Source organism: Enterobacter sp. FW301-JW81 (assembly GCF_058788735.1).
In genome coordinates this window covers 572,063-796,756 of the sequence record NZ_JBYTBA010000001.1, presented here as the reverse complement: position 1 = coordinate 796,756, position 224,694 = coordinate 572,063, and the positions used below count along the sequence as shown (strand labels likewise).

At 55.0% G+C, this 224,694-nt stretch carries 226 protein-coding genes, 2 tRNA genes, 1 other RNA gene and 3 pseudogenes (2 of these 232 only partly in view); 113 read left to right on the top strand and 119 right to left on the bottom strand.

What is annotated here, in order from left to right; genetic code table 11:
- A protein-coding gene (osmV, locus tag AC3WOK_RS03875; RefSeq protein WP_059311281.1) for an osmoprotectant ABC transporter ATP-binding protein OsmV crosses the window boundary here: on the top strand, nucleotides 1-71 show its final stretch. It extends 1,078 nt beyond the left edge of the window; 71 of the gene's 1,149 nt are visible here — the last part of the coding sequence; its start codon lies off the left edge, out of view; its stop codon occupies nucleotides 69-71.
- 102 nt (nucleotides 72-173) lie between these two features.
- Complete coding sequence (gene clcB / locus AC3WOK_RS03870; RefSeq protein ID WP_492353978.1) at nucleotides 174-1,484, top strand: voltage-gated ClC-type chloride channel ClcB; 1,311 nt, start codon at nucleotides 174-176, stop codon at nucleotides 1,482-1,484.
- On the opposite strand, the gene bioD is transcribed toward clcB, so the two are convergent.
- From bioD to AC3WOK_RS03855, 3 genes are all read right to left on the bottom strand, one after another.
- Complete coding sequence (gene bioD, locus AC3WOK_RS03865) at nucleotides 1,419-2,114, bottom strand: dethiobiotin synthase (protein WP_047348715.1); 696 nt, start codon at nucleotides 2,112-2,114, stop codon at nucleotides 1,419-1,421. The genes clcB and bioD overlap by 66 nt on opposite strands.
- A 130-nt stretch (nucleotides 2,115-2,244) precedes the next feature.
- On the bottom strand, nucleotides 2,245-3,465 hold the full coding sequence (gene mlc / locus AC3WOK_RS03860) for a sugar metabolism global transcriptional regulator Mlc (RefSeq protein WP_047348716.1): 1,221 nt from the start codon (nucleotides 3,463-3,465) through the stop codon (nucleotides 2,245-2,247).
- A gap of 130 nt (nucleotides 3,466-3,595) precedes the next feature.
- Nucleotides 3,596-4,492 carry a LysR family transcriptional regulator gene (locus AC3WOK_RS03855; RefSeq protein ID WP_063431555.1) on the bottom strand — a complete coding sequence of 299 codons (897 nt, stop codon included), beginning with the start codon at nucleotides 4,490-4,492 and terminating at the stop codon, nucleotides 3,596-3,598.
- Between the two features lie 121 nt (nucleotides 4,493-4,613).
- Here AC3WOK_RS03855 and AC3WOK_RS03850 point away from each other — a divergent pair, with 121 nt between their 5' ends.
- The gene (locus AC3WOK_RS03850) at nucleotides 4,614-5,867 is read left to right on the top strand and encodes an MFS transporter (RefSeq protein WP_063431557.1); all 1,254 of its coding nucleotides are present in this window, start codon (nucleotides 4,614-4,616) and stop codon (nucleotides 5,865-5,867) included.
- A 74-nt stretch (nucleotides 5,868-5,941) separates the two neighbouring features.
- Here the strand turns inward: AC3WOK_RS03850 and AC3WOK_RS03845 are convergent, their stop codons facing one another.
- The 3 genes from AC3WOK_RS03845 to AC3WOK_RS03835 form a co-directional block, all read right to left on the bottom strand.
- Nucleotides 5,942-7,333 carry an APC family permease gene (locus tag AC3WOK_RS03845; protein WP_059311276.1) on the bottom strand — a complete coding sequence of 464 codons (1,392 nt, stop codon included), beginning with the start codon at nucleotides 7,331-7,333 and terminating at the stop codon, nucleotides 5,942-5,944.
- Nucleotides 7,323-7,508, bottom strand: a complete 186-nt coding sequence (locus AC3WOK_RS03840) for a YmjE family protein (RefSeq protein WP_492354231.1) — start codon at nucleotides 7,506-7,508, stop codon at nucleotides 7,323-7,325. The genes AC3WOK_RS03845 and AC3WOK_RS03840 overlap by 11 nt, the downstream gene beginning before the upstream one ends.
- 181 nt (nucleotides 7,509-7,689) lie before the next feature.
- Nucleotides 7,690-9,108 carry a glutamine synthetase family protein gene (locus AC3WOK_RS03835; protein ID WP_492353977.1) on the bottom strand — a complete coding sequence of 473 codons (1,419 nt, stop codon included), beginning with the start codon at nucleotides 9,106-9,108 and terminating at the stop codon, nucleotides 7,690-7,692.
- Between the two features lie 213 nt (nucleotides 9,109-9,321).
- Here AC3WOK_RS03835 and puuD point away from each other — a divergent pair, with 213 nt between their 5' ends.
- The 9 genes from puuD (at nucleotide 9,322) to AC3WOK_RS03790 (ending at nucleotide 18,289) form a co-directional block, all read left to right on the top strand.
- On the top strand, nucleotides 9,322-10,086 hold the full coding sequence (gene puuD, locus AC3WOK_RS03830) for a gamma-glutamyl-gamma-aminobutyrate hydrolase (protein WP_063956729.1): 765 nt from the start codon (nucleotides 9,322-9,324) through the stop codon (nucleotides 10,084-10,086).
- Between the two features lie 25 nt (nucleotides 10,087-10,111).
- Nucleotides 10,112-10,669 carry an HTH-type transcriptional regulator PuuR gene (gene puuR, locus AC3WOK_RS03825; protein ID WP_047348722.1) on the top strand — a complete coding sequence of 186 codons (558 nt, stop codon included), beginning with the start codon at nucleotides 10,112-10,114 and terminating at the stop codon, nucleotides 10,667-10,669.
- A 157-nt stretch (nucleotides 10,670-10,826) separates the two neighbouring features.
- Nucleotides 10,827-12,320: an aldehyde dehydrogenase PuuC gene (gene puuC / locus AC3WOK_RS03820; RefSeq protein ID WP_492353976.1), complete on the top strand. Its 1,494-nt coding sequence runs from the start codon at nucleotides 10,827-10,829 to the stop codon at nucleotides 12,318-12,320.
- Nucleotides 12,317-13,597 (top strand): NAD(P)/FAD-dependent oxidoreductase, encoded by a 1,281-nt coding sequence (locus tag AC3WOK_RS03815; RefSeq protein WP_047348724.1) that lies wholly within the window; start codon nucleotides 12,317-12,319, stop codon nucleotides 13,595-13,597. The genes puuC and AC3WOK_RS03815 overlap by 4 nt, the downstream gene beginning before the upstream one ends.
- 25 nt (nucleotides 13,598-13,622) lie before the next feature.
- Nucleotides 13,623-14,894, top strand: coding sequence for a 4-aminobutyrate transaminase (puuE, locus tag AC3WOK_RS03810; protein WP_059311272.1), 1,272 nt, complete (start codon nucleotides 13,623-13,625; stop codon nucleotides 14,892-14,894).
- Between the two features lie 150 nt (nucleotides 14,895-15,044).
- Nucleotides 15,045-16,532, top strand: coding sequence for a carboxypeptidase M32 (locus AC3WOK_RS03805; protein WP_063431570.1), 1,488 nt, complete (start codon nucleotides 15,045-15,047; stop codon nucleotides 16,530-16,532).
- 242 nt (nucleotides 16,533-16,774) lie between these two features.
- A complete protein-coding gene (gene asr, locus AC3WOK_RS03800) occupies nucleotides 16,775-17,188 on the top strand; it encodes an acid resistance repetitive basic protein Asr (protein WP_059311270.1) in 414 nt (137 codons plus the stop codon).
- Nucleotides 17,189-17,281: 93 nt separating this feature from the next.
- Nucleotides 17,282-17,365: a small membrane protein YdgU gene (gene ydgU, locus AC3WOK_RS03795; protein WP_023617729.1), complete on the top strand. Its 84-nt coding sequence runs from the start codon at nucleotides 17,282-17,284 to the stop codon at nucleotides 17,363-17,365.
- Between the two features lie 102 nt (nucleotides 17,366-17,467).
- Nucleotides 17,468-18,289 (top strand): trypsin-like serine peptidase, encoded by an 822-nt coding sequence (locus AC3WOK_RS03790; RefSeq protein WP_047348728.1) that lies wholly within the window; start codon nucleotides 17,468-17,470, stop codon nucleotides 18,287-18,289.
- A gap of 1 nt (nucleotide 18,290) precedes the next feature.
- On the opposite strand, the gene AC3WOK_RS03785 is transcribed toward AC3WOK_RS03790, so the two are convergent.
- From AC3WOK_RS03785 to AC3WOK_RS03770, 4 genes are all read right to left on the bottom strand, one after another.
- Nucleotides 18,291-20,453, bottom strand: coding sequence for a bifunctional diguanylate cyclase/phosphodiesterase (locus AC3WOK_RS03785; RefSeq protein WP_492353975.1), 2,163 nt, complete (start codon nucleotides 20,451-20,453; stop codon nucleotides 18,291-18,293).
- Nucleotides 20,454-20,537: 84 nt separating this feature from the next.
- Nucleotides 20,538-20,867 (bottom strand): multidrug/spermidine efflux SMR transporter subunit MdtI, encoded by a 330-nt coding sequence (gene mdtI / locus AC3WOK_RS03780; RefSeq protein WP_059311268.1) that lies wholly within the window; start codon nucleotides 20,865-20,867, stop codon nucleotides 20,538-20,540.
- Nucleotides 20,854-21,216: a multidrug/spermidine efflux SMR transporter subunit MdtJ gene (gene mdtJ, locus AC3WOK_RS03775; protein ID WP_492353974.1), complete on the bottom strand. Its 363-nt coding sequence runs from the start codon at nucleotides 21,214-21,216 to the stop codon at nucleotides 20,854-20,856. Before mdtJ ends, mdtI begins: the two co-directional genes overlap by 14 nt.
- Before the next feature lie 117 nt (nucleotides 21,217-21,333).
- Nucleotides 21,334-21,504, bottom strand: coding sequence for a protein YdgV (locus tag AC3WOK_RS03770; protein ID WP_431732514.1), 171 nt, complete (start codon nucleotides 21,502-21,504; stop codon nucleotides 21,334-21,336).
- A 133-nt stretch (nucleotides 21,505-21,637) separates the two neighbouring features.
- On the opposite strand from AC3WOK_RS03770, the gene AC3WOK_RS03765 reads away from it, so the two are divergent.
- A complete protein-coding gene (locus AC3WOK_RS03765) occupies nucleotides 21,638-22,672 on the top strand; it encodes an AI-2E family transporter (protein ID WP_059311266.1) in 1,035 nt (344 codons plus the stop codon).
- Nucleotides 22,673-22,675: 3 nt separating this feature from the next.
- Here the strand turns inward: AC3WOK_RS03765 and AC3WOK_RS03760 are convergent, their stop codons facing one another.
- Entirely contained in the window at nucleotides 22,676-23,623 is a 948-nt protein-coding gene (locus tag AC3WOK_RS03760; protein WP_492353973.1) for a zinc-dependent alcohol dehydrogenase family protein, read from the bottom strand.
- A gap of 28 nt (nucleotides 23,624-23,651) precedes the next feature.
- Nucleotides 23,652-24,677, bottom strand: a complete 1,026-nt coding sequence (locus AC3WOK_RS03755) for an LLM class flavin-dependent oxidoreductase (protein ID WP_047349067.1) — start codon at nucleotides 24,675-24,677, stop codon at nucleotides 23,652-23,654.
- A gap of 178 nt (nucleotides 24,678-24,855) precedes the next feature.
- Here AC3WOK_RS03755 and yajD point away from each other — a divergent pair, with 178 nt between their 5' ends.
- Nucleotides 24,856-25,203 carry an HNH nuclease YajD gene (yajD, locus tag AC3WOK_RS03750; RefSeq protein WP_006808895.1) on the top strand — a complete coding sequence of 116 codons (348 nt, stop codon included), beginning with the start codon at nucleotides 24,856-24,858 and terminating at the stop codon, nucleotides 25,201-25,203.
- A 53-nt stretch (nucleotides 25,204-25,256) separates the two neighbouring features.
- Nucleotides 25,257-25,526, top strand: a complete 270-nt coding sequence (locus AC3WOK_RS03745) for a hypothetical protein (RefSeq protein WP_063431576.1) — start codon at nucleotides 25,257-25,259, stop codon at nucleotides 25,524-25,526.
- A 12-nt stretch (nucleotides 25,527-25,538) separates the two neighbouring features.
- Here AC3WOK_RS03745 and AC3WOK_RS03740 read toward each other — a convergent pair whose 3' ends face one another.
- The gene (locus tag AC3WOK_RS03740) at nucleotides 25,539-26,324 is read right to left on the bottom strand and encodes a MipA/OmpV family protein (protein ID WP_492353972.1); all 786 of its coding nucleotides are present in this window, start codon (nucleotides 26,322-26,324) and stop codon (nucleotides 25,539-25,541) included.
- A gap of 124 nt (nucleotides 26,325-26,448) precedes the next feature.
- Between AC3WOK_RS03740 and AC3WOK_RS03735 the strand changes: the two genes are divergently transcribed.
- The 4 genes from AC3WOK_RS03735 to AC3WOK_RS03720 all read left to right on the top strand — a co-directional run bounded on the left by AC3WOK_RS03735 (nucleotide 26,449) and on the right by AC3WOK_RS03720 (nucleotide 32,638).
- Nucleotides 26,449-27,144: a response regulator gene (locus AC3WOK_RS03735; RefSeq protein ID WP_047348735.1), complete on the top strand. Its 696-nt coding sequence runs from the start codon at nucleotides 26,449-26,451 to the stop codon at nucleotides 27,142-27,144.
- The gene (locus AC3WOK_RS03730; RefSeq protein WP_492353971.1) at nucleotides 27,141-28,337 is read left to right on the top strand and encodes a sensor histidine kinase; all 1,197 of its coding nucleotides are present in this window, start codon (nucleotides 27,141-27,143) and stop codon (nucleotides 28,335-28,337) included. Before AC3WOK_RS03735 ends, AC3WOK_RS03730 begins: the two co-directional genes overlap by 4 nt.
- A gap of 78 nt (nucleotides 28,338-28,415) precedes the next feature.
- Complete coding sequence (locus tag AC3WOK_RS03725) at nucleotides 28,416-29,564, top strand: efflux RND transporter periplasmic adaptor subunit (protein WP_492353970.1); 1,149 nt, start codon at nucleotides 28,416-28,418, stop codon at nucleotides 29,562-29,564.
- A complete protein-coding gene (locus AC3WOK_RS03720) occupies nucleotides 29,561-32,638 on the top strand; it encodes an efflux RND transporter permease subunit (RefSeq protein WP_492353969.1) in 3,078 nt (1,025 codons plus the stop codon). Before AC3WOK_RS03725 ends, AC3WOK_RS03720 begins: the two co-directional genes overlap by 4 nt.
- A gap of 22 nt (nucleotides 32,639-32,660) precedes the next feature.
- On the opposite strand, the gene AC3WOK_RS03715 is transcribed toward AC3WOK_RS03720, so the two are convergent.
- The gene (locus tag AC3WOK_RS03715) at nucleotides 32,661-33,428 is read right to left on the bottom strand and encodes an arylamine N-acetyltransferase family protein (RefSeq protein WP_063956104.1); all 768 of its coding nucleotides are present in this window, start codon (nucleotides 33,426-33,428) and stop codon (nucleotides 32,661-32,663) included.
- Between the two features lie 96 nt (nucleotides 33,429-33,524).
- On the opposite strand from AC3WOK_RS03715, the gene AC3WOK_RS03710 reads away from it, so the two are divergent.
- Nucleotides 33,525-34,979 carry an aminotransferase-like domain-containing protein gene (locus AC3WOK_RS03710; RefSeq protein WP_447855529.1) on the top strand — a complete coding sequence of 485 codons (1,455 nt, stop codon included), beginning with the start codon at nucleotides 33,525-33,527 and terminating at the stop codon, nucleotides 34,977-34,979.
- Here AC3WOK_RS03710 and AC3WOK_RS03705 read toward each other — a convergent pair.
- Complete coding sequence (locus AC3WOK_RS03705) at nucleotides 34,951-35,835, bottom strand: LysR family transcriptional regulator (protein ID WP_492353968.1); 885 nt, start codon at nucleotides 35,833-35,835, stop codon at nucleotides 34,951-34,953. The genes AC3WOK_RS03710 and AC3WOK_RS03705 overlap by 29 nt on opposite strands.
- A 135-nt stretch (nucleotides 35,836-35,970) precedes the next feature.
- Between AC3WOK_RS03705 and AC3WOK_RS03700 the strand changes: the two genes are divergently transcribed.
- Nucleotides 35,971-36,951 (top strand): NAD(P)H-dependent flavin oxidoreductase, encoded by a 981-nt coding sequence (locus tag AC3WOK_RS03700; protein ID WP_063956100.1) that lies wholly within the window; start codon nucleotides 35,971-35,973, stop codon nucleotides 36,949-36,951.
- Nucleotides 36,952-37,017: 66 nt separating this feature from the next.
- On the opposite strand, the gene AC3WOK_RS03695 is transcribed toward AC3WOK_RS03700, so the two are convergent.
- Nucleotides 37,018-37,464, bottom strand: a complete 447-nt coding sequence (locus AC3WOK_RS03695; protein ID WP_492353967.1) for a hypothetical protein — start codon at nucleotides 37,462-37,464, stop codon at nucleotides 37,018-37,020.
- Between the two features lie 75 nt (nucleotides 37,465-37,539).
- Nucleotides 37,540-38,595, bottom strand: a complete 1,056-nt coding sequence (locus tag AC3WOK_RS03690) for an SDR family oxidoreductase (protein WP_063431594.1) — start codon at nucleotides 38,593-38,595, stop codon at nucleotides 37,540-37,542.
- A 97-nt stretch (nucleotides 38,596-38,692) separates the two neighbouring features.
- Between AC3WOK_RS03690 and AC3WOK_RS03685 the strand changes: the two genes are divergently transcribed.
- Together AC3WOK_RS03685 and AC3WOK_RS03680 are read left to right on the top strand one after the other, a co-directional pair.
- Nucleotides 38,693-39,580: a LysR family transcriptional regulator gene (locus tag AC3WOK_RS03685; RefSeq protein WP_492353966.1), complete on the top strand. Its 888-nt coding sequence runs from the start codon at nucleotides 38,693-38,695 to the stop codon at nucleotides 39,578-39,580.
- Between the two features lie 83 nt (nucleotides 39,581-39,663).
- Nucleotides 39,664-39,933, top strand: coding sequence for a hypothetical protein (locus AC3WOK_RS03680; RefSeq protein WP_063956095.1), 270 nt, complete (start codon nucleotides 39,664-39,666; stop codon nucleotides 39,931-39,933).
- Nucleotides 39,934-39,945: 12 nt separating this feature from the next.
- On the opposite strand, the gene umuC is transcribed toward AC3WOK_RS03680, so the two are convergent.
- The gene (umuC, locus tag AC3WOK_RS03675) at nucleotides 39,946-41,208 is read right to left on the bottom strand and encodes a translesion error-prone DNA polymerase V subunit UmuC (RefSeq protein WP_492353965.1); all 1,263 of its coding nucleotides are present in this window, start codon (nucleotides 41,206-41,208) and stop codon (nucleotides 39,946-39,948) included.
- Nucleotides 41,192-41,626 carry a translesion error-prone DNA polymerase V autoproteolytic subunit gene (umuD, locus tag AC3WOK_RS03670; RefSeq protein WP_059312350.1) on the bottom strand — a complete coding sequence of 145 codons (435 nt, stop codon included), beginning with the start codon at nucleotides 41,624-41,626 and terminating at the stop codon, nucleotides 41,192-41,194. Before umuD ends, umuC begins: the two co-directional genes overlap by 17 nt.
- Before the next feature lie 344 nt (nucleotides 41,627-41,970).
- Here umuD and AC3WOK_RS03665 point away from each other — a divergent pair, with 344 nt between their 5' ends.
- Nucleotides 41,971-42,171 (top strand): hypothetical protein, encoded by a 201-nt coding sequence (locus AC3WOK_RS03665; protein ID WP_059312351.1) that lies wholly within the window; start codon nucleotides 41,971-41,973, stop codon nucleotides 42,169-42,171.
- A 36-nt stretch (nucleotides 42,172-42,207) separates the two neighbouring features.
- Here the strand turns inward: AC3WOK_RS03665 and AC3WOK_RS03660 are convergent, their stop codons facing one another.
- On the bottom strand, nucleotides 42,208-43,074 hold the full coding sequence (locus tag AC3WOK_RS03660; protein ID WP_492353964.1) for an aldo/keto reductase family oxidoreductase: 867 nt from the start codon (nucleotides 43,072-43,074) through the stop codon (nucleotides 42,208-42,210).
- Between the two features lie 143 nt (nucleotides 43,075-43,217).
- On the opposite strand from AC3WOK_RS03660, the gene tcp reads away from it, so the two are divergent.
- The gene (tcp, locus tag AC3WOK_RS03655) at nucleotides 43,218-44,879 is read left to right on the top strand and encodes a methyl-accepting chemotaxis citrate transducer (RefSeq protein WP_492353963.1); all 1,662 of its coding nucleotides are present in this window, start codon (nucleotides 43,218-43,220) and stop codon (nucleotides 44,877-44,879) included.
- A gap of 27 nt (nucleotides 44,880-44,906) precedes the next feature.
- On the opposite strand, the gene smrA is transcribed toward tcp, so the two are convergent.
- Together smrA and AC3WOK_RS03645 are read right to left on the bottom strand one after the other, a co-directional pair.
- Nucleotides 44,907-45,470 (bottom strand): DNA endonuclease SmrA, encoded by a 564-nt coding sequence (smrA, locus tag AC3WOK_RS03650; protein WP_059312354.1) that lies wholly within the window; start codon nucleotides 45,468-45,470, stop codon nucleotides 44,907-44,909.
- 356 nt (nucleotides 45,471-45,826) lie between these two features.
- Complete coding sequence (locus AC3WOK_RS03645; RefSeq protein ID WP_063432008.1) at nucleotides 45,827-46,738, bottom strand: LysR family transcriptional regulator; 912 nt, start codon at nucleotides 46,736-46,738, stop codon at nucleotides 45,827-45,829.
- Between the two features lie 175 nt (nucleotides 46,739-46,913).
- On the opposite strand from AC3WOK_RS03645, the gene AC3WOK_RS03640 reads away from it, so the two are divergent.
- The 7 genes from AC3WOK_RS03640 (at nucleotide 46,914) to uspE (ending at nucleotide 54,090) form a co-directional block, all read left to right on the top strand.
- Nucleotides 46,914-48,224 carry a M20 family metallo-hydrolase gene (locus AC3WOK_RS03640; RefSeq protein WP_492353962.1) on the top strand — a complete coding sequence of 437 codons (1,311 nt, stop codon included), beginning with the start codon at nucleotides 46,914-46,916 and terminating at the stop codon, nucleotides 48,222-48,224.
- On the top strand, nucleotides 48,224-49,669 hold the full coding sequence (locus tag AC3WOK_RS03635) for a M20 family metallopeptidase (protein ID WP_447855522.1): 1,446 nt from the start codon (nucleotides 48,224-48,226) through the stop codon (nucleotides 49,667-49,669). The genes AC3WOK_RS03640 and AC3WOK_RS03635 overlap by 1 nt, the downstream gene beginning before the upstream one ends.
- Before the next feature lie 41 nt (nucleotides 49,670-49,710).
- Nucleotides 49,711-51,237: a p-aminobenzoyl-glutamate transporter gene (gene abgT, locus AC3WOK_RS03630; protein ID WP_492353961.1), complete on the top strand. Its 1,527-nt coding sequence runs from the start codon at nucleotides 49,711-49,713 to the stop codon at nucleotides 51,235-51,237.
- 10 nt (nucleotides 51,238-51,247) lie between these two features.
- Nucleotides 51,248-51,763, top strand: coding sequence for a methylated-DNA--[protein]-cysteine S-methyltransferase (gene ogt / locus AC3WOK_RS03625; protein WP_492353960.1), 516 nt, complete (start codon nucleotides 51,248-51,250; stop codon nucleotides 51,761-51,763).
- A 183-nt stretch (nucleotides 51,764-51,946) separates the two neighbouring features.
- A complete protein-coding gene (gene fnr / locus AC3WOK_RS03620) occupies nucleotides 51,947-52,699 on the top strand; it encodes a fumarate/nitrate reduction transcriptional regulator Fnr (protein WP_006174991.1) in 753 nt (250 codons plus the stop codon).
- 148 nt (nucleotides 52,700-52,847) lie between these two features.
- Nucleotides 52,848-53,030 (top strand): hypothetical protein, encoded by a 183-nt coding sequence (locus AC3WOK_RS03615; protein ID WP_235836410.1) that lies wholly within the window; start codon nucleotides 52,848-52,850, stop codon nucleotides 53,028-53,030.
- A gap of 109 nt (nucleotides 53,031-53,139) precedes the next feature.
- Complete coding sequence (uspE, locus tag AC3WOK_RS03610; protein ID WP_047348757.1) at nucleotides 53,140-54,090, top strand: universal stress protein UspE; 951 nt, start codon at nucleotides 53,140-53,142, stop codon at nucleotides 54,088-54,090.
- 123 nt (nucleotides 54,091-54,213) lie between these two features.
- Here the strand turns inward: uspE and pntB are convergent, their stop codons facing one another.
- Together pntB and pntA are read right to left on the bottom strand one after the other, a co-directional pair.
- The gene (pntB, locus tag AC3WOK_RS03605; protein WP_059312357.1) at nucleotides 54,214-55,602 is read right to left on the bottom strand and encodes a Re/Si-specific NAD(P)(+) transhydrogenase subunit beta; all 1,389 of its coding nucleotides are present in this window, start codon (nucleotides 55,600-55,602) and stop codon (nucleotides 54,214-54,216) included.
- 10 nt (nucleotides 55,603-55,612) lie between these two features.
- Nucleotides 55,613-57,142 carry a Re/Si-specific NAD(P)(+) transhydrogenase subunit alpha gene (gene pntA / locus AC3WOK_RS03600; RefSeq protein ID WP_059312358.1) on the bottom strand — a complete coding sequence of 510 codons (1,530 nt, stop codon included), beginning with the start codon at nucleotides 57,140-57,142 and terminating at the stop codon, nucleotides 55,613-55,615.
- Nucleotides 57,143-57,677: 535 nt separating this feature from the next.
- Between pntA and ydgH the strand changes: the two genes are divergently transcribed.
- The 3 genes from ydgH (at nucleotide 57,678) to folM (ending at nucleotide 60,951) form a co-directional block, all read left to right on the top strand.
- Complete coding sequence (gene ydgH, locus AC3WOK_RS03595; RefSeq protein ID WP_047348760.1) at nucleotides 57,678-58,622, top strand: DUF1471 family protein YdgH; 945 nt, start codon at nucleotides 57,678-57,680, stop codon at nucleotides 58,620-58,622.
- A gap of 184 nt (nucleotides 58,623-58,806) precedes the next feature.
- The gene (locus AC3WOK_RS03590; protein ID WP_047348761.1) at nucleotides 58,807-60,189 is read left to right on the top strand and encodes an amino acid permease; all 1,383 of its coding nucleotides are present in this window, start codon (nucleotides 58,807-58,809) and stop codon (nucleotides 60,187-60,189) included.
- Between the two features lie 39 nt (nucleotides 60,190-60,228).
- Nucleotides 60,229-60,951 carry a dihydromonapterin reductase gene (gene folM / locus AC3WOK_RS03585; RefSeq protein WP_047348762.1) on the top strand — a complete coding sequence of 241 codons (723 nt, stop codon included), beginning with the start codon at nucleotides 60,229-60,231 and terminating at the stop codon, nucleotides 60,949-60,951.
- On the opposite strand, the gene AC3WOK_RS03580 is transcribed toward folM, so the two are convergent.
- Nucleotides 60,948-61,283, bottom strand: a complete 336-nt coding sequence (locus tag AC3WOK_RS03580) for a GlpM family protein (protein ID WP_047348763.1) — start codon at nucleotides 61,281-61,283, stop codon at nucleotides 60,948-60,950. The two genes, folM and AC3WOK_RS03580, sit on opposite strands and share 4 nt — an antisense overlap.
- A 128-nt stretch (nucleotides 61,284-61,411) precedes the next feature.
- Between AC3WOK_RS03580 and rstA the strand changes: the two genes are divergently transcribed.
- From rstA to AC3WOK_RS03560, 4 genes and pseudogenes are all read left to right on the top strand, one after another.
- Nucleotides 61,412-62,128 carry a two-component system response regulator RstA gene (gene rstA, locus AC3WOK_RS03575; RefSeq protein WP_059312360.1) on the top strand — a complete coding sequence of 239 codons (717 nt, stop codon included), beginning with the start codon at nucleotides 61,412-61,414 and terminating at the stop codon, nucleotides 62,126-62,128.
- A gap of 248 nt (nucleotides 62,129-62,376) precedes the next feature.
- Nucleotides 62,377-62,637: a hypothetical protein gene (locus AC3WOK_RS03570; RefSeq protein ID WP_492353959.1), complete on the top strand. Its 261-nt coding sequence runs from the start codon at nucleotides 62,377-62,379 to the stop codon at nucleotides 62,635-62,637.
- 447 nt (nucleotides 62,638-63,084) lie between these two features.
- Nucleotides 63,085-63,540 carry a hypothetical protein gene (locus tag AC3WOK_RS03565; RefSeq protein ID WP_492353958.1) on the top strand — a complete coding sequence of 152 codons (456 nt, stop codon included), beginning with the start codon at nucleotides 63,085-63,087 and terminating at the stop codon, nucleotides 63,538-63,540.
- Nucleotides 63,541-63,628: 88 nt separating this feature from the next.
- A pseudogene (locus AC3WOK_RS03560) lies at nucleotides 63,629-64,303 on the top strand (SOS response-associated peptidase).
- Between the two features lie 51 nt (nucleotides 64,304-64,354).
- Here AC3WOK_RS03560 and cspF read toward each other — a convergent pair.
- Complete coding sequence (gene cspF, locus AC3WOK_RS03555; protein WP_492353957.1) at nucleotides 64,355-64,567, bottom strand: cold shock-like protein CspF; 213 nt, start codon at nucleotides 64,565-64,567, stop codon at nucleotides 64,355-64,357.
- Between the two features lie 284 nt (nucleotides 64,568-64,851).
- Between cspF and AC3WOK_RS03550 the strand changes: the two genes are divergently transcribed.
- Complete coding sequence (locus AC3WOK_RS03550; RefSeq protein ID WP_492353956.1) at nucleotides 64,852-65,070, top strand: cold shock domain-containing protein; 219 nt, start codon at nucleotides 64,852-64,854, stop codon at nucleotides 65,068-65,070.
- Nucleotides 65,071-65,313: 243 nt separating this feature from the next.
- Here AC3WOK_RS03550 and AC3WOK_RS03545 read toward each other — a convergent pair whose 3' ends face one another.
- A complete protein-coding gene (locus AC3WOK_RS03545; RefSeq protein WP_213729873.1) occupies nucleotides 65,314-65,478 on the bottom strand; it encodes a YnfU family zinc-binding protein in 165 nt (54 codons plus the stop codon).
- A gap of 147 nt (nucleotides 65,479-65,625) precedes the next feature.
- Between AC3WOK_RS03545 and AC3WOK_RS03540 the strand changes: the two genes are divergently transcribed.
- Entirely contained in the window at nucleotides 65,626-65,853 is a 228-nt protein-coding gene (locus AC3WOK_RS03540; RefSeq protein ID WP_025910815.1) for a hypothetical protein, read from the top strand.
- A gap of 172 nt (nucleotides 65,854-66,025) precedes the next feature.
- On the top strand, nucleotides 66,026-66,364 hold the full coding sequence (locus AC3WOK_RS03535; protein WP_492353955.1) for a hypothetical protein: 339 nt from the start codon (nucleotides 66,026-66,028) through the stop codon (nucleotides 66,362-66,364).
- A gap of 376 nt (nucleotides 66,365-66,740) precedes the next feature.
- Here the strand turns inward: AC3WOK_RS03535 and AC3WOK_RS03530 are convergent, their stop codons facing one another.
- The 27 genes from AC3WOK_RS03530 to AC3WOK_RS03400 form a co-directional block, all read right to left on the bottom strand.
- The gene (locus AC3WOK_RS03530; protein WP_492353954.1) at nucleotides 66,741-68,009 is read right to left on the bottom strand and encodes a Y-family DNA polymerase; all 1,269 of its coding nucleotides are present in this window, start codon (nucleotides 68,007-68,009) and stop codon (nucleotides 66,741-66,743) included.
- A 2-nt stretch (nucleotides 68,010-68,011) separates the two neighbouring features.
- A complete protein-coding gene (locus AC3WOK_RS03525; RefSeq protein WP_025910812.1) occupies nucleotides 68,012-68,431 on the bottom strand; it encodes a translesion error-prone DNA polymerase V autoproteolytic subunit in 420 nt (139 codons plus the stop codon).
- A gap of 229 nt (nucleotides 68,432-68,660) precedes the next feature.
- On the bottom strand, nucleotides 68,661-70,250 hold the full coding sequence (locus tag AC3WOK_RS03520; protein ID WP_492353953.1) for a tail fiber domain-containing protein: 1,590 nt from the start codon (nucleotides 70,248-70,250) through the stop codon (nucleotides 68,661-68,663).
- A gap of 59 nt (nucleotides 70,251-70,309) precedes the next feature.
- Nucleotides 70,310-70,555: a phage exclusion lipoprotein Cor gene (gene cor, locus AC3WOK_RS03515; RefSeq protein ID WP_492353952.1), complete on the bottom strand. Its 246-nt coding sequence runs from the start codon at nucleotides 70,553-70,555 to the stop codon at nucleotides 70,310-70,312.
- Between the two features lie 107 nt (nucleotides 70,556-70,662).
- The gene (locus AC3WOK_RS03510) at nucleotides 70,663-71,334 is read right to left on the bottom strand and encodes a hypothetical protein (RefSeq protein ID WP_492353951.1); all 672 of its coding nucleotides are present in this window, start codon (nucleotides 71,332-71,334) and stop codon (nucleotides 70,663-70,665) included.
- The gene (locus tag AC3WOK_RS03505; protein ID WP_492353950.1) at nucleotides 71,335-71,649 is read right to left on the bottom strand and encodes a hypothetical protein; all 315 of its coding nucleotides are present in this window, start codon (nucleotides 71,647-71,649) and stop codon (nucleotides 71,335-71,337) included.
- A 41-nt stretch (nucleotides 71,650-71,690) separates the two neighbouring features.
- Complete coding sequence (locus AC3WOK_RS03500; protein ID WP_492353949.1) at nucleotides 71,691-75,146, bottom strand: TipJ family phage tail tip protein; 3,456 nt, start codon at nucleotides 75,144-75,146, stop codon at nucleotides 71,691-71,693.
- 62 nt (nucleotides 75,147-75,208) lie between these two features.
- Nucleotides 75,209-75,775 (bottom strand): hypothetical protein, encoded by a 567-nt coding sequence (locus tag AC3WOK_RS03495; RefSeq protein WP_492353948.1) that lies wholly within the window; start codon nucleotides 75,773-75,775, stop codon nucleotides 75,209-75,211.
- A 60-nt stretch (nucleotides 75,776-75,835) separates the two neighbouring features.
- Entirely contained in the window at nucleotides 75,836-76,465 is a 630-nt protein-coding gene (locus AC3WOK_RS03490; protein ID WP_492353947.1) for a tail assembly protein, read from the bottom strand.
- A 32-nt stretch (nucleotides 76,466-76,497) separates the two neighbouring features.
- Nucleotides 76,498-77,208, bottom strand: coding sequence for a C40 family peptidase (locus AC3WOK_RS03485; RefSeq protein WP_492353946.1), 711 nt, complete (start codon nucleotides 77,206-77,208; stop codon nucleotides 76,498-76,500).
- A 1-nt stretch (nucleotide 77,209) separates the two neighbouring features.
- Nucleotides 77,210-77,965, bottom strand: coding sequence for a phage minor tail protein L (locus tag AC3WOK_RS03480; protein ID WP_492353945.1), 756 nt, complete (start codon nucleotides 77,963-77,965; stop codon nucleotides 77,210-77,212).
- Nucleotides 77,962-78,309 carry a phage tail protein gene (locus AC3WOK_RS03475; protein WP_492353944.1) on the bottom strand — a complete coding sequence of 116 codons (348 nt, stop codon included), beginning with the start codon at nucleotides 78,307-78,309 and terminating at the stop codon, nucleotides 77,962-77,964. The genes AC3WOK_RS03480 and AC3WOK_RS03475 overlap by 4 nt, the downstream gene beginning before the upstream one ends.
- Nucleotides 78,310-78,378: 69 nt before the next feature.
- The gene (locus tag AC3WOK_RS03470; RefSeq protein ID WP_492353943.1) at nucleotides 78,379-81,291 is read right to left on the bottom strand and encodes a phage tail tape measure protein; all 2,913 of its coding nucleotides are present in this window, start codon (nucleotides 81,289-81,291) and stop codon (nucleotides 78,379-78,381) included.
- Complete coding sequence (locus AC3WOK_RS03465; RefSeq protein ID WP_492354230.1) at nucleotides 81,288-81,551, bottom strand: DUF1799 domain-containing protein; 264 nt, start codon at nucleotides 81,549-81,551, stop codon at nucleotides 81,288-81,290. The genes AC3WOK_RS03470 and AC3WOK_RS03465 overlap by 4 nt, the downstream gene beginning before the upstream one ends.
- A gap of 47 nt (nucleotides 81,552-81,598) precedes the next feature.
- Nucleotides 81,599-81,910, bottom strand: coding sequence for a phage tail assembly chaperone (locus AC3WOK_RS03460; RefSeq protein WP_038419624.1), 312 nt, complete (start codon nucleotides 81,908-81,910; stop codon nucleotides 81,599-81,601).
- 39 nt (nucleotides 81,911-81,949) lie between these two features.
- Nucleotides 81,950-82,885 (bottom strand): phage tail tube protein, encoded by a 936-nt coding sequence (locus tag AC3WOK_RS03455; RefSeq protein WP_492353942.1) that lies wholly within the window; start codon nucleotides 82,883-82,885, stop codon nucleotides 81,950-81,952.
- Between the two features lie 69 nt (nucleotides 82,886-82,954).
- The gene (locus tag AC3WOK_RS03450) at nucleotides 82,955-83,365 is read right to left on the bottom strand and encodes a DUF4128 domain-containing protein (protein WP_492353941.1); all 411 of its coding nucleotides are present in this window, start codon (nucleotides 83,363-83,365) and stop codon (nucleotides 82,955-82,957) included.
- Nucleotides 83,362-83,946: a hypothetical protein gene (locus tag AC3WOK_RS03445; RefSeq protein ID WP_042713350.1), complete on the bottom strand. Its 585-nt coding sequence runs from the start codon at nucleotides 83,944-83,946 to the stop codon at nucleotides 83,362-83,364. Before AC3WOK_RS03445 ends, AC3WOK_RS03450 begins: the two co-directional genes overlap by 4 nt.
- A gap of 1 nt (nucleotide 83,947) precedes the next feature.
- Nucleotides 83,948-84,298 carry a hypothetical protein gene (locus tag AC3WOK_RS03440; RefSeq protein WP_063428992.1) on the bottom strand — a complete coding sequence of 117 codons (351 nt, stop codon included), beginning with the start codon at nucleotides 84,296-84,298 and terminating at the stop codon, nucleotides 83,948-83,950.
- Between the two features lies 1 nt (nucleotide 84,299).
- Nucleotides 84,300-84,782 carry a DnaT-like ssDNA-binding protein gene (locus AC3WOK_RS03435; RefSeq protein ID WP_462784403.1) on the bottom strand — a complete coding sequence of 161 codons (483 nt, stop codon included), beginning with the start codon at nucleotides 84,780-84,782 and terminating at the stop codon, nucleotides 84,300-84,302.
- Between the two features lie 36 nt (nucleotides 84,783-84,818).
- Nucleotides 84,819-85,097 carry an Ig-like domain-containing protein gene (locus tag AC3WOK_RS03430; RefSeq protein ID WP_265350067.1) on the bottom strand — a complete coding sequence of 93 codons (279 nt, stop codon included), beginning with the start codon at nucleotides 85,095-85,097 and terminating at the stop codon, nucleotides 84,819-84,821.
- A gap of 2 nt (nucleotides 85,098-85,099) precedes the next feature.
- Nucleotides 85,100-86,053, bottom strand: coding sequence for a major capsid protein (locus AC3WOK_RS03425; RefSeq protein WP_492353940.1), 954 nt, complete (start codon nucleotides 86,051-86,053; stop codon nucleotides 85,100-85,102).
- A gap of 11 nt (nucleotides 86,054-86,064) precedes the next feature.
- Nucleotides 86,065-86,835 carry a hypothetical protein gene (locus AC3WOK_RS03420; RefSeq protein WP_492353939.1) on the bottom strand — a complete coding sequence of 257 codons (771 nt, stop codon included), beginning with the start codon at nucleotides 86,833-86,835 and terminating at the stop codon, nucleotides 86,065-86,067.
- 80 nt (nucleotides 86,836-86,915) lie between these two features.
- Entirely contained in the window at nucleotides 86,916-88,013 is a 1,098-nt protein-coding gene (locus tag AC3WOK_RS03415; RefSeq protein ID WP_492353938.1) for a structural protein, read from the bottom strand.
- Between the two features lies 1 nt (nucleotide 88,014).
- On the bottom strand, nucleotides 88,015-89,403 hold the full coding sequence (locus AC3WOK_RS03410) for a DUF4055 domain-containing protein (protein WP_492353937.1): 1,389 nt from the start codon (nucleotides 89,401-89,403) through the stop codon (nucleotides 88,015-88,017).
- A gap of 1 nt (nucleotide 89,404) precedes the next feature.
- Nucleotides 89,405-90,712 (bottom strand): terminase large subunit domain-containing protein, encoded by a 1,308-nt coding sequence (locus AC3WOK_RS03405; RefSeq protein ID WP_492353936.1) that lies wholly within the window; start codon nucleotides 90,710-90,712, stop codon nucleotides 89,405-89,407.
- Nucleotides 90,690-91,688: a terminase small subunit gene (locus AC3WOK_RS03400; RefSeq protein WP_492353935.1), complete on the bottom strand. Its 999-nt coding sequence runs from the start codon at nucleotides 91,686-91,688 to the stop codon at nucleotides 90,690-90,692. The genes AC3WOK_RS03405 and AC3WOK_RS03400 overlap by 23 nt, the downstream gene beginning before the upstream one ends.
- 98 nt (nucleotides 91,689-91,786) lie before the next feature.
- Between AC3WOK_RS03400 and AC3WOK_RS03395 the strand changes: the two genes are divergently transcribed.
- Nucleotides 91,787-92,017 (top strand): hypothetical protein, encoded by a 231-nt coding sequence (locus AC3WOK_RS03395; protein ID WP_492353934.1) that lies wholly within the window; start codon nucleotides 91,787-91,789, stop codon nucleotides 92,015-92,017.
- A gap of 74 nt (nucleotides 92,018-92,091) precedes the next feature.
- Here AC3WOK_RS03395 and AC3WOK_RS03390 read toward each other — a convergent pair whose 3' ends face one another.
- The 10 genes and pseudogenes from AC3WOK_RS03390 to AC3WOK_RS03345 form a co-directional block, all read right to left on the bottom strand.
- Nucleotides 92,092-92,652, bottom strand: a complete 561-nt coding sequence (locus AC3WOK_RS03390) for a hypothetical protein (protein WP_492353933.1) — start codon at nucleotides 92,650-92,652, stop codon at nucleotides 92,092-92,094.
- 478 nt (nucleotides 92,653-93,130) lie between these two features.
- Complete coding sequence (locus tag AC3WOK_RS03385) at nucleotides 93,131-93,592, bottom strand: lysis protein (RefSeq protein WP_492353932.1); 462 nt, start codon at nucleotides 93,590-93,592, stop codon at nucleotides 93,131-93,133.
- Complete coding sequence (locus AC3WOK_RS03380) at nucleotides 93,589-94,083, bottom strand: lysozyme (RefSeq protein ID WP_492353931.1); 495 nt, start codon at nucleotides 94,081-94,083, stop codon at nucleotides 93,589-93,591. The genes AC3WOK_RS03385 and AC3WOK_RS03380 overlap by 4 nt, the downstream gene beginning before the upstream one ends.
- Nucleotides 94,061-94,285 carry a class II holin family protein gene (locus tag AC3WOK_RS03375; protein ID WP_014884012.1) on the bottom strand — a complete coding sequence of 75 codons (225 nt, stop codon included), beginning with the start codon at nucleotides 94,283-94,285 and terminating at the stop codon, nucleotides 94,061-94,063. The genes AC3WOK_RS03380 and AC3WOK_RS03375 overlap by 23 nt, the downstream gene beginning before the upstream one ends.
- Nucleotides 94,286-95,001: 716 nt before the next feature.
- Nucleotides 95,002-95,835, bottom strand: a complete 834-nt coding sequence (locus AC3WOK_RS03370; RefSeq protein WP_492353930.1) for an antitermination protein — start codon at nucleotides 95,833-95,835, stop codon at nucleotides 95,002-95,004.
- Complete coding sequence (gene rusA / locus AC3WOK_RS03365; protein WP_492353929.1) at nucleotides 95,832-96,194, bottom strand: crossover junction endodeoxyribonuclease RusA; 363 nt, start codon at nucleotides 96,192-96,194, stop codon at nucleotides 95,832-95,834. Before rusA ends, AC3WOK_RS03370 begins: the two co-directional genes overlap by 4 nt.
- Before the next feature lie 2 nt (nucleotides 96,195-96,196).
- Entirely contained in the window at nucleotides 96,197-96,397 is a 201-nt protein-coding gene (locus AC3WOK_RS03360; protein WP_262746644.1) for a hypothetical protein, read from the bottom strand.
- Nucleotides 96,398-96,401: 4 nt separating this feature from the next.
- Nucleotides 96,402-97,004, bottom strand: a complete 603-nt coding sequence (locus AC3WOK_RS03355) for a DUF1367 family protein (RefSeq protein ID WP_492353928.1) — start codon at nucleotides 97,002-97,004, stop codon at nucleotides 96,402-96,404.
- A 39-nt stretch (nucleotides 97,005-97,043) separates the two neighbouring features.
- The gene (locus tag AC3WOK_RS03350; RefSeq protein WP_492353927.1) at nucleotides 97,044-97,286 is read right to left on the bottom strand and encodes a hypothetical protein; all 243 of its coding nucleotides are present in this window, start codon (nucleotides 97,284-97,286) and stop codon (nucleotides 97,044-97,046) included.
- 106 nt (nucleotides 97,287-97,392) lie between these two features.
- A pseudogene (locus tag AC3WOK_RS03345) lies at nucleotides 97,393-97,621 on the bottom strand (DinI-like family protein).
- A 349-nt stretch (nucleotides 97,622-97,970) separates the two neighbouring features.
- Here AC3WOK_RS03345 and AC3WOK_RS03340 point away from each other — a divergent pair.
- Nucleotides 97,971-98,135 carry a YnfU family zinc-binding protein gene (locus tag AC3WOK_RS03340; RefSeq protein WP_217498534.1) on the top strand — a complete coding sequence of 55 codons (165 nt, stop codon included), beginning with the start codon at nucleotides 97,971-97,973 and terminating at the stop codon, nucleotides 98,133-98,135.
- A 138-nt stretch (nucleotides 98,136-98,273) separates the two neighbouring features.
- The gene (locus AC3WOK_RS03335) at nucleotides 98,274-106,856 is read left to right on the top strand and encodes a glycoside hydrolase family 94 protein (RefSeq protein WP_492353926.1); all 8,583 of its coding nucleotides are present in this window, start codon (nucleotides 98,274-98,276) and stop codon (nucleotides 106,854-106,856) included.
- A 17-nt stretch (nucleotides 106,857-106,873) separates the two neighbouring features.
- Here the strand turns inward: AC3WOK_RS03335 and AC3WOK_RS03330 are convergent, their stop codons facing one another.
- Entirely contained in the window at nucleotides 106,874-107,107 is a 234-nt protein-coding gene (locus tag AC3WOK_RS03330) for a hypothetical protein (protein WP_039262743.1), read from the bottom strand.
- A gap of 152 nt (nucleotides 107,108-107,259) precedes the next feature.
- Between AC3WOK_RS03330 and AC3WOK_RS03325 the strand changes: the two genes are divergently transcribed.
- Nucleotides 107,260-107,436, top strand: coding sequence for a YnfU family zinc-binding protein (locus tag AC3WOK_RS03325; protein WP_217498535.1), 177 nt, complete (start codon nucleotides 107,260-107,262; stop codon nucleotides 107,434-107,436).
- Between the two features lie 536 nt (nucleotides 107,437-107,972).
- Entirely contained in the window at nucleotides 107,973-108,881 is a 909-nt protein-coding gene (gene lpxP, locus AC3WOK_RS03320) for a kdo(2)-lipid IV(A) palmitoleoyltransferase (protein ID WP_492353925.1), read from the top strand.
- Nucleotides 108,882-109,530: 649 nt separating this feature from the next.
- On the opposite strand, the gene AC3WOK_RS03315 is transcribed toward lpxP, so the two are convergent.
- The 4 genes from AC3WOK_RS03315 to AC3WOK_RS03300 all read right to left on the bottom strand — a co-directional run bounded on the left by AC3WOK_RS03315 (nucleotide 109,531) and on the right by AC3WOK_RS03300 (nucleotide 111,997).
- Nucleotides 109,531-110,217 carry a replication protein P gene (locus AC3WOK_RS03315; protein ID WP_492353924.1) on the bottom strand — a complete coding sequence of 229 codons (687 nt, stop codon included), beginning with the start codon at nucleotides 110,215-110,217 and terminating at the stop codon, nucleotides 109,531-109,533.
- Nucleotides 110,214-111,131 carry a phage replication protein O gene (locus AC3WOK_RS03310; protein WP_492353923.1) on the bottom strand — a complete coding sequence of 306 codons (918 nt, stop codon included), beginning with the start codon at nucleotides 111,129-111,131 and terminating at the stop codon, nucleotides 110,214-110,216. The genes AC3WOK_RS03315 and AC3WOK_RS03310 overlap by 4 nt, the downstream gene beginning before the upstream one ends.
- An 84-nt stretch (nucleotides 111,132-111,215) precedes the next feature.
- Nucleotides 111,216-111,767, bottom strand: coding sequence for a toxin YdaT family protein (locus AC3WOK_RS03305; protein WP_492353922.1), 552 nt, complete (start codon nucleotides 111,765-111,767; stop codon nucleotides 111,216-111,218).
- A 2-nt stretch (nucleotides 111,768-111,769) separates the two neighbouring features.
- Nucleotides 111,770-111,997 carry a transcriptional regulator gene (locus AC3WOK_RS03300; protein ID WP_084832179.1) on the bottom strand — a complete coding sequence of 76 codons (228 nt, stop codon included), beginning with the start codon at nucleotides 111,995-111,997 and terminating at the stop codon, nucleotides 111,770-111,772.
- A 72-nt stretch (nucleotides 111,998-112,069) separates the two neighbouring features.
- On the opposite strand from AC3WOK_RS03300, the gene AC3WOK_RS03295 reads away from it, so the two are divergent.
- The 11 genes and pseudogenes from AC3WOK_RS03295 (at nucleotide 112,070) to tus (ending at nucleotide 122,907) form a co-directional block, all read left to right on the top strand.
- On the top strand, nucleotides 112,070-112,483 hold the full coding sequence (locus AC3WOK_RS03295) for a helix-turn-helix domain-containing protein (protein WP_040022230.1): 414 nt from the start codon (nucleotides 112,070-112,072) through the stop codon (nucleotides 112,481-112,483).
- A 149-nt stretch (nucleotides 112,484-112,632) separates the two neighbouring features.
- The gene (locus tag AC3WOK_RS03290) at nucleotides 112,633-113,742 is read left to right on the top strand and encodes a ParA family protein (RefSeq protein WP_070533033.1); all 1,110 of its coding nucleotides are present in this window, start codon (nucleotides 112,633-112,635) and stop codon (nucleotides 113,740-113,742) included.
- Between the two features lie 307 nt (nucleotides 113,743-114,049).
- A pseudogene (locus AC3WOK_RS03285) lies at nucleotides 114,050-114,205 on the top strand (hypothetical protein); the annotation flags it as partial.
- A complete protein-coding gene (locus tag AC3WOK_RS03280) occupies nucleotides 114,198-114,362 on the top strand; it encodes a YdaE family protein (RefSeq protein ID WP_252051917.1) in 165 nt (54 codons plus the stop codon). The pseudogene AC3WOK_RS03285 and the gene AC3WOK_RS03280, both read left to right, overlap by 8 nt.
- Nucleotides 114,363-114,502: 140 nt before the next feature.
- A complete protein-coding gene (locus AC3WOK_RS03275) occupies nucleotides 114,503-117,640 on the top strand; it encodes a RecE family exodeoxyribonuclease (RefSeq protein ID WP_492353921.1) in 3,138 nt (1,045 codons plus the stop codon).
- A gap of 9 nt (nucleotides 117,641-117,649) precedes the next feature.
- A complete protein-coding gene (locus AC3WOK_RS03270; protein WP_492353920.1) occupies nucleotides 117,650-118,735 on the top strand; it encodes a RecT family recombinase in 1,086 nt (361 codons plus the stop codon).
- A gap of 38 nt (nucleotides 118,736-118,773) precedes the next feature.
- Nucleotides 118,774-119,016, top strand: a complete 243-nt coding sequence (locus tag AC3WOK_RS03265) for a DUF4060 family protein (RefSeq protein ID WP_020882485.1) — start codon at nucleotides 118,774-118,776, stop codon at nucleotides 119,014-119,016.
- A 64-nt stretch (nucleotides 119,017-119,080) separates the two neighbouring features.
- On the top strand, nucleotides 119,081-119,296 hold the full coding sequence (gene xisR, locus AC3WOK_RS03260; protein ID WP_047647992.1) for an excisionase family protein: 216 nt from the start codon (nucleotides 119,081-119,083) through the stop codon (nucleotides 119,294-119,296).
- Nucleotides 119,296-120,576, top strand: coding sequence for an Arm DNA-binding domain-containing protein (locus AC3WOK_RS03255; RefSeq protein ID WP_492353919.1), 1,281 nt, complete (start codon nucleotides 119,296-119,298; stop codon nucleotides 120,574-120,576). Before xisR ends, AC3WOK_RS03255 begins: the two co-directional genes overlap by 1 nt.
- 29 nt (nucleotides 120,577-120,605) lie before the next feature.
- Entirely contained in the window at nucleotides 120,606-121,904 is a 1,299-nt protein-coding gene (gene rstB / locus AC3WOK_RS03250; RefSeq protein WP_492353918.1) for a two-component system sensor histidine kinase RstB, read from the top strand.
- Nucleotides 121,905-121,977: 73 nt separating this feature from the next.
- Entirely contained in the window at nucleotides 121,978-122,907 is a 930-nt protein-coding gene (gene tus, locus AC3WOK_RS03245; RefSeq protein ID WP_059312005.1) for a DNA replication terminus site-binding protein, read from the top strand.
- Here the strand turns inward: tus and fumC are convergent, their stop codons facing one another.
- Both fumC and fumA read right to left on the bottom strand, forming a co-directional pair.
- Nucleotides 122,908-124,302, bottom strand: coding sequence for a class II fumarate hydratase (gene fumC / locus AC3WOK_RS03240; RefSeq protein WP_059312006.1), 1,395 nt, complete (start codon nucleotides 124,300-124,302; stop codon nucleotides 122,908-122,910). It abuts the gene before it with no gap.
- A 183-nt stretch (nucleotides 124,303-124,485) separates the two neighbouring features.
- On the bottom strand, nucleotides 124,486-126,132 hold the full coding sequence (gene fumA, locus AC3WOK_RS03235; RefSeq protein WP_059312007.1) for a class I fumarate hydratase FumA: 1,647 nt from the start codon (nucleotides 126,130-126,132) through the stop codon (nucleotides 124,486-124,488).
- Between the two features lie 199 nt (nucleotides 126,133-126,331).
- Here fumA and manA point away from each other — a divergent pair, with 199 nt between their 5' ends.
- Together manA and AC3WOK_RS03225 are read left to right on the top strand one after the other, a co-directional pair.
- Nucleotides 126,332-127,507, top strand: coding sequence for a mannose-6-phosphate isomerase (gene manA / locus AC3WOK_RS03230; RefSeq protein ID WP_492353917.1), 1,176 nt, complete (start codon nucleotides 126,332-126,334; stop codon nucleotides 127,505-127,507).
- A gap of 99 nt (nucleotides 127,508-127,606) precedes the next feature.
- Entirely contained in the window at nucleotides 127,607-129,139 is a 1,533-nt protein-coding gene (locus AC3WOK_RS03225; RefSeq protein WP_492353916.1) for a YdgA family protein, read from the top strand.
- A gap of 39 nt (nucleotides 129,140-129,178) precedes the next feature.
- Here the strand turns inward: AC3WOK_RS03225 and AC3WOK_RS03220 are convergent, their stop codons facing one another.
- Nucleotides 129,179-130,033 carry an alpha/beta fold hydrolase gene (locus tag AC3WOK_RS03220; protein WP_059312010.1) on the bottom strand — a complete coding sequence of 285 codons (855 nt, stop codon included), beginning with the start codon at nucleotides 130,031-130,033 and terminating at the stop codon, nucleotides 129,179-129,181.
- 15 nt (nucleotides 130,034-130,048) lie between these two features.
- Nucleotides 130,049-131,029, bottom strand: a complete 981-nt coding sequence (locus AC3WOK_RS03215; protein ID WP_492353915.1) for an MBL fold metallo-hydrolase — start codon at nucleotides 131,027-131,029, stop codon at nucleotides 130,049-130,051.
- Between the two features lie 107 nt (nucleotides 131,030-131,136).
- Between AC3WOK_RS03215 and AC3WOK_RS03210 the strand changes: the two genes are divergently transcribed.
- On the top strand, nucleotides 131,137-132,033 hold the full coding sequence (locus AC3WOK_RS03210; protein ID WP_063429067.1) for a LysR family transcriptional regulator: 897 nt from the start codon (nucleotides 131,137-131,139) through the stop codon (nucleotides 132,031-132,033).
- Nucleotides 132,034-132,035: 2 nt separating this feature from the next.
- Here AC3WOK_RS03210 and AC3WOK_RS03205 read toward each other — a convergent pair whose 3' ends face one another.
- Nucleotides 132,036-133,064 (bottom strand): Mal regulon transcriptional regulator MalI, encoded by a 1,029-nt coding sequence (locus AC3WOK_RS03205; protein WP_047348772.1) that lies wholly within the window; start codon nucleotides 133,062-133,064, stop codon nucleotides 132,036-132,038.
- Between the two features lie 177 nt (nucleotides 133,065-133,241).
- Here AC3WOK_RS03205 and malX point away from each other — a divergent pair, with 177 nt between their 5' ends.
- From malX to add, 3 genes are all read left to right on the top strand, one after another.
- A complete protein-coding gene (malX, locus tag AC3WOK_RS03200) occupies nucleotides 133,242-134,834 on the top strand; it encodes a maltose/glucose-specific PTS transporter subunit IIBC (RefSeq protein WP_059312013.1) in 1,593 nt (530 codons plus the stop codon).
- Nucleotides 134,835-134,882: 48 nt separating this feature from the next.
- The gene (locus tag AC3WOK_RS03195; protein WP_492353914.1) at nucleotides 134,883-136,055 is read left to right on the top strand and encodes a MalY/PatB family protein; all 1,173 of its coding nucleotides are present in this window, start codon (nucleotides 134,883-134,885) and stop codon (nucleotides 136,053-136,055) included.
- A gap of 96 nt (nucleotides 136,056-136,151) precedes the next feature.
- Nucleotides 136,152-137,153 (top strand): adenosine deaminase, encoded by a 1,002-nt coding sequence (gene add, locus AC3WOK_RS03190; protein WP_063429071.1) that lies wholly within the window; start codon nucleotides 136,152-136,154, stop codon nucleotides 137,151-137,153.
- 53 nt (nucleotides 137,154-137,206) lie between these two features.
- Here add and AC3WOK_RS03185 read toward each other — a convergent pair whose 3' ends face one another.
- On the bottom strand, nucleotides 137,207-138,247 hold the full coding sequence (locus tag AC3WOK_RS03185) for an oxidoreductase (protein ID WP_063429073.1): 1,041 nt from the start codon (nucleotides 138,245-138,247) through the stop codon (nucleotides 137,207-137,209).
- Between the two features lie 244 nt (nucleotides 138,248-138,491).
- On the opposite strand from AC3WOK_RS03185, the gene blr reads away from it, so the two are divergent.
- The 12 genes from blr to gstA all read left to right on the top strand — a co-directional run bounded on the left by blr (nucleotide 138,492) and on the right by gstA (nucleotide 148,659).
- Nucleotides 138,492-138,617, top strand: a complete 126-nt coding sequence (gene blr / locus AC3WOK_RS03180; RefSeq protein ID WP_168112406.1) for a division septum protein Blr — start codon at nucleotides 138,492-138,494, stop codon at nucleotides 138,615-138,617.
- A 231-nt stretch (nucleotides 138,618-138,848) separates the two neighbouring features.
- A complete protein-coding gene (ydgT, locus tag AC3WOK_RS03175; protein WP_013096896.1) occupies nucleotides 138,849-139,064 on the top strand; it encodes a transcription modulator YdgT in 216 nt (71 codons plus the stop codon).
- An 86-nt stretch (nucleotides 139,065-139,150) separates the two neighbouring features.
- Nucleotides 139,151-139,591, top strand: a complete 441-nt coding sequence (locus AC3WOK_RS03170) for a DUF2569 domain-containing protein (RefSeq protein WP_047348777.1) — start codon at nucleotides 139,151-139,153, stop codon at nucleotides 139,589-139,591.
- Nucleotides 139,592-139,667: 76 nt separating this feature from the next.
- A complete protein-coding gene (gene rsxA / locus AC3WOK_RS03165; protein WP_008500564.1) occupies nucleotides 139,668-140,249 on the top strand; it encodes an electron transport complex subunit RsxA in 582 nt (193 codons plus the stop codon).
- On the top strand, nucleotides 140,249-140,827 hold the full coding sequence (rsxB, locus tag AC3WOK_RS03160) for an electron transport complex subunit RsxB (RefSeq protein WP_028012918.1): 579 nt from the start codon (nucleotides 140,249-140,251) through the stop codon (nucleotides 140,825-140,827). The genes rsxA and rsxB overlap by 1 nt, the downstream gene beginning before the upstream one ends.
- Entirely contained in the window at nucleotides 140,820-142,850 is a 2,031-nt protein-coding gene (gene rsxC, locus AC3WOK_RS03155; RefSeq protein ID WP_492353913.1) for an electron transport complex subunit RsxC, read from the top strand. Before rsxB ends, rsxC begins: the two co-directional genes overlap by 8 nt.
- The gene (rsxD, locus tag AC3WOK_RS03150) at nucleotides 142,851-143,903 is read left to right on the top strand and encodes an electron transport complex subunit RsxD (protein ID WP_492353912.1); all 1,053 of its coding nucleotides are present in this window, start codon (nucleotides 142,851-142,853) and stop codon (nucleotides 143,901-143,903) included. It begins immediately after the preceding gene.
- 10 nt (nucleotides 143,904-143,913) lie between these two features.
- A complete protein-coding gene (rsxG, locus tag AC3WOK_RS03145) occupies nucleotides 143,914-144,534 on the top strand; it encodes an electron transport complex subunit RsxG (protein ID WP_047348780.1) in 621 nt (206 codons plus the stop codon).
- 2 nt (nucleotides 144,535-144,536) lie between these two features.
- Nucleotides 144,537-145,223, top strand: coding sequence for an electron transport complex subunit E (locus AC3WOK_RS03140; protein WP_047348781.1), 687 nt, complete (start codon nucleotides 144,537-144,539; stop codon nucleotides 145,221-145,223).
- Nucleotides 145,220-145,855, top strand: a complete 636-nt coding sequence (nth, locus tag AC3WOK_RS03135; protein ID WP_042719087.1) for an endonuclease III — start codon at nucleotides 145,220-145,222, stop codon at nucleotides 145,853-145,855. Before AC3WOK_RS03140 ends, nth begins: the two co-directional genes overlap by 4 nt.
- Nucleotides 145,856-146,444: 589 nt before the next feature.
- Entirely contained in the window at nucleotides 146,445-147,953 is a 1,509-nt protein-coding gene (dtpA, locus tag AC3WOK_RS03130; RefSeq protein WP_063956056.1) for a dipeptide/tripeptide permease DtpA, read from the top strand.
- Between the two features lie 100 nt (nucleotides 147,954-148,053).
- Nucleotides 148,054-148,659, top strand: a complete 606-nt coding sequence (gstA, locus tag AC3WOK_RS03125; protein ID WP_059312020.1) for a glutathione transferase GstA — start codon at nucleotides 148,054-148,056, stop codon at nucleotides 148,657-148,659.
- Nucleotides 148,660-148,744: 85 nt separating this feature from the next.
- Here the strand turns inward: gstA and pdxY are convergent, their stop codons facing one another.
- From pdxY to anmK, 5 genes are all read right to left on the bottom strand, one after another.
- Complete coding sequence (gene pdxY, locus AC3WOK_RS03120; protein WP_252000700.1) at nucleotides 148,745-149,605, bottom strand: pyridoxal kinase PdxY; 861 nt, start codon at nucleotides 149,603-149,605, stop codon at nucleotides 148,745-148,747.
- Between the two features lie 67 nt (nucleotides 149,606-149,672).
- Nucleotides 149,673-150,947: a tyrosine--tRNA ligase gene (gene tyrS / locus AC3WOK_RS03115; RefSeq protein WP_492353911.1), complete on the bottom strand. Its 1,275-nt coding sequence runs from the start codon at nucleotides 150,945-150,947 to the stop codon at nucleotides 149,673-149,675.
- A gap of 125 nt (nucleotides 150,948-151,072) precedes the next feature.
- A complete protein-coding gene (gene pdxH / locus AC3WOK_RS03110; protein ID WP_024909355.1) occupies nucleotides 151,073-151,729 on the bottom strand; it encodes a pyridoxamine 5'-phosphate oxidase in 657 nt (218 codons plus the stop codon).
- A 57-nt stretch (nucleotides 151,730-151,786) separates the two neighbouring features.
- Nucleotides 151,787-152,110, bottom strand: a complete 324-nt coding sequence (mliC, locus tag AC3WOK_RS03105; protein WP_047348787.1) for a C-type lysozyme inhibitor — start codon at nucleotides 152,108-152,110, stop codon at nucleotides 151,787-151,789.
- 93 nt (nucleotides 152,111-152,203) lie between these two features.
- Nucleotides 152,204-153,328, bottom strand: coding sequence for an anhydro-N-acetylmuramic acid kinase (anmK, locus tag AC3WOK_RS03100; protein WP_447855480.1), 1,125 nt, complete (start codon nucleotides 153,326-153,328; stop codon nucleotides 152,204-152,206).
- Nucleotides 153,329-153,583: 255 nt separating this feature from the next.
- Here anmK and slyB point away from each other — a divergent pair, with 255 nt between their 5' ends.
- Nucleotides 153,584-154,051, top strand: coding sequence for an outer membrane lipoprotein SlyB (slyB, locus tag AC3WOK_RS03095; protein ID WP_008500578.1), 468 nt, complete (start codon nucleotides 153,584-153,586; stop codon nucleotides 154,049-154,051).
- A gap of 199 nt (nucleotides 154,052-154,250) precedes the next feature.
- Nucleotides 154,251-155,612 (top strand): MASE4 domain-containing protein, encoded by a 1,362-nt coding sequence (locus AC3WOK_RS03090; protein ID WP_492353910.1) that lies wholly within the window; start codon nucleotides 154,251-154,253, stop codon nucleotides 155,610-155,612.
- Between the two features lie 36 nt (nucleotides 155,613-155,648).
- On the opposite strand, the gene slyA is transcribed toward AC3WOK_RS03090, so the two are convergent.
- Nucleotides 155,649-156,089: a transcriptional regulator SlyA gene (gene slyA / locus AC3WOK_RS03085; RefSeq protein ID WP_024909359.1), complete on the bottom strand. Its 441-nt coding sequence runs from the start codon at nucleotides 156,087-156,089 to the stop codon at nucleotides 155,649-155,651.
- A 186-nt stretch (nucleotides 156,090-156,275) separates the two neighbouring features.
- Between slyA and AC3WOK_RS03080 the strand changes: the two genes are divergently transcribed.
- From AC3WOK_RS03080 to AC3WOK_RS03070, 3 genes are read left to right on the top strand one after another with little or no spacing between them, the layout of a single operon-like run.
- The gene (locus AC3WOK_RS03080; protein WP_059312575.1) at nucleotides 156,276-156,512 is read left to right on the top strand and encodes a DUF1656 domain-containing protein; all 237 of its coding nucleotides are present in this window, start codon (nucleotides 156,276-156,278) and stop codon (nucleotides 156,510-156,512) included.
- A gap of 2 nt (nucleotides 156,513-156,514) precedes the next feature.
- Entirely contained in the window at nucleotides 156,515-157,378 is an 864-nt protein-coding gene (locus AC3WOK_RS03075; RefSeq protein ID WP_492353909.1) for an efflux RND transporter periplasmic adaptor subunit, read from the top strand.
- A complete protein-coding gene (locus AC3WOK_RS03070; protein ID WP_492353908.1) occupies nucleotides 157,375-159,408 on the top strand; it encodes an FUSC family protein in 2,034 nt (677 codons plus the stop codon). The genes AC3WOK_RS03075 and AC3WOK_RS03070 overlap by 4 nt, the downstream gene beginning before the upstream one ends.
- Here the strand turns inward: AC3WOK_RS03070 and sodC are convergent.
- The 3 genes from sodC to AC3WOK_RS03055 form a co-directional block, all read right to left on the bottom strand.
- The gene (gene sodC / locus AC3WOK_RS03065) at nucleotides 159,387-159,905 is read right to left on the bottom strand and encodes a superoxide dismutase [Cu-Zn] SodC (RefSeq protein WP_063956043.1); all 519 of its coding nucleotides are present in this window, start codon (nucleotides 159,903-159,905) and stop codon (nucleotides 159,387-159,389) included. The two genes, AC3WOK_RS03070 and sodC, sit on opposite strands and share 22 nt — an antisense overlap.
- Nucleotides 159,906-159,985: 80 nt before the next feature.
- Nucleotides 159,986-160,882, bottom strand: coding sequence for an aldo/keto reductase (locus AC3WOK_RS03060; protein WP_059312579.1), 897 nt, complete (start codon nucleotides 160,880-160,882; stop codon nucleotides 159,986-159,988).
- A 48-nt stretch (nucleotides 160,883-160,930) separates the two neighbouring features.
- Nucleotides 160,931-161,170 carry a DUF1289 domain-containing protein gene (locus AC3WOK_RS03055; RefSeq protein WP_008500587.1) on the bottom strand — a complete coding sequence of 80 codons (240 nt, stop codon included), beginning with the start codon at nucleotides 161,168-161,170 and terminating at the stop codon, nucleotides 160,931-160,933.
- A 149-nt stretch (nucleotides 161,171-161,319) separates the two neighbouring features.
- Here AC3WOK_RS03055 and eptA point away from each other — a divergent pair, with 149 nt between their 5' ends.
- The 5 genes from eptA to rnt all read left to right on the top strand — a co-directional run bounded on the left by eptA (nucleotide 161,320) and on the right by rnt (nucleotide 166,010).
- The gene (eptA, locus tag AC3WOK_RS03050; RefSeq protein WP_492353907.1) at nucleotides 161,320-162,945 is read left to right on the top strand and encodes a phosphoethanolamine transferase EptA; all 1,626 of its coding nucleotides are present in this window, start codon (nucleotides 161,320-161,322) and stop codon (nucleotides 162,943-162,945) included.
- Between the two features lie 41 nt (nucleotides 162,946-162,986).
- Nucleotides 162,987-163,586, top strand: a complete 600-nt coding sequence (locus AC3WOK_RS03045) for a TetR/AcrR family transcriptional regulator (RefSeq protein WP_047348797.1) — start codon at nucleotides 162,987-162,989, stop codon at nucleotides 163,584-163,586.
- Nucleotides 163,587-163,638: 52 nt separating this feature from the next.
- Nucleotides 163,639-164,736, top strand: a complete 1,098-nt coding sequence (locus AC3WOK_RS03040) for an alkene reductase (RefSeq protein WP_492353906.1) — start codon at nucleotides 163,639-163,641, stop codon at nucleotides 164,734-164,736.
- Between the two features lie 101 nt (nucleotides 164,737-164,837).
- Entirely contained in the window at nucleotides 164,838-165,245 is a 408-nt protein-coding gene (gene gloA / locus AC3WOK_RS03035; RefSeq protein ID WP_013096923.1) for a lactoylglutathione lyase, read from the top strand.
- A gap of 96 nt (nucleotides 165,246-165,341) precedes the next feature.
- Nucleotides 165,342-166,010 (top strand): ribonuclease T, encoded by a 669-nt coding sequence (gene rnt, locus AC3WOK_RS03030; RefSeq protein WP_059312582.1) that lies wholly within the window; start codon nucleotides 165,342-165,344, stop codon nucleotides 166,008-166,010.
- A gap of 66 nt (nucleotides 166,011-166,076) precedes the next feature.
- Here the strand turns inward: rnt and grxD are convergent, their stop codons facing one another.
- Nucleotides 166,077-166,424, bottom strand: coding sequence for a monothiol glutaredoxin 4 (gene grxD / locus AC3WOK_RS03025; RefSeq protein ID WP_003832760.1), 348 nt, complete (start codon nucleotides 166,422-166,424; stop codon nucleotides 166,077-166,079).
- 338 nt (nucleotides 166,425-166,762) lie between these two features.
- Between grxD and AC3WOK_RS03020 the strand changes: the two genes are divergently transcribed.
- Together AC3WOK_RS03020 and sodB are read left to right on the top strand one after the other, a co-directional pair.
- Nucleotides 166,763-167,536, top strand: coding sequence for a C40 family peptidase (locus tag AC3WOK_RS03020; protein WP_059312583.1), 774 nt, complete (start codon nucleotides 166,763-166,765; stop codon nucleotides 167,534-167,536).
- A gap of 122 nt (nucleotides 167,537-167,658) precedes the next feature.
- Nucleotides 167,659-168,240 carry a superoxide dismutase [Fe] gene (sodB, locus tag AC3WOK_RS03015; protein WP_047348801.1) on the top strand — a complete coding sequence of 194 codons (582 nt, stop codon included), beginning with the start codon at nucleotides 167,659-167,661 and terminating at the stop codon, nucleotides 168,238-168,240.
- Nucleotides 168,241-168,278: 38 nt separating this feature from the next.
- On the opposite strand, the gene AC3WOK_RS03010 is transcribed toward sodB, so the two are convergent.
- On the bottom strand, nucleotides 168,279-169,445 hold the full coding sequence (locus AC3WOK_RS03010; protein WP_492353905.1) for an MFS transporter: 1,167 nt from the start codon (nucleotides 169,443-169,445) through the stop codon (nucleotides 168,279-168,281).
- A gap of 163 nt (nucleotides 169,446-169,608) precedes the next feature.
- Nucleotides 169,609-169,698, bottom strand: coding sequence for a cytochrome bd-I oxidase subunit CydH (gene cydH, locus AC3WOK_RS03005; protein WP_020688313.1), 90 nt, complete (start codon nucleotides 169,696-169,698; stop codon nucleotides 169,609-169,611).
- A 297-nt stretch (nucleotides 169,699-169,995) separates the two neighbouring features.
- Between cydH and purR the strand changes: the two genes are divergently transcribed.
- Nucleotides 169,996-171,021, top strand: coding sequence for an HTH-type transcriptional repressor PurR (purR, locus tag AC3WOK_RS03000; protein WP_047348803.1), 1,026 nt, complete (start codon nucleotides 169,996-169,998; stop codon nucleotides 171,019-171,021).
- Between the two features lie 17 nt (nucleotides 171,022-171,038).
- On the opposite strand, the gene punR is transcribed toward purR, so the two are convergent.
- Entirely contained in the window at nucleotides 171,039-171,950 is a 912-nt protein-coding gene (punR, locus tag AC3WOK_RS02995; RefSeq protein ID WP_059312062.1) for a DNA-binding transcriptional activator PunR, read from the bottom strand.
- Between the two features lie 115 nt (nucleotides 171,951-172,065).
- Here punR and punC point away from each other — a divergent pair, with 115 nt between their 5' ends.
- Nucleotides 172,066-173,265: a purine nucleoside transporter PunC gene (gene punC, locus AC3WOK_RS02990; RefSeq protein ID WP_059312063.1), complete on the top strand. Its 1,200-nt coding sequence runs from the start codon at nucleotides 172,066-172,068 to the stop codon at nucleotides 173,263-173,265.
- Nucleotides 173,266-173,563: 298 nt separating this feature from the next.
- Nucleotides 173,564-174,712, top strand: a complete 1,149-nt coding sequence (gene cfa / locus AC3WOK_RS02985) for a cyclopropane fatty acyl phospholipid synthase (protein WP_059312064.1) — start codon at nucleotides 173,564-173,566, stop codon at nucleotides 174,710-174,712.
- Between the two features lie 30 nt (nucleotides 174,713-174,742).
- Here cfa and AC3WOK_RS02980 read toward each other — a convergent pair whose 3' ends face one another.
- Entirely contained in the window at nucleotides 174,743-175,384 is a 642-nt protein-coding gene (locus AC3WOK_RS02980) for a riboflavin synthase (protein WP_063431194.1), read from the bottom strand.
- 225 nt (nucleotides 175,385-175,609) lie between these two features.
- Between AC3WOK_RS02980 and mdtK the strand changes: the two genes are divergently transcribed.
- The 4 genes from mdtK (at nucleotide 175,610) to AC3WOK_RS02960 (ending at nucleotide 179,008) form a co-directional block, all read left to right on the top strand.
- A complete protein-coding gene (gene mdtK / locus AC3WOK_RS02975) occupies nucleotides 175,610-176,983 on the top strand; it encodes an MdtK family multidrug efflux MATE transporter (RefSeq protein ID WP_059312066.1) in 1,374 nt (457 codons plus the stop codon).
- A 153-nt stretch (nucleotides 176,984-177,136) separates the two neighbouring features.
- A tRNA-Val gene (locus AC3WOK_RS02970) sits at nucleotides 177,137-177,213 on the top strand.
- Nucleotides 177,214-177,217: 4 nt separating this feature from the next.
- Nucleotides 177,218-177,294 (top strand) — tRNA-Val (locus AC3WOK_RS02965).
- Between the two features lie 118 nt (nucleotides 177,295-177,412).
- Nucleotides 177,413-179,008, top strand: a complete 1,596-nt coding sequence (locus AC3WOK_RS02960) for an FAD-NAD(P)-binding protein (RefSeq protein WP_492353904.1) — start codon at nucleotides 177,413-177,415, stop codon at nucleotides 179,006-179,008.
- 28 nt (nucleotides 179,009-179,036) lie between these two features.
- On the opposite strand, the gene AC3WOK_RS02955 is transcribed toward AC3WOK_RS02960, so the two are convergent.
- Both AC3WOK_RS02955 and AC3WOK_RS02950 read right to left on the bottom strand, forming a co-directional pair.
- Nucleotides 179,037-179,672, bottom strand: coding sequence for a carbonic anhydrase (locus tag AC3WOK_RS02955; RefSeq protein WP_047348810.1), 636 nt, complete (start codon nucleotides 179,670-179,672; stop codon nucleotides 179,037-179,039).
- Nucleotides 179,673-179,744: 72 nt separating this feature from the next.
- Nucleotides 179,745-180,527 (bottom strand): MBL fold metallo-hydrolase, encoded by a 783-nt coding sequence (locus tag AC3WOK_RS02950; protein ID WP_447855467.1) that lies wholly within the window; start codon nucleotides 180,525-180,527, stop codon nucleotides 179,745-179,747.
- A gap of 125 nt (nucleotides 180,528-180,652) precedes the next feature.
- On the opposite strand from AC3WOK_RS02950, the gene AC3WOK_RS02945 reads away from it, so the two are divergent.
- Nucleotides 180,653-180,793, top strand: coding sequence for a hypothetical protein (locus tag AC3WOK_RS02945; RefSeq protein WP_003857665.1), 141 nt, complete (start codon nucleotides 180,653-180,655; stop codon nucleotides 180,791-180,793).
- Between the two features lie 35 nt (nucleotides 180,794-180,828).
- On the opposite strand, the gene AC3WOK_RS02940 is transcribed toward AC3WOK_RS02945, so the two are convergent.
- The 4 genes from AC3WOK_RS02940 to AC3WOK_RS02925 all read right to left on the bottom strand — a co-directional run bounded on the left by AC3WOK_RS02940 (nucleotide 180,829) and on the right by AC3WOK_RS02925 (nucleotide 183,603).
- Complete coding sequence (locus AC3WOK_RS02940) at nucleotides 180,829-181,308, bottom strand: GlcG/HbpS family heme-binding protein (RefSeq protein ID WP_447855466.1); 480 nt, start codon at nucleotides 181,306-181,308, stop codon at nucleotides 180,829-180,831.
- A 90-nt stretch (nucleotides 181,309-181,398) separates the two neighbouring features.
- Entirely contained in the window at nucleotides 181,399-182,010 is a 612-nt protein-coding gene (locus tag AC3WOK_RS02935; RefSeq protein WP_063431188.1) for a response regulator transcription factor, read from the bottom strand.
- Nucleotides 182,003-183,328 carry a sensor histidine kinase gene (locus AC3WOK_RS02930; protein ID WP_063431186.1) on the bottom strand — a complete coding sequence of 442 codons (1,326 nt, stop codon included), beginning with the start codon at nucleotides 183,326-183,328 and terminating at the stop codon, nucleotides 182,003-182,005. The genes AC3WOK_RS02935 and AC3WOK_RS02930 overlap by 8 nt, the downstream gene beginning before the upstream one ends.
- 107 nt (nucleotides 183,329-183,435) lie before the next feature.
- Nucleotides 183,436-183,603 carry a hypothetical protein gene (locus AC3WOK_RS02925; protein ID WP_014831607.1) on the bottom strand — a complete coding sequence of 56 codons (168 nt, stop codon included), beginning with the start codon at nucleotides 183,601-183,603 and terminating at the stop codon, nucleotides 183,436-183,438.
- 245 nt (nucleotides 183,604-183,848) lie between these two features.
- On the opposite strand from AC3WOK_RS02925, the gene AC3WOK_RS02920 reads away from it, so the two are divergent.
- The 4 genes from AC3WOK_RS02920 to AC3WOK_RS02905 are packed head-to-tail and all read left to right on the top strand — an operon-like array spanning nucleotide 183,849 to nucleotide 186,942.
- On the top strand, nucleotides 183,849-184,679 hold the full coding sequence (locus AC3WOK_RS02920) for an ABC transporter substrate-binding protein (RefSeq protein ID WP_165602461.1): 831 nt from the start codon (nucleotides 183,849-183,851) through the stop codon (nucleotides 184,677-184,679).
- Nucleotide 184,680: 1 nt separating this feature from the next.
- Nucleotides 184,681-185,496 carry an amino acid ABC transporter ATP-binding protein gene (locus AC3WOK_RS02915; RefSeq protein WP_059312072.1) on the top strand — a complete coding sequence of 272 codons (816 nt, stop codon included), beginning with the start codon at nucleotides 184,681-184,683 and terminating at the stop codon, nucleotides 185,494-185,496.
- Nucleotides 185,496-186,272 (top strand): amino acid ABC transporter permease, encoded by a 777-nt coding sequence (locus tag AC3WOK_RS02910; protein WP_492353903.1) that lies wholly within the window; start codon nucleotides 185,496-185,498, stop codon nucleotides 186,270-186,272. The genes AC3WOK_RS02915 and AC3WOK_RS02910 overlap by 1 nt, the downstream gene beginning before the upstream one ends.
- Nucleotides 186,256-186,942 (top strand): amino acid ABC transporter permease, encoded by a 687-nt coding sequence (locus AC3WOK_RS02905; protein WP_492353902.1) that lies wholly within the window; start codon nucleotides 186,256-186,258, stop codon nucleotides 186,940-186,942. The genes AC3WOK_RS02910 and AC3WOK_RS02905 overlap by 17 nt, the downstream gene beginning before the upstream one ends.
- On the opposite strand, the gene fumD is transcribed toward AC3WOK_RS02905, so the two are convergent.
- The 4 genes from fumD to AC3WOK_RS02885 all read right to left on the bottom strand — a co-directional run bounded on the left by fumD (nucleotide 186,923) and on the right by AC3WOK_RS02885 (nucleotide 189,762).
- A complete protein-coding gene (fumD, locus tag AC3WOK_RS02900) occupies nucleotides 186,923-187,132 on the bottom strand; it encodes a fumarate hydratase FumD (protein WP_008500615.1) in 210 nt (69 codons plus the stop codon). The two genes, AC3WOK_RS02905 and fumD, sit on opposite strands and share 20 nt — an antisense overlap.
- 110 nt (nucleotides 187,133-187,242) lie before the next feature.
- Nucleotides 187,243-188,055 carry a MetQ/NlpA family ABC transporter substrate-binding protein gene (locus AC3WOK_RS02895; RefSeq protein WP_008500616.1) on the bottom strand — a complete coding sequence of 271 codons (813 nt, stop codon included), beginning with the start codon at nucleotides 188,053-188,055 and terminating at the stop codon, nucleotides 187,243-187,245.
- 23 nt (nucleotides 188,056-188,078) lie between these two features.
- Nucleotides 188,079-188,747 (bottom strand): methionine ABC transporter permease, encoded by a 669-nt coding sequence (locus AC3WOK_RS02890; protein WP_047348818.1) that lies wholly within the window; start codon nucleotides 188,745-188,747, stop codon nucleotides 188,079-188,081.
- On the bottom strand, nucleotides 188,740-189,762 hold the full coding sequence (locus AC3WOK_RS02885; RefSeq protein WP_492353901.1) for a methionine ABC transporter ATP-binding protein: 1,023 nt from the start codon (nucleotides 189,760-189,762) through the stop codon (nucleotides 188,740-188,742). Before AC3WOK_RS02885 ends, AC3WOK_RS02890 begins: the two co-directional genes overlap by 8 nt.
- 400 nt (nucleotides 189,763-190,162) lie before the next feature.
- Here AC3WOK_RS02885 and AC3WOK_RS02880 point away from each other — a divergent pair, with 400 nt between their 5' ends.
- The 5 genes from AC3WOK_RS02880 (at nucleotide 190,163) to lpp (ending at nucleotide 195,035) form a co-directional block, all read left to right on the top strand.
- Nucleotides 190,163-191,533: a pyridoxal-phosphate dependent enzyme gene (locus AC3WOK_RS02880; protein ID WP_492353900.1), complete on the top strand. Its 1,371-nt coding sequence runs from the start codon at nucleotides 190,163-190,165 to the stop codon at nucleotides 191,531-191,533.
- An 11-nt stretch (nucleotides 191,534-191,544) separates the two neighbouring features.
- Nucleotides 191,545-192,690: a trans-sulfuration enzyme family protein gene (locus AC3WOK_RS02875; protein ID WP_492354229.1), complete on the top strand. Its 1,146-nt coding sequence runs from the start codon at nucleotides 191,545-191,547 to the stop codon at nucleotides 192,688-192,690.
- 73 nt (nucleotides 192,691-192,763) lie between these two features.
- Nucleotides 192,764-193,060, top strand: coding sequence for a protein YnhH (ynhH, locus tag AC3WOK_RS02870; protein WP_430748981.1), 297 nt, complete (start codon nucleotides 192,764-192,766; stop codon nucleotides 193,058-193,060).
- Nucleotides 193,061-193,067: 7 nt separating this feature from the next.
- Complete coding sequence (pykF, locus tag AC3WOK_RS02865; protein ID WP_047348822.1) at nucleotides 193,068-194,489, top strand: pyruvate kinase PykF; 1,422 nt, start codon at nucleotides 193,068-193,070, stop codon at nucleotides 194,487-194,489.
- Nucleotides 194,490-194,798: 309 nt separating this feature from the next.
- A complete protein-coding gene (gene lpp / locus AC3WOK_RS02860) occupies nucleotides 194,799-195,035 on the top strand; it encodes a murein lipoprotein Lpp (RefSeq protein ID WP_010430241.1) in 237 nt (78 codons plus the stop codon).
- Nucleotides 195,036-195,095: 60 nt separating this feature from the next.
- Here lpp and ldtE read toward each other — a convergent pair whose 3' ends face one another.
- The 9 genes from ldtE to AC3WOK_RS02815 all read right to left on the bottom strand — a co-directional run bounded on the left by ldtE (nucleotide 195,096) and on the right by AC3WOK_RS02815 (nucleotide 204,175).
- Nucleotides 195,096-196,109, bottom strand: coding sequence for a L,D-transpeptidase LdtE (ldtE, locus tag AC3WOK_RS02855; RefSeq protein ID WP_047348823.1), 1,014 nt, complete (start codon nucleotides 196,107-196,109; stop codon nucleotides 195,096-195,098).
- Between the two features lie 97 nt (nucleotides 196,110-196,206).
- Nucleotides 196,207-196,623 (bottom strand): cysteine desulfuration protein SufE, encoded by a 417-nt coding sequence (gene sufE, locus AC3WOK_RS02850; RefSeq protein ID WP_063431180.1) that lies wholly within the window; start codon nucleotides 196,621-196,623, stop codon nucleotides 196,207-196,209.
- A 14-nt stretch (nucleotides 196,624-196,637) separates the two neighbouring features.
- Nucleotides 196,638-197,858, bottom strand: coding sequence for a cysteine desulfurase SufS (sufS, locus tag AC3WOK_RS02845; protein WP_492353899.1), 1,221 nt, complete (start codon nucleotides 197,856-197,858; stop codon nucleotides 196,638-196,640).
- Nucleotides 197,855-199,126, bottom strand: coding sequence for a Fe-S cluster assembly protein SufD (gene sufD / locus AC3WOK_RS02840; protein ID WP_492353898.1), 1,272 nt, complete (start codon nucleotides 199,124-199,126; stop codon nucleotides 197,855-197,857). The genes sufS and sufD overlap by 4 nt, the downstream gene beginning before the upstream one ends.
- Nucleotides 199,101-199,847 carry a Fe-S cluster assembly ATPase SufC gene (gene sufC, locus AC3WOK_RS02835; RefSeq protein WP_059312082.1) on the bottom strand — a complete coding sequence of 249 codons (747 nt, stop codon included), beginning with the start codon at nucleotides 199,845-199,847 and terminating at the stop codon, nucleotides 199,101-199,103. The genes sufD and sufC overlap by 26 nt, the downstream gene beginning before the upstream one ends.
- Before the next feature lie 9 nt (nucleotides 199,848-199,856).
- Complete coding sequence (gene sufB / locus AC3WOK_RS02830; RefSeq protein WP_024909392.1) at nucleotides 199,857-201,347, bottom strand: Fe-S cluster assembly protein SufB; 1,491 nt, start codon at nucleotides 201,345-201,347, stop codon at nucleotides 199,857-199,859.
- An 8-nt stretch (nucleotides 201,348-201,355) separates the two neighbouring features.
- On the bottom strand, nucleotides 201,356-201,724 hold the full coding sequence (gene sufA, locus AC3WOK_RS02825) for a Fe-S cluster assembly scaffold SufA (protein ID WP_492353897.1): 369 nt from the start codon (nucleotides 201,722-201,724) through the stop codon (nucleotides 201,356-201,358).
- A gap of 313 nt (nucleotides 201,725-202,037) precedes the next feature.
- Nucleotides 202,038-202,766: a MerR family transcriptional regulator gene (locus AC3WOK_RS02820; protein WP_492353896.1), complete on the bottom strand. Its 729-nt coding sequence runs from the start codon at nucleotides 202,764-202,766 to the stop codon at nucleotides 202,038-202,040.
- A gap of 188 nt (nucleotides 202,767-202,954) precedes the next feature.
- Nucleotides 202,955-204,175, bottom strand: a complete 1,221-nt coding sequence (locus tag AC3WOK_RS02815) for a diguanylate phosphodiesterase (RefSeq protein ID WP_492353895.1) — start codon at nucleotides 204,173-204,175, stop codon at nucleotides 202,955-202,957.
- A gap of 338 nt (nucleotides 204,176-204,513) precedes the next feature.
- Between AC3WOK_RS02815 and ycgZ the strand changes: the two genes are divergently transcribed.
- The 4 genes from ycgZ to fdhF all read left to right on the top strand — a co-directional run bounded on the left by ycgZ (nucleotide 204,514) and on the right by fdhF (nucleotide 207,728).
- On the top strand, nucleotides 204,514-204,753 hold the full coding sequence (gene ycgZ, locus AC3WOK_RS02810) for a regulatory protein YcgZ (RefSeq protein ID WP_023335405.1): 240 nt from the start codon (nucleotides 204,514-204,516) through the stop codon (nucleotides 204,751-204,753).
- Nucleotides 204,754-204,757: 4 nt separating this feature from the next.
- Nucleotides 204,758-205,078: a hypothetical protein gene (locus AC3WOK_RS02805; RefSeq protein ID WP_063956012.1), complete on the top strand. Its 321-nt coding sequence runs from the start codon at nucleotides 204,758-204,760 to the stop codon at nucleotides 205,076-205,078.
- A gap of 29 nt (nucleotides 205,079-205,107) precedes the next feature.
- On the top strand, nucleotides 205,108-205,386 hold the full coding sequence (locus tag AC3WOK_RS02800; RefSeq protein WP_023311323.1) for a biofilm/acid-resistance regulator YmgB/AriR: 279 nt from the start codon (nucleotides 205,108-205,110) through the stop codon (nucleotides 205,384-205,386).
- 191 nt (nucleotides 205,387-205,577) lie between these two features.
- Nucleotides 205,578-207,728 (top strand): formate dehydrogenase subunit alpha, encoded by a 2,151-nt coding sequence (gene fdhF / locus AC3WOK_RS02795; RefSeq protein WP_492353894.1) that lies wholly within the window; start codon nucleotides 205,578-205,580, stop codon nucleotides 207,726-207,728.
- A gap of 86 nt (nucleotides 207,729-207,814) precedes the next feature.
- Here the strand turns inward: fdhF and AC3WOK_RS02790 are convergent, their stop codons facing one another.
- From AC3WOK_RS02790 to AC3WOK_RS02765, 6 genes are all read right to left on the bottom strand, one after another.
- Nucleotides 207,815-208,456: a helix-turn-helix transcriptional regulator gene (locus AC3WOK_RS02790; RefSeq protein WP_059312088.1), complete on the bottom strand. Its 642-nt coding sequence runs from the start codon at nucleotides 208,454-208,456 to the stop codon at nucleotides 207,815-207,817.
- 243 nt (nucleotides 208,457-208,699) lie between these two features.
- A complete protein-coding gene (locus AC3WOK_RS02785) occupies nucleotides 208,700-209,212 on the bottom strand; it encodes a fimbrial protein (protein WP_492353893.1) in 513 nt (170 codons plus the stop codon).
- A gap of 11 nt (nucleotides 209,213-209,223) precedes the next feature.
- Nucleotides 209,224-210,171 carry a fimbrial protein gene (locus tag AC3WOK_RS02780; RefSeq protein WP_492353892.1) on the bottom strand — a complete coding sequence of 316 codons (948 nt, stop codon included), beginning with the start codon at nucleotides 210,169-210,171 and terminating at the stop codon, nucleotides 209,224-209,226.
- A gap of 1 nt (nucleotide 210,172) precedes the next feature.
- Nucleotides 210,173-212,716, bottom strand: a complete 2,544-nt coding sequence (locus tag AC3WOK_RS02775) for a fimbria/pilus outer membrane usher protein (RefSeq protein WP_492353891.1) — start codon at nucleotides 212,714-212,716, stop codon at nucleotides 210,173-210,175.
- 44 nt (nucleotides 212,717-212,760) lie between these two features.
- On the bottom strand, nucleotides 212,761-213,438 hold the full coding sequence (locus tag AC3WOK_RS02770) for a fimbrial biogenesis chaperone (protein ID WP_492353890.1): 678 nt from the start codon (nucleotides 213,436-213,438) through the stop codon (nucleotides 212,761-212,763).
- A 57-nt stretch (nucleotides 213,439-213,495) separates the two neighbouring features.
- Complete coding sequence (locus tag AC3WOK_RS02765; protein ID WP_492353889.1) at nucleotides 213,496-214,026, bottom strand: fimbrial protein; 531 nt, start codon at nucleotides 214,024-214,026, stop codon at nucleotides 213,496-213,498.
- 447 nt (nucleotides 214,027-214,473) lie between these two features.
- Here AC3WOK_RS02765 and AC3WOK_RS02760 point away from each other — a divergent pair, with 447 nt between their 5' ends.
- Together AC3WOK_RS02760 and AC3WOK_RS02755 are read left to right on the top strand one after the other, a co-directional pair.
- A complete protein-coding gene (locus AC3WOK_RS02760) occupies nucleotides 214,474-215,133 on the top strand; it encodes a winged helix-turn-helix transcriptional regulator (protein ID WP_492353888.1) in 660 nt (219 codons plus the stop codon).
- A 69-nt stretch (nucleotides 215,134-215,202) separates the two neighbouring features.
- Nucleotides 215,203-215,832, top strand: a complete 630-nt coding sequence (locus AC3WOK_RS02755) for a helix-turn-helix domain-containing protein (protein WP_492353887.1) — start codon at nucleotides 215,203-215,205, stop codon at nucleotides 215,830-215,832.
- 44 nt (nucleotides 215,833-215,876) lie between these two features.
- Here the strand turns inward: AC3WOK_RS02755 and AC3WOK_RS02750 are convergent, their stop codons facing one another.
- From AC3WOK_RS02750 to ydiJ, 3 genes are all read right to left on the bottom strand, one after another.
- Nucleotides 215,877-216,071, bottom strand: a complete 195-nt coding sequence (locus AC3WOK_RS02750; RefSeq protein WP_003857766.1) for a YdiH family protein — start codon at nucleotides 216,069-216,071, stop codon at nucleotides 215,877-215,879.
- Nucleotides 216,072-216,156: 85 nt separating this feature from the next.
- On the bottom strand, nucleotides 216,157-216,567 hold the full coding sequence (gene menI, locus AC3WOK_RS02745) for a 1,4-dihydroxy-2-naphthoyl-CoA hydrolase (RefSeq protein WP_264438892.1): 411 nt from the start codon (nucleotides 216,565-216,567) through the stop codon (nucleotides 216,157-216,159).
- Nucleotides 216,564-219,620 carry a D-2-hydroxyglutarate dehydrogenase YdiJ gene (gene ydiJ / locus AC3WOK_RS02740; protein ID WP_492353886.1) on the bottom strand — a complete coding sequence of 1,019 codons (3,057 nt, stop codon included), beginning with the start codon at nucleotides 219,618-219,620 and terminating at the stop codon, nucleotides 216,564-216,566. The genes menI and ydiJ overlap by 4 nt, the downstream gene beginning before the upstream one ends.
- A 199-nt stretch (nucleotides 219,621-219,819) precedes the next feature.
- Here ydiJ and ydiK point away from each other — a divergent pair, with 199 nt between their 5' ends.
- Entirely contained in the window at nucleotides 219,820-220,935 is a 1,116-nt protein-coding gene (gene ydiK / locus AC3WOK_RS02735) for an AI-2E family transporter YdiK (protein WP_047348843.1), read from the top strand.
- A 209-nt stretch (nucleotides 220,936-221,144) separates the two neighbouring features.
- An RNA gene (rprA, locus tag AC3WOK_RS02730) (antisense sRNA RprA) lies at nucleotides 221,145-221,252 on the top strand.
- A gap of 5 nt (nucleotides 221,253-221,257) precedes the next feature.
- Here rprA and AC3WOK_RS02725 read toward each other — a convergent pair.
- Nucleotides 221,258-223,633 carry a glycoside hydrolase family 3 N-terminal domain-containing protein gene (locus AC3WOK_RS02725; RefSeq protein WP_492353885.1) on the bottom strand — a complete coding sequence of 792 codons (2,376 nt, stop codon included), beginning with the start codon at nucleotides 223,631-223,633 and terminating at the stop codon, nucleotides 221,258-221,260.
- Nucleotides 223,634-223,636: 3 nt separating this feature from the next.
- A protein-coding gene (locus AC3WOK_RS02720) for an MFS transporter (protein WP_492353884.1) crosses the window boundary here: on the bottom strand, nucleotides 223,637-224,694 show its 3' portion. Its footprint extends 343 nt past the window's final position; only the last 1,058 of its 1,401 coding nucleotides appear in the window; its start codon lies off the right edge, out of view — the gene reads right to left on this strand; the stop codon is at nucleotides 223,637-223,639.

Below are 224,694 nucleotides of genomic sequence, written 5' to 3'. Positions count from 1 at the left end.
AGGACTATATTGCCGAGTACCTGAGTTCCGGCCGTACGCGCCGGGCGCTCAATATTCACAGCGACGGCTAACCTTTCCGGCCGGGCATCACCCGGCCTTTTCGCACGCAGACCTTTTGCTAACCCCGCGATTTCCCGCCACAATATCGTATCGTCCTCGTTAAAACGCGACCCATGCAACGTCTTCATACCTACCCCGACATCCGCGCGATGTTTCGTCGCCTGCTGATTGCCACCGTCACCGGCGTGCTGGCCGCGCTGGCCGTTGCGGCCTTCCGCCACAGCATGTACCTGCTGGAGTGGCTGCTTCTCAGCAACGACAGCGGCAGCCTGGTGAATGCCGCCGCGTCGCTCTCTCCCTGGCGGCGCGCGCTGACGCCAGCCCTGGGCGGGCTGACCGCCGGGCTGCTGCTCTGGGGATGGCAGCGGCTGACCGCGCAGCGCCCTCACGCCCCCACCGATTATATGGAAGCGCTGGAGACCGGGGACGGCCAGTTTGATTACGGTGCTAGCCTCGTGAAATCCCTTGCCTCGCTGCTGGTCGTTGCCAGCGGAAGCGCCATCGGGCGTGAAGGGGCTATGATCCTGCTCGCCGCCCTCGCCGCCTCCTTTTTCGCCCGGCGCTTTACGCCGAAATCAGAATGGAAGCTCTGGATCGCCTGCGGTGCCGCGGCCGGGATGGCCAGCGCCTACCATGCGCCCTTAGCCGGAAGCCTGTTTATTGCTGAGATTCTGTTCGGCACGCTGATGCTGGCCTCGCTCGGCCCTGTGGTTATTGCGGCAGTCGTGGCGCTTCTCACCACGCAGCTCCTGGCACCCGGTGCCGGCTCGCTCTATGAGGTCCATCTGAGCGGCACCCTCAGCGCGGCGGATTATGCCCTGCTGGTTGCCATGGGCCTGCTGGCGGGTCTCTGCGGGCCGCTGCTGATGTGGCTGATGGCATTCAGTCATTCTTTATTTTTGCGCCTTAAACTTTCGCCGCCGTGGCAGCTGGCGCTGGGCGGTTTGATCGTCGGACTGCTGTCCCTCCTCACGCCAAAGGTATGGGGGAATGGCTACAGCGTGGTTCAGGCTTTTCTGCTCGCCCCGCCGCTGCTGACGGTGATTGCCGGGGTATTTGTCTGTAAACTGCTGGCGGTGCTGGCAAGCAGCGGCTCGGGCGCGCCGGGCGGGGTGTTTACGCCCACGCTGTTTGTCGGCATGGCGACGGGGATGCTGTTTGCACAACTTTTCGCGCTGTGGTTACCGGGGTCTGAAACGGCGATTTTGCTGGGTCTGGCGGGGATGGCAACGCTGCTCGCCGCGACCACGCATGCGCCTATTATGTCGGCGCTGATGGTCTGTGAAATGACCGGGCAGTATTTTTTACTGCCCGGCTTGCTGGTCGCCTGCGTGGTGGCGTCCGTGCTGTCGCGAACGTTACGCCACGACTCGGTCTACGGTCAACACGCCACCGAGGGAAGAGAGATCGATGTACTGCGCTAGCTCGCGCTGCTCGGCGCGAGGCAGATAAGGCAGTTCTCCCACCAGCGGCCCCGGCAGCTTGGTGCTCAGCACGTCGATGATCTCGGCGTAGTGCGCCAGGCCCGGGTTGATGCGGTTTGCCACCCAGCCAATCAGCGGCAGGCCGTCATTGGCAATCGCCTGCGCCGTCAGCAGCGCGTGGTTGATGCACCCTTCCTGGATACCCACGACCATCACCACCGGAAGCTGTTCCTGCACCACCCATTCAGACAGCGGGCGCAGGTCATTCATCAGGCTGCGCCAGCCGCCCGTGCCTTCAACCACCACGTGATCGACCTTCTCGCTCAGGTTCGCCAGGCCGTCGGACAGCAGCGGGTAATTAATCAGGCCGCTGTGCGCCACGCTGCTCTCGTCTTCGCTTAACGCAATGGGGTTGACCGCGTGATAAGGCAATTCCAGCGACGAGACGCTTTGCAGCACCAGGGCGTCTTTATTACGCAATCCCTCTGGCGTCTCTTTACTCCCTTTTGCGACCGGTTTGTACCCTGCCACGCGTTTACCGCTTGCTGCAAGAGCCTGCAGCAATGCGCGGGATACAACGGTCTTGCCGACAGAGGTATCTGTACCAGTAACAAAGAAACGCTTAAGCATGACTCACTCCACCTCTTGGGTATGCTTCGAAAATATAAACCAGGTAAATAATTCAGTGGTGGAAGTCTACGGGATGCGTGCGCTACCCGGCTTGAGATAGCGCAATTTTTCTTACATCTGCGGAAAAGAGTTAACCCTGTAACAGGCGGATCAGCAGCGAGCCGTTATACATGGCGTCTTTGACCAGCGCCGCGCCGGCCATCGTGCCCTGGTTGGAAAACTGGGTGCTTTCTACCGCAATATTTTTGCTGTAGGCGGGCAGCGACTGCTGGTGAATGCAGGCCGAGATCGCCGGGAACAGGATCTCCGCCGCCTGGCTGAGCGGCGAGCCAATGAGGATTTTTTGCGGGTTAAAGAGGTTCACCATAATCGCCAGAATGCGGCCAACGTTATTCCCCACGCCGGTAATAATGTCCTTCGCCAGCAGATCGCCCTGGCGCGCGGCGGCGCAGAGTGAATCTACCGTTAGGGGTTGGCCGTGCAGCGACGAACTCATGGACTGGCCGAGCCGCACCTGCGCCAGTTCCAGCACGCTTTCCACGCTGGCAATGGTCTCCAGACAGCCGTGGTTCCCGCAGTAGCAGCGCTTGCCGTACGGGTCGACCTGGGTGTGTCCAATTTCCACCAGGCTGCTGCTTCCGGCGTGAAGAAGACGTCCGTCGGTGATCACGCCCGCCCCGACGTTATGGTCGATGACCACCTGAATCACATCCCGCGCGCCGCGGGAGGCGCCGAACAGCGCCTCCGCCATGGTCCAGGCGCTAATGTCGTGCTGAATATAGACCGGCACGCCGGTGTGGTTTTTCAGTACTTCGCCCAGCGGCATCTCTTTGACGTCTTCATAAAACGGCATGCGGTGAACAATGCCATTTTCGGTATCAATAATGCCCGGCATGGTGATGGCAATCGCGGTTAAGCGCTCAAGCCGCTGCTGGTGACGAATAAAGAAGTGATCGATGTGCGTGACAATCGCATCGAGAAGCGGTTCTTCCGCGTTGAGGGGCAGTTCAAGCCGGTCTTCCACCACCAGCTTGCTGCTGAGATCGCGCAGCGCGAGGAAGATCTCCCCCCGGCTGATGCGCAGCGACAGGTAGTGCCACGCTTCCGTCTCGACCACCAGCCCGACGGCCGGACGGCCGCGGCTGCCCGGCTCCTGAATTTCCGTTTCCTGAACCAGGTGCGCTTCCAGCATTTCGCGGACAATCTTGGTGATACTGGCGGGTGCCAGCTGTGCCAGGCGCGAAAGATCGATACGCGAAACCGGACCAAGCTGATCAATCAGGCGATACACCGCGCCAGCGTTGGTCTGCTTAATCTGATCGATATGCCCTGGCTGACTATCAGCAACCACCTCGTACTCCCTTATTTTCGAGCTTCGAAATAAACTGTGGGCTATGGTGAAGCACTTGCATGGCTGTCGTCAAATATTTACTTAGCCATGTGATTTACCGCACATTTTCGCTCACTTTTCCCTGGAAATATCACCCTAAAGAGGCGGTGATGAGCTGCTGTTTGAAGCGCTGCGCGGCATGGCTCTGTTCACGATGTTTTGACCAGACCAGCCACATCTCTGAAACGGCGTCCTCTTCGGCGATGGTCACCCAGCGCATTTCGCGCAATTGTACCCTTTTAAAGGAGGCCGGGAGAATAGACACCCCCAGCCCGGCGGCGACCAGGCCAATAATGGTCATCGCTTCCCCGACTTCCTGGGTAATGACCGGCGCAAGGTCGTAGCGGCGCATCAGCCCCAGAATATCGTCGTACAGCCCCGTCCCGACCTGCGGGTCAAAAAAGACGAACGGCTCTTTTGCCAGCTCTGCCAGCGACACCGACGGACGCGACGCCAGCGGATGATCGCGCGGGATCATGGCCATCAGCGGCTCGCGCAGAATGACCTGCCACGCCAGCGTATCCGGCAGTTGGGTATTACGCATCAGCCCCAGATCCAGCGAACCTTCGTTCAGAGGCGCGATCTGCTCGCGGGTATTGATTTCGCGCGTCTGAATGTGAACATCCGGGAAATGGCGACGAAATGACGAAAGGGTCTCCGAGACGGCGCTGATAAACGGCGCGGACGAGGTAAACCCGATTCGCAGTTCTCCCGCTTCCCCGAGATACAGCCGTTCTGCCCGGGCGGCGGCATCCTCGACCATGCTCAGGATTTGTCGGCTGTCGACGAGAAACTGCTTTCCCGCCGCCGTCAGGCTCACGCTGCGGTTGGTGCGGGCCAGAAGACGCGCCCCGACCTGCTGTTCCAGGATCTGAATCTGCTGGCTTAACGGTGGCTGAGAGATGTTCAGCCGTGCCGCCGCGCGGCCAAAATGCAGCTCTTCGGCGACGGCGACAAAGTAGCGGAGATGACGCAGCTCGATATTCATATTTTTAAAGTATCATTTGAGATTATTAATATATTAGACAGAATATTTACATTTTCCTACCCTGAAGAGGTGGTCATACCCGTCACCAGAAATCACGGGGATGTTTAAGCAAGGAAACTGTGTGAGTCGTACAACTTCCATTGATATCGATCCGGCCAGCGACATCAATGATTTACCCGCCGCATCGCAGCCGGTTCAGTTTATTAAACGTGGTACCCCCCAATTTATGCGCGTTACGCTGGCGCTTTTTTCCGCCGGTCTGGCGACCTTCGCCCTGCTCTATTGCGTTCAGCCGATCCTGCCCGTGCTTTCGCACGAGTTTGGCGTATCGCCTGCCAGCAGCAGCATTTCACTCTCGATTTCTACCGGTATGCTGGCGGTTGGCCTGCTCTTTACCGGCCCGCTTTCCGACGCCATTGGCCGCAAGCAGGTGATGGTGACGGCTCTGATGCTGGCCTCGGTCTGTACGCTACTCTCGACCATGATGACCAGCTGGCACGGCATTCTGGTGATGCGCGCGCTGATTGGGCTATCGCTCAGCGGCGTGGCGGCGGTCGGGATGACTTACCTTAGCGAGGAGATCCACCCGAGCTTTGTTGCCTTCTCGATGGGGCTTTACATCAGCGGGAATTCGATCGGCGGGATGAGCGGACGCCTGCTGAGCGGGGTGTTCACGGACTTCTTTAACTGGCGTATTGCGCTGGCCGCGATCGGGTGTTTTGCGCTGGCATCAGCCCTGATGTTCTGGAAAATTCTGCCGGAGTCGCGTCATTTCCGTCCTACCTCCCTGCGCCCGAAAACGCTGTTTATCAACTTCCGCCTGCACTGGCGCGACAAGGGGCTGCCGCGCCTGTTCCTGGCAGGCTTCCTGCTGATGGGCTCTTTCGTTACGCTGTTTAACTATATTGGCTATCGCCTGATGCTCTCTCCGTGGCACCTGAGCCAGGCGGTGGTCGGCCTGCTTTCCGTGGCGTACCTGACCGGCACCTGGAGCTCGCCGAAGGCCGGGGCGATGACCGCACGCTATGGGCGCGGCCCGGTCATGCTGTTCTTCACGGCGATGATGCTGCTCGGCCTGCTGCTGACGCTCTTCTCCTCCCTGTGGCTGATTTTTGCCGGCATGCTGCTCTTCTCCGCGGGGTTCTTCGCCGCCCACTCGGTCGCCAGCAGCTGGATTGGCCCGCGCGCGCGTCGCGCCAAAGGCCAGGCATCGTCGCTGTATCTGTTTAGCTATTATCTGGGTTCTAGCATCGCCGGGACGCTAGGCGGCGTGTTCTGGCATAGCTACGGCTGGAACGGCGTGGGCGGGTTTATCGCGCTGATGCTCTGTGCCGCACTGCTGGTGGGAGCAAGTCTTCATAAACGTCTGAGATAATAAGCCTGCGGGCTGATGCCCGGTTAGACGAGCAATGAGAAAAACGGCACCAGCGTACTGGTGCCGTTTCACGTTCAGGAATCCCAGGCCTGCTCTATCTTAGCGGCTTCAAACTGCGGAGGCGGTTTGCGGAAACGGCGCGTCAGCCATGTCAGGTAAAGGATCCCCAGTGCCGCCCAGATGAGGCCAAGCGTCAGGGACGTCGCTTCGAGGTTTATCCACAGCACGCCGACCGTTACGGCACCAATGAGCGGCAGCAGGAGATAGTGGAACCGATCTTTCCACGTTTTGTTCAGCCCCTTGCGCCGCCAGAAATGGTTGTACACCGAGAGATTAACAAACGTAAACGCCACCAGCGCCCCGAAGTTGATCAGCGCCGTCGCGGTCACGAGATCGAAGTACAGGGCCGACAGCGCCACTATCCCTACCATAATGACGTTCAGGGCCGGAGTACGCCATTTCGGATGCACGTAGCCAAACACCCGCTCCGGAAAGACGTTGTCACGCCCCATCACATACAACAAGCGTGAAACGCTGGCGTGCGAAGCCAGGCCTGAAGCGAGCGTATTCACGAACGTGGTACACAGAAACACCGACTGGAAGAGCTTGCCGCCCACGTACAGCGCAATTTCCGGCAGCGCGGCGTCCGGGTTCTTGAAGCGCGCGATCGTCGGGAAAAAGAGCTGCATGAAAAACGAGGCGATGATGAATATCAGCCCGCCATACAGTGCGGTCAGGAAAATAGCTTTGGGAATCACCCGCGCCGCGTTTGGCGTCTCTTCCGACAGCGTAGTAACCGCGTCAAAGCCGAGGAAAGAGAAGCAGACGATAGTCGCGCCGGTAATAATAGGGATCAGGTGTGCGTTCTCGCTGATAAACGGCTGGAGCGACCAGACGGTACCAACGCCTTCTCCCTTGTGCAGGCCATGCACCACGAGTATGACAAACACCACCATGATGGCGACCTGTACCAGCACAAACAGGGTGTTAAAGTTGGCGACCAAATTAACGCTCTTCAGGTTCGCCAGCGTCAGGATCGTCACAAACCCCACCACCCAGACCCACGGCGGCACTTCAGGGAACAGCGCGGAGAGGTAGATCTTCGCCAGCAGCACGTTGATCATCGGCAGGAAGAGATAGTCCAGCAGCGACGACCAGCCGACCATAAAGCCCAGGTGGGGTCCGATCGATTTCTGCGTGTAGGTGTATGCAGAGCCCGCTTCCGGGAACTGTCGTACTAATTTACCGTAGCTGATGGCGGTAAACATGACGCCAGCCAGCGCCAGGAGATACGAGGCGGGCACGTGACCATTGCTGATGCCGGACACAATGCCGAAGGTATCAAACACGGTCATAGGGGTGAGGTAAGCCAGCCCCATCATGACCACCTGCCAGAGCTTGAGGGAGCTGCGCAGCCGGGTTCTTCCGGCCATGCCCGGCGAGTCAAGAGAGGTATTAGTCGCCATATACCGTCCCCCCCATGCTTACCGTGGTTTGCAATCGCGTTGACCTTAACGCAAACCTGCTTAGCAAAGGGGGAAGTTGTAAAGAACACACGCCACCGTACCAGCGCACCGTCTCTGGCTCACACTCACAGCAGGAGCCTGACTGGCCCCCTTCGCCCTGCGGATAGTTGAACATCTGCATCATTTCCTACCTCGTCACACAGTGTCGTTAAGAAAATCCCTGTGCCGCCTGCGCTCCATAACGCGACTCCCGGGAGATAGCTGGCGTGCCAGCGAACAGTTAGGCCAGGCTCCGCGCAGGCCGTTTGGTGATACATATGCGATGAAACAAAGCGGCCCCTTACCGGGGCACGTCATCAGGCGTTTTTCAGCATCCACTCAATTTCAGTTTCGGTAATCAGGCGTTCAAACTGCAGCAGTTCATCATTCTTGCAGGCGTGATAGACTTGGCAGAAACGTTCGCCCAGCCGCTCTCGAAGACTATCGTTTTGCATAAATTCCCACAGCGCATCGCTCTGACGAATCGGGAAAGGCAGCCCGTCCTGCTCCAGACCATTGCCTTCCACTTCTTCCTGCAGGGGTAAATCGTTATCCAGCCCATGTAAGATGCCGGCAAAAATCGCCGCCATCACCAGATACGGGTTCGCGTCTGCTCCCGCCACCCGGTACTCGACCCGGTGGTTATGGCGATCGCCGCAAGGGATACGTAGGGCAACCGTGCGATTATTGTGTCCCCATGACGCCTGCGTCGGCACGTACATTCCCGGCTGGAAACGGCGGTAGGAGTTGACATTCGGCGCCAGCAGCGCCATGGACGCCGGCATCAGGTCGATCATCCCGGCCAGCGCGCGCTTCAGCAGCGCGGAATCCTCGCCGCTGGCGTCTGCAAGCACGTTTTCGCCTCTGTTGTTCTGCATGCTGATGTGGATATGCATCCCGCTGCCCGCATGCTCTTCATACGGCTTTGCCATAAACGTGGCGTGCATCTTATGTTTTTCCGCCATCTGTCTGACGAGTCTTTTCAGCGCCAGCGCATCATCGCAGGCATCGAGCACGTTTTCCGTATGGTGCAGGTTAATCTCAAACTGGCCCGGGGAGGCCTCAGCCACTGCCCCGTCGGCGGGGATCAGCTGCAGCTGCGCCAGTTCGTCAATGTCATTCAGCACGTCAGCAAAGTGGTTCAGGTTATCAACCGAGTAGACCTGACTCTGCGTGTTACGCACGTCGGTGCCCGGCGCGCAGGGTGGCTGCAGATAACCCTCGGCATCGCGTTTACGGTCAAGCAAATAGAACTCCAGCTCTACCGCTACCACGGGGAACAGACCGCGCTGGCGCAGCTGCTGCCAGAGTCGGTTGAGTACGTTCCGCGGCTCAACGTCAAAGGGAGCGCCATCTTCATCGACCATGGTGAGCTGCACCTGACCAATGTACTCCGGGTCGGCGGCGGACGGCGTCAGGGTGCCCGGCACCGGTACGCAGATACAGTCCGGCTCGCCGAGCTCCTGCCCCAGCCCCGCCTCTTCCACGACGTTACCCAAAATGTCCATGGCGAAAACCGAAGCCGGGAAATAGCAGCCTTTTTCAAGCTTGCTCAGTCCGGCAACCGGGATGCGTTTGCCGCGAAAACAGCCGTTCAGGTCGGTCAGGAGGACATCAATAAACTGGGTGTCAGGATACTTTTCTAAATAGCGCTTCACTTCCTGCGTAAAGGCGCTGCCCCGCCTCTCATCCGTGTGCTGCACAAAGTTCTCAACTTCTACGATATTGGTTTCCATGATTTACCACCGTTTTTGGATTTGCGTTCGCTGCTCTGGACTGTCAAATATAATGTCCACCCTATCGAATCTGTATGCAAACAAATTGTTTGTCAAATGTTAAATTAAGTTTGCAAAAGGCAGATCCCGTTGCTAGATTGAGAAAATATTGAACGAAAAGGCCGTTTAACAGGCGATAATGGCCTAAATTTAGTCCACTTTGTGAGGGCGATCATGGAAAATATAATGAACAAGCCAGTTATTGGCGTGGTGATGTGTAGAAACAGGCTTAAGGGTCATGAGACCCAGACTCTGCAAGAAAAGTACCTGAACGCCATTATTAACGCGGGGGGCTTACCTATTGCCTTACCGCATGCGCTGGCAGAGCCAGAGCTCATTACCGCTCTGCTGCCAATCCTGGACGGGATTTACCTGCCGGGCAGCCCTAGTAATGTGCAGCCGCACCTGTATGGTGAAAACGGCGATGAGCCTAACGCCGATCCCGGGCGAGATCTTCTGAGCATGGCGCTGATTGCCGCCGCGCTCGAAAGGCGCATCCCCATTTTCGCCATCTGCAGGGGGCTGCAGGAACTGGTTGTTGCAACGGGAGGGACGCTGTATCGTCGCCTGTTCGAGCAGAACGACCTGCTTGAGCACCGGGAAGATCCTGAACTGCCGGTTGAGCTACAATACGCCCCGTCTCATGAGGTTCAGGTTCAGGAGGGAGGACTGCTGTCTCAATTAATACCAGGCTGTAACACATTTTGGGTAAACTCGTTACACGGGCAAGGTGCACGAACGTTAGGACCACGGCTCCGCGTGGAGGCCCGCTCAACGGACGGGCTGGTCGAAGCGGTCAGCGTTCATGACCACCCTTTCGCCCTCGGCGTGCAATGGCACCCCGAATGGAACAGCAGCGAGTACGCCCTGTCACGTATGTTGTTTGAAGGTTTTATCACCGCCTGTCAAAGCCACATTGCCGAGAAGCAACGGCTTTGACCACTACCGTAAAGGAAATGCAACTATGAGCGATGACGGACTGGCGCCAGGGAAACGTCTGTCTGAGATCCGCCAGCAGCTGGGTCTCTCGCAGCGGCGTGCCGCCGAACTGTCTGGGTTAACACACAGTGCCATCAGCACCATTGAACAGGACAAAGTCAGTCCTGCCATCAGTACGCTGCAAAAGCTGCTGAAAGTCTATGGGCTGTCGCTCTCGGAATTCTTTTCGGAACCGGAAAAACCTGATGAACCGCAGGTGGTTATTAATCAGGACGACCTTATCGAAATAGGCAGTCAGGGGGTTTCGATGAAGCTGGTTCATAACGGAAATCCGAACCGTACGCTGGCGATGATTTTTGAAACTTACCAGCCTGGAACCACGACCGGAGAGAGGATCAAACACCAGGGTGAGGAGATCGGTACGATACTGGAAGGTGAAATAGTGCTGACCATTAATGGCCAGCCTTATCACCTGGTTGCGGGGCAGAGCTATGCCATCAATACCGGCATACCGCACAGCTTCAGCAACACCTCGGCAGGCATCTGCCGCATTATCAGTGCCCACACCCCCACCACGTTCTAATTACCACTCGGTCCCGGCGTAAGCGCGCTTACGCCGGGACAAATAAAAACGATCAATGTCGGCATTTTACGGGTTAATTCCCGGGATGCCCCACGGCTTCGTATTGCCTGAAACGGCCATGCCTTTATTTATCTGATTGCGAAAGAAAGGAGTGAATATGCATTTTCAGCACCTGACTTACTGGCAGGATAAAGCAAAAAACAGCGCCATTGAGACCCGGTTATTTATTAACGGCGCCTATTGTGACGCCGCCGATAATGCCACGTTTGAAACCGTCAACCCCGCTACCCAGCAGCCCCTGGCGAACGTGGCCCGGGGCAAGCAGGCGGACGTGGACCGCGCGGTTCAGGCCGCGCGTGAGGTATTTGAGCGCGGTGACTGGTCGCAGGCGTCTCCGGCGCAGCGCAAGGCCGTGCTAAATAAGCTCGCCGATTTAATGGAACGCCACGTCGAAGAGCTGGCCTTACTGGAAACGCTGGACACCGGTAAACCCATCCGCCACAGCCTGCGCGACGATATTCCCGGCGCGGCGCGCGCCATTCGCTGGTACGCCGAAGCGGCGGATAAAGTCTACGGCGAAGTGGCGCCTACGGGTCCGGGCGAGCTGGCGATGATCGTGCGCGAGCCGATCGGGGTTGTCGCGGCCATCGTCCCCTGGAACTTCCCGCTGCTGCTGGCCTGCTGGAAGCTGGGCCCGGCGCTGATCGCGGGCAATAGCGTAGTATTGAAACCGTCGGAGAAATCGCCCCTCACCGCCCTGCGGCTGGCCGGGCTGGCGAAAGAGGCGGGCCTGCCGGACGGCGTGCTGAATGTGATAAGCGGTTACGGCCACGAAGCGGGCCAGGCGCTGGCGCTGCATCCGGAGGTGGAAGTGCTGACGTTTACCGGCTCTACCCGCACCGGCAAGCAGCTGTTGAAGGACGCGGGAGAAAGCAACATGAAGCGCGTCTGGCTGGAGGCAGGCGGCAAGAGCGCCAACATTATCTTTGCCGACTGTCCGGATCTGGACAAGGCCGTAAGCGCGACCGCCGCCGGGATTTTTTATAACCAGGGGCAAGTCTGTATCGCCGGCACCCGCCTGCTGCTCGAAGACAGCATCGCCGACGACTTCCTGGCAAGGCTGAAGGCGCAGGCCCGCCACTGGCAGCCCGGCGATCCGCTCGACCCTGACAGCACGATGGGAATGCTCATCGACGCCGCGCACGCCGATACCGTCCACACGTTTATTCGCGAGGGAACCCGGAAAGGTACGCTGCTGCTGGACGGGCGGGAACAACCATGGCCTTCCGCAGTCGGCCCAACCGTTTTTGTCGACATCGACCCTGCCTCCCCGCTGTGCCGGGAAGAGATTTTCGGGCCGGTGCTGGTCGTCACCCGTTTTAAAACCGAAGAGGAAGCCTTAACGCTGGCCAACGACAGTGAATATGGGCTTGGCGCGGCGGTATGGACCCGCGACCTCTCCCGCGCGCACCGCATGAGCCGCCGCCTGAAGGCAGGCTCGGTCTTCGTCAATAACTATAACGACGGTGATATGACCGTACCCTTTGGCGGCTATAAGCAGAGCGGCAACGGTCGCGATAAGTCCCTGCACGCGCTGGAAAAATTTACTGAACTGAAAACCATCTGGATTGCCCTGGAGCCTCAATCATGACCGAACATACCACCAGCTACTACGCGGCCAGCGCGAACGCTTACGAACCTTTCCCGACGCTTAACGAGTCCATCAGCTGTGACGTGTGCGTGGTGGGCGGCGGCTATACCGGCCTCTCCTCCGCGCTGCATCTCGCCGAAATGGGCTACGACGTGGTGCTCCTTGAAGGGGCGCGCATCGGCTTCGGCGCCAGCGGACGCAACGGCGGCCAGCTGGTTAACTCCTACAGCCGCGATATCGACGTGATTGAGAAGAACTACGGGCCCGATGCCGCCAGAGTCCTCGGGAGCATGATGTTTGAAGGCGGGGAAATCATCCGGGAGCGTATCCAGCGCTATCAGATCCAGTGCGACTATCGTCCCGGCGGGCTGTTTGTGGCGTTAAACCATAAGCAGCTGGAGACGCTGGAGGAGCAAAAAGCCAACTGGGAACGCTACGGCAACACGCAGCTGGAGCTGCTGGACGCCAGCGCCATCCGCCGGGAAGTCGACAGCGAACGCTATACCGGCGCGCTGCTGGACCGCAGCGGGGGGCATATTCACCCGCTGAACCTGGCGATCGGCGAAGCGGACGCCATACGCCTGAACGGCGGGCGGGTGTATGAACAGTCCCCGGTGACCGCCATTCAGCACACCAGCCCGGCCGTGGTGAGCACGCAGCATGGCCAGGTGACGGCCCGCTACGTGATCGTCGCCGGGAATGCCTATCTGGGCGACAAGATAGAACCGGACCTGGCAAAACGCAGCATGCCCTGCGGCACCCAGGTGGTGACCACCGCCCCGCTGCCGGAAGAGGTAGCCCGCACGCTGATCCCCAATAACTACTGCGTGGAAGATTGTAACTACCTGCTGGATTACTACCGTCTCACCGCCGACAACCGCCTGCTGTACGGCGGTGGCGTAGTCTACGGCGCGCGCGATCCGGACGACGTCGAGCGCATGGTGATGCCAAAGCTGCTGAAAACCTTCCCTCAGCTGGCAGGCGTCAAAATCGACTACCGCTGGACGGGCAACTTCCTGCTGACCCTGTCGCGCATGCCGCAGTTTGGTCGTCTGGATAAAAACATCTATTACATGCAGGGCTACAGCGGCCACGGCGTGACCTGCACCCACCTGGCCGGACGGCTGATCTCGGAACTGTTGCGCGGTGACGCTGAGCGCTTTGATGCGTTTGCCAACCTCCCGCACTACCCCTTCCCGGGCGGTCGCAGCCTGCGGATTCCATTCACGGCGATGGGCGCGGCGTATTACAGCCTGCGCGATCGTCTTGGCGTTTGATCGTTTCGATAAAAGGGTATCTGACATGAGTAACCAGGAATTTCATCAGCGCAGACTTTCTGCCACCCCGCGCGGCGTAGGCGTAATGTGTGATTTCTTTGCCCGCACGGCGGAGAATGCCACGCTTACCGACGTGGAAGGCAACGACTATATCGATTTCGCCGCCGGGATCGCGGTACTGAATACCGGCCATCGTCATCCTGAACTGGTGGCCGCAGTGGAAAAACAGCTTCACCAGTTCACCCACACGGCCTACCAGATTGTGCCGTATGAAAGCTACGTTTCATTAGCCGAGAAACTTAACGAGCTGGCCCCGGTGCAGAGCCCGGCCAAAACGGCGTTCTTCACCACGGGCGCGGAAGCGGTGGAAAATGCCATTAAAATCGCCCGGGCCCACACCGGCAGACCGGGCGTGATTGCCTTCGGGGGAGGTTTTCACGGCCGAACCTATATGACCATGGCGTTAACCGGCAAGGTCGCGCCCTATAAGCTGGGATTTGGCCCCTTCCCGGGGTCGGTTTATCACGTGCCCTATCCCTCCGAGCTGCACGGCATCACGACGCAGGATGCCGTCACGGCGATAGAACGCCTGTTCAAAGCGGATATTGAGGCGAAACAGGTGGCGGCGATTATTTTTGAACCCATTCAGGGCGAAGGCGGATTCAACGTCGCCCCGCCAGAGCTGGTGGCCGCCATCCGCCGCATCTGTGACGAGCACGGGATCGTGATGATTGCCGACGAAGTGCAGAGCGGTTTCGCCCGTACGGGCAAACTGTTTGCCATGGAACACTACGCGGACAAGCCTGATCTGATGACGATGGCTAAAAGCCTGGCAGGCGGAATGCCGCTGTCCGGCGTGGTAGGCCGCGCCGGGATCATGGACGCGCCGGCTCCCGGCGGTCTGGGGGGGACCTATGCAGGCAACCCGCTGGCGGTGGCCGCCGCGCACGCGGTGCTGAAAATTATCGACAACGAGTCACTGTGCACGCGCGCCTGTCATCTGGGCGATCGGCTGAAAGCCACGCTGGAGGAGATTCAGGGCACCTTCCCTGCGCTCGTGGCGATAAGGGGGAGAGGATCGATGATTGCGGCGGAGTTTTTTGATCCCGAGAGCCGTGAACCTTCGGCCGCCATCGCGCAGGCGATCCAGCAAAAGGCGCTCGCCCAGGGCCTGCTGCTGTTGATCTGCGGCCAGTACGGCAACGTGATCCGCTTCCTTTATCCGCTGACCATTCCGGATGCCCAGTTCACTCAGGCGCTGGCGATCCTGCAACAGGTTATGCGCGATAAGGCCTAAGCGCCCACCGAAAACCGTCTGCCGGAATGCCGGCGACGGTTTCAACGGTGGAGGTCTGCATAGATTTCCTCCGCGTGGGAAATGTTGGGGAATTTGCTCTGTTTCATTGTATGCTCCCTGAAACACATCCCTGGCAAGAGGAAATAAGAATTGCAAAAAACATCCGCCTATCAGTCACTTGTGAAAACCTTCCAGCGCCTCTCCCGCTTCTCGCACCTCTCCTCCATCGCCAGCTGGGACATGTTCACCATGATGCCGCCCGGCGGCAGCGCCGCGCGCGGTGAGGCGCTGGCGGAGATGAGCGTCCTGCAGCACCAGATCCTGACCGATAAGAAAGTGGGCGACCTGCTGGCTGCGGCGGCAGGTGAAGAACTCAATGATGTCGAACAGGCCAACCTGCGCGAAATGACGCGTCACTACCAGCAGGCCTCGCTGCTGCCGGAATCGCTGGTAGAAGCCAAATCCCTGGCGGGCAGCAGGTGTGAGCACGCCTGGCGCACGCAGCGCCCCGCCAACGACTGGCAGGGTTTTTCCGCCAACCTGAAAGAGGTGGTCAAACTCAGCCGCGAAGAGGCTCGCCTGCGGGCCGAAGCCAAAGGCTGTACGCCGTACGACGCGCTGCTGGATATTTTTGAGCCCGACATGACCAGCGCCCGTCTGGACGTTCTGTTCGGCGATATGAAATCCTGGCTGCCGGACCTGCTGGCAAACGTGGTGGAAAAACAGGCTCAGCGGTCGTTCGTTCCGCCGCAGGGCCCCTTCCCGACCGCGACGCAGCGCGAACTGGGCCTGGAAGCCATGAAGATGCTCGGCTTCGATTTTAACGGCGGTCGACTGGACGTGAGTGCGCACCCGTTCTGCGGCGGCGTACCGGAGGACGTGCGCATCACCACGCGCTATGACGAGGATGAACTGCTCAGCGCGCTGTTTGGCGTGATCCACGAAACCGGGCACGCGCGCTACGAACAAAACCTGCCGCGCGCGTGGGCAGGACAGCCGATTGCCCTGGCCCGCTCAACCGCGATCCACGAATCCCAGAGCCTGTTCTTTGAGATGCAGCTGGGACGCAGTGAAGCCTTCCTCAAGCATCTTCTCCCTGCGGTACACGCCCGCTTTGGCAGCCAGGCGGCGTTCAGCGAAGAGAACTTTATTGCCTGGAACCAGCGCGTGAAGCCGGGCTATATCCGCGTCGATGCGGACGAAGTGAGCTACCCGGCACACGTGGTGCTGCGCTATGAGATTGAGCGGGCGCTGATCAACGGCGAGATTGAGGTGGACGATATTCCCGCCCTGTGGGATGAGAAAATGCAGGCGTGGCTCGGATTATCCACCAAAGACAACTACCGCAACGGCTGTATGCAGGATATCCACTGGACCGACGGCGGTTTTGGTTACTTCCCGTCGTATACGCTGGGCGCCATGTATGCCGCGCAGCTGTTCCACGCCGCCAGCACCGCGCTGCCGGGGCTTCAGGCCTCCATCGCCGAGGGCGATTTTTCCGCCCTCTTCGACTGGCTGCGTCAGAACATCTGGCAGCACGGCAGCCGCTTTACCACGTCGCAGTTAATTACCCAGGCGACGGGTGAAGATCTGAATATCCGCTACTTCCGCGAACATCTGACCTCCCGTTATTTGTAATCTGTTTGGCCGGGGGTGAGGGACCTCCAGTAAAAGAGCCGTATGTTCCCCCTCACCCCCCCCTCTCCCTCAAGGGAGAGGGGTCGTCAGTGCAGGTATTATTTTCTGAGTAACCCCGGCAATGTACATATGGTTACACGCCGATACCAATCACTCACGGAAACCTCGAATTTACAGGGATATAGTTATTTCAACGGCCCCGCAGTGGGGTTAAATGAAAAACCAAATTCGAGGGTATGAGAATGAATAAAGTATTAGCTCTGGTTGTTGCCGCTGCTATGGGTCTGTCTTCTGCTGCATTTGCTGCTGACACTACCGCAACTGCTGCACCGGCTGCCGCGCCTGCTGCAACCACCACCGCTGCGCCAGCAAAAGCGGTTCATCATAAGAAACATCACAAAGCTGCAGCGAAAAAAGAAGCCGCTGCACCAGCAACCGCAGCGCCAACCGAGCAAAAAGCGCAGGCTGCAAAAAAGCACCACAAAAAAGCCGCTAAACCGGCTGTAGAGCAGAAAGCGCAGGCTGCTAAAAAGCACCACAAACACAAAAAAGCGACCAAACCAGCTGTAGAACAGAAAGCTCAGGCTGCTAAAAAGCATCACAAAAAAGCAGTAAAACACGAAGCTGCTAAACCAGCTGCACAGCCAGCTGCGTAAGAGTACAAGCTTAACCGTGCCCTTCGGGGCACGTTGGTAAACCGGCGCTGAACCGGAACAGGTTCCGCGCCGTTTTTTTTATCCGGAGGGCGTATGCTGCGACGCTATCGGTTTGAGCTGATTCTGATCCTGCTTATTTTATGCGCGCTCATCGCCAGCCGTTTTTATCTTTCCTGATTGTAGCACGCTGATTTTACTCCCACTTTCGCGCTGTCCCGTCTATAGTATTTTCATAGGGTTCACTTTTAATAATCATAATTACCCCCACCAGAGTGTGATATGCGTAAATCTGTTGTGTTGTTACTGGGAACGTTTGGTCTTTTTTCTGGATTTTCACATGCGGATGATGGCGGTGATGACACCATTAGCGCGAAAGAGCTAAAGACGCTTTTTTTCGGTCATGACGATCGCACGCGCGTCACCGATCCTACCCAGGCGCCCTGGGACGCTATAGGCCAACTGGAAACCGCCAGCGGTAACTTATGTACTGCAACGTTAATTACCCCGCAGCTTGCCCTGACGGCAGGCCACTGTCTGTTAACTCCGCCAAACGGCAAGCCGGATAAAGCGGTTGCCTTACGTTTTGTTTCGCAAAAAGGCCTCTGGCGCTATGAAATCCACGGCATTGAAGGCCGGGTTGATCCGTCTCTTGGCAAACGCCTGAAACCGGACGGTGACGGCTGGATCGTGCCGCCGGGGGCCGCCTCATGGGATTTTGGCCTGATCGTTTTGCGCTACCCGCCTTCAGGCATTACCCCGCTGCCGTTATTTGACGGCGACAAAGCCGCGCTCACCGCCGCGCTGAAAGCCGCCGACCGCAAGGTGACGCAATCGGGCTATCCTGTCGACCATCTGGATACGCTTTACACCCACACTGACTGTATTGTGACGGGCTGGGCGCAAACCAGCGTGCTTTCGCATCAGTGCGATACGCTGCCGGGTGACAGTGGTTCACCGCTGATGCTGAAAACGGATAATGGCTGGCAGCTGATTGGCGTTCAGAGCTCTGCCCCGGCGGCAAAAGACCGATGGCGCGCAGATAACCGGGCCCTGTCCGTGACCGGTTTCCGCGACAAGCTTGAAGCGCTGGCGCAACAGTAAATCAGCACCTTCTGACCTGATGTAACGCCCTGATTGACTCAATCGGCATCGGCTGGCTGAACCAAAAACCCTGCAGTTGATCGCAGCCAGCCAGCCGCAGCAGCTTCATTTGCTTCTCGGTTTCGACCCCTTCTGCCACCACCGCCATGCCCAGCGCATTGGCGATACGCACCGTGCCGCTCACCAGCGCCGCCGCCTGCTCGTCGTTGTCCACCAGCCCGGCCAGCGATTTATCGATCTTGATGGTGTCGAAGTTAAAACGCCGCAAATACCCAATGCTTGAATAGCCGGTACCAAAGTCATCCAGCGCCACCGCGGTGCCCAACGCTTTGAGATTGGCTATCGCCATGCGGGCACGCTCCGGGTTTTCCAGCACATAGGACTCCGTGACCTCAAGCTGCAGCCGGTTGGCCGGGAAACGGGTGGTTTCCAGCACGCTTGCCACTTTTTCTTCAAAGGCGGGATCGCGAAATTGTGCGGGAGAAATATTCACCGAGAGCTTTAAGTCACCGTACGGCTGCAGATCCTGACAGGCCCGCTGCAAAACAAACTGGCCCAGTTTGTAAATCAGACCGCTGGTCTCCGCAATGGCGATAAAGGCATCCGGGCCAAGCGGCCCGTCCGGACGACGCGGCCAACGTACCAGCGCCTCGACGCTGCTCATTTTCTGGCTGCGGGCGTCAATAATGGGCTGATACCAGACCTCAAACTCATCGCGCTCCAGGCCGAGGCGGATCTGGTTTTCAATCGCCAGCTTGCGCTCCCGGGCGCTGTTCAGCTCCGCGTCGTAGTGGGTGATACGCCCTTTCCCGCTCATTTTTGAGTGATACATGGCAATATCGGCGCGGCGAAACAGCTCGGAGCTGGTGCACTCAATCAGGGTGCCGCTGGCGATTCCGATGCTGGCGCCAATATGGATGGTGCGTTCCCCCAGTTGAACTGGGGTGTTGAGATAATCCAGCACCGATGCGGCAAACGCGGTGGCCTGTGCCTCAGCCTTGTCACCGCCGATGGTCATGGCAAACTCATCCCCGCCCATTCGCGCCAGCATTCCGCCCGGCGGCACGCGTTCATTCAGCGTTTTCGCAATCGCCACGATGAGATCGTCACCCACGCTGTGACCGTAGATGTCATTCACGTCCTTAAAGCCATCCAGATCGATAAACACCACGCTTTTGACGTCGATATCACCGCGTAAACTCACCCGGTCCAGCGCCTCGATGAGCGCACGTCGGTTCGGCAGATGGCTCAGCCAGTCCGTTCTTGCAACCAGACGCGCCTGGCTTTCTCCGCGCGCAAGCTTGTACAGCCCCACGCTGCTCACCAGAATGAAAAGCAGGATCAGCCCCGATGCCAGCACCACAATCTGCCGGATGTCAGAAGAGGCCGCCCGGGCGGCTTGCGCACCCGGAAGCCGAGCCTGCCAGTTCAGATAGCCGACTAACTCCCCCGCCGCACTGCGCAGCGGCATGCTGCGATCGTTGATTTTGCCTGGGGAATAGCTGAGGTTATCGATCTGAAAGGTCGCTCCCAGGTCGGATAATATTTTGGCGTTCAGATGCCGGGTAATCACCAGATAGCGGCGCGTTCCGTCGGTCACCTGTAAACTTCCGACCATCGGGCGAATCAGCCCTATTCCGACAAAGGCGACACCGTGGCGCGTCTGGCTGATCCCCGAATAGATATTTTTTTCACCGGAGAGCGCTCGCCTGTGCTGGTCGATAAGCGCTTCGAGACCCTTGCCAAAGAAGTCGAGGTTTTTCTCGTAGAAGCGCTGGCTTTGAAACGAGCCCCAGATGACCCTGAAATGTTCATCAAGCACAAAGGTCCCGTCATAGAGATTGTTGATTTTAAAGCCGGCACCCCAGGTGTTATACAACCAGTCGGTATCCAGCGCGGGACGGTAGGCCTCCCGCACCGCATCGTCCCAGACGGCGTTATCAAGCACCAGAGAGGAGACGCGGTTAACCGAGGTTTGAATGGCCCCGTGCACGGAAAGCGCCGAGCGGTGTTCATCAATTTCGTTGGTTTTGGTGCTGATAAGATGCAGAGAGAGATAAAGCAGTGCGACGATGGAAATAATTAAGCCGATCCCCGCCATGAAGACCATGGCAAACAACGTTCTCGCATTGGGAATATTGCGCCAGCTTAATGTGCGATACATCAGCCATCCTCTTCACTGTTTTGCTTTTCTAAGCGTAATACAGGCAGCGAATTTCGCTGCCTGTAAATCATAGCGAGAGGTCTGTCAGGCGAGTTTTATCATGATCATGCCGGCAAGCAGCAGCATGAGGCCGATCCAGCCCTTGTTATTTAAACGCTGACCGAAGAGTACCCAGCCTGCGGCCAGCGTGGCGGCGATACCAAAACCGCCCCACAATGCATAGGCCACCGACAGGTCGATCCCTTTTACCGCCTGGGACAGGGCGCTGAACGCCCCCAGCACCGCGGCAATCGACAGCAGGCCGTATACTTTACGGCGAAAACCATCGGAGAATTTCAACAGGACGTTCGCCAGGATTTCCAGCACGATGGCAAGCCCCAGCCAGGCCGCATGAACCCACTCAAACTGTTGCATGGTTCTGCTCCTTCGGCTGTTTAGTCGGTTTACGGGTACCCGATTTAATCAGCACAATACCCGCCACCAGCGTCGTTAAGCCGGCGATCTTCATCGTTGTTAATGTTTCGTCAAATATCAGCACGCTGAACAGCGTAATCAACAAAATACCGATCCCTTCCCACAGGGCATACGCGACGCCCAGCGCGATTTTCTTCACCGCAAACGAGAGGAAAATATAGGAAAGTGAAATCATCACCAGCATTAAAATAAAACCGGTGTTGCCATCGCTGATGCTGGCCCATTTCATCGACAGCGTGCCGGTAATTTCAGCGATAATCGCCAGGGCTAATAAAATCCAGTAAAACATGATTTTCTCCTGCTTGAGAATATAATCCATCGTGGCCCGCTGCGTGCAGCAAACCAAAAAATACGAATTGAAATCAGATAGCTAAGCGCTTAGCGCCAGCTCAGGCAGAAGATATGACTATAGTGCGGTGCGCCAGTGTTGCTCACCAGAAAGCAGGAAGAAGGAGGTGGAAAATACAGCGGTTTTGTTTGAAGCGTACGTCCTGAACAGATTGTCCATAAAATTACAATTATCCGCGTTGTTGCTTCTCGTCTTTGCGGATGAAAATTGTCCTCGGTAGTTAAACACACCAAATTTGTACCATAAGCTAAGATTTTACTCAAAGTCTTTGCAATTCTTTACCCACCTCGTTTGATTTTGGTTAGTTTATTGCAGCGCCTTTCACCTTTATTATAAATATAAAGAAAATTTCGGAGTCACCATGGCTAAACCCATCATTACCCTGAACGGGTTAAAAATTGTCATCATGCTGGGCATGCTGGTGATCATACTGACAGGCGTTCGCTTTGCCGCCGACATTATTGTGCCCTTTATTCTGGCGCTGTTTATTGCAGTGATCCTGAATCCGCTGGTACAGCGCATGACGCGCCTGCGCATTCCGCGCGTGCTGGCGATCACGCTGCTCATCAGCATCATTATTGTGGCGATGGTGTTGCTGGTGGCGTATCTCGGAACCTCGCTGAACGAGCTGGCGCGCACGCTGCCGAAATACCGCTCTTCGCTGGCGATACCGCTGCTGCAGCTTGAACCCTGGCTGCAGCGCGCGGGTATCGAAGTCTCGGTTGAGGAGCTGCTGAAATATATCGACCCGAATGCGGCCATGACTATCGTCACCAGCCTGCTGGCGCAGCTTTCCAATGCCATGACGTCTATTTTTCTGCTGTTTTTAACGGTGGTATTCATGCTGCTCGAGGTGCCTCAGCTGCCGGCAAAGCTGCAGCAGATCATGGTCCGTCCGGTTGAGGGGATGGGGGCGATCCAGCGCGCCCTGGACAGCGTCTCCCGCTATCTGGTGCTGAAAACGGCCATTAGCCTGGTCACGGGCGGGGTCGTCTGGGTCATGCTACTGGCGCTGGACGTTCGTTTTGCCTTCGTCTGGGGATTGCTGGCGTTTGCGCTTAACTATATTCCCAACATCGGGTCCGTGCTGGCGGCGATCCCCCCTATCCTTCAGGTGCTGGTTTTCAGCGGACTTTATGACGCGCTGATTCTGCTGGCCGGCTATCTGGTCATCAATCTGGTGTTCGGTAATATTCTTGAGCCACGGATGATGGGCCGGGGGCTGGGACTCTCCACGCTGGTGGTCTTTTTGTCCCTGATATTCTGGGGCTGGCTGCTCGGCCCCGTAGGGATGCTGCTCTCCGTTCCGCTGACCATCATCGTCAAGATTGCCCTGGAACAGACGGCGGGCGGGCAAAGTATCGCCGTGCTGCTGAGCGATATGAGCCATCAATAGCGGTCAGTCCGTCATCGACAGGAGGGGCTTGCAGGTCCTTCCGCCTTCGCGCCAGGCACCGATCGCTCTCTGCCATTCCGCCAGTGGGTACACCGTAACGTCGCTGTACTGGCTGGCGGGCAAGCGAAGCCAGATGCGATCGAACTCCGCGCGCCACGCCTCCGCGCTGAGCGCATCCAGGCCGTTACGGATATGGAACCACGCCACGCGCGGCACGGGCCGTTGCTGTCTGAAGGGTTGACCGCTCAGCAGCCCGTAGCAGACAAACATGCCCTGCTCGGGCATCACGCTGAAGATCGCTTCCGCAAGCGGCCCGCCGGTGGCATCGTAGACGAGGTCGCTACGCGCGGCGATGGAGCCGATCCTCTGTGCGTCATGCTGCGCGACAGGAATAATACCCATCGCCTCCAGCCTTTGCGCATGAACGGCGGAGCGGTGAATTCCGTACACCGCTTCCGCCCCCGCCTGACGCGCCCACTGCCCCAGCAGGATGGCGCAGTCAGAACCGGCAGCCGTGAGCAGAACCCGCTTTCCCCGAGGCGGGTAGCGGGTGAGCATCATCTGCGCCGCCAGCGGGTTGATATAGGCCCGCGCGGCCAGACGTGCGTCGATAGCGTCCGGAACGGGAATGGCATACTCTGCCGGGCAGTCAACATAGCGCTGCCAGGTGCCCTGTCCGCGCAGCGGCAGAACGCGTTTACCCAGCAGATAATCAAACGGCGCGGGTGCCTGGATGACAACGCCGACACCTTCATACCCCGCTACCGCCGGTAGCGGAGTTCGGTGGCGATAGGCGCCGGTAATGGGGATAAGATCGGACGCGTTTACCGGAGAAAACAGCATCCGCACGCGGAGATGACCCGGCGCAAGCGCGCCCGGCGGCGCGGCTTCAGGTTGCAGAACTGATTCTGGCTCGCCAAAGCGGCGATACCACAGGGCCAGGTTTTCCATAACGATCTCACGGCTGATAGCGAAACGACTACTCGCGCCAGCCCATTGCCGGTGCGACATGCTTGAGAATGGACTCAATCACGTGCGCATTATAATCCACACCCAGCTGGTTCGGCACGGTCAGCAAGAGCGTATCAGCCTCGGCAATCGCCTCGTCCTTTTTCAGCTGCTCAACAAGCTTGTCCGGCTCTGCCGCATAGCTGCGCCCGAAAATGGCGCGCGTTTTCTCATCCAGGTAACCCACGCTATCGCTGTCGTTGCGGCTGGCGCCGAAGTACATCCGGTCGCGGTCGTCCATCAGCGCAAAAATGCTGCGGCTAACCGACACCCGCGGCTCGCGCGCGTGCCCCGCGTCTTTCCAGGCCTGACGGTACGCGCGGATCTGTTTTGCCTGCTGAATATGGAACGGCTCACCGGTTTCATCGTCTTTCAGCGTTGAGCTTTGCAGATTCATTCCCAGTTTTGCCGCCCATACCGCCGTCGCGTTTGAACCGGCGCCCCACCAGATGCGCTCGCGCAGCCCTTCTGAATAAGGCTCCAGGCGCAGCAGCCCCGGCGGATTCGGAAACATCGGCTGCGGGTTCGGTTTGGCAAACCCTTCACCGCGCAGCACTTCAAGCAGCACCTCGGTATGACGGCGCGCCATATCCGACTCGTTTTCCCCTTCCTGAGGGACATAGCCGAAATGACGCCAGCCATCAATAACCTGCTCCGGAGAGCCCCGGCTGATGCCAAGCTGCAAACGCCCGCCGGAAATCAGGTCCGCCGCGCCCGCATCCTCGGCCATGTACATCGGGTTTTCATAGCGCATATCAATCACGCCCGTCCCGATTTCGATGGTTTTCGTTTTTGCGCCAATGGCGGCCAGCAGAGGGAACGGCGAGCTAAGCTGTCGGGCGAAGTGGTGCACGCGGAAATACGCGCCGTCTGCCCCCAACTCTTCAGCCGCCACGGCTAAATCGATGGACTGCAGCAGCGTGTCGGCCGCCGAGCGCGTGCCGGACTGCGGCGAGGGCGTCCAGTGACCAAAGGATAAAAACCCGATCTTTTTCATAACCATATGTCCCGATAATGCTTTACGTACTCGTTACTTTACGCATTACCTGCGGAGAATAAATGCCGTTTATTTAACGGAATGATTCAAATAAATTGATTGAATGGAGGGGTTCGTCATTACCATTCATAATGAGATATAATATTCCCCACTCTTTTTATGGCAGGTAAAACCGGCAATGGCTTTGATCCCCAAAAACTACGCGCGGCTGGAAAGCGGCTATCGCGAAAAAGCATTAAAAATCTATCCATGGGTGTGTGGACGCTGCTCGCGCGAGTTTGTCTATTCCAATCTGCGTGAACTCACGGTTCACCATATCGATCACGACCATACCAACAACCCGGAAGATGGCAGCAACTGGGAGCTGCTGTGCCTGTTTTGCCACGATCACGAACATTCGAAATACACCGAAGCGGATCAGTACGGTACCACCGTGGTTGCCGGCGAAGACGCGCAAAAAGACGTGGGCGTCGCCACGTTTAATCCCTTTGCTGATTTAAAAGCGATGATGAATAAGAAGAAATAATCGTTCACCGCCCATACCTGCCGTATGGGCGGCTCAGGAAAAGGATATATGCCATGGACACCCTCCGCTGCTACTGGGATACGTTTTATACCGCCTACGGTTTACTTTTCACGAGAATAATTATCCTCATACTTCTGGTCTGGCTGTGTCATGATTTTCTGCGCCGCATAAGGAAAAATGCCGCGGACGCCACAGGCCCGATCGCAGAAGCCGATGCCCGGGAGCGTTATCAATGGCGTTTTCAGCTGTGGTCATTGCGAACGGTACAGATCCTCTGCCTGCTCTCTCTTTTCTGGATGCTTATTAAGGGACTCTTTGCCTGACCCTTTATCTGGTTAAAATGTCCAGGTGATTGCGGCGGTTGCAGACCCCTCATTGCGCCGCATCACGATCGGGCTGTCATTCGCATGGTCGCCAAGCCAGGTATAGTCCGCGCTCAGAACAGTTCCCCAGTGAGCATCGAACTGATGGCTCCAGGTCAGACTGGTGTCGATGCCATAAAATCCACCCGTCGCAGCATAGCGGCGATAGCCGGTGCGGCGGCTCTGCTGCTCGCTCACCCCATACCAGGTATTCAGATAACGGCTGTCACCAAACAGGGCCGCAGACTGAAAGGCGATCGTGTCCTGGCTATTTTGTACCGGGATCAGCGTCACGGAGGCCTGATAGCTTCCCCCCTGGCTGTCCGTAAACGGCAGCGTGGCTCTGCCCTCAACGCTCACCCAGGACGCGGCCTGCCAGCCAACGGCAAGGCCGGTATTCAGGGTGGCGTCAATGTCCCCCATCCCTTTCAGGTTGTTTGCCCCCTCACGCCAGCCGGAGTTTTTATCTGCCCTTCCGAAGTCATAGCCCAGCGACTGTTCAAAATACCAACCGCTGTCGTTTTGCAGGTCATATCCCACTCCTTTTTGCGCATCAATAAAGAAAGCGCCTTTGCGTCCCTGCAGCACAGGAACCACCTGCCACACCTGCTTGTCTGAGCCTGAGTAACGCGGGGCATACTGTCCCCCCAGCCCGACGGTTAAGGAGTCGGACGCGGTGTCATCATCCGCCTGCGCGCCGGGTGCCGCGACCATCAGAAGCGGGACGGACATATACAGGACTTTTTTTATCGCTATCATACTGCTCTCCATACAGACGCTGGCGTCTCCTGAGAAAGGAACAGCCACACAATGTTGGCGCAGTATGATTTGCCAGAATCAATGAATCGTCGGGATAGTGTTAAGAAACGGTCAAGGTGAACGGATGTTGTCCAGAAGAGTGCTGATTATTGAAGATGACGCCGACGCGGCTGGCGTGCTCGAGGCCTATTTACGGCGTGAAAATTACGACGTGGCCATTACCGGAGACGGTCTTTCCGGGCTGGATATGGCGCAGCGGTGGAAACCCGACCTCATCCTGCTGGATGTGATGCTGCCGGGGCTCAACGGCACCGAAGTGCTGGCGGGCCTGCGCCGTAAAAGCGACGTACCGGTGATCATGGTTACGGCCATGGGGGATACCCCCGATCGCATTGGCGCCCTGCGCTACGGCGCCGATGATTACGTTGTTAAACCTTATCATCCGGGCGAAGTGGTAGCGCGGGTGCAGGCGGTGCTGCGGCGCAGCAGTAAAAAAGAGACAGAGGAAAAGATACTTCGCTGGCAAACGCTGGCGGTGGATGTCGCCGCCATTGTGGCGAGCGTGGATAACGGCGACGGCGCGCCTGTGATGCTCGATCTTACGCCAACAGAATTCTCTCTGCTGGCAACGCTGCTGCGCTCGCCTGCGCACCCGTTTTCACGCCAGTATCTACTGGAGCACTGCTTGCCGGAAAGCGAGGCGCTGGAGCGCGTAGTCGACACCCATATTTATAACCTGCGTAAAAAACTGGAGGCCGTCGGTATTTCCGGCGTGCTGATCAACGTTCGCGGCGTGGGTTACAGGTTCAGACAGCCATGATAAAACGCCGGCACTCCTCTCTGTGGCGCTGGATTTGCGCGCGCATCTTAGCGCTGGCCATCGGCAGCGTGATTGTCATTGCAACCTGCATGTGGCTGCGCTATGCGGTCCAGAACTACTGGATCATGGGCCGGATGCCGGCGGCGGTCCGACACGAATTTCTTACCCTCAGCCAGAACCCGCAGGCTAACCCGGCCCTCTTCCACACGATTGTGGACACCTGGTGGGGCCTGAGCTACTCCACGCCGTCCATCGCGTCGGCGGACTGGGTCACGGTGGCGCTGCTGGTGCTGGTGATGATCCCGTTTATTGTGGTGATGGGGCTAAAACACGCCCGGCCGCTGGCGCTGCAGTTCAGCCGTCTTCGCGACGCGGCAAAGGATGTCGCCGAAGGGCAGTTTGGCCGTCAGGCAGAGCTCATCAAAGATGCACCGGCGGAAATGGTCAGCTTCGCGGCGGACTTTAACTCCATGACGGGGCAACTGGCCCGCTATGAGAAAGAGCTCCGCGCCTCACACGTGGCGATGGCGCACGAGCTGCGCTCGCCTCTGACGGCCGCCATCGGGCGTCTGCAGGGCATGTTAGACGGCGTGTTTGATGCCAGCCCCGCGCAGCTGGGAATGGTGATGAAGCAGCTCCAGCACCTCAACCGTCTCACCGATGAGCTCCACCTTCTCTCTCTGGCCGACGCGGGTAACCTGGTGCTGGAGGACCAGCCGTTCTGTCTGGATGAGCTGATTCAGGAGCGGGCAGCCTGGATCGTGCCCCAGGCCGATGCGCATCATTTCAGGATAACGCTGCGTAACCCGCGCACCTGCCCCTTCCGGGGCGATGCGTTCCGGATGGGACAGGTCGTTACCATCCTTATGGAAAATGCACTACGTTACGGACGCGAAGGCGGCCACCTTGAGGTGACGCTGCACTACGCCCGCGGGCATTACACCCTCGAATTTACCGATGACGGACCGGGCGTCTCGCCCCAGTTCTTGCCGGAAATGTTTAAACGCTTTAGCCGCGAGGAGCAGTCCCGCGCGCGGCATTCCGGCGGCAGCGGCCTCGGTTTGTCCATCGCCCGGGCGATTTGTCAGGCGCATGGGGGAGAAATTAGCGCGTCATTACCGGAAACAGGCGGCCTTGCGGTGCGCATTGTATTGCCCTGGCATCCGTTCGATAATAAAAATCTCCACTCTTGATAAAGCCTTGACACAACATCGAATCTTTCTCGACGTAGCGCGCATTAAATAACGCCATTACCTTTATGGAGCGGCGTTATGTCAGACGAATTTATACTCTCTCTCCGCCACTGCCTGCATCATTTGTACGGCGTGGCGCGCACCCTTTCCTGGCTGCATTTTCTTCCCCTGGCGCTGCTTGCGCTGGCGATTTTTCCGCTGACGGGCTGCGGTGATAAACACGAAAACAAGCCTGACCCAGTGCATACGGTGCGCTACGTCGTCGTTGGCACCGCTCAATCCCTGCCCGCGCTGGAAAGAACCGGTGAGATCCATGCCCACGATGAAACGACGCTGAGCTTTCGCACCGGGGGCCGGATACTGACGCGTAGCGTCGATATTGGTGACAGTGTCACAGCCGGGCAGCTGCTGGCCACGCTTGAAAATACGACCGGGCAAAACCAGCTCGACAGCGCCGCGGCCGACTATGAAGGCGCCAAAGCCTCTGCGCAGGTCGCCGCGCTCAACGTCAGTCGGATGCAAAAGCTCATGCCAACAGGCGCCATAGCCCGCACGCAGCTCGACAGCGCCCGGGCGGACTGGCTTGTCGCCAGCGCGCGCTTAAAAAGGAGCGAGGCCACATGGCGTAACGCGCGGGAAAGCCTGGGCTGGACGCGCCTGCTCGCCCCGCAAGCGGGCACGATCACGGCCGTGAGCGCCTCTGCGGGACAGGTTGTCAGCGACGGCCAGTCCGTGCTGACGCTGGCGACCGGTGAAGCCCGCGACGTGGCGTTTGATATTGCTACGCCCGATGCGATCCCTCCTCTGGATAAGGCGGATCTACGGGTTTCCCTCCTCAGCGACCCATCGGTACAGGCGGCTGCCGCGCTGCGGGATATCACCCCGCAGGCCGATCCTCAGACCCGCACGTGGCGCGTCAGAGCTACCCTGAAAAATCCGCCGCAGGCCATGGCGCTGGGCGCCAGCGTCACCGTGACGTTACCCTCCGCCGCCCCGCACGGGTACGCCCTTCCCGCGTCGGCGCTAACGCGTGCCGGCAACAAACCGGCGGTTTTTGTGATTACCCCGCAGGCGCGGGCGCAGCTGCGCGTGGTGGTGCCCGCCTGCTATACGGCCACCTCCGTTATGATTGCCTCCGGCCTTAAGCCCGGCGACAGGGTGATTACGGCTGGCGTGAGCACATTACGCTCCGGCGAGCCGGTGGTGCCCGGGGAGGTTCAGCCATGAGCGCAGGCGCGGAAGCGAAATTTAACCTCTCCGCCTGGGCGCTTAAGAACCAGCAAATGGTCAGCTTTTTCATGCTGCTGGTGATCGCGGTGGGCGTGTTCTGCTATGAAAAGCTGCCGCGTAACGAAGATCCGGCATTCACCATTAAAACGGCCGTCGTCTCCGCGCAGTGGCCGGGAGCATCCGTGGCGGACACCACCCGCCTGCTGACCGATAACCTTGAAAAAAAGCTGCAGGAAACGCCCTGGCTGGATTATCTCGAAAGTGAAACCCGGGCCGGACGCACCGTTATCCACGTCAACCTCCGTGACGATACGCCCCCGCAGGACGTGCCGGACATCTGGTATCAGATCCGCAAAAAAATGCAGGACATCGCCACATCCCTCCCTGAAGGGGTGCAGGGCCCTGCCGTGGACGACGAGTTTGACGACACGTTCGGCACAATCTATGCCTTTATTCCCGAGGGTTTCACCCTGCGGGAGGTGCGGGATCGCGCAGAGACACTACGTCGAGAGCTTATGTCCCTGCCGGATATGGGCAAAACCACCCTGCTGGGCGAACAGCAGGAGCAGTGGGTCCTCGCCTTTTCTCCGGCGCGTCTGGCCGGTATGGGGCTCGATATTCAGGAGGTTGCCGACGCACTCCGGGCGCAAAACGCGGTTGTCCCGGCAGGGATTATGCGTACCGGGCAGGAGAACATCGCGATAAAGGTCAGCGGGGCGCTCACCACCGAAGAGAGCCTGCGCGCCGTCACGCTGCACGTTAACAATCGCTATATTCCGCTGACCGACATTGCCACCGTCACCCGGGAAATCGCCGATCCACCGGCCCCCGCTTACCGGGTGAACGGCAAACCAGCGATCGGGCTGGCGGTGTCGATGGCGCCAACGGGCAACATGCTGCGTTTCGGCGCGGCGCTTAACGCAAAAATGGCGGCGCTCAGCGCCGGGCTGCCGCACGGTATAGAGATGGTGAAAGTCGCCGATCAGTCCGCGGTGGTCAGTGACGCGGTAAGCGGGTTTATTCGGGTGCTTATCGAAGCCGTTGTCATCGTGCTGGCAGTCTCATTTGTCTCGCTGGGTTTACGGGCAGGGCTGGTGGTGGCAACGGCCATTCCGCTGGTGCTCGCCATGACGTTTGCCGGCATGATGCTCGCCGGCATCGGCCTTCAGCGCATCTCGCTCGGGGCGTTGATCATTGCGCTGGGCCTGCTGGTGGATGACGCCATGATCGCCGTCGAAACGATGGTCTCCCGGCTGGAAGCCGGTGATTCCCGCCTGAACGCGGCCACCTGGGCCTTCCGGACGACGGCATTTCCGATGCTCACCGGTACCCTGGTGATGATTGCCGGCTTTATTCCCGTTGGTTTTGCGGCCTCCAGCGCCGGTGAATACTGCTTCTCCCTGTTTGCGGTGGTGCTCATCGCCCTGCTCTGCTCCTGGGCCGTCGCGATCCTCTTTTCGCCGCTGACGGGCACGTGGCTGCTGCCGGAAAAAATCAGGCATCGCGCATCGGGCCCCGGCAGGATCGCGCGCGGTTACGGACGGCTTTTGCGCCTGGCACTGCGTCACCGGCTCGCCACGGTGCTGTTTGCGCTTGCCGCGCTGGGCCTGTCGGCGTACGGCACGACGTTTATGCAGGGCGAGTTTTTCCCCGCCTCCGACCGGTCCGAGCTGCTGGTTAGCCTGACGCTTCCGGCCAACGCCTCGCAGCCGGAAACGCTCAGACAGGTGAAAAGGCTGGAAAAGGCGCTGGCCAGCAACGGCAACATCGATCGCTACACGACCTACGTCGGGTCGGGCGCCATCCGTTTTTACCTGCCGATGGACGTGCTGCTGGAAAATGAAAATATCGCCCAGATGGTTGTGGTGGCGAAGGATCTTGCGGCGCGGGATCGCCTGCATGCGCAGCTGAACCATATCCTGGCGACGCAATTTAGCGACATCGTTACGCGCGTGTCGCCCCTTGAGCTGGGGCCTCCCGTCGGCTGGCCAATCAAATACCGGGTGAGCGGGCCGGATTATCTGCAGGTCCGGGCGCTCGCGAACCGTCTCACGGACGCAATTGGCCGTTCGCCGCTCTCCCGCGACGTTAACCAGACGGCCGGAGAGCCGGAGAGGGTCATAACCCTTGAGGTGAATCAGACGGCGGCCAGGGCGGCGGGCATATCGTCTGAGAGTCTGGCCCGCACGCTGAATACCGTCTGGTCCGGCAGCGTTGTCACCTCGGTCAGGGATAACGACCGCCTCGTTGACGTGGTGCTCCGGGCCGCGGACAGCGCGCGCCGCAGCACCGCTACCCTCTCCTCGCTCACGATTCAGGGCAATGACGGTAAAAAAATTCCGCTCAGCGCCGTCGCGACGCCGGTCTGGGGCGTGGACGATCCGGTCGTCTGGCGTCGGCAGCGTCTGCCTTTTATCACGGTGCAAACCGACCTCGCCCCGGGGCTGAGGGCAGAAGCGGTATCCGCAGCGCTGCGCCCGGCGATCGACAAGCTGCGCGCGGACCTGCCGGCCGGTTACAGCATCGAGGAAGGCGGCGCGGTTGCCGAATCGGATAAGGGGAATAGCTCCGTCTTTAGCGTTCTTCCGGTGACGCTGGTCATCATGCTGTTGCTGCTGATGCTTCAGCTGCGGCGATACTCCCGGATGCTGCTGGCGCTCCTGATGGCTCCGTTTGGTTTGCCGGGGATCGTGCTGGCTATGCTCCCCGGCGGAACGCCGATGGGGTTTGTCGCGCTGCTGGGCGTCATCGCCCTGGCGGGGATGATCGTGCGTAACGCGGTAATATTGATTAGCGAAGTTGACAGCAATCTTGCTCAGGGGATGGCAAACGATGCCGCGATTATGGCGGCCGCAGAGCACCGGGCCAGACCCATCTGTCTGACCGCCTGTGCCGCCATTCTGGGGATGATCCCCATCTCTCACCAGGTGTTCTGGGGCCCAATGGCCTATGCCATTATTGGAGGACTGCTGGCTGCGACGCTGGTGACGCTGACCGTATTGCCCGCGTCGTTTAGCCTGCTGCTACAGTGGGGGACTCAGCGCAAAGCCTCAGCGGACGGGCCGGGCTGAGCCCCCATCGCTTCCCGGCAGATTATGCGGCGGTCAGCGAAAAACGGTCTTTCAGGACATGGCGGATCTCCTCCTCCGCCAGCCGCTGCGTTTCAGTGCCGTTCGCCGTGATGGTTTTCAGCACATCGCCCAGTAAAATCTGGCGTCCTTCCGGGCGATGCTGCACCACCACCAGCTTTTGCACAAAGATGGCATCCGGGTGCGTGGAGTTAAGGTAGTTGGCCGGGACGAAATCAATCCACTCCTGGGGGGTAAGATCGAAGCCGTACTGCCGGGCCCACTCTCCCTCAACCTTCGCCTGAAGCAGATACTCGCCCTCAGCGCTACGGCTCAGTCGAAACGTGTCGAAATCCTGGGTGATATCCACATCAAGCGCGTCCAGCGCCATCGGGGCGCGGATGCCGTAACTGCCGAAGCCAAGATCGCAAAGCCACTGGCGACCCTCCACGTCCGCGATGATCGCCATATGGGTTTTCGGCCGCCGCGCCGGGTAGAACATCGGGCGCGCCGCCACGAAACGGTAAGGAATACCTAACGCCGCCAGCGCCATGGCAAAAAGCCCGTTCACCTCATAGCAGTAGCCGCCGCGCCCCCGCGTTAACACCTTATCGGCAATATCGTCCGGCGCCAGCGAGACAACTTTGCCCGCCTGCACGTCCAGATTCTCAAAGGGAACGGAAAAGAGCTGATGGCGCATCAGCGCATGCAGGGTCGCCGTGTCGGCAGCCGCCGGTCCGGTGTAGTTTATGCGTTTGAAATACGTGGAAATGTTGAAATTATCGCTGTGCATAATGCCTCCTTGTCCTGAACATGCCGGACACTATAGATGGCGCGCATCATTGGCTGTATAGTCAGTTTTATCGAAAATTAGCCTGAACAGATACCCATGTCTGCCCCGTCACCATCGTCCCCACGCTATCGCCGAATTGCCGAGATGCTGCGCCTCACGCTGACGTCCGGCGCGCTGCGCGCCGGCGACCGCATGATCTCCGCGCGTAAACTGGCCGAACGCGAGCGCGTTAGCCTTCCGACGGCGCTGGAGGCCCTTCGCTGCCTGGAGGCTGAAGGGCTGATCGTTGCGCGGCCGCGTTCAGGTTATTACATCCGCCAGACCAGCCTCGCTCCGCGCGTGGAGCCCGCGCGTTCCCCACCAGGCCCGGTCCCCGTCACCATGTCCGCCGTGGCCCGCTCGCTGTTCAGCAGTGCAGAAGCGCGCCTGGTCCCGCTGGGCGCCGCCCTGCCCGATCCCGCCTGGCTACCGGGAGACGCGCTGCAGCGGGCGTTGCACTCTGCGGGACGTCGCCTGGACGCGCACGGGCAGAGCTATAGCCTGCCTCCGGGGCGGGGAGATTTACGCAGTAAAATTGCCGCGCGTGCCGCGCAGTGGGGAGCCCCGTTCGGCGCGGATGACCTGATTATCACCGCGGGCGCGACGCAGGCGCTGCGCCTGGCCCTTCGGGCCGTATGTCAGCCAGGCGATGTCGTGGCGATTGAACAGCCGGCCTATTTTGGTACGCTCCTGCTGCTGGAGGATTTAGGCCTGAAGGCCTTAGCGATCCCCACCGACCCTGTGGAAGGCCTGCTGCTGGAACCGCTGGCGGACGCCATTCGCTGCCACCGCCCCGCTGCCGTTCTGGCCTCGCCCACCGTGCAAAACCCGTTAGGTGCCACTATGCCCGTCGCGCGCAAGCAGGAACTGGTTGCCCTGCTTGAAGAGGCGGGTATTCCTTTGATTGAGGACGATGTTTACGGTGACCTGGTCGGCGAAGGGCAGCGTCCTCCGGCCTGTAAGGCATTCGATCGCAGCGGGAACGTGATTTACTGCAGTTCGCTGTCTAAAACGCTTGCGCCGGGCTGGCGAATCGGCTGGATTGCCGCCGGACGCTACCACGCGCAGGTCTTACAGGCCCGCATGGCCGGAGACTGGGCAGGCACGCCGCTGCTGGAAGCCGCAGCGTGCGAGATGCTGGCAAGCGGCGACTACGATCGTCACCTGCGGCGGCTAAAGCGGCGGATCGCAGAGGGAATACGCGCCGTCGTGGCGCGGGTCGAAGCCAGTTTCCCACCCGGTACGCGCATTAACGTACCCGCAGCCGGTTTTCTGCTGTGGGTGGAGCTCCCTCAGCAGGTCAACGCGCTGGAGGTGCATCGCCGCGCGCTGGCGCTGGGGATTGGCGTCAGCCCTGGCCCCCTGTTTTCCCCGGGTGCAGAATTAACGCATTTTCTGCGGCTAAACTGCGCAAACGAACCCACGCCCCGCCTGCTTAACGCCGTCGAACAGATTGGCGCGCTGTGTCACGCGCTGGCTGTTTTCACACCAGACTCTCCAGCCACTCGGTAAAGACCCGCACCTTACGGGAGAGATGGCGATGTGGGTAGAGCAGTGACAGCTTGCGGTCCGGGGAGCGATAGTCCGGCAGGACCTCAACCAGCAGGCCGCGGTCAAGGTAAGGCTGGAGAAAGAGGTTCATCCCCTGCATTAACCCCAGCCCGGCCAGGCCTGCCGCGATGTAGGCCTCGGAGTTATCCACGACAAGCTTACCGGGCAGCGCAATCTCAGCAATGCCTTCTGGCGTGCTGAACGTCCACGGATGAATTTGTCTGCTGCTGTTATTAATCCAGTTGATGGCCTGATGCTTTCGCAAATCATCCAGCGTTTCTGGCGTACCGTGTTGTGCCAGCCAGGCCGGGCTGGCACAGGTCGTAATTTTAATGTTCCCGATTTTACGCGCGATATAGTCGCCGTCGTCCAGCTCCCCTACCCGCAGCACGCAGTCTAGTCCGTCCCGCAGCATATCTCGACGGCGGTCCGAGCTGCTCAGAATGATGTCAATCTCGGGATGCTGGCGATAAAAATCAGGCAGGTTGGGTATCACCCGCAGCGCCGCAAGAGAGATGGGCATATCCACACGCAGTTGACCGTGTATTGCCCGGTCAGCGCCAAACGACTCCAGTAATTCATCCGCCTGCGCCAGCAGGGGTTTGCTCCGGCGATAAAACGCTTCCCCATCCGGCGTCAGGCTAATCCGACGCGTGGTGCGTTGCAGTAGCCGCGTGCCGCTGTGCTGCTCCAGAAGCTGTAGCGCTTTGGTGACGGCCGGACGATGGACCTGCAAATTCTCCGCCGCCTGGGTAAGGCTCCCGGATTCGACAATCTCAATAAAAATTCTAATGGATTCAAAGAGGTTTATTTGCATAAGGGATACTTTTGCCGCGAGCAGGATAAGATTATTGTTATTAATTTTATAACAGTGATGAATATTTTTGGCTATTTTTCCTAACAATCTTGCGCCTTACACTCTCCTCCATTCAAACGTAAGGGAGAGTCTGCTGTGAAAAATAACCGTATCTGTCAGATCCTGGGTATCGAAAAACCTGTTATTCAGGGACCACTGTCCTGGCTCACTGACGCCCGCTTAGTCGCTGCGGTCAGCAATGCCGGCGGGCTTGGCGTGCTGGGCCCCAACGCGGGCTTAACCGCCGACACTGCGGTCTCCACGCCGGAAGAGACCGCCGAAAAAATGCGGGAAGAAATTCGTAAAACGAAGCAGCTGACCGAAAAGCCCTTTGGCGTGAACCTGATCCCCACGGCCGTTAACGACGTCTGGACAGGGCCTATCCTTCAGGTGGTGAAAGAGGAAGGCGTCAGGGCCGTGGTGTATACGGGCTATGGGGAAGGCAGCATTATTCCGGCGCTGTTCAGTGAGCTAAAAGAGGCGGGCATCGCCATCATCTACCGCGACATCAACCCCACCCCGGAAAACACCCGCCTCGCGGAAGACCTGGGCGCAGACATTATCGTTGCCACCGGTTTTGACGAGGGCGGAACGCTACCCGCCACGGCGCTTGGCACCTTTTCCATCGTGCCGCTGATTGCCGATGCCGTGAAGCACATTCCGGTGATGGCGGCGGGCGGCATAACCGATAATCGCACCGCCAGAGCGGCGCACGCCTTAGGCGCTGAAGGCGTGTTTGCCGGTTCGGTCTTTATCAGTACGGAAGAAAGCCGCGTGCCGCAGAGCGTCAAAGAGAAAATTGTTGCCGCCAACGGCCTCGATTTGCTGCTTTTCCGCACCGTGCCCCATTACTACCGCGCTCTTCCCGGCAGGCTGGCGGAAAAACTGGCGGCGATGGATAAAGCTGGCGCAAGCAACGACGCGCTGGGCAAGGCGATGGGAGGATTACGGGGCCTGCGCCTGGGCATGCTGGAAGATAACACCGATGAGGGCTATATCGCGCTCGGCACGGGGATTGGGAATATTCACAGCGTGAAAAGCGTAGCTGAGGTGGTTAATGCGTTAACGGTTGAGTAAACCCTTAACCCTGATGCTCCGGACGCTGCCCACGGGCGGCGTCCGCAAACCGTCTGCGGTTATTTTTCACATATTGAGGATTAAGCGTTCTTTAACAACAGCGTCAGGATTGGCTCTTTTTACCGCTGCCAGAAAAGCCGTGAAGTTATGATTCCAGAGGGTGAGATTGTTATAAAACTGCACTTGCTTTTCATTAGCACCGTCACGGTAAATAACAATCCAGACCCGTCTGCTATTTATCTCGGTATTCCCCGGCCCGATTTTAATGATATTAGCCAGCGCAATCTGGCGGGTGGCGTTGTTTTTAACTTCATATAAAAACTGGTCATCATAAAACCATGTTTTACCTGCATTCCCGCCAAATATCGAGGGGTTGGCAGATATCTTTTTCATCCCGTTACGCTCTGAAATAATGCATTTTGCCTGGCGAATGCGTCTGACAAAAAATCTTAACAGTATGAAAAGCGCAATCAGGGGCAGCGCGACTGATATCATTTTTAGACTTTCGTGCATATCCCTGCCCCACCATCGATTATTCTCAACGCGTGAGTATAACGCGCCGCTCGTTGATGACAACAACCCTCACGGTCAGGGAATAATCCGCGCAGCTCTCAGCTGCGCGAACAGGCTGAAGAACATCTCATCGGTCGCCTGCATTCGCGCGAAGCCCGACCGCCGGAGCTTGCTCCCGTCACCGAACATGTCGTAGTTCCAGCTAAAGACGAAATCGGCAAAATGCCCGTCGCTCAGCTGCAGAATATCCGCTTCCACCAGCCGCTCCCCGCCAAGCTCGCGCCATACGCCGCGATAGTCCGTAAACAACTGATGAAATGACAGCTTCACCGGCGGCGCAGTGTCCAGCTCAAACCAGCGTGCGATGCGCGGCCACAGCTCGCTCCAGCGCCAGATATCGCCATTGTTCACGTTGAACGCCTGATTCTGTGCCGCAGGTGACGCGGCGGCCCACAGCGTGGCTTCGGCCAGCAGACCGGCGTCAGTATGATCGACGATGCTGTGCCAGGCCTGTTCCGAACCGGGAAAACGCAGCGGTAATCCCTGAGCCTTACACAGCGAGGCGTACAGGGCGATGCTCAGCGCAAGGTTCATGGTATTGCCCGGCACCGGGCTTCCCACGACGCCCGGCCTGATGGCGTTCCAGTGCCAGCGTTTCCCCCGCTGAAACTGGCTGAGCCACGTGAGCTGCGCGGCGTTAAACTCGGCCCCCGGCACGCCGGGATCGCTTTCCCGCGCCGGGGTTTTAAACGGCCCCAGATGCGCGCCATAGACTTTGTACCCCTGCATCAGGCTTACCGTCTGCAACGGTGCCGTTTTTTCAAGCGTGCTGACAAGATTGCACAGCATGGTGACGTTTGGCTCAACCATGTCCGTCCAGCTCGCCGCGTTCGCCCAGGCGCTGTAAAAGAGATGGGTGATACCGTTCAGGTTACTGAGCGCCCGTGCGCTGTCCTGCGCGTCCAGTAAATCGACGTTCACCATCGGAATGCCGTCCGGATGGGTTACCGCGCGGCGGCTAAGGCCGATAACCTCCCACTGATGATGCAGGAGCGTGTTGACAAGCTGTCTGCCGACAATGCCGCTGGCCCCCGCGACCAGAGCGACGTTGTGTTGCTGCCTTTTATCCATGGTATTTCTCCAGAATGGGTGACAGACGCAGTGTCATATATTATTTTTTTAGCGGATATCCCTTTCATCAGATGGCACTTATCAGAAAAATCATTAAATGAATAATAAGCTCAACGCCATTTCCACGTTTCTCTGCGTTGCCGAAGCGGGCTCATTTTCTGCTGCCGCCCGCCAGAGCGGGATGAAACAGTCCGCCGTTAGCCAGCAGATCGCCGCTCTTGAGCAGGAGCTCGGCGTGGTGCTACTGCATCGTACAACGCGCACCATGAAGCTGACCGAGCAGGGAGAACGTTACCGCCGCGACATGCAGCTACTGCTGGACGCCATGCGGGAAGCGGAAAGACGGCTGAATCCCGTTGACCACAAATTTCAGGGAAGCGTGCATATCCAGCTGCCGAGCGGCCTGGGCCAGATCGTCTTGCCCCATTTACTGGCGCTGCAACGCCTGCATCCGGAACTGCATCTGATGATTTCCCTTGATGACCGCATTGCCGATCTGGTGACGGAGGGCGTGGATGTCGCGATACGGCTGAGCAGCGAGCCCCCGCAGGCGCATGCGGCTCGCGTGCTGACGCGCATTGAGACCGCGCTGTTTGCCGCCCCCGGCTTTCAGGCGGTGCACGACGTCAGCGAGCTCGCGACGCTGCCGCACGTGCGATTTAGCGGCATCCCGCCGGATGTTCCGCTGAAGCTAATATCAGATGAGGAAACCCTCGACGTGAAGGTGAATTCCGTTTTCCGGGCCAATACCAGCGACGCGCTGCTGCAGGCGCTGGAGGCAGGCATCGGGGTCGGCGGCATGCAGCGACCTCTTGCGGCCCGCGCGCTGCAGGCCGGCACGCTGGTGCCGGTATTGCCCGGCTGGCGGTTACCCGATCGCGTTCTCTATGCCGTCTACCCTGACGCCCGCTTTATTCCGCACCGCGTCCGCAGCGTCGTGGGCGTGATTGAGCAATTACTGCCTGAAATAATAAAGAAAAGCTGAACGTTGCTGCCGCAAATCGCGTGCATTTTTTAATCGCAAGGAATAGAGTATTTTCACCTTCTTCTTCTCTGTCTGGAGCACGTATGCCGGATTACCGTTTTTTCCAAAAAGGCCCGGACCTTATTGCAATTGAGAGCGCAAATACCGAAGCGGCCGCTCAGCTGATCGCTCAGGGGTTTGAAAAACAGTTTGAGGAGATCGGCGCCGCGGATGAAAAAGAGGCGCTTACCCGCCTTGCGGATATCCGTAAAAATAATGACATCGATCGCCATAACTTTCTGGCCGGTGCGGGCCAAATGCCGTGGATCGGCGTGCTGACGGCTGCGGCAACCTGGCTGACGCAAAAGAAATAGCGCTACGATTATCTACCTCGCCACCGGCAAATCGGCGTATCGCGTCGTATAGGCCGGTGACAGCATCTCACGCTTCATCGCCCAGGACTTCTCAATACCCTGCCCGGCAAACCATATTTTCCCTTTACCGGAATGATTTACGCTGTCGATTATCTCCATCAGCGCCGCGCTGTTGGCGCGCAGCCGATTATCGTCAAACAAATTAAGCTGGGCGACGCCGCTGCTGAAAAAGTCCGCCAGCATCACCCCGGCCTTCATATAGCGATACCCGTCGAGCCATATCCGCCCCAGCGCTTCCGTGGCGGCACGGATGATATCCCGCGAGTCATTGGTGGGCGTCATCAGGGTGACGGAGGCCTGATTGCCGTAATAAATTTCGTTGTCCGCATGCGGGCTGGTGCGCACAAACACGCTGATAAAACGGCAATATTGATGCTCGCCGCGCAGTTTTTCTGCTGCCCGCTCCGCGTAGGCGCAAATCGCCTGATGCATCTCTTCATATTGGGTAATGCGGTGTCCAAACGAACGGCTACAGATAATTTGCTGCTTCGTGGGGGTGAACTCTTCCAGGCCAAGGCAGGGCTCGCCGCGAAGCTCGCGCGCCGTGCGTTCCAGCACCACGTTAAAATGTTTGCGAATGACCCATGAGGACGCATCCGCCAGATCCAGCGCCGTGGTAATCCCCATTGCGTTAAGCTTTTTCGTGATGCGCCGCCCTACGCCCCACACCTCCTCTACCGCAACGTTTGCCAGCAGCTTACGCTGCCGCTCGCGACCCGACAGATCGACCACGCCGCCGGTGCCGGCCCATCGCTTCGCCGCATAGTTAGCCAGCTTGGCCAGCGTTTTTGTCGGGGCAATGCCGACGCCAACGGTTAAGCCCGTATTTTTAAAGACCTGCGTGCGCATCTGGTGACCAAACGCTTCCAGCGACATGCAGTGACTGACCCCTGACACGTTCACGAACGCCTCGTCAATCGAGTAAATCTCTATTGCCGGGGCGAGATCGGTCAGCGTCTGCATCACCCGACTGCTGAGATCGGCATACAGCGCATAGTTCGAGCTAAAGACGTAAACCCGCGACGGATAGCCTTTCTCTTTGAACTTAAAATACGGCTCACCCATTTTTATACCGAACTGCTTTGCCTCCCGCGACAGGGAAATAATGCAGCCGTCGTTATTGGAAACCACCACGATGGGCTTCCCCTCCAGATCGGGGCGGAACACCTTCTCGCAGGAGGCGTAGAAGCTGTTCACATCAACCAGCGCGAACATGTTTATGCGTTTTGAGGGTGTGGGTGACAACACCGAAGATTTGCAGCTCCTCTTCGGACTGAAAGGTAATCGGCTGATAGCGGGTATTATGTGGCAGAAGTCTCAGCACCGGACGGGTCTGCAGCTCTTTCACCGTAAACTCACCGGCGACCGACGCAACGACGATATCCCCGTGTTCGGCGTTTAACGAACGGTCAACCACCAGCAGATCGCCGTCGCCGATCCCCGCCCCAATCATGGAATCTCCACTCACCTTGATAAAATAGGTCGCACTGGGGTGTCTCACTGCCAGCCGGTTAAGATCGAGACGATCCTCCACATAATCCTGCGCCGGGCTGGGGAAACCACAGGCAACACGCTCTAAAAATAAAGGTAATTCAATGCATTGGTTTGGATGATAAGAAAAGAGAGTGTCCATAATGCCTTTCTCGCCAGATACTGTATATAAATACAGTATTACGGATTATGGCCAGGGATCAAGGTCATTTCCGGAGGCGAACCCAAACGCGTTGAAGTTTGAGCGGATTTAATTTAGCTGCATCCTCTGTCCGGAACGCGCCTCATGGTTCTTCCTGGTTAGCGTGAGTAGCCCTCCTGGCACAAGTCATTTTAAAGTCATAAATTAATGACTTATTTATCACTTACAAAAAATGAATACGCATAAAATTAAATCACTACAATCTCACTTCATATTGACTTTAAAGTCAGATAGAAGCATATTTTAGAGCACAAATTAACAAGACTTACTGGAGACCGTTTTCTATGCCAGCCCGTGATTATCCAGACAAGCGCGTTGCACGCGGTGTGGCAAAGGAGGCCGATCTCAGGATGTTGAGCGCCCGCATCGATCCCGACCTGATGGAGTACATCAGAATCACCGCCTTTGAGACGCGTAAGAGCAAGCAGGAGATCGTGGCGGAAGCATTAGCGCTTCACAGACAGAAAAGTCAGACAGGACCATAAGCACGCAAAGCCCTTCGGGCCTTGCGTCTGTCACAATCAGTCCATCAGCGAATTCAGCGTTTCCAGGGCTTCAGGCGGTAACCGCAGCTCGCCTGCCGCAAGGTTTTGCCGCAGATGCGCCACGGAAGAGGTCCCCGGGATCAGCAGGATATTCGGGGAGCGTTGCAGCAGCCATGCCAGCGCAACCTGCATTTCCGTTGCGCCCAGCGAGTCGGCAACAGCCTGGAGCCCGGAAGACTGCAGCGGCGTAAAGCCCCCCAGCGGGAAGAATGGCACATAGGCAATCCCCTGCTGCGCCAGCAGATCCACCAGCGCGTCGTCGCCCCGGTTCACAATGTTGTACATGTTCTGCACGCACACCACCGGCACCATCTTCTGCGCCTCCGCGACCTGGGTGGCCGTGACGTTGCTCAAGCCAATATGCCGCACCAGCCCCTGCTGCTGTAATTCAGCCAGGGTGGAAAGCGGTTCAGCAATCGACCCTTCCGCCGGCCCGTGCGCGCTAAACATGATCCGCAGATTCACCACGTCCAGCACGTCAAGCCGCAGATTACGCAGGTTGTCATGCACCGCCTGAGTCAGTTCCTGGGCGGAGAATGCCGGCAGCCAGGCGCCTTTGCTGTCGCGACGGGCACCGATTTTGGTGACGAGCGTCAGATCGTCCCGGTAAGGATGAAGCGCCTCGCGGATCAATTGGTTAGTCACGTGAGGGCCATAAAAATCACTGGTATCAATGTGGTTCACCCCCGCCGCCACGGCTTCGCGTAACACCTCCAGCGCGGCCTGCTTATCCTTCGGAGGCCCAAAGACGCCCGGCCCCGCCAGCTGCATCGCGCCATAGCCCAGTCGTTTAACCGTCCGCGTTCCGAGCGCGTACGTCCCGCTTTTATCAATGCTGCTCATGCTGACCTTCCTCATAAAAATGATCCGGATTTACAACGGGTTCCTTCAAGGACCCCGTAGTTAAGCGCAAGTTAATTAAAGTTTAAATTCTCTACGACGATAGTAATGATGTACCCCTGCATTTTCCCTAACGGACGACCGCTATGCTGAAAAATCTGCACGTGATTACCGGTATTATCTTTGCCCTCACCATATTCTGTCTGTTGCAAGTTGTCACGGGAGGGTTGTTCTACTCTGCCGTCAGCAACGATCGCCATAACTTCCAGAATTCCGGCGTGCTCAATGCCCAGCAGGAAAGCCTGAGCGACAGCGTGAACACGCTGGTGAAAACGCGCGTCACCGTGACCCGCGTGGCGATCCGCTACCTGAAAAACCAGCGCGATCCGGCTTCCCTTGCGGCGATCAATAAATTGCTTGGCACCGCAGGTGACTCGCTGGCAAAAGCCGAAGCCTATAACAAAGAGTGGCAGAAGCTGCCGCAGGTTAAGGGCCAGGAGGCGGCATTAACCGACGAGATGCAGAAGTCCTGGAACCAGATGCACGAAGTGATGCGTTTGTCGATTGAGTATCTGCGCGCCGACAACTACCAGGCCTACGGCGATCTGGACGCGCAGCAGGCGCAGGACGATATGGAAGCGGTCTATAACCGCTGGCGCGCCGAAAACAATACCCTGCTGAAGGCCGCAACCGAAGAGAACCAGAGCAGCTTCACGCAGATGCAGTGGACGCTGGCGGCGATTTTGCTGGCCGTTATCGCGGTGCTGGTGGTCATCTGGCAGGGTTTACAACACCTGCTGTTAAAACCACTCCACTCCATTATGAACCATATTCGCGCCATTGCAGGGGGCGACCTGACGCAGGATATCGCAATCTCTGGTCGCAACGAGATGGGTCAGCTGGCCGCCGGCCTGCATGAGATGCAGCAGTCGCTGGTGACCACCGTCAGCGCCGTACGCGGAAGCACCGATTCCATCTACACCGGCGCAGGCGAAATTGCCGCAGGAAGCAACGATCTTTCCGCCCGCACCGAGCAGCAGGCGGCCTCGCTCGAAGAGACCGCCGCCAGTATGGAAGAGCTGACGGCGACGGTTAAGCAAAACTCCGATAACGCCCGTCAGGCTACGCTGCTGGCGAAGAACGCCTCTGAAACGGCCGCGCGCGGCGGTCAGGTGGTGGATAACGTGGTTCGCACCATGACCGAAATTGCCGACAGTTCGCAGCAAATTGCGCATATTACCGGCGTGATTGACAGCATCGCGTTCCAGACGAACATTCTGGCGCTTAACGCGGCGGTGGAAGCCGCACGCGCCGGGGAGCAGGGTCGTGGCTTTGCGGTGGTCGCGGGCGAAGTCCGCACGCTGGCGAGCCGCAGCGCGCAGGCGGCGAAAGAGATCAAAGGGCTTATCGAGAATTCCGTCAGCCGGGTGAATACCGGTTCTGAGCAGGTTAGCGAGGCCGGCACCACCATGAAGGAGATTGTCGCCGCCGTGACCCGCGTGACCGATATTATGGGCGAGATTTCATCGGCCTCTGACGAGCAGAGCCGGGGTATTGAGCAGGTGAGCCTGGCCGTTTCGCAGATGGACAGCGTGACGCAGCAAAACGCCGCGCTGGTGCAGGAGTCCGCCACGGCGGCGGCGGCGCTGGAAGATCAGTCCGAACAGCTGCGCCAGGCCGTAGCCGCGTTTCGTCTGAACGGAAAAGAAAAAGCGGTAGCCCCACGCCCGACCAATGTGAAAACGCCACAGCTGCTGCGCCCGGCAACGACAACCGCCTCTACCGACAGCAACTGGGAAACCTTCTGAGTCACCGGCGGGCGAGAAAATCGCCCGCTAGCGGCTACGCTTGGCGTGCCGCTCCCAGTTCTCCTGTTTCGCTTCATCGGATTTGCGCAGCGAGACATAGCATGCCCCGCTGCCGCCGTGATGCGGCAGCGCCACGCAAAAGGCCTGCACTTCCTCGAACTCGGTTAACCAACGCGCCAGATAGCTGCGCACCACGTTCGGATGTGAGTTCTGCTCGCGTCCTTTCCCGTGAATGATAATCAGGTTGCGTAACCCGTCGCGCCCGGCCTGACGAATAAACGAAAACAGCATCTGGCGGCAGCGTTCCGCGGGCTGGCGTAAGAGGTTTAAGCTGGCCTGGCGGGCGTATTTACCCGAGCGCAGCTTATCGATAACGCCCTGCTGTACCCCTTCGCGCTTGAACGCCAGCGGCTCTTCGAGGGGCAGAACGTCAAGAAAGTCCAGCGTCAGGAAGTTATCCAGCTGTTCATTATCCACCTCCTCGCGCGCCCGGGTATTGCGGCTGGGCTGCCAGTGAATATCCGCGCAGCGCTTCAGGGGCTGGACATCTTCCATGGCGTCAAGAAAAAAGGATTTGTCGTCAGGGTTCATGGGCATCCTCCGGCTACAGCTGAGGACGGTACTATACCTGCGCCTGAGGCAGGCCTCAATCATCGCTGTACGCCGTCGTGCGCCATAAATATTAACCCGATGAATATATATAGTATTTATTAAATGAATTTAAACATGACTTAACTAAAATTTCAGCAAAGGTACAATAAGTGATTTGTGTTAAATTTTCGTAAAATCAAATAGTCCACCCCCTTCCCTTTTTCGGGAAAGGTGTTATACCTAAATAAACCTGCTTCATGGAAATAATACTCAGGATTGGCGAAAGGACGCACTGCTGTGTGTACTGGAGGATCTGTCTGATGTCGGGCAGATCCTGTTTTTTTATGTTCTCATTTTCACGCTGCGACTATTTTTCTCGCTTCCCTTCTGAATTGCGTAATTAAAGATTCAGCAAGAGGCGTCTGACGTGAATCACGGCGCTGAATTAAATAATATGCCGCTTTTGGAAGCGATTCGACCACCGGGAGCATGACCAGGCGGTGCGCCAGCAGCGGGTCGCAGCCAAGCTCCTGCGGCAGTATGCTTAAAAAATCGCTTTGCGCGACGAGGCTAATACAGGAGGAGAATGTTTCGCAGACAACGCCGATTCGCGGTATTTGCGAGCGATGATTAAATACCTCTTCCAGCTGCTTATAATAACTTCCCCGCGGCGTTGGCATTGTCCAGTTATAATGCAGCAGCTCATTAATAGAGGTTGCCCCCGTCGCCGGATGCCCTTCCCGGCAAAATACCGCAAACGGCTTTTCGAAGAGCTTTTCAAACGTAAATTCGTGGTCGTAAGGCCCCTGATAATAGGTGTTGATGGTGAAGTCCAGCTCACCCTGGCGTAATTCATTGATCATCGACACCAGCTGCCCTTCCATAATCCTCACCTTGACCTGCGGATGTTGCGCGTGAAAGCGGGTGATCACGGCGGGCATCAGGCTGCGTGAAACGCTGGCCCCCATCCCGATATTGATCTGCCCGGCCAGCTCGCCCTGCCGCTGACGGATATCATCCTGCGCCGCGCGCAGCTCTTCCAGAATCAACCTTGCGCGCTGGTAAAAGCCCTCACCGCATTCGGTCAGCGCGACGCCCTTACTCCTGCGCACGAAAAGCTGCGCCGCCATGCCCTCCTCCAGCTCTTTGATGGATTTGGTCAGCGCCGGCTGCGAAAGATTCAGCGTCCTGCTGGCACCGCGAATGCTGCCCTGACGCGCGACTTCAACAAACGCCCGGATTTGATGAAATTTAATCTGAAATGACATAGCCCGACCGATAACCGTTGTTTATCAGAGTAAAGAAACTGTCATCTACTTTAATGGAAAGGGATGTGCGAGGGTAATTCCTGAACGGTTAAAACTGTGAAAAATCGGTTAGTGATAAGTAAAAACTATCACAGCGTGAAGCAGTTCACATATTTTAATGATGACGGGAAGAGATATGAATACACTGGCGCAGTACATCCAGACCTTAACGCCGCAGCTGAGCGCATGGCGTCGCGATTTTCACCATTTTGCGGAATCCGGCTGGGTAGAGTTTCGTACCGCGGCGAAAGTCGCGGAAATCCTGGACTCGCTGGGTTATGAACTGGCGATGGGCCGCGACGTCGTGGATGCCGAAAGCCGGATGGGACTGCCCGATGACGCCACCCTGGCGCGCGAGTTTGCCCGCGCCCGCGCGCAAGGCGCACCTGAGAAATGGCTGACGCCGTTTGAAGGCGGGTTTACCGGCATTGTGGCGACCCTTAATACCGGCCGCCCTGGCCCCACCCTGGCGTTTCGCGTGGACATGGATGCCCTTGATTTAAGCGAAGCGCGCGATGAGAGCCATCGCCCGTTCCGCGACGGGTTTGCCTCCTGCAATCCGGGAATGATGCACGCCTGCGCGCACGACGGGCACACCACAATTGGGCTGGGTCTGGCGCAGGTGCTAAAGCAGCATGAAGCGCAGCTCAGCGGTACCCTCAAGCTGATCTTCCAGCCTGCAGAAGAAGGCACGCGCGGCGCGCGCGCCATGGTTGCCGCCGGGGCGCTGGACGACGTGGACTATTTCACGGCCATCCATATTGGTACCGGCGTGCCTGCCGGGACGACGGTGTGCGGCAGCGATAACTTTATGGCGACCACCAAGTTCGACGTGAGCTTTACCGGCGTGGCCGCACACGCGGGCGGTAAACCGGAGGACGGACGTAACGCCCTGCTCGCCGCCGCGCAGGCCGCCATCGCCTTGCACAGCATCGCCCCGCACAGCGAAGGCGCATCCCGGGTGAACGTTGGCGTGCTGCAGGCGGGCAGCGGACGCAACGTGGTGCCCGCCAATGCCCTGATGAAGGTTGAAACCCGCGGCGAAAGCGAAGCGATTAATCAGTATGTCTTCGAACGCGCGCAGGCGGTTATTAACGGCGCGGCCGCACTCTACGGCGTTAAGGCAGAGATGCGCCTGATGGGCGCCGCAACCGCCAGCTCGCCGACGCCGGCGTGGGTGGATTATCTGCGCGAACAGGCGAGCCAGGTTTCCGGGGTTGTTCACGCCATCGATAAGGTGAAGGCGCCAGCAGGCTCCGAAGACGCCACGCTGATGATGGCCCGCGTGCAGCAGAACGGCGGCATGGCCTCCTATATGGTGTTTGGCACGGATTTGAGCGCCGGACATCACAACGAAAAATTCGACTTCGATGAGCAGGTCATGACTATCGCTATCGAAACGCTGGCGCGGACTGCGCTCAATTTCCCGTGGACGCGAGGTGTGTAATGCAGGACAACTACGCTTTTATTGCCGATGCGATCGACACGCGATGTCGCACGTTAACCGACATTGCCGACGAGATCTGGGATCATCCTGAAACCCGCTTTGAAGAGTTCTGGTCAGCCGCGCGGCTCGCCAGCGCGCTGGAGGCCGAAGGCTTCACGCTGACACGAGAGGCCGGCGGCATTCCAAACGCCTTTATCGCCAGCTTCGGCAGCGGGAAACCGGTTATCGCCCTGCTCGGCGAATACGATGCGCTGGCAGGGTTAAGCCAGCAGGCGCACTGTGCGACCGCGCAATCCGCCACGCCGGGGGCAAACGGCCACGGCTGTGGGCATAACCTCTTAGGCACCGCGGCACTTGCGGGGGCAGTGGCGGTGAAAAGCTGGCTGGAGCAGCACGGCGGCAGCGGGACGGTGCGTTTTTACGGCTGCCCCGGCGAAGAAGGCGGCTCCGGGAAAACCTTTATGGTACGCGAAGGCCTGTTTGACGACGTCGACGCCGCCGTCACCTGGCATCCGGAAGCTTTCGCCGGGATGTTTAACGTCAGCACGCTGGCGAATATTCAGGCCGCGTGGCGCTTTCACGGCGTGGCGGCGCATGCGGCCAACTCTCCCCATCTGGGGCGCAGCGCGCTGGATGCCGTAACGCTGATGACCACCGGCACTAACTTCCTCAACGAACACATCATCGAGAAAGCGCGCGTCCATTACGCCATTACCGATACCGGCGGGATTTCGCCCAACGTGGTGCAGGCGCAGGCCGAGGTGCTGTACCTGATCCGCGCCCCCGAGATGGCCGATGCGCAGCAAATCTACGAACGTATCGAGAAAATCGCCCAGGGCGCGGCGATGATGACCGAAACCACCGTCGAGTGCCGCTTTGACAAAGCCTGCTCCAGCTACCTGCCGAACCGCACGCTTGAGGCGGCGATGTATCGCGCCCTGCAGCACTACGGCACGCCGGCCTGGACGGAGGAAGAACGCGACTTTGCCCGCGAGATCCGCGCCACGCTGACGCCAGACGATCTGCAAAACAGCCTCAAGAATATTGCCGCAACGGGGGGTGAAGCCGGAAAAGCCTTTGCGCGTCGTCATCAGCAGACGCTGCTGGTGGATGAAGTCGCCCCCTATGCCATCACCGACAACGTGCTGGCGGGCTCCACGGACGTTGGTGACGTCAGCTGGAAAATGCCGGTCGCCCAGTGCTTCAGCCCCTGTTTTACCGTCGGCACGCCGCTGCACACCTGGCAGCTGGTGGCGCAGGGGCGTACCTCCATTGCCCACAAAGGGATGCTGCTGGCCGGAAAAGTGATGGGTGCGACCGCGCTCAATCTGCTGCAGGACGCAGCGCTGCTGAAAAAATGCCGTGAAGAGTTCGAACAGCAATTACAAGAAAAACCGTACGCGTGTCCGATCCCTCAGGGCGTGACACCGTCACCTTTAAAATAAAAAAACACAACACAACAACACAACACTCCCGAGGAACGCCCATGAGTATGTCATCCATACCTTCGCATTCCCCATCCGGTAAGCTCTATGGCTGGGTTGAGAGGATCGGCAATAAAGTGCCGCACCCTTTCCTGCTTTTTATCTATCTGATTGTGATTTTGATGGTCGCCACCGCCGCGCTCTCCGCCTTTGACGTTAGCGTGCGCAGTCCGGCCGACGGCAGCCTGGTGGCGGTGAAAAACCTGCTGAGCATTGAGGGGCTGCACTGGTTTTTACCCAATGTGATTAAAAACTTCAGCGGTTTCGCCCCGCTGGGCGCCATTCTGGCGCTGGTGCTGGGGGCCGGGCTTGCCGAGCGCGTGGGCCTGTTACCGGCCCTGATGGTGAAAATGGCTTCCCACGTCAGCGCGCGCTACGCGAGCTACATGGTGCTGTTTATCGCCTTCTTCAGCCATATCTCCTCCGACGCCGCGCTGGTGATCATGCCGCCGATGGGGGCGCTGATCTTCCTCGCCGTCGGGCGTCACCCCGTGGCGGGCCTGCTGTCAGCGATTGCCGGCGTGGGCTGTGGATTCACCGCTAACCTGCTGATTGTCACCACCGACGTGCTGCTGTCCGGCATCAGCACGGAGGCGGCGAAAACCATCGATGCGGCCATGCACGTCAGCGTGATCGACAACTGGTACTTTATGGCCAGCTCGGTGATTGTCCTGACGATTGTTGGCGGGCTGATTACCGATAAGATCATCGAGCCGCGGCTGGGTAAATGGGAAGGCCGTAGCGATGAAAAGCTGGAAACCCTGAGCAAAGAGCAGCGCTTCGGCCTGCGCGTGGCCGGCGTCGTTTCGCTGGCCTTTATCGCGCTGGTGGCGCTGATGGTGGTGCCGGAAAACGGGATATTGCGCGATCCGGTAAAACATACCGTCCTGCCCTCGCCGTTTATCCAGGGCATTGTGCCGCTGATTATTCTTTTCTTCTTTGTCGTCTCGCTCGCCTACGGTATCGCCACCGGCAAAATCCGCCGCCAGGGCGATCTGCCGCAGCTGATGATCGAGCCGATGAAGGAGATGGCGGGTTTTATCGTGATGGTGTTCCCGCTGGCGCAGTTTGTGGCCATGTTTAACTGGAGCAACATGGGCAAGTTTATGGCCGTTGGCCTGACCGACGCGCTGGAGGCGGCCGGGCTAAGCGGCGTGCCCGCGTTTGTCGGCCTGGCGCTGCTGTCATCCCTGCTGTGCATGTTTATCGCCAGCGGCTCCGCCATCTGGTCGATTCTGGCCCCGATCTTCGTGCCGATGTTTATGATGCTGGGCTTCCACCCGGCTTTCGCGCAGATCCTGTTCCGCATCGCGGACTCCTCAGTCATTCCGCTGGCGCCGGTTTCGCCATTTGTTCCGCTGTTCTTAGGCTTCCTGCAGCGCTATAAACCGGAAGCCAAACTGGGTACCTACTATTCGCTGGTTTTACCGTACCCGCTTATCTTTTTAGGGGTATGGCTGGTGATGCTGGTCGCATGGTATCTTGTCGGCCTGCCGATTGGGCCGGGGATCTACCCAAGGCTGAACTAAAGGAATGAGGATGCTGAGATTACTCGAAGATAAGATTGCGACGCCGCTTGGGCCGCTGTGGGTGATCGCCGACGAGCAGTTTTGCCTGCGCGCCGTTGAGTGGGAAGAGCACAGCGACCGCATGGAAGAACTGCTCGCTATTCACTACCGCTCCCAGGGGTATGAACGCATCCGCGCCACCAACCCGGGCGGACTGAGCGACAAGCTGGCGGCGTACTTCGAGGGCGATCTCAGCATCATTGACACCCTGCCCACCGCCACGGCAGGCACGCCTTTTCAGCGCGAAGTGTGGCAGGCGCTGCGGGCCATTCCCTGCGGACAGGTCATGCATTATGGGCAGCTCGCAGAGCAGTTAGGTCGCTCAGGCGCTGCACGCGCAGTGGGTGCCGCGAACGGCTCTAACCCGGTCAGCATCGTGGTGCCCTGCCATCGCGTAATTGGCCGCAACGGCACCCTGACCGGCTATGCCGGTGGGGTACAGCGAAAAGAGTGGTTACTGCGTCACGAAGGGTATCTCTTGCTCTAGATCCCAGGCTTTTTGTGCTTAATTTTCTTCCGGTTAGGCTAAAAATCCATAATCAAGCTGTGGAATTTCAAGAAGATGGCGACACGTTGCCGTCTCTTGTCCTTATTGAGGGTTTGTCAGGCTTACGTACTTACCAAAAAGATGTTAAAATTGACCAATATCAATTAAGGCTTGAGCAAACCTATGATCCCGGAAAAGCGAATTATACGACGCATTCAGTCTGGCGGTTGTGCTATCCATTGCCAGGATTGCAGCATCAGCCAGCTCTGTATCCCGTTTACCCTGAATGAGCATGAACTCGATCAGCTTGATAATATCATCGAGCGCAAAAAGCCTATTCAGAAAGGGCAGACGCTGTTTAAAGCGGGAGACGAACTGAAATCGCTCTATGCTATCCGCTCTGGCACCATCAAGAGCTATACCATCACCGAACAGGGCGACGAACAGATCACCGGCTTCCATCTGGCGGGTGACCTGGTGGGCTTTGATGCTATCGGCACGGGCCACCACCCAAGCTTTGCTCAGGCACTCGAAACCTCGATGGTTTGCGAAATCCCGTTTGAAACCCTGGACGATCTGTCCGGCAAGATGCCTAACCTGCGTCAGCAGATGATGCGTCTGATGAGCGGTGAGATCAAAGGCGATCAGGACATGATTCTGCTGCTTTCCAAAAAGAATGCAGAAGAGCGCCTGGCTGCGTTTATCTACAACCTCTCCCGCCGCTTCGCCGAGCGTGGTTTCTCGCCGCGTGAGTTTCGTCTGACCATGACGCGTGGCGATATCGGTAACTACCTGGGCCTGACCGTGGAAACCATCAGCCGTCTGCTGGGTCGTTTCCAGAAAAGCGGAATGCTGGCCGTTAAGGGTAAATACATCACAATCGAAAACGGTGAAGCGCTGGCCGTTCTTGCCGGGCATGCCCGCAACGTGGCATAACGCCCCAACGGTGTCCTGTCAGACCGATAAATTTTCATGATTTATTGGTCTGGCATATATACACCTTCGTTATTCGACATTTTCACCGCAGCACGTCCCCGCACAGCACCCGAAAGGTTCTCGTTGAGGTTATGAATTGAGAGAAAGTTTGTTTTTCGTTTCAGTCGTGATTGCCTCAGTGACCTTTATCTTCATCTGGATCATGCTTGTTGGCCCAATGAAGGGGGAGGAAAAAACCTACGTTCAGGATTCCACAACCTTTGCGATAGCGGTGATGGTGCTGCTGTTTATTGCGTTTATCGCGGTCACCGCGACGGTGCTGTTCCTCTGATAATTTTTCATGAATTATTGATCTCGCAAAAACTCCCCTCTGTTTCATTCAGGATATATAGGTTACTCTTTTAATTACAGACTGTGGTGACAGTAGTAAGGAGACCTGTATGGCCAAGTATCAAAACATGCTGGTAGCTATCGATCCTAATCAGGACGATCAGCCGGCATTACGACGTGCTGTGTATTTGCATCAACGGATTGGTGGCAAAATCAAAGCGTTTTTGCCGATCTATGACTTCTCGTATGAGATGACCACCCTTCTGTCGCCTGACGAGCGCACCGCTATGCGTCAGGGCGTCATCAGCCAGCGTACCGCGTGGATCCGTGAACAGGCTAAATATTACCTGGAAGCGGGCGTACCCATTGATATCAAAGTGGTCTGGCACAACAGACCTTTCGAAGCCATCATCCAGGAAATCGTTGCCGGTGGGCACGACCTGCTGCTGAAGATGGCGCACCAGCACGACAAGCTGGAATCCGTGATCTTCACCCCGACCGACTGGCATCTGCTGCGTAAATGCCCCTGCCCGGTCTGGATGGTGAAAGACCAGCCGTGGCCTGAAGGCGGGAAAGCCGTCGTGGCGGTCAATCTCGCCAGCGAAGAGGATTATCACAATTCGCTGAACGAAAAGCTGGTGAAAGAGACAATCCAGCTTGCTGACCAGGTCAATCACACCGAGGTGCATCTGGTTGGCGCCTACCCGGTCACCCCGATCAATATCGCCATTGAGCTGCCTGAATTTGACCCGAGCGTGTACAACGATGCGATCCGCGGTCAGCACCTGCTGGCCATGAAAGCGCTGCGTCAGAAATTCAGTATTGATGAGAAAATGACCCACGTAGAAAAAGGGCTGCCTGAAGAGGTCATCCCGGATTTAGCCGAACATCTGCAGGCCGGGATTGTGGTGCTGGGTACCATAGGCCGGACCGGTATTTCTGCCGCGTTCCTCGGCAATACCGCTGAACAGGTGATCGACCATCTGCGCTGCGACCTGCTGGTTATCAAGCCGGATGATTACCAGACACCGGTTGAGCTGGACGATCCGGAAGACGATTAACCAGTAAGATGAAAAAAAAACCGTCGGGGATCCGGCGGTTTTTTTTGCCGGGTGGCGGCTTCGCCTTACCCGGCCTACGGGTTTGGTAAACCCGGTAAGCTTGCGCCACCGGGCTTTACCCTGTCAGAGTGATTTCAGAATCGCATCCACGCTGGCTTTGGCATCGCCAAACAGCATGTGGGTGTTCTCCTTGAAGAACAGCGGGTTCTGTACCCCGGCATAGCCGGTATTCATGGAGCGTTTAAAGACAATCACGTTCTGCGCCTTCCACACTTCCAGAACCGGCATCCCGGCGATTGGGCTACCCGGATCGTCCTGTGCAGCAGGGTTAACGGTATCGTTGGCGCCAATGACCAGGACCGTGTCGGTATCAGAGAAATCATCGTTGATTTCATCCATTTCGAGCACGATGTCGTACGGCACTTTCGCTTCCGCCAGCAGCACGTTCATGTGGCCAGGCAGACGCCCTGCCACCGGGTGAATACCAAAGCGAACCTTGATCCCGCGCGCGCGCAGCTTCTCTGTGATCTCTGCGACCGGATACTGCGCCTGCGCCACCGCCATGCCGTAGCCCGGGGTGATAATGACCGTGTGCGAGTTTTTCAGCATGTCTGCGGTATCTTCCGCAGAAATTTCACGGTGCTCACCCACTTCTTCATCCGCGCTGGAAGAAGCCCCGTCGGTACCGAAGCCACCGGCGATTACGCTGATGAACGAACGGTTCATCGCCTTACACATGATGTAAGACAGAATCGCACCCGAAGAACCCACCAGCGCACCGGTGACGATCAGCAGGTCATTGCTCAGCATAAAGCCCGCCGCCGCCGCCGCCCAGCCGGAATAGGAGTTCAGCATTGAGACGACCACTGGCATATCCGCGCCACCGATGGACGCCACCAGGTGCCAGCCAAACGCCAGCGCAATGATGGTCATTACCAGCAACGCCAGTACCTGCAGGCCCACGCTTTCGGTACGTACGAAGACCACCAGCAGCACAAACGAAACCACCAGCGCCGCCAGGTTAAGCTTATGACGGTTTGGCAGCATCAGCGGTTTAGAGGAGATCTTCCCGCGCAGTTTGCCGAACGCAACAATGGAACCGGTGAAGGTGACCGCACCGATGAAGATACCGAGGAACACTTCCGTCAGGTGAATGTTCACCAGAATCGGTTCCAGACCCGGCGTGTGGTACAGGTAGCTGTTGAAGCCCACCAGCACCGCGGCCAGACCCACGAAGCTGTGCAGAATGGCCACCAGCTCCGGCATCTCGGTCATTTCAACGCGTTTTGCCAGGCGAATACCAATCGCGCCACCGATGATCATCGCCACCAGGATCCACGCCACGTTGCCGGTGTCCGGCCCGAAGATGGTGGCAATTAGCGCGATCGCCATCCCGGCGATACCAAAGTTATTTCCCTGCTGAGACGTTTCGTGTTTGGAAAGCCCCGCCAGACTGAAAATAAACAGGATTGCAGCAACAATGTATGCAGCTGTCACTAATCCTCCAGACATATGCTACCCCTTAGCCTTTACGAAACATTTTCAGCATGCGCTGAGTCACGGTGAAACCACCGAAAATATTGATACTGGCGATCAGCACCGCGATAAAGCTCAGGAAGCTGATCCAGCCGCCGTGACCAATCTGCAGTAACGCCCCCACGACGATGATCCCGGAGATGGCGTTGGTTACCGACATCAGCGGCGTATGCAGCGCATGGGAGACGTTCCACACCACGTAGTAGCCTACGACGCAGGAGAGCGCGAAGACGGTAAAGTGGCCGAGGAACTCTTTCGGCGCGACGTCAGCCAGCCAGCCGAACAGAATAATCACCAGCGCCATGATCGCGTATTTGCGCCACGGGGAAGCCGGTTTGGCGGGTTCTTTAGGCTCTGGCGTCGCTTTTGGAGCAGCCTGAGGCTGGGCAGAAACCTGAATCGGTGGCGCAGGCCAGGTGATTTCACCTTCACGGACCACGGTGACGCCGCGCACCACTACATCGTCAAAATCAACGGTGATATTGCCGTCTTTCTCTTTGCAAAGCAGCTTCAGCAGGTTGACGAGGTTAGTACCGTACAGCTGAGAAGACTGCGTAGGCAGGCGGCCCGGCAGGTCGGTATAACCGATCACCTTCACGCCGTTAGCGGTCGTGGTAACCTGATTCGGCACGGTATATTCGCAGTTCCCGCCGTTTTGCGCGGCCAGGTCGACGATCACGCTGCCCGGCTGCATGGAATCAACCATCTCACGGGTGATCAGCTTCGGCGCAGGTTTACCCGGAATCAGCGCGGTGGTAACAATAATGTCAACCTCTTTTGCCTGGGCGGCGAAGAGTGCCATTTCGGCTTTGATGAACGCTTCGGACATCACCTTCGCGTAACCGTCACCGCTGCCTGCTTCTTCCTTAAAGTCCAGCTCAAGGAATTCGGCGCCCATACTCTGGACCTGTTCCTTCACTTCCGGACGGGTGTCAAACGCGCGCACGATAGCGCCCAGGCTGTTTGCCGCACCGATTGCGGCAAGACCCGCCACGCCCGCACCAATCACCATCACTTTTGCCGGAGGAACTTTACCCGCAGCCGTGATTTGACCGGTAAAGAAGCGACCAAACTCGTGGGCAGCTTCCACAATGGCGCGATAGCCAGCAATGTTTGCCATGGAGCTCAAGGCATCCAGCGACTGCGCGCGCGAAATACGCGGCACGGAATCCATCGCCATCACTGTCACGCCGCGGGCCGCCAGCTTCTCCATCAGCTCAGGATTTTGCGCAGGCCAGATAAAGCTCACCAGCGTCGTCCCCGGATTCAGCAGCGCAATCTCACTCTCTTCCGGTGCGTTTACCTTCAGAATAACCGGCGACTGCCAGACGTCAGCACCGTCCACCACTTCCGCGCCAGCCTGGATAAAGGCCTCGTCATCGAAACTCGCCAGCTTGCCCGCGCCGCTTTCAACCGCGACGGTAAAACCCAGTTTTAGCAGTTGCTCCACCGTTTTCGGTGTTGCCGCTACGCGGGTTTCATTGGCTAACCGTTCTTTTGGTACCCCAATACGCATAGTTTTCCCTTCCATCGGTTTTTGATGATGGTTTATCGATAAATGCCCGCGATTTGTATCAATTTTCACCGTCGCGCGAGCGACGAGATATGATTAACCCCGGAAAATAAAACAGTAACAAACTGTCTATAACCTACTGAAAATAGCGCCCGCGATCTACCGCCAGAAAACACTATTTCTTACTTTATCTGTGAAAAATAAGCGATCGGCGTCACTGACAGTGATATTTACCTTAAATTCATCGCCGGAACCGATAAATCGCGCAAACGAAGCGGTAAAAACATGATATAGCGCCATGAGAGAACAAGTTATTAACATTAAATTAACTTGTAAAAGTCATATGCTTTATCAGTTTTACTTGTCAAACGCCTGTTTTTTCAACATATCACTAAATGTTATCGAATTCGGTGATTGAGTGAGCACAGGCTGTGAAAAATGGCGCAGACAGCGACGGGTTTTAAATGCAATAATCGGGACCGTCTCAAATTAACAACAATACCAGTACATGGTTTGCGCAAGGCGAAGGATTATTTTTATGAAGCTTAAGAACACACTCCTGGCGTCCGCACTTCTTTCCGCGACCGCCCTGTCTGCGAATGCCGCAACAGAGTTAACGCCGGAGCAAGCGGCAGCGTTAAAACCTTTTGACCATACGGTCATTGTGGGTCGTTATAATTCTATTGGCGATGCCGTCGCCGCTGCATCAAAAGCCGCTGATAAAAACGGGGCGGCCTCGTTTTACGTTGTGGACCAGTCTGATTACGGCAACAGCGGTAACCAGCGCGTGACCATTGCGCTGTTCAAAGACAATGCGCCAAAAGCTGACGCACCGAAAAACCGCGTGATCAACGGCGTGGTTGAGCTGCCGAAAGATCAGGCGATTGAGCTGGAACCTTACGACACCGTCACCGTTCAGGGCTTCTATCGCAGCCAGCCTGAAGTGAACGATGCCATCACCAAAGCCGCGAAAGAGAAAGATGCATACGCTTTCTACATCGTGCGTCAGGTCGATGCTAACCAGGGTGGCAACCAGCGTATTACCGCGTTCATCTATAAAAAAGATGCGAAGAAACGTGTTCTGCAGAGCCCGGATGCCATTCCGGCTGATTCAGAAGCCGGTCGCGCAGCGATAGCGAAAGGCGGCGAAGAAGCGAAGAAAGTGGAAATTCCTGGCGTAGCAACCTCTGCTGCACCAAGCGCTGAAGTGGGCCGTTTCTTTGAAACGCAATCCACGAAAGGCGGCCGCTATTCCGTTACTCTGCCAGACGGCACCAAAATTGAAGAGCTGAACAAAGCCACTGCTGCGCAGATGGTGCCGTTCGACAGCATCAAGTTTACCGGCAACTACGGCAATATGACGGAAGTCTCCTATCAGGTCGCGAAGCGTGCGGCGAAGAAAGGGGCGAAGTATTACCATATCACCCGCCAGTGGCAGGAACGTGGTAACAACGTGACCATCAGCGCCGATCTGTACAAGTAACAAAATCGTTTACGAAAGGCGGCGCAATGCCGCCTTTTTTGTTACTTTTTTTGAATTTCTGCCCCACGTCATTGCATGCTTTCGTTACACTCCGTAAAATCCCGCGCCTTAGTGTGATCCACCATTTTTATGCGCCTGTGCGAAATAATTATTCTGGATTTGGACCTTTCATAACAGGAAGCCAATGGAAAAGAAACTTGGCCTGAGTGCTCTGACTGCACTCGTTTTAAGCTCAATGCTGGGTGCGGGCGTATTCAGTTTGCCGCAGAACATGGCGGCCGTTGCAAGCCCTGCCGCGCTGCTCATTGGCTGGGGCATTACGGGGGTTGGGATATTGCTGCTGGCCTTCGCCATGCTGCTGCTCACCCGCATTCGCCCGGATCTGGACGGCGGCATATTTACCTATGCACGTGAAGGTTTCGGCGAGCTGATTGGCTTCTGTTCCGCGTGGGGGTACTGGCTGTGTGCCGTTATCGCCAACGTCTCCTATCTGGTCATCGTCTTCTCGGCGCTGAGTTTCTTTACCGATACGCCTGAGCTACGCTTCTTTGGCGACGGCAATACCTGGCAGTCTATTGTGGGTGCCTCGGTATTGCTGTGGTTCGTCCACTGGCTGGTGCTGCGTGGCGTGCAAACGGCCGCCAGCATTAACCTGGTGGCAACCCTCGCGAAACTGGTTCCGCTTGGCCTGTTCATCGTTCTGGCGTTTATTGCGTTCCGTCTCGACGTGTTTACGCTCGATTTCAGCGGCATGGCGCTGGGCGTCCCTGTCTGGGAGCAGGTGAAAAACACGATGCTGATAACCCTGTGGGTGTTTATCGGCGTTGAAGGCGCGGTCGTGGTTTCGGCCCGGGCCCGAAATAAACGTGATGTCGGTCGCGCCACGCTGCTAGCCGTGCTTGCTGCGCTGGGCGTGTATCTGCTGGTGACGCTGCTGTCGCTGGGCGTGGTAGCGCGTCCTGAACTGGCTGAAATGCGTAATCCGTCAATGGCAGGGCTGATGGTGAAAATGCTCGGTCCCTGGGGCGATGTGGTGATTGCGGCGGGACTGATCGTCTCAGTTTGCGGGGCTTACCTGAGCTGGACCATCATGGCGGCTGAAGTGCCGTTCCTGGCCTCTACGCATAAAGCGTTTCCGCGCCTGTTTGCCCGTCAAAACAAAAACAGTGCGCCGTCTGCCTCGCTCTGGCTGACCAACATCAGCGTTCAGGTTTGTCTGGTGCTGATCTGGCTCACAGGTTCAGACTATAACACCCTGCTGACCATCGCCTCGGAAATGATTCTGGTACCCTATTTCTTAGTGGGTGCGTATTTGTTAAAAATTGCCACACGCCCGGCGCATTATGTCGTGGGTGTCGGAGCCTGTATTTACGGCCTGTGGTTGTTGTATGCTTCCGGCCCTATGCATCTGCTGCTGTCGGTGGTGTTGTATGCCCCGGGTCTGCTGGTGTTTATCTACGCCCGCCGCACGCATCAGCTGGAGAATGCGCTGAAACGCCGTGAAATGGCATTAATTGGAATGTTACTGGTTGCTGCCGTACCGGCAACCTGGATGTTAATGGGATAGCATCGCCTTTCCCATTGTTGAACTGCAAAGGAGAATACGATGGGAAATGCACAGCTTCGCCCAATACTGATTACCGGTGGAGGCCGCCGTATCGGCCTCGCCCTCGCCCATCATTTTCTCAACCTTCGTCATCCGGTTATTGTCAGCTACCGTACGGAATATCCGTCAATTGAGGGGTTGCGCAAAGCCGGGGCGGTTTGCATTCAGGCTGATTTTTCGACCGATGACGGCATTCTGGCCTTTGCGGAAAAGGTGAAATCCACCACGCCGGGGCTGCGCGCCGTGATCCATAACGCCAGCGCCTGGCGGGCCGAAAAACCCGGTACCTCACTCAGCGAAACGCTCTCAGCCATGCTGCAGATCCACGTTAATGCGCCTTATCTGCTTAACCACGCGCTGCAGGATCTGCTGCGCGGCCATGGGCATGCAGCGGGGGATATCATCCACTTCACCGATTATGTGGTGGAGCGCGGGAGCGACAAGCACATCGCCTATGCGGCCAGTAAAGCCGCGCTGGATAACATGACGCGCTCGTTTGCCCGCAAGCTCGCGCCCGAGGTGAAGGTGAACGCCATCGCCCCGGCGATGATTCTGTTTAACGAAAACGATGATGCGGAGTATCGCCAGCAGGCGCTGAATAAGTCGCTTATGAAAATTGCCCCGGGCGAGAAAGAGGTAATCGACCTTGTGGATTACCTGCTCACCAGCTGCTACGTCACCGGCAGAACGTTTGCCGTGGACGGCGGCCGACCGCTGCGCTAGTGAAAGCGGCTCCAGAAGAAAATTAACACCCAGGCGCTGAGCCCCCAGCAGACCACCGCCCCGCTCAGCGCCAGGGGAAGACGCAGGAAACCGGTGAAATACCACAGCGAAAGCAGATAAAGAAAATAAGGGATGATAGACCACATGCCAAACACGATGGTCGTGCGTAACGCTTCCGTACCGCGCTCAGACGCCACAATATAGTGGGCGATAAGCGCAAAGGTCGGGAAGAGTGGGATTAGCCCGGCAATATAGTAATTTTTCGTTTTTGCCAGAACGCCAATCAGTAACACCACCAGCGCACCCAGCGCGGCTTTGATCGCCAGCCCCATACTTTTTCCTATAACAATCAAATAACAATATGAGCCAGAATAACGTAACCGGCGTTAATTTTGAAAGATTAATGGAAGGTTAAGGTTCCGCGGTGTATGTTGGCTTTTTTCACGAAAACAGACGTTGTATGAATAAGATTGTTTATGTTGAAGACGAACCCGAAGTCGGGCAATTGATCGCGGCCTATCTGGGTAAACATGATATGGACGTCATTGTTGAACCTCGCGGCGATCGTGCCGAAGAGGTGGTCGTCCGTGAAAACCCGGATCTGGTGTTGCTGGATATCATGTTGCCAGGAAAAGACGGCATGACGCTCTGCCGCGACCTGCGCGCCCGCTGGGACGGCCCTATCGTGCTCCTCACCTCCCTGGACAGCGATATGAACCATATTCTGTCGCTGGAGATGGGTGCCAATGACTACATTCTGAAAACCACACCGCCTGCCGTTCTGCTTGCCCGCCTGCGCCTCCACTTACGCCAGCACGCCAGCGTTGAACGCGAAGCGCCCGCACCTTCTCTGACGCCGCATAAAGCGATGCGTTTTGGTACGCTGTCGATTGATCCGATCAACCGCCAGGTTCTGCTTTCCGGCGAGCTTATCCCCCTCTCAACCGCAGACTTTGACCTGCTGTGGGAGCTGGCGACGCATGCCGGGCAAATCATGGACCGTGACGCGCTGCTGAAAAACCTGCGTGGGGTAAGCTATGACGGAATGGATCGCAGCGTCGACGTTGCGATTTCGCGACTGCGCAAAAAACTGCAGGATAACGCCACCGAGCCCTATCGCATCAAAACCGTGCGTAATAAGGGCTATCTGTTTGCCCCGCACGCCTGGGAAACCTGATCGCGTCCCCCCATAATATAACCTGCGCGAAAAGAAGGCATTACGCGACATTGCCCTTCTTTCGCGCATTTATTTTTACGTTTGCGCAACAATTAACTTGCTAAGCCCGCGAACTATTCCATAATTACCTTCTCGACTCTCCTTTCTTCAGCTCGCCCCCTCTGGCGACCGTTCTACTCATTTTCGCCGTGAAGCTTTCACGACTTCTCTCCCATAAATCTTGAAATGAGGATTTAAGCCCATGAAATATGTATAGCTACAGTCACGTAGAAGCCATCAAAACCAATCTTGAGTGGATTGTTAATCAGGCAACGCTTGGCCATTCCACTCCCTCACGCGCCGATCAAAAAGCGCTCTTTGATCTCCTTGAACTCATCCAGTCTTACGAAATTCTCCTGGATTTAATTAACGAATTCGGGACCGATGTGATCGATACGCACATTGCGGAAGGCCTGGACGTAACTGAAAAACTCATCGCCAAGGTAAAAAACAGCGCGAAAGCCATGTAACACGTTCAACAGACATGAAAAACGCGAAGGCTTTTCATGTATATTCTGCATATAGCGTTTTTTCGGTGAGATCCAATGAAAAAGCTGTTTGTGCAGTTTTAGTGTGCAGAAAATTCGCAACTCATTGAAATGGTTTTATTTTACATGATATCAGTGAGTTAGCCCGAAACGTTTAACGGACATCTACGGACGTGGACGGTCTTTTTTGTGCCCCTATCGGTGTCCCTTATCTCAAAATGCCCCCAAATCTGCCCCCAAAATTCTGATTCGATTAGCTGATTTGCGAGCACTTTTCCAGTTTTTAAACCTCCTGCTTTACTGCCCCCATCTCCCAACAGCATAATCACCGTGAATGAGTTGTACGACTTAATCGGCGTGCGCTTTTTTGATTACTGCTTGTTTGCATGGCATCACTTCACTCCCCTTTGACATTTGAGAAGGACTTCTATGAAACAATTATTCTCTCGCCTTCCGGAGGAATTCCTCCACACTCACCTCGGTAAATTCAGATTTGGATCCTTTGACGACATCCCAAAAGACGATGAACCGTTTGTCTACCCTAAGTTCAGCGACATTCGTTTCATTCTGCCTCCTGTGTTTGCTCAAGAGGGTGGATGCATCATTTTTGCCGATGGTTTAAAAATTCTGGAAAGCATGGGGGATGAGGCATTTAACATCGACCCAATTCGCTGGCACAAAGTTAAAAGCTACATTGCCAACAGTATTGTCGAGTATCCGGAGATGACCTCGCCATTCCGAATTATGGATGGTCGGCACAGAACCCTCGCTCTTACTCAACTTTATCCTGGTATAAAAATTCCTGTTATCGTCCCTCACAGCCTTCACAGTGAAGTTATTGAAACAGGAATTTTCAATAAAGCGATCGTTGAACCAATGCTTTAACTGCAGGTAGATAGGCAGGCAATACATAGGTCCCCATTTAGCGTGCTTATCTGTGCCTATACTTTCAGTCTGACAACTGGAGGTGCCCATGTGTGGACGTTTTGCACAATCCCAAACCCGTGAAAAATATCTGGCATACCTGGCCGATGAAGCCGATCGCGACATCGCATACGACCCGGAACCAATCGGACGTTACAATGTGGCTCCGGGTACCAAAGTCCTGCTGTTGAGCGAACGCGACGAGCAGCTGCATCTTGATCCAGTTTTGTAGGGTTACGCGCCCGGATGGTGGGATAAGCCGCCACTGATTAACGCTCGCATAGAAAACGCGGCCGCCAGCAGAATGTTTAAACCTCTCTGGCTGCATGGCCGGGCAATCTGCTTTGCTGATGGATGGTTCGAGTGGAAGAAGGAAGGCGACAATAAACAGCCCTATTTCATACACTGCACTGACGGGCACCCCATATTCATGGCAGCAATCGGCAGCACTCCATTTGAGCGAGGTGACGAAGCAGAAGGTTTTATTATTGTGACGTCTGCAGCTGACAAAGGTCTGGTCGGCATACATGACCGACGACCACTGGCTCTTTTACCCGAAGCGGCACGTGAGTGGATGCGGCAGGATATTGGGGGGAAAGAAGCGGAAGAGATTGCATCTGACGGCACTGTGCCAGCTGAGATGTTTATCTGGCATGCAGTGGCCCGTGATGTTGGAAATGTAATAAATCAAGGGAGGAAAGTGATAGAACAAATAGACATATAATCTGACGTCCTTTCAGTATGCACTTTATACTTAACTCAGCATTATCGCATTTTAAGAAAGGAATATGTTTGCAGCCATCGGACCACCAAGTCCATTTATACGATAAAATTCTACACGAACTCCAGGCTTTAACGTTTGGCTTTCGCTATTATTTAATGCAGAAACATGTAAAAAAACTTCTTTCCTACCATCTGAAGGGATAATCAATCCCTTTCCACTTTTAGAATCAAAACTTTTGACAATCCCTGTCATTTTACGAGACAAATATTTTCCTAATGGTAATCCAGATTTGACTATACAGGATTAGTTAATAATAGCTAATTCTATTTCAATGGCCCTCTGGAAGGCTAAAATAAAATTTGCTTATTCATTCAACACGTGCCTTAATGGTTTCGCTGATTCGTTGCGGTGATGAATCTAACTTTCCAACAACTGTCCTCATAACCAGGTGTTATCTCTGATATCCCCTCCTCTTGAGTCCATACGTATACAATCATACGTTTCTTATCATGAGCTTGTTAGTTTGAAAATGTTCAAACAGAGGTTATATGTCATCTAAAATCATCGGTCTTGTTAAGTGGTTTAACGACGATAAGGGATTTGGCTTTATCTCCCCACTCGATGGAAGTAAAGATGTTCTTGTTCACACATCTTCTCTGCAAGGAGAAAATTTCAATACTTTATTTGAAGGACAAAAAGTCAAATTCGCTATCATAGCTGGAACTAAAGGGCCAACCGCTGCCAATGTAACGCTTTGTGATAGATAATTTTTAACTGAATTACTTAAGCCAGCATGATTATATCAGAGGAAGGTGATTATTCGGTTACGCACATCATTACAACAGGCCAGCATATTTACTTACCATCAAGTTTGCTGACCGATGTGATGAAATGCAGGACTGCTGCATGAACAGTCTCAAAGCAGAAGCTAACTGCTTATAAAATACTAAAGTGCGTAAGAGGTTAGGCAGCCTCCAAAAGCATCACTTCTTATTTTTTTATTAATTCTTTTAGAAGCGCTGGGAAGATTTGAACAAAGCACAGCAGTATGGGCACACCAACTGAGCCCCCTTTTGCACACGATTGTAACTATGTTCGGAATCTTTTGAGCAGTTTGGACAAGGACATTTTACTAAATAATTTCGGCGGAATTGAGTGTTTTTACGTGCAGACATAGACTTCTCCAGTTCAAATGGACCGTTACAGTACACGTTAAGGCAGTATAATGCTTGTTTTAATTTCGAAAGAGGCAAAAAAATGAACAAACAGAACCCTTTCGACCACCTGCAGGGGCTAGAAACCCTCAAAATACATGGTGATATATGAAAAAAGTAATCATTTTTTTTAATGGTAAGCCAAGTAAAGTTATCACTGTGCTTAAAGGTGTGACATCAATACGCGAAGAATATCCTAATGGAGAAGTGATAAACCTTCAGATAATGTCAGCAGGTTTTCCCTCTTTAACAGGTGACCATGAAGTGGTCTATGTGGCATCAGATCGAGAGCTTACCTCTCAGGAAATATTAGATGCGGCGCAGAAGTATCTTTGACGCCAGGGATTCAACGCCAACATTCATGAAATCATTATTATAACTACCTTTCATTATTATAGCCTGCTTAACGCAGGCTTTTTTTATCCCCATACAGACATTTATAATTAACATATGTACATCCAACACCATGGCGATATGACTTTATTGCTGAAGCAACCATAAGGCTTCCATGAAAACCATACATTACACAGTATTAATAGTTATTGAAGCCCCATCCTCAGATAATAAAATCAACCCTTTTATCTTGGATCTCTTGCATGACCGAAACTATTCAAGTAAGTCAAATCGAGGCGTTAAACTTCCATCCCATGCATTCGTTGATTCAGAGGGTCAGGCAGTTTTAGAGTGGGAGTCTGAAAAAGATGGAGCAGAAAAACTAAAAAAAAGACTCTACCAGATGCCGCATCGAATTATACGTTTAGAAGAATGTCCCACAGCAATTTTTCTAATGATTTGCCCAGAAGATAAAACCTTAACCTTTGTTTCAAGACTTAAAGTAAAAAAATGAACATCGATGTTTTAACCTTCACCATCTGAAAATACTTTGACCGTGCAAACTACGAAAGAAAATTATGAAGCACATCAGTAAATATTGTATCATTTGCTAAGCATTGCTGTTACATTCGGTTTAATGATGAATCCTCCTCAGCGGCAGGGCTAATTAACCTGATGATTTGTATATCAAGCGGCTCATCGTGAATTTCTGAAGTAGCGAGTCACGAGTGGTTAGTTCAATGACTCACCGGGAGGCACCCGGCATCATATCCATAAGCCCCTGTATAATTGCAGGGGCTTATTTATATTACAAAAGCATAGCAATAGACACATTACACTTAATACTCATAGCCGATAATTAGGTTCGAATGAATATACCGTTTAAAGAATCATCTAACTTTTATTAGGTCTGAATATCTCGTCGTATACCGTGGCGACAGCATTTCACGCTTCATCTGCCACTGTTGCTGTATGCCCTGTCCGGCAAAGTAGAGCGTTCCTTTCCCTTCTTTTGCGTTCAGGTGATCGAGCACCTCCATTAACTTATCGCTTCCGGCCCGCGGCGCGTTCTCATCGAACAGGTTGAGCTGGGCCAACCCCTGGCTGAAGAAGTCCCCGAGCATAATGCCGGCTTTCTGGTACCGGTGACCATTCTGCCAGATTTTGTCCAGGCACTTTACCGCGGCATTGATAATGTCGCGGGAATCCTGAGTGGGGATGAGAAGCTTCATGGACGCACTGTTACCGTAATACGGCTCGTTAAGCGCAAAGGGAGAGGTTTTCACGAACGCAGAGATAAAGCGGCAGTACTGATGTTCACCCCGCAGTTTTTCAGCACCACGGGCGGCATAGCTGCAAATGGCCTGGCGCATCTGTTCATACTCAGTAACGCGTTCGCCGAATGACCGGCTGCAGACGATTTCCTGCTTAGCTGGTGCAAACTCCTCCAGATCGAGGCATGGCTCTCCGCGTAGCTCCCTGACCGTTCGCTCGAGCACTACGTTAAAATGTTTACGGATAATCCATGTGCTTTGTTCTGAGAGGTCCAGAGCCGTTTTGATGCCCATGGCGTTCAACTTCTTACTGATGCGCCTGCCGACGCCCCATACATCCTCCACAGGCACAATCGCCAACAACCGACGCTGACGGTCGATATTGGATAAATCAACCACCCCGCCAGTCTGGCGCTGCCATTTCTTGGCAGCGTGGTTTGCCAGCTTTGCGAGTGTTTTTGTCTGCGCTATGCCAACCCCAACGGTCAGGTGCGTACGCTTCAGAACGGTAGCGCGGATCTCTTTGCCGAACTCCGTAAGGTCCCGGCAGTTGCGAACACCTGTCAGGTCGCAAAAAGCTTCATCGATACTGTAAATTTCGACGCGGGGGCTCATTTCCTCAAGCGTCGTCATTACCCGGTTCGACATGTCTGCGTACAGCTCGTAGTTGCTGCTGAAGCAAACAACCCCAGCGCGCCGAAATAAGTCCTTTTGCTTGAAGAAAGGCTCTCCCATTGTAATTCCAGCGGCCTTGGCCTCGGCACTGCGTGCGATTACACAGCCATCGTTATTCGAGAGAACAACCACTGGCCGCCCTTTCAAATCGGGCCGAAACACCGTCTCGCATGATGCATAGAATGAATTCACATCACAGAGCGCAAACATAATCAGCTCGCAGATTTAACGATGAAGGTCACGACGCCGAAAACATCCAGAGTGTCTTCGCTGCCAACAACAATCGGACTGTAGGCGCTGTTCATAGGAATGAGTTGCACGGTCGGGCGCAGCTGCAGGCGTTTAACAGTAAATTCCCCTTCCACCGCGGCGATGACAATGTCACCGTGCTCAGCCGTGCGCGAACTATCCACCACCAGCAGATCACCGTCGCTTATCCCGGCTTCGATCATTGAATCACCCGCGGCTTTGACGAAATAGGTGGAGCTCGGATGAGCGACAAGTAACTCATTGAGATCGATACGCTGTTCAACGTAATCAGCTGCGGGGCTTGGGAAACCACACTGAACTAAGTCACTGAAAAGCGGGAGAGCGATAATTTCTCGCAGTTCTGTTGGCCTGATGAATTCCATTGCATACACCTCAAATACTGTTTTTATATACAGTAGTTTTATTTGTAAGTGTCCGCAAGATACAGGCCCTGTCGTCACTGCTTAAAGCTTCGCCGTTTCGTTTCTAAGTTTCTCTCTCGTTTCGAATTATCTCTTTTGTAAATTTTTCGATAATGGCAGAGTGTAAGCAGACCTGAGTGAGACAAAGCCAGTTGAGTACCGGCACGGGCTGCGGCTGAAAGCTAAGACTTCATGATTCCGCTATTTTTAGCTTAAGCTCCTGGAGCTCTTTCTGTGTTGTCTCTAGCTGTTTAATGACGTAGTTCAGTGCCAGCACGGTATCAAGCATGATGACGTTGCTATCCAGCGCTAACGTATCGTCAGCATCAACCCTGTTGCCTTCATCATCAAATTTCGGTGCTGCAGGGACCAACGTTACGTACTCACTGTCGATCTTCATGACATCCTGAGCGATTACACCTCGGCGAACTCTCTCATGAGGGTCATCGTTGTAGACGTAAGTTGCTGGCAGGAATTTCTTGATATTCTCGTATGACTGATAACCATCATCATATTTCACGCTATGTTTCAGTTCGATATCACAGTTTGGTTGTTTAGAGAAAATATAATTCCCCCCAAAACCACCACTGCCCGAAACTGAAATATCCGCGGTAACGGTATTAAACGAGAAAATACGTGTTCCTGCAGATCCGCTATCACCAATGGTTACAAGTTCAATAGATGGCCAGTTGCTTTTCCCCTGGGAAATAGATCCAAGAGCGGTAACGGCGTGATACCCCCCTGAGCAATAGGTATGCCACCTGCCAAATGGTACAAATCCATTATCGTTTGGAGTTGATAGGTTTGGGCGCGCAAACGATGTGTTGGTACTGTAGCCGTTAACTATATCTTGGTAACCACCACCGTATCCTTCCCCAGGGCCAATATGGGTTTTTGACTGAAACGCTCCGTAAGGGTACCAGCGGAAATCAGCATTGGTACTTACACCATCATAGATGTTCATTTGTACACGGGCTAAATCGGGTCCTGACCCACGTACAGCGCCAAGCCTCCATGTGCCAGAATAATAGTTACCAGAAAGCCAGTTAACATAATTTTCAGCCGGACCGTCTGAACCAACGTTACCTAGAGTAATAGCCTTATTACCGCCAGATCCTGAAGCTACGCCAACTATGTTTCCTGCCGATGCAACAACGCCGCCAGTAACAGTCCCACCTGTTTTACCTTCGATTGTCTTAAGGCGCGAATCATCCCCTGCAGCAACCGTTCCCGCCACCGTACCTACGTTCCTGGTGGCGCTGTCTCCCAAACCGAGGTTTGTGCGACTGCCTTCTGCCGTTGTTGCCCCGGTGCCACCCTGCGCAATAGAAAGCGCAGTAGTGAGCCCTTTTAGCTCCGTGATATCGCTGTTTACCCCCTTTCTTGCAAGTGCGCCAATACCTGGAATATTCACGGAGGCACCGTTGATGGTAACGGTGATAGTCTGGTTTGCTGAGGTGGTAGCGAACGTCTCCCACGCGCCAATATTCTCGTCATACTCTTTGATGAGCTGCGACATCGCTTGGGCCAGGCCGTCGACCGAGATATTGTCCGACACAAGGATTCCATATTTCTGACCGCTCAGCGCCGGGGAAGCGGCAGGCGTAACCGTCATTGACGTGGCGCTGTTCACGGCTGAAATCTGGAACATCTGGACCGGGTTAGACATGACGATAATCGTCTGGCCGGCGCGGACCTGGCTGGCGGGTGCCGTCCAGTTCGTGCCGGTGCCGGTTGCGGTGTTTCCGTTAACGGCGATGGTGCCAGTGTTATAAAGCATATTTTCTCCAGGCAATAAAAAATCCCGCCGTGGCGAGGTTTGTTTTGAAACAGAATGAGTTACTGGCAGGTGGTGCTGGTGAACGTGTTGGCACTAACCCAGGTCCAGTTAAAGGGATAACCGGCGCGGTACTGGGTCTGATTGTTTAGTTTACGCACTCCGTAAATCTGGACGTTGTTTTCCTGCCCGCCGATAAGGGCTGTACCGGAACACACAGGTTGCTGTTTCTCAATAACGCCAGCGCAACCGGAGAGCAAAACCGCCACCGCCACCGCCACCGCCAGGCAAAGAATCATGTTTTTCATCGAGGTTATATCCCAGGGCATTCACAAGGTTACACAATAACAATATGAATCAACGGGATATAATTGATTTGGTAGATCAATTATTAGAAATTGATCGTTGAAAACGATCAATCGTAGTTGGCGCAATTGATGGCCATGATGACGTTTCTCATGTTTGAGTACGCGACGTTTTGCAGCCCTCCGGAGGGGGTTGTCTGAGGTCTGGCAAATATCCGCGTATTGCTTCCCTCGAGTTTTGCCATGCTCTTGTAAATTGCAGCGTAGGGCTGCGGCTGGCCACCGGCTGATATAACCCCGGTAATCAGGCCGAGCATGACGGGCATGCAGGCCCACTTCCCCGCCAAGGTTGTGTTGATGTTGTAGCCTGAGCTTGCATCCACTCCGGCAGTGCCTATGGTTACGACATCGCCGAGCGTGCGCGTCTCGTGGGTCAAAATCAGGGTCCCCGATGCATCCCACACGGCCATCCCGTAATCTGGCTTTGTCTGGGGGAAAATTGTGAAAAAATAAACGTACGCTGTGCCGGTAGCATTAGGTCTGAGAAAATCAATCGTGATGGTGTTTCCGCTTACCGTCTGAGTGATTTCCACCTCAACCGTGCAGTGAACGAAGGCCACAACGGGCTGTCCTGTGGGAAAGGTGTGCGTCACCTTGGTATTGAAACCCGATGTTCCCTGCAGTGCCGCTGTCTTTCGCGCCTGTAATGCAATTGGTGAGCTGTTGGCGGTAACCCACACCTCACCGCTCGTCGTCGTCAGTAAACCGCCGTACTGCGCCATTCATGCCCTCTCGATTTGGAAAATGAGAAAAGCTGCAACAGCGGGTTCAGTCCCTGCTGAGTAGTCGGTATCGCCCACAGAGGAAACCGTTGCAGTACCGCCGGAGATGGTTATCATCCTTCTTCCAGTTCCCCACTTATCATCGTTCATGGCCTGAAAGTAGGTCAGTTTGCAACCCGGTGGCAGGGCAACGGAATAAGAGCCTGTTTTCTGGTTAACGGCCAGTTGCAGATAGCCGCAAACGCTGACTGGCTTAATTCCATAGTTGTTAACCTTGCCTGATGCATCCCATGTTTGAACACCGAAATCCGCCATCGTATCTCCTGAAAAAAAGAGGCCCCGCAAGAGGCCTCCCGTCACCATGTACCAGTGATTCTCCCGATCTGCACCCTCAACACATTGTTGGAGTCCCGTACACTGATTGTCTGGTTGGTCTGTTTCATGGCCCCCTCGCCAGCTGTCGAACCGTAGTTCTCAAACGTACCGGCCTTATCCAGCCTCCACCCGACTGAGCCAGCGACATAGTTGTTGGACTGAATGTAGCTGCCGATCTTGGCGTTGCTGATGGTTCCATCTCCGATTACCGTATCTCTGATGATGGTTTGCCCGTTCTGGATAACGAACGGAAGCGTAACCGCTGCGCCGGCCTGATGAGTCACCGCGAAGCGGTCTGCCAGGAAAATAACCTGCGACTGCATGCCGGATGGCGTATTCTCCACACCGATCCCCATCCCTGCGGCGTAATACTGCCCGTTGCTGGAGACCCCAACCTTGATGTTGTACATCGCGCTGAGGTCGCCGTTTACGTTCGCTATGGCCTGAGCGTTGGTGGTTATCGCCGCCGTATGCCCGTTGACGGTCGCCGTGATGGCGTTTATCTGCGTGGCCGTGGCCTGCTGATAATTCGAAACCGTCTGGCTCAGACTGTTGATAGATGCAGTATTACCGTTGACGTTCGTCTGCAGGCTCAGCAATGCGCGTGCCGTTGCCTCCCTGTCAGTGACTATCACCTCATCAATGTGGTCCAGCTGCGCGCTGTTACCGGCAACCGATGCCGACAGGGTTTTACGCGTGGCCACCTGAGCGAGGTTGGCCTGAATTATCGCGATTGCCGAGTTCTTCAAGCCTCCTGTCATGCCGTCCATCGACACAGAAATCTCGTCTATCTTCACTTCGGCCTGCGCCAGCCCGTCAGCGTTCTCCTGGATGTCTTTCGCCCGCTGCTCGAGCTCGTCAGCATGGTTTTTGATTTCATCCGCCATGCCTGCAACTTTTTCGTTGCTGTCCACCGCGTTCTCGATCAGGTCCTTAAAGGTATCCGAGTCTTTAATCTCCTCCAGGATCACATCGGTGATGTCGGACACATCGATACTGGCCTGACCGCGCACCCATTCTGTGTACCCTGATTCGTTGCCGCTGCGGTCCATCAGCTGCGCGCGGTACCAGAAAATCTGCCCAGCCTTAAGGCCCATCTGCTGATATTTGCGCTGCGGGTAAGGCACATCGGCCAGCAGCATCGCATCGTCTTCGGAACCGGTCAGGCTGTACTGAATTTCAGTCTTCAGCGTGTCGTCGGTATTCGCCGGGAATCCCCAATTCAGCTCGATACCGAATACCACGTTTTCAGAAGCGATGAAGCCAACCGGCTTCGGTGGGTTGCCCACTTTACCCGTCAGCGTTTTCTCTTCTGAATAGCCCCATCCGGATGAAATTTCTGCGGCATTGATTGCGCGCACGCGCACCAGGTAGCGCCCGGCATAAATCCCCGGGACGTCGAATGACGTGGTGGAGCTGCGCGGCACGTTAACCCAGTTCCCGTCGTTGCGGCGCCATTGCGCTTCATAGGCGATAGCGTTCTGCGCCTGGTCCCAGCTCACGCGCATCGTTTCGACGCTGATATTTTGCTGCACCACAGAAAACGAGCTGATGACGATGTTCGCAGGCGGCGACTGGTTGCCCGGCGGGATCACGCTCACCGGCCGCTGGTCAATGATGGCTCCGGTATCAATGCGATCGAATTTATCCGGATCGTGATTTGCACCGACGATTGTGAACGTGCCGTCGTTATTATCAGTTACCGTAATAACGCGATACTGCTGTGCGTAGAGCTCATCAGACTCAATGACCCATACGGCCTCAGCCACAGGCGTTTCACTGTAAGCGGTCGTAACGGTCACTTTATTGCCCGTTATCGACTGAATGGTGCGTGACTGTGAAACACCCGATGGAAGATTGACAATCATCCTGTCGGCTGCCGAAGCATCCGGCGCCCTGTCCAGCGTCAGCACGCGACCATTCACCGCAGAGATACGGCCGCCCAGGTCGCGCCCGGAGAGATTTCGGTCCGCTACAGCGATTACATAGCCAGGCTGTGGAATGTTGCCATCTTCCCCTACATTGAAAGTAACAACGCGATCTTTGTTGTTGGTGAGGATCCCCCATCGCCCTTTGCGATTCGCTTCCGACTGACGGGTACAACCGATCGCAGTTATCTCAAGTTGATTAAACCCATAACGCGCAACCAGCGCCTGCTCAAAAACAGGCTCCATCGCATCAGAATAAGCGTTATCAGGATCTGACCAGGACACCAGCGCATTGGTGTAACGGTTCTTTGTGGTGCTGCTGGAATAGGTAAAGCGCCCATCAATAACGTTCGCATGAGTGTATGTAAAATCAACATCTCTCGGCATGTCCGCCAGCGCCACAATCTGGTCGTCGCCCCAGTAGGTCATCCCACGGAAGATGGCAACAAAATCACGCAGGACTGTATAAGCGTCGTTGCGTTCCTGAATGTACACATTGCAGGTATAACGTGGTTCGGTACCACTTCCGCCTTTGCCATCCGGTACCATTTGATCGCAATACTGTGCAACCTGGTAGAGCGTCCATTTATCTATGTTGGCCGTTGTAAGACGATCCCCAAGTCCGAAACGGTCGCTAACCACCAGGTCGTAGAAAATCCATGCAGGGTTATCGGTCCAAGCCCATTTAAATGTCCCAGCCCACGTACCGCTATAAGTGCGGGTTTCGGGGTCGTAAGTATCCGGTACGCGGATAACGCGGCCGCGGGGCTCGCAGGAGATCTGCGGGATAGAGCCGTTAAACTGGCTGGAATCGAATTCGATATAAAGCAGCGCTGTGTTTGGATAGCGTAATTTGGCGTCAATTACTTCGGTGAAGCTCTGCAGCATCATCGTGTCGCCGATCTTCGCGCTGTTGGCATCAGACGTAATCTTACGCAATCGGATTGTCCAGGTGCTGCCCGCCTGAGGTAAATCAATGCGGTGGCTGCGCTCGTAACCTGACGTCGTTTTGCCGGTCACGCTGGTATTGAGTACCGTCTGCCATGTGCCGCCGTCCGTCTGCAGGTCAATCGCATAATTAACCGAGTAACCGACCAGATCGCCGTCGTCCTCCTGCTTGAAAAGCGAAGGCCATTTCAGGCGCAGGCGAACCGCTGAAAGCTGCGTATTGGTAAACGTGCGCGTCCACGCTGTAGCGCTCGATATCTCAGTTCCCACGCTAATTTCGTTTTCGGTACCCGGGATCCCTTGAATGTATTTTTGTGCCTGAGTGCCTGGCCGAAACTCCCACGTTACACCACCGAAGTTCTGGGAACCGTCAGCATTCTCCAGAGCCGTTCCGTCGAGGTAGATATCTTTCGCCGTCAGCTGCCCTGCAAATTCACCTTCCCCTAGTGCAACGAGGATTTTTGCCTTTGCTACAGATTGCAGATCGTCAGGCTGTTCGGTAGGGGTTCGGGAACTGGAGCTGCCGCCCTTGCGGCCTTTTATAGCGATTGCAGTTTCCATATTTTGTCCATAAAAAAAGCCACCCGGAGGTGGCCATGATCAGAGCGATGTTGAATTAAATATTATTTGATTAGCAAACCGAAATAGTAGTGTTCATCGAAAATACGGAGAAAGCGAATTGCACAATTACGAACGTACTCTAATTGTTTCGAGCGAGGAATGTCACCGTGTCGCTGATAGTTCAGGTAATAATATCCAACCTCATACTCATAATTATTGATAAAATCATCATGCAATGCGCTCCAGTACGTCATTACTCTATTTAAAAGGCCATTTGGCAAGTCATACCACTTAACAAAAGTTCTCGTTAATTCACTCCAGACCTCATCCTCAAGTTCCGAATAGGCGAGCTTTTTGAATGTTAATCGTATTGACAATATTAACGCTACTCGTTCAGTTGGCATCACTTCTCCAATTTCATCAACGTAGCCATCAAAATAGCGAAACACCTCATCTTTTGAGATTTCCTTATCTAATCCCAAAGATGCCAAAATCAAAAGATTTGAAGACTCAATGCCGGCAGAAATCTGGTTTTCAGCCCAATTTGTGAACGCCCTTCTGTCCAAACCAGGCTCGTTTAATTTTCTTATTCCAAGCAAATCTTGAAAGTCTATTGCATAACCATCCATAAGCATTTCCAGTCATATAATGCGTTCTTTCAAGAAGATACACTTAGCTTGGTACTATGGCTACTGTTGATCCTCAACATAAATGCCAGCAGAAATGATCGCACCACCGATGCGGCGCTTACCGTAAAGAAGCGGTACCGGATTCCCCTGGGCTGTCGTGTTTGTTACTCCACCAAAGGCGTAGCTGGCTTGGTTATCCGCAGATTGCTTACTGGCGAGCCCGGTTGTCTGTGGAGAAAGCATCTGGACTACGCCGCTGATCGCCATTGATGCCCCAATCCCCGCCACAGCGCCCCATCCACCAGCGAATGCGGTACCACCAATCCCGATCGCGGCCCCTCCCGTGACGAACGCAGCAACAGCGACAAGGGCAACCCCGAGGATTGTCTGAAACACCCCGGCTCGCTTACTGCCGATGATCACCGGCGCGATGCGGATTTCCTCTGTGCTCCTGTCCATACTGAGCTCATCGTTTAAGAGGTTTCGTTTCCCGCTGAATACCGCATATGTTAAACCTCGTTGCTTACTGGTATTCAGGAAACGCTCAAAACCCGGCACGATAACGCTCAGGGCGCGGATGGCCTCTTTAGGTGAAGCTACTGATAAACGATATTCACGCCCGAAGGTGGCGCCCAGCACGCCGTACAATCGAATTGTGCGGACCGGTTCAACATTGAGTAATGCAGCCATTTTTCCCCCATAAAAACTGCCACAGGCGGTTATCAGAAACAGTCTTTAAAGCGCAGTATTTTCATTGTGCGCTCACGCCAGTAACCGCCATAAGGTACGCGCTGGCTCAGATGCCCATAAAGGTGATGCAGTAGCATGTTGCCTTCCAGCAGAATCCCAGCATGATTCCACTTATCAGCCTGAACCTGCATGATCACCATATCGCCAGGTTTTGGCGGCCCGTCGAATTCACGGAATCCGCACTCATACCAGCAATCCTGATAGAAATTGTCCGGGTAGTCATTTTCCCACCAGGGATAATCGACCCGGTAATCGTGAAGCTCTATCCCGTGCGTTTGCCGGTAATAGCTCATCACCAGCCCCCAGCAGTCGAAGTGACCAAGCACAAACGGGCGCTCCAGCAGCGGCAGTTCTCCACGCGGCTGGATGGTCCGTAAATCTCCCTCCGGCCAGCTCACGATATGCCAGGGTAAAAAGGTTGCATCGCATTGCGCTTTATCCAGCTCGCTCGGTTGCGTCGTGGCATCCGGGTGACTGTGAGCGATGGCGATCACCTTCCCCCAGTCTTCTGCAGCTGCATAGTCTTCGGGGCAAAGTACAAAATTGTCCTCCGGCGCCGCGGCAAGATTCCGGCACGGGAAATAACGTTCAACACGGCTTTTCTGCGCCACCACGCCGCAACACTCGCGAGGATACTCAGCTGCAGCATGAGCCATAATCGCATCGATGGTTTTCTGACGCATATCAGCTCCTGATCAAAGACGTGCCAGGGAACCCACCGAACGGCAGTTCGTTGCCGTCTCCATGCCGGAGCTTACAGGCCGTAAGCGTGCCGTTGCATTCGTCCAGAGAGGGGTCGCTCACCGGGTTGTTGTTTTTATCGAAATAGCGGGTTCCGGCATAGTCGCAGCCATCGCCGGTGCGATATTTATTCCGGATACACCAGGTACACAGAGAATGAAGTTGACGTGTAGGGATCATCTTTCCCTGTAACGACATCGGGCTATCGAGCACGAATTCGATACTTTCGCCCGGAATTTCGCTGCCTTTGCTATCAATGTAAAAAACTCGTTTTCTGACCTGTTGCGGATCTGCTGTTGCGTTACCTTCAGGGAAGTTCTTCGCATCGAGATAGTGCGAATAGGTGTCATGGATAGTGACTTTCGCCTGTAGCATATCGTCATAGGCAAGGCACAGTGCTGTAATCTTGCTTTCGATATCTGCAACCGTCAGAGTTGGCTGGGCGCTGTTGCCTTCTGTGGATGCTTCAAGCCCTTCAATTAGATACGGCCAGGCGGCATATTCTTCCCCCTGCCACCAGATGCTTTTCGCCTCCAGCTTTGATTCATCACCACCAGCGGCGGCGATTTCTTCTTCCGTGTGCGGGAGGTTGTAGGCGTGAAATCGCAGTACATCATCCACGCCGAACGTTGAGCCATCAACTTCGATAAGCCGGACTTTATTGCCGGGCTCAAGGCTTTGATAGTCTGCTGTGATCATGGTGCGTACGCCTGTTTGAATGTTGCGGAAATGGTCAGAACGTTGCTGGATAAGGGCTGTGACTTGATTGATTCAGCCTCAATCCGGTAGAGCCCTGTTTCGCCAACTGGCGATGTCCAGATGAATGATTTGGTGACGTGAGAACGAAAGAACTTCAGGGCCTGAAGCATGTCCGCTTTTTTCCCGGTCAGTGTGACAGGCCATGACTGCTTTTCAGGGTTAATGCCGTCCCCGGCGATCTGCTCATAGCCGTCGCCAAAGGTTGCAGAGCGCGTTTTAAGGCTGAACGCCCCTTCAATTCCCGCCTGTATTTGCGTTCGCCAATTAAATGTTTCGATTGCCATGTTTTCTCCGGGCACAAAAAACCCGCCAATTGGCGGGTTATATTTGCTGTTACAATAGCTTGAGGCAGGTTATCGTGACTTTGTTGCATTCCAGATTAAACCACCGGGCTGAAGCTGTTTAGCAATCCCGGCACGAACAGACTGATCGATGGTCTGCTTATAAGCCCGAGTAATAGCGTCGTTACTACTAGTAGTCTGCTGCTGAGAGTTCTGGTTTTGAACTACTACGGAAGTTTGAACAGTTACGCCACCAGCTGCATTCGATTGCAGCCCATACATCGGTGCGTTTCCGACATAGCCGCCGTTTGCATACCCTTGAGCGCCCCGCATAAGCGCATAAAGGTTACCGACACCCAGCGCACTGGTCGCTTCCTTCGTAAACACAAATTCGCCACCGTGAACTACGCCTTTCGGTTGGTACTTACCACCATCACCGGTGTAGCCACCGCTATCGAATTCCGGCACCAGACCGCCACCAGAGAAACCAAAGAAGGCACCGATACCCGTTCCACCAAAGGCTGACTTCATTCCATTAACCAGAGCCAGTTGCGTCAACATCTGGGCGATGCCCTTCAGGAAGGTAGACAGGAAATCTGAGAAGTTAGATTTACCAGTAGTAAAAAAGTCGGTGAGCGTGCTGGCCATCCCGGCGAACGCATTGCTGGTAATCGTCTGCACCTGCGAGTAAACATTGGTCGCGCTGTCCTCAAATTCAGCCCAGCCCTTTTTCGCGCCGGTGAGCCAATCGCCACGCAACCTGTCCTCTGCATCATAGTAATCATTCGCCGCTTTAAGCTGCTTCTGATAGCCCTCGTCGTCAAGCGAACCTCCAGCATTCTTCCAGCCAGCGGCAAGCTGACTTTTCGCGAGTTCACGTTGTGCCTGACGGTCACTCATCCCGGCACCGTTCACTAATGCAGCCTGCCTCTCTGCCATCTGAGTGACGTATTTCTGCGAGGTATCCATTCGCTTGTTCAGCTGTTCCTGTGCGGTAATCTGATCACCTAACAGGGCTTTCTGCCGTGCCAACTGAAGCACCTGGTCTTTACTCGCCAGCAGGGATTTCTCCTGCTTTGTCAGTGAACGTGAACGCGAGGCCTCCTCCAGCACCTGAAATTTCGCTTCAGTCGTCCACAGATCTTTGCGCTGCTGGCTGATAGTGTCGTTCAGCCCTTTATGCTGCTGCTGCGCGCGTAACTGTGCCTGAAGCGCCAGTAATTCGGCCTGGGCAGCATCCGTGCTGCGATCGCCAGCCGATAAAGTGCCCTGCTTTCCGGTTTTGGTCTTTTTGCCAAAAGCAGCGACTCCTTCCCGATCCTTCTGGGTGGTTGCGGTACTTATCTTTCTGGTCGTATCGAGGTATTTACCCGCACTGATATCAGCCGCATCCCAGTCTTTTTTCAGCTGAGAGACGCTGTCACCATATGCGCCGGCCATTTGTTCGTTGTAGTCCTGCCATCCCTGCAAAGTATCTGTTTTCGCCCAGTCGGGAACGAGATTAATCGCGGCAGCGATAGAGGAAGAAATAATCTGGTTCAGCTTCTGGAAAACGATCGCAACGCTATAATAAATTGCGTTGAATTCCTTCAGTGTGTTTGATGCCAGTTCAGCTACCCACTGACCGATACTCTGCATGGCCTCAGACGCCCAGCCCTTGATATCCAGCCACAGGCGACCAAACGGCGTCAGCGAGTCGTAAGCCTGCTCCCCACGTTTTGCCATCGTATCGCCAAACAGGTCCATAGCCTGTGTAACGGCCGCGGTCTGGTCCTTTTGCTTTATCAGATCGTCAACATGCTTAAGTTGTGAAACGGTCAGGAAATTATATTGTTCGTTGAGACTCTGCAGCGCTTTAACAGGGTCTTTTTCAATGTCCTTATAGGCTTTGGCGATGTCCTGCGCCGAGACTATACCGGTCTGAACCGCCAGCGCCGTGGAGCCCGCTGCTTTTTCAAGTTGCTGCTGTGTCAGCGATCCCATGCCAACCAGCTCAGTCATCAAGCTCTGAACGGTACCTACAGTAGCGCCAGTAGAGGCAGCAATAGACTGGGAGGAAGCCATGATCTGGAGCGCTGACGTGCCGGCAATGTTGCCAGTCCTGATAATGGCCTTGTTGATTTCGTCGTAGGCGGTGAAGTAGTCCGATCCCGCTTTGGCCGCAATCATTACAGCACCGGCCAGGCCGCCAATTGCCACTCGGGCAGGGGTCACCATCGACAACATCGCTTTCAGCGCATTGCCTACACCGCCAAACGAGTCACGTAGCTGACCGCCCTGCTGAATAGCAACCATATAAACCGGCATACCGGAAGCCAGTGAGGTCACAATGTCGGTAATTTGCATCGGGAGATAACGCATAGCATTGCGGTATTGCCCCGCGCTGATAGCCCCAGACTTCCACGCTTCCTCCTGCTCTTTCAGCTTTGCGATCATTGGTGCAGCACGATCGGATACGCCGAGTTGGGCAGCTTTTAGCTCTAACAGCTCTGCGCGCGTTTTTCCGATTGCTGTGACCTGCTCCTCCAGCGAATCGATGAAAGTTTTGCCCGCCGCAGCTGCACGCTGCGCTGCCTGAGCCTGCTCAATGCGGGCCCGACCCTCTGCGGTTTCAGACTCCATTACCTGTGCCAGTTTTGCCCGCGTCGTCTCAAGTACGCTGTTGTAACGAGTAAAATCCTCGCCTCCCACCAGCCCTTTACCGCGAAATTTCGCCAGGCTCTCCTGGATAATGTCCAGTTCATCCAGCGCCTTGTTTACCGGGCTGATTTTATTCAGCAGGTTCTGCAGTTCCTGACGCTGCTGCTTCAGGCTTTCGCTGTTTTTCTTCTGGTTATCGATACCGGTGCGGAACGTGCTGTTCAGGTCATCCGCTTTACCTGCCGCGGCGGATGCGGTCTCCTGAAAGCGATCCAGTGCCTGGTTACCGCGCTCCAGCTCACTGGTATTTACGCGAAGGGAAATCGTGGCGATGTCGTTACTCATTCCGCCCTCTCTTTATGCATAACTTTTAGTGCGGCACTCTCCATGATTCGGATGTCCGAAAGCGCGGTTGCCTCGTCCTCGATGTGGTGCAGGCGCATCACCCAGGGCAGCACGTTATAATCAAGCCCTGATGCGCCTCCCATACCCGTGCGCCACTGCGTACTGACAGCCTGAAACACCAGGAATGAAGGCCATACATCTGGCCAGACGTCGATGTACTGATCGTCGTAGTCATCCGGCGAAAGCCCATAGGGCGCCAGGTCTGCCGCTGTGGGTTCAGGCGTATAGAATGCAGAGGCAACCGCTATCAGTTTTTTTCGCGCTGCCCCATCAGTTCGCGATAGTAGGTTTCAGGGATAGCCTTCATTGCAGCCGGATAGTTTTCCAGCAGCACCGACAGATTTTCCGCGTTGAATGTATCGGGGAGCGCCCAGCCAGAAATAATTTCCATCAGAAAATCAGTGGCGGTTTTGCCTTCCAGTTTTTCCAGATCAGCCAGCTCTTTGAGTGGCTTATGATTAAACGTGAAGGTCAGCACGCCATCCTCATCGCCGGCGCGCGGGATCGAGACGTTGGCCTTAAAAGTTGGTTTGGGCTGGAGGGTGAATTTGGTAGCCATATTTTTCCCGTACAGTTGTGGCCCCGAGTGGGGCCGGGATTAATTTGCAGCAGTAACGGTGACAGAACAGGTCGCGGTTTTCGCGCCATCGGCGGTCGTACCTGTGACAGTGGCATTGCCTTCCGCAACACCACTGACCTTGCCAGAGGCATCAACCGTTGCGATCGACTCATCTGAAGATGTCCAGATCACCGTTTTATTGGTGGCGTTAGATGGTTCGACAGTAGCGATCAGCGTGGCGGTTGCCCCTTGTTTAATGCTCAGGGTTGTCCGATCCAGGCTGACGCCGGTAACCGCTACTGTCTCAGCTTTTCCCGAGTCGACCTTGTAGAAGGTCATTGCAGGCGATTGCAGGTTCAGCACGACGCTTACCGTTTCGACTTCGTTCACCGCCGTGGCCGGCGTGTCGTCAAAAGATGCCGTGGCCGCCCAGTAACGGTTCTCCTTCGCCTTCGGCACGTACATGTACGCCGCTACAGTCTCTTCGTCTTCGTCCAGCTGGCGCAGCAGCGGATAAACCGGGAGAGTTGAGTCGTGAGCAATCGAGTAAGTCTGAGAGACAGCGGATTTATAGGTATTCAGGTTGCGCTGGCGATCATCGCTGAGGAACTGAATCTGCGTGGTGTTCTGATCACCACCAGATTTCGATACCTCAGTGATTTGTGGCAGCTCGGTCCATTCTTCAATTTTGCGAATAGAGCCGGAACCGCCGCCCGCCGCGTATTTGTTTGTGTTTGTGGTATTGATGTTGCGAAGAGTGACAGCATTCTCCGCAATCGCGTCGATTTTCGCGATAACGTTATCAATACCCGACCAGTTGCAGTTCACGTGAACGATATCGCCGACCGCGATATCGTCTGCGGCGCTAACGGTGATCACCGCGTGCTCAGCATTCGTCGCGCCGGTGAACGTAATGGCCGGGCCGTAGCCCGATGCCAGATAGACATGAGCGCCGTTAGGCAATGCAAAGCCCATAATGGTTACTCCTTTAGAAACGGGAAAACCGGCTCAAGGCCGGTCAGTTGTGGGACATCACAGAGGGAATCAGTTGGTAATGTCTGCCCGATAATTCAGGCTGACAGGAACGGAGTAGGACACAGGTGTAGGGACGCCGCGGAATATGCCAGGCGCGCTGCTAATCCAGCAGGTAAAATCTTTGCCTGCAATTTCCAGTCCCTCGGGGAACAATTCCGCTACTCTGCCAGCCAGGGCAACGACGGAGGTACGGCCGGAGCCGGCTGGCGCCACGACATTAATCTGGTACACGCCTGAATAAGTCCGGCAGCGCAATGCGAGATCGATTGTTCGCGGCGTAACGGGCATATCGTGAACGGCCAGGTACATCTCGTTAGTAGGAGGTGTAAACGGCACGTTCTCCCATGCAACCGAAATGCCCTCAGCATCGGCCCAGGTACCCAGTCTGGCAGCCAGTGCAGATGCAATATCTGGAATCACTTAGTCACCTCCCTGACAGCTTCCTCAAAGAAGCGTTGAAACTCAGCTGCAGTTATGCGGACCATGCCGCCCGGAGCCTGTGTGGAATGCCCCATTTCAAGCGGGTAGGCATAGGGCACGTTGTTGCAGAAATATATGGCCTTCATCCCGACTTTGAAGAGCGACAGCGTGTAGTTCCCGGCCGCTTTTGTCAGATCACCTGTCTTATCAACCCGGCCTGTCTCGTCAGTCGTTGGGGCATCAAAGGACACCTGCCAGTTACCGCGAAAGCGTCCGCCCGTATACCCCGGCGGTGCTTTGATGTCCATCCCATCCACCACCCGGGCTTTTTTCTTCAGTCGCCCGGTTTTGGTCAGGTTGTCGGGATTGGCGCGCTGCGCTTCGTTATGGTCGTAAACAGCGCGATTATAGGAAACGGCTGTCTGGTTAACTTCCCACAACTCCGGGTTGCCCACTGGAGACATCACCACCAGCTGGTTAAGAATCTTGATTCCGACGGCGCGCACTACTGCTTCCTGATTCGTTTTCGCCTTGTTAACGAAAGCCGTGATTTCAGCCAGGAAAGCCGCGTTCTCGCCCATGCTAAGCCCTCAGTTGCGCTTTGTAGCAGAGCACCAGCACGGCAGGTTTTGCCGGGTTCGGTTTGACAACACGGTAGGCTGTGCCGTCAATATCAACCACATCACCGATTTTAATTTCCTGCTCTGCCGTAAAAACGATCTGCACGTCGCCGTTAACGATGACCGTTCCATCAATTTCACCTGGCGCGTATTCGGTCTTCACGCCCACAGCAGTAAAATGGACCGCTTCAGTTTTATGCTCAACGCCGCCGATAACAGTTACCGAGCCTTTACGGGTGACGTTGTACGTCGCGCCGTTCTGCCTGAGCATGCGGGTCGTTCTGGCCTGCATACGTTGGTAATCAATCGCCATATTAGGCCCTCTCTGCAAATGCATTAATGGCGTAACCACGACCACCAGCGAGGTCGCCCAGCAGCGCCATCACGGCAGGATAGGACGGCGTGAAGACTTCACCATCTGCGACCGCATAGGTCATGGTTACAGCACCTTCCACACGTTCAGTTTTCACAGCGGCTTCGCGCACGCTGGAGAGTAAATCGCCGTCGATTGCCTCTACAGCCAGCATGCACTGCGCGGTTACAACCTGCCGTGGCACCTGGTCGGGCGGGAAATCGTGTCCATCCAGAATGACGTTCGCACGTGGCCAGGCCAGCGGCTGTCGAGGGTCGGCTTTTGAGCCAACCCAGTCCAGCCCCTCCAGGTAATCCATTGCCTTAATCAGCAAAGGTGTGAGCTTGTCAGGCAGTTCAATGCCGCGTATTTCCGCAAATGAGGCAAGATCTTCTTCACTGGCGTAGCTGTTGGCATCAGGAGAGGTGATATCGGTATTGATCATCGAATCATCCTGTTTATGGGGCTTTCGCCCCATTCGTTATTCTCCGGCAGGCGCAGTGAAAGTGATCTCATCAGTGGTTTTCGCCACTCCTTCAACCGTGCCGGTTACCGTGAAGGTGCCAGCAACGTCTGATGTGAGTTTCACCGTTGCACCACCAGCAGAGCCGGTTTGCGAACTGGAAGTGCTAAGCGTGCCACCTGTGGACGTCCACGCGACGGTTTTACCGGATACACCGGAGCCATTCAGCGTGTACTTCAGAGAAACAGTTACCGCGTCTGTGCTGTCAGCAGTTGCGGAGGTTTTATCCGCTGACAGCGTTACTCCCCCACAGCGGATTCCAGTTTAATCAGCACGCCTGCCGTAGATTTGTTGCTGGTGAAGTGTTTCTTCCAGTTGCCCGCAGTGCCGATGGCGGTCAGGTCAGGGTTATCACCTTTGGAGGTATCCCAGCTGTAACCCAGCAGGTCGACATTCACCACGCCTTCAGCGCGGTATCCGATAGCCAAGTTTTCCTGGTCGTTGATGTCGTAGGAACGGAAGCCCGGCGCCTGAGATTCGGTGACAGTAACCGCACCAGCTACCAGCCCAAGGATCGCATCAGCGTCCATGGTGTCGGTCACCAGCACAGGTTTACCCAGCGTGCCTGGCTGCCCGCCGTAAACCACCACGCCCGCTTCTTCGTAGATTTTGTTGGCAATCGCCTCATCAACAATGTCGAAGTAGGTGGCAGAGTGCATCACGAAGAGCACCACACGGTTGAACTTGTCGCCGTACTTACGCAGGCCGCGTGTCAGGGTCTTTTTACCGTCGGTCTCAATATCAGCGGTTACGACCATGTCGGCGTTAGCACCAATCGCCGCAGTCAGCGCCTTCAGGCCGTACTTCACGTAGCCTTCAAGTGTCGCGTCAGCCACATCAGTGCCGATCACTTCGGAGAACTCATCAACGGAGCGGCCACGGCGTTTAAAGGCCTCTTCCGTGGTTTCATACGGGCCGTATTTCCACGGTGCTTTAACGGATACCGCTTCACCGGCGCCAATCTTCTTACCCGTCACCTTTTCGGTGGAGTTAACGTCACGCGATTCGATTGAGCCGCCCACTTTGTAGAAGGCTCGCTTGCGGAAATCGCCTTCAATCAGCTCGTTATCCAGCAGGATCGCACCGTTGGAGGACGCGTTGAAAATTGCCAGGTTGTCCTGGCGACGCTCGAGGAAAGCGGTCTGCGCCAGATCGTCATAAATGATCAGGTCACTATTAACAGTGGTAGACATGGGTTAATCCCTTATTTTGGAAGTTTGAGGAAGGCCTGCTGGCCATGCTTGCGGATATAGTCCGCTTTGTCGCTGGCGCTCATTTCGGAACGTTTCAGGCTGCCACCGCCGTTTGGTTTGTGTCCGCCCGCGCCGGTGCCTTCTGCGCGTGGGAACAGATGCGGAGCCGTCTCCTTAAGAGACTCCGCCCACTCGAGCGGGCTTAATGGAGTTTTGCCGTCTTTACCGAACAGAACGTCGCCATTTGCATCAACTGCTACGGCCTCGCCTTCGTCGTTGAGCTGGAATGTGCCTTTGGCACGCAGAATCAGATCGTCAGATGCTTCCGGCAGCGCGCCAGCTTTGGACGCTGCTGCACGGATTGCATCCCCCAGAACTCGATCCCGGAATTTGTTGGAGAACGCTTCGGCTTTGTCCGCGCGTTCATTTGCGGCTTTAATCTGCTTATCAACGTCAGCACGCAGACGCTCGGTGCGCTTATCGAGCACCTCATCGATTTTTCCGGCGGCAATCAGCTTTGCCTCTTCGTCGTCGGAAAAACGCTGGAGAATGCCGCGTACAGCGTCTGGATCGATACCTTCAAAGCGGGACAGGTTTTCTTTCTGCTGCTTTATGGTGCCCAGCAGCTCAGAGTTTTTCGATTTCAGGCCAGTGACTTCGCTGGTCACACGCTCATCAATAAACTTCTGGATTTCTGGGGTGATTTCGATACCACCGCCACCGCTGCCCTCTCCGCCGCTTTCTGGTGCATAGAATTTCAGAAGCATGTTTCGAATTAACATATTTTCCCCTCGGGATTTTGCCGGGCCTCGCCCATAAAAAAGCCCCGGCGGATGCCAGGGCGTGGAGTAAGATGTGATTGTTAGTTGTCTGTGCCTGAGAGCTGCTTCAGACGTTCCAGGGATATCCATTCGCCTTTGTCAGTGAACATATCAGCCAGGACTATTTCACCCGCGCGGAACAGACGGCCACGCTCGGCACCCAGAACCTGATCTTGCCGTTGAGCCGGCTGACGCTCGAGCCATTCCAGATACGAGGTTTTCGCCGGTACCTGGCCATCCATGCTGGCACGAGTACCTTCGTCCATTTCGTCGATATCGATGCCGAGTTCTCGCCATGACTTGAGGATCAGGGTTTCAGTAGAACGGCAGCAGAAATGAATCTTCCCGGGTCCCTGCAGGTAAGGCACCTTATGCCCGACCGGTTTGTTATCCAGGGTGTAGTGCAGCAGATCTCGAATAATGCAGTCGTGGCTGGTTTTATTGTCCAGCGTGGACAGCCACTGCTTACCTTTCACGATATCGCGGTTGGCACCGGTGAAGCTGTTGCGTGCTGTGGCAGCCAGATGATTCACGGCTGTTTTAGCGACGCTGGCGGCATTTGCCCTGCTCATCTGCAGCGCGCCGTCGCGATAGTCTTTATTGGCGTGGCCACGAACACCGCGCGCGATTGTTTCTACCGTGTCGCCGGCAAGATACCCCCTGCGGACGGCGTTCACGATCCGCGCCAGCCTGTCCGATTCCAGTTTATCCGCCCACTCACTCAGCAGCCGCCCCTGAAAGGGCTGCGCCATCGCCGCGGCATACACCATATCGGCGGTGATGCCCTGCAGCGGAAAGTGAGACAAGACCTGTGATGGAAGAAGGGAATCGAACAGGCTCAGCTGATAACTGGCTTCGTTCTTTGCCAGTGCCATCAGTTCACTCTCGAGCCCTGCCTGCATGGTGGCTATGGCCTGATGGTTAAGATCGCGCACGCTGCCCAGTAAACTCTGCAGACGGCTAACGGTGAAGCTCTCAGGAGGCAATCTGTCCAGCGCATCCAGTAGACGTGCCGACAGGTCAGCATCCGTCTCGTTAAGCAACTTCACCATCCGGTTTGCCACGCCGGTGGCGTAGCGGCTTAACCAAACGGAATGTGCGATCGACTCTTCACGCAGGCTTTCGTTAATGGTGGGCATATCAGCCTCCCGTCAACGTGGGTGCCTGATTGCGAAGCGCATCAATAACCTCGTCCGGACTGTCGGCCGGGTCAATGAGATCAAGCTTCTGCAGTGCGCGAATCATATCGCTATCGCGCAGCGCACCGGACTGCCAGGCATTGACGATTGCCGTCACCATGCCCGACTCAGCAACCTTCGCGATGAATTCCTGATTGATGGTGTAACTCGTCGTTTCGCCCTTGATGCCGAGGTATTTCGCACACCAGCCAAGCGCCAGCGTATAGGCCTCAGAAACGTTTGAAACACAGATACCGAGCACTGATGTTGATGATGTTTGCTCACCGCTCGCCTGGGTTGCCGTCTTCGCCGTGGCGTTCTGCTCAATCAGTCGGGCGCCAAGCTGCACCATGTAATCGCGTTTGCTATCCATGGCCTCTTTAGCCAGCATGTTCGGCTGCGCCTGGGCATAACCAAACGAGCCTTCTTTGGGAAGTAAAAGCGGTGATCGGGAACCAATTTTCACGCCCTTCTTTTCGAGGTGATCGCGCCAGTTGGTATCAAGCCCGGTCATGTACGGCTGCACCTGGCCACAGAACCACACGCTGTCCTCATAGTCAGCACTGTTACGGTAATGACCGTGGTTTATCTCCACCAGCGCAGCCAGCGGTGAATCATCAATGGTAGGATCGTTGTTCTGGGCCCCGACGAATGTGAACGGGATTTCGTCCCAGTAGTCCTTTCCTTTAGGCTTAGGGTGGTATTCACTGTCAACGGTGTAGGTTCCGCTTGCAGTGCCACCAGCCCGGCGCCATACCCGGCAGATGAACCGGCCTTCTTCCAGCGCCAGTTCGCGGTACTGGATTTCATCCTTATAAGCGTAACCATCCGGCTCTTCTACGCATTCACGCAGTACCACCAGCACCAGCTGATCGCGCCCGTTAATTCGCTTTGTTCGCCAGTTGATAATGTTCTCTGCCGGATAGCGGAGGATGATCGCCTCATCGGAGGCTTCTGCGTAATCGACATAAAGCCCCTCTCGCGCAACTTCCAGCACGTTCTCGGCCACCAGTTGCGACTGCTGATAAATACTGGTGCCGGCACCGTCAGCATTGTCCAACAGGTAATTGAGCTTTTCATGGCCGTTAAACGTGGGGTCCTTGCGATACGCCATCCCAAGCATGCCGATTTTCGTATTACCGGCAATGGCATAGAACACCGCGCGGCTCAGATAGTCCTCATTGCGCTTGCGATTGCGAGTGGATTTATCAGTTGGGTCGAGATAAGGCAGGTACTTATTACCCGCCGCTTTTACAGCCTCAGCTCCTTTGCAGAAGTCCCTGTATTTCCGCCAGGCAGCAGAAGCCGCCCGGTGTTCTGGTCGAACCCAGGTGATGTCGTCGTTTGCCATATCAGAAAGTGGTGTCCATGGTGATTGAGTATGCCGGTTTCACGATCGGGTAATCCTTCACGATGAAGTACCCACCAGCATCATTGGGGTGATCGTTATCAGCTGATTTGTCCGGTTCGCCATTGGCCGCCCATATTTGCTGCTCGAGGCTCTCGGTGTAAACCGGGCAGTTCTGAACGTTCACCAGATAGCGGCGTTCGCCGTTGGCGTTGCAGAACATGGCGTTCATCGAGTTGATACGGTCCTTAACCGGTGGGTTGGCATCATCAACGATAACGCTAAATCCTGCATCATTAAGCTGGGCAATATCGGTCTTGCTGGCGTTCTGGGACTTGCGGGAGTCGCCAGAAGCATCCGGATAGATGTAAATCTCCCGGCTTTTAACGTATCGGCCATCCTCGTAGCGCCAGAACTCTTCCTGGATACGCTTAATCATCGCTGGCGTGTCGTAGACCTTCACCAGCTCACGGACCGCGCGCGGCAGGCCATTACGCTTAACGTGAACAATCGCGGCCATTTTTCCAACGTTGAAGTCCATACCGATAAACAGCGGATCCCCGTCCTGAATCTCGTCAGAACAGTTATTCAGCTTGCGGTTAAAGGTGTGGTAAATGGTCCCGCTGTTAAGGTTGGTGAACTTCCCTCGCAGGTATGCCTGAATCAGTTCGTCAGGGTAAGAACTCAGCAGCGACGGGATGTAATCAGGCGGTAGATTCTTCGCATTGTCGAACGTGCTGGCCTGAATCAGTCCATACAGGGCCGCGAGCTCCGGCTTTTCACGAACCGCCTTCACGAACTGCTGATAGACAAACTTGAAGCCCTCCGGCGTAGTCGTTACATCGATGCCGTTACGTAGCCCATCAACCTTGTAACGCATACGGGCGATTATTTTTCGCCACGCCTGCTGCGCTTTGGCCGCAGCCATGACGTCCAGCTCATCCACCATCGCGTTACCGATTTTGAAGCCGACTATAGAGCCGGGCTTCTCCATCGAGCGGCAGATTGTGGTCCCGCGGTACCGTCGCCCCTCGTAGAAGTGGACCTCTTTGTTACCCTCGTTGATTTTGACGCCCAAGCCCCAGTCAAAGGCCACTTCTTCAATCGTCGGGTAGAAGATGTCACGAATCTGAGGATATGTTGGCGCGAAGTAACCCTGGTTAATCTTCGGGTGTTCCCACATCCCCTTACAGATGCCGCCACAACCCACCCACGTCTTACCGGAACCGAACCCAGCAACGTAGGCTTTGAATTTGTGCTGCATCGCGAGGAAGCGCGCCTGAGGAATGTTAAGTGTCGGGCTGATCCCCATCGTCTGCCCTCGCATCCACTACGTTGATATTGATCTGCACTGGGGTTGGTTCATCGTCCTCACCATCACCGGCCAACTCTTTACGAAGCTTTTCTACCTCCAGCTGCCGGCGCTCGATTTCAATCTGCTGCAGGCGCTGCGCGAATTCGCTATCGGCCAGGCCAAGGCGTTTCATCACAGCTTCGAACATTTTTTCGCGGCTGATGGAATTGATTTCGACGCCGTTCTTGCCGACCTTCACGCCGGAGTATGCGAGCCGTGAGACTGGAGGGAGTTTGCGGGTGTCCGGGAAGTAAGGCTGCCCAATGCCGTCACCATTGCAGCGTGGGCATTCGGGGTTTGGTTCTCGATTGTGGTCGTAACCGTAACCACCAACATCGACGGGCTCGCGCTTATCGCGTTCTGTAGCTTCCAGCCGCTTCTCTTCGAACTCCACCATATCTCGCCACTGGTATTGATGGCCAAAGCCCCAGCAATAACGACAAGCACCGCGGCGATACTGCGAAAGCTGGTTTGCATCGAAGGTGGCGAGCTGCCACATCTGCGCGAGAACCTCATCGGCACTGCCAAGCGTGCGCGCAATAGAGGCTTTTTGCTGATGCGCAATAGCCTGCGCAACTGAAGTTTTCTGAAGGAGTTGATAGCCGATTTGTTCAGCTGATTTTTTACTATAGCCAGCCCGGATAACTGCCTGTGTAGCATTGCCATCCTTCAGGTATTCTGCGACAAAGCGTCGTTGCTGTGCCGTTAACCCATCATCATCCACTAACTCTTCTGCGCTTTTATATTCCTGCGCAGTGCGCATTTTTTTCTGCGCAGAATGTTGCGCAGTTTGTGTAGAAGGTTTTTTGATGTATCGGCGAGCAGTAGAATAGTTCAGTCCCTGCGCCTCACACCATTCCTTCGGTGATACGCCGGTTGAGGCATGTTCGGACAGGAACCGTTGCTGAAGTTCGCCCCAGTCCGGTTTTGCCATAAAGAAAATCCTAAAGTTTTTTAAACACGTGCCGTAAATAAATCATTAAGCACTATCTTTTAAACAATTTTATATAGCTTTCAAAATAAGGAAATAGCATGGAATTCAGCATGAAAGATGGCTACATGGTTGATTACAAACATGTAGGTGGCCAAGCACACACTGGCGTTATCTACGGACACGATATCCCAAATGGCAGTCAAGCAGCAGTTGGGACAACAGTTGATGAAGTCATTGATTCACTAAAAAATATGGTTTACCCAGCACAAATTCCCGACAACGTTTGGGATGATTTGAAAGAAATGATCAAAGAGTATGGTTTCAAATAAATCAGCTATAAAACTGCAAATAGCCATCACCGTAAAAAGTCGTGGTGATGGCAAAACCAAACCGCCCTAAACGGTTATAAATGCTGCTGCGTCTTTTTTGCTAAATTTTCCTTAAACGCGAGACTTCCCTGCCTTATTATTTCCATGTGCTTTAATGAAGATATATTGTACTCACTTGGGTTTAAATTATTGGACACACATCGGGCATAGTTAGTCATTATTTCTGAATTGATATTGGTCATCTCTCGAAAAGCCGGAGCAAGTTCAGGATAATAAAGAGTGAGCAAAGCGTGAATACGTGGCTGGATAGATTTATCAACGTGAGTATTCCATTCGTCGTTAACCTGCTCTGCGGTCTTCGTCCCGGTTGTTCTACAAACCGTTAAAAGGTAGAGCTGATAAATCGACTCATGCCATCTATCGAATAAAGTAAATAATTCCTCTGCTTTATTTATATAAAACTCGCGTTTGGTTTTCCATCTTTCAAGCTCATTCTGACTATCTCTCGCTTCTTTTGCAGTTCGAGCATTCGCTTTGCTAACAAAAAAGTTAATCAATCCCGTAATACCAACACCTATCAATGCAGAACTAGCAGAGATAATAGAAGTAGCATTCTCGCTGAGCCAACTCGCCATAGTCATCCTCCATAAGGGTTGATTCAATCTACCATTTTATGGCGAATAAATTTAGAAATATCACCTATCATTTATGGCAGAATGACGTTACTTCTGGCGGCTTGAGTGTCCGGATATGTTATACACGGGGATATCTTAGCTAGTCTGGAGTTCCATAGCGCCGAGCTCGTGATAAGCCAGCAAGATCGGATTTAACCTTTCAGGGACAATAATAACCAACCTTCTTCTTGAGTAAAATCCTATTAACTTCCGTTTACGCTTGTTGATTACTGACTAACTGCCAGGCTATCTAGGACTCTGATGTGGAGAATGCCAACTCCAGGGAAACATCGATAAAAAGAGCAAGTGAAACTGAGACTCCTCTAGCCCTCCCTGCGAGGGCATTTTTTGTGATAATCCAGCGCATCAAAATGGGCTTAAAATATTGACTACTTTATAGTCCAGAGGAGAGGCTTTGCATAACCTAAGGGATGAGGCTCTATTTCAGACATTGTTCACGGATGTAGTCCTGCAGATAACCGACCTGCTTCGTCACTGTGACGATTCGCTCTCTGAGTGTGAAATAATCCCGTTCAGCGGAGTCAGTAAGTCTGGGGCTGGAAGCATCGCCCACGCCGCTGGTGCTGGACGTTCCGTTCGCGGGACATCTGGCGTTGACGTGCAGCCCACACTTGCCAGTGCGAACACAACGCTGCAGATCTTCAAGCTGAGATTTCGCATCGGCTAATTCCTTCGTGTATTTGGAATCCAGCACAGCGACATCTCGCTGGCGGATCTGCATGTCTTTGATGGTGGCGTTCGCCAGGCTGAATTTCTCAGTGGCTTTATCGCGCTGGTCTTTGAATGTAATGGCGTTGCCGCGGTAATGGTTAATCTCCCATGTCATGGAAACCAGCACGCAGATAACGACAGCGCAGATGATGGCTGTTAATCGGCTCATTTCTGGCCCCACTCGCAAACTTCACGCTCAATCTCGCGCCGAGTGATAAGCCCCTTCCACTGTTTGCCACCGGCATACGTCCAGCGCTGCAGTTCTTTGCATGTACCCGGAACGTCGCCGGAATTTAATTTTTTCAGCAGCGTCGATCTGCTAAACGCTCCAGCTCCTACGTTGTAGGTGAAAGAGTAAAGTGCGGCACGAGTGGTTTCGGGAATATGGACTTTAATCAGCGGGTCGATAGCTGCAGCTACCTTGCGCAGGTCGGATTGAAGCAAAGCATCACATTCTTTATCGGTGTATCTGTGACCGCGGCGAATGTCAGCGCCGGTGTGGCCATCGCAAACAGTCCAGACACCAACGACGTCTTGATAAGCGTAATAGCGTCTTCCTTCAAGTCCATCCGCATTGCCCAGCATCACAGCTGCAATAGTGATTGCGCTGGCTCCGCCAACAACGGCGCCCACCAGCTTATTTCGGAGTGTCGGGTTCATCTCGGCTCCTGCTGCGGCGGTTGTCTTCGCGGATTTTGAAATAGAGATTCGTCAGATACGTCAGTACAGCGATGATGATGCCCACCAGCACGCCGATAGCGTTCCACTGCTCGGGACTATAGGCATTCAGCATGCCGTTTAGGATGCTACCGGCTGAAGCGCCGTAAGCAGCACCGGTGGTTAGTTTGTCCATGCGATACATACTCTCACCTCGCGTAGTTAGCGGGTGCTGTGTGTTTGAAAAGGGTCAGTCCGTCGGGACGATTTAACAAGAAGGCGTGTCGATGATGGTTCCTGGAGCCTGAAATTAAAAAGCCAGCGACAGGCTGGCAATGTGAGGGTAAGGCAATGAACAGGATATTATTTAGAACCAAGCGACCTAGAAGCTAGCTAAACAGATGGCATTTGTGTAAAACGATGACATCAATCAGCAGGTGTTCATCGTGAAATACATTCGGTTAATTTTAAGGCTCATAACAGTATCACTTTATGTGTTTCTGGTTGTTTTTGGCTCTGGATTTGTAGGTTCGAGTACAGCCAATGCAATTAATCTTGAAACACTTAACCTAAATTACTCATTAATCGCAAAGGACTCGGCGGTATACGCACTCTGCGCAACTGGTGCGACATTAGTTGTTCCACCTGTCCTATATTTAATCCAACATTATGTCTGGCCAGTGTTGAAGTTTATCGGCTTGAAGATTCGCTTCTTCTTCCATGGATACTAAAAGGCTCGCAGCTGGCGAAGCATCTCTTATTTTCCGTTACAGCGCTAGCTCTTCAATAATTCATAATTCGCCAGAAGCAAAAAGCCCCACGGGGTTAACCGCAGGGCTTTAAACGAAGGCAATAACCCATCGTTAGAGCAAAATTATCACAGATTCGGGAAAAGTAAATAGCTCACGATAAATTCACGCCCTATTTTGTTATCTGCTTCAGCTGCGCATCAGCCCACGCCTCTTCGATATCAAACTTGGTGATGAGCTGGTCGTAGAATGGCTTAACAGACTTCTTCCAGGTATCGAGGCTGATTACATCAGTTATCTGACATACCGCTGCATATGCCTCAGTTGATGGAATTCGTTCATACCCACGTCCGCCGCAGCGCTTGCAATCGGCCAGAACCGGAACGCCCTGCTGTTCAGTAAGAACCTGATTAATGGCTTTCCCGCGTCCATGACAATCTCTACAGGCGCAGCTGACAACCTTCTTCCCCTTACACTGCGGGCAGAGAACGCGCGCTACTTCCCTGACCTCTCTACGTACCTCATACTCAGAAGGTCGAATATTCTCGACACCCATATGCAAAGACATCTTCACGAACTTCTTCTCTCTTGCCGGAGTGTGAGACTTCATGCTGAAAATCTCAGCGTCAATAAACCCTTCCCCATTGCAGCCATCGCACTGCTTCACGCTGGCGGCGCTGCGGGAATAGTCCTCAAACGCGAAGGTGGCCAGCTGGTGCATCACTAATGGCTTTACCCTGGCATCCAGTTTGCGCAGGGCAGCCACCCGATCGCACTTGGTCAGCGCATACTGAGCCAGCAACTCAATCGCCCTCTCCCGGTCATTGTTGCTGATACCCATCTTCCCGAGAAAAGCGCTGTATCCCAGAGCTGCCCGTTCCTGCGTCATGCCCATAGCGGCCATGATATCCGTTCCGGTTAATGAGTTTGACGCCGTTGCACGCGGAGAATCGCTAATCATTGTCGATTTGGCGAAGTGATATTTGAGGGTGTTTTCAAGATTCATGCGGTCTCCAGCTCGGTAATGGTGAGTTCTAATTTCCCGCCCCTAATGACAGGCATTTTCACAACGCGATAATCGATTACCTGGCTGTCATCCAGCCAGAATCCCGCCTTGGTCAAAGCGTCAAATGCAGCTTTCTGCAGGTTATCCAGATCACGGCGCCGGCGGTCGGGCATGTGACAATCGATACGGATTTTGAGTGGTGCGGCCGTGCGGATATTAAGTCGAGCGTTTCGGATTACACTGGCAACCGCATAGCGGTACGCTACCCCATCAGCACTTATATGCGTTCTCCCGCGGTTGTGTCGATAATATCGGTTATTGCTCGGCGGCCAGGGCAAAGTGATTTGATATGTCTTCACATTCACCCCCACATCCGGTTTCGCCAGCGACTATCCGGGCGCGCTGGTGTGTTAGATGTCGGAAGGAATGCACTGACAGTCCAGGTAACGTAGTCCTGGTTTAGGCTGCGCTCAACTCGTACCCCGCGGGCCTTGTAACGCTTAACCAGTTCGTCGGCCTGTTCGGTGCTGCAATCAGTGTGGTGGAACCAGGTATATTTCATTCCCTCACCCCGCAAAACCAAGCAGCTGAGCGGCGACATTTTCGGCCTCATCACGGCTGCGGAATGAACGGGACAGGACCCATCGCCAGAGGACATCGAATGCGGCTTTATAGAGTTGCTGGAACTCGAGTTCGTCCATGTTGGCGAATGAGATGCTACGTGGATGCTTTTTGAGTGTTCCGTCAGGTAGCTGAATGGCATCAAAGTGCCCTGCCTCGACGATCACCCAGGAGCGGTAAGCGTCAAAGGATTTACACAGGCTAATGCCATTCGTGACGCGCCGGTAAGCAACCTGCTCAAGATACTGCTCAGCAGCATCGATCAGCGCTCCCTCATTCCCGCCATACGAAGCCAGGAACCTGGCGTAGCCAGTGATCAGCTTCCGCTCGTTACTCGAGATAGCCCCACCGGTTGGTTCCCAGTATTCAAAGCCGAGATTGAGAAGTGCGAAAAAGCGCCGGTGGAATGCCGGGTTACGTACACGCCTGAACTCGGCAACAAGAACATCGCCGAGCCGGGTTTTGGATTGCAGGATATCGCTGGTCTCGGGCGTAGCCGGGATCAGTATTCCTGAGTGGTGTTTTATAAGTTGTAATTCTAGCGCCATGGTTCTCTCCGTGGCGCATCAGGTATAGGGTGTTCAGGCCTATGAAAGAATAATATCAGACGGTGGAGTTACTCGGTACCCCAGTCGTTTTGCAAATTGCATGAACCCGTTAAAAGTGAAGATCTCTTCATCCTCAAGTAACGGTCGTAATGAAACTATTCCATTTACTCGATAAACCAGATATCTCCCTTCCGCCGGGAAGCTATAGATAACTGCTTTATCGGCCCTTCTGACCACGTCGTACCATTGATCATCTGCATTAAAGGCACCTGCGCTACACACTATTTCCCCCAGAGCGACTTATTGACGCGGTAAACAGTTATCGGGAACAGCCAGGGGAACGCAAACAGCGATACTCTTTGAAACTGCTCCAGTAAAATTCACGCGATTAATAAAACCACTTGTCAGCGCTTTCCCAGGTCTCCTGCAGTATGTGCTCGCTCGCTCTCTTCCTTGTCGCCTCCGAAAACAGTCAGTGCATCATTGCTGGCACGCTTAATCGTAAGCTGGCTAACATCGAACCGCTTACTGAGTCTTTTGGCCAGTTCTGACTCTAGCGCAGGTATAGCTCCATGAGGAAGTTTCTTCATGCGATCAATGGCTAACTCGATTATCATTTTTCCCTCCGCAATGAATTACTGTATGCATGTACAGTACATTTATAAACTTATCTTACGGATTTTGCAACGCTTTCAGAACATCAAATGTGAATCAACCGATTTTTCTTGTAGAAAAAATCAAGTGTTCAATCCAGGCGGCAACCTAGATAAAACTCATCTTGCGTTGCAAAATAACATAAGGATTTCAAAACGCTGGAATTCGTTCGCTTCTAAAACAGGCAGGAAAGCAATGTGTTAGAAAAGAGAAAAAACATCCCTTATGTTAAATAATTGGGTGATTTATAAATTGGTTTAATTTTAGCCAGATGTGATAGAGTGAAATACATTAATTGAGAGGCTAATAATCATGTCTGTTATCGATTATGCAATGAAACTGTTTGGACGTGTATTAACAACCACCGTCACCTGCCCTGTTTGCGGATTAAAATCCGCTCAGTCCTCCTCTAAACTGCGTCTAAAAAGCCCCATGCTTTGTCCGGGGTGTAAAGCACTTTTTATCTCTCCGCGCTAGCTTCACAGCCGATGTTCTACACTTAATATAATATCAGCAGTTGTCAAATCCCCGATGCCTTACGCCCATCCTGAGAGAACGTTTCTGAACTGATTTCGCATCTGCTCCTGCGCGTTAACGTAGCAAAAGAGCAACCCAATGAAAATGAAACCTATTGCGTGGTTTAAGCGTTCTCGTATTCTGCCCGAAGGCAGCGCACACATATCAGCCCCAGCCAACGATTCGGGAGGAGAAAACTATTTACGTTCGGAACTTTTTTCTACCCCTCAGTTAGAACGCTTTGGAAGAAAACTGGCTCGTACGCACAAATTGTCTCCGGAAATACTCCCGTACTACCTTCTTAAACGACTAACTGACAATGAAACGATAATTACGCGATGTTGCTATCTACTCAATGCAGGAAAAAAAACGAGTATCATGCCCGCAGGTGAGTGGCTTCTGGACAACTATTACCTGATTGAAGAGCAGATTCGCATGGTACGCCAGCACTTACCGAAAAGCTTTGGTAAGGGTCTTCCGGTACTAGCCTATCCACATAGATGTCCCAGAATTTATGACTTAGCCTCAGAGGCCATAGCGCATGGCGACGGACGCTGGGACACCAGCAGCCTTACCAGTTATATTTCCGCATATCAAGAGGTGACACCTCTGACGTTGGGGGAGATATGGGCTTTGCCAGGAATGCTGCGTCTAGCGCTGATAGAAAACCTGCGTCGTGTGAGCAACGAAGTGACCCAGGCCCAGCAGGAGCGAAATCTTGCAGATATGTGGATAACGCGGATTTTTGATTGTGCAGAGAATGCTCCCGCCGACCTAATTTTGATTGTTGCCGATATGGCGCGTAATCATCCTCCACTGAGCAGTGCCTTTGTCGCTGAAATGGTTCGTCGTCTGCAGGGACATGGCAATGCTCTTGCACTCCCTCTGAATTGGATTGAACAACGTCTTGCAGAGCAAGGTGTTACAACTGAGGTCCTGATTCATCGCTTCAATCAGCAGCTTGCCGCCAGCCAGCTTTCCGTCAGTAACAGTATTTCGGGTTTACGTCTGCTGAGTGAAACGAACTGGTCTGATTTTGCAGAGACCATCAGCGTAGTCGAGCAAACTTTACGCCTTGACCCAGCTGGTATATATCCTCGCATGCACTTCGACACCCGAGATCATTATCGCCATGTGATTGAAACGCTTGCCAGGGATGCGAGCTTGAGTGAACTGGAAGTTGCAAACCGCGTGTTGGCAATGTCTTGCGAACCGAGTCTAGATCCTGAGCACCGACATATCGGTTATTTTCTGCTTGGGGGTGGAAGGCCACAACTCGAACAACTGTTGTCAGTTGAAAGGTCTCTATTGAAATGGCTGCGGCAGAGTATGAATAAATCGCCCCTTCTGTCATGGCTTGGTAGCCTGAGTCTCTTGACCACGGCCGCTACGGCTACCATATTGTATGAAACTGCACTACAGGGGATATTCTGGCTGCTCATCCCCCTAGCACTCCCCCTTATTGTTGCCATTAGTCAACTCGCCAGCGATATGCTTAGCGAAGCAACGACACGCTTTCGTATTCCCAGACCTCTGCCGCGGATGGACTTTTCAAGTGGGATACCTGTTGAATATGCCACAATGGTTGCGATCCCTTGCATGCTGACAAGCTATGAAAGCCTCAGCAAACTTCTCTCTCGCCTGGAAGTCTGCAGCCTTGGCAATCAGGATGAAAATCTCTGCTTTGCACTTCTTACCGATTTTCCGGATTCATCAACTGAGGATACCGAGGAAAACACTGTCCTTTTAAGGCAAGCGATTGCTGAGACGCAGAGACTTAATCGACGCAACCCTAGCGGCCGATCTCGATTTTATCTACTGCACCGCCAGCCGGTGTGGAACGATTCGCAGAGAATCTGGATGGGATATGAACGCAAGCGGGGCAAACTAGCTCTTCTTAACAGCTGGTTACGTCAACCGGGAACCCAGTTTTCGAGCGTTGCAGGCTTTCACTCGCAGGCTTTGCCCGGACGGATTAAATACGTCATCACTCTTGACAGTGATACGCTCCTTCCTCGCGATACCGCCCATAAACTGGTGGCCACAATGGCGCATCCGTTGAATAAACCAGAATATGATCCAACGTTCCAACGAGTCGTTAAAGGGTACGGAATTTTACAGCCAGGCTTAGCAGAGGAAATGCCTCTTTACGGTCAGGGGCGCTACGCCGCCATGCGCAGCAGCGTCCCGGGTAATAATCCCTATTCGATGATGTCTTCAGATATATATCAGGATCTTTTTGGCGAGGGATCGTTCGTAGGCAAAGGTATCTATGATGTAGATATTTTTGTCCAGTCCACTGCCAACGTCTGTCCGGAAAATCTCGTACTCAGTCACGACCTGCTCGAAGGATGTTACGCCCGCTCTGGTCTGCTGAGCGACGTTTTACTTTACGAACAATATCCAACTAATTATATCTCAGACGTCGCACGTCGTACGCGCTGGATACGCGGAGATTGGCAACTGCTCAATTGGTTAAGGGTTCGGGTCAGAAAAGCTGACGGAAGCAGGGAAAAAAATCCATTGTCCATCCTTTCTCGTTGGAAATTATTGGATAATCTCCGACGCAGCCTGGTAGCGCCGTCGATCATGCTGCTTGTATTGAGCACGCTGCTCTGGCTCCCCAACCCTTTATACTGGTTTAGCGTACTTACGCTAATATGGTTTCTTCCTGCGGCGCTTAGCATAGCATGGGATCTCGTTCATAAACCGCACCGCCGTCCCCTTAAACAACATCTGCAACTGGTCTCAGCTGGAGCCTTGAAGCGCATTTTACGTATCGGTCTCACGATTATGATACTACCCCACGAGGCCGGTTACTCATTATACGCTATTGGAGTTACGCTTTGGCGACTTGGTGTAAGCCAGCGTAACCTCAACCAATGGGTAAGCTATAACCCAGATAACTACCAATCCAGTATCTCTGTTTTAGGTTTTTATCGGGAAATGTGGCTGAATGTTGCCTGCGGTCTGAGTCTCACATCACTAGCATTGATGTTTGATCCGCTGATGCTGTTCATCGCATTGCCCATTAGCGTCGGGTGGTGCATAGCCCCCATTATTATGGCTTGGCTGAGCCGCCAACCCGCGCGTAAGCCCTTTTTGCCAGATCATAAACAGAAACTTCTGCTGAGACAGACAAGCCGAGAAATATGGTCTTTTTTTGAGACCTTCGCCACAGCGAAAGAAAATTGGCTCCCCCCCGATAATTATCAGGAAATACCGCAGCCGACAATCGCGCACCGTACATCCCCTACCAACATTGGGTTATCACTACTGGCTAACCTTACTGCCTGGGATTTTGGCTATTTGCCAGGCGGCAGCGTCTTACAACGCATAACGCTCACGCTCGACTCTCTTGATAATATGGAACATTTTCGTGGTCATTTATATAACTGGTATGACACTCAAACACTTGCGCCGCTCAGTCCGCGTTACGTATCAAGCGTGGATAGCGGTAATATGGCTGGACATCTATTGACTCTGCGTGAAGGGTTATTAGCCATGCGAAACCAGCCGATTTTGAATGGCAGAAGAATACTTGCAGGGTTAAACGATACATTAGTTCTTCTTGAAAAACACTGGGGGCCAGGGGCACCGGATACGCTTAAAGTGCTTCAAAAGCAGTGTTTCAGCTCAGTGGAACTTCCTGCGGGAGCTCTTTTCAGCGAACTTAAAAAAATGCGTACTCAGTGCAAACATCTTACCGCTGCGAGTCAGCAGGAAGGTGATCTTGTGGTGCGCTGGGCCGAGCATCTAGAGTATCAGTTGGTTGAATTATGCCACGAATGGTCACATCTACTCGCGTGGTTACCCCCTACATACCCAAGCGAGACATTGCCAACACTAAGCTGGTTGGCGCAGAGTACCGATACCGGAGAAGGAACGCCTCCTGCATCAGTTATTACTCACGCCCGTTTGCGGCTGGATATCATCAGCGAACTTGAAAAGAGGTTAAATGACCATGCGCGAATGGATTTTGCCTTTCTCTACAGCGAAGCTACCAGCCTGCTCAGTGTCGGATATAACTGCGACACAAATACCGCCGATAAAAGCCACTATGACCTTCTGCCCTCTGAAATCAGGCTGACAAGTTATCTCGCTATCGCGACAAATCAGCTTCCGATGAAAAGCTGGTATGCGTTGGGAAGGTTGTTCACCAATATCGACAATGAAACCTCGTTGATGTCATGGAGCGGCTCAATGTTTGAATACCTGATGCCGAATCTTGTGATGCCAAACTGGCGCGGCAGTTTGCTTGATGAAATGGGCAAATCCGCGGTGAAACGTCAGATTAACTGGGGCAAGGAACGTGGCGTACCATGGGGCGTTTCTGAGTCCGGCTATCATGCATTTGATGTCCAGCGTAATTATCAGTATCAGGCATTTGGGGTACCTGGACTCGGTCTTCGCCGAGGACTAGCGGACGATATGGTAGTCGCGCCGTATGCAACACTACTGGCTCTGCTCGTTTACCCCCAGAAGGCCTGCGAAAACTTACTTAGACTGGAGCAGAGCGGTGCACATGGCGAATACGGGTTTTATGAAGCGCTGGACTACACACCATCACGGCTTGCTACCGGGCAACTGTACGCGGTTGTACAGTCCTGGATGGCACACCACCAAGGGATGGGATTCCAGGCGCTAGCGCATATCCTGCTTGATGCCCCAATGAACGAGCGATTTATGGCAAGCCCCACCTTTATGTCGGCGAATCTTCTATTGCAGGAACGCGTCCCGGATGCAGTCGATCTTTACAGCCCTCGCCGTCATTTTGAATCCCATGAAGGAAGGGTTAAACCGGTGCGATATGAACCGAGAGTTTTCAGTCATGTAGACAGCCCTACTCCGGAAATACAGCTGCTCTCAAATGGGCATTACCACTTGATGCTGACGCCAGGTGGTGGAGGATACACTCGCTGGAATTCGATTTCAGTTACCCGCTGGCGCAGCGATACAACCCGTGATAACTGGGGATCGTTCTGTTATATCCGTGATCCGCATACGAATGAGGTATGGAGCAATACTTGGCAGCCCATGGGCGGAAATGCGAACAGCAGCGATGAGATAATCTTCACCGACGCAGGCGCAGAATTCAGGCGTACCTTCGGAGCCCTTAGCGTTAGGACACAGGTTGTGGTTTCCCCGGAGGATGATATAGAGCTGCGGCGTGTCACCCTGGTACACCATGGCCGTCTACCGCGAACGCTCGAGCTAACAACGTATGCTGAAGTGGTGATTGCTCCAGAAACCAGTGATCTAGCGCATCCGGCATTCAGTAATTTGTTCATCGAAACTGAGATTGATCACAGTCGGGACGCTATTCTTTGCCATCGACGACCGCGTTCTCCAGATGATCCGAGCCCATTTCTGTTTCACATGATGGTGGTGCATAGCAATGATCATAATGAAGCCTCGTTTGAAACAGACCGAGCTAAGTTTATTGGAAGGGGCAGAAGTCAGGCTGATGCCGCTGCTATCTATGCTAACGGGCCGCTCAGCAATACTTCCGGTGCCGTGCTGGATCCTGTCCTAGCGATCCGACAAGTTGTGAGACTCATGCCAGGTATTCCGATAACGATTGATATCGTTTATGGCATCAGTGAGAGCCGTCAGCAAAGCAAGGCATTATTGGAAAAATACCGTGATTACCCAATCGCTGAGCGTGTTTTTGAGCTTGCCTGGTCGCACAGTCTGGTAGTGCTAAGGCAGATAAATGCCAGTGAAGATGACGCAACGCTGTTTAACCGACTCGCTAGTGCTGTGCTCTATCCCTGTCACGAACTACGCGCCGACGATCAAGTCATAAGCCGTAACCGCCGCGGTCAGTCCGGACTGTGGGGCTGGGGTATTTCAGGTGATTTACCGATTGTACTGCATAGCGTGACCAGCGATGAGAGTATGACCTCTATCACTACACTGATTCAGGCTCATCGTTACTGGCGGCTAAAAGGGCTTGAAGTGGATCTTGTTATCCTCAATAACAGCGCAGGTGGCTATCAGCAGGCCCTTCAAACACTGATTATGGATTTAATCTATGCCGGTTCAGAAGCCAGCCTGCTGGATAAACCGGGCGGCATTTTTGTCCGTAACGGGGAGCATTTGTCTTCTGAAGATAAGCAATTGTTGATGAGCGTTGCATGTATGTATCTTGACGATCGCGCCGGCGGGCTAAACGAGCAACTTAATCAGCGGCTCCACTCGCCAATTAAACCGCAAAGGCCATTTGTATCTTTTGTCACTGAGGGAAGCAATCGACAGGAAGACTGGACGCCGCATATAGAACATCTGTTCAACTTCAATGGGCATGGAGGGTTTTCAGAGGATGGACGGGAGTATCAGATTATCCTGAAGGAAAATGTTCCAACGCCGGCCCCTTGGTCAAATGTGCTGGCAAACTCCTGTTTTGGTAGCGTCATTTCAGAAGCCGGACAGGCTTACAGTTGGTATGAGAACGCTCATGAATATCGTTTAACTCCCTGGGAAAACGATCCAGTAAGCGACCGTAGCGGTGAGGCTTTTTATATTCGTGATGAAGAGAGCGGAACGGTATGGTCACCCACGACGTTACCTGTACGTGGCCGCGGGGATTATTTAACCCGTCATGGTTTTGGCTACAGCGTATTCGCGCACCGCGATAGTGGTATAGATAGCGAGTTGACAATACTGGTTGGCGAACACGATCCTGTTAAGTTGGCACTTCTGACGCTTAGTAACAATTCGGGCCGCACGCGCAAATTATCGGTCACAGGGTACGTAGAGTGGACGCTTGGGGAATCACGCTCGCGTTCTGCTCCCCATATCGTTACACATACGGTGGTCGTGCCGGGTGGTAGTGGAGTTACAGCAAATAACTTTTACGGAGCTAACGGCGAAGGACGCATTGCATTTTTCGCTGTCAACGATCCTCATTGTTCGTTGACAGGTGATCGCCGAGAGTTTATTGGCCGCAATGGCTCTTTGCAAAAACCGGCCGCAATGAAGCTTCGCAACTTATCGGGAAATACGGGCGCTGGTTTGGATCCATGCGGTGCAGTTCAGTCTGTTACCACCCTAATTGACGGTGATCAGAAGACCTTCATTTTTGTACTCGGCAGCGAGGAAAACTCCGCCCGAGCTCAGACTATACTCGATCATTATTTGGATGAAAATATCGTTCGACAGGAGTTGGACAATGTCCATCGTCACTGGCACCGCATGCTGGATAAGATAGTGGTCAATACACCAGACCATTCAGTTGATAAGCTAGTTAACGGTTGGCTTCTATATCAGACAATGGCCTGTCGTCTCATGGCGCGCAGTGGTTATTATCAATCGGGTGGCGCATTTGGTTTTCGCGATCAACTCCAGGATACATTAGCACTGACCCACGCTGCACCGGAACGCCTGCGCGACCAAATATTACTATGTGCGTCAAGACAGTTTATTGAAGGCGATGTGCAGCACTGGTGGCATCCACCTCACGGTAGCGGCGTACGCACGCGATGTTCAGATGATTTTCTCTGGCTCCCGCTCGCCGTCAGTCACTACGTCGACACTTCTGGGGATATCGGAATACTAGAGCTGATGATTCCTTATCTGGAAGGACGTCAGCTCCAGCCTGGAGAAGAGTCCGTTTACGATACACCACTAATCAGCCACACCGAAGAGACGCTATGGCAACACTGCGTTAAAGCCATTAAGCATGGGCTTCGTTTTGGACAACATGGTCTGCCGCTAATGGGCGCTGGCGATTGGAACGATGGGATGAACCGGGTCGGCATCGAAGGAAAAGGTGAAAGCGTTTGGCTCGGGTTCTTCCTGTTCGACATTTTAAAGCGTTTCGCGACACTCGCTGAGCGTCAGCAAGATAAGCTTGTAGCATCGCTGTGTCGCACGGAGGCGGAACACTTGCAAAAAAATCTGAATGCGACAGCCTGGGACGGGGAATGGTTTCGGCGTGGATATTTTGACGATGGAACGCCTTTAGGATCCAAAAGTTCTCAAGATTGCCGGATTGATGCAATAGCTCAAAGTTGGTCCGTTTTATCCGGTGCGACAGACTGTGGACGTGCCGGTAAATCAATGCAAGCTCTGGACAAGCATTTGGTAAACTCCGAATCCAGGTTGATAAAGCTACTTTCGCCTCCATTCGATGGACACGGACCAAATCCCGGTTACATTCAGGGTTATGTGCCTGGTGTGCGTGAAAATGGCGGGCAATATACTCATGGTGCTATCTGGGCCGTGATGGCATTTGCCCGAATGGGAAATGCAGAGCGTGCGTGGCAACTCTGGTCTCTGATCAATCCAATAAACCACACGTCTACTGACGAAGAAGTTGCGATTTACAGAGCAGAACCATATGTAATGAGTGCAGATGTTTACAGCATCGCGCCACATACTGGACGTGCAGGTTGGAGTTGGTACACCGGATCAGCGGGTTGGGCCTATCGTCTTCTTACAGAAGAATTGATGGGCATAAAACGTTCCGGTGATGTCTTGACCATACATGCCCTGTTACCTGCAGAGTGGGAGTCTTTCTCTCTGACATATAAACATGACGAAAGTTATTACGAGATTACCATTACACGTGGCAACGGCGAGTATCAGGTCATACTAGATGGTATCGAACTGTCTGATGACCGAATACCTTTAAAGCAGAATGGTCAAAGACACATAGTAGAGATCACTCAGAACTAAGGGATCTTAAGAGCGCATTAACGTCTACCGTTAATGCGCTGATTGTCTCTAAGCACTTCAATCGCAGTCTGCATAGCAACTTTATCATCACGTCTTTTTTGCTTACCTTGCATGACTTGAAGGTACTCGAGCAAGGTACGTGTATTAATCGGCCTTCCCTGTTTACCCACAGCAAGCACAGCTTCACCTAAAATAATTTTTACTGGTGGCAACTGCGCTGGGTACCAGTCAAGAGTGTCTTCTGATTTCATCATAAATTTCTCATGGAAGGATATTGTAACATAAATCAAACAGTTGCTTTCTAAAAACTCATATTTTATTCAGCAATAAATATTCATAACTTAACCCGATAATTTATATTTTAAAGCGTATAATAAATATTATATTTTTCAGAGGTTATTTTATGTCATTTACAGAAGGACTTAGACATTTTAAAGAAAGACCGGTCCATGTTGCTTGCCCGGTATGCGCATACAGAGCCAATCAGAAAGCAGGTAAACTAAGAAAAAATGCTATTCTGGAATGTCCTGCCTGCGGACTGTTGTTCAGGCCATCAGAATGCTGGTGCATCGGCGGATGATCATTTCCTCCAACTTAACTGATATCAGTAAATGCCAACATTCCTTTTATTGTATAGTAGTAGAGGGCATTATGATGAAAGATAAAAAATCTGTTTTTATTGAAGGAGATATTCTTTCGAACAGCTGTCATGGACAGATCGGACAACATTTCTGTATCCACAGAGTGAGATTTAGCAATGGTAAATATGCAATTGTTCGGGAAGCATCAGGGAGATGTTTCAAGCCAGGCGAAGTTATTCAACGAAATGATTGCAATTGGTTTTATAACTTAATCCCAATTCGTCTTCTATCTTTTGAGTATGTTGGGGAGGATGAATCCAGAAGGCAATTCCTCGAATATCATTAACAACCCACTGAGTCTTATAGAAAAAGTATTTTTTCGCCTCACTAAACCATTTAGTGGGCATCCTCTCCCACACGCAATCTGCCCCCCTGAATTCAGAAGAAACTCAATTATCTAAATGAAACGTTCCACTGAAAAAAACTCTTCAAATTATCCATGTGCATTACAACCTTCATTAGCTTAGGGAAATTTATGTCACAACTATTTACATACAAATTACTTCATCCCCGCCACTGGTTTTCCTGGGCTGGCTTGGCACTTCTGTGGGTTATAGTCAAACTTCCTTATCCGGTTTTATATTCTCTTGGTTCCGGACTTGGAAAAATCTCCAGGCCCTTTTTAAAACGTAGAGAAAGTATAGCGATTAGGAATATTGAACTCTGTTTTCCAGATATGACTCCGATTGCCCGAAGCCAGATGATAAATAATAACTTTATTTCTCTCGGGCTGGGACTGATGGAAACTGGCATGGCCTGGTTCTGGAACGATGTGAGAGTCAAAAAGTGGTTTGACGTAGAAGGGATTGAAAACTTGGCTAACGCAACCGGAGGGGTAATGGTTGTCGGGATTCATTTCATGTCCCTTGAACTATGCGGAAGAGTAATGGGGTTATGCCATCCAATGATGGCAACGTATCGGCCGCACAACAACCCATTGATGGAATGGGTTCAGACAAAAGGACGTATGCGTTCAAATAAAGCTATGATTGATCGACGTAATTTATCTCGCTTAGTTCATGCACTCAAGGCCGGTGAAGCTGTGTGGTTTGCACCAGATCAGGATTACGGACCTAAGGGCAGCGTTTTCGCACCCTTTTTCTCGGTAAAAAAAGCAGCCACAACGAACGGAACGTACGCACTTTCAAAACTTGCTGGAGCAAATTTGATCACACTTAGCATGATTCGACGGAGCGATAAAAAAGGTTATCATATGTATATCAGTAATCCATTGTTAGGATATCCTGAGGACGATAATATCGCTGCAGCTGCTTATATGAATAAAATCATCGAGCGTGAAATCCTCCGCGCCCCTGAGCAATACCTGTGGATGCATCGAAGGTTCAAAACGCGCCCAGAAGGAGAAGACTCTTTATACAAATGATTTTTTCACAGAATTATTCAAATGATTGTCCAGTGGACCTTTCTCAACACCACTCGCACCTCATGATAGCTTTCATCCGTTCATATTCCGTCCTTAGCAATTCAGAGGTGTAGGATCCAATAGAGCGGCCAAAGCTAGGATTTCGTACTGCCTAATCCTCAAGATAAAAAAGGTCCCATGGGAAAAGTGATTAATATGATTGAGTTATTAGACAACTATTTCTCCGCGCATCAGTCACTTCAGCTACGCTTTATGTGTTCAGCAATGAGCATGTGGTATAAAAATCTCTTTCGGCTCAATAGCAGTAGCGCTCACGCTTGCATCCCCTTTCCCCTTGCCAGGTTGATTCTGTCAACGCATTCCCTCAATGCTTTGACTTGCTCCGAAGAGAGTTCAGTTTCATCAATGGTGGCCAGAAGAGCGTTGAGGGAGCGCTCAATATCGTTTTTAATTAGCCGTAAACAGATAGTCTTAACCCAACGTGGCGATAATTTGCTGAGGCCGATTGCTCTCGTGATTCTTAATCTCATTTTGATACCTCTTTGTCGCCAGAGGAGGCGACTTGTTACTCGGTTATAACACTCGATGGAGATAAAGCCTTTAACTCATTCGTGTGCGGTACGAGTCTTCAGAATCTTTGCTGGCACACTTACCCCCTCCCACCAGCCTTCATCCGGTCATATTTAGCCTTCAAAAGCTCCGCTGGCGTTGGCCCCTTCTGAACCACTGGCGGGGCCAACGCGCGCCGAACAGGCGGGATTGGCTTCCCGGCCAGCACCCGCTTTTCCCACATACCCAGAATCTCGCCAGCCTCACGCTCGAGCTCTTTATGGCTCAACTGCCCATCAGTTCCCCGGCGCCGCAGTTCGAGGCATATATGGTAATAAACTGGCTTCGGCCACGGATAATGCTCACTGCTCGGGTACCGAAACACCAGCTTGCGCCACTTCCAGTACTCAGCCATAACGTCAGCAGTGGTGATCCCCAGCACGCAGTGCCCTTCCCTGCACCACTTGATGAACTGGCCTGGCGAAGGCAGGAATGGTCGCTCCTGACGGCGCACCATGCGCATGCCGGCTTCAACCTGTTCCAGGGTGGTGATCCCGTTTTCTTTAAAGGCCAGCACCCACTGACGGCGGATCTCGTTCACGTCTTCCTGGCTGCGATTAACCAGGCTTGCCGGAAACGCAGCCGCCAACTGTACAAACAGCCCGTTGATAATCTGCGCTACCTGCAGTGTGTGCTCACGTTCGCTGTACTGTTCGGGCATTCCATGTGCCACACGCCGGGCCTGTTCCCGGTCAAAATTCCGAATGCTCTCGGCTATGTTTTTCATTCCAGCACCCCGTCAATCCAGTCGGTGTTATGCAGGTCGATGGCGCCCCGGGTAGGTTTTACCGTTCCGGTTGCGCGCAGCCGTTTGGTGGTGAGCTGATCCCACTGCTTGCGCAGACTCGAAGGGCTCAGGATGTTGTCTTTCCAGAACTCGTCCCGGTTAGCCCACTGGAACAGGTTACAAATTTCGTAGTGCGTGCGCTTGTCCTGGACACGCATCAGCCTGATGGTATTTGCCCATTCAGCCCAGTTGGGTTCGGATAGAGATGCGTTGACGGTGAGAAGCCTGTCGTAAATCCAGCGTGCGGCCTTGAGGTCGTCAGCGGAGCCCCATGATTTACCTGCCGGGGTGTATATCCCGGCGGCAGCTTCTGGATGGCGTGAGAGAAACTTTTCAGTTCTCTGGTTTCGGGATTCGTCAGAATTCCGAGACGAGGATATTTTAATATTGTTCTTGTTATAGTCTTGGGTGTCTACCGTTTCCGGGAAGGTTTTTCCCGTTTTCGGTAACACTTTTCCCGATTTCGGGAAGACTTTTCCCGTTTTCGGTTTGTCTAAAATCCAGGCGGAAAGGTCAGTATTTATACCGACCGTTTTCATCACACCCTGCTTCTGACTGAAAATAATTTTGCGTTCGGCGAGTGATTTGAGCACATCAGAAACATGCGAATCACTCAACCCTGTAAGCTCAGCGATCACCGTGTTCGTAACGCGGTCCTGTTTCTTGTTCCAGCCGTAGGTAAGCCAAATCACCGCCTCAAAACACTGCCACTCCCGTCCTGACATTCTCAGACGAGGCTTGAGCTGTTGGATCTCGTTAGCGACCTTGGTATACCCGTTCGACAGGTCGGCCATACGACCTCCCGGTTGTTCAGTTCTGTGGGGGAAATTGATAATTTCAGCTGTGTTTGACATACTTAGCTCCGCAATTACACTCCGTTTTTGCACCTGAAAGCCGTTGGTGTTTGAGCACCGCGGCTTTCGCCTTTTCTGAAGTCTTCACATTGCCCCCAGCATGGTTGTGACCATCGCCAGCAGCGGCGCCGTAAGGTCCGGATCGATCCTGAACATTTCGAAAATCCCCTCGCCTAACTCCTTCAGTTTTTCCTTCTTCGGTGCATCGAGCATCAGAGCTTGCTTCGCCTCACTTACCTCTTTTTCCAGCCGGGCCATTCGGTAAGCAAACGAGTCGTTCTTTACGACACGGTCGCGGTATCGAAGCGGCAATACAGACATGATCGCGGGCACCAGCTGTTCGACGTTCTTTCGGTACGATGCGGACTCTTCTTTGTTGTCGAGCCAGCGGAACAGCTTCACGTTCCAGACATCTGCCTGGCCAGACACATCCACGCCATCAAGTTGGAGTTCTTCCGCCGCTTCTTGGATTTGAAGCGCAACAGCTACGCGCCCTTCTGCCGCTGCCCACGCCCGGACTGCAGAACAAATATCGCGATGATCAATATCCTGCGCTGCCGATTCGCTTTGATGACACTGGAATATCAGGGGATTAGAGGAAGCTCTGCTACTCTGTTGAAATGAAACAGTTTGCATAGTTAAGGCTCCTGTTTAGGTAAACCGTCTGTTGGGTTTGGGTAGAGATCTGGGCGTAGTTCATGCGGAGTTACGCCTGTCATTTTGAAAATGGGAAAAATGAAATGCGGGGGTACCACCCCGTGATCACGATTCTTCCAATGGCTTACGGACATACTTGTTACTCCAAGTGCAGTGCTTAGTTTCCTGGCAGACCCAGCAGCTCTAATTGCTTTATCAAGTGCGGACATTTTCTTTACCTTCATAATAAAAGCCAGAGTAAACCACAGATTTACACTCAATGCAAACCCGGAGTGTATTGCATGTATAAACCAAATATTTACAATGCCGATATGAGAAAAGAAGAACCCAACTTAGTATTGGTGGATCGCCTCACAGAAATCACTAACCGAGGCATCACCAAAGCAGATATGGCGCGCATAGCCGGAGTCACTCCTCAGGCCGTTAACGGCTGGTTCAAAAAAGGCGTAATTAGTAAGAAATCCGCACTTGCTATTGCAGATTCAGTAGGAGTATCGGTTGCCTGGCTTCTCGGTGAGGACGTCGGCGAAAAAAATGGCATCAAACCTGACGAACAACGATTGCTTGAGCTCTATCGCCAACTGCCTGAAGAAGAAAAGCAAAATATGCTTCGCATCTTTGCGCTTCGTCTTAAAGAACTTGATGAATTGTATGAGAAGTATATGAAAGGCCGTTTAAGAAATAATGGAGAGTGATTAACAACCTTCTATGTAGATGTCACTGATTACTCCAAAACAAACAAACACTTGAATGTCATTGCTTTCAACGTTGTCGAGATATTCCAAGCAGTGAATCGCTTCATCTGAAAAATAGATTGTTTAGTGATATAATTAAGGAACTAATTATGGCTACACAGCGTACTTCTGGAGATGTGACTTTGCCTAAGTCAATTTGTTTTTTCAACCACAAGGGTGGAGTAAGTAAAACGACTACAACCTTCAATCTAGGATGGAGCATTGCAAGCAAAGGCAAGAAAGTCTTAATGGTTGATTTGGATTCTCAGTGCAACCTAAGTGGAATGGTTCTGGGTTTTGAGAAAATGGACGAAGGCCTTGAAAGCTTTTACGAGAGTCGTGAAAACTTGACGATGGGACCAATTGTCGATTACCTCATAAATGGTGGTCAACCGGAGACTTATCTTTCCCAAGATAAAGGAAAGCTAACTCCAACATTAAATGATAATCTTTTCCTTTTACCGGGGCATTTAAGCGTCTCGGATCTTGACTCGCAAATCAGTGTTTCCCTTAAAATCGCTGCAGGTATCCCTGCAACAAGAAATATTCCTGGCAACCTTCCTAAACTGTTGCAACTTGTAGCTGCGCATAATGAAGTTGATTATATTTTGTACGACCTTAGCCCGAATGTTGGCGGTTTAAATGAAGTAATGCTTATGTCTAGTGATTACTTTATTGTCCCTACTGCTCCGGACTTCTTCTGCTGGCAAGCTGTAAGTTCACTTTCAACTAATATACTGAAATGGTATCGTGAAATCCGTAATTTCAAAGAACAAAATGAATCGCATGCAAGTGCAGCCAGGTCGATTGGAAACAGTCCTAAATTCTTAGGGACGATCCAGCAAAGATATCGACCTCGTAACGGATCTCCAGCGAAATCCTTTGAGAAATGGATTGATAACATTAGCCAAGCCGTGGATAACATTTTGGTTCCTCAGTTAACAGAATTAAACTGTGTTATGCCAAGAGAGAAAGTACAAGAGGCGTTAACTCAGACTGAATCAGAATTAGCGGCCTATAATCTGGCCCATATTTCTGACTTCAACTCGTTGATAGCTATTAGCCAACGTTTATCAACACCTGTGTTCTCGTTAACGAATCAACAAATTGCCGAAGCAGGTCAATTTGGTCATGCATTAAACACCATGCGGGAAAGCCGTGACCAATTTGCTTATCAGTTCGACAAGTTAGCCGACCGTATTCTTATTCTCACTGCATAATTTACTAACCCGGCCCAGGCCGGGTTTTTTTTACCCTGAACCGCTAAGCAAAATCCATCCCTCATTTCCTCCCTCCTGAGCTCAATATCTTTTGCCTTCCTCATATCGTTATCTTCACAAAAATCGAAATGTAAACTGTAGATTTACACCCATGACAAACTTGTGATTGACACAATTGTAAACCAGTGATTTAATCAATGTCACCAAGACGCACTACAAACCACCAAGGCAGGACGCCCACGAAGTAGCCGCCGATGGCATACGAATAGTCGGATGAGGTGGAGAGATTAACGCGCATCAGGTGTAAACGTTCCGCTGGCCGGCGATAAGGCAAACGAGGGTGAGAATGATTGATTTCGCGCGCAAACCAGGACGGCAGCAAGCCGTAAAACTGAACTTCTTCGAGGTGATTCTTCGCCGCTTGTGCTACCTGCTGGCGCAAAAGGGGGATCCAGATGTGTAACTCAAAGAAATGCGGGTACTGCGGCAAGCCGGTTGAACCGGAGAAAGTAGTCAAAAGTACCCTTCTCTATCGCAACGGCGCACAGCTGGCGCGTAAAGAAAAAGAATACTGCTCTGAACGTTGTGCTTCGTACGACCAGATGGCCCACGAGGCATAACGTAAAAGCCGCGCAAGGCGGCCCGTACGTCCGGTGCTCCCGACCAAAGTTACACCGGAAAACTACTTAAAAAACCAAAGTTCACCCAATGGGCGCTATCTCTGGCCCGGGGATCTTACATCCAAAAAAGAGGATCTCACATGGAATTTTTCTATGTAGTTAAGGCTACGCAGAAATCTGGCAAAGAAGACGCAGTGATTTGGTTCACTGCTAAATCAGAAGCCCGTGCCAACCTGCAGCTCGATGTCGAGCTGGAAGATGCTGGTATTGAAACCGGCCGCGGTAAGGATTACTCAAAACCGGTTCGCACCGATTTCCCTGTTTACAACGATCTGCCTGAAGAAAGCACCGTGGATTACACCTGGTGCAAACGCTACGCCCTCCAGGACGATGGTCGCACCTGGCTGCCAAAGGCAGGTGCTGAGTCAACTGGAGCCGTGGACAACACTGCTGCACCGGAAACGACTGTTAAAGTCGAAACTACCGTCGAGAGTGTCCCGCTTGAAAACCGCACTTCAGCGGTCCGTTTTGCCGTCCACCTGACCAGCGACAAATTCCAGTCACACATCACTAAAGAGCAGCAACTGGCTGCCAGCGAAATGTCACTGGATGAAGGCAACACTTATCTCCAGAACCTGCTGCTGGCGAAGAACGACATCCCTGAAATTGCCGAGCTCAGCCTGAACGCTGAGTGGAAACTGGTTCAGGCGATAAAGCAGGTCTTCGCGCCAGATGAAGCGCACGAAACTGAAATTATCGCTGCATTCATGGCTGACTGGGCGAGAGCAGACGCTGGCGAACGCAATCAGTTAGTTGAAGAGTGGAGAAGTGGAAAGCTAACTCTTCTCAAATCAGAAAACACCTGCCTCAAAGACGTTGAAACTGCCCAGGTTCCAGAACCCGGAAACGGTATTCAGATTGACGAGAATGATGACGAAACCACTCGTTATCCAGTCGTTCGTATGCCGTTCCGGAAGCAGCTACTCGCCCAGTTCACCGCCAACGAACTGCGCCACCACTTAACCCGCGAAGAATACGAAAGTATCAGTGCGCTGGAAATGGACACTGACAACAGCTATGTCCAGAACCTGCTCCTGGCGGCAGAAAACTGCGAAGAGGTTAAGGGTTACGATACCAAAGACCTTTGGCGCTATACCGACGCCATTCGCAAGGTGTTCAGTCAGGAGAAGCGTCACGAACTCGCTCTGGTACTTCGTTTTACCCGAATATGGGCTGCGACTGATTACATTGACCGTGGCATTCTGGCGCGCGAATGGGCTGCCGGTAATCGCATCAGTAATGTTCAGCGCACTGATTCTGGGACCAACGCAGACGGTGGCTATGTAACGGATCGCGGCGAAGGCGCGCATCACACTCTGGACACCCTCGATCTTGAGATCGCATGCGCCCTACTGCCTATGGACTTCCACCACTTCGAAATTCCTTCGAGCGTGTTACGACGTGCCAAAGAAATCGTGGCGAAGAAAGAAGAACCATGGAAATCATGGAGCGCCATCCTGCGTAATCAGCCCGGCATACTGGCGGTGAACCGTGCGGCAATCTTCAATCTGATCCGTATCGCACCAGAGAACATCCACCACACGCCAGCGGCTCATCGTGAGTTTGTGAGTAAAACCATGACGGCTGAATTTACCTCTGCTGTGGAGCTACTGCCGTTGCCTACTCCTGCAGTTGAGACTGAAGCTTCAGTTGAACAACCACAGGTTGAAAATCTCGGCAGTGGCGTGTTCTCCATCGATGGCCTGATTGGTGGAAATACCGAACCGGTCGTCAATACCTCCTCAAATGAAGTCGAAAACACGAAATACACAGCGGAGACCACCAGCGATGTGCAGATGGAAACGGCTAAGCCAGAGAAAGACGAAGATGTTGGTTCGGTACCACCAAGCGAAAGCACTGATGCAGCTAATACGCAGACAGATTCCCTAGCGCCGGAAGATCAGCAGTCAGAGCCCGTAATCGAATATCCGGCTTACTTCGAGCCTGGCCGCTATGAAGGTCTGCCGAATGATGTTTATCACGCAGCAAACGGTATTAGCTCAACCCAGGTGAAAGATGCCCGCGTCAGCCTGATGTACTTCAACGCGCGCCATGTGGCTAAAACTATCCCGCGCACAGCATCCAAAGTGCTGGACATGGGAAATCTGGTGCACGCCCTTGCACTGCAGCCGGAAAACCTCGAAGCAGAATTCAGCGTAGAACCTGAGATCCCGGAGGGTGCTTTCACCACCACAGCAACTCTGCGCGAGTTCATCGAAGCGTACAACGCCAGCCTGCCGGCGCTGCTGAGCGCCGACGAGATTAAAGCGTTGCTTGAAGAACATAACGCATCCCTTCCCGCTCAAGTGCCGCTTGGCGGCAGCCTGGAAGAAACGGCTCAAAGCTATATGGTTCTCCCTGCTGAGTTCCAGCGTATTGAAGAAGGCCAGAAGCAGACAGCAACGGCAATGAAGGCATGCATCAAAGAGTACAACGCTACCCTGCCGCCGCAGGTGAAAACAAACGGTAGCCGCGACGCGCTGCTCGAACAATTAGCGATCATCAATCCTGATTTGGTGGCACAAGAAGCGCAGAAACCTACACCGCTGAAAGTGTCTGGTACTAAAGCAGACATGATCCAGGCAGTTAAATCAGTTAAGCCCGATGCCATGTTCGCCGACGAATTGCTGGATGCCTGGCGCGACAACCCTGGCGAAAAGATTTTGGTTACCCGCCAGCAGTTGGCCACCGCGCGAGCAATTCAGTCCGCACTACTGGCGCACCCGACCGCGGGCATGCTGCTAACACATCCAAGCCGCGCCGTTGAAGTGAGCTATTTCGGTTTCGACGACGAAACCGGATTAGAAGTGCGTGTACGCCCTGACCTCGAGATTGAACTGGACGGCGTGCGTATTGGTGCTGACTTGAAAACTATCAGCATGTGGAACGTTAAGCAGGAAAACCTGCGCGCCAGGCTGCACCGGGAAATCGTTGACCGTGACTATCACCTCAGCGCGGCTATGTATTGCGAGACCGCGGCGCTGGACCAGTTCTTCTGGATTTTCGTCAACAAAGACGAGAACTACCACTGGATCGCCATCATTGAGGCCTCCACCGAACTGCTGGAACTGGGCATGCTGGAGTACCGCAAAACGATGCGCGCCATCGCAACCGGCTTCGACACAGGCGAATGGCCAGCGCCGATCACTACCGATTACACCGATGAACTGAACGACTTCGACCTGCGCCGCCTCGAAGCGCTGCGCGCTCAGGCTTAAGGGGGATTTATGCATAACACTAACGTTACCGTTGCTGACCAGAACACCGTTATTAACTCCAACGTGGCTTTGTTCGATTCCCAATATCTGAATGCCATCAGCACGTTCGCACAGATTATGGCGCAGGGCACTGCCACCGTTCCTAAACACCTGCAGGGCAATCAGGCCGACTGCATGGCTGTTGCGATGCAAGCGGCACAGTGGCAGATGAATCCCTTTGCCGTGGCGCAGAAGACGCACCTGATTAACGGTGTGCTCGGGTATGAAGCTCAGCTGGTTAATGCCGTCATTTCACGCAGCGGCGTGCTGGCCAGCCGTTTTGAATATGAGTGGTACGGGCCATGGGAAAAGGTTGTTGGGAAATTCCATATCCGTAAAGGCGACAAAGGCGAGTACCGCGTCCCAGGCTGGACCCTGGCTGACGAAGCCGGGATCGGCATTATTATCCGCGCAACCCTGAAAGGAGAAGATCAGCCAAGGGAACTCGATTTGCTGCTGGCTCAGGCCCGAACCCGAAACTCTACCCTTTGGGCTGACGACCCCCGCCAGCAGCTGGCATACCTGGCCGTCAAACGCTGGGCGAGACTGTTCTGCCCGGATTTGATTCTGGGCGTTTACACCCCTGATGAGCTCGATGATCGACGTGAAGAACGAGAGGTAAACCCTGCACCGGCGCAGCACGTTAGCCTTGCAGACATTTCAGGTGACAATGTCACTACCACTCAAACGGCTCAGGAATCAGCTCAAAACATCGATGCACTTGCTGATGATTTTCGTGACCGCATCGAGGCGGCTCAGGATGTGGATAGCGCTAAAGCTCTGCGCGCAGATATTGAAACCGTGAAAGCAACGCTGGGTTCTGCTCTGTTCACTGAACTGAAAAACAAGGCCGTGAAGCGTTATTACCTGGTTGATGCACGGAACAAAGTCGAAGCAGCCATTAATTCCTTGCCACCTTCAGATGAACCTGATGCAGCTGCGCGGTTCGCAGAGGTAGAGCGCGTTCTTGCATCGTCGAAACGCCATCTGGGCGACGAACTGCATGGTCAGTTCAGCATCACCCTAGCGGATATGAAACCGGAATACGTGGACTAACGAGATCGGGAGGGGAAACCCTCCCTCAAGGAGAAGAAATGCGACTGATTAATCGAGGCAGTAAGCAATCCCCTTTGGCTCGCCAGGCATGTGAAATCGCACTCGCAGCCCACCAGCAAAGATATGGTGACTATGGGCGTAGCAAGATGAAAGAGACCTATACGGTGAGAGTGGAAGGCGTGAAGGTTTGGGTTGAAGTGGTCAACTGCAAGGCAAGCTACGTGGCTACAGCAATGACCGGCATGCGCCGACTGCGTTCCCTGCCCGGCCAGGCAAACTGAAACTGAAATATCAATGACTAAAGACCGGCATATCTATACTCATGCCGGTTACCTGAGGTGAACCATGTCGCAGGTAATTTACGATTCAGAATGGGGCGTTGCTTCAAAACTAAAAGAGAAGACAGGCCTTACAGATCGTCAGATTAAAAGCTATCGCCAAACCTCCTGGGTAGAAGGTGTTCATTTTAAGAGAATCCCATTGGATGGAAGCAGCTCCGAAGAGCGAGGACTTGTCTGGTACAACATCCCAAACATTAACAGGTTTGTGAAGGAGGCATAATGGCTGCAATGCCAACGGGTGTTGAGATCCACAACAATAAGATACGAATAAGTTTCAAGTTTCAGGGCGTTAGATGTCGAGAAACATTGAAAGGATGGATCGTAAATGCTTCGAATCTCAAAAAAGCCGGGAATCTAAGGGCCAAAATTGTTAGCGAGATTCAACTGGGCACTTTTGACTACCGGGGCGTGTTTCCGGAGTCAAAGGTAGCAGCAAAGTTTTATGCATCTAAAAATATTACGACGTTCGCCGAACTTGCATCCACATGGTATGAAAACCATAAAATCGATCTCTCCCCCAATGCCACAAGAAGCTATGGGATAGCTGTAAGAACGTTAACAAAACTAATTGGCCCTGAAACGCTGGTTGCATCCATCACCAACAGCGACATTCTGGGCTGGAGAAAGGAATTACTGACTGGCGAGACTAACTATGCTCCCGAAAAGAGAAGAAATAAAACCGGCCGCGCCGTTAGAACAGTAGATTATTATCTGGCCATCCTGCGACAAATCCTCGACTATGCGGTTAAAAATAAAGTCATTTCATATCAACCATATGTCGGGATAAAAAGGCTTCGCAAAGGGCAAACAAAACCAGATCCGCTTCTGAGACATGAGTTTGAGCAGTTGAAAGAGACTGCTCCGGCTCAGCAGAAAAACATGTGGCAATTTTTTGCTTACACTGGCGTTCGGCCCGGGGAGCTTTGCGCTCTTGCCTGGGAAGATATCGATCTTAATTCCGGTGAAGCTACGATTTCACGCAATCTAACTCAGGAAGGTTTGTTTGGACCACCCAAAACCGAAGCTGGATACCGGACGATAAAGTTACTGGAGCCGGCTCTGGAGGCTTTGCGAGCTCAAAAGGAGCTAACGGGAAGTGCCCCTAAGGTACCAATCACTTTTCACCACCGGGAGTTCGGTAAAACGGAAACGCAAAAGCTGCACTTTGTGTTTATGCCTCGACCTCAGAAAGGCAAGCAAGCTGCGTACTATTCAGTCAGTTCAATTGTGTCATTATGGGATATTACGGTAAGACGATCGAGAATTCGCCGCAGACGCCCCTATCAGCTGCGTCATACATACGCATGCTGGATGTTGTCGGCAGGTGCTAATCCTGCTTTTATAGCGAATCAGATGGGTCATGAGAATGCAGAGATGGTCTTCCATGTATACTCTGCGTGGATAAATGCTCTCGATAGCGATCAGGTATCATTTTTGAATCAGCGCTTTGGCGGATATGCAAATGCCCCTATAGTGCCCCTGAAGGTAAAAACAAAGTAGTTAATTACTTGATTTCCCGGTGATATTTAATGAAAAAGCTGTTTGTGCAGTTTTATCTTTTGCTGTTTGTCTGCTTCCTGGTCATGACCATGCTGGTCGGGCTGGTGTATAAATTTACCGCCGAACGTGCGGGCAGGCAGTCTCTGGATGACCTGATGAAAAGCTCGCTGTATCTGATGCGCAGCGAGCTGAGAGAGATCCCACCCCACGACTGGGCTAAAACCCTGAAAGAGCTGGATCTGAACCTGTCGTTCGATTTACGCATCGAGCCGTTGAAAGATTTCGTGCTGGATCCGCCCGCCATGCAGCGTCTGCGCGATGGGGACATCATCGCGCTGGATGAGAAATATACCTTTATCCAGCGAATTCCGCGCAGCCACTACGTGCTGGCCGTCGGGCCGGTGCCCTATCTCTATTATTTGCATCAGATGCGTCTTCTGGACATGGCGCTGATGGCCTTTATCGCCATTTCGCTCGCGTTTCCGGTCTTTATCTGGATGCGTCCGCACTGGCAGGACATGCTGAAGCTCGAATCCGCCGCGCAGCGTTTTGGCGAGGGGCATTTTACCGAGCGTATTCACTTCGACAGCGGCTCCAGCTTTGAACGTCTGGGCGTGGCCTTTAACCAGATGGCCGATAATATCAATGCCCTTATCGCCAGCAAGAAGCAACTCATTGACGGGATTGCGCACGAGCTGCGTACCCCGCTGGTTCGCCTGCGCTATCGTCTGGAGATGAGCGAGAATCTGACGGAAGCGGAGTCTCAGGCCCTTAACCGCGATATTGGTCAGCTTGAAGCGCTGATCGAGGAGCTGCTGACCTACGCGCGTCTCGATCGTCCGCAGAACGAACTTAACCTCAGCACGCCGGACCTGCCTGACTGGCTGCAAACCCACATTGATGATGTCCAGAGCGTGAACCCGCAGCGCACGCTGTTGACCCGCGTCACGCCGGGCGATTACGGCGCGCTCGATATGCGCCTGATGGAGCGCGTGCTGGATAATCTGATCAACAATGCCATGCGCTACAGCGAAAGTACGCTCCAGATTGGCCTGGATTTGCAGGGCAACCAGGCCAGCCTGACGGTTGAGGATGACGGACCGGGGATTGCCCCGGAAGCCCGCGAAACCGTGTTTGAACCGTTTGTTCGCCTCGATCCGAGCCGCGACCGCGCCACCGGAGGATGTGGCCTGGGTCTGGCGATTGTCTACTCTATCGCGCAGGCAATGGGCGGCACGGTGCATTGCGAGGAGAGCGAGCTTGGCGGCGCGCGCTTCTGTTTTAGCTGGCCGGTATACCATAACATCGCCCTTCCCGTTTCTGCCTGACCTAAACCGCACGCTGGCCTGACCCAGCGTGCTGTGCTATATGATAAGTATGTTGTAACTAATGAGAGTGTTTATGGCAACCTACGATCTCATCGAAAGGCTGAACAGCACCTTTCGCGAAATAGAGCACGAGCTACTTACCCTGACCGAACGTTTGCAGACCTGCCGCCTGCTGGCCGCGCGCGTCTTTACCCTGCCCGACGTGGTCAAAGGGGCCGAGCACGATCCGCTGGATACCATCGAGGTGAAACAGCATATTGGTAGCGCCGCACTAGAGCTTGCGATGAAACACTATCGCCATCTCTTTATCCAGCAGCAGTCAGAACAGCGCAGCAGCAAGGCGGCCGTGCGCCTGCCTGGCGTGATCTGCCTGCAAACCGATGCCGCAGCGCGCGAGGCGCTGGAAAACCAGATTGCCCACATCAACGCCCTGAAAGCGACGTTTGAAAAGATCGTCACCGAAGAGTCGGGCCTGGCCCCTGCCGCCCGGTTTGAGTGGGTGCACCGCCAGCTTCCGGGGCTGATTACCCTGAATGCCTACCGCACGCTGACGGTACTGCACCACCCCGCCACGCTGCGCTTCGGCTGGGCGAACAAGCACATCATTAAAAACTTCACCCGGGATGAGGTTCTGGCGCTGCTGGAAAAAAGCCTGAAGGCGCCGCGCACCGTCGCACCGTGGTCGCGTGAGCAGTGGATCGAGCGCCTTGAGCAGGAATATCACAGCATCGCTTCACTGCCGGCGGATACGCGGCTCAAGATCAAGCGCCCGGTGAAGGTTCAGCCCATCGCCCGCGTCTGGTATTCCGGCCAGCAAAAACAGGTGCAATACGCCTGCCCGACGCCGCTGATTGCGCTTTATGATGCCGATAAGGGAGCCATCGTGCCGGATATTGGCGAGCTGTTGAATTACGATGCTGAAAATGTTCAGCACCGTTACAGACCTCAGGCGCAACCGCTACAGCTGATTATTCCGCGGCTGCACCTGTACGTGGCGGGATGATTATTGCAGACTGCCGACCATCGCTTCCGGGCGTACCCAGGCGTCAAACTCTACCTCAGTCAGATAGCCCAGCGCCAGGGCGGAGGCTTTCAGCGTTAGCCCCTCTTTATGCGCTTTCTTGGCAATCTCGGCGGCCTTGTCGTAGCCGATATGGGTATTGAGTGCGGTCACCAGCATTAATGACTCATTCAACAGCTGACTGATGCGCTCGCGGTTTGGCTCAATGCCCACCGCACAGTGCTCGTTAAAGCTCTCCATCCCGTCCGCCAGCAGACGAATCGATTGCAGAACGTTGTGGATCACCATCGGGCGATAGACGTTCAGCTCGAAGTTGCCGGATGCCCCGCCCATGTTGACGGCCACGTCGTTGCCCATCACCTGGCAGCAGAGCATGGTCATGGCTTCGCACTGGGTCGGGTTAACCTTACCCGGCATGATAGAGCTGCCCGGCTCGTTTTCCGGAATGCTGATTTCACCGATACCGCAGCGTGGACCGGAGGCCAGCCAGCGCACGTCGTTGGCGATTTTCATTAATGATGCTGCCAGCCCTTTCAGCGCGCCGTGGGTATGAACCAGCGCATCGCAGGTCGCCAGGGCTTCGAACTTATTGGGTGCGGTAACAAACGGCTGCCCGGTGATGGCTGCAAGCTCCTCCGCCACGCGCACCGCGTATTCAGGGTGGGTATTTAACCCGGTACCGACCGCCGTACCGCCGAGCGCCAGCTCCGCCAGGTGCGGCAGGCTGTACTCAATATGCTTCAGGTTATGTTCCAGCATTGCCACCCAGCCGGAAATCTCCTGCCCGAGCGTCAGCGGCGTGGCGTCCTGCAGGTGCGTACGGCCAATTTTAACGATATCGCGGAAGGCCTGCGCCTTCTCGTTGAGCGTGGATTTGAGCACGTTGAGCTGGGGGATAAGCTGCTCGCGGACAGCGATCACCGCCGCCACGTGCATCGCCGTCGGGAAGACGTCGTTAGAGCTCTGGCTTTTGTTCACGTCATCGTTCGGGTGAACCTTGCGCTCCATGCCGCGCACGCCGCCCAGCAGCTCGCTGGCCCGGTTCGCCAGCACTTCGTTCATGTTCATATTGCTCTGGGTACCGGAACCGGTCTGCCAGATGGCGAGGGGGAATTCGTCGGGATGCTTACCCGCCAGCACTTCGTCGGCAGCATTAATGATGGCGGTGGCCTTGTCTGCCGCCAGCAGGCCCAGATCCTGGTTTACTTTCGCGGCGGCGCGTTTGGTCAGCGCCAGCGCCTGAATCAGCGAGACGGGCATTTTTTCAGTCGAAATACGGAAATGTTCCAGCGAACGCTGGGTTTGCGCGCCCCATAGCTTGTCGCCTGGAACCTCGATTGCACCCATAGAGTCTTTCTCATGGCGTACCGTTGTCATTACTTTCTCCTTGATAACACTGTCGGGATTGCTCACATGCTTAAGGGATAAGTATTGATGACTTCTGAGAAACGTTATGGCGCTTTGTGCGCTCTTTTTGGCATCGGGTGGCGCTGACGCTTATCCGACCTACCGAACACGTAGGCCGGGTAAGGCGCAGCCGCTACCCGGCAATTTACAGAATTACTTCACGCAGGCCGAACACTGAGAAGACTGGATTTGTTTGAAGAAGTCGTTACCTTTGTCATCCACCAGGATAAACGCCGGGAAATCTTCTACTTCAATTTTCCAGATAGCCTCCATACCCAGTTCCGGGTATTCCACGCACTCGAGGCTCTTGATGCTGCCCTGCGCCAGGACCGCAGCCGGGCCGCCGATGCTGCCGAGGTAGAAGCCGCCGTGCTTATGGCAGGCGTCCGTCACCTGCTGGCTACGGTTGCCTTTCGCCAGCATGATCATGCTGCCGCCGTTGGCCTGCAGCTGGTCAACGTACGAATCCATACGGCCAGCCGTGGTGGGGCCTAACGAACCAGAGGCATAGCCTTCAGGCGTTTTCGCCGGGCCCGCGTAGTAGATCGGGTGATCTTTAATGTACTGCGGCAGCCCTTCGCCGTTGTCCAGACGCTCCTTCAGCTTCGCGTGCGCGATGTCGCGGCCCACGATAATCGTGCCGTTCAGGGAGAGGCGGGTCGAGACCGGATACTGCGAAAGCTGCGCCAGGATCTCTTTCATCGGACGATTGAGGTCAACGCGAACCGCCTCGCCCTCACCCGCTTTACGCAGCGCTTCCGGGATGTATTTGCCCGGGTTGTTTTCCAGCTTTTCGATCCACACGCCTTCGCGGTTGATCTTCGCCTTGATGTTGCGATCCGCAGAGCAGGACACGCCCATCCCGACCGGGCAGGATGCGCCGTGACGCGGCAGACGGATCACGCGCACGTCGTGGGCAAAGTATTTGCCGCCAAACTGCGCGCCGAGGCCCAGATTGCGCGCTTCTTCCAGAAGCTCCTGCTCAAGCTGAACGTCGCGGAACGCCTGGCCGTGCTCGTTACCTTCGGTTGGCAGACCGTCGTAGTATTTGGTTGAGGCCAGCTTCACGGTTTTCAGCGTGCTTTCCGCCGACGTGCCGCCAATCACAAACGCGATATGGTACGGCGGGCACGCCGCGGTGCCGAGCGTGCGCATTTTCTCAACCAGGTAGTTCTTCAGCTTGCCCGGGGTGAGCAGCGCTTTGGTTTCCTGATAGAGATAGGTTTTGTTGGCTGAACCGCCGCCTTTGGCGATACAGAGGAATTTGTACTCGTCACCGTCCACGCTATAGAGATCGATCTGCGCAGGCAGGTTGGTGCCGGTGTTGACCTCTTTATACATATCCAGCGCCGCGTTTTGCGAATAGCGCAGGTTGTCTTCGATGTAGGTGTTGTAGACGCCGTGCGCCAGCGCCGCTTCATCACCGCCGCCGGTCCAGACGCGCTGGCCTTTTTTACCGACGATGATCGCCGTGCCGGTATCCTGACAGGTCGGCAGAATGCCTTTCGCCGCGATATCGGAGTTTCGCAGGAACTGCAGAGCAACGTATTTATCGTTTTCGCTGGCCTGCGGGTCGCTCAGAATATCGGCAACCTGCTGCTGGTGCGCAGGACGGAGCATAAACGACGCGTCGTGGAAAGCGTGCTGCGCCAGCAGCGTCAGCGCCTGCGGATCCACCTTGAGGATCTCTTGTCCTTCAAATTCAGAGACGGAGACGTGATCGCGGGTTAACAGGTAATACTCGGTCCGATCCTTACTAAGCGGGAAAGGATCCTGATAATGGAAGGGTTTATTCGACATTGTTCTCTCACTTACTGCTTCGGTCTGTTTATTCAGGGCAGATGTTCCGCTGCCCGGCTTAAAAGCGAGTCAGCTTATCCTACACAATTTTTTAACAAAAACTGAGACTAGTACGACTTTTTACATCCACAGGTTACTTCCATGTGGTTTATTGCTTTAATACCCGGAGTGAATTCCTTAATTGAATCAGGGCTTGATAATGCAAAAACTCATTAACTCGGTGCAAAACTACGCCTGGGGAAGTAAAACTGCGTTAACGGATCTCTACGGTATCGCCAACCCGAATAACCTGCCGATGGCAGAACTGTGGATGGGTGCGCACCCGAAGAGCAGCTCAAAAGTTGAAGACGCCAGCGGCCAGGTACGCAGCCTGCGCGACGCGATCGACGCCGATAAAACCGCGCTGCTGGGCGACAAGGTTGCTCAGCGCTTCGGCGAACTGCCGTTCCTGTTTAAAGTGCTGTGCGCCGACCAGCCGCTCTCCATCCAGGTTCACCCGAACAAGAAAGCCTCTGAAATTGGCTTTGCAAAAGAGAACGCGGCGGGTATTCCGTTAGACGCCGCCGAACGTAATTACAAAGATCCTAACCATAAGCCGGAGCTTGTTTTTGCGCTGACCCCATTCCTGGCGATGAACGCGTTCCGCGAGTTTTCAGAGATCGTCTCTCTGCTGCAGCCGGTTGCCGGCGCGAACAAGGCTATCGCCCACTTCCTCGAAAACGTCAATGCTGAAGGCCTTAGCCAGCTGTTTGCCAGCCTGCTTAACATGCAGGGTGAAGAGAAATCCCACGCGCTGGCGGTGCTGAAAGCGACGCTAAACACGCAGCAAGGTGAGCCGTGGGACACCATCCGCCTGATTTCTGAGTTCTACCCGGACGACAGCGGCCTGTTCTCCCCTCTGCTGCTGAACGTGGTGAAGCTGAACCCGGGCGAAGCGATGTTCCTGTTCGCAGAAACCCCGCACGCCTACCTGCAGGGCGTGGCGCTGGAGGTGATGGCCAACTCCGACAACGTGCTGCGCGCGGGCCTGACGCCGAAATACATCGACATCCCTGAGCTGGTTGCCAACGTGAAGTTCGTGGCGAAACCTGCCGCAGAGCTGCTGACGCAGCCGGTCAAAAACGGCGCAGAGCTGGACTTCCCGATCCCGGTTGAGGATTTTGCCTTCTCACTGCACGACCTGAGCCAGACAGAAACGACCATTGCGCAGGAGAGCGCGGCGATCCTGTTCTGCGTTGAGGGCGAAGCTACTCTGCATAAAGGTAGCGAGCGTCTGGAGCTGAAACCGGGTGAATCGGCGTTTGTTGCGGCGAATGAGTCTCCGGTGAGCGTAAGCGGTACCGGTCGCCTGGCGCGCGTTTTTAATAAGCTATAGGCACTTACTGAATTTTTTAACAACTCTTGCTAAGCTAGTGTCAGGCTTTATATCTCCGGGCGGTTTTTACCGCCTGGTTTCATTTTAGGGATAGTCGCAATGAAAAAATCGGTCGTAGCGGTTGGAGTGATTGTAGCGTTAGGCGTGGTCTGGACGGGTGCCTCCTGGTTTACCGGGAAACAGCTGGAAGGTCGTCTGGCGGAAATGGTGGCGCAGGCGAACGGAGAGATTAAGCGCAGCGCGCCGGAAGCGGGTCTTGAGCTGAGCTACCAGAATTATCAGCGCGGCGTGTTCACCAGCCATATGCAGGTGGTGGTGAAGCCGGCGGCAGGTAATCAAAATGGCTGGCTGAAACCGGGCCAGAGCGTGGTGCTGGACGAGGTGGTTAGCCACGGTCCGTTCCCGCTGGCGCAGTTAAAATCGTTTAATCTGATCCCATCAATGGCGTCCGTTCATACCGTGCTGGTGAACAACGACCTGACCAAACCGCTGTTTGACCTGGCGAAGAATGAATCACCTTTCGAGATCGACACCCGCATCAGCTATGCCGGTGACACCAGTTCCGATATCGCTCTGAAAGCGCTGAACTACGAGAAAGAGAATGAGAAAGTCGCCTTTAGCGGCGGTCACTTCAAGCTTGACGCTGACCGCGAGGGGAACGTGTTCTCCCTGACGGGTGAAGCGGAAAGCGGTCTGGTCAATGCCGTGAACGAATATAACCAAAAAGTTCAGCTCACCTTCAATAATCTGAAAGCCGACGGCAACAGCCAAATGACCGACTTCAAAGAGCGCATCGGCGACCAGAAACTGTCTCTCGACAAGGTTGCCATTGCGGTTGAAGGCAAAGAGATGGCCGTGCTGGAAGGCATGGATATCAACGGCACATCCGACGTTTCCAAAGACGGTAAGAGCATCAACACGCAGCTGGACTACACCCTGAAGAGCCTGAAGGTACAGAACCAGGATCTTGGTACCGGCAAACTTTCGCTGAAGATCGGCAATATTGACGGCCAGGCGTGGCACGAATTTAGCCAGAAATACAGCAAAGAGAGCCAGGCGCTGCTGACCGATGCCGCGCTGCAGCAGAACCCGGAGGTGTACCAGCAGCAGGCCATGGCGGTGCTGTTTAACAACCTCCCTATCCTGTTGAAGGGCGAGCCGGTGGTAACCGTTGCGCCGCTGAGCTGGAAGAACAGCAAAGGCGAAACCAGCTTTAACCTGTCTCTGTTCCTGAAAGATCCGGCAACCGCAACGGGTGAACCTCAGACGCTGGCGCAGGAAGTGGATCGCAGCGTGAAGTCGCTCGACAGCAAGCTGACCATACCGATGGATATGGCGACCGAGTTTATGACCCAGATTGCGAAGCTGGAAGGCTACGGTGATGAAGACGCCGGCAAGCTGGCGAACCAGCAGGTGAAAGGCCTGGCGGCGATGGGCCAGATGTTCCGCATCACGAAGGTGGACAACAACACGATTTCCACCAGCCTGCAGTATGCCAACGGCCAGGTGACGCTCAACGGCGATAAAATGCCGCTCGAGGACTTCGTCGGGATGTTTGGTATGCCGACGCTGGGCATGCCGGAACCGGCTGAACCCGCAGCGCCAGCCGAACCGGCAGCGCCGCAGCAGTAAACAACAAAACCCCTCGCATGAGGGGTTTTTTATTGCCCGTTAAATTTTCCATCCCGTCAGGAAATCCAGCAGCAGCGCGTTCACTTTCTCCGGCTGCTCCTCCTGCGGCAGATGACCGCACTCGTCAATACCGTACGCCCGCAGGTTATCCGCCATTTCGGCCCAGACGCTTTGCATATCGAAGAGCTTGCCAACCGCGTGAAAGTCATTGCCCCAAAGCGACATTACCGGGCAGGTAATTTTCACGTCAGCGTCTGCCAGATCCTGCGCCACATCCTCTGCGTTGGCGCGATAGTCAGCCATTGCGCCCCGCACGGCACCCGGCGCCTGATACGCACGTACATAGGCGTCAAACGCCTCGCCGCTGATGGTAGACGGGTCGTAGGTCCAGTCCGAGAAAAAGTGGCGCAGCCATACGTTTTCTCGACCCGCAATCAGGGCTTCCGGCAGGTCGGGCACAAGATGAAACAGGAAGAACCAGTATGCACGCGCAATTGAAGCATTCAGATCGCGCGCCACGATACGCGTTGGCACGTTGTCCATCACCACCAGGCGGTCAAGTAACTCGGGATAATCTTTCGCAAAGCGGGTCGCAACCCGCGCCCCGCGATCGTGCCCTATCAGCACCACTTTCTCCAGACCCAGCACCCGCATCAGTTCACGGATGTCACGCGCCATGTTCCGTTTATCATAGCCGGAGGCCGGTTTATCCGTTTCCCCATATCCGCGGAGATCGGGCGCAATCACGCGATAGTGGCGGGATAAAACCGGTATCTGATGGCGCCAGGCATAGTTTGTCTCTGGAAAACCATGCAAAAGAATAACCGGCGCGCCTTCACCCTCTTCGACCACAAACTGACGGATACCGTTTGCCGTTACAGTGTAACTTTTCACGCGGATAACCCCACTTTATTTCAGCAGAGGCACATGGGCCGCACGTTGATAAGGACCGTAATTCACCGGGTTCCAGCGGTAGCCCTGCTGCCAGGCGGTGATATGCCCGATACCCGGGAAAGGCAGATGCGCCGCGGCCATCCACTCGCCGTCTTTCGCCAGCGCGTTAAATTCCTGCGCGCGGGATGATACGGCTTTTTTCGGTTCGACATCGAAACGAATAGACACTTCAGGATGCGGGAACTGGACGGCAGGAGCATGAATCAGGTCTCCAGTGAAGTTAATAGCCGTTCCCTGTGAAGCAAACCGATAAACGGTGCTGCCGGGCGTATGGCCAATGGCATAGGCCGTCTGGACTTCAGGAATAGGCGAAGCGGGCGGGACAAAGGTTTTGAGATGTCCGGCTGCTTTATACGCAGCCAATGCATTCCTGGCGATAGCGAAATAGGGTTTCGCATTCGCAGGCGCGCTCGCTTCCTTAGCCGGATCGAGCCAGTAATCGGCCTCCCCCTGCGGCACATAAACGGTCGCATTGGGGAACAACGCCTCACCGTCCGCATCGCTCAGGCCACACACGTGGTCAAGATGAAGGTGGGTCAGGAAAATCGTATCGACCTGCTCAGGGCGATAACCTGATGCGTTCATATTGCCGATGAGCTGGCCGGCCGTTTCCGCCATGCAGTGCCCGCCTCCGCTGTCAATCATGACCAGGTGTTTACCGGTATTCACCAGAAAGGCGTTGAAGGCGGTAGGCATGCGCTCGGCATCGATTTTTTGTTGTGCCAGCAGTTTGCGAACCGCGTCGGGTGAAAGGCCTTGCAACAGCGTGGGCGAAAGATCGTTATAGCCGTCGAACAGCGCCGTCACCTCGTACTCCCCTACGGCAAGGCGATAATAGCCGGGGACCTGCTGTTTCATCTGCGCGGGTGCATCTGCCCACGTTGCGCTCGCAAACAGCAGGCCGCTGAACGCCAGAACCGTTTTCAACTTTTTCATTTTCACTCCACATTCATGTTTATCAGGATGTGAAGAGACTATGGCAGCGTAACGACAAATAATGTAGATATGTAATTTGATAAGTCAGCATAACGAAAAACGAGATAATGAGACTGGAAGATATTGAAGTTTTTGTTGAAGCCGTCAGGGCGGGTAGCCTCGCCGGCGCCGCGCGTCGGCTCTCCATGAGCGCCATGGCCGCGTCGCGCGCCCTGACTCATCTCGAAGCGGAGCTGGGGGTTCGGCTGGTACACCGCACCACGCGTTCGCTCTCGCCCACCAGCGACGGAGATATTTTTCTCCCTCACGCGCAGGCGCTACTGGAAGATAAAAGCAACGCGCTTGCCGACCTGTTTCCCGACGGGACCCACCTTTCCGGACGCCTGCGCATTACCGCCTCAGCGGGGTTTGGCCGGAAGATTGTGGCTCCCATGCTGACCCGGTTCATGCAGCAGCATCCCGCCCTGCAGGTCGATTTACTCGCCACCGACGAACAGGTTGATATTGTCGGCAAAGGCATAGACGTGGCGTTGCGCATTGCGCCGCTGCGCGATAACCGGCTCGTTGCCCATCGCCTGTGCCATAACCCTCGCGACCTCTGCGCCAGCGCGGAGTATCTGGCAGCAAACGGTTATCCAAAATCGCTTAACGACCTGGCGGCACATAGCTGTCTGACCACGTCAGACACGGTCCACTGGTCTTTCGAACAGGGCGAACAGCGCTACAAACAGAAGGTATCGGGACGATTCTCCGCGAACTCTGTCGAGGCCATTTTCGAAGCCTGCCTCGGCGGGATGGGCATCGCCAATCTATCTCGCTGGTACGTAGAACCGGCGTTCAGAGAGGGGAAACTGGTACGCATCGTCCTGGAGGATGCCCAGCCGGAATCACTGGCCGTGTGGGCGGTTTATCCGACCTCCCGCCTGATCCCGGCAAAAGCACGAAAGTTTGTGGAAGCCCTGGAAGCCGAGCTGCTGCTCAACCCGCTTACGCAAAATACCTGAGGTTATTTCACCGTCACTAGCCGCGCCGCCACAATCTGGTGCCCGGCCTGGACATCCGTATTGTCGATGCGCTGCATGATTCTGTCCGCCAGCGTGTAGCCCATCTCCCGCGCGGGGGTCGTGGCCCAGACGATCGGGAGATCGTCCAGCGCGTTTTCGCCGACGTCGGCGAATGCCCCCAGCGCCACCTGATGGCCGAAGAACGTTTCTACCCCACCCTCGCCGCTCTGGCGTCCGGCGCGGATCAGGCCAAACCAGGCGCCCATGGCAATCACGTCGTTATAGCAAATCACGGCGCTGATCGTCGGGCTGCTTCGCAGCAGCGCGCCTATCGCTTCCGCCGCTTTCTTCTGGCTGGATTCACACTCCACGACCCATTCGCTGTGGAACGGCAGGCCGTATTTAATCAGCGTCGCGCAGTAGCCGCCTACCCGCTCGGCGCGCGTCAGGGATGAGCTTTTCCCGCCCAGCCAGGCGATGCGCTGATGCCCGCGACGAATAAGATGTTCGGTCAACATTTGCGCGGCCTGCATGTTATCCGGTCGCAGCGTATCGGCCTCGTCCAGGTAGCTGGCGCGTGAAGCAAACACCAGCGGTACGCCTTTTTCGGCGGCTCGCTCGCACAGCTCGCTGCCCACGCCCGACGCCCCGGCGACGATCACCCCGTCTACCCCCTGGTTTAGCAGCATATCGAGCCGGGAGAGGAGCTGTTCGGCCTCGCGCCCGCCGTGCAGCAGAAACACCATTCGCCCCTGCGCTTCAAGCGCTTCGGTTAACCCTGCGGTCAGCTCCGCATAGAACGGTGACGTCAGGTCGCGGACAATCAGGCCAATCACCCCGCTTTGCCCGCCGCGCAGCGCCGACGCCTGGCGATTACGCACAAAGCCCAGCTGCTCAACCGCCTCGTTAACCCGCTGGCCGGTTGCGGGCGAGATACGCCCTTTCCCGCTCAGCACCAGAGAAACGGTGCTGACGGAAACCCCCGCCGCCAGCGCGACATCGTTGATGGTGATTTTTTTCGCTACAGCCATGTGTCGGCGTGACTCCCTGAAATGAGATCGGTAAAACGTTTTATCAATACGTTATCTTTATACTACCAGTCAAAGCCTGAGAATGTGATTTAGCGCGCACTAAACTTTGATAAAACGTTTTATCTTCTCGCAGCATTGAGGCAGACAAACTGATTTTAACAATAAAGGAGTCGTTTTATGACGGCGAAAGCAGCACAAAAAATATCGCTGTGGGAATTTTTCCAGCAACTGGGTAAAACCTTTATGCTGCCCGTGGCACTCCTCTCGTTCTGCGGGATCATGCTCGGGATCGGCAGCTCGCTAAGCAGTAAAGACGTCATCACGCTGATCCCGTTCCTCGGCGCGCCCGCGCTGCAGGCGATCTTTATCTGGATGAGTAAAGTCGGCTCCTTCGCCTTCAGTTTCCTGCCCGTCATGTTCTGTATCGCTATCCCGCTGGGCCTGGCGCGCGAGAACAAAGGCGTCGCGGCGTTTGCCGGGTTTGTGGGTTACGCGGTAATGAACCTTGCGGTCAACTTCTGGCTCACCGCAAAAGGCATTCTGCCTACTACCGACGCTGCCGTGCTGAAAGCCAACAACATTCAGAGCGTGATTGGCATTCAGTCTATTGATACCGGGATCCTCGGGGCGGTGATCGCCGGGGTGATCATCTGGATGCTGCACGAGCGCTTCCACAATATCCGTCTGCCGGATGCCCTGGCCTTCTTCGGCGGCACCCGCTTTGTGCCAATTGTCACCCTGGTGGTGATGGGCCTGTTTGGTTTGATCATTCCGCTGATCTGGCCTGTCTTCGCGATGGGCATCAACGGCATTGGCCGCATCATTAACGGTGCGGGAGACTTTGGTCCGATGATCTTCGGCACCGGCGAGCGCCTGCTGCTGCCGTTTGGCCTGCAGCATATCCTGGTGGCCCTGATTCGCTTCACCGAAGCGGGCGGTACCATGGAGGTGTGCGGTCACGATGTGAGCGGCGCGCTGACCATCTTCCAGGCGCAGTTGAGCTGCCCGACCACCCACGGCTTCTCCGAAAGCGCAACCCGCTTCCTGTCTCAGGGTAAAATGCCGGCCTTCCTCGGCGGCCTGCCCGGCGCCGCGCTGGCGATGTACCACTGTGCACGCCCGGAAAATCGTCATAAAATTAAGGGCCTGCTGATCTCCGGCGTGATCGCCTGCGTCGTGGGCGGTACCACTGAGCCAATCGAATTCCTGTTCCTGTTCGTTGCGCCGGTGCTGTATCTGATTCACGCCGTGTTAACCGGTCTGGGCTTTACCGTGATGGCGGTGCTGGGCGTCACCATCGGCAACACCGACGGCAACGTGATCGACTTCGTGGTGTTCGGGATCCTGCACGGCCTGTCCACCAAGTGGTACCTGGTGCCGGTCGTGGCGGCTATCTGGTTCGCGGTGTACTACGGCATCTTCCGCTTCGCGATTACCCGCTTTAACCTGAAAACACCGGGTCGTGATGCGGATACCGCCACCAGCGTAGAACAGGCGGTTGCCGGGACCGTGGGTAAATCCGGCTACAACACCCCGGCCATCCTGGCGGCGTTGGGCGGTGCGGATAACATCACCTCTCTGGATAACTGCATTACCCGCCTGCGTCTGTCGGTGGCGGATATGTCGAAAGTCGATACCAACGCCCTGAAAGCCAACCGGGCTATCGGCGTGGTACAGCTTAATCAGCACAATTTGCAGGTGGTCATCGGCCCGCAGGTGCAGTCAGTGAAGGATGAGCTGGCCACCCTGATGCGAACAGTTGAAGCCTGATGCCTCAACCCCCTCGCCATGAGGGGGTTTTACGTTAAGGAATAAAGCATGTTTGATTTCTCAACCGTCGTGGATCGTCACGGCACCTGGTGTACGCAGTGGGACTACGTTGCGGACCGCTTTGGTGCAGCCGATTTGCTACCCTTCACCATCTCCGATATGGATTTCGCTACCGCCCCCTGCATTACCGACGCGCTGCATGAACGTATTAATCACGGCGTACTGGGTTACAGCCGCTGGAAAAATGACGAGTTCCTGGCCGCCATCGCGCACTGGTTCCAGCAGCGCTTTAACAGCCGGATTGATACTGAAAGCGTTGTGTATGGGCCTTCCGTCATCTATATGGTTTCCGAGCTGATACGGCTCTGGTCAACCCCTGGCGACGGCGTGGTGGTCCACACCCCGGCATATGATGCCTTTTACAAGGCCATTGAGGGCAATGCGCGTCACGTTGTGCCCGTTGAGATGCAAAAACAGCCGGCAGGCTGGCAAGGAAATATGGCTGCCCTTGAAGCCGCCCTGGCGAAACCCGAAAACAAAATTTTGCTGCTGTGCAGCCCGCAAAACCCCACCGGCAAGGTCTGGACGCGGGATGAACTGACGTACATGGCGGAGCTGTGCGCACGCTATGACGTGGCGGTTATCAGCGATGAAATCCATATGGACATGGTGTGGGGTAATCATCGCCACACGCCGTGGAGCGCGGTTGCGCGCGGCAAATGGGCGCTACTTACTTCCGGCTCGAAAAGCTTTAATATTCCGGCGCTCACGGGCGCTTACGGCCTGATCGGCGATGAAGAGAGCCGAAACGGCTACCTCAGCGCGCTAAAAGGCCGCGACGGGCTCTCTTCCCCCGCCGTGCTGGCGCTGACGGCGCATATCGCCGCCTATCAGCAGGGAGCGCCTTGGCTGGATGCCTTACGCCATTATCTCGAAGAGAACTTGTTGTATATCGCTCGCGAATTAAACGGCGCTTTTCCGAATCTGAACTGGCAGCCGCCGGAAGCGACCTATCTGGCCTGGATTGACCTGCGTCCGCTGAACGTTGACGATCGGGCTCTGCAAAAGGTGCTGATCGAGCAGCAAAAGGTCGCCATCATGCCGGGATATACCTACGGAAAAGAAGGAAACGGTTTTGTGCGGCTTAACGCCGGCTGCCCGCGTAGCAAGCTTGAGCAAGGGGTCCAGCGCCTGATTGCCGGCATTAATACGCTCCTGTGAACAATTTGCGCAACGGAATATTCCCTTGCGCAAATAGCTTTTTACCCCGTTTTGTTTTTATAATATGGCGCACTTTAACCAGAAAAGAGTGCGACCATGATTGATACACGCCTGCCTTTAACTGATATTCATCGTCACCTTGACGGTAACATTCGTGCCCAAACCATCCTCGATCTTGGCCGCCAGTTCAATTTAACGCTTCCCGCTCAGACGCTTGAGTCTCTGATCCCGCATGTACAGGTGACCTCTAATGAACCGGACCTGGTCAGCTTCCTGAGCAAACTCGACTGGGGCGTGAAGATGCTGGCGTCCCTTGATGCCTGCCGCCGCGTGGCCTTTGAGAACATTGAAGATGCGGCCCGCAACGGCCTGCATTACGTTGAACTGCGCTTCTCGCCGGGCTATATGGCGATGACCCACGGCCTGCCCGTTGCGGGCGTGGTGGAAGCGGTCATTGAAGGCGTGCGTGAAGGCTGCAAGACCTTCGACGTTCAGGCCCGCCTGATCGGCATTATGAGCCGCACGTTCGGCGAAGCCGCCTGTCTGCAGGAGCTGGAAGCGCTGCTGGCCCATCGCGATGCCATCACCGCCGTCGACCTTGCCGGCGATGAGCTGGGCTTCCCGGGCAGTCTGTTCCTCTCCCATTTCAACCGCGCGCGCGATGCCGGCTGGCACATTACCGTGCATGCGGGTGAAGCGGCGGGCCCGGAAAGTATCTGGCAAGCCATCCGCGAGCTGGGCGCCGAGCGCATTGGTCACGGCGTGAAGGCGATTGAAGATAGCGCCCTGATGGATTTCCTGGCGGAGCAGCGTATCGGGATTGAGTCGTGTCTGACGTCCAACATTCAGACCAGCACCGTCGCCTCACTCGACAAGCACCCGCTGAAAACCTTCCTCGAGCACGGCGTGCTGGCCTCGCTGAACACGGACGATCCGGCGGTACAGGGGGTAGATATTATCCACGAGTACAACATCGCCGCGCCGCAGGCGGGTCTGAGCCGCGATCAAATCCGCCAGGCGCAGATCAACGGCCTGGAAATTGCCTTCCTGACGCCTGCAGAGAAGCAGGCGCTGAAAGATAAAGTGGCTCGCGGTTAAGCATTTGCCGGGTGGCGGCTACGCCTTACCCGGCCAACATACATATTTAAACCTTATGCCAGACAGAGCGTGGCGCGATGTTTGGCAGATTCGATGCCCAGCTCAATCAGCTCCATGATCTGAATCGCCTGGCTGGCCGGAACCGGATTCTCCCCCGTTCCGTTCAGCGCATCGCGAACGGCCGCATAATACGCCGGATAATTCCCCGGGATTGTCAGCAGCGTTTCCTCGACCATCTCCTCACCTTCCACCCGCGTCACAACGCCGTCGCGCATGTCATAGCCCCAGTCTTCCTGCGGCAAGCGTTCGCCGTTTTTCAGGCGGTCCTCCTGCGGATCGAGACCAAACTTCACGTAGCTCCCGCGCGTGCCGTGAATAATGTACCGGGCCGACTCGGCGGCCGCGACCATCGTGCCGTGCAGCACAATCCGCCGCTGCGGGTAACTTAATACAGCGTGGAAGTAATCGGTTGTCTGCGCCCCCGGCCTGAGCTGGGCCAGATCGACCGTCATGCTCACCGGCAGACCAAAAAGATTTACGGCCTGATCCAGCAGATGCGGGGCTAAATCGTACCAGATGCCGCTGCCCGGCCCGGCCTGCTCGCGCCAGCGGTTGCGAACCTGCGGGCGGAAACGGTCAAAGTGCGATTCAAAAAAGGTAATCTCCCCAAGCGTGCCTTCGCTGAGAAGTGCTTTCACGGTCAGAAAATCGCTGTCCCAGCGGCGGTTGTGGAAAACCGACAGCAGCCTGCCCAGACCTTTTGCCAGCGCGTCCAGCTCGCGCGCCTGCGACAGCGTGACGGTAAAGGGCTTATCGACAACCACGTGCTTACCGGCTTCCAGCGCGGCCTTTGCCAGCGGAAAGTGGGTATCGTTCGGCGTGGGGATAACGATTAAATCAATATTCGGATCGTTGAAAAGATGTTTAGGCTCAGAGACAACCGGCACGGAAGGCCAGTCGGCATGGACTTTAGCGGCATCGCTGCTGGATACCGCCGCCAGCGCCATCCCCGGCGTACCGGCTATCAGAGGCGCATGAAACGTTTTGCTCGCGTAGCCGTATCCAATTAGCCCGACGCGGATATTATCACTCATAGTGCCATCCTCATTTTATGACGTTCTTATTTCATACTGGCTAGTCTGGCTTTACCACAGATTAATAATGAGCCATATGACGTAAAATAGCAGGTTGTACCGGCTGTTTTTGTTACATAGTATTAACCTGCTGATTTTGTTTAAGGGAACCGTTCCCAAAGCCCTTGCCGCCGGGAAGCGCTCGCTGTAACATTTGCACCCAGTATTTATGGATAAAGTACAATTACGAATTATGACGTCAATAATTAATCGAATCATTGAATTAGCGGGATGGATTGTTCTTGGGGTATCGGTCATTTTGCTCGGCGTTGCCAGCCATATCGATAACTACCAGCCGCCCGAGCCTGTCACTGTCGCCCAACCTAAGTAACCGGTTACCGCAATAAAGAGTGACATAATATGTCAGTTACGTATTGCCAGCCCTGGTGAACACGGTTAACCTTCTCTTCCAGGCATCGTCTGATGCCTGAATTTCAGCAAAGAAAACTCCTAATTTCGTCACGTTACCTGAGTGGGCTGTTTACGTCTTTATTAATCCGTTTATTATTCGAACAAATTACCTTAACGGGTATTACTCACTTTTATATGGAAACTTATTAATATGACAGTTCAGGACTATTTATTAAAATTTCGCAAGATCAATTCGCTTGAGAGCCTGGAAAAACTGTTTGACCATTTGAACTACACCCTGTCGGATAATCAGGACATCATTAATATGTATCGCGCCGCTGACCATCGCCGTGCGGAGCTGGTCTCCGGCGGCCGTTTGTTCAACGTGGGCGAAGTGCCTAAATCCGTATGGCGTTACGTTTTATAAGAAAGTAGCCATCCGCGCGAAATGTTATATACTCTCCGCCCTGCAAACTGGCTGTACAACATTTCGCGCAGATTATGGGAGAGTTCATGACCGCAACGCCTGGAGAACGCATTGGAGGCTGGTTAATCGCCCCACTGGCATGGCTGCTGGTTGCTTTATTAAGCGCATCACTTGCGCTGCTGCTTTATACCACCGCGCTGGTTACCCCTCATGCTATCCAGACCCTGATGTCGCAAAGCGTGCTTAATATTGCGCTGTGGTTTGTGTCTTTCGTTTTCGCGATAGGGATGTGGTACTACACGCTGTGGCTGACCATCGCCTTCTTTAAGCGCCGCAAGAGCGTGCCTAAGCACTACATTATCTGGCTGCTGATTTCGGTCCTGCTGGCAGTGAAGGCGTTTGCTTTTTCGCCCGTTTCTGACGCCCTGGCCGTTCGCCAGCTGCTTTTCCCGTTGCTGGCCGCCGCGCTGCTGGTGCCTTACTTCAAGCGTTCGACGCGGGTGAAAAAGACCTTCGTGAACCCGTAATAACCCTACAGATAACCTGTTGTCGCCTGCGTGGGTTTGTCCGATAATAGGCGGCTTTTTTATTTCAGGCTAAATAATGACCGATTACTTACTGCTCTTTGTCGGCACCGTGCTGGTGAACAACTTCGTTCTGGTGAAGTTCCTTGGCCTGTGTCCGTTTATGGGCGTTTCCAAAAAGCTGGAAACGGCTATGGGTATGGGGCTGGCGACGACCTTCGTTATGACGCTGGCGTCCATCTGCGCGTGGTGGATCGATACCTGGATCCTCATCCCGCTGGGGTTAACCTATCTCCGTACGCTGGCCTTTATTCTGGTTATCGCGGTGGTGGTGCAATTTACCGAAATGGTGGTGCGCAAAACCAGCCCGGCGCTCTATCGCCTGCTGGGTATCTTCCTGCCGCTGATCACTACCAATTGCGCCGTGCTGGGCGTCGCGCTGCTGAACATCAACCTTGGCCATAACTTTATGCAGTCGGCGCTGTATGGTTTTTCTGCGGCAGTCGGTTTCTCGCTGGTCATGGTGCTGTTCGCCTCTATTCGCGAACGCCTGGCAGCAGCGGATATTCCAGCGCCCTTCCGCGGTAACGCGATTGCGCTGGTGACCGCAGGTTTAATGTCTCTGGCCTTTATGGGCTTTAGTGGTCTGGTGAAGTTGTAATGAATGCTATCTGGATTGCCATCGCCTCTATCAGCGTTTTGGGGTTGGTGTTTGGCCTTATCCTGGGTTACGCCTCCCGCCGTTTCGCGGTAGAGGACGACCCTGTTGTTGAGAAAATCGACGAGCTTTTGCCGCAAAGCCAGTGCGGGCAGTGTGGCTACCCCGGCTGCCGCCCCTATGCCGAAGCGGTAGGCATTCAGGGTGAAAAAATTAACCGCTGTGCGCCCGGTGGCGAAGCGGTGATGCTGAAAATTGCGGCCCTGCTTAACGTCGATCCGCAGCCCGTTGACGGCGATGCAGAGGTGCAGGAGCCGGTACGCGCCCTGGCCGTGATCGACGAAGCGAACTGCATCGGCTGCACCAAATGTATTCAGGCCTGCCCTGTTGACGCCATTGTTGGCGCAACCCGCGCCATGCACACCGTAGTGGCGGATCTGTGCACCGGCTGTAACCTCTGCGTGGCCCCCTGCCCGACGCAATGTATCGAGCTGCGCCCGGTTGAAACGACTACCGAAAGCTGGAAGTGGGATCTTCAAACCATTCCGGTTCGCAATATTCCTGTGGAACAACATGCTTAAGTTATTTTCTGCTTTCAGAAAAGAGAAGATTTGGGACTTTGACGGCGGTATTCATCCACCGGAAATGAAAACCCAGTCCAACGGCACCCCGCTGCGTCAAATTCCTCTGGCGACGCGCTACGTCATGCCGCTCAAGCAGCACATCGGTGCCGAGGGTGAGCTGTGCGTGAAAGAAGGCGATACCGTGCTTCGCGGCCAGCCGCTGACCTTTGGTCGCGGACGTATGCTGCCGGTACACGCCCCGACCTCCGGTAAGGTGGCGGCCATCGCCCCTCATACGGTGGCTCATCCGTCAGCGCTCTCAGAACTGAGCGTAATTATTGAAGCCGACGGTGAAGACCGCTGGATCGATCGTGACGGCTGGAGCGACTACCGCTCCCACAGCCGCGAAGCGCTTATCGAGCGAATTCATCAGTTCGGCGTGGCCGGCCTGGGTGGCGCAGGCTTCCCAACCGGGGTCAAGCTGCGCGGCGGTGGCGATAACATTCAGACGCTGATTATTAACGCCGCCGAATGCGAACCGTACATCACCGCCGATGACCGTCTGATGCAGGATTGTGCCGCCCAGGTGGTGGAAGGTATCCGCATCCTCGCGCACATTCTGCAGCCGCGGGAAGTGCTGATTGGTATCGAAGACAATAAACCGCAGGCTATCTCTATGCTGCGCGCCGTGCTGGCCGGTAGCCATGATATCAGCCTGCGCGTCATTCCAACCAAGTACCCCTCTGGCGGCGCAAAACAGCTGACGCAAATACTCACCGGCAAGCAGGTTCCGCACGGCGGACGCTCTTCGGATATCGGCGTGCTGATGCAGAACGTCGGCACCGCGTATGCCGTGAAGCGCGCTGTGATTGACGGCGAGCCGTTAACCGAGCGCGTCGTGACGCTGACCGGTGAATCGGTCTCACGCCCGGGTAACGTCTGGGCGCGTCTGGGTACGCCGGTGCGTCATCTGCTGGAACAGGCTGAATTCTGCCCGGGCAGCGACCAGATGGTGATCATGGGTGGCCCCCTGATGGGCTTTACCCTGCCGTGGCTCGATGTGCCGGTAGTTAAAATCACCAACTGCCTGCTCGCGCCTTCACCGACCGAGATGGGCGAAGAGCAGGAAGAGAAAGGCTGCATTCGCTGTAGCGCCTGCGCCGATGCCTGCCCGGCGGATCTGCTCCCGCAGCAGCTGTACTGGTACAGTAAAGGCCAGCTGCACGATAAAGCAAAAGCCCATAATCTGGCCGACTGCATCGAGTGCGGTGCCTGCGCGTGGGTCTGCCCAAGCAACATTCCGCTGGTGCAATATTTCCGCCAGGAGAAGGCTGAGATTTATGCCATCTCGATGGAAGAAAAACGCGCCGCGGAAGCGAAAGCGCGCTTTGAAGCGCGTCAGGCGCGACTCGAACGCGAAAAAATCGCCCGTCAGGAGCGCCATAAGCAGGCCGCCGTTCAGCCTGGCGAGAAAGATCAGGATGCGATTAACGCCGCGCTGGCGCGCGTTCGCGAGAAAAAAGCGACCGCGGCGCAGCCTGTTGTTATTCCGGCAGGTGAGAAACCTGATAACAGCGAAGCGATTGCCGCGCGTGAAGCACGCAAGGCCGCAGCGCGCGCCCGTCAGGCTGAAAAAGCGCAAACGGCCGAGGCGGGTGCTGAAGTCGATCCGCGTAAAGCCGCCGTTGAAGCGGCGATTGCCCGCGCCAAAGCCCGCAAAGCCGGAGAGCAGCAGGTGGTCGTCGAACAGGAAGCGGTCGATCCACGCAAAGCCGCCGTTGAAGCGGCAATAGCTCGCGCCAAAGCCCGAAAAGCCGCGCAGCAGGCACCAGCGGCAGAATCAGAAGCAGAAGCACCACCGGTCGACCCGCGCAAAGCCGCCGTCGAAGCGGCAATTGCCCGCGCCAAAGCCCGTAAGGCAGCGCAGCAGGAAGAGCAACCGCAGGCCGCCAACGATGACCCGCGCAAGGCCGCCGTTGCCGCCGCCATCGCGCGCGTTCAGGCGAAGAAAGCCGCACAGAAAGCAGTTAACGAGGATTAAATGGTTTTCAGAATCGCAAGCTCCCCTTACACCCACAATCAGCGCCAGACGTCGCGCATTATGATGCTGGTCTGCCTGGCGGCACTGCCGGGCATTGCCGTCCAGTGCTGGTTTTTCGGCTGGGGAACCCTGTTCCAGATAATCCTGGGCTGTGCCAGCGCTCTGGCGGCGGAAGCCCTTGTGCTCAAGCTGCGCAAGATTCCCGTTGCCCGCATTCTTGCCGACAACTCCGCGCTGCTGACCGGCCTGCTGCTGGCCATCAGTATCCCGCCGTTTGCACCGTGGTGGATGGTGGTTCTCGGGACCGTTTTCGCCGTGATCATTGCCAAACAGCTGTATGGTGGCCTGGGCCATAACCCGTTTAACCCGGCGATGATTGGCTATGTGGTGCTGCTGATCTCCTTCCCGGTGCAGATGACCAGCTGGCTGCCGCCGCACGAGATTGCGGCCACGGTTCCGGGCTTTATGGATGCCCTGAACGTTATTTTCACCGGCCATACGGCGCTCGGCGCTGATATGAACGCGCTGCGTATGGGCGTGGACGGCATTAGCCAGGCTACGCCTCTCGATACGTTTAAAACATCCCTGCATGCCGGGAACAGCGTTGAGCAGATTATGAAATCTGCCATCTATAGCGGCATGCTGGCCGGTGCTGGCTGGCAGTGGGTCAACCTGGCGTATCTGCTGGGCGGGCTGTTCCTGCTGCAGCAAAAAGCCATTCGCTGGCATATTCCGGTCAGCTTCCTCGTGACGCTGACGGTCTGCGCCACGCTGGGATGGGTATTCTCTCCTGAATCACTTGCCAGCCCGCAGATGCACTTGCTCTCCGGGGCGACCATGCTGGGCGCCTTCTTTATCCTGACGGATCCGGTTACGGCGTCAACGACTAACCGCGGGCGCCTGATCTTCGGCGCGCTGGCTGGGCTTCTGGTATGGCTCATCCGCAGCTTTGGCGGATACCCGGACGGCGTGGCCTTTGCCGTCCTGCTCGCCAACATTACCGTTCCGCTCATCGACTATTACACGCGTCCGCGCGTGTACGGCCATCGCTAAGGGTTTTGCCATGCTAAAAACGATGCAAAAACACGGCGTCACGCTGGCTGTCTTCGCCGCGGTTCTGACGGGCCTGACGGCCCTGGTCAATGCGTTGACTAAAACCACGATAGAAGAGCAGGCCACGAAGCAGCAAAAAGCGCTGTTCGATCAGGTGATCCCGTCCGATTTCTACGATAATGACCTGCAAAAAAGCTGCTTTGTGGTAGACGCGCCGCAGCTTGGGAAAGGTACGCACCGCCTCTTTATCGCCCGCAAAGGCGATAAACCGGTAGGCGCGGTCATGGAAGCGACGGCGCCCGACGGCTATTCCGGCGCCATTCAGCTGCTCGTCGGCAGCGATTTCTCGGGCACGATACTGGGCACCCGCGTGACGGAACATCATGAAACGCCGGGTCTTGGCGACAAAATTGAAACCCGCCTGAGCGACTGGATCCTGCACTTTGCCGGTAAAGTTATTCATGGTGAAGGGGATACCGCGTTTGCGGTGAAGAAAGACGGAGGCGAGTTCGACCAGTTCACCGGCGCGACCATCACGCCGCGCGCGGTGGTGAACGCCGTAAAACGAGCCGGGCTGTATGCTGAAACGCTGCCCGCGCAAATCAACAATCTTCCGGCCTGTGAGGAGTAATCATGAGCCAGGTTAAAGAAGTTATCGTCCAGGGATTGTGGAAGAACAACTCCGCGCTGGTACAGCTTCTGGGGATGTGCCCGCTGCTGGCGGTGACGTCCACCGCCACCAACGCGCTCGGTCTGGGTCTGGCGACCACACTGGTGCTGACCCTGACCAACCTCTCCATCTCTGCCCTGCGCCGCTGGACGCCGTCGGAAATACGTATTCCGATTTACGTCATGATCATTGCATCGGTGGTCAGTATCGTCCAGATGCTGATTAACGCCTACGCGTTCGGCCTGTACCAGTCGCTTGGGATCTTTATTCCCCTGATCGTCACCAACTGTATCGTGGTCGGTCGTGCGGAAGCCTTCGCGGTGAAAAACAGCCCGGCCATGTCGGCGCTGGATGGTTTTTCCATTGGTATGGGCGCCACGTGCGCCATGTTCGTGCTGGGCTCGCTGCGCGAGATCCTAGGGAACGGTACGCTGTTTGACGGCGCGGACGCGCTGCTCGGCGGCTGGGCCAAAGCGCTGCGCATTGAAGTGTTCCATACCGATACGCCATTCCTGCTGGCTATGCTGCCGCCTGGCGCGTTCATTGGCCTTGGCATGATGCTGGCGATAAAATACCTGATTGATGAAAAACGTAAGCGCCGCGCAGCAGAGCGCAGCGTCCAGGAAGGGATACCCGAGAAGGCCACATGAATAAAGAAAAGCGCATTGCGATCCTGACCCGTCTGCGGGACGAGAACCCGCACCCGACGACGGAGCTGAATTTTACCTCCCCGTTTGAGCTGCTGATCGCCGTGTTGCTCTCTGCACAGGCTACCGACGTGAGCGTCAATAAAGCAACCGCCCTGCTCTATCCGGTTGCCAATACGCCGAAGGCCATGCTGGAGCTGGGCGTGGAAGGCGTGAAGTCCTACATCAAAACCATCGGCCTGTTTAACAGCAAAGCCGAGAACGTCATTAAGACCTGTCGGATCCTGCTCGAGCAGCACGGGGGCGAAGTGCCGGAGGACCGCGCAGCGCTGGAAGCGCTACCGGGCGTGGGGCGTAAGACGGCGAACGTGGTGCTTAACACCGCGTTTGGCTGGCCCACTATCGCCGTTGATACGCATATTTTTCGCGTGTCTAACCGGACGAACTTTGCGCCGGGGAAAAATGTCGAGCAGGTCGAAGAGAAGCTGTTAAAAGTGGTTCCCGCCGAATTTAAGGTTGATTGCCATCACTGGCTGATTCTGCACGGGCGTTATACCTGCATTGCCCGTAAGCCTCGCTGCGGCTCCTGCATTATTGAAGATCTCTGCGAATACAAAGAAAAAGTCTATTCCTGATTATCCAACCCCTCACCAAAAGAAGGGTAATCGCATGCTCTTCTTTTGGCCGTTATTTGTTCGACATTCAATTCCCCTGGCCTGTCACTTGTTCGGTCGTTTAACGCTCAAACAGGTTAATAGTTTTTTCATAGCCAAAAATTTCTATACATCTGTGATCGCGATCACCCTGATAACTTCATGTTGATTTTTTGTTGTCAAAGTCTACCTAAACCCTCTGTGGCATAAGATATCTCCGACTAAAAACCGAAGATAAGACCAGTGTTTTTTCAGATTATGGGCTATATGACTGGAACAAACGGCAAATAGCAGAACATATCGCCACGAGCCGGTAATGAAGGGTAATTACCAGACGAAAAAACTACCTTTACTCATCGTATGAAATTTAACGCTGAATAACATTTATATGAACCGACGATTATACCACTCCAGATATATGTAACAGATTATTACAAACGTATTGCCAGATGGGACAGGATAGTGAACATTACCCGCCGTTTCTCCTCCCAATATAACTATAAGGCGGATGGCTACGGCCTTCACGCGATGAACACCCCCGTTAATATGGGATGTAAAAAAAGAGGTATATGTGTCGACTGCAAACAATAAACCAACAGATGAAAGCGTGAGTCTTAACGCTTTTAAACAACCTAAAGCGTTCTATCTCATCTTCTCAATCGAGTTATGGGAGCGTTTTGGTTATTACGGCCTGCAAGGGATCATGGCGGTTTACCTGGTAAAACAGCTGGGTATGTCCGAAGCCGATTCCATCACGCTGTTCTCTTCCTTCAGTGCTCTGGTGTACGGCCTGGTCGCTATCGGCGGCTGGCTGGGTGATAAAGTTCTCGGAACGAAACGCGTCATCATGCTGGGTGCCATTGTCCTGGCGATTGGCTATGGCCTGGTTGCATGGTCAGGGCACGATGCCGCTGTGGTGTATATGGGTATGGCGACGATTGCCGTCGGTAACGGTCTGTTCAAAGCGAACCCGTCCTCCCTGCTCTCTACCTGCTATAACAAAGACGATCCGCGTCTGGACGGTGCATTCACCATGTACTACATGTCCATTAACATCGGTTCGTTCTTCTCTATGCTGGCAACCCCATGGCTGGCGGCGAAATTCGGCTGGAGCGTGGCGTTCGCGCTGAGCTTCGTCGGTATGCTGATCACCGTGGTGAACTTCCTGTTCTGCCGCAGCTGGGTTAAAGATTACGGTTCAAAACCGGACTTCGAGCCTGTGCACATGGGCAAACTGCTGGCGACCATCGTGGGCGTGGTGATCCTTGCCGCAATCGCTACCTGGCTGCTGCACAACCAGGGTATCGCACGTGCGGTTCTGGGCGTGGTTGCACTGGGTATCGTGATTATCTTTGCGAAAGAAGCATTCGCCATGCAGGGGGCTGCCCGTCGTAAGATGATTGTGGCGTTCATTCTGATGCTGGAAGCGATTATCTTCTTCGTCCTGTACAGCCAGATGCCAACCTCTCTGAACTTCTTCGCGATTCGTAACGTTGAGCACTCTATTCTGGGCATCGCGTTCGAACCCGAGCAGTATCAGGCGCTGAACCCGTTCTGGATCATGATCGGTAGCCCGATTCTGGCCGCTATCTATAACAAGATGGGCGATCGTCTGCCGATGCCGCACAAGTTCGCTATCGGCATGGTGCTGTGCTCCGGCGCGTTCCTGGTGCTGCCGCTGGGTACCAAATTTGCCACCGACGCGGGTATCGTGTCCGTTAACTGGCTGATCCTGAGCTACGCGCTGCAGTCTATCGGCGAGCTGATGATCTCCGGTCTGGGTCTGGCAATGGTTGCACAGCTGGTTCCACAGCGTCTGATGGGCTTCATTATGGGTAGCTGGTTCCTGACCACGGCCGGTGCGGCAATTATCGCCGGTAAGATTGCGAACCTGATGGCTGTGCCGGAAAACGTCACCGACCCGCTGGTCTCTCTGAACGTCTACGGTACCGTGTTCATGCAGATTGGTATCGCTACTGCGGTTATTGCTGTCCTGATGCTGCTGACCGCTCCGAAACTGAATCGTATGACTCAGGATGACGACAAAACAGCTGAAGCGACCAAAACCGCTACCGCGTAATCTTATTGAGAAACGACGAGCCGCTAATGCATATTAGCGGCTTTTTTTTTATCCTTTCGCGCACTAACATAGCTGAAACCTCAGCAAAAAGGAGTTACCGATGAAACTGTTCTACAAACCGGGCGCGTGCTCTCTTGCTTCCCATATCACCCTGCGCGAGAGCGGCAAAGATTTCACGCTGGATGGCGTTGATCTGATGAAAAAACGTCTGGAAAACGGCGATGACTATCTTGCCATTAACCCGAAGGGACAAGTTCCGGCGCTCTTGCTGGATGATGGTACTCTGCTGACCGAAGGTGTCGCGATTATGCAGTTCCTGGCCGATAGCGTGCCGGATCGCCAGTTGCTGGCGCCGGTCAGCACGATTTCGCGCTACAAGACGCTGGAATGGCTGAACTACATTGCGACCGAACTGCACAAAGGCTTTACGCCGCTGTTCCGTCCGGATACGCCGGAAGATTTCAAACCAACCCTGCGTGCCCTGCTGGAGAAAAAGCTCCAGTACGTCAACGCATCGCTCAAGGACGATCAGTGGATTGGCGGGTCGCGCTTCACGATTGCCGATGCGTATCTCTTCACCGTGCTGCGCTGGGCGCGCGCGGTTAAGCTGAATCTCGAAGGGTTAGACCATATCGCATCGTATATGAAACGCGTGGCGGAGCGCCCTACGGTGGCTGCGGCGCTGAAAGCGGAAGGGTTGAACTAACCGAGCGGCCTGTGTTGCCGGGTGGCGCTGCGCTTACCCGGCCTACAAATTCCGTAGTCCCGTGCAAGCGCAGCGCGGACGGTGTCTAAAGCTGCGTTGCGCTGAAATAGTGCTCCGGCTTCGCGATACGATCCTGTGCCGCAACCACCTGCAGTTCATATTCCTGCATCGCTTTCGTCGCAATCATGATTTCATACACTGCCGCTGTGACATGCTCCAGCGCGTCGCGCAGCGTTGCCCCCTGCAGCAGTTTCACCAGCAGCAGACCGCTGGTGACATCACCAACTCCTACCGGCTGCCGCACGCCAAAATCCACCAGCGGACGGCTGATATGCCAGGCGTCGTCTTTCGTTACCAGCAGCATCTCAAAACGTTCCTGGCTCATCCCCGCGCGCGCGAGGTGTTTTACCAGCACAACCTCTGGCCCCTGGGCTATCAGCTCACGAGACGCGCTTACCGCCTCTTCTACGCTGTTCACCGGACGCTCGCAGAGAATTTCCAGCTCGACCAGGTTTGGCGCAATGATATCGCTGGCGGGCAGCGCATGGCGGACGTGGAACTCGGCAACGCCAGGTGCCACGATGCAGCCTTTTTCCGGATGCCCCATGACCGGGTCGCAGAAGTATTTTGCCGACGGGTTTGCTGCTTTCACCTGGCGGACGATGCCGAGGATATGCTCCCCCTGCTCCGCCGAGCCCAGGTAACCGCTCAGTATGGCGTCACAGCGCTTGAGCTGGTCGATATCGGCAATCCCCTGCACAACCTCGGTGAGGTGCGAAGGCGGCATCACGCAGCCGGTCCATTTGCCGTACTGCGTGTGGTTGGAAAACTGCACGGTATTGAGGGGCCAGACGTTGACGCCGAGGCGGCGCATCGGGAATTCCGCTGCGCTATTGCCAGCATGTCCAAAAACAACGTGGGACTGAATGGCGAGGATGTTCTTCATTTTTTGCTTACCAAACCCTGAAAAAACAAAAAGGGGCGTGGTTTCCCACGCCCCTCGAGACTGTTAATTATTTCCAGCAGACAAGGCAGTAATTTTTCTTACCGCGACGCAGCAGAGTGTAGCGGCCATACAGACGGTCGCCGTCAACGAAGGTGTATTCCGGGTCAGCCTGTTTTTCACCGTTGATGGTGATCGCGTTAGAGGCGATGGTTTTACGCGCCTGACCGCGGGAAGGCTGCAGCTCAGAGTCAACCAGCGCCTGCATCAGGTCCGCCCCTTTTTCCATCTCAACCATTGGCACGCCGTCCTGCGCCAGCTGTTCGAAGTCCGCTTCGCTCAGATCGCTCAGGGTACCGTTGAACAGGCTTGCCGTAATGCGTTTTGCCGCGGCCAGACCGTCTTCACCGTGGACCAGTTTGGTCACTTCATCCGCCAGCACGTACTGAGCACGTGGGGCTTTACCGCTGTTCTTGTCTTCTTCTTCCAGCGCATTGATTTCTTCAATGTCCATAAAGGTGAAGAACTTCAGGAAGCGGTAAACATCGGCGTCCGCCGTGTTGATCCAGAACTGGTAGAATTTGTACGGGCTGGTTTTCTTCGGATCGAGCCATACCGCGCCGCCTTCAGTTTTACCGAATTTGGTGCCGTCTGCTTTGGTGATCAGCGGAACGGTCAGACCAAAGACCTGGTTCTGATGCAGGCGACGAGTCAGATCGATACCGGAGGTAATGTTACCCCATTGGTCAGAACCGCCAATCTGCAGGGAAACACCGTGCAGTTTGTTCAGGCAGGCAAAGTCATACCCCTGCAGCAGGTTGTAAGAGAACTCGGTGAAGGAGATACCCTGGTCGTCACGGTTCAAACGCTGCTTCACGGCTTCTTTGTTAATCATCTGGTTAACAGAGAAGTGCTTGCCGATGTCACGCAGGAAGGTCAGCACGTTCATGCTGCCAAACCAGTCGTAGTTGTTTGCGGCAATCGCGGCGTTATCACCACAGTCGAAGTCGAGGAACGGTGCAACCTGTTTGCGGATCTTATCCACCCACTCCTGCACGGTATCTTCGGTATTCAGCTTACGCTCGGCGGCTTTAAAGCTTGGGTCGCCAATCAGACCGGTCGCGCCGCCCACCAGGGCAACAGGCTTATGGCCTGCCATCTGGAAGCGTTTCAGGCATAACAATGGAACAAGATGCCCCAAATGCAAGCTGTCAGCGGTGGGATCGAAGCCGCAATAGAGCGCGATCGGGCCTTGCGCCAGTCGCTCTGCTAACGCATCCTCGTCCGTCACCTGGGCCACGAGGCCCCGCTCTTGCAATTGTTTAATCAAGTTACTGCTTGCCATCAAATTCTCCATGTATAAACGACTGCACCTTTGCCGGTACACGACTTTTCGCCTGATGCGAAAGGACCATAGAATAAAGCGCAAGCGCGGTGTGCGCTAGCGCTTAAATCAACAAATTTCGGGGATTACGGTGCCAGTCTGTCGATTTTCCAGCCGCCATTCTCACGCTGGTATAAAAAGCGGTCGTGCAGGCGATGTTCGCCGCCCTGCCAGAACTCCATCTGCTCAATCGGGATACGGAAACCGCCCCAGAAACTCGGCAGAGGAATTTCACCCTGCTGGAACTTCTGCTTTAGCTCGAGGAATTTACTTTCCAGCACGCCGCGGGCAGAAATGCGGCTGGACTGTTTTGATACCCAGGCGCCAATCTGGCTGTCACGCGGACGGCTGTGGAAATATTTCACCACTTCCAGCGTCGAGAGACGTTCCGCTTTGCCTGTCACCATCACCTGACGTTCCAGCATGTGCCAGGGGAACAGAAGACTGATACGCGGATTGTTTTCTAAATGATGCGCTTTACGGCTGCCCAGGTTGGTATAGAACACCAGTCCTTTCTCGTCATAATGCTTGAGCAATACGATGCGCTGATACGGTTGGCCGTTTTCATCTACCGTCGCAACAACCATCGCCGTTGGGTCGGCAAGTTTCGCTTCGCAGGCCTGCTTCAGCCAGCGTTCAAAAAGCACGAGGGGTTCAGCGGGAAGGTCCTGACGGCGCAAGCCGCCTTTGGTGTATTCACGGCGCAGATGCGCAATTTGCTGCAGTTCGTCGTTATCTGACATGGCGTTAGCTGACATTGAGATTGGGTGGCGCTATTGTGCGCCGCCCCTGTGAAAATCTCAACGCTTCGGGTTTTCGAGCTGGCAATTATTCAGCACAATGCGGTCGCGTTTGTAGACCGTGGCGCTGTCGCCTTTTGACCAGAACACATAGATACCGTCGGTATAGCGCGCGCCGGAGGCCGACATCCCCTGCTTCAGCGTCAACAGCTTATTGTCGTAAACAAAGCTGGCTTCCTGGCGCGGATTATTCAGCTTCACGGTCAGCGGTTTTTCGTCGCAGCGATACTCCAGCGTATCGGTCTGCATGCGCTCAACGAGTTGGTTATAGACGCTGCATCCTGACAGCAATAAAGGGGCGGCAATAAGAAGAAGTTTTTTCATGGGCGTATTCCGAAGACTTTCCTGGTCCTGGAGGGCATGCCTGCCCTCCTGTTTCATTCCATTCTAACGACGACGCGCCGCGCTGAATTTCAGTTAACTCTGATTATGACGCGGATTGGCCGGGAAGATCGCCCCGAGAACGCTCGCCTCGTGCGCGCCGGTTACCGAGGGCAAGTTGCCCGGCAGTCCGGCAATGGTGCGCCAGGCAAGCCAGGCGAAGGCCAGCGCTTCCATGTCATCCCCACTGATGCCGGCTTCATCGGTCGTCGATACTTCGGTACCCGGCAGTAGCCCTGCCAGACGCGCCATCACCAGCGGGTTGCGGCTTCCGCCACCGCACACCAGCAGGCGTTCACATCCGCCGCTGAGAAGCACCTGTTCGGAGATCGACACGGCCGTGAGCTCAGCAAGCGTCGCCTGAACATCCTGCGGCGCGAGTGCCGGGAATGGCGCCAGCTGGCGCTCAAGCCAGCTTAAATTGAAGTATTCACGTCCCGTGCTTTTCGGCGCCGGTAAGGCAAAATAAGGATCGCTCAGCATGGACTGCAACAGCGGGATAATCACTTTCCCCTCGCTCGCCCACTCCGCGTTTTTATCATACGGCTGGCCGCACTGACGCCAGATCCAGGCATCCATCAGCATATTGCCGGGGCCGGTATCGTACCCGCGGACCGGCTGCCCCGGGATAAGCATCGACAGATTAGCAATCCCGCCAATGTTGAGCACCATCCGCCGCTCTGTTGGGTGTGCCAGCAACGCCTGATGGAACGCCGGGACCAGCGGCGCCCCCTGACCGCCAAGCGCAATGTCGCGACGGCGAAAATCGCCGACCACCGTGACGCCCGTTTTCGCCACAATCTGGTTGTTATCGCCGATTTGCAGCGTATGCGGGGCATCGCCGACGGGCTCATGCCAGACCGTTTGTCCGTGACATCCAATGGCCACTACATCCTGCGGACGAAGATGTTCTTTTTGCATCAAAGCCTGCACCGCATCCGCAAACAGCGCCCCCAGGCGAACATCGAGTTGCCCAAGCTGGGAGAGGGTCAGCTGCTGCCCCTGACAGATACTCAGAATATCCTCTTTCAGTGAAATGGGGATTGGCCAGGTCAGGCTCGCCTGCTGCGCCACCATGTTTTCGTCAATGGCGGCCAGAACGACATCTACTCCATCCAGACTGGTGCCTGACATCACCCCAATGTAGCGACCCGATTTCATGCGCTTTCCTTACGTTGCGTGGGCTAAGGATATCCACTCAACCATAAACGGCGCCGCTTTGCCATCCGGCGATAATATTTTTTAACAATGTCAGACGGGTAGCACGGGCGGATCCTGTTTATGTCTCGTTAAGTCAAATTCAAGTACAATTTTCCTATTGTTAGTGCAAAGATATGAACTATGGCCCCTTATGCCATATAATTTAGCCATTACGGATGCCCCCGATGGGGCGTTTTTGGTGAACAGGAGATTCAAATGATTTTACGTGTACTGGGCGTTTCGCTGATTGGTTTAACTCTGGCTGGCTGTGTGAACGACAGTTCACTCTCTGGCGACGTTTACAGCGCTTCTGAAGCGAAACAGGTTCAGAACGTGACTTACGGTACCGTTGTTAACGCACGCCCTGTACAGATTCAGGGTGGCGATGAAAACAACGTGATGGGCGCCATCGGCGGCGCCGTTCTGGGTGGTTTCCTGGGTAACACCGTTGGCGGCGGTACTGGCCGCTCTCTGGCGACGGCCGCAGGCGCCGTTGCAGGTGGTGTAGCGGGCCAGGGCGTTCAGGGTGCGATGAACAAAACTCAGGGCGTAGAGCTGGAAATTCGTAAAGACGACGGCAGCACTATCATGGTTGTACAGAAACAAGGCAGCACCCGCTTCTCTGCAGGCCAGCGTGTTGTTCTGGCAAGCAACGGTAGCCAGGTTACCGTTTCCCCACGTTAATAAAAAGTGGATGTGGTCATTCGACCACATCCATTTACAATATATATCACTCTCACAAATATATTTACAAAATACATTCACCCCATCAATTATTAATCACACCGTATATTGTTTCTGCGCAAAGTATTTATTGCACTAATTGTTTAGACTGTTCGCAATTACCTTTTCTTCATTGATCATAATTTTGTCAGAAACCAATATGCTTGCGAACCGTCGTTCTCAAAAGAGTCGTTATATCGCGTTCTGCCTCGGCTGCATTGTTGTCATCGGGATATTACAAACTCTATTTTTAAAACTCGTTGAATGGGTTCCTTCCTTTTCACCGCTTTTATTCCCTACGCTCACCATTTTCTTGCTGGTGTTTCACCTGTTTATTGCCTGTTTTATGGCGATGAAATACTGGTGTGACAGAAGACGCATATATCTGATAGCGATCGCTTTCGCCTTTGCCGGTTCGGCATTGCTGATGGTTGGAACGCTGTCCAGCTTCCCGGCCTGGCTCGACCTCTATCAGTTCAACGTCGTGAACTACAACGATGCGATGATTTACTATATGTTCCGCCATCTTTTAATGGCGGTGCTGATAATCATTGCAGCAATACTCTATACCACGCGCGATTATCCCGTTTCCCGGCTGGCGCATATCTCCATTGTGAGCGGCGCGTTTCTCTTTACCGCCTGCACAGTGGGCCTGGCCTGGATCTATTCCAGCCATTCACCACTGTTATCCATTGACCTGGTTGATAACGAAACCCGTCAGTTTATGGTTCTCTGGAGCCAGTTCATTAATATTTCTTTAATTGTCCTGTGGGTGGTGACATTAGCAACGCTGATGTTTGTCACGCGCGTGCGCAATTTATTCTGGGTGGGCGGTAATTTTCTTTGCGTCTGCTATATCGTCACGCTATCAATGCTGCTCGCGGGCGGACATGCCGAAGATATATCCTGGTATCGCGCCCGGTTATTTGAAACGGTCGCCACGCTGCTGATTATTTTTGTGCTGCTCTACGATGTCTTCAGGCTGTATCGCGATTCGCACGTAAAGTATCAGCAGTCCTATCAGAACTCGATCCGCGACCCGCTTACGCGCCTTTATAACCGCAGTTATTTCTATGAATCGTTAAACCAGGCGCTGGATATCGCCAAAGCCAACCGCCCTGTCTCCGTCATCGTCAGCGATCTCGATCGCTTCAAGCGTATCAATGACACCTACGGGCATCTCCAGGGCGACAAAGTCCTGCAGTTTGTCGCCAACCTGCTGATGGATTCCGTGCGCCCGCAGGACATCGCAGCGCGCATAGGGGGGGAAGAGTTTGTTCTGATGCTGGCTAACACCTCACCAGAGGCGGCATTCCAGGTGGCGGAACGCATACGGTTAAATCTGAGCAGCTTCGATAGCGCCAGCAGCGGGGGGCAGTTACCGGAGCCGATCACCATCAGCATGGGAGTGTTTACGGCAACGTCATCGGCGATAACCGCGGAAACGTGCGTGGAGAATGCCGACAAAGCGATGTATGAAGCGAAAGAGACAGGTCGAAATCGTGTGGTCGTCTTTAAGTAAAAAAAAGGCCTTGCTGCTGCAAGGCCTTGTTGTTCGTCAGTCGCGCGACTGCAGCTCATGGATGTTTTGCTCAAGGCGTCCAATGAGGCTGATGAGCATCTCCAGCTCAGCCGGTGAAACGCCTGACAGGATTTCACCGCGCGTTTTGGTGATCACGGCTTCCATTTCAGTGATGATAGGCGCCGCTTTCTCGGTAAGCTTAATCCGCTTAGCGCGACGATCGCTGGCGCAGGTTTGCCGGGAGATCAACCCCTTCTCTTCCAGCTGGTCAAGCGTGCGCACCAGCGACGGTTGCTCAATCCCTATCGCTTTTGCCAGCTGAATTTGCGACTGATCGGGCGGCAGCTGATGAATGTTATGCAGCGTGACCCAATGCGTCTGTGTTAATTCCAGAGGTTTCAGGCGATGGTCAATCAGAGCACGCCAGACGCGTACCAACCTTGCCAGATCAGAACCTAATGGCGATTCCAATTTCATCTCCTTATAATTAGCTTGCTAAGTTATTATACTGATTTTAGAATAGTGTGCAGCATTTGTATTGCCAAAACAAATGCAATACTGCATTCATCGAACTTAAAAGTATGACTTACACTGAATTGTGATGCTTCATCATACTAAGACAAGCCAACGCGGCATTCTGTTCACTGCAAAGGATTTCTGCCCGTGACGTTTTTTCATCGCTCAGAGGGTTTACCCCTTCAGGACCTGATCTTCGGTGCGTCAGTTTACTTTCCTCCCCTGTTTAAAGCCGTTCTGGTGGGCTTTATTCTCTGGCTCATCGCACATCGTCTGCTTCGCGACTGGATGTACTCCGGCGAAATCTGGCATCCCATGTTGATGGATCTTTCCCTGTTTGCCCTCGCCGTATGCGCGGGCCTTGCTGTCTTGACGGTGTGGTGACTATGCCCCTGAAAACGCTGAAGTACTTTTCCACCCTGTTTGTTCTTGCCCTCGCGCTGGTTGCGGGCTGGTGGATGTGGAATTTTTATATGCAGTCGCCCTGGACACGCGACGGCAAAATTCGCGCTGAACAGGTCAGCATCACCCCTCAGGTATCGGGAAGTATCACGACGCTGCTCGTTAAGGATAACCAGTACGTTAAAAAGGGTGATGTTTTATTCCGTATCGACGATACCCCGTACCACATCGCGATTCTGAATGCCGAGGCGCAGCTGGCGAAAGCACAGTCTGACCTGGCGAAAGCCAACAACGAGGCCAACCGCCGCCGGCATTTATCGCAAAATTACATTTCTGCGGAAGATTTAGACACTGCTAATATCAACGTGAAGGCTATGCAGGCGAGCGTCAACGTCGCCGAAGCCACGCTAAAACAGGCTCAGTGGGAGCTGACGCAAACTGTTATCACCGCACCAGTTGATGGCTGGGTGACCAACCTTTCCGCCCGCGTCGGGAACTATGCCACCACAGGACAACCCGTGTTTGCCCTCGTCGACAGCCACTCCTTCTACGTCGTGGGCTATTTTGAAGAGACCAAGCTCCGTCATATCCGCGAGGGGTCGCCTGCCGCGATAACGCTTTACAGCGGCTCGAAAAAGTTACAGGGTCACGTATCCAGCATTGGTCGGGCCATTTACGACCAAAGCGTTGAAACGGATTCAGGGCTGGTGCCGGACATTAAGCCGAACGTCCCCTGGGTGCGCCTGGCTCAGCGCGTTCCGGTTCGCGTGGAGTTTGATCGTTTACCGCAGGACATCACTCTGGTATCCGGTACCACCTGCACCGTTTCCATTGGAACCGGCAAGTGAAGCTGCCGGTTTTCTCCTGGCAAAACACGCCGTGGCTGAAAGCGACGCGCCCCCAGTGGCGCTATGCGCTGCGAAATGGCATCGCCATGTGCCTTGCGCTGACCGTCGCCTATTATCTGAACCTGGATGAACCCTACTGGGCGATGACGTCTGCCGCGGTGGTGAGTTTTCCCACGGTCGGCGGCGTGATCAGTAAAAGCCTTGGCCGTATCGCAGGCAGCCTGCTGGGCGCCACCGCGGCGTTGATTATCGCCGGCCATACGCTGAACGACCCGTGGCTATTCCTGCTGAGCATGGCGGCATGGCTGGGATGCTGTACCTGGGCCTGCGCCCATTTTACCAATAACGTCGCCTACGCCTTCCAGCTGGCGGGCTATACCGCCGCCATTATTGCCTTTCCGGTGGTTAACGTGCTCGACACCACCGAGCTGTGGGATATCGCTCAGGCGCGCGTCTGTGAAGTCATTGTCGGGATCCTCAGCGGCGGCTTCATGATGATGATCCTGCCCAGCACCTCCGACGGCACTGCGCTCATCACCGCGCTGAAAACGATGCATGCCCGCTTGCTGGAGCATGCGAGCCTGCTGTGGCAACCCGTTACCAGCGATGACATCCGCCTCGCGCATGAAAAGGTTATCGGGCAGATCCTGACGATGAATCTGCTGCGTATTCAGGCCTTCTGGAGCCACTACCGATTTCGCCGCCAGAACACCCTGCTTAATTATTTACTGCACCAGCAGCTGCGCATGACCAGCGCAATCTCCAGCCTGCGCCGGATGCTGCTCAACTGGCCAACGCCCCCTGAAAACACCCGGGCCGTGATTGAAACGCTACTCGCGGCCCTTGCGCGCCCGGATGCAGACACCTACACGATCGCGCGGATTATCGCCCCGCTCGCCCCGGTTGATGAGTACGACTACCGCCATCGCGCCTTCTGGCAGCGTCTGAACTACTTTTGCCGGCTCTACCTGCGCAGCAGTCGCTGGATTAATGCGGTCGAGAATGCGACCCCGTTGACAGAATTTAACGTTCCAGGCAGCCCGGCGCTTGCACGGCATACCGACTATATGGAAGCGCTGTGGAGCGGTTTTCGCACCTTCTGCGCGCTGATGCTGGTGGGTGCGTGGAGCATCACCACGCAGTGGGAATCCGGTACGGCGGCCCTGACGCTTGCCGCCATCAGCTGCGTGCTTTACTCCGTCGCGGCCTCGCCGTTTAACTCCCTGACGCTCCTGCTGCGCACGCTGGTGCTGCTGTCGCTGTTCAGCTTCGTGGTGAAGTTTGGCCTGATGGTGCAGATAAGCGATCTGTGGCAGTTCCTGCTGTTCCTGTTCCCCCTGCTAACCACTATGCAGCTTCTGAAGCTGCAAATGCCTAAACTGGCCGGTCTCTGGGGACAGCTGATTGTCTTTATGGGCTCGTTTATCTCCGTGACGAATCCGCCGGTTTACGATTACGCCGATTTTCTCAATGACAACCTGGCAAAGATCCTGGGCGTAGGGCTGGCGTGGCTCGCTTTCGCGGTGCTGCGTCCCGGCTCCGATGCGCGCAAGAGCCGCAGGCATATCCGGGAGTTACGGCGGGGATTTGTCGACCAGCTCAGCCGTAAACCGCATCTGCGTGAAAGCGAATATGAATCGCTGGTTTATCACCACGTCAGCCAGCTGAATAACAGCCAGGACGCGCTTTCACGGCGCTGGCTGTTGCGCTGGGGCGTCGTGCTGTTGAACTGTTCGCACGTGGTCTGGCAGCTTCGCGCATGGGAAACGCGTTCCGACCCGCTGTCGCAAGTGCGTGATGTGTGTATCTCCCTGCTGCGCGATGTGATGAGCGAACGCGGCGTCCAGCAGCGACCGCTGGAAACCACGCTGAATGAACTGCAGCGGATCTGCGATACCCTGGCACGACATCATCTGCCCGCAGCCCGCGATTTGGCGTCGATAATCTGGCGCCTGCACTGCTCGCTGTCGCAGCTGGAACAGGCGCCACCGCCCGGAACGATTGGGGATCAGATCACGCCGCAGGCATAACGTGCCCCGCCGCCGCCAAGCGGTTTAGGGCTATCGGACATATTGTCGCCGCCGACGTGAATCATCAACGCTTTTCCTTTTACCTCATCCAGCTTTTTCAGACGCGGCGCAACAACGGGCTCTGTGGCTTTACCGTCGTTATTCACCACCAGCACGGGCAAATCGCCCAGATGCCCCATGCCTTCCGGGCCCTCATGTTTGCCGGAGTGCTGTGGATCAAGGTGACCTCCTGCCGCTTCCGCCGCAGACGGTTTGCCCTCTTTTAATGCGGGCTGACAGCTGCCTTTAGCATGAACGTGGAAACCATGTTCGCCGGGAGGGAGTGCTTTGAGGTTGGGGGCGAACTCCAGCCCTTTATCGGTTTCAGTGATTTTCACCGTTCCGATGGACTGGCCTACACCCTGAGAGGTGACGAGATTCATTTCCACTTCGTCGCTGGCTGCCTGCGCCCCTGCGCAAACAACCAGCGTGACCAGTGCCAGAGCAAAACGCTTCATATGACCTCCGCTGGTTATTTTTTGCCCCTTAAGTGTATACCAGGAGCAAAGATTTCACCGGAAAGTCACCGTCTGGCGGTTTATGGCACGTCGTAACCCAGCGCGGCCTTGCGGATGCGGAACCACTGCTGGCGGGTCATCTGCAGCTCTTCTGCGGCCAGCGCAGAACGCACGCGTTCGATTTTGCCGGAACCGATAATGGGCAGCGGTTTTGACGGCAGGCGCAGGATCCACGCGTAAACCACCTGTTCGATGCTCTCAGCGTTCAGTTCGCGGGCGATGGTTTCAAGCTCGTTGCGCAGCGGCTGGAATTCATCATCATTAAACAGGCGCCCGCCCCCCAGACACGACCAGGCCATCGGGCGAATGCGCAGCTGCTGCAGCTGATCGAGGGTACCATCCAGCAGCAGCGGCTGGTGTACCGGGGAGATCTCAACCTGATTCGTGGCCAGGGTAAACGGCAGACGTGACTGAAGCAGCGCAAACTGCGCCGGGGTAAAGTTTGAAACGCCGAAGTGACGCACTTTTCCACTCTGATGCAGATTCAGGAAGGCTTCCGCCACCTCATCAGCATCCATAAGCGGGTCCGGACGGTGAATTAACAGCAGGTCGATACGGTCGGTCGCCAGATTGACCAACGACTGCTCGGCGCTCTTGATGATATGCGCGCTGTCGGTGATGTAATGACCGAGGGCATGTTCAGGTTTAGCCGTGGTGGCAATCCCGCACTTCGTGACGATCTCCATGCGGTCGCGGAGAGCCGGAACCAGCTTGAGCGCCTCGCCAAAGGCGGCTTCACACAGGTAGCCACCGTAAATATCCGCATGATCGACGGTGGTGACGCCTAAATCGATATGCTCTTCAATAAAGCTCGCCAGCTGGAGGGGGGACATATTCCAGTCCATCAGGCGCCAGTAGCCCATCACAAAACGGGAGAATTCTGGCCCCTGGGGGGCAAGGGTAATTCGCTGAACCATAACATTTTCCTCAAGGACGTAATGTCATGAGTATACGCAATTACCGTGTTAAAAAAGTGAAGGCTGCTGCGGTTCTTCGGTCTCACCGGCTTTGTTTGCGCGTATTTTGCGCAGAAGTCGCTGTCGGCAAAGGCGAAGCACCTCTTGTTTTTGCGTGTCGCTAAAGTTTTGCCAGTTAAAACGCTCATCACGGGTACGCATGCACCCGCGGCAATACCCGCGTTCATCTACCTGACAAATACCCCGGCACGGGCTCTGGATGGGGAAAAACTCCAGCTGCTCTGCCACACTCACCTCCAGATAACCACTCTCACCTACAGTGAAGACGTTAAACGCGCCACGTGCAAGGGCTTTACCACAGATTTGTGGCATTAAGGTTTCACTAATCTTCCCTCCCTATACTCGGCCCATCAATACAATGACAGGTTTCCCGTTCGATGTGGTTAATCAAAAAGTTACAATGTAACGACATTAAATTTACTCTGGGCTGTGCACTCTTTTTTACGTTGATTAATGGGCTGTTTATCCAGCGCAGCTGGGCGATTATCGCCCCTGCGCATCTGCACGATATCCTCTTTGCCGCGTCCGTACCGCTGGTGCTTTTTTGCGGCTGGGTGATTGTCTTTAGCCTGCTAAACATCCCGTATATCCGCAAGCCGCTGCTGATTGTCTTAACCATCGGTTGCGCCGCAGCGACCTATTTTATGTACACCTACGGCGCGGTGATCGATCAGAACATGATTGTGAACGTGTTCGAAACCAACTCACAGGAAGCCACCGCCCTGGTCACCCCGCAGATGATTCTGTGGATTGCCCTTGCCGGCCTCGTTCCCTCGGTTGTGCTGGCGTTGACCCGCATCCGTACCGGAAAATGGTGGTATGCCCTGCTGACGCGCGTTGCCGCGATGCTCGGTGCCCTGCTGGTGATTTTCCTTATTGCAGCGCTGTTTTATAAAGATTACGCGTCGCTGTTTCGCAACAACAAAAGCATCGTCAAAATGGTGACCCCGGCGAACTATGTCAGCGCCGTGGTGAAGTACAGCAAAATGCGCTGGTTTGCAGGCGATCAAACGCTGGTGCGGATTGGCGAAGATGCCCATAAAGGGCCATTGATTTCCGGTCAGCAAAAGAAAACCGTTCTGGTGCTTGTCGTCGGCGAAGCGTCTCGCGCGGCAAACTACTCCCTGAACGGTTACGGGCGTGAAACCAACCCGGAGCTGAAAAAGCAGGATGTGATTAACTTCCCGCAGGCCTCCTCGTGCGGGACTGAAACCGCCGTTTCCGTTCCCTGCATGTTCTCCGGCATGACGCGCAGCAAATACGATGCCGACCTGGCTCATCATCAGGAAGGGCTGCTCGACGTGCTCAACCATGCGGGCGTCAACCTGCTGTGGCGCGACAACGACGGCGGCTGCAAAGGTGCCTGCGATCGCATACCCCATACCGACATGACGCAGTGGAAACTGGACCAGTTCTGCAAAGACAAATCCTGTATCGACGATGTCAATTTCTACCGTCTGGACAACGTGCTGGATGGCCTGAAGCAGGACACGGTGCTGGTTATCCACCTGATGGGCAGCCACGGTCCGGCGTACTATCGCCGTTATCCGGATAATTTCCGTAAGTTCACCCCAACCTGCGATACCAACGAAATTCAGGATTGCGATCATCAGGCGCTGATTAACACCTATGACAACACCATCCTGTATACCGACAGCATGGTCAGTAAAACCATCGATACGCTGAAAGCACGCCAGGCGAGCATGAACACCGCCCTGATTTACCTCTCGGATCATGGGGAATCACTGGGTGAAAGCGGTATCTATCTGCACGGTACGCCGTACATGCTGGCACCGGAGCAGCAAACGCACATTCCGTTTATGTTCTGGCTGTCCCCGGACTATGCGAAAAACTTTGGCATTAACGAACAGTGCTTACGTGAGCACGCTGCAAAAAATGCGGTTTCCCAGGACAATTTGTTCTCGACCGTGCTGGGCATGATGGACGTGAAATCAAAGGTTTACCAACAGCAGCTGGATATTCTGAGCGCATGTCGTCAGTAAACTCGCTTGCATTAGACCGAACGGTCTATTAGAGTGCGGCCATGAGCAGAAATACTGAACACGATACCCGCGAACATTTACTGGCTACCGGCGAGCGGCTTTGCATGCATCGCGGGTTTACCGGTATGGGGTTGAGCGAACTGTTAAAAACCGCCGAAGTACCGAAGGGGTCGTTTTATCACTACTTCCGGTCCAAGGAGGCCTTTGGCGTGGCGATGCTGGAGCGTCATTATGCTGGCTACCACCAGCGTCTGGCGACCCACTTTGCCTCGGGTGAAGGTAACTATCGCGATCGTGTTCTGAACTACTATCAGGAAACGCTGAACCAGTTCTGTCAGCAGGGCATTATCAGCGGATGCCTGACGGTCAAACTGTCTGCCGAAGTGTGCGATCTTTCTGAAGATATGCGCACGGCGATGGATAAAGGCGCCAGCGGCGTTATCGCCCTGCTGGCCCAGGCGCTGGAGAAAGGCCGCAATGAAAAAACACTGGCCTTTTCCGGCGAGCCGTTAACCCAGGCGCAGGTGTTATATGCGCTCTGGCTAGGTGCTAACCTGCAGGCAAAAATTTCGCGCAGCGCCGTGCCGCTGGAAAGCGCGCTGGCACATGTGAAAAACAGCATTACTGCGCCTGGCGTATAGCAGGCGTTTTTTTTAACTCATTACTAGTCGACTGGTCTACTCAGGAGTCTTTATGTCAGCTGAAAAACTCTTTACCCCCCTGAAAGTGGGTGCCGTCACGGCGCCAAACCGCGTGTTCATGGCTCCGCTTACCCGTCTGCGCAGCATTGAGCCGGGCGACATCCCAACCCCACTGATGGGTGAATACTACCGTCAGCGCGCCAGCTCTGGCCTGATCATCACCGAAGCCACGCAGATTTCTGCTCAGGCTAAGGGCTACGCGGGTGCACCGGGTCTTCACAGCCCGGAACAGATTGCCGCATGGCAGAAAATCACCGCGGGCGTTCACGCTGAAGAGGGTCGCATTGCGGTGCAACTGTGGCATACCGGTCGTATCTCTCACAGCAGCATTCAGCCCGGCGGCCAGGCTCCGGTCTCCGCTTCGGCCCTGAGCGCCAATACCCGTACTTCCCTGCGCGATGAAAACGGTAATGCGATCCGCGTAGATACCTCTATGCCACGCGCCCTTGAGCTGGACGAAATCCCGGGCATCGTTAACGACTTCCGCCAGGCCGTGGCCAACGCGCGCGAAGCCGGCTTTGACCTTGTTGAGCTGCACTCCGCGCATGGCTATCTGCTGCACCAGTTCCTTTCACCGTCCTCTAACCACCGCACCGACCAGTACGGCGGCAGCGTCGAAAACCGTGCCCGCCTGGTGCTGGAAGTGGTTGACGCCGTTTGCCAGGAGTGGAGCCCGGACCGTATCGGCATCCGCGTATCCCCAATCGGTTCTTTCCAGAACGTTGACAATGGCCCGAATGAAGAAGCCGACGCGCTCTATCTGATTGAAGAGCTGGCGAAACGCGGTATTTCGTATCTCCACATGTCCGAGCCGGACTGGGCCGGCGGTAAGCCTTACACTGAAGCGTTCCGTCAGAAAGTGCGCGAACGCTTCCACGGCGTGATCATCGGTGCGGGGGCCTATACCCCTGAGAAAGCCGAAGATCTGATTAATAAAGGGCTGATCGATGCCGTCGCGTTTGGCCGCGACTACATCGCCAACCCGGATCTGGTTGCCCGTCTGCAGCAAAAAGCGGCACTGAACCCGCAGCGTCCGGAAAGCTTCTACGGCGGCGGCGCGGAAGGCTACACCGACTACCCTTCTCTGTAATCTCGCCATTGTTCATTGATAGCGGCGACACTTCGCCGCTATACTAAAACATCGTTTCTGTTCAAAAAAAACAGTCTGTTCCACAGGTTAATGAGGAAATTATGCGCCTACTTCACACCATGCTGCGCGTTGGCGATCTGCAACGTTCGATTGATTTCTACACTAACGTACTGGGTATGAAACTGCTGCGCACCAGCGAAAACCCGGAATACAAATACTCGCTGGCGTTCGTGGGCTACGGCCCGGAAACGGATGAGGCGGTTATCGAGCTGACCTACAACTGGGGCGTAGACAGCTACGAGCTGGGCACGGCATACGGCCACATCGCGCTGGAAGTGGACAACGCGGCTGAAGCCTGTGAACGCATTCGCAGCAACGGCGGTAACGTTACGCGCGAAGCGGGTCCGGTAAAAGGTGGCACCACCGTGATTGCGTTCGTGGAAGACCCGGACGGTTATAAAATCGAGCTGATTGAAGCCAAAGACGCCGGTCGCGGTCTGGGCAACTGATCCCTCAGGGCGCAACGTGCGCCCGTAGTTTTACTGCATCACCCGCCAAAATTTGCCATAATGCGCTCTGCTTTTTCCCCCATGTAAGAGACCCTGATGTCCGATAACGCTCAATTTAGCGGTCTGTGCGACCGTTTTCGTGGTTTTTATCCCGTTGTCATTGATGTAGAAACAGCCGGATTTAACGCTAAAACCGATGCGCTGCTCGAAATTGCCGCCATCACGCTGAAGATGGATGAACAGGGCTGGCTTACACCGGACACCACGCTGCATTTCCACGTTGAACCTTTCGAAGGGGCAAACTTACAGCCGGAAGCACTGGCGTTTAACGGTATCGACCCGCACAATCCGCTGCGCGGTGCGGTCAGTGAATATGATGCGCTGCACGCCATTTTTAAAATGGTGCGTAAAGGCATGAAAGAGAGCAACTGCAGCCGCGCCATCATGGTGGCCCATAACGCCACCTTCGATCACAGCTTTACCATGGCCGCCGCGGAGCGCGCGTCGCTCAAGCGAAACCCCTTCCATCCTTTTGTGACCTTCGACACCGCCGCACTGAGCGGCCTGGCGCTGGGACAAACGGTGTTATCTAAAGCCTGCATCACGGCCGGGATTGAGTTTGACGGCACGCAGGCCCACTCCGCTCTGTATGACACGGAGCGCACAGCAGAGCTATTCTGTGAGATCGTCAACCGCTGGAAGCGCCTGGGCGGCTGGCCGCTACCGATGGGTGATGAGGCCGATCGCCAATCACAGGTCGGGTAAGCGCAGTGCCACCCGGCAAAAAAAAAGCGACCACATAGCGGGTCGCTTTTTTATTTCCGCAGAAAATTACTCTGCGTCCGGCTCTTCAGTTTTGTACTTAGCCGCCGTCTCTTTGATCAGCTGCTGCAGTTCGCCGCGCTGATACATTTCAATCAGGATATCGCAACCGCCAACCAGTTCGCCGTCTACCCACAGCTGTGGGAAAGTCGGCCAGTTCGCGTATTTAGGCAGCTCAGCGCGGATGTCCGGGTTCTGCAGGATATCAACGTAAGCAAAACGCTCACCACAGGCTGACAGCGCCTGAACCGCTTGCGCGGAGAAGCCGCAGCTTGGCAGCTTCGGAGAACCTTTCATATACAGCAGAATCGGGTTTTCAGCGATCTGGCGCTGGATTTTTTCAATAGTGGTGCTCATGTCTTGCTTCCTTTAACTTCTGTTACGGCATTCGTCTGACATTGTAGCGGTTCAGACTGGCATCGGAAAATAACATTTTTGTCACGTTTATACATTCTACCCCGAGTCACGAAAAGTTGCATTGCAAATGGTGTTTAACCCTGCGGCAGTCAGGGTTTTGCTTAGGGAATGGGCAAATGTGCGACAGAACGATGAATTTTTTTGCACTTGCTAACGAAACACGATTGTAGATTGAAAAATGCTATTAACTTTCTGGGTTTTTATGGATTAGAATCGACGGGCTTTGTAAATCACACGCGGGTATTATTGATGACCTGCATTTATCAGGGGACTGCCCAGTGGCGCGGATAAATAAAATCTCGATCACGCTCTGTGCTTTACTGTTTACATCACTCACTTTCACGCCAGTGGCAAACGCCTCTCAGCAGGCGCGGCATTCTGCCGTACAAAAAAACCATCTGGTGAAAACCACAGAACGTAAGAAAAAAACCACCGCTAAGAACGACAAGAAAAAAACAGCCACACAGACTAAAAAGACCGCTTCCAGCAAGACGAAAACAAAATCTTCCCGCACTGCCCACACCGCCAAAAGCAAAGCTTCGCAAACCGCCGCCAACCTCGTTACTGAAAAATGCATCACGCGCAAAGGCCACAAGGCGAAGTGCACAAAGGTCTCGAAAATAGCGGAAGTGCATAAAGTGCGCGTACAGAAAGCGCAGAAAACCGCGATGAACAAGCTGATGGGGCAGATTGGAAAACCTTATCACTGGGGTGGCAGTTCGCCACGTACCGGTTTTGACTGCAGCGGCCTCGTCTATTACGCCTATAAAGATCTGGTCAAGTTCCGCATTCCTCGTACTGCCAATGAGATGTACCACCTGCGCGATGCTTCCCCGGTTGACCGCGGTGAGCTGGAAAATGGCGATCTGGTGTTCTTCCGCACTCAGGGCCGCGGCACGGCTGACCACGTTGGCGTTTATGTCGGCAACGGAAAATTCATCCAGTCACCGCGTAGCGGCCAGGATATTCAGATCACCTCTCTCAGTGAAGACTACTGGGTACGTCACTACGTCGGCGCGCGTCGCGTGATGACACCGAAAACCATTCGCTAACCCCTGCCCTGCCACGCCCGTGGCAGGGTAAGTTCCTCTTTTGCATACCCTTTCAATTTGCTATCCTGTCCCTGTTGTCTGTGTGGTTATTGGCAACGCAAAATACAATAAGGAGAGAAGCAATGTCGTTCGAATTACCTGCACTACCGTATGCAAAAGACGCCCTGGCACCGCACATTTCTGCGGAAACCCTGGAATATCATTACGGCAAGCATCACCAGACGTACGTCACCAACCTGAACAACCTGATCAAGGGCACCGATTTCGAAGGCAAAACGCTGGAAGAGATCGTCCGCAGCTCAGAGGGTGGCGTATTTAACAACGCCGCTCAGGTGTGGAATCACACCTTCTACTGGCACTGCCTGGCACCGAATGCCGGTGGTGAGCCTGCCGGTGAACTGGCTGCCGCCATCAACGCCGCATTTGGCAGCTTCGCGGATTTCAAAGCGAAGTTCACCGATGCCGCGATCAAGAACTTCGGCTCTGGCTGGACGTGGCTGGTCAAAGAAGCTGATGGCAAACTGGCTATCGTTTCTACGTCTAACGCGGGCACCCCGCTGACCACCAGCGCTAAGCCGCTGATGACCGTAGACGTTTGGGAACACGCTTACTACATTGATTACCGTAACGCGCGTCCTAACTACCTGGAGCACTTCTGGGCGCTGGTTAACTGGGACTTTGTGGCGAAGAACTTCGCCGCGTAAGAGACACGCAGAAGGGCTCGCCCTTCTGCGTTTTTGGTTTATTCAGCAGCGCAGGCTGCTTCCGGCTGTTTACGACCCGACATCATCACCAGCAGCAGGCCGAGGGCGGCAATGATTGCCCCCATCACCGGCACAAAGCTGTACCCCAGCCCCCCTGAAATCACGGCCCCACCGGCCGCCGCACCGAGTGCATTGCCCAGGTTGAAGGCACCAATATTGACCGAAGATGAGAGACCCGGCGCTTCATGCGCGACACGCATCACGCGCATCTGCAGCGGTGGAACCACGGCAAAGGTTGCGGCACCCCAGACGACCATCGCAATGGCGGCCCCATACTCGTTACGCGCCAGCCACGGAATGGCGATCATGATGACAATCAGCAGGGTTAAGAAGCCCTTCAGCGTCCCGCTCACGGAACGGTCGGCAAATTTCCCACCCAGATAGTTGCCAATCGAGAAGCCCACGCCAATCAGCACCAGCATTGCGGTAACAAAGAGAGGCGTCGCGTGGGTGATGTCATGCAACACCGGCGAAATGTAGGTGTAAAGGGTGAACATCGCCCCTGCCCCCAGGACGGTGGTGAGCAGCGCGGAGAGCACCTGCGGGCGCATCAGCACCGAAAGCTCTCTGCGCACGTCAGGACGTTCCCCCGCTCTGCCTTTTGGCAAGGAGAAGAACAGCGCCACCATGGCAATCACGCCTAGCCCGGCGGTCGCCAGGAAGGACATACGCCAGCCGATCGCTTCACCCAGCCAGGTCGCCGCAGGCACCCCGCCAATGTTGGCAATCGTCAGGCCCATAAACATGGTTGCCACGGCGCTCGCCTGCTTGTGTTTTGGCACCACGCTTGCCGCCACGACCGACCCCAGCCCAAAGAACGCGCCGTGGTTAAGGCTGGTCAGAATGCGAGACAGCATCAGCGTGGTGTAGTCCGGCGCAATGGCGGAAAGCACGTTGCCCAGGGTGAAAATCGCCATCAGGAAAATCAGCGCATTGCGGCGCGCGCGGTGCGAAAGGAGAAGCGTCATCAGCGGCGCGCCTACCATCACGCCGATTGCGTAGGCGCTGATTAACATGCCTGCAGCAGGGATCGAGACGTCCACGCCCCGGGCAATAACAGGCAGTAACCCCATCGGGGAGAATTCAGTGGTGCCAATCCCAAAAGCGCCAATCGCCAGGGCCAGCAGGGGAAAATTGATTTTCATGCGTCAACTCCGGATGCCGTGTCATATGGGGACACAGAACAAAGAAGCCGAAAGCATGACATCAATCACAAAAAATTAGAAGTTAACAAAATGGCAAAAGATTTTTGCATGAGAAGTAACAATTGGGGCGATCGGGAGGGAGAACGCTCTCCCTCCGCGTAAATCAGTGCAGCGCAGCCGTCAGACCGGCAGCGACAATCAGAGCCAGCACAATAACGGTGGTGAACAGCGAAAACTTCAGATCGGAACTCATCAATTTTTCTCCTTTTAATCCCCCCACGAAAAGTGAGCCTGCTCATTTTTGCACAGTTTACGTCAAAAATCTTCCTGGATTTAAACTGATAAACACTTTACCTCTTCCCCTTTTCATCAAGATAGGACAAAATTCCACGCTAAATTTATTAGCGTACCGGCCATTGACCCCCTCCTGACGTCCCGTGTCGTTTTCCCGGCGTGCCGCAACTCAACATTGCGAAATAAGGGTGAGAGAAGGCAAACGTTTACCTTCAAGTTTTTCAGGAGTTTAGGATATGGTCTGGAGTGACATTTAATGGCAACAATTAAAGACGTAGCAAAACGCGCAAACGTTTCCACTACAACCGTATCACATGTTATTAACAAAACCCGCTTCGTGGCGGAAGAGACGCGCAATGCCGTCTGGGCCGCGATCAAAGAGCTGCACTATTCGCCAAGTGCGGTTGCGCGAAGCCTCAAGGTTAATCACACCAAATCTATTGGATTGCTGGCCACCAGCAGTGAAGCGGCCTATTTTGCCGAGATCATTGAAGCAGTTGAGAAAAACTGCTTCCAGAAAGGCTATACCCTGATTCTGGGCAACGCGTGGAACAGCATTGAAAAACAGCGCGCCTACCTGTCGATGATGGCGCAAAAGCGTGTTGATGGCCTGCTGGTGATGTGTTCCGAGTATCCGGAGTCCGTGCTGTCCATGCTCGAAGAGTATCGCCATATTCCGATGGTGGTGATGGACTGGGGCGAAGCGCGCGCGGACTTCACCGATTCCGTTATCGATAACGCCTTTGAAGGCGGCTATATGGCCGGTCGTTACCTGATCGAACGCGGTCACCGCGAGATTGGCGTGATCCCGGGTCCGCTGGAGCGCAACACCGGCGCGGGCCGTCTGGCCGGCTTCATGAAAGCAATGGAAGAAGCGCTGATCAACGTGCCGGAAAACTGGATCGTGCAGGGCGACTTTGAGCCGGAGTCGGGCTACCGCGCTATGCAGCAGATCGTCTCCCAGCAGCATCGTCCGACCGCCGTGTTCTGCGGGGGCGACATCATGGCGATGGGCGCGCTCTGCGCCGCCGATGAGCTGGGCCTGCGCGTACCGCAGGATATTTCCGTGATCGGGTATGATAACGTGCGTAACGCGCGCTACTTTACGCCAGCGTTGACCACCATTCACCAGCCGAAAGATTCGCTGGGCGAAACGGCCTTCAACATGCTGATGGACAGGATCGTCAACAAGCGCGAAGAGTCGCAGTCCATTGAAGTTCACCCGCGCCTTATCGAACGCCGTTCCGTTGCGGATGGCCCGTTCCGCGACTACCGTCGTTAATCGCTCTACGGGGCCAGCTACGCTGGCTCCCGTAACCACTCCCGGTTCAGCGTTTCGCTGTCTCCCAGATAATCCAGAAGCCAGTCCATGGCGGGTGAGACGTCATTTTGCTGCCAGGTGAGGCAGCAGGCCGCATCCGGGAAGGGATTCTCCAGCGTCAGTTCAACCCATTCTCCGGTATCGATTTTTGGGCGCGCAAAGTGCACGGGCACCATCGCGACGCACAGCCCGGCGCTGAGGCACGTCGCCGACGATTCCCAGTCAGGGGCCACCACCCGCCGCTGGTTATCCAGAAGCCAGGTGATACGCTTGGGTAATGAACGGGAGGTATCCTCCAGCACCAGTGAAGGCCAGTTGCGTAGCGTATCGTCGCTCAACGGCCCTTCCATTGCCGCCAGCGGATGATCGCGTGCCACCACGCACTTCCAGCTCAGCATGCCCATATCGCGAAAGGCGTAACGTCCCCCGACCGGGATCGCCTGCGTGGCCCCAATCGCCATCTCTGCCCTGCCGTCCGCCAGCGCATCCCAGACGCCGTTGAACACCTCCTGCGAGACCCGCAGCTCGACGTCAGAAAAATGCCGATAGAAATCGACGATCATTTGCCGGGTGCGTTCCGGCTTAACGATATTATCCACCGCGATGGAAAGATGCCCCCGCCAGCCGTTGGCGATCTGCTGACACTGTTCGCGGGTGATCTGCATTTTTTTGATAACAGAACGCCCTTCCTTCAAAAACCACGCGCCGGCGGGCGTTAATTCGACATCACGATGGCGCCGTTCAAACAGCGGAACCGCCAGCCACTCTTCGAGCTGACGCACGGTGTAGCTGATAGCCGAAGGGACGCGGTGCAGCTCCTGCGCCGCACCGCTAAAGCTGCCGTTACGCGCGACAGCATCGACCACTTCAAGAGAATAATCTGACCACATTTTCTGCCTGCAAAATTTTTGAATGCACCCGCCAAATATTAGCGTTTCACAAGCGGCTTTGCACTCCCTACACTCAGCGCCAACGTACACCTGCCTCCTTAAGGAGAATAAAATAATGCAACCCAGGAAAGGTTTTTTAGTCTGGCTCGGCGGCTTAAGCGTGCTGGGCTTTTTGGCCACCGATATGTACCTGCCGGCTTTCGCCGCTATGCAGGAAGATCTGCAGACGCCTGCCGCGGCCATCAGCGCCAGCCTGAGTTTGTTCCTCGCCGGTTTTGCTTTCGCACAGCTGCTCTGGGGACCGCTCTCGGATCGCTTTGGTCGTAAACCGGTATTGCTGCTGGGTCTGGCCATTTTTGCCGTTGGCTGTCTGGGGATGCTATGGGTACGCGACGCCACCTGGCTGCTGGTGCTGCGCTTTATTCAGGCCGTGGGCGTCTGTGCCGCTGCCGTCACCTGGCAGGCGCTGGTTACCGACTACTACCCGGCTAACCGCACAAACCGTATTTTCGCCACCATTATGCCGCTCGTGGGACTCTCGCCAGCCCTTGCTCCGCTGCTGGGCAGCTGGATCCTCGCGCATTTTGACTGGCAGGCCATTTTTGCCACGCTGTTTGCCATCACGCTGGTACTAATGCTGCCGGCGTTTGCCCTCAAGCCCGCGCATAAAAAAGAGGCGCATGCTGACGCGAAGCCAATCACCTTCACTTCCCTGCTGGGCACCAAAGCGTATCGCGGCAATGTCCTGATCTATGCCGCCTGCTCGGCGAGCTTCTTCGCGTGGCTCACCGGCTCGCCGTTTATTCTGCACGATATGGGATACAGCCCGGCAGCCATCGGGCTGAGCTACGTTCCGCAGACCATCGCGTTCCTGGTGGGCGGATACGGCTGTCGTGCAGCGCTGCAAAAGTGGGAAGGTCAGCAGATGCTGCCATGGCTGCTGGTGCTGTATGCCCTGAGCGTTATCGGGACCTGGGCCGTTGGCTTTATTCCGGGCGCCGGTCTGGCTGAAATTTTGATTCCATTCTGCGTGATGGCCGTCGCGAACGGGGCGATTTACCCTATCGTCGTAGCGCAGGCGCTCCGTCCGTTCCCGCAGGCGACAGGACGCGCCGCCGCGCTGCAGAACACCCTGCAGCTGGGTTTGTGCTTCCTGGCAAGCCTGGTGGTCTCCGCGCTGATTGCTACGCCGCTTCTGACCACCACCAGCGTGATGCTGGTGACCGTTGCGCTGGCGGTAATAGGCTATCGCATGCAGGCCTCCGCGCAGCGTGAGCAGGATAACCGCGCTCAGGTTGAAACGTCACATGCGTAATTGCGCCAGAAATCATGTTAATTTTCAGTGATTAGGTTGCTAAGAATTTTCTATTGAATCACCAAATTTTGAGGCCTATACTAAATTTGGTTCGATTAAATACGATAAATATTAAGCGTTAACGGGAGCCGGAGTGCTCCCGTTTTACCATGGAAGGCATTTTCGGCAAGGGTTATCTCCCTTCCTCTGTTCTACGTCGGATACTAGCCTCGCGGTATTTACCGTGAGATTTCTCACAAACCAAAAAAGCGTCTACGCTGTTTTAAGGTTCTGATCACAGTAGGGTGATGGAGAAGCTATGAGTTCATCGTGTATAGAAGAAGTCAGCGTTCCGGACGATAACTGGTCCCGGATCGTCAGTGAACTGTTGGGTCGTGCAGGCATCACTATCAACGGATCTTCGCCATCCGATCCCCAGGTCAAACATCCCGACTTTTTTAAACGCGTGTTGCGTGAGGGATCGTTAGGACTGGGAGAAAGCTATATGGACGGCTGGTGGGAGTGCGAACGGCTGGATATCTTTTTCGCCAGCGTTTTGCGTGCCGGTCTGGAAAATCAACTCCCCCGCAACCTGAAAGACACCCTGCGTGTCGCCTCTGCCAGACTGTTTAATCTGCAAAGTAAAAAACGCGCGTGGATCGTCGGCAAAGAACACTACGATCTTGGCAACGACCTGTTCAACCGCATGCTTGACCCTTTCATGCAGTACTCCTGCGCCTACTGGAAAGACGCGTCGACGCTTGAAGAGGCTCAGCAGGCTAAGCTGCGTCTGATTAGCGAGAAACTGCAGCTACAGCCCGGTATGCGCGTGCTGGATATCGGCTGCGGCTGGGGCGGGCTGGCGTACTTTATGGCGAAGCACTATGGCGTCAGCGTGGTCGGCGTCACGATTTCAGCGGAACAGCAAAAAATGGCGCGGGAACGCTGCCAGGGTCTCGATGTGGATATCCGGCTGCAGGATTACCGTGACCTGAACGAACAGTTCGATCGTATCGTTTCCGTGGGTATGTTCGAGCACGTTGGGCCGAAAAACTACGACACCTACTTTGAGGTGGTGGATCGTAATTTAAAGCCGGACGGCATCTTCCTGCTGCACACTATCGGCTCTAAGCGGACCGACAATAACGTTGACCCGTGGATCAACAAATACATCTTTCCGAACGGCTGTTTACCGTCCGTTCGCCAGATTGCCAACGCCAGTGAATCCCATTTCGTTATGGAGGACTGGCATAACTTTGGCGCCGATTACGACACCACGCTGATGGCATGGCATGCGCGTTTTCAGGAGGCCTGGCCAGAGATTGCGGACAACTATTCTGAACGATTCAAACGGATGTTTAGCTATTATCTGAATGCCTGTGCGGGCGCGTTTCGCGCGCGGGATATTCAGCTCTGGCAGGTGGTTTTCAGCCGTGGGATTGAACACGGATTGCGTGTCGCACGCTAAAAAATAACCCCGGAAATCCGGGGTTGTTTTTTATTCTTCTTCGACGGCCTTTATTATTGCGGCTTCTTTTGCTGCCAGCACGCGTTCAACCGTATCGACCACCGCCTGGGTTTGCGGATCGATTTCGATATTCACGCGATGCCCCAGTTTTTTCGTACCCAGCGTGGTGCGCTGCAGCGTTTCAGGAATTAAGTGCACGCAAAAACGCGTTGGCGTTACTTCCCCCACCGTCAGGCTAATCCCATCGATGCCAATAAATCCTTTATAGAGGATGTATTTCATTAATGAAGGATCCTGCATTTTGAACCAGATTTGACGGTTATTTTCCGAGGTGACGATTTTCGCCACTTCCGCGGTGGTCATGATGTGCCCGGACATCAGATGGCCGCCAATCTCATCGCTGAACTTCGCCGCCCGCTCAACGTTGACGGTATCCCCCACCGCCAGCTCGCCCAGGTTGGTGATGCGCAGCGTCTCTTTCATTAAATCAAAGCTGATCTGGCTGCCGTTAATTTCGGTTACTGTCAGGCAGCAGCCGTTGTGGGCAATCGACGCGCCGGTTTCGATGCCCTCAAGCATATATTCCGGCAGCTCGACAACATGAGTACGGAAATTAGGTTTTTCATCAATGGACACCACTTTGGCGGTGCCCTGCACAATACCAGTAAACATGCTTACAACTCCTGTTTTTTCCGGACGGTGGTGACACCGTTTAATCCCACCACAATAACAGTTGGAAAAACAGGTTGCCAGCGGAGCGCATTTACTGGCGATTTTTTCACTAGATAAATAGCTAAAGCCCGCTACAATAGCTGGCACCCCCCTGCATTTTCTTCTTGCTGCCCGTTTCGGCGGCTTTTTTAGTCTCTCAAATAACTACAAAATAAAGGTGTTCACGTGCAGAAGTACATGAATGAAGCGCGCCAGTTATTGGCACTGGCTATACCAGTGATCATCGCGCAAGTGGCCCAGACCGCAATGGGATTTGTGGATACGGTAATGGCAGGTGGCTACAGCGCCACCGATATGGCGGCCGTGGCTATCGGCACGTCAATCTGGCTTCCGGCCATCCTGTTCGGCCACGGTCTGCTGCTCGCGCTCACGCCTGTTATCGCTCAGCTCAACGGCTCGGGGCGTCGCGAACGCATTGCCCATCAGGTCCGTCAGGGCTTCTGGCTGGCAGGGTTTGTCTCCGTGCTGATTATGGTCGTGCTCTGGAACGCGGGCCATATCATTCGCGCTATGCATAATATTGACCCGGCACTGGCTGATAAAGCCGTGGGCTATCTGCGTGCCCTGCTCTGGGGTGCGCCTGGCTACCTCTTTTTCCAGGTGGCGCGTAACCAGTGTGAAGGCCTGGCGAAAACCAAGCCTGGGATGGTGATGGGCTTTATTGGTTTGCTGGTTAATATTCCGGTTAACTATGTCTTTATTTACGGCCACTTCGGGATGCCGGAGCTTGGCGGCGTCGGCTGCGGCGTGGCGACGGCTGCCGTTTACTGGGTGATGTTCTTCTCCATGCTCACCTTCGTGAAGCGCGCCCGTTCAATGCGCGATATTCGTAACGAGAACAGATTTAGCACCCCGGACTGGAACATCATGACCCGTCTGGTGCAGTTAGGGTTACCGATTGCCCTGGCACTGTTCTTTGAGGTAACCCTGTTTGCCGTGGTTGCCCTGCTGGTCTCCCCGCTGGGTATCGTGAACGTGGCCGGGCACCAGATTGCGCTGAACTTCAGTTCCCTGATGTTCGTCCTGCCGATGTCGCTGGCCGCGGCAGTGACCATTCGCGTGGGCTTCCGCCTGGGACAAGGCTCTACGCTGGATGCGCAAACGGCCGCCCGGACCGGGCTGGGCGTCGGCGTCTGCATGGCCATCTGCACGGCGCTTTTTACCGTTGCGCTGCGCGAGCAGATTGCCCTGCTCTATAACGACAGTCCGGAAGTGGTCGCGCTGGCCTCGCACCTGATGCTGCTGGCCGCTATATACCAGATCTCGGACTCCATCCAGGTAATTGGCAGCGGCGTGCTGCGCGGATATAAAGACACGCGTTCGATCTTCTTTATCACCTTCATCGCCTACTGGGTGCTGGGACTGCCGACTGGCTACATACTGGCCCTGACCGATCTGGTGGTTGAACGCATGGGTCCGGCTGGGTTCTGGATGGGCTTTATCATCGGCCTGACGTCGGCGGCGATTATGATGATGATGCGAATGCGCTTCCTGCAGCGCCAGCCGTCAACGGTCATTTTGCAACGCGCTGCACGTTAAATATGCAGTAGCCGCCAGCCGGCGGCTACTTTCTCTTCACTTTGCGCGGTAATAAAGCAATCGCGTGAAATCAGAGAGAAAAATGCATTTTCCCTCTTGCCTCATTGGGGCTGTGCCGCTAATATTCGTCCCCGTTGTCACCGACAACACGTTGCGTTCATAGCTCAGTTGGTTAGAGCACCACCTTGACATGGTGGGGGTCGTTGGTTCGAGTCCAATTGAACGCACCATTCTGCGTCCGTAGCTCAGTTGGTTAGAGCACCACCTTGACATGGTGGGGGTCGGTGGTTCGAGTCCACTCGGACGCACCATTTCAGTCCTGAAATGGTGCAAATCCTCTTCTGATATCCTGAATTTTCCTAATCCCTCATTTTCATTACTGTTCTCCTGCTACGCTTTCCTCATGGAAAAAAGAGAGGAAAACCGTCGATGAAGAAAATCGCCATTATCGGTTCCGGCCCTACAGGGATTTACACCTTTTACGCACTGCTTAAAAACCCCCAGCCGCTTTCGGTCTCCGTCTTTGAACAGGCTGAGGAAGCGGGCGTGGGTATGCCCTACAACGACGACGATAACTCTCGTCTGATGTTGGCGAACATCGCCAGCATTGAAATCCCGCCACTGTTTATGACCTACCTCGACTGGCTCAAGGGCCAGAGCGACGCCCATCTGGCGCGTTTTAACGTTGATAAAGCCCGTTTGCATGACAGGCAGTTCCTGCCCCGACTCCTGCTCGGTGAGTATTTTCGCGACAGCTTTCGCTCAATCGTTGAAGAGGCTAAAAAGCGGGGGTTTCAGGTTGATATCCATGAATCCGCCCGCGTGACCGACATCATGCCCTCGGAGGCCGGCGTCACGCTTGCAGTCAACGACAGTGCCTTTCCTGAACGCTTTGACCTTGCGGTTATCGCCACCGGACACGTCTGGCCAGACGAAGACGAAGCCACCCGCGCGTTCTTCCCAAGCCCGTGGTCCGGGCTGATGGACGCCAGCATTCCTCCGTGCCGCGTTGGTATCATGGGAACATCGCTAAGCGGTCTCGACGCGGCCATGGCGGTAGTGATGCAGCACGGTGCGTTTCGCGACGATAAATTCGTGCTTGATAAAGGCAGCGAGGCATTAAACATTGTCCTGATGTCCCGAACGGGCATTCTGCCTGAAGCCGATTTTTACTGCCCTATCCCTTACGAACCATTATCGGTATTAACCGAACGCGCGGCTGAAAGCGAGATTGCCAAAGGAGCGGATGGCCTACTTGACCGCATCTTCGCCCTGATGGTGAAAGAGCTTCAGCTCGCTGACCCGGCGTGGTGCGAAAAAATGTCTCTGCACAGGCTGACTGCGGACAGCATTCGCGAGGCCTGGTTTGAGGATCGTAAACGGCACGGCCCCTTTACCTGGGCGCAAGAGAATCTCAACGAGGTTGAGCGGAACAAACGCGAACGGCGCACCGTGGCCTGGCGCTATACCGTGCTTCGGCTGCATGAGGTGGTTCAGGAGATCGTGCCCCATCTTAGCGAACGAGACGCGAAACGCTTCAAGCAGGGGCTGGCCCGGGTATTTATCGACAACTACGCGGCCATTCCTCCGCAGTCTATCCGCAGGCTTCTTGCACTTCGCGAAGCCGGCATTATTAGCGTGGCTGCGCTCGGCGACGATTACACGCTTGACGTTGGCAGCGACCGGACGGTGATAACCACTCAAGAGAGGGTTTACCGTTTCGACGTGTTTATTGACGCGCGCGGACAAAAGCCGCTCAAAACGAAAGATCTGCCCTTCCCGACGCTGCGCAGACAGCTGGAAACAACGGGCGAAGAGATACCCGACATCGGTGAGGATTACACCTTAAAAGCGCCTGACACCGTTCGCGGACGCATCGCCTTCGGCGCGATACCGTGGCTGATGCACGATCGTCCCTTCGTTCAGGGGCTGGCGGAGTGCGCTGAGATTGCAGAGGCGATGGCGAAGGCGGCAGAAAAACCCGCGTCGGGGTTACGGCGGCGATTGCCGTACAGTGAGAGCTGACAGGGCGTCCATGCCCTGCTGGTGCTGATTACTCGAAGTAGACTTCCGGGTTTTCAGACAGGGAGACGAAGGTTTTCGTCGCTTTATCCAGCGCAAGGATTTTGCCGCTTTCAATGTCGTACACCCAGCCGTGCAGGCGGATGGAGTTATTGCGCAGGCCCACCGCAACGGACGGATGGGTCTTAATGTTGCTCAGCTGCGCAAACACGTTCTCCTGCACCATCGCATTGACCTTATCGATCGGTTTATCCCAGGTTTTCTTCTCCACCACGGCTTTTGCCGCGTCGGAATAGCGCAGCCAGTGCGACACAGCCGGCATGGGCTCCAGATTCGCGTTATCGGCAATCGCCTTCATCGCCCCGCAGTTGGAGTGTCCGCAAATCACGATATCCGTGACGCCCAGCGCCACAACGGCGTATTCGATAGTGGCAGACACGCCGCCAGGCTCTGGCCCGAAAGGCGGCACGATGTTGCCAGCATTACGAATGACAAAGAGTTGTCCCGGCTCTTGCTGGGTGACCAGCTCCGGGACCAGGCGGCTGTCGGAGCAAGAGATGAACAGCGCTTTGGGATTCTGGCTGGACGCTAAACTGCGGAAGAGTTCTTTACGTTGCGGGAAAATCTCTTTTTGAAAGCTGAGAAAACCTTCAATGATATGTTGCATAGCAATGTCTCTTTTATCTGTTTTAGTTTAGGCATGATCGAGATCACACTCGTAAAGTTTACCCATCGTGGTTTACTTCAGACAAGCAATATATTTCTGGCCCGACCGCTGCACGATCTCGTCCGCACTGGCCTGGATGTTCTGCCCCTCGAACGCGCCGTACAGGCGTGCAAACGTTTTGCCTTCCAGATGACTGACAACAGACGCCACGGTGCGAGCCGGCAGCGGAAGATAATTCGGATAGCTCCACATAAACGAAACAGCGTCTTTGCCGGGCGTGACCTGCAGGATATCCCCCACCAGCAATACCCCTTCCCCCTCCTGCCAGTGCAGTACCGTTCCGCCGGCAAAATGCCCGCCGAGACGCAGCAGGGTGACCGACGGGAAGATCTCCAGCGCATCCCCCTGCCAGAAATGAATGGCCGGGCTGTCGCGCATGACCCACTCTCTGTCGCTGGCATGCAGATACACCGGTGCATCAAACGCCGCGGCCCACTCCTGCATGGTGGTGTAATAGTGCGGATGCGAAATCGCAATCGCGCTGATGCCGCCGAGCGCGGTGATGAGCGTTTTAGTGGCGGGGTCGAGGTTGGCAATACAGTCCCAGAGAATATTGCCGTGGGGCGTTTGCAGGAGCAGCGCCCGCTGGTTGATAGCAAACGCGGGGACCGTTTTAATAGCGAACAGCCGCGGCTCCAGCTGCTGCCATTTGTTGCTATGCGTGGCGGTTACGTTGTCGAAATCCGTCCATGCCTGGCCCGTAGCGGGCACATACTGGCGTTCATCCTCGCAAATCGGGCACCTGTCCGGCGGGGCGTCATAGGCGGTTCCGCAGGTTTTACAGAGTGTAATCATGGGCTCTCCTCAGCAATAAAGCACTGAGTATGGCAGGGATTATCGTTATGTGCTGCGAGGTACATTGCCGGCTTTTTTTGCCCTATACTGTGCCAGAATCACATACTGAACAGAGCAGGTGCCACATGGAAATTGATCTCGATAACTTAGTCTTTAACGGTCTGGATGAAGCCGAAGAGCGTAATGCGGAACGTCTGGACGATGCGGATAAAAAAGCGCAGGCGATTGTCGCCGACGACGACTGCGGCGATGCCTGCAAGATCTGATAAAAAAGCACCGGGAAACCGGTGCTTTTTTTGTGTTACTTTTTGAGCCCGTCAATGGCTACCTGCGCGCAGGCTTCATCAAGATGACCGCCCGGCGCGCCGCCGATACCGATCGCCCCGATCGTCTCATCGCCCTCTTTCACCGGCAGGCCACCCGCCAGCAGCAGGAAGCCCGGAATATCACGCATGTTTTGCGCACCGGCGTTGCTCTGCGCCGCTTCCATCACTTTGCCTGACGCATTCTTTGCGCTGAGCGCCGTCCAGGCTTTCATCTCACTGGCTTTAACCGTGTGCGGGCCGGCATTGTCCGTACGCTGTACCGCTTTTACCACGCCTGCACGGTCAACCACGGTGACCGTCACCTGATAATTTTTTGCCGTACACGCCTGAATAGCGGACGTCGCCAGCGCGTTCGCCTGGGCCAGTGAGAGATTCTTTTGACTCAACGTATCGGCCTGCGCCGCCAGGCTCAGGCTACCTGCGGCCAGTGCCGCAACTATCATTAATTTTTTCATCGCACGTCCTCGCGTGTTGGTAGACAGAGCAGAGGTTACTCAGCCGCGCGATAAAAGGTAATTCGGTTGATTACGCACTCATCCTGGTAGTTATACGGATTGCAATTTGTCGTATTCCCGGATCGCCTGGACCAGGCTGCTGACGCCAAGCTTGGTAAACGCCGCCGCGCGGTGCGCTTCCACCGTTCGCGGCGAGAGGTTCAGCCGTGCAGCCGCCTCCTTGTTGCTGAGCCCTTTCATCAGTTCGCCCAGCACTTCATGTTCCCGGGCGGTCAGCTGTGCGAAACGCGCCTTAACCCGGGACGTTTCCTGCCAGTCGGCAAAGCGGCGCTGGCTTTCTCCGAAGGCCTGACCCACCGTTTCGATAAGCTTGTCGGCATCCAGCGGCTTGGTGAAAAACTCAAAGACGCCGTTATGGAATGCCCGACGGCAGGCGTCAACGGTGCCGTGTCCGGTCATGATAATCACCGGCAGCAGGGGCCAGGTCCAGCTGCCCTCTTCAAGCCAGGCGAGTCCGCCTTTGCCCGGCATGCGCATGTCCAGCAGCATACAGCCCACCAGCGCCGTATCCCCGGCATGGGCAGCGATAAAGGCATCGACGCTTTCAAACGTTTTTACCGGCCAGCCCATCCCCGAAAGCAAAAACGCCATCGACTCTCTGATGGATTCATCATCATCAATCAGCCAGACTGTTTTATCCATGCTTCGCCTCCTTTCCGTGCGCCAGCTGTAGTCGGATCTGCGCCCCGCCCTGTGGGGCGTTACCCAGCGTAATCGAGCCATTCATACGCGTCATCAATGACTCCGTTAAGGTCATCCCCAGACCGATACCCACTTCTCTGCCGCTGTAAAACGGCATGAAGGCATTCTGCAACGCCTCGGGGCTAAAGCCCGGGCCGCCGTCGGTGACGACGATCAGGACGCCGCTCTCGTTCTTTTGACTCTCAATTTTTACCCAACCGGCAGTGTCCGGCTGCTGGGCCTGAATGGCATTGCTGAGCAGGTTATGCAGCACCTGTTCCAGCCAGAGAGGGTCAGCCAGCACCGTCGTTGCTTCCGGGGCAAACGCATGGCTGACCGTAATATGTTCGGCCCTGCGCTCGTGCTCCAGCAGGTTCACCACCTGCAGCCAGCAGTGCACCAGATCGGTTTCCCGCAGGATCACCTTCTCCTGCACAACGTGCTCGCGAAAACGGGTCAGCAAGGCGCTAATACGCTGCGTTTGCGTCAGTGCGGCCGCCAGCGCTTGCGACACGGCCTGCCCATTGTCCTGCTGCAGCTGGCGCTGCGCGCCCTGGATCCACGTCTGCGCCGCGGTAAGGGGCTGGTTTATCTCATGCACAATTCCAGCGGTGATCTCCCCCAGGGTATTAAGCCTGGCGTGCTGGTAATAGAGCGCCCTTTGCTCGGCCTCTTTCCGCGCTTTACGCTGCCAGAGCACCACGCTCGCCAGCGCAACCACAATCCCCCATGCAATGAAAAGTAAGGGATAAATAAACGCGTTAACGCCGAGCCAGGCCGGCTGTGAATCGGCCTCCAGCGTAAAAGGTTGAGTATGCTGCGGGAAGGTGCGTTGCCAGTGCCAGAAAGCATCAGGCGCCTGCTCGTCGCCGTTCGGCTTAAAGCGGATCCCGAGGTGATTGAAAGGATGATGGGCGTTCAGGATCGGGCCGAGGTCTACCAGCACGCGGATTTGACGCCAGGGGTTGTAAAGCCAGTACTGCACCGCGTGGGCAGGCTCAACCCGCGGCGCATTAAGCGCCCGTCCGGTGGTTTTTTCCAGGGCAAGCAGCTGGGGGAATTTTTTGCGCAGGGCGGCAATATCTTCATCGCCGTTCAGAAGCGGCAGTACAGATTCATTTTGCGTCAGTACCGCGCTTAGTTCAGCAAAGAGTGCCGCGAACTCGCGATCGCGCTCCCAGAACTGGCGGCGGATTTGTTCGGCGTAGAGCAGCACGCCGCTGATGAGGCAGACTATCGTCCAGGCAATAATACCGCGCTTGAGAAAAGGGTTCTTCATTCCGTTAACTGAGCAGACTCAACCGTCCGTCGACATTAACAGCTATCCGGGGTCAGAACAAAATCCAGCACACCTCGTTCCAGTACATTTCGCGCGTGCGGCGCAATTCAGCGTGACGTTTTATCATGGAACCACTCCGGGTCAATGTTGGCTACGTCTACGCCATACAGGCTGGCGACAGGCAGGATTGACTCAAGAACACGTTGCGCGCTGTTCTCCGCATTCACTGGTCGGGTCGCAAAAAACCGCCGTAACGTGCTGATCCATTTTTTCATTGTCTCAACCTCTCTCGCTTAACCTGTCCTCAGTTAAACACCCAATTTCCACCCAAGGGAAATACCAAAATCCACTGTCGATGTGCAGGATTTGCAAATAGCGCCCCGTTCTTTTCACTCTTCATTAACACCTTGTTCACTAATGCTTTTTTGCTAATAACAAAGAACGATTTCTTATTTGGCGATAGCTTTCGCTTATGGGAGCGTAGCGGGGTAAAACAAAAACAACGGGATGGCGAATGACTATGGCAGCAAATATGAAAGGGTTTACAAAACGGACACTGGTTCTGGGATTGCTGGCGGCCGGGAGCCTGCTTTCAGCGCAGGCGCAGGCCGATCAGCTGGCGGATATTAAGGCCGCAGGGGTGGTAAAAGTGGCCACCTTTGACGCCAACCCGCCGTTTGGCTCCATTGATGCAAAAACGCACGAGATCGTGGGCTACGACGTGGATTTCGCCAACGCGCTGGCAAAATCGCTCGGCGTGAAGCTTGAACTGGTTGCCACCAATCCGGCCAACCGCATTCCGCTGCTGCAGTCCGGCAAAGCGGACCTGATCGTGGCGGATATCACCATCACGCCAGAACGCGCGCAGGTGATTGACTTCTCGACGCCTTACTTTGTCACCGGCCAGCAGTTCCTGGTTCCGGTAAAATCCCCGGACAAGCTTGATGACTACAGCCGGGCGCGTATTGGCGCGGTAAAAGGCACAACGGGTGAACAGGCGCTGCACCAGCGTTTCCCGCAGTCCCGCGTGCTCTCGTATGACGACATTCCGCTGGCGCTGACGGCGCTGCGCAACGGCAACGTGCAGGCCATTACCCAGGACAGCACCATTCTGGCCGGTCTGCTGGCGCAGGCGCCGGACAAAGCGAACTTCAAAATTCTGCCCGACCTGCTGAGCAAAGAAGAGATTGGCGTCGGGGTGAAAAAAGGTGAAACGGCGCTGCTGAAAGCCGTCAACGATGAGCTGGTCAATCTTGAGAAGAACGGCCAGGCGGCAAAAATCTACGACGTCTGGTTTGGTCCAGGCACCCCTGCCCCACAGCCTCGCGCCTTTAAAATAGAAGCTAAGTAATATGCTCTCAGGTTTATTTTCACACTCCGCGGCCGGTGCCGCGGATTTTTCACATCTGGAACAGGCCAGCGTCGAGTTTCGTCATGTGGACAAACGCTACGGTGACCATCAGGTTTTAAACGACATTAACCTCACCATTACGCCCGGTGAAGTGGTGGCCATCCTCGGCCCTTCGGGCTCCGGTAAATCCACCCTGATTCGTCTGATCAACCAGCTTGAAACCCTGAGCGGCGGGGAGATTCTGGTCGACAACAAGCCTACCGGAAAGCTTTCCGGTACCGGGCTGCGCCAGCTGCGAAGCCGCGTGGGGTTTGTGTTCCAGCAGTTCAATCTTTACGCCCATCTTACCGCCAGCCAGAACATCACCCTGGCGCTGGAGCACGTTCACGGCTGGAAGCCGCAACCGGCCCGGGAGCGCGCGCTGGCCCTGCTGGAGAAGGTCGGGATGCTGGAAAAAGCCCACCATTTCCCGGCAGAACTTTCCGGTGGACAGCAGCAGCGCGTGGCGATTGCCCGCGCCCTAGCCTCTTCACCGCAGATAATCCTCTTTGATGAACCCACCTCCGCGCTGGATCCGGAGATGATTGGCGAAGTGCTGTTTGTGATGAAAGCCCTCGCCCACAGCGGGATCACGATGATTGTGGTGACCCATGAGATGCAGTTCGCCCGGGAAATTGCTGACCGGGTCGTCTTTATCGACGGGGGACAAATTCTGGAAGTTGCGCCGCCGGCGCAATTCTTCAGTCGGCCCGCGCATCCGCGCGCGCAGCGGTTCCTGCAAAAGGTGCTGAACCCGCTGCATCAGGAGCATCTGTAATGCCCGCGCTCGACTGGCAGGGGGTACTGACCGGACAGCCTCTGCAGTGGATCCTCTCCGGATTTCTCACCACCCTGTGGGTGACGCTTGCGGGGGTTATGCTGGCCAGCCTGCTCGCACTGCTCTTTATGCTCCTGCGCCTTGCCGGCGGACGCGTCGGGAACGCGGTCGTCAGCGGCTGGGTATCTTTGTTTCGCAATACCCCGCTGCTGGTCCAGCTGCTGTTCTGGTACTTTGCCGCCTGGAACGGACTGCCGCAGGCGTTTCGCGACGCGGTGAACGCGGATCACAGCTGGTCAATTCTGCCCGGCGACGTCTGGTGGTTTACGCCCGAGTTCCTCTGTTCGGCCTGGGGGTTGGGCGTTTTTACCTCGGCGTTTTTAATCGAAGAAGTGGAATCGGGATTGCGTTCTGTTCCGGCCGGGCAGCGCGAGGCGGCGCTCGCCCAGGGTTTCTCCGCGTGGCGCCTGTTCCGTTACATCCTTCTGCCGCAGGGGCTGGCCAACGCCTGGCAGCCCGTTGTGGGGCAGTATCTTAATCTGATGAAGCTCTCTTCGCTCGCCAGCGGGATTGGCTTCGCCGAGCTGACCTATCAGGTCAGGCAGATTGAAAGCTATAACGCGCACGCGCTGGAGGCATTTACCCTCGGCACCGCACTCTATCTCCTGACCGGTCTGGCGATGGGGATGGTGCTGGTGCGCATCGGACCTCAAGCGAAACGTAAGCACCCGATCGTCGTCACCTCAGGGAGTGAGAAACATGATTGCCGGACTTAATGTCATCACCGAGAACCTCGACTATCTGCTGTGGGGACGCGCGGCAGCCGGTGAACCGGGTGGCGTATTGCTCTCGTTGATGATGGCGGCTGGCGCAGCGGTCATCGCCCTGCCCGGTGGAGTCGCGCTCGCGTGTCTGTCCTGGCGCTATACCGGGTTCGTGCGAAAAACCCTCTTTTTATGGGCAGAGCTGATTCGCGGTATCCCGCTTATCTTCGTGATTTTCTGGATGTGGTATCTTCTGCCGCTCATCACCGGAGGCGACCTGCCGGGGGCGCTGACCGTCACGCTGGCCCTGGCCTGGTTTACGGCGGCAACCGTCATGCACTCGGTGCTGGCCGGGCTTAACGCGCTGCCGTCCGGGCAGTACGAGGCCGCGCTGTCGCAGGGATTCAGCACCCAGCAAACGTTGTGGCGCGTGCTGCTGCCGCAGGCGCTGAGGAATATTCTACCGTCGCTGGTGGGGATTTTTATCAGCCTGCTGAAGGATACGTCGCTGGCGTTTATCGTGAACGTTCCTGAACTGACCACGGTGGCGGGACAGGTCAACAACCGGGTGCAAATCTACCCGGCGGCCATTTTTATCTTTACGGGCGTGGTCTACTACCTGCTCTGCTGTTCGCTCGAGCAGCTTGCGAAGCGCTGGCGCATTACCCGGCCAGCGCTTTAACCACCGTTTCCATCGCTTCGGTTGTCAATTCACTGCGCTTAACGCGCTGGTTCGCCAGCGCGGTACGCAGCACCCCGGCAATGACAATATGCTTTGGCTCCTGCCCTAAATCACGCATCTCAAGCACGACCTTCCCGACCACCCGGCACATCTCCTGATACAGCGCTTCATCTTTGGTCACGTTACCCATCGTCATCACTCCATTGCCTTTTAAACGTTGAGCTTAAATGATTCTCCTGCCGGATACAAAAAAGAAGCCCGGCGAGTTCCTCGCCGGGCTTCATCTGTAAAATCAGCTAATTAGTTGTTTACTGGGATGACCGCGCCTTTGTACTTGGTGCGGATCCAGTCCTGAATCTCTTTGGAGTGCAGCACGTTCACCAGCGCGACGATGTCTTTCTTCTTCTCGTCACCGCGATGAACGGTAATGATGTTGGCGTACGGGTTGTTTTCACCGCTCTCTACCGCAATCGGGTCGTGAACCGGATCCAGACCGGCGTCAATCGCGTAGTTGGCGTTAATCACCACCGCATCGCCTTCGTTGTTGTTATACATCTGCGGCAGCAGAGACGCTTCAACGTTAGGCGTGAACTTCAACTTTTTCGGGTTCTCGACGATATCGCTGATGCGCGCGGTCACTTTGTCGATGCCCGGCTTCAGCTTGATCACGCCCTCTTTCTCGAAGATAGAGAGAATGCGCCCCTCTTCAGAAACGGCGTCACGCATGATGATCTTGCCGCCTTCCGGCAGGTCTTTCAGCGACTTGTATTTTTTGGAGTAGATGCCGATGGGCTCAATGTGGATCGCGCCCGCGCTGACAAAATCGTAGTCCTTATCGCCCGCGTGATCTTTCAGCACGCTGTTCAGGTAAGGAATGTGCTGGAAATAGTTCGCGTCGATGTCATGGCCCGCCAGCGCGGTATTGGGCAGAATGTAGTCCTGGAAAGGTTTGATCTCCAGGTCGATACCCTGCTTCGCCAGAATCGGCTTTGCCTGCTCCAGAATTTCGGCGTGCGGCGTGTTGGATGCGCCCACGGTCAGGGTGTCGGCCCAGGAGGCGAAGCTCAGGGCGCTCAGGGTTGCAGCGGCGATCAGTGTCAGTGTCTTTTTCATGATGTGGTTCCTGTGTGTATTTATTAGCGTTTATCTAACAGAGAAGTAATGGCGTCGCCGCAGAACTGGATAATGAAAACGATGATCAGAATGGTCACCGTTGCCACCAGCGTGACGTCACCATGGTTGCGCTGGAATCCTTCCAGATAAGCCAGATTTCCCAACCCGCCGGCGCCAATCACCCCCGCCATGGCGCTGTAGCTCACCAGCGCAATCAGCGTTACCGTAATACCTGATACCAGTGCAGGTGATGATTCCGGCAGTAAAACCCGAAACACTAACGTGCTCAGTCGCGCGCCCATCGAGCGCGTCGCTTCTATCACGCCTTTATCCACTTCACGCAGGGCGATCTCCACCAGGCGTGCGTAGAACGGTGCGGCGCCTACAATCAGCGCCGGCAGTGCCGCGTTGGCGCCAAGAATGGTGCCGACGACGGTCTTGGTGAACGGGATCAGCAGGACGATCAGAATGATGAACGGAATGGAGCGGAACACGTTCACCACAATCGAAATGACGCTATAGACCGTGCGGTTGTGGAACAATCCGCCGCGCGCGGTTAAAAACAGCGCCAGGCCCAGCACGATACCCAGCACAAAGGTCGCCACGCCGGACAGTGCGGTCATGTACAGCGTCTCCAGCGTCGCCGCCCAGAGCTGATCCCACTTGAGATGCGGAAAGAGATCTTCAGCCATGTTTAATCACCTCGCCTTCAATATCGCTTTGCTTCAGGTCGGCGAGGATATTGTTCAGTTGTTCATCGGATGCCACTACCTGTACCCAGAGCTGACCAAACACGCCGTGGGCGGTTTGCGTCATTTTCCCGTGCAGGATGTTAAACGGCAGGCCGTAGCGCAGGGTAAGCTCACCCACGATCGGTTGATGCGTGCTGTGACCGGTGAAGGTCAGCCTGATAACCGTCCCTTCCAGATCGTTTGCCAGCTCGGTGTTGAAGGTTTCCTCTTCGGCATACTGGCTCACCTGGCGGACAAACTGCTGCGTAATCGGCTGCTGCGGATGGGTAAAGACGCTCAGCACGTCCCCCTCTTCCACCACTTTACCGTTCTCCATCACAGCCACGCGGTCGCAGATTTTGCGCACCACGTGCATCTCGTGCGTGATCAGCACAATGGTCAGCTTGAAGCGTCGGTTAATGTCCAGCAGCAGATCGAGGATCTGATCGGTAGTCTGCGGGTCGAGCGCGGAGGTGGCCTCGTCGCAAAGCAGCACGTCAGGATTATTGGCCAGCGCGCGCGCAATGCCCACGCGCTGCTTTTGCCCGCCGCTCAGCTGTGACGGGTACGCATGCTCGCGGCCTTTCAGGCCGACAAGGTCGATAAGCTCGGCCACGCGGGCCTTAATGTCGGCTTTCGGTACGCCGGCAATTTGCATGGAGAACGCGATATTCTCACTCACCGTACGCGACCACAGCAGGTTGAAGTGCTGGAATACCATGCTGATCTTCAGACGCGCCTGGCGTAAGGCTTCGCCTTTAGCCGCGGAAATGTTCTGCCCGTTGATGGTTACGCTGCCGGTGCTGGGTTTTTCCAGGCCATTGAGTAGGCGAATAAGCGTACTTTTACCTGCCCCGCTGTAACCGATAATCCCGTAAATCTGCCCCTGTGCTATCGTCAAATTGACGTTATCAACGGCCGTGAGTGCCACCTTTCCGTTGTCAAAAACCTTCGAAATATTGCTCAGTACAATCATTCTTATTCGTTATCCGTGCCGCCCGCGGCGGTTTAGCAGTATGGATGTCCAAACGATAGTAAACAGCCGTTATCAGCTTTTAAATGAACAAAAAAGAATGTGTTATTACTTTGGGGAATAAACAGCGGATTTACCGGGTGGGAAGCATTTAGACCAATTTCAGCAATGATTATCTGTCAGATGCATATCTGCTGGCTGACACGCGCAAAAAACGGTCATTTTTGCAGCATTTTACACCTGTATAGCCATCCTCACATCCAGACAACTTTACGTCTTGCTGTCCTGACATCCAAAAACGTCATTTATATTCCTTTCTGTTCTAAAAGGCAGTGAATGGTTCTTTATTGCGAAAATTTCACCGCCCTATCATCCCGTCATGACATCCAGAAAGGAAAACATCATGACGATTTACCACTCCGTCACCGAACTGATTGGCCGTACCCCGCTTATCCAGCTGCACAAGCTTGATACCGGTCCCTGCTCGCTGTTTCTGAAGCTGGAAAACCAGAATCCCGGCGGCTCCATTAAGGATCGGGTGGCGTTGTCGATGATTAACGAAGCGGAGCGTACCGGCCAGCTGCAGCCGGGAGGCACGATTATTGAGGCAACGGCGGGCAATACCGGTCTCGGCCTGGCCCTGATCGCCGCCCAGAAAGGCTACTCGCTGATTCTGGTGGTGCCGGACAAAATGAGCCGCGAGAAAATTTTCCACCTGCGCGCGCTCGGTGCTCAGGTGGTGCTGACCCGCTCCGACGTCAATAAGGGCCATCCCGCCTATTACCAGGATTACGCCCAGCGTCTGGCCAATGAGCTGCCCGGCGCGTTTTACATTGACCAGTTTAATAACGAAGCCAATCCGCTGGCACACCGCACCACTACGGCACCGGAACTGTATGAGCAGCTTGACGGCAGGATCGACGCCATCGTGGTGGGGGTCGGCTCAGGCGGTACGCTGGGTGGCCTGCAGGCGTGGTTCGCCGAGCACTCTCAGCACACGGAGTTTATCCTCGCAGACCCGGCCGGATCAGTACTGGCCGACCAGGTGGAAACCGGGCGCTACCACGATGCAGGCTCATGGCTGGTTGAGGGGATCGGTGAAGACTTTATTCCTCCGCTGGCCCATATCGAAGGCGTGACTCTCGCCTGGCGCATCACCGATCGCGAAGCGTTCACCACCGCGCGCGATCTGCTGAAAACGGAAGGTATTCTGGCAGGCTCCTCCAGCGGCACGCTGCTGGCGGCCGCGCTGAAGTATTGCCAGGCGCAGACCACGCCGAAGCGCGTGGTGACCTTCGCCTGCGACAGCGGCAACAAATACCTTTCGAAAATGTTTAACGATGACTGGATGCGCCAGCAGGGGCTGATCGCGCGCCCTCAGGCAGGCGATCTCTCCGACTACATCGCCCTTCGTCACGATGAAGGCGCCACCGTCACCGCCGCCCCGGACGACACGCTTTCCACCGTCCTGGCGCGCATGCGTCTGTATGACATCTCCCAGCTGCCGGTGCTGGAGAACGGCAAGGTGGTGGGCATTATCGACGAATGGGATCTTCTGCGGCACATCGGCGGCGACGGCGATCGCTTCGCGCTTCCGGTGACGGCGGCCATGACGCGTCAGGTGGAATTTCTGGATAAACACGCCCCGGAAAGCGCCCTGAACGCCATCTTCGACCGCGGCCTGGTGGCCGTAATTAATGATAACGACCGCTTTCTGGGTCTGATTACGCGCAGCGACGTGCTGACCGCATGGCGCAACCGTCTACAGCAATAAAGGAATAGATGATGAAAAACCTGGCAACCCTGAGCGTCCACAGCGGCGAGTTCAACGACCAGCACGGTGCGGTGATGCCGCCAATTTACGCGACCTCGACGTTTGCGCAACCCTCTCCAGGGGAACATACCGGCTATGAATATTCGCGTAGCGGTAACCCCACCCGACATGCGCTGGAAACCGCCATCGCCGAACTGGAAGGCGGCATGCGCGGCTACGCTTTCGCCTCCGGCCTGGCGGCCATCTCCACGGTGCTCGAACTGCTGGATAAAGACAGCCACATCGTCGCCATTGATGACGTTTACGGCGGCACATACCGTCTGATCGAGAACGTGCGCAAGCGCAGCACCGGCCTGCAGGTCAGCTGGGTTAAACCGGACGACCTGGCCGGACTCGAGGCCGCCATTCGTCCGGATACGCGTATGGTCTGGGTCGAAACGCCAACTAACCCGCTGCTGAAGCTGGCGGATCTCGCAGCTATTGCGGCGATCGCCCGTCGTCATAACGTTATCAGCGTGGCGGATAACACCTTCGCGTCGCCGGTTATCCACCGTCCGCTGGAGTCGGGTTTCGATATCGTGGTGCACTCCGCCACCAAATACCTTAACGGCCACTCCGACGTTGTGGCCGGGCTGGCGGTGGTGGGAGATAACCCGGCGCTGGCGGACAAGCTCGGCTATCTGCAAAACGCGGTGGGCGGCGTTCTGGATCCGTTCAGCAGCTTCCTGACGCTGCGCGGTATCCGCACGCTTGCCCTGAGGGTCGAAAAGCACAGCACCAACGCGCTGGCGATTGCGCAATGGCTGGAGCAACATCCTCTGGTCGAAAAGGTTTTCTATCCCGGCCTGGAATCGCACCCGCAGTATCAGCTTGCCCGCACGCAGATGGCGCTGCCCGGTGGGATGATTTCCGTCGTGGTAAAAGGCGACGCGCAACGCGCAACAGAAGTGATCCGCAACCTGAAGCTGTTTACCCTCGCGGAAAGCCTGGGTGGCGTGGAAAGTCTTGTGAGCCAGCCTTACAGCATGACGCACGCCTCCATTCCGCTTGAGCAACGGCTGGCCAACGGCATTGTGCCGCAGCTGATCCGCCTGTCAGTGGGGATTGAAGATCCTAAAGACCTGATTGCCGACCTCAGCCAGGCGCTGCAAAAATAGGCAAAGCGCGGCAGGTCAATCACCTGCCGCCATAAGTTGTCATTATGGCTTAACGCCTTGATAACAATATTATGTGAAACTGCACAGATTATTTTTGAAACACCGTTTCCATTTTCCTTTTATCTTAAAATCAGCGTATAATGCGCGCCTAATCCCTGGTGAATGGTTTCAGCGCTTGGAATACACAAAACAACGTACAACTTCTCCTCTCCTTCGTTGGGCTGTCACTCAGGCACACTTTCTTCTGCACGCTCATTTGATGTCTCCTATCCTTAGTGCGTGTCATATACTCTTTTGCAACACAGGTTTGACTCCGCGGCGGTGCGCCCCCGGAGCGAGATTTCCATATCCTTCCCAACTTAAAGACTAAGACTGTCATGAAAAAGACGAAAATTGTTTGTACTATCGGCCCGAAAACCGAATCTGAAGAGATGCTGACCAAAATGCTGGACGCCGGCATGAACGTGATGCGTCTGAACTTCTCCCACGGTGACTATGCAGAACACGGTCAGCGTATCCAGAACTTGCGCAACGTAATGAGCAAGACCGGTAAAAAAGCCGCCATCCTGCTGGATACCAAAGGTCCAGAAATCCGTACCATCAAGCTGGAAGGCGGTAACGACGTCTCTCTGAAAGCGGGCCAGACCTTCACCTTCACCACCGACAAATCCGTGGTCGGTAACAATGAAATCGTTGCAGTGACCTATGAAGGCTTCACCAGCGACCTGTCCGTCGGGAACACCGTGCTGGTAGACGATGGTCTGATCGGTATGGAAGTTACTGCTATCGAAGGTAACAAGGTTATCTGTAAAGTGCTGAACAACGGCGACCTGGGCGAGAACAAAGGCGTTAACCTGCCGGGCGTCTCCATCGCGCTGCCAGCCCTGGCTGAAAAAGACAAGCAAGACCTGATCTTCGGTTGCGAGCAAGGCGTTGACTTCGTTGCCGCTTCCTTCATCCGTAAGCGTTCCGACGTGGTTGAAATCCGTGAGCACCTGAAAGCGCACGGCGGCGAGAAGATCCAGATCATCTCCAAAATTGAAAACCAGGAAGGCCTGAACAACTTCGACGAAATCCTCGAAGCGTCTGACGGCATCATGGTTGCCCGTGGCGACCTGGGCGTTGAAATCCCGGTTGAAGAAGTAATCTTCGCGCAGAAGATGATGATCGAGAAATGCGTTCGCGCGCGTAAAGTGGTTATCACCGCCACGCAGATGCTGGACTCCATGATCAAAAACCCACGCCCAACCCGCGCTGAAGCAGGCGACGTGGCAAACGCCATCCTCGACGGTACCGATGCCGTTATGCTGTCCGGCGAATCCGCGAAAGGTAAATATCCGCTGGAAGCGGTGTCCATCATGGCCACCATCTGCGAACGTACCGACCGCGTGATGAAGAGCCGTCTGGACTACAACAACGACAGCCGCAAGCTGCGCATCACCGAAGCGGTCTGCCGCGGTGCAGTAGAAACCGCTGAGAAGCTGGAAGCGCCGCTGATCGTGGTTGCCACTCAGGGCGGTAAATCTGCTCGCGCCGTGCGCAAATACTTCCCGGATGCGACCATCCTGGCGCTGACCACCAATGAAACCACTGCCCGTCAGCTGGTGCTGAGCAAAGGCGTGATCCCACACCTGGTGAAAGAGATCGCCTCTACCGATGATTTCTATCGTCTGGGTAAAGAAGTGGCTCTGGAGCTGGTTGATCGCGGTCTGGCACAGAAAGGCGACGTTGTGGTCATGGTTTCTGGCGCGCTGGTCCCAAGCGGAACCACCAATACCGCATCTGTTCACGTGCTGTAATAATTCCCGAACGAATTAATTTTGATAAAAAGCGCCCGCCGGGCGCTTTTTTTATTTCTGGCATTAGCCAAAGTCATTCAAAATGCAAATCGGGTTTTTCTATTTAATTGCGAATTATCTAAGATGAATCCGATGATAAATGCCTTTTTTTCCTTAGATTTTTGCCCGAAAAGGGCTGATTCGATGCTTCTTTGAGCGAACGATCAAAAATAGGTGTATTCCCATCAAAAAAATATTCTCAACCCAAAAAACTTTGTGTAATACTTGTAACGCTACATGGAGATTAACTCAATCTAGAGGGTATTAATAATGAATCGTACTAAACTGGTACTGGGCGCGGTAATCCTGGGTTCTACTCTGCTGGCTGGTTGCTCCAGCAACGCTAAAATCGATCAGCTGTCTTCTGACGTTCAGACTCTGAACGCTAAAGTTGACCAGCTGAGCAACGACGTGAACGCAATCCGTTCCGACGTTCAGGCTGCTAAAGACGACGCAGCTCGCGCTAACCAGCGTCTGGACAACCAGGCTACTAAATACCGTAAGTAATAGTACCTGTTAATAAAATGGCGCACATTGTGCGCCATTTTTTTTGCCTGCGTCAAACGGCTACTGCGTCACCTTCTCCCCTTCATCTTCCGCTACCGCAGCGGACACCCGACTGTTCTGCACGGACAACACGTTATTACTGGCTGACGGGCCGCTACCTGACGACACGACAACCGGTATCCCGGCGCGGCGTGACAGGGCTTTATCAATAAGCGCCTTATCGCTTCCCGCCTGAGAAACAAAGGTCGCAAAGTCTGCGGAATGGGTAATTGGCGAGACCTGTGGGTTTTCGCCTTCTGCCTGCGCCAGCGGACGGTGGACTTCAATATAGCGTTTACCGTCCGGCTCAACGGAGAACTTCACCGGTTCATTGATAATCTGAACCCGCGTGCCCACCCGCACCTGTTCGAACAGGGCTTTAATGTCTGGGGCATTCATCCGCATACAGCCAGAACTGACCCGCAGACCGACGCTGTCCGGCGCGCTGGTGCCGTGGATCAGATATTCCCCATTGCCCACGCCTAAACGCAGTGCGAAGCGTCCCAGAGGGTTATTGGGCCCGGCAGGGACCACCGGAGGCAGCTTAATTCCCTGCTCCAGAGAGCGTGCTCTGATGCCCGCTGTGGGTGTCCAGGTGGGATTAGGGATTTTCTGGCTCACGCGCGTGGTCGTGACCGGCGTTTCCAGCCCCAGCTGTCCGATGCCGAGCGGGAAAACCTGAACAATGTTTTCTCCCGGCGGGAAGTAGTAGAGCCGAAGCTCAGCGAGGTTAACGACAATGCCCTCGCGCGGCGTGTCCGGCAGCAGCATCTGCGACGGGATGGTAATAACGGTTCCCGGAGCAGGGTTGACCGGCGCGATGGTATTGTTTGTTTCCAGGATCACCTGCGCCGCGGTATTAAACCGGCGGGCGATGGTCTGCAGCTTATTATCCCCTTCCTGTATCGTGTAGGTTTGATTTTGCCCAATCAGACGACTGCCTGCGGGCGGCAATGGATAGTCCATCGCGCGGGCCGAATTAAGGGCGCCGAGCGAACTGAGAAGTAATAGAGTTATTAGAGACGCGCGCTTCATGCTGAGATTCCTTATTCACCGGCAGGATGCCAGAAAGCTGAAAAACCAGCGAGGCGGGAACCACCTCGCGAAACAGAATGAATGCTGTTCTGTAAGTCTAGCTAAGGATTGCAGCTTTGGCGCGGATGGCGCGAATCATCGCTTCCAGTCCCTGAGAGCGGGACGGGGTGAGGTGCTGGGTCAGGGCCATTTTTTCAAACCACGGGCGGACGTCGAACGCGACAATATCCTGCGCCGACATCCGGTGATAAAGAATAAAGACGACCGCAATAAGCCCTTTGACAATGGCAGCATCGCTGTCGCCGTGTAATTCGACAGTGCCGTCATCAGACTGCTCCATCACAATCCACACCTGGCTCTGACAGCCCTGAATAATGTTTTCCGGGCTATGCGCCTCTTCGCCGAGCGGCGGTAAGCGCTGTCCCAGCTCAATGATATAGAGATACTTCTCTTCCCAGTTTGCGCAACGCGAGAAGTTACGCAGTAATTTATCTTTGTCCGGCAGCTCTGCCATCTTTCGCCTCTCCGTTAGCCCAGCAGCTGGTGAATGCGTTTTAGCCCCGCCACCAGCCTGTCGACCTCTTCCGTTGTGTTGTACATCACCAGCGATGCGCGGCACATTGCCGGTACCTGGTAAAACGTCATCAGCGGCATGGCGCAGTGGTGCCCGGTACGGACCGCTACGCCGTAGTTATCGAGGAAACTGCCCACGTCATAGGCGTGGTGTTTTCCGAGATTAAACGCGATCACCCCTTGCCGGTCGGCAGGTCCGTAGAGGGTAAGATCCGGTACGCTGGCAAGCTGGGCAAGCGCATAGTGCATCAGCAGCTGTTCATACTCCTGAATGGCATCAAGGCCAATCGCAGAAACGTAGGAAACCGCCGCCCCCAGCCCGATAATGCCCCCGGTGTTGGGCGTGCCCGCCTCAAAGCGCCACGGCGCGCGGGCGTAAGTGGTCCCTTCTGAGAGGCTAACGGTGGCGATCATCGACCCGCCCCCTTCCCACGGCGGCATCGCCTGCAGGATGTCTTCTTTCACGTACAGCACGCCAATCCCTGTCGGGCCATAGAGCTTGTGTCCCGAGAAGACGTAGAAATCGCAATCCAGCGCCTGGACGTCCACCGCGTGGTGCATCACCGCCTGGGCACCGTCAATCAGCACCTTCGCGCCCGCCTGATGGGCCTTTTCGACGATCTCTGCGACCGGGTTTTCGGTTCCCAGCACGTTGGAGACCTGGGTAACCGCCACCAGCCGCGTTTTATCGTCAAGCAGTGCGTCTAGCTGCTCGAGCTGGAGCGTCCCGTCGACGTTCAGCGGGATCACCCGAAGCTGCGCGCCAGCGCGCTCGCAGAGCATCTGCCACGGTACAATATTGGCGTGGTGCTCCATCTGGGTGATGATAATGTTATCCCCCGTGTGGACCTGCGCGTTGCCCCAGCTGTTGGCGACAAGGTTGATCCCTTCGGTGGTTCCGCGCACGAAGACCAGCTCTTCAGGCGAACGTGCATTGAGGAAGGCGGCCAGTTGCGTACGCACGTTTTCCATACGCTGGGTCGCCTCGGCGCTCAGGGTATGGATACCGCGATGTACGGCGGCATAGCCGTGGCGATAGAACTCAGCTTCCGCATCCACCACCTGATTCGGCTTCTGCGCGCTGGCCGCGCTGTCCAGATAGGCCAGAGGAAGACCGTTTACTTCACGGGTCAGAACCGGGAAATCTGCCCGTACTTTCTCGACGGGAAAACTCATGCTGCGCCTCCAGGCAGACGCTGGCCAATACGCTCCAGCACCTGCTGTTTTAACTGACCATCCAGCAGCGCTTCCGTCAGTTCAGCGGCAAACGCATAGATAATCATTTTCTGCGCCGCCTGCTGGTCAATACCGCGGGAACGCAGGTAAAACATCTGCTCGTCATCGATTCGTCCGACCGTCGCGCCGTGGCTGCATTTCACGTCGTCGGCGTAGATCTCCAGCTGCGGCTTGGTGTCTACCTCCGCCAGGCGGCCTAACAGCAGATTATTGTTGGTCATCTGCCCGTCGGTTTTGATGGCGTGCTTCGCCACGTTAATCAGGCCGTTAAACACCGCGCGCCCTTTATCACTCACGATGGTTTTGTGCAGCTGGCGGCTGTTGCAGTAGCCTTTGTTGTGCTCCAGCCAGGTGCGCGTATCGCAGACCTCTGATTTAACCGGCATCGCCAGGCTGTTGATGCGCAGCGTGGTGTTTTCACCGTTGAGCTGCGTGCTGGTGTTGTGGCGCAGCACCGCCCCGCCGAGCAGGAAGCTGTGGCTGTATGCCGCCGCATCCTGGCCCAGCACGATATCGTTATGGGCAAAGTGATGGCTCTGCGCATTCTCAAACGCCAGCTTGACGTGGTGAAGCTGCGCGTTAGCGGCGACGTTCATCGTCAGGCGCGACCCGGTAAAGTGGCGGGCGTCGTTGAGGCTGACGTAGTGCTCGATTACCGTGGCCTCCGCCCCCTCCGCCAGCTCAAGATGGTGGCGATAGTGCGCGGTGTTGATTTCGTCCCCGTCCAGCCCCTGGGTGATGTGCATCAGCAGCAGCGGTTTTGCCGGGCGCTGGTTACGCTTCACGCGGATATGCGTCACGCCGCGGGCCAGGCTCTCGGTCAGGTGCAGGAACACCTCAGGCTGAACCGGAGCGCTCAGGCGCTGGCGGTCGTCGTTAATCTCAACCTCAAATCCACTCTCATCGAGCGTGTCGCTCAGCTCGGGGCGGAACTGACCGTCGACGAATACCAGGCGCAGGGCATCGACATTCAGCGCCAGCGCGTCGCGCTGCGCCGGGGCGATTTCCGCCAGGCGGGTCACAAACTCGGCGTTCAGCAGGCCATCAAGCGGGGTGTATTTCCAGTTCTCATGCTTGCGCGTCGGCAACCCGAGTCGCAGCATTTGCTGCAGATGCTGCTGCGCCTGCTCGGAGCGCGTGCCCCCCTGGGCTTCAAACAGCCGGTGCCACTGCTGGAGCGCATTACTGCTGTTCGGTAAGCCAGCCATAACCCTGCTCCTCCAGTTGTTTAACCAGCGTGAAATCACCGGATTTCACAATACGCCCCTGGTAAAGCACGTGAACGTAATCCGGCTTGATGTAGTCCAGAATGCGCTGGTAGTGGGTGACGATAATAAACGAGCGCTTGCCGTCGCGCAGGGAGTTCACCCCGTCAGCAACGATCTTCAGGGCGTCGATATCCAGACCAGAGTCGGTCTCATCCAGTATGCACAGCTCGGGCTCCAGAACCGCCATCTGCAGGATGTCGTTACGCTTTTTCTCGCCGCCGGAAAAGCCGACGTTGACCGAGCGGGTCAGCAGATCTTCCGGCATTTTCAGCAGCTTGATTTTCTCTTCCATCAGGTCCTGGAAGTCGAAGCGGTCCAGCGCCTCCAGGCCGCGATACTTGCGTACCGCATTCAGCGCCGTCTGGAGGAAGAACTGGTTGCTGACGCCCGGAATTTCTACCGGATACTGGAAGGCCATAAAGATGCCTTCTCCCGCGCGATCTTCCGGCGACATCTCCAGCAGGTTTTTCCCGTGAAACTCGACCGAGCCGTGGGTCACCTCATAATCTTCGCGGCCCGCCAGCGTCGCAGAAAGCGTACTTTTCCCGGAACCGTTCGGCCCCATGATGGCGTGAACTTCACCCGGCTTAACGTCAAAATTGAGGCCACGCAGGATCGCTTTGTCTTCTACGCTAACCTGTAAATCTTTAATGCTTAACATGTGCTTTCCTTAACCGACGCTGTGTTCAAGACTAATGGCGAGGAGTTTTTGGGCTTCAACGGCAAATTCCAGCGGCAGTTCAGAGAACACGTCCTTACAGAAGCCGTTAACGATCATCGAGATGGCATCTTCTTCGCTGATCCCGCGCTGCAGGCAGTAGAAGAGCTGATCTTCCCCAATCCGCGACGTCGTCGCCTCATGTTCAAGCTGGGCGGTGTTGTTTCGACACTCAACGTACGGGAAGGTGTGCGCGCCGCAGTCTGCGCCAATCAGCATTGAGTCACACTGGGTAAAGTTTCGCGCGTTGGTGGCCGTCGGCATGATTTTCACCAGCCCGCGATAGCTGTTCTGGCTGTGCCCGGCAGAGATGCCTTTCGAGATGATGGTCGATTTGGTGTTTTTACCAATGTGGATCATCTTGGTGCCGGTATCCGCCTGCTGATGGCCGCTGGTGAGCGCCACCGAGTAGAACTCACCGATGGAGTTATCCCCACGCAGAATGCAGCTCGGGTATTTCCAGGTGATGGCAGAGCCGGTTTCTGACTGGGTCCACGACATCTTGCTGTTTTCACCTTCGCACAGCGCGCGCTTGGTGACGAAGTTCAGGATGCCTCCGGTATTGCCGTCGCCGGGGAACCAGTTTTGCACCGTCGAGTACTTCACCTCGGCATCTTTATGGATGATGACCTCCACCACCGCCGCGTGCAGCTGATAGCTGTCGCGCACCGGGGCGGAACACCCTTCGATGTAGCTAACGTAGCTGCCTTCGTCCGCCACCAGAATCGTGCGCTCGAACTGACCGGTTTTTTCCGCATTGATGCGGAAATAGGTCGAGAGCTCCATCGGGCAACGTACCCCTTTCGGCACGTAGATAAAGGTGCCGTCTGAGGCCACCGCCGCGTTGAGCGCCGCAAAGAAGTTGTCGTTAGAGGGCACCACGGTCCCGATGTATTTTTTCACCAGTTCCGGATGATCGTGAATGGCTTCGCCGAAGGAGCAGAAAATGATCCCCTGCTCGGCCAGCTTTTCGCGGTAGGTGGTCGCCACCGAGACGGAGTCAAAAATGGCGTCCACCGCCACCTCTTTCCCCTCACGCACCGGCACGCCCAGCTGGTTAAAGGCCTCTTCCACCTCTTTGCTGAGGAAGCTGTTTTCCGCGCCGGTTTGCTGCACCGCGCCGGGCTGCGAGGCGCAGGTGTCATCACAGCTGCCGCAGGAGGGCGCGGAGTAGTAGCTGTAGTCCTGATAGTTCAGCTTGTCATAATGCGCTTTCAGCCAGTGTGGCTCTTCCATCTCCAGCCAGGCGCGGAAGGCGCTCAGGCGAAACTCCAGCATCCACTCGGGTTCATTTCGTTTCGCCGAGATCGCCCGAACGACATCTTCGTTGATGCCTTTCGCCAGCTCGTCCGTCTGCAGCTGGGTGAAGAACCCCTCTTTATAGTTGAGGTGCCCACCGCTCCAGGTATTTACTTCACTCGTTGCTTCAGTATTACGAGACATAGTACCGCCTATACCCCAAAGCTTTCGCCGCAGCCGCATTCGCTCTGGGCTTTCGGGTTATGAAATTTGAATAACTGGTTTAAGCCTTCGCGGACGTAGTCCACTTCGGTGCCGTCGATAAACGGCATGGCCTGCAGCGCGACGTACAATTTTGCGCCGTCCGTTTCGAATACCAGGTCATCCTTCTCGGGTTCGATGACGGTGTCGAGCACGTAACCGAAGCCTGCGCAACCGGTCTGTTTGACACCTAAACGCACGCCGAGGATCTCGGGCTTTTTCGCCACCAGCTCGTGAATATGCGCCGCCGCCGCCGGCGTGAGTGTTAAGCCGCGCCAGGCAAAATCGGCAGGATTAAAGGTTTCTGAATGCAGTTCCATAGGTCCACCTCATCTGATAAGCCATCAGGGCATAACACCATGTTAGTGATAACGATTATCACTTCAACCCTCTGACAGCAGGGGCATTCGGCTAAACCGCCCTTTTTGGCTACTTTTATTAAGCATAGACCCTGTAGGAAGATGCAGGCAGGATGGATTTATTTGTTCAATATATTGATTAATAATGCATTTCGTCACGGCATTTATGACGGAGAGGAGAAAAATAAAATATGCATCGGAAATGCCTATTTTTGAGATAGCTTTAGTGAGGAACGGGACAAAAACAAAAAAAGGCCCTCAAGGCCTCTCACGATCAGTGATGAAATGAGACAGCAAAGCCCTGCTCACGCCAGTGGTCTAGCTGTTCCTGCTGGCGAGGCGTTGGCGATTTTCCCGTCCAGACGAAGATTTTTTGCCCGGGGAAAAGCTCGGGACGCGGTGAGTCAATCGGTTCAGCCAGCACGTCAATATGCCAGCCCTTCTGCGATAAGCGCGCGGCCTCGAGCCAAAGATGGGTACGGTCATCGCATTCCCAGCCAATAAGGAGAGCGTCCTGACCGGCTTTCTTGCGGGATTCCGCCAGACTCGCAATCGCGAATTCGATCAGCACGCCGTCAAACAGGCTCGCCATGTGACGCACGGTGTTTTGATCCTGATTCATTCGCTGACGGACAGGAGAGATAATATTGTCAATCAGCGGATCCATCGCGTGATCGCGGCGGAACTCGCCTATTTTGGCGCGCAGCTTTGCCGGGCTGGCGTAGCGCAAAACGGTCATCATCTCTTCCTGGAACGAGACCCAGTTGCCCTGCGTCAACACTTCCTTGTTTTCCAGCAAGGCTTTCACTTTTCCGACCGAAACGCCGCTTTTCATCAGGCGTTTGATCTCTTCAATGCGCAGGATATCTTCATCGTCGAACTGACGATGACCCCCTTCGCTGCGCTGCGGCTTCAACAATCCATAACGGCGCTGCCAGGCACGCAGCGTAACGGGGTTGATACCGCATCGTTCGGCCACTTCGCCGATACTGTAATAGGCCATTAACTCCCTCACGCTCAGAACTTCCATACCTAACTGCACCAACCTTATCAGATTGTACACACCATTTGTATAACTAAGACCGCATTTTGCTCAGGTGAATGAGCTGCTTCTCCCCCTCACCTGTTAATACATTGTTGTATAAAATTTGCAGTTCGTACAGTTAACTCTGCCCGATGTGTACAGCTTTATCAGAAATCTAATTTCTTCTCTGGCCACGCAATAGCCGGAATACCGCCGTGTCGGGGGCTGGCAAAAAGATGTCCCTGGAACTGGGAAATTCCCGCGGACTCCAGCCACATCCACTCTTCTGCCTTCTCAACGCCCACCGCGCAGAACTGGATCTCGAGCGAGGAACAGCATTTGATAATCGCCTGAATGATGGCCTGTCGGGGGCCGCTTTTGTGCACGTTAGCGACCAGATCGCGATTAATCTTAATTCTGTCCGGCTGGAACTGAGCCAGCAGCTGAAGCCCCGCAAATCCGGCGCCAAAGTGATCGATCGTCACGCTGAGGCCCGCACTTTTGAGCTGCCTGACCGAATCGGTGAATTCATCAAAACGGGAAATGGCTTCGCTTTCGGTAAACTCCACCACAATTTGCTCGGGCACAAACCCGTTTGCTTCAATTGCGGTGAGCAGGAAATCCACGGCATTGGGAATGTTAACCAGCGTCATGGGCAGCAGGTTAAGGGATAACGTCTGGTCCTGTAACCCCAGCGCGCTGGCCATGGAAAGCGCTACCTGCTTGCTCTGCAAATCAGATGCATATACCTCGTCACGCGGGCGGTTAGCGAAATAGACGCCAGGCGAGCCGCCGTCAGGGGTGCGGATAAGCGCCTCCCAGGAGACCACCTGCTGCATAAACGGATCGACAATCGGCTGGAACGCAAAGCTGCAGTCCGCTCCTTTCGCGACCACCTCAGGCTGTGCGGACAAACGCGTTTCTTCGGGAACGAAATCCCATGAATCCGCCGGCGGCAGTTCAAAATAGTTTGCTTTTTCAGTGGCTTCGACAAAGGTACGGAAAAACTGCAGCGGACGGTCGTTATACGTCAGCTGGTAACGCGTCGTTCCTTTGTTTAGCACCTGCTGCAGCACCTCATCCCTGTCGAAGTGGCGCAAATCAAAAAGCTCCATCCCCACCTTGCCAAAGCGCCGGACAGGCCCGTGGTCGCGCATCAGCTCCACCACGTTATGGTGGCGCGGGTCATTACAGATCTGCTCATAGATTGCCGTTACGTGCTCCACTGGCCCTTCAAGCAGCTGGAAAAAATGCGTGCCGTTAAACAGCAGGATCCCCGTCACATTGGATTGCCGGTTTTTACTATTGGCAGCAGCGACCATTGCTTCCAGCGCTTTCACTGGAACGTCCTCGCAGATATGACTGCGGTAAATGATGGTTGTGAGCATGCTATTCCTGGGGGTTAGGGTTTTGGCCACGAAAACGGTGGATAAGGATCATTTATAGCACATTAATTGCCTGACAAATAATTTACATCTCAATCATTTACGGCAGTTATAGAAACATTTTTCTGTGCTGTACAACTTACCAGTGCCGGCTCAATTTGTACAATATATCCTGTAACGTTACCGGTTCGTGACAAGATTATAACTCACTGAAAACAAACTAATTTATAAAATATATCATAAAAATATTAAAAATCTGTACATTTTAAGTGTACAGATTTAGAAATTGTGTATACCTTAATTGTAACGTTAGTGATTACAAAATTTTACAGGAGCGAAACATGCAGCAGAAAGGTTACGCCACAGATTCCGCAGCAGCGATCGCACAGTACTTCGAAAAGGCCGCGCTTCCTACTCAACAGGAGACGCTGGGTCAGGTGGTTGTCGAAATCCTCAGCGACGGGCGAAACCTTAATCGCAAATCGCTCTGTACCAAACTGCTCAGCCGCCTCGAAAAGGCCGAGGGGCCGGAAGAGGAAGAGCATTACCACATGCTGCTTGGTCTGCTCTTCGAACGGTAAGGTTATGAATAGCAGTAACGCAGACCGACTGATCGACCAGCTTATCGGTGAAGCCGTTCTCTCTCTTCTTAGGGAGCGGGGGCCAGTGACAACCGAAGGATTGCTGCAGCGTCTGCGGAGCATGAAAGAACATGAAAAGGATCCCCGGCGGCGGGAGACACTTGCGGTGGTGATTGCCGAAATCGGCTCAAACAGCATCGCCTTTACACGTCGCAGAACCGCGCAAGGACGAACGAAAAGAGAGGGACCTCTCAACGATAACAGAGACAATGTTGTGCCGTTATTTGGAAGTGGAAAACCGTCCGATCCCAAAAAAATACATTGACTGCAATTTAACAGCTACGGTGAGAACAAATGAGACAAAATATTCAGCTTCAACCCGAATACCATTCTGCTTTTTTAGACAGTGCGCTGTCGGAATACTTCCGTCACGCAGGCGATCGTTTTGCTGAAGAGTCCGCTGTTTTTTCTACTGCAGTACGCTGTGTTCTGGCCTCCGAGGGGCATCTGTCTAATAAGGCAATTATCCTCTGGCTCATTCAGACGCTGGAAGCCACCCACGACGTGGTTCAGGCGGATGTGATTCGTAAGACCCTGGAAATCGTGGTGGGTTACACGATGGACGATCTCTGAGCTCCTGCTCGCCATGCCTCTCTAACGTGTCATCGTCAAAACTGACGAACAGCCTGACGATGACACGCGCCCTCCTCGCTTAACACCCTGTAAAACCAGCAAAGTCGATCTGGCACGGATCCTGCTTACCTCCGTTTACGGGACTGGATTTCCAGTCAACTTTGCTTCATTTCTTAACAGGTCTGTTATTGATGAAAAAGATCGCCAGCGTCTGCCCGTACTGCGGTGCAGGCTGTAAATTAAACCTTGTCGTTGAAAATAACCGTATCATCCGTGCCGAAGCGGCAGAGGGGGTCACAAACCAGGGCACCCTGTGTCTGAAAGGATTTTACGGCTGGGACTTCCTCAACGATACCCGTCTGCTCACCCCGCGCCTGACTCAGCCGATGATCCGCTACCACAAGGGCGAGGCATTCACGCCCGTTACCTGGGAAGAGGCTATCCGCTACACCGCCCACAGGCTCAGCAGCATTAAAGCGCAGCACGGACCGCGGTCGATCATGACCACCGGCTCCTCCCGCGGAACCGGCAATGAAACAAACTATGTGATGCAAAAATTTGCCCGCGCGGTGCTGAACACCAACAACGTGGACTGCTGCGCGCGCGTCTGTCACGGCCCTTCCGTTGCCGGTCTGCAGGAAACGCTCGGCAACGGCGCAATGAGCAATTCAATCAACGATATTGAACACTCAAAATGCCTGCTGGTGTTTGGCTATAACTGCGCGGATTCCCACCCTATCGTCGCCCGCCGGGTGCTAAAAGCGCGTGAAAATGGCGCAAAAATTATCGTCTGCGATCCGCGACGCATTGAAACGGCGCGTATTGCCGATCAGCATCTGCAGCTGAAAAACGGCAGCAATATGGCGCTGGTCAATGCCTTTGGCTACGTGCTGCTGGAAGAGGAGCTGTACGACAAAAGCTACGTGGCGCGCTTTACGGAAGGGCTTGAGGCCTACCGGCAGACGGTGAAAGACTATGCGCCGGAGAAGGTTGAACATCTCACCGGGATTCCCGCCCGTGACGTTCGCCAGGCGATGCGCACCTTAGCGGCGGCCCCTTCCGCCACCGTGATGTGGGGAATGGGCGTGACCCAGTTTGGTCAGGCCGTCGATGTGGTAAAAGGGCTTTCCAGCCTGGCGCTGCTGACCGGCAACCTCGGTCGCCCTGCCGTCGGCGTCGGTCCCGTGCGCGGTCAAAATAACGTACAGGGTGCCTGTGATATGGGCGTGCTGCCGAATATGTTCCCCGGCTATCAGGATGTTACCGATCCGGCGGTCAGGCAGAAGTTCGCCGATGCCTGGGGGATTGACGTTAAGGCGATGGACGATCGGGTCGGAACGCGCATTACCGAAGTGCCTCACCTTGCGCTGGAAGGCAAGGTCAAAGCCTATTACATCATGGGGGAAGACCCGCTTCAGACAGAGGCCGACCTCGGCCTGGTGCGCAGCGGTTTTGAAGCGCTCGATTTTGTCGTGGTTCAGGACATCTTTATGACCAAAACGGCAGAAGTGGCTGACGTTCTGCTCCCTGCAACCTCCTGGGGTGAACACGGCGGCGTCTTTACCTGCGCCGACCGTGGCTTCCAGCGTTTTGGCAAAGCCATTGAGGCCAGCGGCAACGTGAAGCGCGACTGGGAAATCATCAGCCTGCTCGCCACCGAGATGGGCTACCCGATGCATTATGACTCCAACCAGCAGATCTGGGATGAGATGCGCGAGCTGTGCCCGCTCTTCTACGGCGTAACGTATGAAAAAATGGGCGAGATGGGCCACGTGCAGTGGCCGTGCCCGACGCTGGACCATCCCGGCACACCGTACCTGTACAAAGATAATCAGTTCGATACCCCGAGCGGTAAGGGGCAGCTGTTCGCCGCACCGTGGCGCGCACCGGCGGAAACCCCGGATGCAGATTTCCCGCTGGTGCTCTGTACGGTACGCGAGGTGGGGCACTACTCCTGTCGCTCCATGACCGGGAACTGCGCCGCGCTGCAAAGCCTGGCCGACGAGCCGGGCCGGGTGCAAATGAACCCTGTCGATGCGCACAAGCTGGGCATTACTGACGGGCAGCTGGTCTGGGTGCGTTCGCGTCGCGGAAAAGTTATCACCCGCGCCAGCGTCAGCGAACGCATCAACGCCGGGGCCGTCTATATGACCTATCAGTGGTGGATTGGTGCCTGCAACGAGCTGACGCAGGATAACCTCGACCCTATCTCCAAAACTCCGGAAACGAAATACTGCGCGGTGCAGCTGGAGGCGATTGAGGACCAGCGCTGGGCGGAGGATTACGCGGCGTCTGCGTACCAGTCCATGAAGTCGCGGCTGATTAGCGCGGTGAATGTATAAGGAAAAAGAGGCTCACCCAGTGAGCCTCATCCCACTGATAAAGTGCGATTTGTGAGTTTCTCCCGGCGGCGCTACGCCTAAGCGTATTACCCGGAGTTATTGACCAGAAAGTCACGCAGCATGTTCGGGCGATTGTTCTTCTCCACCATTTTGCGAATCAGAGCAATCAGTTCAAAATCACTTCGCAGATTGAATTTCTGCATCATCATATACTTATGCGTAAAAACGGTTTTATCGCTCATCTTCAGCACGCGGGCGATCTGCACCACTGATAATCCCCTGTAGAAATTGCCCATAATGCGAATTTGCTGCGGTGATAGTATTTTATACTGACATTCGAAACAGCTAATTTTCTTCCAGATATAACCGGGTGACTGCACGCTATGCCAGGCAATAAACAGCACCTGGCTTAGATAATCGAGCGAGGCGCTGCGGGGAATAAAAATAATATCCTGAAAACAGGACGGCAACGCTGAAAAACGCAGGGCATCCTCAACCAGACCTATCACGATACCTTTCTGTCGCGCCTGCAATTCAGGAAAACAGGTGAGCGTCTCTCCCTGACATAGCGTAATAACGATAATATCCGCCGTACTGACGTTATCGTGGCTAAGCTCAACGCCAAAGTGGATTTCCCGCTTAAAATTGCGCCAGAAGAATTCCATAAGGAAACGCCGCAATCCATGGTGAAAAAATTGATCTGTCTCTTGAATCAGGATATTCAGCATAGCGAGTACCAATGTCTGTTAATCAATAAGGCTTATACCCTAAATAATTCGAGTTGCAGGACAAAACGGCTTGCCGTTTTGAACAGCGCTTGCGCTGGCCCCAAAGGGGCGAGGCCACAGGCCGAGTAACGCGGCAAGGGAGTGAATCCCCAGGACCTTACATAAGTAAGTGACTGGGGTGAACGAGTGCAGCCAACGCACATGCAACTTGAAGTATGACGGGTATATCAACACGCTTGTGTCTTAGTTGTATTGCATCGTCATGACAACAACTGCACTGATACTCCCTGGCGTCGCACCACCGCTAACCGATTCAACCGCAGCCTGCATGGCCATGGTGGCGGTTCTGTCTGCCGCAATAGTTTGCGTTATGCTGGAACCCGTTCCCTTTAGCGTCCCCGTATCGGCCTCACGCATGGCAACCGCCACATTAGTCGCCGAGCCGCTGTTCATATAGTAGTCCGCACCCGCCACGGGATCGGGGGTGCCGGTAAACGACACCGTCACGCTGCGCGTCCCTACCGGACATTGCGTGAACGACAGAGTAAACGGCACCGGGTCGGATGAGGAGCCGGGCGTCGCCATATTGGTCGCCTCTGTATTGCCGAGATTAATATCCAGCTGCGTATTCCCGCCGTTAAATATGCACGGAGAGGCCACGATATTTCCCGTCACACCGACACTGACGCTATCGGCGGATAACACCTCCCAGCTCAGCAACATAAGCATGAGTATTTTCTTGTGCCGTATATTCATCCTGTTACCTGTTACTGGTAGGTTATATTAAGCGTGGCAGAAGCATTGGCCGAGCCTGATTCGACGGAGCTTAATGTCTGGTAATAGCGCGCCGTTAACGGGAGCGTCTCCTGCCCCCCCGCAGACTGTTTTAATAAAAGACGGCTGTTCAATACCAGCGGCGTACCGTTATATAAAAGCTGCACGCCGATACCTTTAGCCGTACCGGCACTCCCCTGTCCCGTTAATGCCATTACGCTGTTATCGGCGCTGTCGGGGTTCTGTATTCCGCCGAGCGAGACCGAAATATTGGTACCGGCGCTGCAGCTTAATCCCAGATTTTGCGTATTCTGTACGCCCGCAGGCGTGGTTCCCACGCCGCCGGTGAACGCTGAAGCCGGAATATCGCCAAAGGCAAACGTTAGCTGAGGCGTGTTAATACTGCATGCGAGGACGTTAATCGTTCCGGAGGTGAGCTGCGTGGGAAGGCCGTCGCGATAAACGCCGTCGCTTCCCTGAATGGTCACGACGCCGATAATGCCCGGCGCTAAATCACCCGATTCTACCGGCCCCGTCACCACCAGCTCGATTTTTCCGCCAAACCAGTTCACATAGGAGGTTTGCGCGCTATAAGAAAACGTGTTGCTCGGGTTATCAAAGGTATTGCCGGACGAAAAGCGAATGCCAATCCCGCTGAGATTCGTATTGTAAACGTGATTACCGTAGCTGCTCAGCGTGGCATTGTTGTACCGCATGCTAAACCCCAGCATGAACGGGTTGCTGCACCCGGTAAGATACGCCCCCGTCGCTGTCGCCGCACCGGAGAAGATGACTGTCCCGACGGGCGCATCACGCTGAACGTTAATGGTTCCCACCGCCAGCGTAGACAGCTGCGGAACGATGGTAGTGCAGGTGCCGGCACGGGCTATATTCCAGCCGGTGAGTAAGCACACGAATAAAATGATCTTTATGCCTTTCATATTACTGTTCCTGGCGACAGCGGGCGCTGGTGTCAGCAATGCCGCCGTTCTCTGTGTGTTTTGGCAGGCTGAAATCGGCGCGACACCGCTGGCTGGCCTGATTGCCCCATGTCGCAACGACCGTTCCCTGCTCGGGCATGCCGGTTAAATAAACCTGACCGCTATCGCCCACGAAAAAGCTGCCGTTGGAATTACCCTCAAGGGTGACCACCGCCCCAAACGGCACGGCGCGGTTATTGTCCGATAGGGTCATCAGCACCTTACGGCCGACGCTGGAGATATACTCGGCCTTCACCACCGCGCCACGCGTCGGCGTCACCGTGCGCGTATTGATCTCCAGCTCCACGTCATCAGGCATATTTTCCGGCGCGAGGGCGAGATCGTTTTTCCGGTACACGGAAAGATTGCTGACCACCGTATAGCCCCGGTAATCCGTACGTACCCCGGCCTGATTGCGGATACCCACACCGTGGGCGCCGGGCGCTTTAATCAACGCATTGGTTTCACCCAGCGGCTGAGAAAACGTCACGCCATCCGCGTGGGCAAGCACGCCCCCCTGTACGCCATAATTCAGTCGCTCACTGTTTCTGTCATAGCCGTATCCCACCGAGACGTCACCGTAAGTGCCTTTGTAATCGCCGTTCATGTTGCCGCTATAGCCCACGCCCTGGGTGCCGTATCCCTGCTGCACGTTCCAGCTCAGGGCCCTGTTTTCAAGGGCTACGCCATTCATACCGACGGTGTGCGTTGCGCCGTTATTCCTGCTGGCGTTCATGCCATAGTTCACCCACGTCTGTGGCAGGAATGCGTCCAGCGGCACGCTGACGTTAATCGCCAGAAGCCGATCGCTGTCATAGGTTTTGCCGCTCTCGCTCCCGGATGAGGCTGAACGACCATTTTTGCTGTATGTCCAGGTCACGCCATAGCTGATGTTGTGCCAGTAGTTGTTGTAGCCAGCGCTCCAGGAGACCATCGACGTGCCGGAATTCCAGTAGTCTTCCCGCGCTGCGCTGAGCGTCATCGCCCCCAGACTGCCCCCCAGCGACTGGCTCATCGTCAGCTCTGCCCGGTTTCGCCGCCTGTCCTGCAATGCGCTGCCGTCTCCCCAGGAGTCCAGCACTTCCTGCATCCCGTAATAGCCGCGGGTGGAATAGCGGTATCCCGCAATTGAAACGTTCGTGCCGGTATTCACCATGTTCTTGCTGTAGCGCACGCGCCAGGATTGCCCCTGAGTTTTGGCGGCGTTATCCGGCGTTGACCAGCCCTGCGTGACGTCGGCGGAAAGCGCGCCCGCCTCCCCCCTATTTGTCCCCAGACCTAAGGCCAGAGACTGGTATTTACTGGAACCCTGCAGCCCGCCGTAGATCGTCATACCGTGCTGCAGACCGTAAATTCCGGTCAGTTGCCCGAACGGCGTTTTCTCCACGCTGGGGTTATAGGCGCGATAATTTCCCCCGGTGAGGGCATACTTCAGCCGCCCTTCCCGCTGCAGCACCGGCAGCGAGGCATAAGGTTGCGTGAAGTGTTGCTCGCTACCGTCAGCCTCTTTTATGGTCACATCGAGATCGCCCGCGCCCCCGGTGGGGTACATATCCGCAATCTCAAACGCGCCCGGCGCCACGTAGCTTTGATAGATCTGGTAGCCGTTCTGCCGTACCACGACCTGCGCATTGGTGCGCGCAATTCCGCGCACCACGGGAGCGTAGCCCTTCAGGGAGTCGGGCAGCATGTCATCGTCCGAGGCCAGTTGACCGCCGCGAAACGGGATACCGTCAAACACGTCCGCAGGCGTGGAGCTGTCGCCAAGCGTGAGCTGGGCCTTAAGCGGGATCACGGCGCGCTGCGCGTAGGTGTACACGCTGTCCCATTTATCCTGCCCGGAAGCCTCCCGTGACCAGGTGGTATAATTGCGAAAACGCCACGGCCCGATATTGCCCCCCGGACGCAGGTTCACGTACTGACTGGCGCTGCTGCCACCCTGCCCCGTTTTCGCCCGGCTGTTCGCGGCGCTCAGGCTGTAATTCAGCATGGCCGCCGTGATTCCTTCGTCCCACATTTGTGGCGACACATAGCCCCTCGCCGGCAGATCGACTGCCGCCTGAGGAATGCTTATCACCAGACGCTGAGCGCCAAACTGAAAATCGGCGCTGGCCTGCGGAATAGCCTGCAGATCCACGCATCCCTGCTTGCCTGAAGCGAGCTGAGGAAATAGCGCAGTTCTGACGCCCCACTGTTTTAATTGATCGATGCTCAGGCAGGGCTGCAATACCTCATTACCGCTGTCGGTTTTCAGCGCGGTAAAGGTTATATCAAGGGTATCCATTAACTGGTCGTCGAGAATAACGTCAACGCGATACGTTCCCGCCGCCTGAGAGCCAGATTCAAAGGCCGATAAATCAGCTTTGCCCATACCGGGATTATCCAGCTCAACCAGTTCCGTATTAAATGTTTCACTGGCATATAGCGTCGGGGAATGACCTGCAAGCGCTAAGGCGATAAGCATCGCCAGGCGCGCAGGTCGCCTCTTTGTATTTAACGTTGTCATTACGAGTAACCTAATTAATGCTCACGTGCCCGTCAGTAACACAATCACAAACGGGCCTGGTGTGTGCTCCCTGGGCTGCCATAGTCGTTAATAATTTTAAACGTAAGCATATTGCCGCTGCTCCCCGGCGGTAATGTAAACCGCGCGAAAGAGCCGGGTAAAACATACGTCACATCATCAAGTTTTTTACTCCCTACGGTAATCTCATTAAAATTAATCACGTAGGGCGTGCTATTAGTTACCTGAAGCTGATTACCTGTTCGTTGCCAGGTTAATTTATCCGCCTGCTCTTCTGGTGTTGACGCACGCAGGCCATCCGGTCGGTAAATCAGTTTAATACGTGTTTTTACCGCAATTTGCAGAGCGTTCATCTGTTTCGTCGCGGACGGAATGGCTTTGATATTCAGCCAGAATAAGCTCTCTTGCCCCTGAGGCAGTGCTCCCGTCATGACGATACGCTCAAGGTTTTTTTGCCCACCGTCCAGACGATAGAGCGGCGGAGTAATAATAAATGGCGTTTTACCAGAATTCCCGTCCTGCATTTCTACCCATGACTGAATTAACAAGGGGGTAGAATCAGGATTATTAATATTGATTGATGCTTCTTTTTTTGCACCATCAAATATAATTCGGGTGCCGCCAATAATTACCCCGGCACTGGCGGTCGTTATCATTAGCGATAACAGTGCCACAGCCAATCCGGCGGTTTTGATACAACGCATTTTATACCTCATAAAACAAAGGGGCCGGGTGGCCCCCTACTGATTACTGCAAAAGACTTAGTTATAAACCACAGAGAAGTTTGCCACCGAGTTAGCTGGCCCCATGGTCACGGTTGCCGCGGTTGAAATATACTGTGCGTAGAAGTTCAACGTATTATCGGCGGTGCTGCTCAGCGTATATGTATGGCTATTGCTGCCGTGCAGCGGTAAGTCTGCCTTATCCGCCGTCATCAGGTTAATCGCCACGCCCGTTGCCGCCCCCGGAACGGATGAATCAATAGCCAGCAGGCTGGCATTGGTGACATCCGGCGTACCGTCAAAACGTACTTTGGCGTTAGTCACCGTCACCGGGCAGTTTTTCAAGACAATATTGAATTGAGTTGCCGCTGTTCTTGCTCCCGTCGTGGGGAATTCCGTCTTATAATAATCGCCCAGCACAACCACCTGGTTCTGAGAAGCGATATCCACATCACAGGCAGAATCAAGAATATTCCCGTTAAAATTAACCGTTCCTGCCGCAGCGAAAACCGGGTTTAGCGGCAGCGCAGCACTTATTGCAAGCATCACCATCATTATATTCTTTTTCATCACATCACACTCTGTATCATTTTATTAATTACTGAAGTTGGGCTAAGGCGCTGATATGTTTAAATACCGCACTGCGCCTTACCGTTTATATATTGCCTGGCATTAATTAGATAAAAACCACTCGCGGCTTGTGTAGTACAAACCGGAGTAGCCCTGCTGACGAGTCAAAATTTATACAACTCTTTTTCAGCGCACAATCTATTTTGAGGTCTAGCTGTAGACTCACCTTTAACAAAAATAAAACATCTCCCTGAGAAACACCTTATTTCCACTGCTCCAGGTCTATTTTTAGACCAGCAATACAATTTCTTAAAATTCATGAAATTAGGTTTTAGCTGCCGCCCAGTCTATTATTAGACCTGCCTAAATCATTCCCTGACATGCTGTTTTTTAAGATAATTCTCTATGCCGATCAAAAAATGATCGAATCAGTGAGTGAGGTATCTGATGAACACGCGAATGGCACCGGAATTAAGTAAAGAACACTCCACCGTGTTGGGTGTAAAACCCTTTGAGAACATTGAAAAATTAATTGATAACATCCTTCCCTTTGCAGAAAGACGGATCGTGTTAAAAGGTGATATCGTCCATTATTATCAAAACGATATTCGCCAGTGTTTTTTACTTACCCAGGGCAGCGTGGCCTTACACCGCCGCGGCGACGGCATTGTGCTAAATTCTGAATCATCCCCCTTTATTCTCGGCGTGAGCAGTCAGTTTTCCTCCGAGCATCTTTATGTCAGGGTTCTGGAAACCGCCGAAATAGCAGCCGTTTCGCTGGAGTGCTTTAACCATGTGGTTGCACAGCAAAACTTATGGGAGCATTTTTCAAAGCTGCTGATTTATACGGCTTCACGCGTGTATGAACATTGCGCGCAAATATCGCAAATGTCGGCCTATGACATCATTCGTTTTCAGCTTGTTGAACTCATGCAGGAGCCGGACGCAATACGGCAAAATATTACTGCGGCGGCGTATATCAAAAGCCGAACGTATCTTTCACGAAGTGGGATCATGCGAATACTGGCGGAATTACGCACCGGGAAGTACATCACCATGGAGCGTGGAGTGCTGCTTGACGTTCACCATCTGCCGCGAAAATATTGATAGCCGGCGTGCCTGCTTCCAGGAGAAGCGCTATAATTAGCCAGGTTATTTTTAAGGTTGTCGGCTACCATGTCCCTTCCAGAAAAGTCTCACCGGGGTTCCCCCTACGCGCAAGAGCTTATTTCTCACCTGTTGCCTGATTGCACAACGCGACGTACCGCTCGCGGCGAGCGCCTGTACCTGCAAATCAATGGTCAGGGGATGTGCTATTTAATTCTTGAGGGGACGGTCGCCGTCTACCGAAGAAGCGATGATATGATGCTGTCTACGGCCCGCAGCCCCGCCGTCTTCGGCCTCGCTAACCTCACCGACATTTATTTTAATGACTACCTGAAGACCGTCAGCCCCTGTCTTATCGGAACGCTCACCACCGAACGGCTGAATGAGATTATCAAAGAAAAGGCGCTATGGGGGTTACTTTCTAAACAGCTCATGTTTGTTTATAGCCGTCTTTATAACAACGTGATGCAGCAGGGTGCGCCGACGGCGTATGAGATGATTCGCCAGCAGCTTATGAAGCTGATGGAGGAAGAAGAAAGCTATCGACTGGGCGTGACGGCGGAAAGGTATATCAGAGAGAAAACCCAGCTCTCCCGCAGCGGCGTGATGCGCATTCTGGCGGATTTAAAAACCGGCGGATTTATCGAAATGGAAGAAGGCAGGCTTATCAGAATCAACAAACTCCCCGCCCGATACTGAATTTCAGACACAAAAAAGGCCGCTGTCGCGGCCCTTTTATTCTCTCAATGGACGTGAACGCCCAACCGCCAGGCAAAGTAGATCTCTTCTTTCAGCTCATTCGAAGAGAGCGCCAGCAAATCTGTAAATTCCAGCTCAAGCTGTTTCAGCTTTTTCAGGTATTGCGCCGGAGACAGGTTGCTTTTATCGCGACGTAAATATTCAATTGCCAGCTGTGTTGGGGTTATTTCAGTATCCATGATGTCCTCGCTTATGTACAAAACCTGACCAGTATATCACAAGCGACTGACTAGTTTTTGACCAAAGGCAAAACATCTGAAAACTTTACACAACCGCCGTCGTCAGCCGCGACGAGCAGCACAAGCGATCCTGCTCATCGAGAATATCTATCTGCCACACCTGATGGCGGCTACCGGCATGCAGGGCGCGACAAACGCCGCGCACGCGCCCGCTGCGCACCGAGCGAATATGGTTAGCGTTAACCTCAAGCCCGACAACCTTCTGCTCCCCTTCGGTGCAGAGATACCCCGCCACCGAGCCCAGCGTTTCGGCCAGCACGACGGATGCCCCGCCGTGCAATAAACCAAACGGCTGATGGGTGCGATGGTCGACGGGCATGGTGGCCTCAATCTCATCGTCGCCAATGCGGATGAACTGGATATCCAGCAGCCCCACCATATTCCCCTCGCCCATGGCGTTCAGCGCCTGCAGCGTCACGGCACGTTTCCAGATCATCCAATTATCTCCAGTAAAGCCTGCAATGGGTGACGCACGCCGTTACCCTCTACCCGTTTTACCTGGCTGCGGCAGGAGTAGCCCGTCGCCAGGCAGCGGTTTCGCGGCAAACGCTGCATCGCCTGATGCCAGGACAGCTCATAGATGCCGAGCGAGTTGGCGTGATTTTTCACTTCATGTCCGTAGGTGCCAGCCATGCCGCAGCAGCCCACGTTGACGCTCTCCAGCTTCGCGCCGAACCGGGCAAAGACGGACGCCCACTGGCCGGGTGCGCCCGGCAGCGCGGTCACTTCCGTGCAGTGGCCAAACAGATACCACGGTTCACCGCTGACATCCTGAACCGCTTTGTCGTCCAGGGCCATCGGCAGCCACTCGTGCACCAGCATCACGTTGAAATCGCCGCGCTTATCGCCCAGCGTCTGCCTGTATTCATCGCGATAGCAAAGCACCAGCGCCGGATCGACGCCGACCATCGGTATCCCCAGCTGCGCCACGCGATTTAAGAAGTCGGCCGTTTTCCGCGCGGTCTTCGCAAAGCGCGTCAGGAAGCCTTTGATGTGCTGCGCCTTGCCGTTCGGTGAGAACGGCAGAACCACCGGCTGATAGCCTAGCTTTTCCGACAGGCGGATGAAATCCGCAACCACCTGCGCATCGTAGTAGCTGGTAAACGGATCCTGCACCACCAGCACCACGTTCGCTTTTTGCTCAGGGGTAAGCGCCTCCAGCTGTTCCAGGGTCATGTTCGCCGAGCGATGCCCGACGAGCTGGCGCTGCAGAGACGGTACCGACAGCAGCGGGAGATCGACCATCCCGATGTGTTTTTCGGAGAGCTTGCGCACTAGCGGCTGGTTGATAAAGAAGTTAAAGGTCTTTGGCGCGCGCGCCATCAGCGGCGCGTAGCTCTCTACCGTCGCCACCAGATGGTCACGCACCGGACGCAGATAGCGCGTATGGTAAAGCTGCAGGAAGCGCGAGCGAAATTCCGGCACGTCGATTTTAATCGGGCACTGGGTGGAGCAGGCTTTACAGGCCAGACAGCCGGACATTGCCTCTTTCACCTCGTGGGAGAAATCGTACTCGCCCTTGTTGGCATGCCAGCTGTTGCGGGTGCGCTCAATCAGCGAGCGCAGGCTGGCCCGTTTTTCCGGCAGCTCCTGCTCCAGCTTGAGCGGATCAACCCCGCGGTCGGCCAGCAGACGCAGCCATTCGCGCACCAGCGTCGCCCGCCCTTTCGGAGAGTGAATACGGTTGCTGGTGATTTTCATCGACGGGCACATCGGGCTTTTGACATCAAAGTTAAAGCACAGGCCGTTGCCGTTGCACTCCATCGCGCCGCGCCAGGAGGAACGCACCGCAATCGGGATCTGTCTGTCGTACGTGCCGCGCTTAACGGCGTCCACCTGCAGCATCGGGGCATCGACCCCTTCCGGCGGGCAGATTTTACCCGGGTTAAGGCGGTTCTCCGGGTCGAACGCTGCCTTCACCTTGCGCAGCTCCGCGTAGAGCTGTTCGCCAAAAAATGCCGGGCTGTATTCCGCGCGGAACCCTTTCCCGTGCTCGCCCCACAGCAAACCGCCGTATTTGGCGGTTAAGGCCACCACATCGTCGGAGATCTGTTTCATCAGGATCTCCTGTTGCGGATCGCACATATCCAGCGCCGGACGCACATGCAGTACCCCGGCATCAACGTGGCCGAACATGCCGTAGCTCAGGCCGTGGCCGTCCAGCAGGGCGCGAAACTCAACGATATAATCCGCCAGATGCTCGGGCGGAACGCAGGTATCTTCGGCAAACGGAATCGGCTTCGCTGCGCCTTTCGCATTGCCGAGCAGGCCCACGGCTTTTTTACGCATCGCATAGATACGCTCGATACCGGCCAGGTCGTTACAGAGCTGCCAGCCGATTACGCCGCCTTCGCCCTGGGCAATCAGCTCATCCAGCCGCTGGCAGAGGGTGGTGACCTGGCGCTCAATCAGCGCCGCATCATCACCGGCAAATTCGACGATATTGAGGCCCAGCATCTCTTTATCCGGCACGTCGGTAATCAGCTCGCTTACGGAGTGCCAGACAATGTCTTCCCGGGCCAGATTGAGCACTTTAGAGTCGACGGTTTCCACCGACAGCGCCTGCGCTTCCACCATAAACGGCGCATTGCGCAGCGCGGAGTCGAAGGAGTCATATTTGACGTTCACCAGGCGACGCACCTTCGGCAACCGGGTGATATCCAGCCGCGCCTCGGTGATAAACGCCAGCGTCCCTTCGGAGCCGGTGAGCACGCGGGTTAAATCAAACTGGGTCAGATCGTCGTTAAAGACGTGACGCAGATCGTACCCGGTCAGGAAGCGGTTCAGCCTGGGGAATTTGTCGAGGATCAGCTGACGGTTGTCGCGGCAGCGCTCCAGCACGGTACGATAAATACGCCCGATGGCGGTGTTATCTTTGCCCAGCGTTTCCGCCAGCTCAACCGCCATCGGCTGGGTATCGAGGATATCGCCCCCCAGCAGAACCGCACGCACGCCCAGCACGTGATCGGAGGTTTTCCCGTAGACCAGCGAGCCCTGGCCGGAGGCATCCGTGTTGATCATCCCGCCTATGGTCGCGCGGTTACTGGTGGAGAGTTCGGGCGCGAAGAAGTAGCCGTAAGGCTTGAGATACTGATTAAGCTGATCTTTGATAACGCCCGCTTCGACCCGCACCCAGCCCTCTTCAGGGTTGATCTCAATGATGCGGTTCATATAGCGCGACATATCAATAATGATGCCCTGGTTCAGCGCCTGACCATTGGTCCCGGTGCCGCCGCCGCGCGGCGTAAAGACCAGCGAGGCGAAGCGCTCCTGCGTGGCCAGCCGGGCAATCAGCGCCACGTCGGCCGTTGAGCGAGGGAAAACGACGGCATCGGGAAGAAGCTGGTAGATACTGTTATCGGTCGCCATCGTCAGCCTGTCGGCATAGTTCGTGGCGGTATCACCTGTAAAACCCTGTTGCTCCAGTGCCTGCAAAAAATTAAGCACCAGCTGAACGACGCCAGGTGCCTGAGAAATCTGTGGGATCATAACTGTCGACCCTAATTAGAGTTGTATGAAATCGTTTGCGTGTATCTTAAAAGTTTTATCACATTTTTTTCTTATAATCTCTGCTGAATTACAGGCAGAATTCGCCTGTCAAAAACCGCTGAGATCATTAATGATTAGAGAGACGCGGTTTTCCGTTCCCGCCAGCCCCGCTGGCGTTCTGTTAAGGAAAGTTTCATTTATGGTCAATCTTCGCCAGCCCAGGGATGTTGCGCAAATTTTGCTGTCGGTGCTGTTCCTGGCCCTCATGATTATTGCGTGTCTGTGGATTGTTCAACCCTTTATTCTCGGCTTCGCCTGGGCTGCGACCGTTGTCGTTGCCACGTGGCCTTTGCTGCTGCGCTTGCAGAAGCTGCTGTTCGGCCGCCGCGGGTTAGCCGTGCTGGTCATGACGCTCCTGTTATTCCTGCTGTTTATTATTCCCATTGCTCTGCTGGTGAATAGCCTGGTGGATTCCAGCGGTCCGGTTATTCGCGCCATTACCAGCGGCGACCTGACGCTGCCGGATCTCGCCTGGCTGAACAGCATTCCGCTGGTGGGTGCCAAACTTTACAGCGGCTGGCATAGCCTGCTGGAGATGGGCGGCAGCGCGCTGATGGCAAAAGTCCGCCCGTATATTGGCACCACCACCACCTGGTTTGTGGGTCAGGCGGCGCATATCGGCCGCTTTATGATGCACTGTACCCTGATGCTGCTCTTCAGCGCCCTGCTCTACTGGCGCGGCGAGCAGGTGGCTTTAGGGGTTCGTCACTTTGCCACCCGCCTGGCGGGTAAACGCGGTGACGCCGCGGTACTGCTGGCGGCGCAGGCGGTGCGTGCGGTTGCGCTGGGCGTGGTGGTCACTGCGCTGGTGCAGGCGGTACTGGGCGGTATCGGTCTGGCCATTTCCGGCGTACCGTACGCCACCGTGTTTACCGTGGTCATGCTGATGACCTGTCTTGCGCAGCTGGGACCGCTGCTGGTGCTGGTCCCCAGCATTATCTGGCTCTACTGGACGGGTGATACCACGTGGGGAACGGTTTTGCTGGTCTGGAGCTGCGTGGTCGGCACCATGGATAACGTTATTCGTCCGATCCTCATCCGCATGGGGGCAGACCTGCCGCTCATTCTGATCCTCTCCGGGGTCATTGGTGGACTGATTGCCTTTGGCATGATCGGCCTGTTTATTGGCCCGGTGCTTCTCGCCGTCACCTGGCGCCTGTTCTCCGCCTGGGTGCATGAAATTCCGCCGCCGGCAACTGACCCGGACGTGATTTTGAGCGAACTGGAAGAGCTGGAAGAGAAAAACACGCATTAAGTTTGTTTGCCGGGTGGCGCTAACGCTTACCCGGCCTACATTCCCTCGCACAATACTTTAACACTGCTAAAGTATTTATTCGTTACTCACTGGTCAGACCCGCTGTTCCTGCACTAAACCTGCCTTTAACCTCAAGAAATCTTTACGTCTCTTTAACTATTGAGACGAATCCGATCGACGCTAAAAGGTGACATGCCTACTATTAGCACACGGTTATAAATCAACACCTTGATTTATAAGCATGGAAATCCCCTGAGTGAAACAACGAATTGCTGTGTGTAGTCTTTGCCCATCTCCCACGATGGGCTTTTTTTTATCCTGATTACGCGCGCGCAACCTGACAGGTACTCAGCATCCGCCACGCCGCTGGCAGCACCCGCGTTTCCCCGGTCACATTCACCGTGACCACCTCACGGATATCCGCCGACGATGCGCCAACCTGCAGCTCAAACTCTCCCGGTTCAACGATGCGTTTCCCGTCCCGACGGGTAAAGTTGAACATCTCAACCGGTAGCGTAAAGGTGAGCGTGGCGCTTTCGCCTGGCGAGAGCGTGATGCGCTGGAAGGCCTTCAGTTCCTGAAGCGGTCGAACCTGCGTGGCAACCTTATCTCTGACGTAAACCTGCACCACCTCGCTGCCGCTGCGCTCCCCGGTATTGGTGATATCCACGCTCAGCGTCACCTCACCGTCAACCGGTACGTCGGCTTCCGCCACCCTCGCGGCCCCCCAGCTAAACTGCGTCCAACCGAGGCCGAAGCCAAACGGGTAACGTGAACCGAAATGGAACGCAAACGGCGTACCGCCGCTTTTGAGCTTGTGATTGTAGTAGTACGGCATCGCGCCGGCGCTTTTCGGCACGCTCACCACCAGGCGCCCCTGCGGCTCGGTACGCCCCGTTAAGACGTCAGCAATGGCCCAGCCTCCTTCCTGCCCCGGCGCCCACGCCACTATCAGCGCCGCCACCTTATCCTCCAGCCCCTGAAGGTTGTACGGACGCCCACCTGTCATCACGACAATCACCGGCTTGCCCGTCGCCACCAGCGCCTCCAGCAGCTGTTGCTGCACGCCCGGCAGATTCAGGGAATCGGTATCGGAACCTTCCCCCACGGTGCCGCTCTGGAACAGCCCGGCGAGATCGCCCACGCAGGCCACCACCACATCACTCTCCTGCGCAGCCTTCACGGCCTCGGGGATCAGGGCGATACTTTGCGATACCGGCGACTGCTGCATCGGTTTGCCGCCGCTATCGCCCGGGAAGACCGGCGCACCCGCCATCCGTTTTTCGATGATGTGACACCCTTTGGCATAGCGGACCTGAGAGGCACCGAGATAGTGCTCCAGCGCCGCGCGCGGGGTCGTCACCTGCGAGGTCTCTTCCACCATATCGCTGATGATCAAATGCACCGGGAAGCTGTAGCCGCTGAGCAACGCCAGCGGGTCGTCCGCCGTCGGCCCCACCACCGCCACCCGGGGTTTGCCGCCGAGTGGCAAAATGCCGTTATTCTCAAGCAGCGTTAACGATTTACTCGCCACGTCCCGCGCGACCTGGCGGGTCGTCTCATTTTGCAGATCTATACCGTTTTCATCGGCATACGGCTTTTCAAACAGCCCAAGGCGGATTTTTTCGGTCAGCACGCGGCTTACGATCTCATCCACTTTCGCCATGGAAATCAGCCCACGCTCGACGGCCTCGGCCAGGTGGCGCGCGCAGTCATCCTTCGGCAGCTCGACGTCCAGCCCGGCGTTGAACGCCAGCGCGGCAGATTCGGCCGCATCGTGTGAGACCCCATGGTGCTGGTGCAGAAGGCTGACGCCGCCGTAGTCGGCGACAACGATCCCGTCGAACCCCCACCGTTCGCGCAGAACGGTGGTCAGCAGGAAGCTGTCGCTGTGCCCCGGCTGATTGTCAATATCGTGGTAGGCCGGCATCACCGAACCGGCATCGGCCAGCTTCACCGCCATTTCAAACGGCAGCAGGAAGGTATCGTTAAGCTCGCTAAAGCCCAGGTGCACCGGGGCATGGTTGCGCGCCCCTTCGCTGAACGAGTGGCCCACGTAATGTTTCAGGGTCGCCAGCAGGTCGCGCTTGTCGCCCTGCAGCCCTTTCACGTAGGCGGTGGCCATCACCCCCACCAGCCAGGGATCTTCCCCGAAGGTCTCTTCGGTTCGCCCCCAGCGCACGTCGCGGGACACGTCCAGCACTGGCGCCAGCCCCTGCTGACAGCCGACGGAGCGCGCCTCTTTGCCAATCTGTTCTGCCGCCCGCTGCACAAGCTCCGGGTCCCATGTTGAACCGTAGTTCAAAGACGACGGGAACAGCGTGGCCTCTTTGCACAACAGCCCCACCAGACACTCTTCATGGAACAGCGCCGGTATGCCGAGACGCGTCTCTTCCATCATCATCCGCTGCAGGCGGTTAGCCGCGCGCACGCCGGTTTTTGCATCAACGATATGGGTGCCCAGCGGTCGCGTAATCTGCCCGACGCCCAGCTTTAGCCGCTCGCTGAGCGCAGCCTGCTCGCTCACGCCGGCGAATTCATCGCTCAGGTCGCTTCGCTCGCGGTGGTTGCCGTTTTCATCGAGGATCAGCCAGTACGCGTGCATCTGGGCGAACTTCTCTTCCGGGGTCATGCGCGCCAGTAGGTCGGCGACGCGCTCGTGCACGGGACGTCCCGCGTCCTTATAGATAGCTGTCATGTTTTACTCCTGTATTGCGGAAGGGGTTGCCGGGCTGAGCTGCCCCGCTTCGGGTCTTACTTCACGTTTGCCAGCCAGCTCCCGGGCAATGGAATCCACCAGCCGGCTGTTGAGCTTGTAGATGGCGAGCAGCGCGACCATGCAGAGGAACAGCGCGCAAGGGATGAGGGTAAACAGGGCGTTGATGGTCGAGAGAACGCTCGGCGCCTGGGTTGCCTGGCCGGGGGCGTAATCCACCATGCCAAGCACCCAGCCGACGACCGCCCCGCCCAGCGCCAGGCCAAACTTGATGGCAAACAGCGCGGTGGAGAACACCAGCCCATCCAGACGACGGCCGCTGCGGTGCTCTTCGTAGTCGACTACGTCGGAGAACATGGTCCACTGGAGCGGCGTGGTGAGGTTTTGCACAAAGCTGAAGACAATGTTGAGGCCAAAGATGAGCCAGACCTGCGAAGGCGGCAGGAAGAAAATCAGCGCGCCGAAAATGACGAAGGAAATAATGGTCCACTGATAGGCGCGCACGCGGTCAAATTTCCCCAGCAGCCGTTCAGATAATAATGCGCCGCTTAAGGAGGCCACCATTCCGGAAACAATAAAGGCAAAGACCAGATCCGGGCGCAACAGCACGTAGTTGACGTAATACATCGTGGCGGAACCGCGCGTTACCACCGCCGTTAACAGCAAAATATTAAACAGGAACACAATACGCCACTGGCCGTTTCCTGCCAGCAGTTTTAAATCGGTGAGCATGGAGCCGGAGGTATCATTGCGCGGAGAATAACGCTCGCGAGTCATAAGGAAACAGCAGAAGAACAGCACAATCCCCAGCAGCCCCATCAGGCTCATGGCATAGAAATAGCCTTTCTGCACGTTGCCCTGGCCTAACAATGAGACCAGCGGCAGGGCAATAACCGTCACAATCAGCCCGCCGATAAACGACAGGCCAAACCGCCAGGACTGCAGAGAGTGACGCTCGCGCGGATCCAGCGTCAGCGCGCCGGGCATGGCGCAGTAAGGCACGTTAATGGCGGAGTAAATCAGGCTTAAGATTGCATAGGTCA

Bases quoted from the DNA above. Each gene is read 5' to 3' on its own strand.
- clcB (WP_492353978.1), top strand. From the start codon at position 174: ATGCAACGTCTTCATACCTACCCCGACATCCGCGCGATGTTTCGTCGC.
- bioD (WP_047348715.1), bottom strand. From the start codon at position 2,114: ATGCTTAAGCGTTTCTTTGTTACTGGTACAGATACCTCTGTCGGCAAG.
- AC3WOK_RS03855 (WP_063431555.1), bottom strand. From the start codon at position 4,492: ATGAATATCGAGCTGCGTCATCTCCGCTACTTTGTCGCCGTCGCCGAA.
- AC3WOK_RS03845 (WP_059311276.1), bottom strand. From the start codon at position 7,333: ATGGCGACTAATACCTCTCTTGACTCGCCGGGCATGGCCGGAAGAACC.
- AC3WOK_RS03840 (WP_492354231.1), bottom strand. From the start codon at position 7,508: ATGTTCAACTATCCGCAGGGCGAAGGGGGCCAGTCAGGCTCCTGCTGT.
- AC3WOK_RS03835 (WP_492353977.1), bottom strand. From the start codon at position 9,108: ATGGAAACCAATATCGTAGAAGTTGAGAACTTTGTGCAGCACACGGAT.
- puuD (WP_063956729.1), top strand. From the start codon at position 9,322: ATGGAAAATATAATGAACAAGCCAGTTATTGGCGTGGTGATGTGTAGA.
- puuR (WP_047348722.1), top strand. From the start codon at position 10,112: ATGAGCGATGACGGACTGGCGCCAGGGAAACGTCTGTCTGAGATCCGC.
- puuC (WP_492353976.1), top strand. From the start codon at position 10,827: ATGCATTTTCAGCACCTGACTTACTGGCAGGATAAAGCAAAAAACAGC.
- AC3WOK_RS03815 (WP_047348724.1), top strand. From the start codon at position 12,317: ATGACCGAACATACCACCAGCTACTACGCGGCCAGCGCGAACGCTTAC.
- puuE (WP_059311272.1), top strand. From the start codon at position 13,623: ATGAGTAACCAGGAATTTCATCAGCGCAGACTTTCTGCCACCCCGCGC.
- asr (WP_059311270.1), top strand. From the start codon at position 16,775: ATGAATAAAGTATTAGCTCTGGTTGTTGCCGCTGCTATGGGTCTGTCT.
- ydgU (WP_023617729.1), top strand. From the start codon at position 17,282: ATGCTGCGACGCTATCGGTTTGAGCTGATTCTGATCCTGCTTATTTTA.
- AC3WOK_RS03790 (WP_047348728.1), top strand. From the start codon at position 17,468: ATGCGTAAATCTGTTGTGTTGTTACTGGGAACGTTTGGTCTTTTTTCT.
- AC3WOK_RS03785 (WP_492353975.1), bottom strand. From the start codon at position 20,453: ATGTATCGCACATTAAGCTGGCGCAATATTCCCAATGCGAGAACGTTG.
- mdtI (WP_059311268.1), bottom strand. From the start codon at position 20,867: ATGCAACAGTTTGAGTGGGTTCATGCGGCCTGGCTGGGGCTTGCCATC.
- mdtJ (WP_492353974.1), bottom strand. From the start codon at position 21,216: ATGTTTTACTGGATTTTATTAGCCCTGGCGATTATCGCTGAAATTACC.
- AC3WOK_RS03765 (WP_059311266.1), top strand. From the start codon at position 21,638: ATGGCTAAACCCATCATTACCCTGAACGGGTTAAAAATTGTCATCATG.
- AC3WOK_RS03760 (WP_492353973.1), bottom strand. From the start codon at position 23,623: ATGGAAAACCTGGCCCTGTGGTATCGCCGCTTTGGCGAGCCAGAATCA.
- AC3WOK_RS03755 (WP_047349067.1), bottom strand. From the start codon at position 24,677: ATGAAAAAGATCGGGTTTTTATCCTTTGGTCACTGGACGCCCTCGCCG.
- yajD (WP_006808895.1), top strand. From the start codon at position 24,856: ATGGCTTTGATCCCCAAAAACTACGCGCGGCTGGAAAGCGGCTATCGC.
- AC3WOK_RS03745 (WP_063431576.1), top strand. From the start codon at position 25,257: ATGGACACCCTCCGCTGCTACTGGGATACGTTTTATACCGCCTACGGT.
- AC3WOK_RS03740 (WP_492353972.1), bottom strand. From the start codon at position 26,324: ATGATAGCGATAAAAAAAGTCCTGTATATGTCCGTCCCGCTTCTGATG.
- AC3WOK_RS03735 (WP_047348735.1), top strand. From the start codon at position 26,449: ATGTTGTCCAGAAGAGTGCTGATTATTGAAGATGACGCCGACGCGGCT.
- AC3WOK_RS03730 (WP_492353971.1), top strand. From the start codon at position 27,141: ATGATAAAACGCCGGCACTCCTCTCTGTGGCGCTGGATTTGCGCGCGC.
- AC3WOK_RS03725 (WP_492353970.1), top strand. From the start codon at position 28,416: ATGTCAGACGAATTTATACTCTCTCTCCGCCACTGCCTGCATCATTTG.
- AC3WOK_RS03720 (WP_492353969.1), top strand. From the start codon at position 29,561: ATGAGCGCAGGCGCGGAAGCGAAATTTAACCTCTCCGCCTGGGCGCTT.
- AC3WOK_RS03715 (WP_063956104.1), bottom strand. From the start codon at position 33,428: ATGCACAGCGATAATTTCAACATTTCCACGTATTTCAAACGCATAAAC.
- AC3WOK_RS03710 (WP_447855529.1), top strand. From the start codon at position 33,525: ATGTCTGCCCCGTCACCATCGTCCCCACGCTATCGCCGAATTGCCGAG.
- AC3WOK_RS03705 (WP_492353968.1), bottom strand. From the start codon at position 35,835: ATGCAAATAAACCTCTTTGAATCCATTAGAATTTTTATTGAGATTGTC.
- AC3WOK_RS03695 (WP_492353967.1), bottom strand. From the start codon at position 37,464: ATGCACGAAAGTCTAAAAATGATATCAGTCGCGCTGCCCCTGATTGCG.
- AC3WOK_RS03690 (WP_063431594.1), bottom strand. From the start codon at position 38,595: ATGGATAAAAGGCAGCAACACAACGTCGCTCTGGTCGCGGGGGCCAGC.
- AC3WOK_RS03685 (WP_492353966.1), top strand. From the start codon at position 38,693: ATGAATAATAAGCTCAACGCCATTTCCACGTTTCTCTGCGTTGCCGAA.
- AC3WOK_RS03680 (WP_063956095.1), top strand. From the start codon at position 39,664: ATGCCGGATTACCGTTTTTTCCAAAAAGGCCCGGACCTTATTGCAATT.
- umuC (WP_492353965.1), bottom strand. From the start codon at position 41,208: ATGTTCGCGCTGGTTGATGTGAACAGCTTCTACGCCTCCTGCGAGAAG.
- umuD (WP_059312350.1), bottom strand. From the start codon at position 41,626: ATGGACACTCTCTTTTCTTATCATCCAAACCAATGCATTGAATTACCT.
- AC3WOK_RS03665 (WP_059312351.1), top strand. From the start codon at position 41,971: ATGCCAGCCCGTGATTATCCAGACAAGCGCGTTGCACGCGGTGTGGCA.
- AC3WOK_RS03660 (WP_492353964.1), bottom strand. From the start codon at position 43,074: ATGAGCAGCATTGATAAAAGCGGGACGTACGCGCTCGGAACGCGGACG.
- tcp (WP_492353963.1), top strand. From the start codon at position 43,218: ATGCTGAAAAATCTGCACGTGATTACCGGTATTATCTTTGCCCTCACC.
- smrA (WP_059312354.1), bottom strand. From the start codon at position 45,470: ATGAACCCTGACGACAAATCCTTTTTTCTTGACGCCATGGAAGATGTC.
- AC3WOK_RS03645 (WP_063432008.1), bottom strand. From the start codon at position 46,738: ATGTCATTTCAGATTAAATTTCATCAAATCCGGGCGTTTGTTGAAGTC.
- AC3WOK_RS03640 (WP_492353962.1), top strand. From the start codon at position 46,914: ATGAATACACTGGCGCAGTACATCCAGACCTTAACGCCGCAGCTGAGC.
- AC3WOK_RS03635 (WP_447855522.1), top strand. From the start codon at position 48,224: ATGCAGGACAACTACGCTTTTATTGCCGATGCGATCGACACGCGATGT.
- abgT (WP_492353961.1), top strand. From the start codon at position 49,711: ATGAGTATGTCATCCATACCTTCGCATTCCCCATCCGGTAAGCTCTAT.
- ogt (WP_492353960.1), top strand. From the start codon at position 51,248: ATGCTGAGATTACTCGAAGATAAGATTGCGACGCCGCTTGGGCCGCTG.
- fnr (WP_006174991.1), top strand. From the start codon at position 51,947: ATGATCCCGGAAAAGCGAATTATACGACGCATTCAGTCTGGCGGTTGT.
- uspE (WP_047348757.1), top strand. From the start codon at position 53,140: ATGGCCAAGTATCAAAACATGCTGGTAGCTATCGATCCTAATCAGGAC.
- pntB (WP_059312357.1), bottom strand. From the start codon at position 55,602: ATGTCTGGAGGATTAGTGACAGCTGCATACATTGTTGCTGCAATCCTG.
- pntA (WP_059312358.1), bottom strand. From the start codon at position 57,142: ATGCGTATTGGGGTACCAAAAGAACGGTTAGCCAATGAAACCCGCGTA.
- ydgH (WP_047348760.1), top strand. From the start codon at position 57,678: ATGAAGCTTAAGAACACACTCCTGGCGTCCGCACTTCTTTCCGCGACC.
- AC3WOK_RS03590 (WP_047348761.1), top strand. From the start codon at position 58,807: ATGGAAAAGAAACTTGGCCTGAGTGCTCTGACTGCACTCGTTTTAAGC.
- folM (WP_047348762.1), top strand. From the start codon at position 60,229: ATGGGAAATGCACAGCTTCGCCCAATACTGATTACCGGTGGAGGCCGC.
- AC3WOK_RS03580 (WP_047348763.1), bottom strand. From the start codon at position 61,283: ATGGGGCTGGCGATCAAAGCCGCGCTGGGTGCGCTGGTGGTGTTACTG.
- rstA (WP_059312360.1), top strand. From the start codon at position 61,412: ATGAATAAGATTGTTTATGTTGAAGACGAACCCGAAGTCGGGCAATTG.
- AC3WOK_RS03570 (WP_492353959.1), top strand. From the start codon at position 62,377: ATGTATAGCTACAGTCACGTAGAAGCCATCAAAACCAATCTTGAGTGG.
- AC3WOK_RS03565 (WP_492353958.1), top strand. From the start codon at position 63,085: ATGAAACAATTATTCTCTCGCCTTCCGGAGGAATTCCTCCACACTCAC.
- AC3WOK_RS03550 (WP_492353956.1), top strand. From the start codon at position 64,852: ATGTCATCTAAAATCATCGGTCTTGTTAAGTGGTTTAACGACGATAAG.
- AC3WOK_RS03545 (WP_213729873.1), bottom strand. From the start codon at position 65,478: ATGTCTGCACGTAAAAACACTCAATTCCGCCGAAATTATTTAGTAAAA.
- AC3WOK_RS03540 (WP_025910815.1), top strand. From the start codon at position 65,626: ATGAAAAAAGTAATCATTTTTTTTAATGGTAAGCCAAGTAAAGTTATC.
- AC3WOK_RS03535 (WP_492353955.1), top strand. From the start codon at position 66,026: ATGAAAACCATACATTACACAGTATTAATAGTTATTGAAGCCCCATCC.
- AC3WOK_RS03530 (WP_492353954.1), bottom strand. From the start codon at position 68,009: ATGTTTGCGCTCTGTGATGTGAATTCATTCTATGCATCATGCGAGACG.
- AC3WOK_RS03525 (WP_025910812.1), bottom strand. From the start codon at position 68,431: ATGGAATTCATCAGGCCAACAGAACTGCGAGAAATTATCGCTCTCCCG.
- AC3WOK_RS03520 (WP_492353953.1), bottom strand. From the start codon at position 70,250: ATGCTTTATAACACTGGCACCATCGCCGTTAACGGAAACACCGCAACC.
- cor (WP_492353952.1), bottom strand. From the start codon at position 70,555: ATGAAAAACATGATTCTTTGCCTGGCGGTGGCGGTGGCGGTGGCGGTT.
- AC3WOK_RS03510 (WP_492353951.1), bottom strand. From the start codon at position 71,334: ATGGCGCAGTACGGCGGTTTACTGACGACGACGAGCGGTGAGGTGTGG.
- AC3WOK_RS03505 (WP_492353950.1), bottom strand. From the start codon at position 71,649: ATGGCGGATTTCGGTGTTCAAACATGGGATGCATCAGGCAAGGTTAAC.
- AC3WOK_RS03500 (WP_492353949.1), bottom strand. From the start codon at position 75,146: ATGGAAACTGCAATCGCTATAAAAGGCCGCAAGGGCGGCAGCTCCAGT.
- AC3WOK_RS03495 (WP_492353948.1), bottom strand. From the start codon at position 75,775: ATGGATGGTTATGCAATAGACTTTCAAGATTTGCTTGGAATAAGAAAA.
- AC3WOK_RS03490 (WP_492353947.1), bottom strand. From the start codon at position 76,465: ATGGCTGCATTACTCAATGTTGAACCGGTCCGCACAATTCGATTGTAC.
- AC3WOK_RS03485 (WP_492353946.1), bottom strand. From the start codon at position 77,208: ATGCGTCAGAAAACCATCGATGCGATTATGGCTCATGCTGCAGCTGAG.
- AC3WOK_RS03480 (WP_492353945.1), bottom strand. From the start codon at position 77,965: ATGATCACAGCAGACTATCAAAGCCTTGAGCCCGGCAATAAAGTCCGG.
- AC3WOK_RS03475 (WP_492353944.1), bottom strand. From the start codon at position 78,309: ATGGCAATCGAAACATTTAATTGGCGAACGCAAATACAGGCGGGAATT.
- AC3WOK_RS03470 (WP_492353943.1), bottom strand. From the start codon at position 81,291: ATGAGTAACGACATCGCCACGATTTCCCTTCGCGTAAATACCAGTGAG.
- AC3WOK_RS03460 (WP_038419624.1), bottom strand. From the start codon at position 81,910: ATGGCTACCAAATTCACCCTCCAGCCCAAACCAACTTTTAAGGCCAAC.
- AC3WOK_RS03455 (WP_492353942.1), bottom strand. From the start codon at position 82,885: ATGGGCTTTGCATTGCCTAACGGCGCTCATGTCTATCTGGCATCGGGC.
- AC3WOK_RS03445 (WP_042713350.1), bottom strand. From the start codon at position 83,946: ATGGGCGAGAACGCGGCTTTCCTGGCTGAAATCACGGCTTTCGTTAAC.
- AC3WOK_RS03440 (WP_063428992.1), bottom strand. From the start codon at position 84,298: ATGGCGATTGATTACCAACGTATGCAGGCCAGAACGACCCGCATGCTC.
- AC3WOK_RS03435 (WP_462784403.1), bottom strand. From the start codon at position 84,782: ATGATCAATACCGATATCACCTCTCCTGATGCCAACAGCTACGCCAGT.
- AC3WOK_RS03425 (WP_492353940.1), bottom strand. From the start codon at position 86,053: ATGTCTACCACTGTTAATAGTGACCTGATCATTTATGACGATCTGGCG.
- AC3WOK_RS03420 (WP_492353939.1), bottom strand. From the start codon at position 86,835: ATGTTAATTCGAAACATGCTTCTGAAATTCTATGCACCAGAAAGCGGC.
- AC3WOK_RS03415 (WP_492353938.1), bottom strand. From the start codon at position 88,013: ATGCCCACCATTAACGAAAGCCTGCGTGAAGAGTCGATCGCACATTCC.
- AC3WOK_RS03410 (WP_492353937.1), bottom strand. From the start codon at position 89,403: ATGGCAAACGACGACATCACCTGGGTTCGACCAGAACACCGGGCGGCT.
- AC3WOK_RS03405 (WP_492353936.1), bottom strand. From the start codon at position 90,712: ATGGGGATCAGCCCGACACTTAACATTCCTCAGGCGCGCTTCCTCGCG.
- AC3WOK_RS03400 (WP_492353935.1), bottom strand. From the start codon at position 91,688: ATGGCAAAACCGGACTGGGGCGAACTTCAGCAACGGTTCCTGTCCGAA.
- AC3WOK_RS03395 (WP_492353934.1), top strand. From the start codon at position 91,787: ATGGAATTCAGCATGAAAGATGGCTACATGGTTGATTACAAACATGTA.
- AC3WOK_RS03390 (WP_492353933.1), bottom strand. From the start codon at position 92,652: ATGGCGAGTTGGCTCAGCGAGAATGCTACTTCTATTATCTCTGCTAGT.
- AC3WOK_RS03385 (WP_492353932.1), bottom strand. From the start codon at position 93,592: ATGAGCCGATTAACAGCCATCATCTGCGCTGTCGTTATCTGCGTGCTG.
- AC3WOK_RS03380 (WP_492353931.1), bottom strand. From the start codon at position 94,083: ATGAACCCGACACTCCGAAATAAGCTGGTGGGCGCCGTTGTTGGCGGA.
- AC3WOK_RS03375 (WP_014884012.1), bottom strand. From the start codon at position 94,285: ATGTATCGCATGGACAAACTAACCACCGGTGCTGCTTACGGCGCTTCA.
- AC3WOK_RS03370 (WP_492353930.1), bottom strand. From the start codon at position 95,835: ATGAATCTTGAAAACACCCTCAAATATCACTTCGCCAAATCGACAATG.
- AC3WOK_RS03360 (WP_262746644.1), bottom strand. From the start codon at position 96,397: ATGAAATATACCTGGTTCCACCACACTGATTGCAGCACCGAACAGGCC.
- AC3WOK_RS03355 (WP_492353928.1), bottom strand. From the start codon at position 97,004: ATGGCGCTAGAATTACAACTTATAAAACACCACTCAGGAATACTGATC.
- AC3WOK_RS03340 (WP_217498534.1), top strand. From the start codon at position 97,971: ATGTCTGTTATCGATTATGCAATGAAACTGTTTGGACGTGTATTAACA.
- AC3WOK_RS03335 (WP_492353926.1), top strand. From the start codon at position 98,274: ATGAAAATGAAACCTATTGCGTGGTTTAAGCGTTCTCGTATTCTGCCC.
- AC3WOK_RS03330 (WP_039262743.1), bottom strand. From the start codon at position 107,107: ATGAAATCAGAAGACACTCTTGACTGGTACCCAGCGCAGTTGCCACCA.
- AC3WOK_RS03325 (WP_217498535.1), top strand. From the start codon at position 107,260: ATGTCATTTACAGAAGGACTTAGACATTTTAAAGAAAGACCGGTCCAT.
- lpxP (WP_492353925.1), top strand. From the start codon at position 107,973: ATGTCACAACTATTTACATACAAATTACTTCATCCCCGCCACTGGTTT.
- AC3WOK_RS03315 (WP_492353924.1), bottom strand. From the start codon at position 110,217: ATGAAAAACATAGCCGAGAGCATTCGGAATTTTGACCGGGAACAGGCC.
- AC3WOK_RS03310 (WP_492353923.1), bottom strand. From the start codon at position 111,131: ATGTCAAACACAGCTGAAATTATCAATTTCCCCCACAGAACTGAACAA.
- AC3WOK_RS03305 (WP_492353922.1), bottom strand. From the start codon at position 111,767: ATGCAAACTGTTTCATTTCAACAGAGTAGCAGAGCTTCCTCTAATCCC.
- AC3WOK_RS03300 (WP_084832179.1), bottom strand. From the start codon at position 111,997: ATGTCCGCACTTGATAAAGCAATTAGAGCTGCTGGGTCTGCCAGGAAA.
- AC3WOK_RS03295 (WP_040022230.1), top strand. From the start codon at position 112,070: ATGTATAAACCAAATATTTACAATGCCGATATGAGAAAAGAAGAACCC.
- AC3WOK_RS03290 (WP_070533033.1), top strand. From the start codon at position 112,633: ATGGCTACACAGCGTACTTCTGGAGATGTGACTTTGCCTAAGTCAATT.
- AC3WOK_RS03280 (WP_252051917.1), top strand. From the start codon at position 114,198: ATGTGTAACTCAAAGAAATGCGGGTACTGCGGCAAGCCGGTTGAACCG.
- AC3WOK_RS03275 (WP_492353921.1), top strand. From the start codon at position 114,503: ATGGAATTTTTCTATGTAGTTAAGGCTACGCAGAAATCTGGCAAAGAA.
- AC3WOK_RS03270 (WP_492353920.1), top strand. From the start codon at position 117,650: ATGCATAACACTAACGTTACCGTTGCTGACCAGAACACCGTTATTAAC.
- AC3WOK_RS03265 (WP_020882485.1), top strand. From the start codon at position 118,774: ATGCGACTGATTAATCGAGGCAGTAAGCAATCCCCTTTGGCTCGCCAG.
- xisR (WP_047647992.1), top strand. From the start codon at position 119,081: ATGTCGCAGGTAATTTACGATTCAGAATGGGGCGTTGCTTCAAAACTA.
- AC3WOK_RS03255 (WP_492353919.1), top strand. From the start codon at position 119,296: ATGGCTGCAATGCCAACGGGTGTTGAGATCCACAACAATAAGATACGA.
- rstB (WP_492353918.1), top strand. From the start codon at position 120,606: ATGAAAAAGCTGTTTGTGCAGTTTTATCTTTTGCTGTTTGTCTGCTTC.
- tus (WP_059312005.1), top strand. From the start codon at position 121,978: ATGGCAACCTACGATCTCATCGAAAGGCTGAACAGCACCTTTCGCGAA.
- fumC (WP_059312006.1), bottom strand. From the start codon at position 124,302: ATGACAACGGTACGCCATGAGAAAGACTCTATGGGTGCAATCGAGGTT.
- fumA (WP_059312007.1), bottom strand. From the start codon at position 126,132: ATGTCGAATAAACCCTTCCATTATCAGGATCCTTTCCCGCTTAGTAAG.
- manA (WP_492353917.1), top strand. From the start codon at position 126,332: ATGCAAAAACTCATTAACTCGGTGCAAAACTACGCCTGGGGAAGTAAA.
- AC3WOK_RS03225 (WP_492353916.1), top strand. From the start codon at position 127,607: ATGAAAAAATCGGTCGTAGCGGTTGGAGTGATTGTAGCGTTAGGCGTG.
- AC3WOK_RS03215 (WP_492353915.1), bottom strand. From the start codon at position 131,029: ATGAAAAAGTTGAAAACGGTTCTGGCGTTCAGCGGCCTGCTGTTTGCG.
- AC3WOK_RS03210 (WP_063429067.1), top strand. From the start codon at position 131,137: ATGAGACTGGAAGATATTGAAGTTTTTGTTGAAGCCGTCAGGGCGGGT.
- AC3WOK_RS03205 (WP_047348772.1), bottom strand. From the start codon at position 133,064: ATGGCTGTAGCGAAAAAAATCACCATCAACGATGTCGCGCTGGCGGCG.
- malX (WP_059312013.1), top strand. From the start codon at position 133,242: ATGACGGCGAAAGCAGCACAAAAAATATCGCTGTGGGAATTTTTCCAG.
- AC3WOK_RS03195 (WP_492353914.1), top strand. From the start codon at position 134,883: ATGTTTGATTTCTCAACCGTCGTGGATCGTCACGGCACCTGGTGTACG.
- add (WP_063429071.1), top strand. From the start codon at position 136,152: ATGATTGATACACGCCTGCCTTTAACTGATATTCATCGTCACCTTGAC.
- AC3WOK_RS03185 (WP_063429073.1), bottom strand. From the start codon at position 138,247: ATGAGTGATAATATCCGCGTCGGGCTAATTGGATACGGCTACGCGAGC.
- ydgT (WP_013096896.1), top strand. From the start codon at position 138,849: ATGACAGTTCAGGACTATTTATTAAAATTTCGCAAGATCAATTCGCTT.
- AC3WOK_RS03170 (WP_047348777.1), top strand. From the start codon at position 139,151: ATGACCGCAACGCCTGGAGAACGCATTGGAGGCTGGTTAATCGCCCCA.
- rsxA (WP_008500564.1), top strand. From the start codon at position 139,668: ATGACCGATTACTTACTGCTCTTTGTCGGCACCGTGCTGGTGAACAAC.
- rsxB (WP_028012918.1), top strand. From the start codon at position 140,249: ATGAATGCTATCTGGATTGCCATCGCCTCTATCAGCGTTTTGGGGTTG.
- rsxC (WP_492353913.1), top strand. From the start codon at position 140,820: ATGCTTAAGTTATTTTCTGCTTTCAGAAAAGAGAAGATTTGGGACTTT.
- rsxD (WP_492353912.1), top strand. From the start codon at position 142,851: ATGGTTTTCAGAATCGCAAGCTCCCCTTACACCCACAATCAGCGCCAG.
- rsxG (WP_047348780.1), top strand. From the start codon at position 143,914: ATGCTAAAAACGATGCAAAAACACGGCGTCACGCTGGCTGTCTTCGCC.
- AC3WOK_RS03140 (WP_047348781.1), top strand. From the start codon at position 144,537: ATGAGCCAGGTTAAAGAAGTTATCGTCCAGGGATTGTGGAAGAACAAC.
- nth (WP_042719087.1), top strand. From the start codon at position 145,220: ATGAATAAAGAAAAGCGCATTGCGATCCTGACCCGTCTGCGGGACGAG.
- gstA (WP_059312020.1), top strand. From the start codon at position 148,054: ATGAAACTGTTCTACAAACCGGGCGCGTGCTCTCTTGCTTCCCATATC.
- pdxY (WP_252000700.1), bottom strand. From the start codon at position 149,605: ATGAAGAACATCCTCGCCATTCAGTCCCACGTTGTTTTTGGACATGCT.
- tyrS (WP_492353911.1), bottom strand. From the start codon at position 150,947: ATGGCAAGCAGTAACTTGATTAAACAATTGCAAGAGCGGGGCCTCGTG.
- pdxH (WP_024909355.1), bottom strand. From the start codon at position 151,729: ATGTCAGATAACGACGAACTGCAGCAAATTGCGCATCTGCGCCGTGAA.
- mliC (WP_047348787.1), bottom strand. From the start codon at position 152,110: ATGAAAAAACTTCTTCTTATTGCCGCCCCTTTATTGCTGTCAGGATGC.
- anmK (WP_447855480.1), bottom strand. From the start codon at position 153,328: ATGAAATCGGGTCGCTACATTGGGGTGATGTCAGGCACCAGTCTGGAT.
- slyB (WP_008500578.1), top strand. From the start codon at position 153,584: ATGATTTTACGTGTACTGGGCGTTTCGCTGATTGGTTTAACTCTGGCT.
- AC3WOK_RS03090 (WP_492353910.1), top strand. From the start codon at position 154,251: ATGCTTGCGAACCGTCGTTCTCAAAAGAGTCGTTATATCGCGTTCTGC.
- slyA (WP_024909359.1), bottom strand. From the start codon at position 156,089: ATGAAATTGGAATCGCCATTAGGTTCTGATCTGGCAAGGTTGGTACGC.
- AC3WOK_RS03075 (WP_492353909.1), top strand. From the start codon at position 156,515: ATGCCCCTGAAAACGCTGAAGTACTTTTCCACCCTGTTTGTTCTTGCC.
- sodC (WP_063956043.1), bottom strand. From the start codon at position 159,905: ATGAAGCGTTTTGCTCTGGCACTGGTCACGCTGGTTGTTTGCGCAGGG.
- AC3WOK_RS03060 (WP_059312579.1), bottom strand. From the start codon at position 160,882: ATGGTTCAGCGAATTACCCTTGCCCCCCAGGGGCCAGAATTCTCCCGT.
- eptA (WP_492353907.1), top strand. From the start codon at position 161,320: ATGTGGTTAATCAAAAAGTTACAATGTAACGACATTAAATTTACTCTG.
- AC3WOK_RS03045 (WP_047348797.1), top strand. From the start codon at position 162,987: ATGAGCAGAAATACTGAACACGATACCCGCGAACATTTACTGGCTACC.
- AC3WOK_RS03040 (WP_492353906.1), top strand. From the start codon at position 163,639: ATGTCAGCTGAAAAACTCTTTACCCCCCTGAAAGTGGGTGCCGTCACG.
- gloA (WP_013096923.1), top strand. From the start codon at position 164,838: ATGCGCCTACTTCACACCATGCTGCGCGTTGGCGATCTGCAACGTTCG.
- rnt (WP_059312582.1), top strand. From the start codon at position 165,342: ATGTCCGATAACGCTCAATTTAGCGGTCTGTGCGACCGTTTTCGTGGT.
- grxD (WP_003832760.1), bottom strand. From the start codon at position 166,424: ATGAGCACCACTATTGAAAAAATCCAGCGCCAGATCGCTGAAAACCCG.
- sodB (WP_047348801.1), top strand. From the start codon at position 167,659: ATGTCGTTCGAATTACCTGCACTACCGTATGCAAAAGACGCCCTGGCA.
- AC3WOK_RS03010 (WP_492353905.1), bottom strand. From the start codon at position 169,445: ATGAAAATCAATTTTCCCCTGCTGGCCCTGGCGATTGGCGCTTTTGGG.
- cydH (WP_020688313.1), bottom strand. From the start codon at position 169,698: ATGAGTTCCGATCTGAAGTTTTCGCTGTTCACCACCGTTATTGTGCTG.
- purR (WP_047348803.1), top strand. From the start codon at position 169,996: ATGGCAACAATTAAAGACGTAGCAAAACGCGCAAACGTTTCCACTACA.
- punR (WP_059312062.1), bottom strand. From the start codon at position 171,950: ATGTGGTCAGATTATTCTCTTGAAGTGGTCGATGCTGTCGCGCGTAAC.
- punC (WP_059312063.1), top strand. From the start codon at position 172,066: ATGCAACCCAGGAAAGGTTTTTTAGTCTGGCTCGGCGGCTTAAGCGTG.
- cfa (WP_059312064.1), top strand. From the start codon at position 173,564: ATGAGTTCATCGTGTATAGAAGAAGTCAGCGTTCCGGACGATAACTGG.
- AC3WOK_RS02980 (WP_063431194.1), bottom strand. From the start codon at position 175,384: ATGTTTACTGGTATTGTGCAGGGCACCGCCAAAGTGGTGTCCATTGAT.
- AC3WOK_RS02960 (WP_492353904.1), top strand. From the start codon at position 177,413: ATGAAGAAAATCGCCATTATCGGTTCCGGCCCTACAGGGATTTACACC.
- AC3WOK_RS02955 (WP_047348810.1), bottom strand. From the start codon at position 179,672: ATGCAACATATCATTGAAGGTTTTCTCAGCTTTCAAAAAGAGATTTTC.
- AC3WOK_RS02950 (WP_447855467.1), bottom strand. From the start codon at position 180,527: ATGATTACACTCTGTAAAACCTGCGGAACCGCCTATGACGCCCCGCCG.
- AC3WOK_RS02945 (WP_003857665.1), top strand. From the start codon at position 180,653: ATGGAAATTGATCTCGATAACTTAGTCTTTAACGGTCTGGATGAAGCC.
- AC3WOK_RS02940 (WP_447855466.1), bottom strand. From the start codon at position 181,308: ATGAAAAAATTAATGATAGTTGCGGCACTGGCCGCAGGTAGCCTGAGC.
- AC3WOK_RS02935 (WP_063431188.1), bottom strand. From the start codon at position 182,010: ATGGATAAAACAGTCTGGCTGATTGATGATGATGAATCCATCAGAGAG.
- AC3WOK_RS02930 (WP_063431186.1), bottom strand. From the start codon at position 183,328: ATGAAGAACCCTTTTCTCAAGCGCGGTATTATTGCCTGGACGATAGTC.
- AC3WOK_RS02925 (WP_014831607.1), bottom strand. From the start codon at position 183,603: ATGAAAAAATGGATCAGCACGTTACGGCGGTTTTTTGCGACCCGACCA.
- AC3WOK_RS02920 (WP_165602461.1), top strand. From the start codon at position 183,849: ATGGCAGCAAATATGAAAGGGTTTACAAAACGGACACTGGTTCTGGGA.
- AC3WOK_RS02915 (WP_059312072.1), top strand. From the start codon at position 184,681: ATGCTCTCAGGTTTATTTTCACACTCCGCGGCCGGTGCCGCGGATTTT.
- AC3WOK_RS02910 (WP_492353903.1), top strand. From the start codon at position 185,496: ATGCCCGCGCTCGACTGGCAGGGGGTACTGACCGGACAGCCTCTGCAG.
- AC3WOK_RS02905 (WP_492353902.1), top strand. From the start codon at position 186,256: ATGATTGCCGGACTTAATGTCATCACCGAGAACCTCGACTATCTGCTG.
- fumD (WP_008500615.1), bottom strand. From the start codon at position 187,132: ATGGGTAACGTGACCAAAGATGAAGCGCTGTATCAGGAGATGTGCCGG.
- AC3WOK_RS02895 (WP_008500616.1), bottom strand. From the start codon at position 188,055: ATGAAAAAGACACTGACACTGATCGCCGCTGCAACCCTGAGCGCCCTG.
- AC3WOK_RS02890 (WP_047348818.1), bottom strand. From the start codon at position 188,747: ATGGCTGAAGATCTCTTTCCGCATCTCAAGTGGGATCAGCTCTGGGCG.
- AC3WOK_RS02885 (WP_492353901.1), bottom strand. From the start codon at position 189,762: ATGATTGTACTGAGCAATATTTCGAAGGTTTTTGACAACGGAAAGGTG.
- AC3WOK_RS02880 (WP_492353900.1), top strand. From the start codon at position 190,163: ATGACGATTTACCACTCCGTCACCGAACTGATTGGCCGTACCCCGCTT.
- AC3WOK_RS02875 (WP_492354229.1), top strand. From the start codon at position 191,545: ATGAAAAACCTGGCAACCCTGAGCGTCCACAGCGGCGAGTTCAACGAC.
- pykF (WP_047348822.1), top strand. From the start codon at position 193,068: ATGAAAAAGACGAAAATTGTTTGTACTATCGGCCCGAAAACCGAATCT.
- lpp (WP_010430241.1), top strand. From the start codon at position 194,799: ATGAATCGTACTAAACTGGTACTGGGCGCGGTAATCCTGGGTTCTACT.
- ldtE (WP_047348823.1), bottom strand. From the start codon at position 196,109: ATGAAGCGCGCGTCTCTAATAACTCTATTACTTCTCAGTTCGCTCGGC.
- sufE (WP_063431180.1), bottom strand. From the start codon at position 196,623: ATGGCAGAGCTGCCGGACAAAGATAAATTACTGCGTAACTTCTCGCGT.
- sufS (WP_492353899.1), bottom strand. From the start codon at position 197,858: ATGAGTTTTCCCGTCGAGAAAGTACGGGCAGATTTCCCGGTTCTGACC.
- sufD (WP_492353898.1), bottom strand. From the start codon at position 199,126: ATGGCTGGCTTACCGAACAGCAGTAATGCGCTCCAGCAGTGGCACCGG.
- sufC (WP_059312082.1), bottom strand. From the start codon at position 199,847: ATGTTAAGCATTAAAGATTTACAGGTTAGCGTAGAAGACAAAGCGATC.
- sufB (WP_024909392.1), bottom strand. From the start codon at position 201,347: ATGTCTCGTAATACTGAAGCAACGAGTGAAGTAAATACCTGGAGCGGT.
- sufA (WP_492353897.1), bottom strand. From the start codon at position 201,724: ATGGAACTGCATTCAGAAACCTTTAATCCTGCCGATTTTGCCTGGCGC.
- AC3WOK_RS02820 (WP_492353896.1), bottom strand. From the start codon at position 202,766: ATGGCCTATTACAGTATCGGCGAAGTGGCCGAACGATGCGGTATCAAC.
- AC3WOK_RS02815 (WP_492353895.1), bottom strand. From the start codon at position 204,175: ATGCTCACAACCATCATTTACCGCAGTCATATCTGCGAGGACGTTCCA.
- ycgZ (WP_023335405.1), top strand. From the start codon at position 204,514: ATGCAGCAGAAAGGTTACGCCACAGATTCCGCAGCAGCGATCGCACAG.
- AC3WOK_RS02805 (WP_063956012.1), top strand. From the start codon at position 204,758: ATGAATAGCAGTAACGCAGACCGACTGATCGACCAGCTTATCGGTGAA.
- AC3WOK_RS02800 (WP_023311323.1), top strand. From the start codon at position 205,108: ATGAGACAAAATATTCAGCTTCAACCCGAATACCATTCTGCTTTTTTA.
- fdhF (WP_492353894.1), top strand. From the start codon at position 205,578: ATGAAAAAGATCGCCAGCGTCTGCCCGTACTGCGGTGCAGGCTGTAAA.
- AC3WOK_RS02790 (WP_059312088.1), bottom strand. From the start codon at position 208,456: ATGCTGAATATCCTGATTCAAGAGACAGATCAATTTTTTCACCATGGA.
- AC3WOK_RS02785 (WP_492353893.1), bottom strand. From the start codon at position 209,212: ATGAATATACGGCACAAGAAAATACTCATGCTTATGTTGCTGAGCTGG.
- AC3WOK_RS02780 (WP_492353892.1), bottom strand. From the start codon at position 210,171: ATGAAAGGCATAAAGATCATTTTATTCGTGTGCTTACTCACCGGCTGG.
- AC3WOK_RS02775 (WP_492353891.1), bottom strand. From the start codon at position 212,716: ATGACAACGTTAAATACAAAGAGGCGACCTGCGCGCCTGGCGATGCTT.
- AC3WOK_RS02770 (WP_492353890.1), bottom strand. From the start codon at position 213,438: ATGCGTTGTATCAAAACCGCCGGATTGGCTGTGGCACTGTTATCGCTA.
- AC3WOK_RS02765 (WP_492353889.1), bottom strand. From the start codon at position 214,026: ATGAAAAAGAATATAATGATGGTGATGCTTGCAATAAGTGCTGCGCTG.
- AC3WOK_RS02760 (WP_492353888.1), top strand. From the start codon at position 214,474: ATGAACACGCGAATGGCACCGGAATTAAGTAAAGAACACTCCACCGTG.
- AC3WOK_RS02755 (WP_492353887.1), top strand. From the start codon at position 215,203: ATGTCCCTTCCAGAAAAGTCTCACCGGGGTTCCCCCTACGCGCAAGAG.
- AC3WOK_RS02750 (WP_003857766.1), bottom strand. From the start codon at position 216,071: ATGGATACTGAAATAACCCCAACACAGCTGGCAATTGAATATTTACGT.
- menI (WP_264438892.1), bottom strand. From the start codon at position 216,567: ATGATCTGGAAACGTGCCGTGACGCTGCAGGCGCTGAACGCCATGGGC.
- ydiJ (WP_492353886.1), bottom strand. From the start codon at position 219,620: ATGATCCCACAGATTTCTCAGGCACCTGGCGTCGTTCAGCTGGTGCTT.
- ydiK (WP_047348843.1), top strand. From the start codon at position 219,820: ATGGTCAATCTTCGCCAGCCCAGGGATGTTGCGCAAATTTTGCTGTCG.
- AC3WOK_RS02725 (WP_492353885.1), bottom strand. From the start codon at position 223,633: ATGACAGCTATCTATAAGGACGCGGGACGTCCCGTGCACGAGCGCGTC.